The organism is Vibrio sp. CK2-1, assembly GCF_021726515.1.
GTDB lineage: Bacteria > Pseudomonadota > Gammaproteobacteria > Enterobacterales > Vibrionaceae > Vibrio.
Genome location: NZ_JAKKCJ010000004.1, coordinates 57,672 through 288,357, shown reverse-complemented (window position 1 = coordinate 288,357; position 230,686 = coordinate 57,672). Strand labels below are relative to the sequence as shown.

The following is a 230,686-nucleotide window of genomic DNA, read 5'->3' as shown; positions in this document are numbered from 1 at the left end:
CCGACTCAAGACGAAGCTGCTTCTGAATAATTTGATGCGCTAATCGAAAAACTAAAGGCTACCCATTTGTTATGCGGTAGCCTTTTTCTTGCTTTATATACTTTATTAAAACGCCCTACCGCCAGATACATTCTTCCGCATCTTTTTCAATAACCGATAATAAGATCATCGGATTAGCATGAGCAAAATGAACCGGATGTGGCAACCATTCAGGCTCGGCCAACGAAGCATCTTCAGCGCTATTAATATACAACTCCCACATTTCATGGTTTTCATCGTAATCTAACTTAGCAACTTCAATAGTGTGGCTGCAATGCAGTGAATCAACCGAAAAGACCGCATTAGAAAAAATCAAAACTTTAGTGGCTTCATCACTATCAAAACAAGCTTTCCCTTGACCAACAGGCACACTGCCATTTCGATAATGACAGAGTTGTTCGCAGCGCTTAAGTAATCGACGCCAATCTAATTCATTGATCATAGTAGACCTCCACTATGAGTATAAATCACTCATCAGAATTTCACGTTATTTTTACCCTTAATTAAATAGTGAGTATTGGAATATTTCAGTCACAAAACTGTCACACAAACGACATAGAATGACTGCAAGTTTTACTGCCGTTAATCATATTGGAGAACTACATGTTTCGAGCTTTACTGGCTACCCTTTTATCTTCAGTACTCTTTGTTTCCGCTGTTCAGGCCAAACAAATTGTTGTCTCTGGTTCTACGTCCGTTACACGAGTTATGGATGTACTAGCCGAAAAATATAACCAAGCCCACCCGGAAGATTACATTGCCGTTCAAGGTGTCGATTCGACGGCTGGGATTGTGCTTGCTGAAAAAGGCGTGGCAGATTTTGGTATGAGTTCTCGCTACCTAACAGAAGCAGAAGCGAACGAACAAGTTGCTATTGTACCAATTGCCCATGATGGCATTGCGGTTGCCACCAACATTCAAAACCCAGTTCAAAGCCTAACGCGCGATCAACTGGCTAAAATTTACCTAGGTGAAATAAAAAACTGGAAAGAAGTGGGCGGCGCAGATCAAGCGATTGCGGTTGTCACTCGTGAAGCATCATCAGGTTCTCGTTATAGCTTTGAAACACAACTAGGTTTAACCAAAGTCATCAATGGACAAAGTGTTTCTAACATTAATGCTAAAAGTTTAGTTGTAAACAGCAACGGTATGATGAAAACGCTGATTAACAATAACCCACAAGCCATCGGGTTTGTTTCAATGGGGTCAATTGATCGTTCGATTAAAGCAGTAGAATTAGAAGGTATTAAACCGACGCAAGAAAACATTGCCAACGGTAAATACAAGTTAGCTCGCCCTTTCTTGATCATATATAAAAAGGATCACCTAGAAGAGCGTGCAGAGAAGTTTTTAGACTACGTGCTATCAAAAGAAGGGCAGCAACTTATCGAAAGCTACGGTTATTCCGCCGTTAAGCGTTAATTGATTTCCAACAAAAAATAGCCCGCAATCAATGCGGGCTATTTTTTTGTTCAACAGATTGCTAAAACTATCTGCGTTATTCAGCTAATTCACTAACGGTATCTGATAAAGAATCCGTACCGTTTTGAACACTATCTGCAGCATCTTCAATATGGTCATAAAGATTTTCCATATCGCGCATATTCAGCATATCTAAAATTTCATCTTGGTAATTAATGCCGATACCAACACCAACGCCAATCAATACAATCCAAAAAATTAACTTACTCATATTACCCTTTCTCATTCCAATGGAATATTTGGCGCCAATTTTACACAAATTAAACAATCCGTCCATAATTGTTGATATAACTCTTATTAGTCGGTCGCTTTGGCTACATTTCCCGACACTCTCAAATAATATCGATTTTAAGGATGGACCCTATGCAAACTCCAATGTCACATCAAACGCAGATCTCGCAAGATTCTTCATCTGAACAGCTGGATAATATTATCGAACGCATGGTAGAAATGAACCCAAAACAGCTCGCCAAAGTTCAACAATTCCTAGATGAAATGGAAGCCGTTCACGATTTTTCCTCTCCAGTATTAACTGAACAAGAGAAACTGACCTTAGCTAAAATGTTTCAGGTGTAAATTAACCTAAACGTCATAAAATGGCCTAAAATAGACATTCCCCTTTAAATTCTATGGATAACATGGATAATAGCGGCTCAAAATTAAACCCTGACCAAATTAGGTAAACACTATGTCTACAGAAGCTACGCTACTTGAACGTTGCGAATCGAAATGTGAGCTTTGCTCTTCAACTTCTTCATTAGCGCCTTTGGCTGTTGCGCCGCAAACTCAAATCACAGTCGATTACGCAGCAATGCTTTGTGATACTTGCCGCGCACAAGTTGAGTCACCAGAAGACATGGATGTAAACCACTGGCGTTGCCTTAACGACAGCATGTGGAGCCAAGTACCACAAGTACAAGTTCTAGCATGGCGTCAACTGACCCACCTTTCTCGTAAAGGCGAAACCTGGGCAAATGAGCTTTTAGATATGATGTACATGGAAGATGAGGTCAAGAACTGGGCCGAAACTGGCATGGACGAAGATGAAGAAAAACCTCGTGACGTAAACGGTGTAGAGCTTAAAAAAGGCGACGACGTGACCATCATTAAAGATCTCCCAATCAAAGGTTCTTCTCAAGTAATCAAACAAGGTACTGTCGTACGCGGTATCAGCTTATCAGATGACCCTAAATTAGTATCTGGTAAAGCCAACGGCCAATCAATGTACATCATTGCTGAGTACTGCCGTAAGAAGTAATTACTACCAATATTACTGAATCAATAAAATGCCGCTTCATTTGAAGCGGCATTTTTTGTTTAAGTGATGAAAGCTAGATTTAAAGAGTCTTTTTATGTCTAAGGAAGGTAATAACCAAAGCCACCAGCGCCAGTAGCTGAAAAAGCCAAAATAAAGGAATGAGCGCAAATGGCTCAATTAAGATCCCTTTCTCATCTACGTATGAACCGATGATGTTATAAGCAATTAAACACAACATACCGCTGATACAGAAAAGAATGCTTATTTTATACTGATGGAGAAATTTCATCGGAGCCTCAATATTAGAAGATCTAACATATTAGATGTTTGGTAAGAGTAAAAATGCCACGCGTTGCAAATCCCTCTTAAAAAACTTGTTATGTGAACATACAAAGTCAGTGCCCAATATCTAAAATCAGAAGCAACGTTAATAAGAAAGGAAACCAGTACCATATGCTCTCTTTCCATTGACGAACTACTAAAGTTTGGTAAAGCAAAGCAACAATAAATACTAGTTCTAGAAAAAGTTGGAAGGGAAAGATTAACAATGAATAAACCATCCCATATCCAGGAGCTTGACCTGCTTCGCTGGGACTGCTCATTATACCGTCGATAAAATGCTCGAAATATAAGTAAATGAAATGGTTCAGTGTTAGTGCAATTAAAACAAATCTCACAACGTTATCACTCCAATCCTTTGGTTTTAAATGTAATTTCTTCTACACCAGAAAGTATTAAGCATCATATTTTAATAAACTCGACATCAATCCCAGTTTTGTTCCCATAACAATTTAATAGACGGAAAAATCCGTATAGTTCACCACTTGCAACTCGTAAGAACGCACTGTGTTTATAACCAGTGAATGTTGATATAAACCTAAGCGCATATATAACATCAAAAAGCTACTGTGTATCCAGCCTTCCCCTTAGCTATCACAACTCAATTGTCACTGGTGCTTCTTTGGTTCAAATAGGTAAGAGGAAATTAACCAGAAACAATAAACTTTTGAACCCAAGCTTGCATATCACTATGCCCTATTGCTTGTAGGCCATCGACAACGCCTTGTTGATTGATTTCCGGCTTATCTTGGCTCACTTTCCACTTACCTTCTATCGATTCAATTTGTACTTCCAAGCCAACAATCACTGGTAGCATTTTCTCAATATATTCTTGAGGTGCATCAGAAATAGACCAAGGTTCATCAGAGTTAGATTCATGCTTATCCGTTAGCCTATTTAAGAAATCCAACTTCCAATCGTTGTCATGGATACATTTAATCTCGCCGGTGACATGTACAACAATATAATTCCATGTTGGCACTGCTTTGCCATTTTCTTTCTTGGTTGGGTAGTAGTTTGGAGATATATAACAATTGGGGCCGTGGAAAATGATGGTTGATTTGGTTTCATCATTAACTAATTTAGCAAGAGGGTTCGCTTTGGCAATATGCCCTTGAAGACTCGCAATTCCATCATCAATAGTCAAAATCATCGGCAAATGATCCACTTCTATGCCAGAATCAGTGCTGACAATTAATGTTGCGAATGGGTAGTCATTAATAATCTGATGTAAATGATCAATATTGCTTTGTTGGAAAACCTTTAGCTTATGCATGCTATTCCATGTGTGATGCGGTTTAGATTTAACTCACACTACCTGAAAGTCCAAATGGCTTACAAACATCCATCTTTTATTTTCAGATCTCACACTCAATATTACTTTGTCACCTTTTACTAATACATTGATAATTAAAACTCTTAGAGCACAAAAAAAGCCGCCATTGGCAGCTTTAATCAATTATAGGTTTATCTTTTACTCAGTACGTTGACCTAACTTTACTGTGCCATTGGTGTTGAACCATAAGGCTTCAGAACGTCGGCGGCCTATTAGAATCGGGCCATCATCGAAGAATAAGAAGTTCTTCCAATGCTTTTTGAAAATTGACCACTTGGTTTCTATGATGTTGTATTTTTCGTAGCAGAAGTAGACCGTTACGTCATCTTGCCAGTCGATATGCTCTAGGATTGCTTGAGGCAGTTCAGGTTCATCGGCATCCCAAGCGGCGGACCAATTGACTTCATCAGACCAATTACTTGCTTTGCTTGGCCAATCGCCAGAGCTTAAACGGTCGGCATCTGGGCTTTGTTTGCTAATGTTTTCAATCCATAACTGCGCAGCACGCTGCTGAGAAATCGGTTTGATATGCACCAAATCTTCTTCTGGCACAGGAAGAGATTGATGAGTGAAAATCCACTTTCTTTGGTATTGTTCCAAAGGTGTATACGACATAGTAACTCGCTTTGTTTAATTTCTTATTGGTCTTTCAACCAGCCATTTTTTACTGCTTCAGCGACGATCTGCTGTGTTTTTTGCCACAATGCTTCTGAACCATATTCAATTTTTGCATTAACGGTTAACGCTTGGGTTTTAGTTACGCCATGCTCCATCCAACTTTGACCATTATTATAGTAGTTCAGCAGCATTGGGATTAAACGGTCGAGCGCTTTGGCAAATTTCGCTTCTGGGCTTTGTGCTTGTTCAAACTCTTGCCAAATAGCCATCAGCTCTGCGCCCTGTTCGTCGGGTAACATACCAAATAATCGCTGAGCAGCCTTTAATTCATTTTCTTCTTGTACTTGTGATGCTGCGGTGTCGTACACAAACGTATCACCAGCATCAATTTCCACAATATCGTGCAGTAGCAACATCTTGACGACTTTAGCAATGTCTACTGGCTCATTGGCATGTTCTTCCATCAACAATGCCATCATCGCAACATGCCAACTATGTTCGGCGGTATTTTCTAAACGCCCTTCTGCCGCTTTTACACGAGTACGGCGTAACACGGTTTTCAGTTTGTCGAGTTCCATTAATAATGCTAGTTGTTTATTAAGTCGTTCCACGCTAGCTCCTTTATTCAATTCTATGTTTCAGCTCGCCATGCTGAATTTATCAGTGACATTAAGCGATGTGTTTCCCACTGGCCATTAATTAATAAATAGTCTTTCGCGATACCTTCAAATTCAAAACCTAGGCGATCGAGTACTTTCTCACTACGAATATTATTGGGCATGTAGGCAGCCATAATTCGATGTAGATTTTGTTGTGTAAAAATCCACTGGATACACACTTGCAGAGCATGAGTCATAATGCCTTTTCCTTGGGCGGTTTCAGATAATGAATAGCCAAGGTTGCAAGCATGAATCGGAAAACCTGAAATATTGGTAAAGTTAATAGTGCCAAGTACTTGAGTATCTTCTTTATCAACAATAATGAAGCTAAACACTGTATTCATTTGATGAAAATCATTCAAACGTTTAATACGGCTTTTCCAACCTTCAACGGTATAAAATTCAGAGCCTCGAATAGGATCCCAAGGGGCTAAATGTTGATGATTTTGGTTATAAAAATCCGCCATCATCTTCTCATCACCAGAACCGATAAGACGCACGTTAACGCTTTCAAGTTCAAAGTTATCGCCAATCAACAATTCAAAGGTAGAGAGATCCGTTTTCATTACGATTTTCGAATTCCATAATCACGTAGCTTATTTGCAATTGAGGTGTGTGACACTTCCAAACGCTTTGCTAACTTGCGACTTGATGGGAACGATTGATACAAACGCTCTAAAATTTGCGCTTCATGTTTACGCATCATCTCATCAAGTGAACCATCTAGCGTAAAGCTCTCCGATGGTGTTTCAAATGCGGAACGGCTTGCTTGCAGTGTTGGCAGTTGGAAGTGTTCAAACTTCAATACATCATCATCAAGTTGGGTCATCGCGCGCAGCACGGAGTTTTCTAGCTGACGAATGTTACCCGGCCAAGGATATAGCGTTAGCTGCTCGATGAGTTGTTCATCATAACTAGGCACTTTTAATCCAAGCTGCTGAGCATATTTGGCGACAAACATATCCACCAGCGGCAATACGTCACTACTACGCTCACGTAAAGATGGAATGCTTAAATTCAATACGTTTAAACGGTAGTACAAATCTTCACGAAATGAGCCTGATTGGGTGAGTTGTGACAATGTTTGTTTAGTCGAAGCAATCACACGTACATCGACGTGCATTTCATTTTCTTCACCTACTCGACGGAATGAGCCATCTTGCAAGAAGCGCAGGAGTTTGATCTGTAGATGTGGGCTCATTTCGCCTATTTCATCAAGAAAAACCGTGCCTTTATCGGCTTGTTCAAAAATACCTTTATGACCAATGTCGTTATTAAACGCGCCCGGTGCATTACCAAACAATTCGGTTTCTGCCGCATCATCTGGCATAGACGCACAGCTTAACACTAAGAATGGTTCATTGGAGCGATGAGAGCGGTTATGACAAGCGCGAGCCAGCATTTCTTTACCAGTACCGGTCTCACCTTCAATCAATAACGGCTGGTCTAGCATGGCTAGTTTTTTCGCCTGAGACACCAAACGTTGATGGTGATTCGATACACCAACAAAATGCTCAAAGCCAAGTGGGTTGTAATCTGGTACAGCCGTTAGTTTGGTTTCTGAATGCACAATAGGTTTTAGCATGATCACAGCACTGGCAAGAATCGCTTCACCCGAATCACTGTGGATCATTACCGGCATCACATCCATTAGGTAGTTTAAGCCTTCGATGGTGATTTTATCGCGGTAGCGCAGTAGACCTTCATCAAACTTACCCTGCTTAGGTTTTACTTCACCGCTGGCTAACGCTTTAAACCAAGGTGCGGATTTTAGTTTCGGGATGTAATGAAAAATGCTGTAGGTTTGAATTTCTTTGACGGTAACTTTAAACAACGCCAGCGCGCAGAAGTTCGCCATTTCAATATCCCCTTTCAGGTTTATCGAAATTACCGGATCAGGCAGTGTATCTAGAATCGCATTTAGCTCGGTGCTTTCGCGTTCACTTGGCATAAATGGAATTTTACGAACATCGGTCACGCCTTCGATTTGACGAATTTGCGCCATCAAACCACTAAAAGTTCCAAATTCAACATCAGGACAATTTAAGTAGATGATCCCGGGATCGCCGATGTGAATGCCACGAGTACTCAACTCAATGCCACGTAAGTCGATATTTTTAGAAACTAGGATATCTAGCAGTTCACGAGTAAGACCAAGGCGGTCTTGGCAAAGGACTTCTAAACGCACGGTTCTATTCCTGAAAAGGTGTCACGAAAAGTTGACAGTAGTGTGTAGGAAGGCCGGTAATTCGTCAAGAAATTAGATGATTAGGGCCAGATTCTGTTATCTGAGCCCTAGTCTTTTTAAGGTTTATTTCGTTGTGGTTATTAATACGGCTATTTCTGCTCGGTTTTTCCTATCACTCGCCCAACCACAAGCTTACGAATTTCACCCAGCCGCACCGCTTTATCTTTGCGCCACGGTAGAGGACGAAGTAACGCCATCGCTTTAATCCCTAAACGGCCAGTCAATAAACCAACGCCAATCCCTTGCGCGGCACGAGTTGAGATCTTGCCTGCAACGCTTAACGACATCATGTTAGTGCCAACATCCACCGCTAGTTCACTCGCGCCTGCGGCAGCCATGTTGATGAACACGAGTTTAAGCAAGCGAATGCGAGACCAGTAACCGAGTTCAACCCCGTAGATTTTGCCTAGCTCATCAATCATTTTGAAGTTACGCCAAGCGACCAGTAGCATGTCGGCAATCGCAAGCGGACTTAACGCGACCAACACCGCAGATTCAGTTGAATAACTGGCTACGACTTTTTTTGCTTGCTTGTCTTGCAGTGCAATCACCATGTCATCATATAGCTCAATCACATCGGCATCGTTATGGTTATCGTTCACCGTTTTAACCCAACGATCATAGCCAGCATGTTCAAGCGTCACGCCAGCCTGCGAAGCAAGGTCTTCACAAAATGGTTTGGCATTGCCAGTTTTATGCGAATGAATTAAATCCATTGCCAGTTCTTGGCTACTCAGTTGTTTACGAAGTCTACGTAGTTTCCATAACTCTTTGACCGTAGCGGCAATACCCAGTGATGCTAATGCCGCGATAAAGCCTGTCCAGCCTAGTGTTAACCAATCCGATTGTTGGTAGGCTTGCAGAACATTATGCACGCTTTGCCAACCAACTAGGCCGGTAAAAGCAAGTACACCACCGGTCATTAACCAGCGGCGTTTAGAGCGAGGACGAATGATATTGACCATTTCATCTTCTACGCTCGTCTCTTCAGCCATATCTAGTTGAGCTTGCGACATAGGCACAAATTCAGTGGCGTCATCAAATTTTACTTTTGCGCCCATTTTCTGGTAAGCCCGCTGTTGGTCAGCCGATTGCTGGTAAGCAGGATCTGAATTTAACGCATCCAATGTTTCTTGTTGGTAGTCTAATTTTGAATCGGAAGGCTTAGCTTTATTTTGCTGTGCTTCGCCCTCTTTATCACTATTGAAGATAATTTTGTTTTTGTAATCGCTCATCGTAATTTATCCCCTAACAAGAACTGCAACACCTTATCCATACGAATATGCGGTAATGCTTGGTCATGAGGTATTTTTAATGGCCTAAATTCATAGAACTCAAAACCATTACCTTGCCAGTAGTCTTTTTGTGGCAGTTTTGGCGGCACTTCACCGGGAAATAAGGTCAGCGTTTCTTCTTCCAGTGTAGTGCCTTTAACTGCTTGGAAAGTCTTATCACCAGATGAAGCATAACCGGGCATAGTAGCTTGAATTGAAGCTAGGCTGACACATTCCATATCGATGCCTTCATAAGACACATGCTGCCAAGCTTCATGTACCAGTTGTTGCAGCAAAGACACCATATTGATGTGTTGATCTGGCGTGACGTGATCGGCTTTGGTGGCCGCAAACATCACTTTGTCTATTTTGGCTGAGAACAAACGCTTTAATATCGAGTTACGACCGTATTTAAAGCTTTGCATCAATTGGCTGATAGCCCCACTCATGTCCATGAAAGAATCATATCCAGAGTTTAAAGGCTGCAAGCAATCCACTAGCACGATTTGGCGATCAAACGAGGCAAAGTGTTCTTGATAAAAGCTTTTAACGATTTTCTTTTTGTATTCGTTAAAACGAGATCGCAGCATTGCATAAGCTGAATTTCGTTTAATTTCTTTTAGCGGCTTGCCATGTTCATCCATTTCCAGTTCAACAGGGAAGAATTGCAGTACTGGCGCGCCAACCAGTTCACCCGGTAGAACAAAGCGACCCGGTTGAACCCAATGCAAACCTGCATCCTTACAAGCGTGTAGGTAGTCGGTATAAGATCTGGCTAGCTCAGCAACACGGTTTTCATTGGCGGTTGCGAGACTATCGAAATGATTCAACTTCAATAACCATTCTTTCGCCAACTTCGAACGTAATTCACTGCCCGCCTTTTCGCCTCTTAATAATTCAAGTTGGCTTTGTGACCATTGCTCAAAGCTCATATCCAATAAAGGCAGATCGAGTAACCATTCGCCGGGATAGTCCACGATATCGAGATACAATGTTGAAGTGCTTTTAATTAAACGTCGCGCGCCCTTTTTCGGCTTAAAACGAATCGCGAGACGAATTTCGCTCACATCACGAGTAGGTACTGGCCATTTGGGTGGTGTTGAATGCAGTTGTTCAATGGCAAGATCGTAGTCAAATCTTGGCACCATTAAATTGGTTTGCGGAATACGCTTCGCACCAAGTAATTGCTTATTACGACTAGGCTCAAATAGCGGCAAGTTATCTTGAGTTGAGCTATTTAAAAGCTGATTAACCAAGGAAGTGATAAAGGCAGTTTTACCCGCACGTGAAAGCCCTGTCACCGCGAGACGCAAGTGTCGGTCTAAGCTACGCTTAACGAGATCGTTCACTTCTTGTTTGATTTTCATTTACCACTCCACATACCAAAGCATGATTCATTTAATTGGTTAGATCATATCATATTTCGTTAAAATCAATATCTTCAGCCGCTTACATTGACTTCATCTTTACCAAAAACACGTTTATTAAAAAGAAAAGTATCAAAAAGAAAATACACGAAAAACAAAAGGCCCGTATTTCATCAATACGAGCCTTTATGAATTTTAACGATTCGGTTTAAATGCCGTTAATCTTCTTCTATCAATTTATAGATGATAAATAAAGATAACTCTAACAATAAACCAAGTACCACTGTCATTACTGCAAACCAGTTATTGCTTGTGTCAAAAATCGCAATCCCGTGTAGGATCATCTGAACACCAACGTATCCACCCACTACTACAGCAATTAAGATCTGCAAAATCTGTACAAAACGTGGCATAAAATCTCCTAAATATTCAGCCTGTTATACTTTCTATTAATGAAACTATAATCAATTTAGCGCCATTAGTCAGAAAATTTTTCCATTGCTGAGCAAATTTAAGCGATAAAGACACAAAGCGCCGCACTTTCCTACGCGCCTTGTGCTACTTCATTACTTTTCCATTTCAGCAATTTTTACTTTCCAAGTATCAGGACCGATTTGGTGAGCATTCGCACCAGTTGAATCGACCGCGACGGTAACTGGCATATCTTCGACTTCAAACTCATAAATCGCTTCCATACCAAGATCTTCAAACGCGACCACGCGTGCTTTCTTAATCGCTTTCGCCACCAAATAAGCTGCGCCACCGACGGCCATGAGATAAACAGACTGATGTTTCTTGATGGATTCTACGGTATCTGCACCACGCTCTGCTTTACCAATCATTCCCATAATGCCGGTTTCTTCTAGCATCATATCGGTGAATTTATCCATACGCGTTGAGGTTGTCGGGCCTGCTGGGCCAACCACTTCATCACCTACCGCATCAACTGGGCCAACGTAGTAGATGAATTTGTTTTTAAGGTCGACACCTTCTGGCAAACCTTCGCCGCTTTGTAGCATACCTTGAATACGTTTATGTGCTGCATCACGACCAGTTAAGATTTTGCCAGATAGCAATACCGTTTCACCAGTGCGCCACTGAAGAACGTCTTCTTTAGTAATAGTATCTAGGTTCACTCGACGAGTATTTTCGCCGGCTTCCCAAGTAATTTGAGGCCAATCTTCTAATTTTGGTGGTGTTAATTCTGCAGGGCCAGAACCATCCAGCGTGAAATGTACGTGACGAGTTGCTGCACAGTTTGGAATTAAGCAAACAGGTTTAGAAGCGGCGTGTGTTGGCGCAGTTTTAATTTTCACATCCACAACAGTTGTTAAACCGCCAAGACCTTGCGCTCCAATACCCAATTTATTCACTCGGTTGAAGATATCTAAACGTAATTCTTCTTCCGCATTTTGTGGGCCGCGTTCAATCAATTCATGGATATCAATGTGTTCCATCAAAGATTCTTTTGCCAGTACCGCCGCTTTTTCAGCCGTACCACCAATGCCTATGCCTAGCATACCCGGTGGACACCAACCCGCGCCCATTGCTGGTAAGGTTTTCTCTACCCACTCTGCAATATCATCGGATGGGTTTAGCATCACCATTTTGGTTTTATTTTCAGAGCCGCCGCCTTTTGCCGCGATTTGAATCTCTACTTTATTACCCGGCACCATGTTGATGTGTACCACACCCGGCGTGTTATCTTTGGTGTTGATACGCTTGCCCGCCGGATCAGAAAGCACAGAAGCGCGCAATGGGTTATCAGGGTTGGTATAAGCTTGGCGAATGCCTTCATCGACCATTTGCTGAACCGTCATATCCGTTTCATCCCAACGAACATCCATACCAATATTGACAAAACACGTCACAATGCCGGTATCTTGGCAAATCGGACGGTGCCCTTCAGCGGCCATACGAGAGTTAATTAAGATTTGAGCAATCGCATCTTTCGCGGCTTGGCTCTCTTCCTTGTGATAGGCCTTTTCAAGCGCCTGAATAAAATCCATTGGATGGTAGTACGAAATATATTGGAGAGCGTCAGCCACACTGCTGATCACATCTTGCTTACGAATGACGGTCATACATGCCTCTACACATTACATTATTATAATTGGATAAAGACTGGCGATAGTGGATAGTCATAACAGTGACAGTGTCACCCTGATAACCAACAAATCCTTGTTTGGGCGGGATTTTAACTAAACCAATCAATTACCGATTCACATACATTGCTTAATCTGGAATTATGATACTCTCGCTCAGCATTCGATGCCACGTAACGATTGAACCTTTGTCACACTTTATAGAATGAAAAAGCAAAATAATTCCAATATGACTCAAAACAACTCAAGCACACTCCAAGACCGTATAAAGATTAAACACATTCCTTACGCGGAAGGCTTAGCTAAGCATTATTTTGCTGCCATCGAGCATCTACCTTGGGCAATGCTGTTACGCTCAGCCGCAGACGGCCACCCCAATAATCGCTACGATATTTTAGTGGCTAACCCAATTGCCAAGTTGCTTACCCATGGCAGTATCACGAGTATTTATCAAAAGACGGATACCAGCGAGTTGCAAATTCAAAAATCTGAAGATGATCCATTCACACTACTTGCTCACTACCAGCAACAATTACTGCCGGCACAACCAAGCATCGATGACGTTCCTTTCATTGGCGGCGCTTTAGGTTACTTTGGTTATGATCTAGGTCGTCGTGTCGAACAGATGCCCTCTTTGGCAGAACACGACATTCCCACCGCGGACATGGCGATTGGTTTATATGAATGGGCATTTATCGTTGATCATCAATTAAAACAAGCTTATTTCGTCGGGCAGAATATCGAGCAACATCAAGCTTGGTTAGAATCACAGCAAAGCCTACCGAGCAAAGCGTTTGCATTGAGCTCTGACTGGCAATCGAATATGACCAAAGCGTCGTATATTGAAAAATTCAACGCTATTCAAGAGTACCTACGCTCGGGAGATTGCTATCAAATCAACCTAGCGCAACGCTTTAATGCTCAATATCAAGGCTCAGAATGGTTAGCCTACCAAGCGCTGGAACAATCTAATCACGCGCCTTTTTCTGCGTTTATCCGAACCGATGAAACCACATTAATCAGTATTTCGCCTGAACGCTTCTTAGAACTTAATAAAAACGAACTCAATCAAAACGTGATTGAAACTAAGCCAATCAAAGGCACTCGCCCACGTTCAAAAGATGCAGAACAAGACAAGCAATTAGCCGAACAACTTAAGAACGCTGAGAAAGATCAAGCGGAAAACTTGATGATTGTCGATCTACTACGTAATGATATTGGTCGTGTCGCCAAACCCGGTTCGGTCACTGTTCCTGAGCTATTTGCTATTGAAAGCTTCCCCGCAGTGCACCATTTAGTCAGTACTATCCGTGCTATACTCGATAAAGATCAATGCGGTAGCGATTTACTCCGCGCCTGTTTTCCTGGTGGCTCGATTACTGGTGCGCCAAAAATTCGTGCGATGGAAATCATTGAAGAATTAGAGCCTCACCGCCGTAATGCTTATTGTGGAAGTATTGGTTACATCAGCCGTTGTGGCCGCATGGACACCAATATCACAATCAGAACTTTAGTAGCATACCAGCAGCACCTTTATGCTTGGGCTGGCGGTGGTATTGTTGCCGATAGCGAAGCGGAATCGGAATACCAAGAAACGCTCGATAAAGTCAGCCGGATTTTGCCAACGTTATCTAGCCTGTAATCTGTAAACACAGAAAAACCGACGACAAGGAATGTTTATGAAAAAAGAAGAGTTATTGCGTCAGTTTTCATTAAACATTCCTGCTAGATATCAGCCTGAGAGCTTATTACGAGTGGCTCATCTAGATCCTGAGAAGTTAAGAAAAGCGGCGGTTTTGATTCCTTGTGTCGATCGCCCTGAAGGTTTGTCGGTCATACTGACGAAACGGGCTTCCCATTTAAAAAACCATCCGGGACAGATTAGCTTTCCCGGTGGTAAATTCGAATTTTTTGATCATTCACTTGCCGATACAGCGATAAGAGAAGCACACGAAGAAATTGGCTTACATCCTAGCCAAGTCAACATTTTTGGCCAACTACCAGAACTCACTACCATTAGCCGCTTTAATGTCACCCCTTTCATTGCCTTTGTTGACGATGGCTATCAAAGCACCATAGATAAAAATGAAGTCGATTATATTTTTGAAGTACCTGCGACTTACTTATTTAACCCCGATAATCTTTACAGTAAAAAGATGCAAATTAAAGGATCTGCGCATCGTATCTTTGCCATCAACTATCAAAAGCATTTTATATGGGGCGTCACTGCGCAAATCATTCAAGCTTTGCAATCCCAGCTGTCTATCAAAGATCTAGCAAGTTATTCCCCATCATCAATTGATAGCCAGATAGCTTCTCAATCCAATCTGCAACAGCAGGCACTTCTGCATTCTGCTGTTTAATTCACCATTACCCTTATTTTTATAAGTGAATTAATTTTCATATTTCCAACCTCATAGATAAGTCGTTTGCTTTAACGGCTGCTCACCATTTAAGCAACCTTCAGTTTCACATAAGAACTTTCACTCTTTCGGATAAGTTTATTTAATCTGAAGCGCAGTTTTTTCGTGACACAGCGCATGTTATGAAACACTTGTAACTTATTCCGCAAATAAAGTGATATTGATCCTATTTTTATCCCTCAAGATCAGCATAATCCACGCCAATTCTTCCTGTTCCCAACTTTTAAGAGAATTAACAATGAATACGAAAACCATTAATGCTGCAGTCGAAAGTGCTCCAACTTCGACTAAATGGACTTACCAAGATTTTTCTTGGGTACTATCTTTATTTGGCACCGCGGTAGGTGCTGGCGTGTTATTTCTACCAATTAAAGCCGGTGCTGGTGGCTTTTGGCCATTGGTTATTCTGGCCTTAATTGCCATGCCAATGATTTGGCTTGCTCACAAAGGTTTAGCCCGTTTCGTTTTATCTGCTAAAAATCCAAATGCAGATATTACCGATACCGTTGAAGAACATTTCGGTAAAACTGGCGCCACAATCATTACTTTTGCTTATTTCTTTGCGATCTATCCAATCGTGCTGATTTATGGCGTAGGTATTACGAATACGGTTGATTCTTTCTTAGTCAACCAACTTGGTTTTGAATCAATTCCACGCTGGTTACTTTCTGGCGCTTTAATTAGCTTGATGACTTGCGGAGTGATCTTTGGCAAAGAGCTAATGCTAAAAGTGACGTCACTGATGGTTTACCCTCTTGTGTTCATCTTATTAGCGCTATCTGTTTTTCTTATCCCTGAGTGGAATACTTCAATGGCTGAAGTCACGCCAAACTGGGCTGAAATGCCAAAAATCATTTGGTTAGCGATCCCAATTATTGTGTTCTCATTCAACCATAGCCCTATCATCAGCCAGTTTGCTAAAGAGCAACGTCGTGTTTATGGTGACAATGCGGTGAAGAAAACTGACATGATCACTGGCGGTGCAGCAACAATGTTGATGGCGTTCGTGATGTTTTTTGTATTCTCTGTTGTACTTTCTTTAACACCAGAACAACTAGGTGAAGCGCAAGCGCAAAACATCAGCGTATTGTCTTACTTAGCCAACATTCACTCTTCGCCAATGATTTCATATCTAGGCCCTATCGTGGCTTTTGCTGCCATCACTTCAAGCTACTTTGGTCACTTCCTTGGTGCTCATGAAGGCTTAGTAGGTCTAGTGAAATCTCGTTCAAAAGCGTCTGAAACAAAGGCTAACAAAGTTTCATTACTGTTTATTGTGTTAACTACATGGGTCATTTCAATCATCAACCCAAGCATCCTAGGTATGATCGAATCTATGGGCGCGCCAATGATTGCGGCAATCCTGTTTATTATGCCGGTTTATGCGATGCGTAAAGTGCCTGCAATGGCGAAGTTCAAGACCTCATCTTTTGCACAAATCTTTACAGCTATTTGTGGTGTTGCAGCGATTACTTCTGTAATCTACGGCTCCTTTTGAGCTATGGTTCTAGAGATATAGCAAACTAGGCTATAATTTAGCTAATCAATACAAAGTTTCAGAAATAAAATAGCAAAGCTACTCTACATAAACAGCAATAGAAAACTTAAAGCCTCTTAATCCTAAGGGGCTTATCAGAGGTAATAACATGATCAGTGTTTTTGATATCTACAAAATTGGTGTTGGCCCATCCAGTTCTCACACGGTTGGTCCTATGAAAGCCGGTAAACAGTTTATCGATGATCTTACAGAGCAAGGTAAGCTGCGTGATATTACAAAAATTACTGTCGATGTTTACGGTTCATTATCACTGACAGGGAAAGGTCACCATACTGATATCGCTATCATTATGGGTCTGGCAGGTAACACGCCAGAACACGTAGATATTGACTCAATCCCGAGCTTCATGGCTCGTGTTGAACAAACAGAACGCTTACCGGTTGGGATGGACAGTCACACTGTTGATTTTCCAAAAGACGGTGGCATGAACTTCCAAAAGACCAACCTTTCATTGCATGAAAATGGCATGACTTTACACGCCTGGATTGGCGATGAAGTGGTTTACACTAAGACTTACTACTCTATCGGTGGTGGTTTTATTGTTGATGAAGAAAACTTTGGTAAAAAAGTCGAATCAAGCTATCAGGTGCCTTACGAGTTTAATACTGCAACTGAGCTTGTTTCTTTGTGTAAAGAACATGGTCTGTCGATCAGTACTTTAGTGATGAAAAACGAAAGTGCTCAATACTCTAAAGAAGAAGTGTGTACCTATTTCGCCAACATTTGGTCAACCATGCGTGAATGTATGGAAAAAGGTATGAGCACTGAAGGTATTTTGCCAGGTCCATTGCGTGTCCCTCGCCGTGCGGCAGCATTGCGTCAGCAGTTAATGACATCATCTAATACTTCTACCGATCCTATGGCGGTAATCGATTGGGTAAATATGTATGCCTTTGCGGTCAATGAAGAAAATGCTGCGGGTGGCCGAGTGGTTACAGCGCCAACCAATGGTGCATGTGGCATTATTCCAGCGGTACTCGCCTATTACGATAAATTCATTCAGCCAGTAACCGAAAAAGACTATATCCGCTACTTCGCCGCTTCTGGCGCAATTGGTGGCTTGTATAAGCAAAACGCTTCTATTTCTGGCGCGGAAGTTGGTTGCCAAGGTGAAGTGGGTGTTGCTTGTTCAATGGCAGCAGCTGGCCTTGCTGAGTTACTAGGTGGTAGCCCAGAGCAAGTGTGTATGGCGGCAGAAATTGGCATGGAACACAATCTTGGCTTAACTTGTGACCCTGTCGCGGGACAAGTACAAGTACCTTGTATCGAGCGTAATGGTATTGCTGCGGTTAAAGCGATTAACTCCACTCGTATGGCACTACGTCGTTCTTCTGAGCCTCGTGTATCTTTAGATAAAGTTATCGAAACCATGCTAGAGACAGGTAAAGATATGAATGCTAAGTACCGTGAGACCTCGCAAGGTGGTTTAGCGGTTAAAGTGATTTGTTGATACTCGGTTAGCGAATCTAGAGCGCTTCGCTTCTCGGAAACTCGAAAGTAAATAAAAAGGTGAGCCAATTATTGGTTCACCTTTTTTAATGCTTTGTCTTCTAGTACTTCGCTTTCTTCTTTATCGAGTAACGAGTAGCAAAGCGGCCGAAAATCGAACTTCGTTATTCTTTCGCTTTAGCCTCATCCACTTGTTTCATTAATTCATCTAGGTTTAAAGAAAACGCATAGCTGACAGGTTGTTCAACGGTAAAGGTACAATCGTGCTGCTTACCTTTTAAATGCATCACCACAGGGGCTTTACTGGCGGCTTTTAATTGTTCAGGGGAAATATTCAAAGCAAAGTTTTCATATACGACTGAATCGGATTTATTTTCTGGCTTATAAAGCTCTAATGGGTAATGTTCACCATTATCATCAAATGCTCTTTCTATGCCGTAAGCGCCTTGAGAAGATTTCAAACGGATATAAAGTTGAGTCTGCTGATTACCACTGGCATAAACAGATGTACGGTAACGATAGCCCAAGCCATCCCATTCCGATTCACATTTAGCCCAATAGGAATCGGTCTGTAAATCCATACTACGAGTTATAGGATCTTGCTTAAACGTCATATGATCATTGACATCTTGTGCAGATTTCACTGAAGTGCGATCTCCACCAATTGTGGAGCAACCCGCTAAAAAACTTGTTGCTAAAATGCTGGTACATAACAGTCGAAAATTCACCACTCCCCCTTAATCACTCTCATTTATAGCCAAATCACTTAGGCTTAATTATCTTCATTGTAGCGCGACTAAAACCGATATAGCTTGTTTTTTTACGCATATTTTTGGCTACTATCAGCTCAATTTAGAACTAAAGCGCTAAAAATAGAAATAATTGCACAATAAAGGTTGATGCCAAACCTGTGTTGGGTAATATGTCGAGTACTTGTAATAATTTTCTATCGCGCTTAATTGATAGTCTATTACACCTAAATGATTAGTTTGCACTGCCCTTTTTTTGCAGTGTTTTAATGGAGAAAAAAATGACTTACGCGCCTGTAACAGACGTACTAAGCGGTAAATTAGCCGTAGACAGTGAAATCACTGTTCGTGGTTGGATCCGTACACGTCGTGATTCCAAAGCCGGAATCTCTTTCCTTGCCATTTATGACGGCTCTTGTTTCGACCCGATTCAGGCCGTGGTCCCAAATGAGTTAAATAATTACAATGATGAAGTCCTAAAACTAACAACAGGTTGTTCTGTTGAAGTAACGGGTAAAATCGTTGAATCTCCAGCGAAAGGTCAAGATTTTGAACTAGCCGCAACGGCAGTAAAAGTGGTTGGTTGGGTTGAAGACGCTGACACTTACCCAATGGCGAAAACTCGTCACTCTATTGAGTACTTACGTGAAGTGGCCCACCTTCGTCCGCGCACTAACGTCATTGGCGCTGTGGCTCGTGTACGTAACTGCTTATCTCAAGCTATTCACCGTTTTTACCATGAGCAAGGTTTCTTCTGGACTTCAGCGCCACTTATCACGGCTTCTGATGCAGAAGGCGCAGGTGAAATGTTCCGCGTCTCTACGCTGGATATGGAAAACCTACCTCGTACTGATAAAGGCAATGTTGATTACAACGAAGATTTCTTCGGTAAAGAAACATTTCTAACGGTTTCTGGCCAATTAAATGCTGAAGCATACGCGTGTGCTTTAAGCAAGGTTTACACATTCGGCCCGACTTTCCGTGCTGAAAACTCAAACACCAGTCGCCACTTAGCGGAATTTTGGATGGTTGAGCCTGAAGTCGCTTTTGCAGATTTAGATGATGTCGCAAAACTGGCTGAAGACATGCTGAAATACGTATTCAAAGCAGTACTTGCTGAGCGTCGCGATGATCTTGAATTCTTTGCGTCACGTATCGATAAAGAAGCCATCACTCGCCTTGAAAAGTTTGTTGAATCTGACTTTGCACAAGTAGACTACACCGATGCTATTCAAATCTTACTAGACTCTGGTCGTGAGTTTGAATTCCCTGTTGAATGGGGTATCGATATGTCTTCTGAGCATGAGCGTTTCCTTGCAGAAGAACACTTCAACGCACCAGTAATCGTTAAGAACTACCCGAAAGACATTAAAGCTTTCTACATGCGTTTAAACGATGACGGTAAAACGGTTGCGGCAATGGACGTACTTGCACCGGGTATTGGTGAAATCATTGGTGGTGCACAGCGTGAAGAGCGTTTAGATGTACTTGATCAACGTATGATTGCAATGAACATCGATCCTGAGCACATGTCTTGGTATCGTGACCTACGTCGTTACGGTACTGTGCCACACGCTGGTTTCGGTCTTGGTTTTGAGCGCCTTGTTTCTTACGTAACCGGTATGGGCAACGTTCGTGACGTGATCCCATTCCCACGTACACCACGTAGCGCAAACTTCTAATCATTAGAATTTTTGCTTATTAAATGAAAGCCTGCTCACTTAAAAATGAGCAGGCTTTTTTATTTCTTTATCTTTCAATTATTTAGATTTAAATAACTCGGTTTCGACCTGCGAACAGCCCTATTGTGCCGGCGATAGTACATAGGATTACGATCATCCAAATCACTTCGTTCCAACCATTATTTAATCCATATAGATAGCCAGCCAACATTGGTCCAATCGCCGCTAATGAATAACCTAAGAATTGAGCCATTCCCGATAGCGAGGTTGCTTGTAACGGATTGCTCGTTCTGAAACTGATAAAAGACAAACCCAAGATGAACCAAGCTCCAGACGCTAGTCCAAGTAAAAATGACCACATATAAGCAAACTGCGGCAGTATCAATAGCCCCACTGACGCGGCGCCAGCAATAAAACAAATTCCAAAGGCTGGAATACGCTGATCTGCAAGCTTTGCTACAAGTGGAATAACGAAAATACCCGGAAGCGCTGTTCCTATTTGAAATACTCCATAAATCACCCCGGCTTCTGCTGAACTATATCCTGCTTGAACTAATAAGCTCGGCAACCAAGCCACCATGGTATAAGTAAAATATGAACCACATCCCAAGTAGAAAGAAACTTGCCACGCCAAAGATTTAGACCATAAGTTGACCGATGTAGAAGCACCATCATTCACCGCATTAGGCTTTTGGTTATTGGCTAATTGCGGTAACCAAACAACCATTGCAATAAAGGTAAGTAGACTCAACGCCGCCAGTGACCATTGCCATCCTAGTTGATGGAAATTAGCCAATGGTATTGAAAATGCCGATGCCAATGCGGAGGCAATCCCCATCGCTAAAACATAACTAGAGGTCATCAATGCAACTTTCATTGGGAAATCTCGTTTCACTACTATAGGGAGCAAGACATTACCAATACTCACTCCGACACCAATTAACCCAGTTCCGATAAACAAACTACTGACACTACCAAGTGAGCGTAAAATCAAACCGATGGCAATAAAAACCAGCGCGAAAAAGATCGTATATTCAACACCAAAACGTTTTGCTAAATAGGCAGAAGGCGGTGCAAATAATGCAAATGCGATAAGAGGTAATGTTGTCAGTAACCCTGCTTGAGTGGCCGATAATTGAAAAGACCCAGATACTAGTTCAATCATTGGGGCAATTCCGGTGACTGGAGCACGTAAATTTGCCGCAATTAACAGCACTCCTACCACTAGCAACATCATTCGATTTTTCGTTGTCATTATTCTTTTCGTCTCTATTGATGATGTCGTCATTTAACCCTCTTTAAGCGTAATAACCATGTGGCCAAGGTATATATAAATTGCCTTTTTGCTTTTATTCTATACTCTTAAAACTTCTTTCCCGTTTTGTCATTTCATCTAGCATGCCTAGTTAGCTGGCTCAGCGCCAATTATTTAGGCTAACCATGACAAAATTACGTTTAAGTTATCAGACCATAGAATTTGGTAAAACTGATATTCACTTGTGTACCCTGCGCAGTAATCAAGAATTTCACGACCCTGATGGTGTGGCGGAGAAACTCGGGATTTCATCGGCTTCTTGGCCAATATTTGGTGTGTTGTGGCCTTCGAGCCTCGTTCTTGCGCACTATATGTTTGATTGTGAAACGGGTAAAAAACGTATTCTAGAAATTGGTTGCGGCATTGGTTTATCAAGTCTTGTATTGAATGCGCAATCGGCTGATATTACTGCCACCGACTACCACCCTGAAGTGCAAACTTTCCTTGATCGTAATACTGAATTAAATGGCGATCGTTTGATTGATTTTGAACGTACCGATTGGGCCGATCTCAGTGATAATCTAGGCTTATTCGATATGATCATTGGCAGTGACCTACTTTATGAAGATAATCATATCAATCTACTGGCAAGCTTTATCAATGCTCATGCCAACCCGCAGTGTGAGGTCATTTTAGTTGATCCGGGCCGTGGCAGAAAAAACAAACTCAGCACCAAAATGATCGAGTTCGGCTTCACTTATACAAATGAAAAACCCGCTCATACTGATTATATTGACGGTGAATTTAAAGGACACATTTTAAAATTCATTCGTTAATTATTTTCATTAGTAATTTGATAATGTCGTTTTGCGTTTTGACTCACTCTTCCCCAGAGTGATGCTTTTACCCTTTGTTGATGAATGTCAAAAGCAGCTTGATCGGTAAATTCTTCATAGACATTAAACCGGCATGGGTTATTAGAGCATTGCTCCACACTAAAAGCCAAACAACCCTCTTCTTGCCAAGTTAACAGACGATGGTTCTCAAGTTCATTGATTATAAGTTCAAGCTCTTTCTCTGGAACAATAATGTATCCCTGTAAAACAACTTTGGGCATTTAATACTCCAGAATTACGGATAAACCTTCTTAAAGCGCTCACATACCAGCATCATATTTTCATCAAATGTGATGCCTTCTTGCTGACACTCTTGTTCAAAAAACGCTTGATGAGCTTTACGCCAATGCGCAAGTGATTTATCGCCCTCACCTTCATCAAAAGCGAATTGTTCAGTCATTTGATTAAACGGAATTTCAAACACTTCTAATGTTTCGATAATGCATTGTGGCTCGCCATCCCAATTCAAAACCACTTGCAAGTGCCCGACTTCCGGCATCGGTTCATTGGCTTTTTCATACCAATATTTCAAGCTACAGGTTGCCGTTTTTTCACCTTGCACAACGAGGTCGGCACAAGTATTGGCATCTTGCTCTGTGGCACAAAAGAAATCGGCACTAAATGAGGTGTAGCGTCGACGTAAATTCTCGTTTAATGAGAAAAGGTAGTGATTAAGATAAGATTTTGCGCGTGGTGTCATTTTCCATTGTTCCATATTCATCCTTGAATATTGGAAGCTTAAACTAGAACCACTCTAGCTGTCATGACGTTATGATGAATGAGGTTGAAAAGTGTTACCGACCACTGAAAAACTGTTCATTTTTATTCTTTTGGCGATAAATTCTATAGATAAAAGAGAGTAGTAAACAACCAACAGCGGGAATGGCTAATGCTGATACATTAATGCGCTGGAATGCCAAATAACCGAGAAAGCCACCACTTAAGAACCCACAGATAATCACACTAAACATAACGAATTTTCGTTTATTAACTTCCTGACCCTTTATTTTGCTGCCCAACATCAATCCGAGGTCAGTAAAAATACCGGTTAAATGTGTAGTACGAATGACCGCGCCGCTGTAAGTGGTTACAAGTGCATTTTGTAAGCCACAAGCCATAGAGGCTAAGCATAAACCCCAACTGATATGTTCGTGGAGTAAGCTAGCTGACATAAGTAGTAGTATTCCTTCCAACAGTAGAACTAGATCATAATGCCGCCCTAGCTTTAAAGACTCTCCAGAAATTAACACTCCCGAGATGGTTGAGCCAATAATAAAGCTACCCACTAAAACGATTAAAAACACTGAGACTATCGGGCGTTCCAGCGCGCTCACACCAATTTGTGTGACACTTCCTGAAAGATGAGAAATGGCTTGATGTTCAAAACCAAGCAAGCCGATGGCGTTCACAAAACCCGCGATTAAGGCTAAGGTAAACGCACCATATTCGACCCACTTCGGTAATTTGGTAAACATAATCATCCCCTCAATAAATGACTGACAAGTGTACGCCTGTTTATACTTGATTAAATGATATGAATCAAACATGTCACCAAGTATGATTTACGGTTGTAACCTATAGCGTATAACGGTATAAATAATCGAATTATTTACTCATTTACATGGACGGAATTATGTTTGAAAAAGTACCTGCTGCACCTGCCGACCCGATTCTTGGTTTAACTGAAGAATTTAAGAATGATTCTCGCGCAACCAAAATCAACTTAGGTGTAGGTATCTACAAGAATGAAGAAGGTCAAACGCCAGTATTAGCCACGGTTAAAAAAGCGGAAGCTGCATTACTTGAATCAGAGAAGACTAAGTCTTACCTAACCATTGAAGGGACTGCCGAATATGGCGTTGCAGTACAAAAACTTCTTTTTGGTGCTGATTCAAAAATTGTAACTGATAAGCTAGCAAAAACAGCTCAAGCCCCAGGTGGTACAGGTGCACTTCGTGTAGCGGGCGAATTTATCAAACGTGAATTAGATGCAGGCAAAATTTGGATCAGTAACCCAACTTGGGCTAACCACGTCGGCGTATTTACTGCTGCTGGTGTAGAAACCGCGCAATACAACTACTACAACGCCGAAACTCACGATAAAGATTTTGATGCAATGCTTGCTAGCCTAGCCGATGCTCAAGCTGGTGATGTTGTATTGCTACACGGTTGCTGTCATAACCCAACAGGTATTGATCCTACTGCTGCTGAGTGGGAACAATTAGCGAAACTGTGTGCCGACAAAGGTCTACTTCCACTATTTGACTTTGCCTACCAAGGTTTTGCCAAAGGTGTTGAAGACGATGCTGCCGGTTTACGTACTTTCGCGCAATACTGTGATGAAATTTTAGTGGCAAGTTCATTCTCTAAAAACTTCGGTTTATACAATGAACGTGTTGGTGCTTTCACACTTGTAGCGGCAACCACTGAAACTGCAACCACTGCATTTTCACAAGTGAAGAAGATCATTCGTTCAATCTACTCAAACCCACCCGCTCACGGCGCAGCAGTTGTTACGCACATCTTAAATGATGAAGCGTTACGTACTGAATGGGAAAAAGAAGTCGCAGAAATGCGTGACCGTATTCAAGAAATGCGTACCCTTTTTGTTCAAACGTTAAAAGATGAAGGCGTAACACAAGACTTCAGCTTTATCGAAGCTCAAAATGGCATGTTCTCTTTCTCTGGTTTAAGCAAAGAACAAGTTGCTCGCCTGAAAGACGAATTTGCGATTTACATTGTCGGCTCTGGCCGTATCAGCGTAGCGGGCATGACAAAATCAAACATGGGCCCACTATGTAAAGGTATTGCGGCGGTTTTATAAGCCTCTCTTTAATGCTCATTTTCAAAGGTCAGCGTCTTCTGCTGGCCTTTTTTGCGCCTATAATTAAAGATTAAACAAGAACCTATCTATCACTTTTAAACACAAATCCACATTAATAGAATTATTAAATGTGAAATATTTTAAATCTTTAGCCTGTCTCTTAGTTTATTCCTATCGATGTACTACCATCGAACCACATCAGCACCATATGGATATAAATATGCTAAAAAAACTATTACTACTCGCGAGTGCAATCATTCTTATTGGCTTGTTTTTCACTTTCGATTTACAGCATATTTTGACCTTAGATGGGTTAAAAGCTCGCATGGATGATTTTAGCAACTGGCAACAGCGTTCCCCTGTTTTGGTTGCTGCGAGCTTTTTTGTCATTTATATCCTGATTACCGCATTATCACTTCCTGGAGCTGCTATTCTGACTCTCGCCGCAGGTGGCTTGTTTGGCTTAACCACTGGATTATTTATTGTCTCATTTGCTTCAACGATTGGCGCAACACTGGCATTTCTGGTGTCCCGCTATTTACTACGCGACACCATTGAAAAGAAATTTTCAGCTCGCTTAAAACCAATTAATCAAGGCATTGAGCGTGACGGTGCTTTTTATCTTTTCACCCTGCGCCTTGTGCCTATTTTCCCATTTTTCTTAATCAATTTATTGATGGGTCTAACCAAAATCAAAACCCTGACTTTTTATCTCGTCAGCCAAATAGGCATGCTTGCGGGTACAGTAGTGTATGTGAATGCGGGTACTCAATTAGCTCAAATAGACAGTTTAAAAGGCATTCTGTCCTTTGATCTTATTGTTTCATTTGCCCTACTCGGGATCTTTCCATTCATTGCGAAATCGATTATTGCCGCCATTCAGAAAAGACGTGTTTATGCGAAATGGAATAAGCCCAACAAGTTTGATCGCAACATGGTTGTCATTGGTGGCGGCGCAGCAGGACTGGTTAGTAGTTATATCGCCGCGACAGTACGAGCGAAAGTCACTTTGATAGAAACCCACAAAATGGGCGGTGATTGCTTAAATTACGGTTGTGTACCCAGCAAAGCGCTCATCAAAAGTGCAAAAGTTGCCGAGCAATTCAGGCACGCGGAAAATTACGGTTTAGATAATCACGCTCCCACTTTTTCATTTAAAAAGGTGATGCAACGTGTCCATGACGTTATCGCCCAAGTTGAGCCACATGACAGCATTGAACGCTATACCGGCTTGGGCGTTGAAGTTAAACAAGGTTACGCCAAAATCATCGACCCATGGACGGTAGAAATTACTCTGCAAGATGGTTCAATAGAAAAGCTGACTACTCGAAATATTGTGATTGCCACTGGTGCTAGACCATTTGTACCGCCATTACCAGGCTTAGAAGAAGTTGGGTATGTCACTAGCGATACCTTATGGGAAACCTTTGTCGAACTCGATGCTCCGCCAAAGCGACTGGTCGTATTAGGTGGCGGGCCTATTGGTTGTGAACTATCACAAAGCTTTGCACGTCTAGGCTCTAAGGTTATTCAAATTGAAATGGCCGATAGAATTATGCTGCGCGAAGATTTAGAGGTCTCCGAACTGGCACATCAAGAGCTAACCCAAAGTGACGTACAAATTCTTACCGGTCACAAGGCTTTAAGATGTGAAAAACACGATAATCAAAAAATCATCGTAGTCGAGCATCAAGGCTCTGAAATTGAAATCGAATTTGATCAACTACTTTGCGCGGTCGGACGCTCTGCTCGCCTTGAAGGATATGGTTTGGAAGATCTAGGGATAGAAACGAATCGTACCGTGCAAACCAATGATTATTTAGAGACCTTGTACCCTAATATTTTTGCTGCTGGTGATATTGTCGGCCCTTACCAATTTACCCATGTTGCAGCACACCAAGCATGGTATGCCGCGGTTAACGCCCTATTTGGTAATCTCAAAAAATTCAAAGTTGACTACCGTGTGATCCCTTGGACAACATTTATTGATCCCGAAATTGCTCGTGTTGGCCTTAATGAAACCGAAGCTCAACAACAAGGCATTGATTACGAAGTCACTCGCTTTGAATTTGAAGAATTAGACCGAGCCATCGCAGAAAGCAACACCAAAGGTTTTATCAAAGTCATCACCCCTAAAGGCAAAGACACTATTTTAGGCGTTACTATCGTTGCTCAACAAGCGGGCGACTTAATTGCTGAATTTGTGTTAGCAATGAAACACGGACTTGGGCTGAATAAAATACTCGGCACTATTCATGCCTATCCTACTTGGGCTGAAGGTAATAAATACGCAGCAGGCGAATGGAAAAAAGCGCATGCTCCACGAACTATTTTGAATTGGTTAGAAAAATATCACACGTGGCGCAGAGGCTAGCATCGCGGTTGACGTTTAAAAGAAACTGTAATTTCAACAGAAGTATTTGAAAGGAAGGATTATGTCAGTACAAAAGAAAAAACTTACCTTTACCAATCACGACGGCATTGAGCTTGCTGGACTATTAGAATTACCGGAACAACCCATTGCTTTTGCATTATTTGCTCATTGCTTTACTTGCACCAAAGATATTGTGTCTGCGTCTAGAATCGCCAAAGGGTTAGCTGATAAGGGGATAGCAGTACTACGCTTTGACTTTACTGGATTAGGTAATAGTGATGGTGACTTTTCGAACTCGAATTTTTCCGCCAATCTTGACGATTTGCACTCCGCCGCTAACTACCTTCGGGAACATTATCAAGCGCCAGACTTTCTCATTGGTCACAGCTTAGGAGGAACAGCCGTTTTAGCGGCGGCTGAAAACATCCCAGAAACAAAAGCGATTGTCACTATCGGTGCACCGGCTGAACCAAGTCATGTATTAAAGCAATTTACCGATAACATTGACGAGATTGTTGCTAAAGGTAGTAAGCAAGTTGATCTGGCGGGACGCCCTTTTACCATCAAAAAACAATTTATTGATGATCTACAGTCATATACCTTAGCTGAACGTATTAATAACTTGAAAAAACCATTACTAATCTTTCACTCACCACTCGATACAACCGTATCTATTAATCAAGCTAAGATCATTTACAATGCCGCAAAGCATCCTAAAAGTTTTATCAGTTTAGATAAAGCCGACCACTTACTCACAAGTAAGCACGATGCAGAATATGTAGCAACAACCATTCAAGCGTGGGTACAGCGCTATCTCAGCATCAATAACAAAATTAATTCATCAGAAAAACCCGTTCCGTCAGGTCAGGTAGTTGTCGAAGAAAAGAATCATGCCTTTTTACGTAATATCATTACCGAATCTCATCAATTCCCATCAGATGAGCCAGTTCGTGTCGGTGGCAGTAATTTAGGCCCAACCCCATATGACCTATTACTAGCGTCATTAGGCTCTTGTACTTCAATGACATTGCGTATGTACGCCAACCAAAAGAAATTGAATGTCACCAAAATAGACATCCAGCTTCGCCATGACCGAATTCATAACGAAGATTGCCAAAATTGTATAGATGGTAAGTTTGTTCAGGATGTTATTTACCGCGAGCTTACGATTGAAGGTGATTTGACCGAACAGCAAAGGCAAAGAATGCTTGAAATAGCTGATCGCTGCCCGGTTCACCGCACCCTACACAACGAGATCGATATTCAAACAAAACTCGTTTAGAAATACACCTCCAAACTATCAATAAAGAGGCTGCCATACGTTAGCCTCTTTCATCATCCTTGACTATTTTTATCAATTTAGACCAACTAAAAAAGATAATATGATTAATGCTTTAGTTCATAAGCGTAATTGCCTATAGTTACTACAAATTCATAATGTAGTAGTGGTTCTTATGGAAGCCGAATTACAAGAAATTCAAAACTTTCTCGCTCAATTTCCCCCTTTTGATTCCCTACCGGAAGAAAAGCTCGCTTACGTAGCAAACAATACCGAAATTGCTTATTACCGAGAAAATACCCCTATCATCAAATTTGGCGACCATATTAAAGATTTATATATGGTTCGCTCTGGCGTAGTTGAAATTTATCGCCGTAAGGGTGAGCTTTATAACCGTTTAGACGAAGGTGACATCTTCGGGCAAATGGGATTATTGATGAACGGTAAAGTTCGTCTGCCTGCTACCGCCACCGCTGATTCTCTGATCTATTGCATTCCGGTTGAAGTTTTCAATGAGCTATATGAAACCGAAGATACGTTCGCTGACTTCGTTGAAATTGAAAACCATGCACGATTACGTCAGGCACTTTCAGATAATAAGAATGCCAACGACTTAACTACATCTAAAGTGAAAACCTTATTAACCCGTGAAGCCTTTAGTTTAGATAGACATCAGACGATTCAGGCGGCAGCAAAACTAATGGCTGATGAAAATATTTCAGCGCTATTAATCACGGATGACTCCATTAATATTGACGAAGAAAATGATAACCAAGTGATTGGTATTATTACTGACCGCGATTTATGTACACGCGTACTGGCTGAAGGATTAGACCCAAGTACAGAAGTCAGTGAAGTGATGTCGCATGAACTGATTTCTCTTGATCACAACGCCTACATTTATGAAGCCATGCTATTAATGTTACGCTGTAACGTACATCACCTACCTATTCTTAAAAATAAACAGCCAATTGGTATTGTTGAAGTGGCGGATATCATTCGTTACGAATCACAAAACAGCCTACTACTGGTTAATCAAATATATCAGCAGCAAAACATTGATGATTTAGTTTCCATTTCTGAGCAAGTGAAAGATTGCTTTGTTCGCTTGGTACATGAAGATGCTAACTCACACATGGTAGGTAGTGCGATGGCGGTAATTGGCCGCAGCTTTAAACAGCGTATTTTGGAATTAGCCGAAGAAGAATATGGCGAGCCACCGATTCCCTACTGCTTCCTTGCATTAGGCTCGATGGCTAGAGATGAGCAGTTGATTGTGACTGACCAAGACAACGCGATCATTTTAGACAATAGCTATGATGAAGCGCTACACGGTGAATACTTTGCCAAGTTGTCTGAGTTCGTCTGCCAAGCTCTGGCTCGCTGTGGTTATCACCTATGTACTGGTGACATCATGGCAACTAACCCAATGTGGCGCATGACACGTACTGAATGGGAAGAATGTTTTGCCGACTGGATTGATAACCCGAATCCTAAAGCCTTACTAAACAGCTCTATCTTCTTTGATTTAGATGGCGTTTATGGCCGAGTAAAATGGGCAGAAAGCTTAAATGGCTTTATTGTTCGTCGAGCACGCAGAAATAATAAATTCTTAGCGTGTCTTGCACGTAATGCGATTAATCGAACGCCACCACTAGGCTTTTTCAAAGGCTTTGTAATGGAAAAAGATGGCCGTCATAACAACTCGATCAACCTGAAACGCCGTGGTACTGCTCCGCTTGCGGATCTTATTCGTGTTCATGCGCTGGCCGTAGGTTCTCGTGCGCAAAATTCATTTGAACGTTTAGATGACATCATTGAAGCCGGTATTTTACCTAAAGGTCGTGCTGAAGATATTCAAGATGCGATGGAGTACATCTCGATGGTGCGCATACGTCACCAAGCATTAGATGTTGAAAATGAAATCGAGCCGGACAACAACATTGAGCCGGACAATATGTCTGATTTTGAAAGACGTAACCTGAAAGATGCTTTCCAAATATTAAGTAATGCTCAGAACTTCTTAAAATATCGCTATCACGGTAATTCCTTTAAGAATGCCCCACCACCAGCGAAAAAGACGGAACCAATTCGTCGTAAGCGCTAATTTGGAGTGGATATGAAAAAGAAGACTGACAACAAGCTGGCCTATTTGGAGCCTAAGTTAACCTGGCAGCAGCACTTTGAGCAGCAAGTTAACTCTGTAAAAGATTCACGCTTAAAACACTTTTATCAAAGCGGCGTCATCGATCCTGAAACGCCACTATCAGAAGTAGAATTCGTCGCATTAGATTTTGAAACAACCGGTTTAGATATCGATAAAGACGGTATTATTAGCATAGGGTTAATTCCGTTTACCCTGCAAAGGATCTACTGTAAACAAAGTAAACACTGGCTCGTAAAACCGCGTAAACCACTTAATGAAGATTCTGTGGTTATCCATGGTATTACTCATAGTGATTTATCTGATGCACCGGATCTAAGACGTATCTTGGATGAGGTTTTGGATTCGCTGGCTGGAAAGGTCGTAGTCGTTCATTATCAATACATTGAGCGCCAATTCTTTCACCGGGCATTAATGGAGCGGATCAACGAAGGTATTCTGTTTCCTATGGTGGATACTTTAGCCATTGAATCTGAAGTGCAGAAGCAAGCAGTCAGTGGTTGGTGGGATAAACTGCGTGGCAAGAAGCCTGCGTCAGTACGTTTAGGTACCAGTCGTAGTCGTTATAACCTACCAGCCTATCAGCCTCACCATGCGCTCGTTGACGCTATTGCAACTGCTGAACTACTACAGGCGCAGATTTATCACCATTACAGCCCTGAGACTCCAATTAAGGCCTTGTGGGTGTAATACACCTCTACCTCAACGTATTGTCTGCATAGCAAAAAGTGGCACATACAAAAAAGGTTGGCGCGATGCCAACCTTTTTAATATCTAATATTTAGTTAGATGCTATTTCTTAACTGCCTTTACCGGTTTCGGTTCAGTTCGCATACCTAGTACTAGGCTAATACACATAATGATTAGCACGAATACAAATGGTAATGCTGTCGAGATTGCTGCCGCTTGCAGTGCACCAATGGCATTTGAGCCACCAACCCACAATAGCGCCATCGCAACCGCACCTTCAATGAAAGCCCAGAACATACGCTGAGGAACAGGCGCATCAACTTTACCACCAGCGGTAATACTGTCGATAACCAAAGAACCTGAATCTGAAGAACTGATAAAGAATACCAGTACTAAACAAACTGCAAGCATTGAGATAATTTGGCTAAATGGCAGTGCATCAAACATTTCAAACATTGCCATTGTGGCGTCGTTGAAGCCTTGCTCACCTAGCATACCGACTTTATTAATCAGTTGATCAATACCAATACCACCGAAAGTACCCATCCAAACAACCGTAATAATTGTTGGGATCAGTAGAACCGCGGTTAAGAACTCACGAACGGTACGACCACGAGAAACACGTGCAATAAACATACCTACGAATGGTGACCATGACATCCACCACGCCCAGTAGAATACAGTCCAACCGTGCATCCAATCTTCATCAGGACGATTGAATGGGTTTGATAGTGGAATGATGTTTTCTACGTAGCTCATGAAGGTTTCTGGAATAGTATGAGAAACAATTGAGAAGCTCACACCACCAACAAACACAAGTAGAATAAAGGCAGCAACCATGTTGATGTTACTAACTAGCTTTACACCACCATCGATACCACGATATACCGAAATACCCGCAAGTACAGTTACCACTGCGATCACGATAAGCTGTAACCCGACACCGGAGTCAATACCAAAAATGTGCCCGATACCACTGGCTGCTTGTTGAGCACCAAACCCTAATGAGGTTGCGAGGCCAAACAAAGTCGCCAATACCGCGATAATATCGATGATATGACCAGCCCACCCCCAAGCTCGGTCACCTAAAATAGGATAAAAAACCGAACGAATAGAAAGTGGTAATCCTTTGTTATAAGTAAAGAATGCTAGTGACAATGCCACTACTGCATAAATCGCCCAAGGGTGTAAGCCCCAGTGATACATTGTTGCACCTAACGCTAAACGTTGTGCTTCAGGCGTATTCGCTGCAACATTTAATGGAGTACCGTACCAATCGGTAAAGTAAGCGGCAGGTTCCGCAACACTCCAGAACATCAAGCCGATACCCATACCCGCAGCAAATAGCATTGCTAACCACGATAAGTATGAGTGCTCTGCTTTTGCATCATCGCCACCTAAACGAATTTTACCGTATGGTGAGACGATCATGCCTAAGCAGAACAGTACAAAAAAGTTACCCGCTAGAATAAATAACGAATCAAAATTATTAATAATTGAGTTCTTAACACCATCCAATGCCGATTTAGCCGTTACTGGATCGGTCACTAACACAGCAATAATAAAAAGAATGGTCAGCCCAGCGCTGGTGGTAAATACGGCGTTATGGACATCAAACCCCCACTTTTGAACATTATCTTGTCCAATCGTATAGTCGGTGCTGTCTATACTGTATTTATCTATACCCTTAGTCATAAAACCTCGTCCATCTGTGACAATATTGTGCTTAGTAACGCATTAAATAGTTTGCTCACTAAACAATAAAACACTAAGCACACAAAATTGATAAGGCTAGATCCTAACCTTGATCGAAAAAATATCCACTAAAACCCGATAAAACCTAACTTAACTGGTTAGTTATTGTACTTGAAAGGTGGTTTGATAACAGTTTTACTACATATATCAACATCACAGTGACAACTGTTTTTTGTTTCGCCCACTAAACAATGACACTAACGAGCTTATAACAAACCATGCTCAACAGCGTATTTAGTCAGTTCTGCTATCGAATTTAAATCTAGTTTGTGCTTGATGTTTTGTCTATGTGTTTCAACGGTTCTATCACTAATATTCAAGGCCTTGGCTATTTTCTTACTACTTTCTCCTTGAGCAACCAGTGCTAAGATAGTTTCTTCTCGTCGACTTAATGGATTCACCTGACCTTCTGTCATTGATGGCTTTGGCGTAAATAAAGTATGCGTGACCGATTCACAAAAATAGGTCGAACCTTGGTGAACCGTTTTAATGGCTTGAATGAGTTTATCGGAAGAAATATCTTTTAATACGTACCCCATCGCTCCCGATTGCATCACTTTCATAATGTATTCTCGATTATCGTGCATTGTCAGCATTAAAACTTTCACATTAGGAAAGAGCTGATTAATTTGTTCTGCCGCTTCTAGCCCATTCATAATCGGCATACTGACATCCAAAAGTACAACTTCGGGATGATGTTGCTTCACGTTTTGTATCGCTTCAATTCCATTACTTGCAGTCGCAACAACATCAATATCATGCTCAAGCTCTAGCCGAGCAACGAAACCATCCAATACGACTTGGTGATCATCGACAATCATGACTTTAATGCTGCCCATATTTATCTCTCCATCCCAGTAGAATAATTTTTATTTCTTTATTTCAATTAATGCCGTTATTTCTGTGCCAGCACCTCTTTCACTACTCAGCTCAAATTCCCCACCTAAAAACTCAACTCTCTCACGCATATTTCTGAGCCCTATTCCTTTTTTCTTGCTCACTTCAGTTAATTGGAATCCCACGCCATCATCTCGAACAATACATTGAATCAAGTTTTTAAATTGCTGTATCCGAATCTCTACATGACTGGCAAAAGCGTGCTTCTCAATATTGGTGAGGGATTCTTGGACAATACGATAAATCGTCGTACTAATTTCACTATTGATCTGAGCATCATTTAATTGAATATCACGGCGCACGGATAATTGGGAGTGATCAGAAAAATCATCTAGCAGAGTATTTAATGCCGCTTCTAAGCCAAGATCATCTAGCGCACTAGGCCGCAAGTTATGAGAAATCCTGCGAACTTCTAGAATTGCGGTTTGTAAGGAAACATCAGATTTGGAAATAAGCGTTAATACATCGCTACTTACGCCTGAACTTTGCAACACCTTGTGCGACAACACTTCCAAGTGACATTTGCTCGAAACCAATAACTGATTGATGCCATCATGTAATTCTCGAGCAAGATGCTTTTTTTCATCCTCTTGAAATAGCACCGTTTTATTGACCAATTCACGCAAGCTTTTATCGGCTAACTTATGCTCATGGAAATTGATGGCGAGGGTTAAAACGATAATCACTAGAATGGTGACAGACAGTAGCGCCACAACCGAGAAAAAGGTTGTTTCAATATTTTGATTAATGCTTTCCGTGATTTGCGCCATTTGCTTTTCAATGTCATCGATATACAACCCCGTACCGACCATCCATTGCCACTTATCCAACCAAGCGGCATAACTCAACTTCTCTTCCATTTTGCCAGAACTAGGCTGCTGCCATAAATACTGATGAAAACCACCACCGGTTTTGGCTTCAAATATCAAAGCTTGGATCAGGTAATTACCATTATTATCCTGCAAGTTAATTAAGTTCTTCCCAATTAACTCAGGTTGAGTCGGATGAACGAGATTGACGCCATCTTTATCGTAAACAAAGAAGTAACCATCATCGCCATAGCGTAAGTTAGTTAATATCTTTTTGACTTGTTGCTTAGCTTGCTGATCTTCTGCATCAGCTTTGTTATACACATGACTAATCGCCGCCATCGCAAGCTGTAAATTATCCTCTAAAGCATTTTCACGTGACTCTAATAACTCTGCACGAAAGGTATCGATTTCCTTCTGCCCTAGCGCTTTCGTTTGATGCACAAAAATCCAGCTAACACTGGCCGTGACACATAGTAGAGGGATTAAGGTAAGTAGAAATAGCTTGGCTTTTAACGGCATTCCTTTGCCTATTCAAAATAATTCAAACTATCTTGATACTAGCAAGAAAATCAGCAACTAAAATTTTGATAAAAAGAAACCCCGCGATTGCTCACAAAACAATACACGGGGTTAATTTTTAATGGTGCTATTTAGCCTCAATATTAAGCGCTAAAGTAATTAACTTTCGCAATATCTTTAAGGTCAACTGAGATTGTTAGTACTCATAAAAAGCACTCATGCCATATAACTCAGGTACTAATAACAATGAAACCAGCACCGCTATTTGGATTAAAATAAATGGCATCACACCTCGGTATATATCTCCGGTAGTAATGCCGTTAGGCGCAACCCCTTTAAGATAAAATAAGCTAAAACCAAATGGCGGCGTTAAAAACGAGGTTTGCAAATTCATTGCGATCAAAATACCAAACCACATCATATTTATACCCATCAATTCAGCGACGGGAGCAAGAATTGGCACGATAATGAAGCAGATTTCAATAAAGTCGATAAAGAAACCTAAGATTAATATCACTAACATAGTGACGATTAAAAAGCCCCATTTCTCGCCCGGTAAAGACGTCATCCACTCTTCGACTAAGTAATCGCCGCCGGTGTAAACAAATGCCATAGAGAATGCTGTCGCACCCAATAAAATAGCAAACACCATTGCGGTGACTTTGACGGTCTCTTTCGCGCTTTCATACACCATTTTCCAACTAAACTGGCGATATAACAAAGCTAAGACTAGTGAACCTGCGCCCCCTAAAGCAGCCGATTCCGTTGGTGTGGCAATACCGGCGAAAATAGAACCTAACACCACGATAATCAACGCCAATGGAGGAATGACCGCAATCAAGGCTTTTTTAATTTCTTGCTTACGCGACACATCATCTTCGCGCACCATACATTGAGCTTGTTCAGGATTAAGCTTGGCGTAGATCAGAATATAAATAACATACGCTGCCACTAAAACTAGCCCCGGCCAAATTGCGGCATGGAAAAGATCGCCTACCGGTACACCCAGTACATCACCTAACAGAATTAAAACAATCGACGGTGGAATAATTTGGCCAAGCGTTCCTGAAGCACAAATGGTGCCGCAAGCGAGTCCTTTGTTATAGTTGTACTTCATCATTACAGGTAATGAAATCAAGCCCATCGCCACTACAGAAGCCCCGACTACGCCTGTTGATGCCGCCAATAAAACCCCAACTAACACGGTTGAAATTGCGATACCACCTCGGACACCACCGAACAGTTTGGCCATCGACTCTAAAAGCTGCTCTGCTAATTTGGTTTTCTGCAGCACTAACCCCATAAAAACAAACAAAGGGACGGCCATTAAAACCGTGTTTTGCATAATTGACTGGATTCGGTAAGGCATGAAGGCAAACATTTCTGGCCCTTCAGCCCATAAGCCAAAGATAAGCGCAATGCCACCAAAGGTGAAAGCAACTGGAAAACCAATCAATAGCGCGAAGAGCGCCACAATAAACATCACAATACCGATCATGATAAACCTCCTTGTGCATCCAAGCTTTCAGTATCCTTGCCTAACTGGGGATGCATCGGATTCATCATTCGGTTGATGGCATTTAAAATCATACCGAGACCGGTAATTGCCATGAAGAAGAATGAAAGGGAAATAACGGATTTAATGATCCAGCGATAAGGCAGGCCTCCCGGATCACCAGAAGTTTCCCCTAACGCATAAGATTCTTTAGCATAATCAATACCAAACCATGCCACTAATAAACAGAACGGTAATAAAAAAAACACACCACCTAGAACATCAATAACAGCTTGTGCTCTAACCGTTAGTCTTTCATAAATAATATCGACTCGAACATGACCATTCGTTCGAATCGCATAAGGTACGCCCAGTAAAAACACCACCGAGAATAGGTGCCATTCCATTTCCTGCATACCGATAGAAACATCATTAAACGCATAACGCATGGCAACGTCATACACTACATTCAACATCAGTAATATAAACAATATGCTAGTAAACCAGCCTAAAGCGTCCCCTATTCGGTTGATGCCCTTTTCTGCAGAAATTAATAATTTCATTACGACTTATCCTTGTCAGAAAATCATTCGGCTTATCATCATCTCGATGATAAGCCGAACGCTATCGGGTTACTCCGCTTCGTTATCTAAGTAAGCTTTGGTAGAAATATCCGTCCAAGCTCGAACTTTTTTCTTATAATCAGCTTGAGATTGTTGGATTTCTTTTGCTAATGGATCTTGAGAGGCATGTTCAGCTAATAACTTGTCATTTGCTGAGCGTAATGCGTCCATCACTTCTGGCGGGAAGTTTTTCACTTTAACATTAGGGTACTCTGTTTTAATCGAAGCCCAGTTCTGACCACTTTCATGTACCGCTTGGATATACATGTCGTATGCCGCGGTTTTCATTGAAATTCTTAGAATCTCTTGTAAATCAGCAGGTAGTTTTTCCCATACTTGCTTATTCACTAAAAACTGAAGCTCTGAGCCCGGCTCATGCCAACCTGTGTAGTAATAAGGGGCAATTTTATGGAACCCCATGCGTAGGTCTAATGACGGACCAACCCACTCCAAGGCATCAATGGTACGACGCTCTAATGCGGTATATAGTTCACCAGGGGCAATGTTGGTTGGTTTCGCACCCAATTCAGCCATGATCTCCCCAGCAAAACCAGGAATACGCATTTTTAAGCCTTTTAGGTCATCAACCGAATTAATTTCTTTTTGGAACCATCCACCCATTTGAAATTCAGTATTACCACCTGGAAACGATAATAGATTATGCGGGCTATATACTTTCTCCATTAACTCCATACCACCGCCATAATAAAACCATGCGTATTGCTCGGCAGGCAGCATGCCAAATGGCATTGAAGTGAAGTACAGCGTATTCGGCACTTTACCTTTCCAGTAGTACGAACCTGAATGGCCCATATCGTATTGGCCTGATTTCACCATATCGAATACACCAAGTGGCGCTTTATGTTTATTGGCTGAATCAATGCGGATTTGCAAACGGCCGTTAGACATTTCTTCGGCCATTTTCGCCATATTTTTCGTCGCATCGCCAAACACAGGAAAATTCGGCCCCCATGTTTCAGCCAGCTTTAATCGATAGACTTTGTCTGCAGCAAAAGCACTAGAGGCAAGTAAAGCAGTGGTAGCAACCACGGCAACCAGCGTCTTTTTAACGGCATTTTGTGCCATCCTTGTCATGATATTCATATCTCATCCTTTTGTTATTATTCACAATCAGATTAGGAGAATGACTGGATATGCCAATGCGAAGATTTACGGAAAATGATCAGAGAAAAACGCAGGCAAGAGCCAAACTTAGCGATCTATCTACGTAGAAATACTGAGTGGGAAATATCTAAGCCTTAATCTACAAGGCATAAATAGTAAAATACAGCTCACCAACACTACGTAGTTTCAACTAAGTAGTATTTAAATATCTATTTAACATTAAACGCTAAAATTGAGAACAAACGCAGGGTTTATCGGTTTGTACTTGAAGTTATATAGCGCGCATAAAAAAGCCTTCCCACTCAGAAAGTAGAAAGGCTATTAATATTAGAAAGTGTGAGTAGTATTAAGCTAGTTTGTAAATAACCTTATTACCAGCAGCTTGCTCTTTCACTACTAGGTTTTCTTCAACTAGCTTTTTCAAACCGCCCGTTGCCCAAGCCGCTGCTTTTGCATCTTCTTGGCCAGCTTCTAGACCGATGGCTTTAGGGCTGATACCGTCAGCATTAGCTGCTACGATGTCTAATACTTGTTGCTGTTTAGGAGTCAGTTTTACATCTTGAGATGCTTCTACTGCTGCTTCAACCGCAGCACTGGCAACTTTTTCAACTTTCGCTGCTGCTGATTTAGTTTTAGCAACGGCTTTCTCTGCTTTTGGCTTAACTGCTTTTACTGTTTTTTCAGCAGCCGCTTTTGTTGCTTTGATTTTCTTTTTAAGTTTAAGTTGTACGTTGCGCTTATGTGCAAGTCTCATTGAAGTTCTCCACAAGTCACTAATTTTAGTGTGGTAAAAATGTTGGACGGTGTTATAACAAAATATAAATCAAATTTACAGCTATTGCCTAAAAAACACCCTAATTTAATCGAAATTAGTCTAATTGAAGTGAAGATCTTCTATTTTTGTCATTTTGAACACAATCGAACCAGCTTAAATTCATTATTCTGAATTTGCTTTTTTAGGCTTCTAATAAGCCTCTATACTCTCTAATAAGTGCTTTATATTTTTCGGTTCCTTGACAGGAGTGGTATGCCAACCAAACATCTATTCTACCCACAACCCCGCTTACCTATTTGGAGCCAATATTTATTATGGGCTTGTCTTCTTATGGTTTCATTTGCCATTGATAGCCAACTAAATAGTAAAGTTGCCGGGTTATTTTTTCTTACTTGCTTAATTATCGGCTTAGCCATTAAGCATTATGTTTATGGCCAGAAATTAGGATTTACCCTTACCGAAACGCATTTTCAGCAGCACTTATATAAAGGTGGTTGGGTATTGCGTTGGCATAATATAAAAAGAATCGATACATTAGATTATAGTATTCAAGGTTGGGCGACATCGATTCCTTGGATAGGTATTGAGATCAAAGATTATCAAGCTTTCATCAGTACGATTAGTCCTAAAGTGATCACACAAATATTGCTGCATCAGCGTAGCCTACTTTTCCTAGGACTTAAACAGCATGGACGGCAACATGAACTGGAAGATCACATCATTAATGACAAACCTTTTCTATATTCAGATGGTAGTGACGTGAAAGGCTTAAAGGCAATGCTTGCCAATAGAATGAAGATTCAAAAGCAGTTGTGGGGTTATGATTTATTTATTAGTGAAAGTGATGTTATTACATCAAAAGAAGAGTTTGTAGGCTTGGCTCGCCGCTATCTTGCTGCGAGCCATAGTGGTGCAAATATTTAATACCCTTCGTACTGAGTATATTCCAAATTTAGTAAAGCGGCATTTCGTCCGCAACAAATGGATTGGATTTTCTTTCTTGACCAAATGTTGACTCAGGACCATGACCCGGAATAAAACGCACATCATTACCTAGTGGCCATAATTTGGTTTTAATGCTGTTAATCAAGGTCGCATAATCCCCTTTTGGAAAATCAGTACGTCCAATCGCGCCGTTAAATAGAACATCCCCAACAAAGGCAATATTGGCAGACTTGCTAAACAAAACAACATGTCCAGGAGTATGTCCCGGAGTATGAATCACGTCCAATGACTCTTCACCAAACTCAATTATATCGCCTTCTTGTAGCCATTGTGTTGGCTCAAATGGGTCGATAGGTGGGAATCCAAACATTTGGCTTTGATTCATAAGGCCTTGTAGCCAAAATGCATCATCAATATGTGGCCCGATAACAGGTACATTCATTTCCGCTTTCAACTCTGGCGTTCCGCCGACATGATCTAAATGCCCATGTGTCAGTACGATTTTTTCTAACGTCACACCAAGAGTATTAATAATCGTCACTAGATGGTTTACTTCGCCACCGGGATCAACGATCACCCCTTTCATGGTTTGATCGCACCATACTATTGAACAGTTTTGTTGAAAAGGAGTGACGGGGACTGATTGATATTGAAGACTCATTGGGGATTTCTCTAACGATTCAAATTTTCGAAACTATGCCAGTTAAGTGTAAAATTAGCAATCTTAGCAAATCCCCAACCTTTCTATTCTGCTACTGAGGGAGATATTGAATCACCATATTGGCTTGCGACCATATCTTCCATTGACCATTCTCTTTCTTGAAAACGACTAAAATTTGCATTCGGTTATTCGCGAACACTGCCCCTGAAACTTTGGTTGTTTCTAGCCATGCCTTTGCATAGGCATATTCATTATCTTCTCCTACAAATTGCACATCTTGTAGTTGATAGTCTAATTCATAATTATCGAAGATCGGCGGCATCGCTTGTTGAGTTTGTAAATACAACAGAGACTGAGAATGCACAGTATTCATATAATCTGTTATTTTTTCATTTTTAGCAGCGGTAAGATTATCTTGTAAAACTTGATAGATCTCCTGGCTGGTATCTGCTAAAGCCTTGACAGAAAACAACATTGACAATAAAAGCCAGTAACATCTAAATTTTACGTTCATATATTTTCCTTAATTATTTAGGTATAGCTGTCCAATGGTTGTCCCATAAAATATGTGATTGGTTAGCGAGTGTATTTTCTAATGGTAATCGTTTAATCGTTTCCCCCGAACCGGAACTAATATAAAAATAACCATTGTGTGAAATCGCACCAGACGCGTCAGTTAAGCTGTTTAACTCTAACAATCGATTTTGTGATATTGACCATATACCGTAACAATTGCCCGGTGGAGACGTTGCTAACACATAATCATCAACCACGGCAATGCTGGCAATATAATGATTAAACCTTGCCCATTCTTCCGGTTCAGCATTCAAGTTGGTTAATTCTCCCCCTACTTCCTGCATGGCGATGAGTGCGGGGTAATCATCAGGTTCACCTCTATACTGCTGCCCACACAGAACAACACCATCATGGTTATACCCCAAATGACGAATACTCAGCTTTTTATCGGTAAGTCCTACTTGACTGGTTATGGCTCCATTGCGATTCAATCGCGTCAAACTTGGCTGCATTGTCTCTAAATTGAGTGGTTCTCTACCTTGGGTATGTACACCACCAACGCCAACAGCATAACTGCCATCATCTAATCGAATAATTTCATGTGGTCCAATGCCGATACCATGCCATTCATCCACTTTTTGATATCCTGCCGCCACGTCATAAACACCAATTAATCCTTGGCTTGTATTGCGTACACCTTCTGTTGCGAGCAACCAGCGCCCGTCTTGACTAAACACGCCATGACCATAAAAATGACGATCATGAGACGCATGAATCAAGGTTTTCTTTTCACCCGTCAAATAGTCAAATACTTGAAAAAAGTGTCCTGGGCGACGAGCAAAAGCCACGGCATCAGTAAAGCCCATCGTACTTTGCTGGCTAATCGCCACACCATGAGCTCGGTCAGGGAGTGATAATTTAAAAATGGCTGTACCTTGCCAATCAGCCACTACCGTGTAGTACTGTTTATTATTACCTAGTGCATTTCCAATGAGTGTGGGTTGTGAATGACGCTCTGAATGACTTGCTTCAAAAAAGGCTTTCAAGCTGAAACCTGCAGCAGAACCTACTCCTGTAAGTGCCGCTAATATCAATAACTGTCTTCGTTTGAGATCAATTGGAGCGCGATTATTCATTGGCACTTAATCTCCATCTGTGGAGTTAAACCCAACCACGATCCCTAATTCAACGGCAGCTTCATCATGAAATAAATATTTAAGTCGCTGTAGTTTATTTTGTTGAGCTAATGCTTCTCGGTAACCATCTTTGGTTTGCAACATATCAAATAAGCTTGCTTGAGCTGGCCAGGTCTCTAGTGTTTGCTTAAATTGTGAGTCGAGGCGATCGGCTAAATCGCTTAAACCTTTTTCTCTCAATAAACCATCAAATCCAGCGCCTTCGGCTAAATACAGCTTATATAAAGCGTCAATATTCGATTTCATTAATGCTAATGATTGTTTCGAACGCCAACTCTCTGAAAAGTAAGCTCTTGGATGTCCAATTTTTGCTAAAGGTCGCTGTATTTTTTGTAATAAGAAATCGAGTTGATTCATAATCAGCCCCAGATATTCCGCTGGCCACTGAGACTCAGGTAAAGCTTTCCACGGATTGTCTTGCCAGGCCGCATTGATTTCTTCTGCATGATTGGTCAAGTTATCGCTAATTGATAAGGCAAGTTGGCAATAGGATTTATCTTGACGAGAAAACTCAGAATGTTCATCAAATAATAACCACTCGATTGCTCCTAAGCCCTGCACTGTCACGCTTTGTTCTTCTATCGATTCGACACGCCATAAATCTGGGTTTTGTAAAATCTTATTCATTTTTCTACCAGTGATGTCTTTTTTATCTGGCCAAAATTGAATCGTCCAACTGAGATCGAGCGCTTTCTTTGGCCCTTTACCCTGCCCTTGCAATGGCATCCAGCTATGCATGGTCTTCAACCAGTTCGCTTGTACCGTCGCAAGCTTTTCAACTGAATCCGCTTGGCAATATTGATTCAATGCTTGATTCAGTGCGTTTGTGTGATTTAAAAACTCTTGAGTCTTCTGTTGTTCATACTGCAGAACAGACAGTTGAGAATTATTTTTTGATATATCGCTACTCTGATCTTTATCAAAGGACATACCATAATAGGTAACGCTTCCGACCAATACACAACTAGCCACAGCTAAAATGATCTTATTCATATCTAGTCCGTTATCTTAAAGAGAGTTTAAAAATGCAATTAATGCATCACGATCTGATTTATTTAATTGCATCACTTTTTGTTTGCTTGATTCAGCTTCTCCACCATGCCACACAATCGCTTCCATCAAGTTTCGAGCGCGCCCATCATGTAAAAAGTATTGGTGGCCACTGACTTCTTCTGTATAGCCAATTCCCCAAAGTGGTGGTGTTCGCCATTCTTGGCCATTCGCAAGAAACTCAGGGCGATTATCTGCCAACCCTTCACCCATATCATGCAAGAGTAAGTCACTATAAGGATGAATAGTTTGTTCTGACAAAGAAGGAAGCTCATCGCGCTTAGCTGTTTTTAATTCTGGAATGTGGCAAGAGGCACAATCAAGCTCCGCAAATAATACTTGTCCACGTTGAACCGCAGGATCATTGGTATTACGACGAATTGGTACCGCGAGATGTTGTGAATAAAATTCGACAAATTTCATGATCTTATTACTCACTTCTGCATTTTCACTATCCGCACTATTCCCATTAGGTAACTCAGAACAAATGGTTTGTTTTGGTGAGCAGTTTTCATTGGGAAACAATGTGCTGGTTAAACCAAGATCACCATTAAAGGCTGCGGCATTTTGTTGGTTCAATGTTGGTTGTCCGGCCTTCCAACCAAAGCGCCCTACCTCTGTGGATTGTGTTTGTACATTCCATACTTGGTTTAATTTACCTGAAACCCCCTGGCCGTCTTTTAACTGCTTATCCGCGATATCTTGCAGTGTTTCGACAGGAATCGATTCCAATAAGCCTAAACCAATCATTGGAGGGGCAACGCGTGCCGATAACATAGTCTCTGGATGTAATTCACCATAATTTAAATCATGCAAAGTTAAGTGAGGCTTTCTTAGTTCAATTTCTTCACCATCTTGAAAGCTCAATTTAAACGTTTCATATTCAATCTTCACTTTGCCTTCGGGCTTAGCGTTAGGAATGGCAAAATCTTCAAGTTGATCGCCATAAGTCGGTTCAGGAATGACTCCCGAAACGATCAATTGTTGTTTTTGATTTGCAGTTAATGCTGGAATGCTCATTCTTACCAACATAGAAACGACTTGATCTTCACCTTCTTCTGGCGGATGGCCTCTTCCATCTTTGATATGGCAATTTTGACAACCGTTGGTATTAAATAACGGACCCAAACCATCACGTGCATCCGTTGTTGCCGGTGCCTGTACCCAAGGGTTACGAAAAAAGCTGTTACCGACACTAAAATCTAAACGCTTTGAGATAGGTAAATTATTGGCAGGCATTGAATAGGCGTTGTTACCTTGCTTATTTGTACTGGTATCACCACCAGATTTGACACCATAAGCAGCGGTAGTAAGTGGAAATAGTAAGCATGTCAATGTGAGGAAAAAAGAAGCTTTCATGGTACATCCTGTAAGGGCTCATTTTCAGAGCCCTTGTCCATTTTCTATTGATTAAAACTCGTGATCTGCATTATCTGGAGTCAAGCTGGTCACTCCGACTAAACCAGCTGCTTTTTCAATCGCTTCTGTCTGTTTTACCAATGAGTTAATCGCGTTATTGACTAATTCATTTCCAGATTTATTATTCGCCGCAATTAGCTGATCAAAATGTTGATTGTTGTTTTCAGCAGACTCAACCAATTTATGAACACTAGCGCGCGTCTCATCAAACTGTTTTGCTATCGCATCTGCCGCCGCTTTATCTTTATCCGCAACGAGATCTTTAATGCTGGCACCCTTCACTTCACTACCATCAACTCGTGTATAAGAGCCGTTAAATACGTTATAAATCCCTTGTTCATTATAAAAGTGCGAGTTATGTGTATTATCTGAGAAACAGTCATGCTCATCTTCTGTAGAGTTGGCTTCTAGTGCCACTTTCATACGTTCACCAGCAAGCTCACCCAATGATAACGAACCCATTCCAAATAACATTTTACGCAGACCTTCTTCAGCAGGTTGTTGCAACAAAGCACTACGGTAATTATCTTTACCTTCTGCTGCCCATTGACCTTTCATCCAATCCAGATCTTGAACGAGAAGCTGTGAGGCTGCGGATAAGTATTGAGCTCGGCGATCACAGTTACCATTGGTACAGCCTTCGCCTTGGATATAATCGGTATAAGAACGCTCACCAGCACCGGCTTCAGTGCCGTGTAGATCTTGTCCCCATAATAAAAATTCAATGGCGTGATAACCCGTCGCAACATTCGCTTCAGAACCAGCGAGTTCATTTAAACTTGCCAATAATTCGGGTGTAATTTTAGAAGCATCAATTTTATCCGCACCCACTTGAATGCTTTTGTTTGCAATAATATTGGCTTGAGCGCCTTCATTGCCTAATTCATGATGGTAACCATCTGCTACATAATCAATTAGGCCTTCATCAAGTGGCCATGCGTTTAGCTGCCCTTCCCAATCATCTACGATGGCATTACCAAAACGAAAAGTTTCTGATTGTTGATAAGGAACACGCGAAGCCAACCAAGCTTTGCGTGCTTGTTCTAGCGTTTCGGCTGAAGGCTTTTCAATTAAAGCATCAATAGCCGTTTGTAATTGCTGAGCCGTAATATAAGCATCGTCAAACACCGCGTAAGCAATATTGGCGTAGTTCGAAACCACATCTTTCGGTGCCGATGCAGCAAAAGCGGTATTACCTGTCACTAGAAGGCTTGAAATGATCAGTGAAGAAGTTCGAAGATTAAGCATGTCTCATCCTTGTATAAATCATACGAGTGAAAATCATTATCACTTGCAGTTGGGTTTGAGAATAATACTTACTTACAAATTTTTTACAACTGTTAAACATAAAAAAGGCCTCTACAATGAGAGGCCTTAGAATCTAATCTGGGGTTAATTAATCAAATTTAAGTCGATGCTTACCGTGTGAGGCTTTTGCTTTTAAATAGCTTTCGTTGCCATGTTTGATATGCACATGGGTTGGAATCACTTCTTCAAGCTCAATCCCAAATTCTTGAAGCTCTTTCATCTTTTTAGGATTGTTCGTTATTAACTTAATTTTATTGATACCGAGCGCTTTCAACATTTGTGCCGCTTCAGAAAAGTCACGTAGATCATCACCAAAGCCTAAATGGTTATTCGCTTCGTAGGTATTCATGCCTTGGCTTTGTAAGCGATAAGCATCAATTTTATTATATAAGCCAATACCACGCCCTTCTTGACGTAGATACAATAAAATCCCACCGTTCTGGCCCATTTTCTCAATGGTTTCATCTAGCTGTTCGCCACAATCACAGCGCGATGAATGAAAAACATCACCCGTTAAACATTCTGAATGCATGCGAACTAAAGGCGCTTGAGGGTTCTTATCTGCTGATTTAAAAATAATTGCGATGTGTTCTTTATCCGTTTTCAAGCCTGCAAAGGACAGGATTTCAGCGTCAATTTCGCTTTTTTTACCTACTTTTAAATCCACTCTGGCACGAACTTCCGCCATAATCTTTCTCACTTATTCTTATAATGCTCCCTCGATATTTTATCTTAAACATACTCTAAACACAGATAAAAATGAGGGCTATATCACATCGGCCAATCAATATTGTTATATTATTACATTCGATTAACTAATCAAGTAAAACCGACTTAGTTTAAATATAAAAAAGCCGGAAGTATCACCTCCGGCTTCTATCTTTCGTATAACTAAAAGAGATTACTCTTCGTCGTTAGTATCAGCTTGAGCAGCATCATCAGAAGATGTTGATTGGGTTTCGTCAGTATCAACAACTTCCACACCAGCTTCTAATAGTTCGTCTTCTTCCACTTCTTCGATGCGCTGTAGACCTACAACTTTTTCATCTTCTGAAGTACGAATCAGAGTAACACCTTGAGTATTACGGCCAACTTGGCTTACTTCCGATACACGTGTACGAACAAGTGTGCCCGCATTCGTGATCATCATAAACTCATCGGCTTCAAGGGCTTGGATTGCACCAACCACTTGTCCATTACGCTCAGATACTTTAATCGATACAACACCTTTCGTACCACGGCCCTTAGTTGGGTATTCCGTGATAACGGTACGCTTACCGTAACCATTTTCCGTTACTGTCAGAACATCGCCACCATCATTTGATGGGACAATCAACGACACAACTTGATCGTTATCTGCAAGACGAATACCACGAACACCTGCTGCGGTACGGCCCATTGCACGAACATGTTCTTCACTAAAGCGAACCACTTTGCCTTCTTTCGAGAACAACATGATTTCATCTTCACCTGATGTGATATCAACGCCAATTAGCGCATCATCATCACGTAGGTTAACGGCAATCAAACCATTTGAACGAACATTAGCAAAACTTGCTAGAGACGTTTTCTTAACCGTACCGTCACCAGTTGCCATGAAGATGAACTTATCTTCAGCAAACTCATCAACACGTAAGATAGCAGTGATACGCTCACCTTCTTCTAACGGCAAGATATTGACGATTGGTTTACCACGAGCATTACGGCTGGCAAGCGGTAGTTGGTATGTCTTCAAGCGGTAAGTTTTACCACGAGTTGAGAAACAAAGAATATTATCGTGAGTATTAGCAACCAGCAGACGTTCGATGAAATCTTCATCTTTCATCTTAGTTGCGCTCTTACCTTTACCACCACGACGCTGAGCTTCGTAGTCACTTAATACTTGGTACTTAACGTAACCTTCGTGAGAAAGTGTCACAACAACATCTTCTTGAGCAATCAGCTCTTCCATATCGATATCATGGCTTGCTGCTGTGATTTCTGTACGACGAGCATCACCGAAACCTTCACGAACCGCTTCTAGCTCTTCACGAATCACTTCCATCAAGCGTTCTGTGCTCGATAAGATATGAATTAATTCTGCAATTTCATCTAGAAGTGCTTTGTATTCGTCAAGGATCTTCTCGTGCTCTAAACCAGTTAAACGGTGTAGACGTAATTCAAGAATCGCTTGTGCTTGTTGCTCAGTTAGGAAGTATTGACCATCGCGGATGCCATAGTTGTCTTCTAACCAATCAGGGCGTGCAGCATCAGTACCGGCACGTTCAAGCATTGCGGCTACATTACCAAGATCCCAACCACGAGCGACTAGGCCCGCTTTCGCTTCTGCTGGTGTCGGTGCATTACGAATCAATTCAATGATTTCATCAATGTTGGCAAGTGCCAGTGCAAGTGCTTCTAAGATGTGTGCACGGTCACGAGCTTTACGCAGTTCAAAAATAGTACGGCGTGTTACTACTTCACGACGGTGATCAACAAAGCACTTCAACATTTCTTTTAGGTTGAATAACTTCGGCTGACCATTATCTAGCGCAACCATGTTAATACCGAAAGTCGTTTGCAACTGAGTTTGTGCATATAGGTTATTAAGAACCACTTCACCTACTGCATCACGCTTACATTCAATAACAATACGCATGCCGTCTTTATCTGACTCATCGCGTAATGCACTGATACCTTCCACTTTCTTGTCTTTTACTAACTCGGCAATTTTTTCAATAACACGAGCTTTGTTAACTTGATATGGAATTTCAGTCACAACAACCGTTTCACGGCCATTTTTGTCGGTATCGATATGCGCTTTAGAACGCATGTAAACTTTACCACGACCGGTTTTGTAAGCGTCGATAATGCCTTTACGACCACTGATTAAAGCAGCAGTTGGGAAATCTGGCCCAGGGATGTGTTCCATCAATTCATCGATAGTCACATCTTCATTATCAATATATGCCAGGCAGCCATCTAACACTTCACCTAGGTTATGTGGTGGGATGTTAGTTGCCATACCTACTGCGATACCAGAAGAACCGTTCACAAGTAAGTTTGGAATTTTTGTTGGTAAAACGGCTGGGATTTTTTCTGTGCCGTCGTAGTTGTCGACGTAATCTACCGTTTCTTTATCTAGGTCGGCTAATAACTCATGAGCCATTTTAGACATGCGAACTTCGGTATAACGCATCGCCGCCGCAGAGTCACCATCGATAGAACCAAAGTTACCTTGGCCATCAACAAGCATGTAACGAAGTGAGAATGGTTGAGCCATACGTACGATCGTATCGTAAACAGCGCTATCACCATGTGGGTGATATTTACCGATTACGTCACCGACTACACGGGCTGATTTTTTATAAGGCTTATTCCAATCGTTACCCAGAACGTTCATTGCAAATAAAACACGGCGGTGAACCGGTTTCAAACCATCACGAACATCTGGAAGTGCACGACCAACGATGACAGACATCGCATAATCAAGATATGAACCTTTCAGTTCATCTTCAATATTTACTGGCGTAATTTGTTTAGCTAAATCGCTCATAGAGCCATTATCCCTCTATTCTTTTTGATCGCGTACTTCATTACAAATAGCGATACGCACAAGGTCTAAAAATATAACACAGAAATCATAAATCAGGCATCTATTTCATGGCAGTTTTAATCACTTGATGGCTACTTCACGCTTTAACTGCAGAAAAATTGAGCTAGATTCAAATTTATGCTTTTTATCAATCACTTTAACTTTCTCAATTTCACAGTCAGGATTTCATTGCCCTTCTCTTTCCTGATATATTAATCACATCTTGATGACTTGAAGAATGACCAATATGACGACTAAACAAAACGTTGATCCTGCCGAAATTAAAAAATTTGAAGATATGGCTTCTCGTTGGTGGGATTTAAATGGTGAATTTAAACCATTACACCAAATCAACCCTCTTCGCTTAAACTTTGTACTTGATAGCGCACAAGGGCTATTTGGTAAGAAAGTACTTGATGTCGGCTGTGGCGGTGGCATCCTCGCCGAAAGCATGGCGAAAGAAGGCGCGGATGTCACCGGTCTTGATATGGGTAAAGAGCCTTTAGAAGTGGCGAGGTTACATGCATTAGAGTCTGGCGTGACGCTTAGCTATATACAGAGCACTATCGAAGATCATGCTGATCAATGTCCGCAAACATACGATGTAGTCACTTGTATGGAAATGCTAGAACACGTTCCTGATCCTTTATCGGTTATTCAAGCGTGCGCACGATTAGTTAAACCAGGCGGCCATGTGTTCTTCTCGACATTAAATCGTAATCTAAAATCTTATCTGTTTGCCATTGTCGGTGCCGAGCAAGTGATGAAGATAGTACCGAAAGGCACTCACGATCATAGTAAGTTCATCCGTCCTTCGGAATTACTGAAAATGGTCGACTCTACATCACTTCAAGAGCAATCCATCACCGGCCTACATTACAACCCACTTACAGATAGCTATTCATTAGGAAAAAACGTTGATGTGAACTATATCATTCACACGAAGAATAAAGCTTAATTTCACGTTTCCTATCACAAAAAACGCTGACCATAAATCAGCGTTTTATTACATTTATTTCTTTATAAAATGTGCTTGATCATCCACAAATTCAACCGCTCATTTCGGGATCATTTTCTCTTAAAGATCAAGCGAAATATTTTTTCTCTTGAGTATAAAATCATCATATTGGATCTTCAAAATCTCCCTATTCAAGGAATACGTTAGCGCATAGGTTAGTATCTACTTACAGAAATTTTTCTATCCAAACGTTATCCACAACTTGAGAGAAATCCAAATCTTGAAACTCACGTCTTTTCGCACTATCTTGTAACCCAGCTATAGGGGTAACCCAACATATAGTGTTTAACCTTCAAAGTAAGGTAGAGCGGAATCCGCACAAAAAGCTTGCCAATACCATAATAATTCAACGTTGCAGCTTAGAATTCATCTAGTTTAGGGAACGCATTTCGAATGAACGAACAATTGACAGTCACAAAACGTACTGGACAGAAAGAGTCGATCGATCTTGAAAAGATCCACAGAGTGATCACATGGGCAGCAGAAGGCCTGCAAAATGTTTCTGTTTCTCAAGTAGAGCTAAAAGCTCATATCCAGTTTTACGATGGCATCACCACTTCTGATATTCACGAAACCATCATTAAATCTGCAGCCGACCTTATTTCAGAGCAAAGTCCTGACTATCAATACCTAGCTGCACGTCTAGCGGTATTCCACCTTCGTAAAAAAGCCTACGGCGAGTTTGAGCCACCAAAACTATTCGATCATGTTTCAAAACTGATTGATATGGGTAAATACGATAAACATTTATTAGAAGATTATACCGCTGAAGAATTTGCAGTATTAGATAGCTTCATTGATCACAACCGTGACATGAACTTTTCATACGCAGCGGTAAAACAGCTTGAAGGTAAATACTTTGTTCAAAACCGTGTAACAAAAGAAATTTACGAAAGCGCTCAGTTTTTATATATCCTTGTTGCCGCTTGTCTATTTGCCAAATACCCTCAAGAAACTCGTTTAGACTACATTAAGCGTTTTTACGATGCGGTCTCAACCTTTAAGATTTCATTACCAACACCAATTATGGCGGGTGTTCGTACCCCTACTCGTCAATTCAGTTCATGTGTATTAATCGAATGTGGTGACAGCCTAGATTCAATCAATGCAACAGCAAGCTCTATTGTTCGTTACGTTTCTCAACGTGCAGGTATTGGTATTAATGCTGGTCGTATTCGTGCGCAGGGCTCTGAGATCCGTAACGGTGAAGCTTTCCACACGGGTTGTATTCCATTTTATAAATACTTCCAAACTGCGGTTAAATGTTGCTCTCAAGGCGGCGTTCGTGGTGGTGCAGCAACCGTGTTCTACCCTATTTGGCACCGTGAAGTTCAGTCTCTATTAGTACTGAAAAACAACCGTGGTGTTGAAGAGAACCGTGTTCGTCACATGGATTACGGTGTGCAGTTAAACAAGCTAATGTACGCTCGCTTAATCAAAGGGGCGAATATCAGCCTGTTCTCTCCATCGGATGTACCTGGGTTATATGATGCATTCTTTGAAGACCAAGCTAAGTTTGAAGAGCTTTACGTTAAGTATGAAGCCGATCAATCTATCAAACGTGAAACGATTAAAGCGGTTGAGTTATTCTCACTGTTAATGCAAGAGCGTGCTTCAACAGGCCGTATCTACATTCAAAACGTCGATCACTGTAATACTCACAGCCCATTTGACCCAAGTGTTGCGCCGGTTCGTCAATCTAACTTATGTTTAGAAATCGCGCTTCCGACCAAACCTCTAAGTAATGTTGATGATGAAGAAGGCGAAATTGCCCTATGTACTCTATCTGCATTTAACCTAGGTGAAATTAAATCACTTGATGACTTTGCTGAGCTATCGGATCTTGTCGTACGCGCACTAGATGCTCTACTTGACTACCAAGACTACCCACTTCCAGCAGCTCGCAAAGCAACGATGAACCGTCGTACTCTAGGTGTTGGTGTTATTAACTACGCTTACTACCTTGCGAAAAATGGCGTGAAGTATTCAGATGGTAGTGCAAATGGCCTAACACACCGCACTTTTGAAGCAATCCAATACTACTTGCTGAAAGCCTCGGTTGAATTAGCCAAAGAGAAAGGTGCATGTCCATCATTCAATGAAACGACTTACGCAAAAGGCATTCTTCCAATCGACTCTTATAAGAAAGATTTAGATGCCATTTGTGATGAACCACTACACCTTGATTGGGAATCGCTACGCAGCGAAATTACCACTCACGGTTTACGTAACTCTACCTTAACCGCGTTAATGCCATCTGAAACTTCTTCTCAGATTTCAAACGCAACCAATGGTATTGAGCCACCACGTGGATTCGTTTCAGTGAAAGCATCAAAAGATGGGATCTTGAAGCAAGTCGTGCCAGAATACCAAGCACTTAAAGATCAATACGAACTACTATGGCGTATCCCATCAAATGATGGCTATCTACACCTAGTCGGCATTATGCAGAAATTCGTAGACCAATCTATTTCTGCCAACACTAACTACGACCCTAGCGTACAAGCCAACGGCAAAGTACCAATGAAGTTATTGTTGAAAGATCTATTAACTGCCTATAAATATGGCCTTAAAACGCTTTACTACCATAACACTCGTGATGGTGCGAGCGACGATCAAAATGATACAGCGGCAGTTGTTGAAGATGATGATTGCGCCGGCGGCGGTTGTAAGATCTAATTAAATACTTGAAATAACGTAGCCTGCCCTGTTGCAGGCTGCTTTCATTCAATTACTACCCAAGAAATCGCTCAGTGAAAGCTCTTCAACATATCACTAGCGCATGGATGGTTCCCAGACCGTTCATTTAAGAGGTTAACATGGCTTATACAATTTTTAATCAGAAGAAAAATGACCAACTCAAAGAGCCGATGTTCTTTGGCCAATCGGTTAACGTTGCACGTTATGACCAACAAAAATTTGAGATTTTCGAAAAACTAATCGAAAAGCAATTATCCTTCTTTTGGCGTCCTGAAGAAGTTGACGTATCAAGCGATCGTATTGATTACAACAAGCTACCTGATCATGAGAAACACATTTTTATCAGCAATTTAAAATATCAAACACTGCTTGATTCTATTCAAGGTCGTAGCCCAAATGTTGCCCTACTACCTCTAGTGTCTCTACCAGAATTAGAAACGTGGATTGAAACATGGTCATTCTCTGAAACCATTCACTCACGTTCTTACACGCACATTATCCGTAATATCGTGAACGATCCTGGCGCAGTATTTGACGATATCGTTGAAAATGAATACATCGTTAAACGTGCTCGTGATATTGCCCATTACTATGATGAACTGATCCGTTTAACCAATGACTACCACCGTCATGGTGAAGGTACGCACGTTCTTAATGGTGAAACGGTTGAAATCAAACTTCATGATCTGAAAAAGCAGCTTTACCTTTGCTTAATGTCTGTAAACGCACTAGAAGCGATCCGTTTCTACGTAAGCTTTGCATGTTCATTTGCTTTCGCAGAGCGTGAGTTAATGGAAGGCAACGCGAAAATCATCAAACTGATTGCTCGTGATGAAGCGCTTCACTTAACCGGTACTCAGCACATGCTAAACATCTTACGTAATGGTCAAGATGACTTTAGCTTTATGCAAATTGCTGAAGAATGTAAGCAAGAGTGTTTTGACCTGTTTAAGCAAGCCGCTGAGCAAGAAAAAGAATGGGCAGAATACCTATTCAAAGATGGCTCTATGATTGGCCTAAATAAAGATATTTTATGTCAGTACGTTGAGTACATTACAAACATCCGCATGCAAGCGGTTGGCCTTGATGCTGCTTATCCTGAAGCCACCAGCAATCCTATCCCTTGGATCAATGCTTGGTTATCATCAGACAACGTACAAGTCGCTCCACAAGAAGCGGAAATCAGTTCATACCTAGTAGGTCAAATTGATAACGAAATTGGCTCTGATGACTTCGGAGATTTCGAACTGTAATGAAATCACTGCAAATTAATGGGATCACTCAACTGAATATCGACCCACAACAAACCCTACTCGATGCGATGGAAAAAGCCGGTCTTGAGCCTGAATTTCAATGTCGTGATGGTCACTGTGGTGCTTGTAAATGTGAGTTAGAATCAGGTGACGTGGAATACATTGGATTTGCTTTGGCTTTCACCCATCCTAAAGAAATTCTGCCTTGTATCTGCAAAGCAAAATCGGATGTGGTACTGAAAAATGTTCGATATCAAACTGTAAAGAAAAGGGCGTAACGCAACGGTTTGCTTAACTTTACTACTACCAATAAAAAACGGGCTTGTGATTAATTCACAAGCCCGTTTTCTATCTAATGTAAACTAGTCTAATTAAAAGTCGTAGCTGATGCTCACTGTAGTATAGATTTCGTCATTGCTCTTATCTGAAGCAACGTCGGTGTTATAAACATATTCAGCATCAAATACTAAAGCAACATCGCCCACTAAAATGTTCTTTAAATTCGCCCCTAAAGTATAGGTAGTATTCGATTCACCGTAATCGACTTCAGCATCCCCACCAATCGATAAAGTATCGGTTACCTTGGTTTTGGCATTTAAGAAACCATTGGCAATAACGTCTTCATTCACTTGGCTTGGATGATCGACATCACTAGGCTGGCGCTTACTATAACGATAACCTGGGCCACCACCGATATTCACTTTTGTCGTTTCCGTATCGACTAATGCCCTTTCAATACCCGCAGTCACCGAATAAACATCGCGGTAAGTTTCAAACTGATCATGTTCATATCGGTTATCAACAAACGCTTTATACTTATCAGCAATTTGATAAGACAGTTTATAACCTAGCTCATATTTATTCGTGCCATCTTCGTCTGAATCTGACGTTTTCGTATAGTAACTACTGCCCGAGAAGTCATGAGTCCATTTCGCTTTCTCATACTTCAACCAACCACCCGTATTGAGAGAGGTAGACGTTGTGGAAGCATTAGAATACAGAAAGCCAAGCTTTGCTCCACCGCTAAACTGCCCTTGCTCCGTTGATGTTGTATCATCCGAAGCAAGAGCTGAAGCAGAAGAAAATAGCAGCGCAAAAGAAGAAAGATAAAGAGTTGATTTCATGCGAAGCACCTTTTGTTAAATATGCGCGCACAATATTTAAGATGGATGTCACATTTGTCATGTGAATGTCATGCAATTGAAAATCAATCTCATTTGATGATTTTATCACCAAAGGTTAACCTTCAATAAAAGCCAAACGTTCAAAGTGGCTTAACGTTGCTAACATGCTGGTTTGTTGCAAGTATCTTCTCACCATATCTAGCATCACGGTAGACAATAATATCTGTTGCGATTTCAATGGGTAGTCTCGTGTCAATGAAACTTGCTGAGCAAAATGATATTCAGCAGAAATCAGAACCAAAGCAATACTTTCGTCTTCCATTTTGAAGCTACCAACCACAATATCCGATTGGGTATCCTGACGGTATTCATCAGCAATCAATAGTGCATCTTGTAGTTCTGATAATGGTTGTGCTTTATTATCAACCACACTTTGTATGAACTGCTCTTGAGCTTTTACATCCAGTGATAAACTGCGAGCAATTTCCCCACCAGTGACCTGCTCTAGTGCCGAGATCTGTGTTTGGCTTTGCTCTAGTAAATGGCCAACCGCCGCAATTAAAGGCTGGTTGATTGAAAGCGTAAATTCGGCTAACTCACCGCTAATTATCTCAATCACTTGTTCGACATTCGGATCTTGATAAGGGCTGAATATTTTTACTTCAATAAACGGCATATAAGAGCGATAACCTAGGCTGAAACCATCAGGCAATTTCACCGATTTCAAACGATCAGCAATCCCCGACTCACCAAGACCAAAGGTATAAAGCTTATTACATTCCAGCCTTTCAACACTTGGAAAGCGTTGCTTCAAACGCGGCAAAATTTCATCGGTTGTCATACGTTTGAATTCAAACGGCACACCAGGAGTAAAAAATACCACCGCATTATTAAGCTCAATACTAAAACCACAAGCCGTCCCCACAGGGTTATTGATCATTTCAGCACCAATAGGCAGCATCGCTTGCTTATCGTTACTTGCCGCCATTGGGCGACCGAGGCGAGCAAAATACTGAGTCATAATCTCTAACCACTCTTGATTAAGCTCTAACTCCACGCCAAGTGCTTTCGCTGCGGCTAATGCACTAAGATCGTCGGTTGTTGGCCCTAAACCACCATTAACTATTACCACATCACTTTTCAAGCTTAACGCGGTAATTTCGCTTTCTAATTCTTCTAACTGATCACCGACCGTGCTGCGGTAGTGAATCGCAAATCCTTGTTCAAAAAATAATTCCGATAACCAAGACGCATTGGTATCAACAATATCACCATGCAAAACCTCTTCGCCCGTGCTGAGCATTGATACTCTCACCATTTTTCGTCCTTATTTGTCTTTTCTTTAATCAAATGATTGAAACATAACTGCTGAGCTTTTAGAACTTTATTCTTACATCAATCACTCTTATCTATACTAAAATTATCTTAAGTACTTCACTGATGATGAGGTTTCCATGACAAACAAGGTACTCTTTATTGCCAATATTTCTGGCCACGCTACCCCGCAAACACTACAGCACCTTGCTCACGCAACTCATGAACATGGCGGTAGTTGGATTATTAGTAAAATTAATTACCTCGATGATCAAGTTGCAGGATTAATCAAAATTCAGTGCCCTGAATCAAGCCTAGAAATGATTCAAACGGCATTTGACGAAGCCTCAGGTTTACAAGCTCACTTTGTGCAATCACAAGAAACTAAACACGCAGAAGATGACGTGTATGAATTACGTTTTGATAGCCAAGAACAAGCAGGGATCATTAAAGAACTCACTCACATCTTAGAGCGAGAACGCGCTAATATTTTAAGCATTGATACTCAGCGCCTATTTCTCGCAGGCGAAAATGGCATCAGCGCGAATCTATTTACCTCGCAATTCAGTATTACTATTCCAGAAGAAACGAATATTAAAGATGTAATTGCAGAGCTAGAAGCGATCACCCAAGGTACTCGAGTCATTGATGTGACATCTACGCTGTCGAAAGAAGAGTAAAATTCAAACGTGACAAAAATGTTAAATATGGCATTCTGGACTTCTATAAAAAGGAGAACCAAATGTTACGGACGATTACTCAATTATTCCCAGTATGGGCAATTTTAATATCCATCTTGGCTTATATGCAGCCAACCATTTTTCAGCCATTAAAATCTTATATCGTGCCTTTATTGGTTGTGATTATGATGTCGATGGGGCTAACACTGAAAGCCAGTGATTTTGCGAATGTCGTTAAACAAAAATTGGCCGTTACGATTGGCATCATTTTACAATTTACGGTTATGCCTCTTGTCGCCTTGCTGATCAGTTATATTCTAGGATTTAGTCCTGAACTAACGGTTGGTATGGTATTAGTCGGCAGCGTAGCCGGTGGTACATCATCTAATGTAATGTGTTATTTAGCCAAGGGCGATGTGGCACTTTCTATATCTATGACCGCAATTTCAACATTACTAGGCGTGCTTCTTACTCCATTTCTATCTGAACTTTTAGCAGGACAAGCCGTTGACGTTCCGGCAGCAGCAATGTTGATGAGCCTAGTGAAGATTGTATTACTACCAGTGGCAATCGGAATTTTCATTAACCAATTCTTCCATGATGTCACGAAGAAACTTGATTCCATCCTTCCCCTAATTTCAATGGCTGCCATTGTGATGATTATTGGTATCGTTATTGCGCTCAATGCATCTCAATTTGCAGCGATAGGTCCAATCATTGCTCTTGCAGTTGTTCTACATAATGGATTTGGCTTATTGGCAGGGTATTGGGGATGTCGTTTATTAGGCTTTAATGAAACTATTTCGCGTACTATTGCGTTTGAAGTAGGCTTACAAAATTCAGGTCTTGCTACTGCTCTTGCTATGAAATTCTTTACACCAGCAGCAGCTATGCCGGGAACATTATTCTCGCTTTGGCATAATATTTCAGGCTCAATCTTGGCTGGGTACTGGTCACGAAAAACAGTTCAAGATGACTCATCGGTCAACGCACAACCTCAAGCTGAGAAATCATAATCTAGTGCTATTTAAATTATTCTGATTAACCACTACAACAAGGACTTCGCTACTCTCAGCGAAGTCCTTTTTTATTAATGCCCTAGCGCTGAAAGATCAAACTCTAATTCGCCGGAATCTAATACGGTTAACGTCACTTTATTTTTGTCCGTGCCTTTTAAATCGGTATCTGTGCAAGGGCTAAACACGAACCAATCATACTGATAAGCAAGCGAGTAACGTGCCTCCCCCAAGTGAGTCACATCTATAATTTGAATACCATTATCATTAAGTGCTCTAGGATCGATGTAATCTAAATTTGGAATGAGCTGACGCTCAATTTTATCTTGGTTCTTTAACAGAAAATCTTTCAAGAGATTAGCAGCGGCTTCACCGTGAGAATCAATAACACCGGAATAGATAATTTTCATGAAACGATATCCCTTTTCAATACAGGTAGCAGCACTCTACCGCCCCACCTTACAGAATGCAAAAGCCGCATGACCATTTAAGTTTAAAGTGACCTAAACAGACAACACGGCTTTCAAGTTAGATTTCTTATTCTGCACTTGAGTGGGCTATTTAACTGACCATTGAGATAGCGAGCGTTTGAAATCTTGATAATCGAATTCGTTTAGCTTTTGGATATAGCCATTACTACGTTGGCAGTAAATACTTGGCATTTTCAGGCCATTAAACCAATTGAGTTTCACCATGGTATAACCTGCGCTATCAAGGATATGCAAACGCTGACCTATTTTTAATGGCTCATCAAATTTAGCAACGCAGAATTGATCACCCGCCAGGCATGAACATGAACCAATTACATATTCATGCTCTCCATTTTCAGAGGCTTCGCCAATTGACGCAGGTTCATTGTAGATTAACGTATCTAAACGATGCGCTTCGGTCGCTGAATCGACAATCGCTGTTTTCATGCCGTTTTCAACGATATCAACAACGGTGACCACTAAATCGGCCGTTTTAGTAATAATGGCTTCACCCGGTTCAAGATAAAGTTGCACACCATGTTTTTCGCTAAATGATTTCAACGCTTGCGCAAGTTTTTCAACCTCATAACCTGGCCAAGTAAAGAATACCCCACCGCCTAGACTTACCCAGTCAAGCTTATCAAGGTAGGCACCAAAACGTTGTGAAATGCTATCTAGTAATTCAATGAAGTCATCAGCTGATTTGTTTTCACAGTTCATATGAAACATTACGCCATCAAGCTCATCAAACAACTCACTGGTTAATTGGGTCTCTTGTACTCCTAAACGTGAGAACTGACGAGCAGGATCGGCTAAGTCTTGTCCTGCACGGCTCACCCCCGGATTTAGACGTACACCGATGGATGCCTTTCCTTCCACCAAATGACGATGCGCATCAAGCTGGCTTAGGGAATTGAAGATCATCTTGTCACAAATGCCAACCACTTGTTTTACATCTTCTTCACTGTAACCCACGCTATACGCATGATTTTCTTTTCCAGAGTTCTCACCACCAAAAGTTTCGTGGCCAAGCATCACTTCGTAAGGCCCACTACTGGTTGTGCCATCAAGATACGGTTTGATGATGTCAAACACGCCCCAAGTAGAAAAACACTTCAGAGCCAAAACTAGCTTTACACCACTTAGCTCTTTTAAGCGCTTAGCGATTTCAAGATTATGGATAAGTTTATCTTCATTGATCATGAAGTAAGGGGTTGGAAGGTTGTTAGGCATAGATAATTCCATAGAACGATTCTCGAGCACTGCGTTTCTCGGTTCTAGAGCGCGATGCTTCTCGAAAAAGATATAAAACAGCCATAACGAATGCTATGGCTGTTGTTATTAATTGAGTCTGCCAGCGTTACTCGAGTAACGAAACACGAGCAACGAGATACGGCTTTACTTTAGAATATTAATCTTCGGCTGACCCGGTTCTAACTCTTGAACATGCCAATCAAGACCGATGCTTGGCATTGTTTCTAGGAAGCCATCTGGATCTAGCTGTTCCATGTTGAACACGCCGGCTTCATTCCAGCTGCCTTTAAAGTATTGCAGAGCTGCGGTAATGGCAGGAACACCTGTGGTGTAGGCAATCGCTTGATGTTCAACATCTTGGTAAGCCACTTCGTGATCAGCGTTATTGTAGATAAACACGCTACGCGCTTTACCATCTTTTGTGCCTTGTACCCAAGTACCGATGCACGTTTTACCTGTGTAGCCCGGTGCAAGAGATGTTGGATCTGGCAGCAATGCTTTCAATACTTTAAGTGGTTCAACTACCGTGCCATCTTGTAAGGTCACAGGATCTGGGCTTAATAGGCCGATATCTTTCATGCAGTTGAAGTAGTTTAAATAAGTATCGCCAAAGCCCATCCAGAATTCGATACGTTTAGCTGGAATGAATTCCTGCATTGAACGAACTTCATCATGCGCCATTGAGTAGACTTTAAACTCACCACAATTTGGGAAATCGAATTCAAGCATACGTGTATGACAAGGAACTTGCTTCCAGCTACCCTCTTCCCAATAGAAAGAATCGCCTTGGATTTCAAGCATGTTGGTTTCAGGGTCAAAGTTAGTCGCAAACTTCTTACCATGGTCACCGGCGTTAACATCCATTACATCAATGGTGTCGATTTCATCAAATAGGTGCTTAACAGCGTAAGCGGCAAACACACTCACTACGCCCGGATCAAAACCTGCCCCTAGAATACCTGTGATACCCGCTTCAGCGAATTTTTCACGGAACGCCCACTGTGGATCGTAAGCTTCTGGTACTTGCTGGCCTTCACTACATAAATCCACCGCCACTGAAGTATCTAGGTAAGACACTTTCGCTTGGTAGCACGCTTCCATAATAGTCACGTTCACCCACGGAGGGCCCGCATTAATAACTAGATCAGGTTTAACTTCATTAATGAGCGCTACTAAAGATGCCACATCATCGGCGTCTACAAATCGTGATTCTAATTTCTTCGATGGGTCTTTAAGGTTGTTTTTACCTTTGATCGACTCGATGATTTTTTCACATTTCGCAATCGTACGAGACGCAAGCGTAATATCACCTAGTACATCATTGTTTTGAGCCGCTTTATGCGCCACTACCCAACCAACACCACCTGCGCCAATTTGTAAAATAGACATCTTTAAGTCACCTTCCTTCTTGAGGGTTAAATTACTTTCGTTCTAATAGAACAATTAAAAATAAGTATAAGAATGGGCAGATTGGTCTGAATACTGCCCAGAACATAAATTAATGAGTTAATGCATTTTCCGCTGTAAGCACTTGAGCCAATTCTGTCACATCATTTAGTAATGCTTCAAAATCACTCAAGGTTAAGCATGGATTCAAAATAGTGAATTTCAGCGCCGCTTTACCATCGACAGTGGTTTCACCTAATACCGCCACACCACGAACCAAAGCTTCAATGCGAATTTGACGGTTTAAGTCATTTAACACTTGCTCGCTCAAGTTAGCGTTGCTGTAACGCATTAATACCGTTGAAAGTGCCGGCGGAGCCAGAAGTTCAAACGCGGCATTATTCGCGACAAGTTGTGCCACTTCATGGGTTTGATCGATCAAGTGATCGTACATTTCACCTAACGCTTTAGTCCCGACACTTTGCATTGTCATGAATACTTTCAAAGCATCAAAACGACGTGTGGTAGCCATTGACTTATCAACTAAGTTTGGCAGTTCATCGGTTTCACGGTTTAGGTAGTCCGCGTGATGCAGCAAGTACTTAAAGTTGGCCTTATCTTTCACCAACACTGCGCCACAGCTGATTGGTTGATAGAACAACTTATGGAAATCAACACTGATTGATTGAGCTCGCTCAATACCCGCTAAACGGTTTTTATGACTACTTAGAATTAACGCGCCACCGTAAGCGCCATCAACATGCAGCCACATATCATGAGCTAATGCTAAATCGGCTAAGGTATTTAAATCATCAATCGCGCCGTGATCGGTCGTGCCGGCAGTCCCTACCATCGCAAATGGAATTAAGCCTTCTGCCTTTAATTGGTTTAAGGTGTCGGCCATCGCATCGGTATTAATCGTGCCATCATTATGAGTATCCACACAAACAACCGCCGCTTCACCTAGCCCCATTAACGACGCTGTTTTTTGTACCGTGAAGTGAGATTTCTTCGAACATACGATACGTAATTTATCGGCGTAATCTGGTAGACCGAGCTTTTGAATCGAATGCTGGCTTAATTTATCAGCAATCCAATCACGAGCTAACAATAAGCCCATTTGATTACTTTGCGTGCCGCCACTGGTAAACACGCCATCCGCGTTATCTCCCATGTTATAACGGTCACATAACCAATCCACCACTCGCTGCTCGACATAAGTGGCTGCTGATGCTTGATCCCATGAATCCATTGACTGATTCAAAGAGGCAATCATTGCTTCTGCTGCAATCGCCGGTACTAATGGCGGCGTATGCAAGTGAGCAATGCAATTTGGATGCTGAACAAAAACCGAGTTCTTCGCAACCAAGTTTGTTGTGCTGTTAATTACCTGCTGCAAATCACTGTTACTAGAATCAAGATTAACGGCTTCGATTTGCGCTTTTAACAGTTGAGGCTCAATACCAGAATAGGGTTTATCTACCGCTTCAAATACTGCTTTCATTGCTTGAGTCGTTTGGTTCATGGCTTTTTCAAAGCTGTCTGCGCCGTGTGCGCCAGTTTGAATAAAGTGCTGTTGCCAGTCTTGATGTTCAACTGCTTGTTTAGTTGGATCAATACCACCGCCAGCAGCAATAATGGCTTCTTTTAACGTTTTTAAAGCGAAATCAATTTGCTCAAAACTGATGATCACAGGAGGTAAGAAACGTAATACCGAACCATCACGGCCACCTTTTTCAATCATCAAACCACGCTCTAATGCTGCGCGTTGGATCTTAAGCGTTAATTCTGGTGCTGATACTGGCTCGCCAAACTTATTCAGCTCACCACTTGGTTGCACTACTTCTGCGCCGAGCATCAAACCTTTACCGCGAACTTCCGCAATACAGCCGACTTCTTGTTGAATTTTTTCTAGTCCGGCACGTAAGTATTGCCCCGCCACTTTGGCATGTTCAACTAAGTTGTCACGTTGAATGATTTCTAATGCTTTTGCGCCAGAGACCATGGCTAATTGATTGCCACGGAAAGTACCGGTGTGTTCACCTGGATTCCAAGTATCGATTTCTTTGTTAAATACCAAGATAGACATTGGTAAACCGCCGCCAATCGCTTTCGATAAGCAAAGAATATCCGGTGAAATGCCTGACTCTTCAAACGCAAAGTTATGACCAGTTTTACCCACGCCACATTGGATTTCATCAAAGATCAATAAAATGCCATGCTCTTGAGTAATACGACGCAATTCGCGTAACCAAAACGCAGGTGCAGGGATCACTCCGCCCTCACCTTGAACGGGCTCAACAATAATTGCAGCTGGCTTTTGAATACCGCTTTCATCATCATTCAACATACGTTCGATATAACGAATATTTTGCTTTGCACCTTCATCGCCACCCATGCCAAACGGGCAGCGTAGGCTATATGGGAACGGCATAAAGTGCACATCAGACATTAAGCCAGTACGACGTGCTTTAGTACCTAGATTCCCCATCATTCCCATAGTGCCATTGGTCATCCCGTGATAAGCGCCACGGAAAGCGATCATGGTGTTACGGCCGGTAGTCTGCTTAGCTAGTTTAATTGCCGCTTCGACTGCATCGGCTCCTGATGGACCACAAAACTGAATCACTGAGTTTTCAGCAAAATCTACAGGTAGGAATGATTTCACCTGCTTAATAAAACGATCTTTTGCGGGCGTCGTAATATCTAAAGTTTGGTAAGGCAGCCCCGTATCAAGCTGCTCTTTTAATGCTTGGTTGATTTCTGGATGGTTATAACCCAACACCAAGGTTCCCGCGCCTGCTAGGCAATCTAAAAACAGCTGGCCGCGGGTATCTTCAACTAAAGCGCCATAAGCACGTTTAATTGCGATAGGTAATCGACGTGGATAAGAACGAACCGCTGATTCATGCTGTTCTTGATCAAGCAGTACTTGGTCAAGGGCAAGATCGTACACACCATCAACATAAGGAATATTGGTGGTGAATGGCATTTGGGCTTGGTTAAGCTCAAAATCAAAAGCAGTGGTCATTGATAAACCCTTAAAACGGTATTTACTCAGAAATTTGAACTACAAACGCCATCAACAAAACAACGTTGCCATGTCAAATATGAAGAGTATTGATATTAAATACTGACTGAATTACCAGCCAAACCGACTTCAATGAAAATAAGTCATTACTTCAAATTGAAGACACTAAACACAGCCCTTGCCTACAAATAAAATTGCAAACAATAGGCGAGAAATGCAAAAAGCAAATCAGAGGTTAGCGAATAGAACTCAAGGTTCAGTTATATTTGAACTTCGTCGGCTTAGCGGAGTACAAGTGTAAGAGTTTAAACTTGTAATATGAGATCGCTTCATCGTGCGCAAAAAGGCCACAATTGAACGATTAAGATGAGTAAAGCTGATTTTTAAAATCTGGATTAATGTTTTCAAAGTTGGGCTTCCTATAACAATGCGGATGTCTTTCGCATCGGTTCCCGTCTACTGATTAACTCAATGTTAACAGTACCTACTCATACGTAATGGCACAATCAGCTTGAATGTCCTTACGCGTATCCCCCTAAAGTAAATCTATCGTTAGAATTAACGATAACCTTGAGATTGTGGCGGAAAATAACACAGAAATTATTTTCAACGCAAACGATTTTTATCACACATAATAAAGGGAGAATAAAATAAATTATCCTCCCTTTCATAACAAACCATAAACAATTGTTTTCTAAGCCATCACGACTTTTTAACCTTATACATAGCTTGAATTTCTTTTTTGTATTTTTCGTAAATCTTTTTACGGCGCAGCTTCAAGGTTGGCGTGATCAAGCCGTCTTCAATCGAGAATTCTTTTGGCAACAAGGTGAATTTTTTGATTTTTTCAAAGCCTGCCAATTCTTTTTGGAGATGCTTTAAACGTTGTTCAAAATGTTCAACCACATGACTATGCTTTAATAGCTCTATCGGTGATTCATAATGAATGCCCTTTTCTTTTGCCCAAGCATCCAATGATTCAAACGCTGGAACAATCAACGCAGTGACATAGTTTTTTGCATCGGCCACAATCGCCACTTGCTCAATGAAAGAACAGCTGCCTACTTTGCCTTCTACTCGCTGAGGCGCGATATACTTGCCATTAGAGGTTTTCATTAACTCTTTGATGCGATCAGTAATATACAAGTTACCATTTTCATCAAACTGCCCAGCATCACCGGTTTTTAGCCAACCCTCTTCAAAGGTTTCTGCGGTATCTTCAGGGCGGTTGTAATAACCTTTCATGACAATGTCACCACGGATCAAAATTTCGTTATCTTTCCCGAGCTTCACTTCTGTTTGGCTTAACGGTTGACCATTCGAGCCAGTTACGCGGTTCGCGATAGTATTACAGGTTACCGTTGCAGTGGTTTCCGTCATGCCATAGCCACATAACACTGGTACATTTATCGCATGGAAAAAGCCTGCCACGTCTGCATCTAATGCTGCGCCACCACAAGGCATAAATTTCAAACGTCCACCAAGCGCATTTTGCAACTTACTAAAGACTAATTTTGTCGCCAGTGTATTTTGCCACTCAAGAAAAACACTTGATGCACGACGGCCTTGGCTTACTTCAAACTGCTTCTTGCCTACCTTCATCGCCCAGGCAAAGATCAGTTGTTTAACCTTGCTGCCTTTAGTCACTTGTTCTTGAATTGCGCTGTACACTTTTTCTAAAAATCTTGGCACAACACAAAGCGTATTAGGTTTGGTTGCGCTGATCGCTTGCTTAACACGGTTTGTATCTTGCAAGTAAACGTTCTTACCACCACGAGCTAAAACATAAAATGACCAACTGCGCTCAAATACATGACTCAAGGGTAAAAACGCAAGAGAAGTGTCACCTTCCGTAAAGCCTAGTACTTCATCATGTTGAGAGATCGTAGAAGCAAAATTACGGTAATCCAGCATCACCCCTTTCGGATCGCCAGTAGTACCCGAGGTATAAATAAGCGTTACTAGATCATCGAGCTGAGCTTGTTTAACTCGAATTGCTAATTCTGATGAGTGTGATTCTGACACTTCATACTTAGCAGTTAATAGTTCATCAAGATGCCAGTGGTTTGGACGCGGTTTAAGCTCAACTGCATCATCGAACACAATCACCGATTCAATATTAGGTAAAGCGTCTTGAAGTTCACACGCCATTTGATACTGCTGCGCATCATTAACGAACAACACTTTAGCTTCGGCATCATTTAAAATAAATTGCGCTTGTTCGAGTGTACTGGTTGGGTAGATAGGAACAATCACCGCCCTAGCCTTTAAGCTAGCTAAATCGGCACACGTCCACTGCGGACAGTTTTGCGAAAGAATGGCACATTTATCTTGGATTGAAACACCAAGGTTAATTAACACTTTTGCCAGTTTATCGGTTTGTTCTTCAAGCTTCTGCCAAGTAACAAGGTTCCATGGAGCCTGAATTTCAAAGCCTTCCAACGCAATTTGATCTGCGCGTTGCTGAGCTTGGTGTTTAAACAAACGGATAAGATGATAAGCATCAAGAGACATAAATAGATTCCAGTTGAGCGTACAGGTGTTTCGATTTGGCGCAATATTACCCTATAACAGGAAAAAAGCGAAACAGTTGTAAGCTCAATTGTGTTACAAAGTTGAATCCATTCCCTCTACCGAGTCCGCCACTGCAAAAACCAGCAAGCTAGTCATAACTCTCTTCCTCTTGGGAAATGATTTCTAGCAATTGATTAATCACTGTTTTTGTCATTTCAAAACCTTCACTTTTTTGATAACTATCCGTTAAGTACAAACGTTTATTCACTTCAATCATGATAGATTTCACTGACTCATTACCAAAATGTTGGCTTGGTACAATGGCATTGCTGTAAGGATCATTGATGCCAACCGTGTAACCTCTTTGCTCTACATGCTTTTTCATTTTTTCAAGCATGTCGAAGTTTGAAAAGTCATCATTAAAGCCAAAACAAAAATCCACATCCGATTTGATTTGGTCATCACCAAAGCTATGGCAATCCACAATAAAAACAACTGGGATATAACAAAGTATAAAGTTAGTCGCTTTATTTAAAGCTAGGTGATGCTCTTGGTAGATTTTGAGCATCTCTTCTTTTTTAGGTAATTCAATATTCAGATCATTACCATCAAAGTCTTTGCGATAACAAATGCCATAACCTTCTTTAACCATCGGCTCTATGTCGTCAGGTAGGCGTTCACAATCCACAATAAATCGTGAGTATTTCTGTGTAATGCAGTCTGAATTCGTATGCCAAAAAAGCTCATCAGTAAACCAATCCGTACCACGGTTAATGTCATGCTGGCTAATGTTGAAACCTAAGGTGTCGGTTCCGCTGTGTGGTATATGTAAAATCACGCATCATTCCTATTTGGGACATGAAAAAGGGCTAGTCCAAAGAGTAGCCCTAGATGCGTCATTTTATGTCGTTGGGATTACAGTTGGACAAACACCATCACTCACAAACCAACTGCTTTAACCGCTGTGCATGCTCAATACAATCTTTCTTAATCTTATTTTGTTCTTCCATGGAATCACTGCCTAAACCTATTATGAAAACTATTATTCCCCAAAGACAAAATGCTAGATCATGCACAGAGCCAAACAGTGCGAAACAAGTAACACGGTACGTATAATATTGGTACTCATCACGACAACATTCAATTCCACTGATACCAATAGGATCCCATTCAGTAAACAGATATTCATCTACTTGTTCGTAGGCAATTTCATGTTTCTCTATATATTGTTCGGCTTGTTCATTACAAGCACCCTCAGTCGGTTCTTCCTGCTTTAATTGTAATTCTGGCAAGTTGTCGAGCTTTTTATACTGAGAATCATAAAATGCATCTCTTATTTGTTCGTCTGTTGTATCTAAAAAACGGGTGATGCCTTGGTAGCAAAATCTATCTTCTGACAGAGATAAAGCCCCTGAGAGGGATAAAGAGCTATGGGTAGACGTTGGTTTTGACCATAAATACCCGACTAAAGGATATTCCTCTTTTTGAGCATTATAATCGACACAAGCGACCATTTCGCTTTGTGGTTTAGGGTAGCCCGGTAAAGAATAATGCCCTACTACGACTGGTACATCGAGAATTTGGTTAAAACTAAATGCTGAAGGTTTAACTGGAATTTTCGGGATATTCGCTTTTTGTTCTTCGGCTACAACGGCAAGATCTTGATAGGAATTAATCGATTTAGGATCTTTCCACCACGCCACTCGAACTTTATGTCTTTCGATACCACTTTTATCTTTAAATGAATAACCATCAGGAAGGGATATTTCTGGGCCTTTCAGTAGTGTTTCAATTAAATGGTAAAGCTCATGTTGCTTATCAAATGCATCGAACCAATGCTGTTCTTTTAACGAGTTATCTTGATTCAAATACGAGCGCAGCTTATCAATGCTCTCTTGATGCCAGCATGCGTGTATTGTGCGTATCGAACCAAAGTCTAAAAATAACGGTAGTTTTTTAAACCAAGCAATCCACTTTTGATGCTCAGCGGAATCTTCACCAACTTGCTCGATAAAGCATTCGTGTTGCTTTATGTTGCCAGCCTTTAAACGGTCTCGACAATAACTGCCATCCGGTTTTTGTAATGCCCAACCAATCGCATTGAACTCATGGTTTCCCATTATGCATGACGCTTTTCCATCATCGACTAAGGTTTTAATGGTATTTAATAGCTTGATATGATCGACTCGAGAGCCTTTACGGTTATCAACCAAATCACCAACAAACACCAATTGAGTCGATTCTAAATCAATGTAGATCTCGGAAAGTAATGCTTCAAGTTTATGAACTTGACCATGAATATCACCAATAAATAGGTGCTTGTTGTGGTGTGTCATTATGAATTCCTAGTAATAATTTCAATGCAGGTAGCGGGTATTGGCTTGGTGAGGTTAAAAGTGAGTGTTGTGCGTTTTATAGGTTTGCAAATGGCTTATCACAATAAACGTTCTTACCGAGCTCGCCGGTATTCCATAATAAAACCGTCTCTTTGATCTCGCCTTTTCCTGTTGGTGATCGAATTTCAAAACGCCCTAACTTATCCGATTGTATAAGCATACGTTCTTTCATCTTAACTCCAATGTAGCCATAGAACGCCTGAGATTTGGGTTAGCTTCTAAAATCACACCATCACCATTAAGTGAAATGGAACAACCTTCGCTATAAAAGAACACATAACGTTGTATTTTTCCCCACATAGGCAACGCCCCATCGTTCTCGGCATAATGCTTTTTAATACATGCTTGAACGTATGCAACTTGATCTGCTACTGGTAATACACGTTTTTCTTTGGGAAAAGATAAATAACGGTGATGTTCCAAAAAAGCCAACATGAAGATGGGTTCACTTTTACGCTTAAAACCTGTATCAACAAACACATAAGATTTAAACGCATCTCTGATTGCTTCATGATGAGCAATAATGCTGTCAATTACATCACTGAAGTGATTGAGGTCAATACCAACGACTTCACAAAGCCTTTCTATAAACTCTTGGTTACTGTATTTAAAATCAAAAGCGTTGGCATATAGATTAAGTTGCGGATCAGATAAGACTTGTTCAATGCGACTAGCTGCCTTACTCATACCTTTGCGGTTATAACCCATCAATTGCGCAATTTCAGGCAAATCACTGTGCATTAATTTGAGTTTCAGTGCATATTGTAGCGTCATTGTAATATTCCAAACATTGCTGATGTAGATACATTAGCGACGCCTGCGTCAATTTATGTCGCATAACTTAAATATCATATCACCTCGACAAAGGCTTTATGATCATTGTAAATTTTCCATATATACGAACGCATCTTCAATGACATCTGTTCGACCTATTTCAACAAGATCTGTTTCTAATAACCAATAACAATATTTGTTAAATTTACTGTAATCATCACGATTAATTCGTTCTTGAACAAATAATTCGTAAAATTTACGACCAATCATGCAATTATCTGTACTAAAGTCATCCCAGTAAGAGACATTATCTAAAACTTTACTATTAAGAAACAGATTGATTAATCCATTTATGGTGTGCATTTCCACGATTGACATAATTGTCCTCATTATTAGTATCTTCACCTTGAAGTCACTTGGGTATTGTTCAAATTCTAAATCAATATTTAATTGGCATACCAGCCAAATGCTCAGCAACCAATTCAATGTGGTGTGTGATAAACAACTTATCTAACCACGCTTGAGGTAACTGCTCTGCGCCATAAAAAGCACCAGCAAGTTGTCCATAGATGGCGGCCGTGGTATCGGCATCATCACCGAGGTTTGCCGCCAGTAATGCCCCTTGTTCAAAGTTGTCACTATGCGCAAAACACCAAAGCGCTGCTTCCAGTGATTTCACCACATAACCAAAACCAAAAATTTCATCGCGTGATTTTTTAAGAAAGCTGCCTTGTACCACTTCCGACATTTCACTAGATAATGAATGAAATGCTTTTGCTAGCCTGCTAAATAATGCTGCTTTTGATTCTTCTCCATCAAATATCTGATACAGCAACCAAGCCATAATTTGGTAAGCTTCGATGGCGAGCTGATTGCTATGGGTAGTCTCTGAACTCTGTTTCGCTTTTTCTAGAGCAGTTTCTAGGGATATATTTTTTAGCGGAGAGTAGAAGATAGAAATAGGCGCTAAACGCATCAAACTGCCATTACCGGCACAATTAACTGCGTTGGTATTGGCAATCACATCACCCGTTTTTAAGAAATGATTCAAAGCAGTGCGTATGGTATTCCCGATATCAAAACATTGACCTGTAGATGAATTGACACCACTGCGCGCCCAATCTACATATCGGTTTAATTGATCTTCGCCGTCATGTTTTTGTTGCGCCAATAAACTGTCAGCCAAACACAATGCCATCGAGGTATCATCGGTCCACTGCCCGGCTTGTAGATGAAAAATTCCACCACCGACTAGGTTTGTAATCGGTTCATAACTGTCTTTAGGTTTAAACTCTAGGGTTGTCCCGAGCGCATCCCCTAATGCTAAACCAAGCAATGCACCCTTCGCTTTATCAATAAAGCGATCCCATTGTAAAAATTGATCGTGTGATGTGTTTTGATTAAACCAATGGTCGAATGGATTTGGCTGAGCGGGATCTTCTTGTGGAAAAAACGATGCTAAGAAATCAGGATGTAAATCATTACCATCAATATCCCAACCGTATTGTCGAATGTTGGTCATACGATGTTCTAATGAACAAACTAGATTCCCTGTCGCGGTATAAAAGGCATAAGAAAATAACCAAGGAGAATATTGCCAATCGTCAGCATCTTCAGGTCTATCGGTGGCGAACTGCCCTGATAAAGAATGACCATCATGTTCATAACCTGATATGGCTTTAAAGTGCTTTTGTTGGGCGACAGAAAGCGTTTGGTAGCGGTTATTGGGTAGACGTGGACGTTTGTACTCATGGCATCCATCACTGATTAATTAGATAACCATAGAGTATTCATGGATGCGTCAAATAGTGTCGTTACCTGTAACTATTTTTCAATCGGCAGTTTCTTTATATCCCAAACATTCTCACCAAAGCCTTTTAGCCATTGATTTAAACGTAAAGAATCCACGACTGTCGCTGTTACCAAGTAGTGACTTTCACTCTCGACCACTTGTTGATCTTTCGATAACGGTGTTTCTAGTAAATGGAAGCCTTCGTATTTATTGATACAAAATTCAAGCTGGCACTTCTCTACTCCGGCAAAGCCAAAGCGGCCTTCTGCATCATATTGGCTTAGTTTAAAATCGCTTGGTCGTTCAAAAGTAAACGTAGACACAATCGCTTTTTGAACTCGATGAATAGCGATATTCCGCACATCTTCATAGCCATCAAAGCGGCATACTAGATATAAACGCTTACCCTGTTGTGCCAAGCCTAGTGGCATGACTTGCGCGGATTTATACTCTTGCAGTGAGTTGTAATATTCAATGTTTAGTAAGCGATTGTGGAATAAAGCTTCACTGACTTTCTCAAACACTTGTGTATCAATCTCTGGCGGCAACATAGGCACACCTTCACTGACAACTCGGACTTTTTTCAGCCACTCTCTTTCTTTTTGATTTTTTGCATTTGGACAAAGTTGGTACTGAGCTTCAGAGAAGAACCCATCGAGCGATTGCATGATGGTTGGCGGTAGTAAATTTGCTAGATACTCATGAGTAAGGTTGAGTAAAACGGATTCTTTCGGAGAGAGTGTTGGAACAGAAAAGACTGAATTTGAACTCACCCAGCGATAGCCGTATGGTTTATTTGACTCATCTTTTTCGATATCAAAATCACGACTTAGCATGTCTAAATTGCGTTGAATAGTGCGTAGACTTCTGTCGATTCCACTACTCTGCAATTGCTGTTGGATTTCTTTGGCGGTAATTTTTCTTTTCTTCGGAATGCGTTTTAGAATTTCTAAACTTAAATTAGCAACATCGGTATTACTAGAGCGGTTAGACATAAGGCGACCACAGGTTAATAAATAAAACATTAGGCTTTCATTATAATAATCGAAAAAGCCTAATGAATTTAATTTAAATGTATTATCACTGTGCAAGATCAGTTTATTTCATTAAACAAATACTCATATCATTCACGTGACAAATAACTCATTAGAGTTTGCGTGACAGTATTAATGTTGTGTCTTTGCCATCGTTATAATCAACAACGAGCGTCAAGGATTGTCCATCTTCACTTAATGTTGCAGAGTGAATATCATACACCACGCCGTCATCGGCAAGTAAACTCGCCCCTGAACGATCGCTATCTGGAGTTATATTTAATGTCAGTGATTCATTGTCTGGATCGAAAGTGTAACCTCCGACTTCAATATTGCCTTGATCAATCCCGTCATCAATCAAAGCAAAGAAATATTTGCCATCATCACGGAAGTTATATGATTCTCGTTTACCATCATCATTAATGCGTTCCCAGCTACCGACAATAGACTGGCCAGTAATCACACCTCTAGGAGTAGTTAATTCATAGGTGCAATCAGCTGGGTCATCTTCTTCACAGTAACGCTCGGTTTTCGTTACGTGCAATGTATCACCTTCCATAGAGACTTGAGTCCAGTCACCACTACTTAATCCACCATCTTCTAGTGTATCGGTATCGACCATGACATCCGGTTCAAACCCACCGTTTTTCAGGTTCAATTTGCCATACTCAAGTCCAGAATCTTCTTCACTATTATAATATTCGATCATTAAATATGAGCCATCTGAGTAGATATTCCAGATACCGGTGTAACTGTCATCAGCCATGTTTTTTTCTAAATTAAACATACCAACATAATCGGCATAAGTGTCGATAGCATCAATATCATCTAAAGTTTTTTGGAAGTGCGTTTCGGCTTCGGCCTGTGGCACTAATTCTGTAGGTGGATTTTGTTGGCCTGCGTTAGCAATAAAATCGAGAACATCTTGAGAAGAGGCAAACTCATCGACAGATACATTAAAATCTAAAGGAACCGCCATTTGTTTTGCTTGAGAAGAAATCGTAATACCATTATCAGGGTTGCTATCGGTATCAAGCGTCATCAGTAAACGCACCATATTGATAACTTCAGGATCTTTTTTATCTGTTGTTCCAGCAAGGTCTAAAGGTGTGATAAATTTGTTGGCTGTTACAGTTGGAAAAACCAAATCACCAATACTGAAGGTTACCTTTTCTCCCACATTATAACCGAATGTGCCCGCTAAATCGGTATTACCTGATTTACTTGCAGTTACAAAACTAATACCTTGTACGGCTGAATCGAGAAACTGGCCGGTAGCCGCTACTGTATTATTACCACCACTATTATCACCGCCATTATTATCCGATCCACCATCTGATGAACCACCGCATCCAGCTAATATCACTGACATTAAACCTACAGTTACTACTGTTTTTTTCATTATAATTTCCATTAAATATCAAAAAGAAACGTAAATACTTTTATAACGAGGGGATTTTATAAGACTGGTACGACAACATGTGTCGTATAGAGATAAGTAATTTCAAAAACTTAGGTTACAAAAAAGCCCCGATCATTTCTGATCAGGGCTTTCTTATTTGGAGCGACACACGAGGTTCGAACTCGTGACCTCAACCTTGGCAAGGTTGCGCTCTACCAGCTGAGCTAGTGTCGCATTTGCTACATAAATGTAGACTTTAATAGATGGTGCCCCGGGCCGGACTTGAACCGGCACAGCGCGAACGCCGAGGGATTTTAAATCCCTTGTGTCTACCAATTCCACCACCAGGGCACGCAATTCTTTATTGCGATGCCTTAACTGAAAAGTTAGAACACCATCTGATACTGAATTAATCAATATCGCAAAATTTGGAGCGACACACGAGGTTCGAACTCGTGACCTCAACCTTGGCAAGGTTGCGCTCTACCAGCTGAGCTAGTGTCGCTTTGTATCAATTTAAGCAAGATTATGGAGGCGCCTCCCGGAGTCGAACCGAGGTCCACGGATTTGCAATCCGCTGCATAGCCACTCTGCCAAGGCGCCTTACCTTGCGAAGAACTTAACTCTCTCGAATTATGTTGCGTTCCTCTTGAGTACGGGATGGCATTTTACGGATTAAGCCAAGTACGTCAACACTATTTTTCGTTTTTTAAATCGTTTGTCTATTTTGCAGTCAAAAACCGTTATGTCGCACATTTTAACGCCTAATTTTGTCGATATTTTTGGCAGAAAATTGAGAAAACATTTCTTATCTATTAGATAGAAGCTAGAAGAAAAAATAGAAACAAAAAGCCCCGCATAATCTTTTTATAATAAAGAATATGCAGGGCTCCAATAATTCAATGTTCAAGTGACTTAATTAATCACCCTCACCAGCCAATAGATCCCCTTTGGCAGCTTTTAAGTATTGATACATCGACCAATAGGTTAGAGCTGTTGCAATGTATAACGTGACATAACCTAGCCATACCATCCAATCATCATAACGCCAGATCAGTACCCAAAGGGCAAACATTTGTGACAGTGTCTTCCATTTGCCAATCCAAGAAACCGCAACGCTCGCACGCTTGCCAATTTCAGCCATCCACTCACGTAAGGCTGAAATAATAATTTCACGGGCAATCATCGTTGCAGCCGGAATGGTGATCCAAATGCTGTGATAATGTTCTGTGATGAGGATGAGTGCCGCAGCAACCATGACTTTATCGGCAACAGGATCTAAAAAAGCGCCAAAACGAGACGTTTGACCTAATTTTCTTGCTAACACCCCATCAAGCCAATCGGTAAATCCTGCAACCCAAAACACCATTGCAGCGGCAAAAGGCGACCATGAATAAGGCAGATAGAAAACGGCAACGAAAACAGGAATTAACGCAAGTCGAAGTAAAGTTAAAATATTTGGTATTGTAAATCGCATAATTACGTCTCTTGGAGAGTGCGGCTTAATGTTGCGTTAAAACGTCTAGGGTTTCAATGCTTCATGGATGATTTCTGCCAAAGATTTACTGATCCCAGGAACTTTGGCTATTTCTTCTACAGTTGCTCGTTTTAATTCTTGTATACCACCCATATATTTCAGTAAAGCTTGGCGGCGTTTCGGGCCTACGCCTTCAATACCTTCTAAAGTACTGGTTCTTCGGGTCTTGGCTCTTTTCGCACGGTGACCACTAATCGCATGATTATGGCTTTCATCGCGAATATGCTGAATCAAATGTAAAGCTGGCGCGTCACTCGGTAAATTGAACTCTTCACCGGTAACTTTAATTAACGTTTCTAAACCAGGCTTTCTGGTGACACCTTTGGCGATACCAATTAGCTCTGGTTTTTTTGGCCAATCTTGCCAATGTTTTTGGATTATCTCATAAGCACGGTTAAGTTGTCCCTTACCACCGTCAATAAAAATCACATCCGGTATCTTTTCGGCATATATTTCATCAGTATATTGTTGTTTGGAGTAACGACGCTCTAATACCTGCCCCATCGCGGCATAATCATCACCGCCCGTGATACCCTCAATATTGTAGCGACGGTACTCTTGTTTGACCGGACCTTCACGGTTGAAAACGACACAAGACGCAATGGTGCTTTCACCCATAGTATGACTGATATCGAAACATTCCATGCGCTCAATGCGTTCCATACCAAACTCTGTTTCTAACTCTTTAACTCGTTGATTCACTGTCATTTTATGACTAATCTTCGACGTTAACGCACTGCGAGCATTGGTGTTGGCCAAATTAAGATAACGGCCTCGGATCCCTCTAGGACTGACATGGAATGTAACTTTACGGCTCGCTATTTCGGTTAATGCTGCTTGTAATGGGCTTTCATCATCGAATAGATCGGCGTTATAAGTAATGCGGGTTGGAATCGTCGACGCTTCATTATGACTTAAATAATACTGATTCAAGAAGCTCGAAAATACTTCGTTGTCATCGGTATTATTAGGAATTTTAGGAAAGTGGCTACGACTACCCAGCACCTTACCTTGCCTAATCATTAAGATATGAACACAAGCCAGACCATTTTCTTTAGCAAAGCCAATCACATCCATGTCTTCTGCGCTGTCATTGGAGACTGATTGTTGCTCTTGTACACGACGGATCGCTTGAATTTGATCGCGATATTTAGCCGCTTTCTCAAACGCTAGCGCTTGGCTTGCCTCGTCCATTTTTTGAATTAAAGCATTCAGCACAAGATCATCTTTGCCTTGCAAGAATAAGCGAACATAGTTGACGCTTTCCGCATATTCTTCGTCACTAATCAGACCTTTAACACACGGGCCTGAACAGCGTTCAATTTGATACATCAAACACGGCCTAGTGCGGTTGGCATAAATGCTGTCTTCACATTGGCGAACCGGGATGATTTTTTGTAATAAATGAAGTGTTTCTCGTACTGCCCCCGCATCTGGATAAGGGCCGAAATACTCCCCTTTCCTTTTCTTTGCGCCACGATGATAAGCAAGACGAGGGTGCTTGTGTTTGGTAATTAAAATATAGGGATAAGATTTATCATCCCTTAATAGCACATTGTATTTAGGAAGATATTGCTTGATGTAGTTGTGCTCTAAAATTAAGGCTTCGGTTTCGGTGTGCGTCACCGTGACATCAATTTTGGCAATATGGCTAACGAGAGCCTTGGTTTTTTCGTTATCTAGGTTCTTACGAAAATAACTGGAAAGACGTTTGAATAGATTTTTTGCTTTACCGACATAAATAACGTCAGCCTCGGCGTTATACATACGATAAACGCCGGGCTGATCAGAAACTGTCGATAGAAAAGAAGCAGAATCAAACGGATCTGGCACTACAGAGTCTCTGTATTTATCATGCCATAACGGATTGCGAGGTGCGTTAACTCTACATCACCACTAATATCGAGCTTGCTAAACAGGCGGTAGCGATAGCTATTTACTGTCTTAGGGCTAAGGTTAAGCTGCTCGGATATATCCGTTACTTTTTGTCCTTTGGTGATCATCATCATGATCTGTAGCTCACGTTCAGATAGCTCTTTAAATGGATTATCTGAAGGGGCTGAAAATTGACTCAATGCCATCTGTTGCGCTATTTCAGGTGAAATATAACGCTGACCGCTGTTGACCATTCTAATCGCATTCACCATTTCATCTGGCGCAGCACCTTTGGTTAGATAACCAGCAGCACCTGCTTGCATGACTTTGGTTGGAAATGGATTTTCAGTATGTATTGTTAGAACAATGATTTTAATATCAGGATTAAAACGTAAAATCTTCTTGGTGGCTTCAAGGCCGCCAATACCTGGCATATTCATATCCATCAAAATAACATCCGCGTGATTAGCACGGCACCATTTTACAGAATTCTCACCACTGTCAGCTTCCCCTACTACTTTCATTCCACGGACGTCTTCAATTATACGTCGAATCCCTGTGCGAACCAGTTCGTGATCATCTACAAGGAAAACATTTATCACTCTTGTATCTCCACACTTGGATTATCGCTAGACCAACGAGATTATTAATCGCTGGTCACTACATTCTAACTTATTTACGCTCACAAAATGACTGTTAATCTCAGAATCCGTACTATTTTGTGACTAACACACCATAGATATCGTCTTCTATGTGAATCGATTGATTAAACCTACTTAAAGTAAGCTTTATGAAATCAAGTAATTACAAATGTATTATTAATGGTTTACTCAAGAATGCAAGGCCAGATTTAATATAAAATAGGCATTTAATATTACCATTTTGATAATAGTCCGGCTTTAAGGTTCTAATCTGCTTGGTTTCCAATCAAAAACAATGAAAACTCGCACCATTCTTAATCTGTTTGTTATCATACTAACACTTAACCACTCTTCTCCTTAACAACTCCGGATAGATTTTCACTTGAATGGTTCATCAGACATCAATATCGACCAAGGCTTTGTGCTGACACGACAAGCTCGTGATTTACACCATTCTGGCTCCCAGACGCAAATTGAACTTTGGGTCGCAACCGATAGCGGACCAACCCAATTATTAATTGCCGCCGAACGTAGTGTGTTTTTCGTCTTACAAGAACACCAACAGGCCGTTAGCAATGCATTAAAACAGCAGAGTATCCCCTTTGAAATTCAATCTGTTGCACTCAAAACCTTTAGCCAGCAGCCGATTTGTGCCTGTTACTTCGGCAATATTCAATTAGCGAACCAAGCGAAAAGCGTCTTAACTCAATCAAATATTGACTGCTTTGAAGATGATATCCGCCTGACCGACCGCTACTTAATGGAACGATTTATCCGCGGAGGCATTCAATTTACCGGTCAGTTTTCACAGCAAAAACATTATAAGAAAGTGACACAAGCTCGCTGTAAATCGGCATCCTACCAGCCTAATCTCACGGTGGTTTCTTTAGATCTAGAGTGTTCAGAAAAAGGCATCTTGTATTCGGTTGGTCTCGATTCAGAAATGGATAGTCGAGTCATCATGATTGGTTCGCCACAAGAACATGACGCAGAAATTAATATTCAGTGGGTAGAAAACGAATACGCCCTCTTAACCGCTTTAGTTGATTGGTTTGAACAATTTGATCCCGATATCATCATTGGGTGGAATGTGATTGATTTTGACTGTCGATTATTATCCAAGCGAGCGGAATGGCATAAACTGCCGCTAAAACTAGGCCGAGCGCAACAAAAACTGTATTTCAGACAATCCAATAATACTCAGCAAGGTTTTGTTTCTATTCCGGGCCGAGTGGTTTTAGATGGTATCGATACCTTAAAAACCGCGACCTATCACTTTAATTCGTGGGCGTTAGAATCTGTGGCTCAAAGCCTACTCGGTGAAGGTAAAATTATCCATGATCCGTTTAATCGTATGGATGAAATCAATCGCCAATTCCGCGAAGATAAAATTTCTCTTGCCACTTATAACCTACAAGATTGCAGTCTCGTCACGCGCATTTTTGAACAAACTCATTTACTGCAATTTGCTATTGAACGCTCACGATTAACCGGTGTAGAGCTCGATCGTATTGGTGGTTCGGTAGCCGCCTTTACCAATTTGTATTTACCACAATTGCATCGCGCCGGTTATATCGCGCCAAATCTTCACTCTGAAAACTGGTTCGCAAGTCCTGGTGGTTACGTGATGGATTCCGATCCCGGACTCTACCATTCTGTACTAGTACTCGATTTCAAATCACTCTACCCTTCGATTATTCGCACCTTTCTGATTGATCCTATGGGGTTAGTTGAAGGGTTAAAACTTGAAATAGGCAAAGAAGAGCATCAAGCCGTCGCAGGATTTCGCGGTGGGCAATTTCACCGTAGCAAACACTTTTTGCCTAACATGATTGAAGAATTATGGGCGGCGCGAGATGTCGCCAAGAAAAATAATGAAGCGGCCTTTTCGCAAGCCATTAAGATCATCATGAATTCATTTTACGGCGTACTGGGCTCTTCTGGTTGTCGTTTCTTTGATACTCGACTGGCCTCTTCTATTACCATGCGCGGCCATGAAATCATGAAGCAAACCCGACTATTAATCGAAGAGAAAGGTTATCAAGTGATCTATGGTGATACTGACTCTTTGTTTGTCTCTCTAATTGAGCCTCATAGCCAAGATAATGCTGACCAGATTGGAAAAAAGTTAATCGACGAAATTAACGTGTGGTGGCAACAACATATTGAAGATGAATATAACTTAAAGTCAGCCTTAGAGCTTGAATATGAAACCCATTTTCAACGCTTTTTAATGCCAACCATTCGCGGCTCAGAAACTGGCTCTAAAAAACGCTATTGTGGCCTCATCAATACCGATGGAAAGGAAAAAATGGTGTTCAAAGGGCTAGAAAGTGCTCGCACAGACTGGACACCACTATCTCATCACTTCCAACATAAGCTGTATTCGATGATCTTCCACGATGAAGACCCGCAAGCCTTTATTCGCCAATATGTTGAAGATACACAAAATGGGTTTTATGACGATGATCTTGTTTATCAAAAACGTTTACGCCGTAAATTAAATGAATATCAAAAAAATATTCCGCCGCAAGTACGAGCAGCCCGTTTAGCGGATGAAAAAAATGCTCGTTTAGGTCGCCCTTTGCAGTATCAAAATAAAGGGAGGATAGAATACCTATTTACTCTCAATGGCCCAGAACCTAAAGATTACTTAGAAAGCCCTATCGACTATCAACACTATATTGATAAACAGATTAAACCGGTTGCTGATGCCATTCTGCCTTTTATAGGATTAGACTTCGAGTCGATCATCGCACCGCAAATTGGTCTATTTTAATATACCCTTCATAATTGAAGCTGCAGCTTTGTTGACGGCGCTCATTCACCTCAATCATTTAGACAAGCTAAACTAATAATTATTTTTGGTATTCGGTTAAGATCGTGATATTTTCTCGCTCAAATACAAACACAAAGAGCCTCTGTGCTTCTTAGATTTAACTCAGGAAAAATCATGCCTAAAGCTAGTGAAATTAAAAAAAATGCCGTTGTTGAACTAAACGGTCGAGTATTCTCTGTACGTGAGATCAGCAAATTAACGCCAAGCGGCCGCGCAGGTGCGAGCCTTTATCGTATGCGTATGTACGATGTCGCGACTGGCGCTAAATCAGATGAAAGCTTCAAAGCTGATGAAATTCTAACGCTTGCTGACTTTAGCCGTCACAGTGTGATGTTCTCGTACATTGATGGTGATGAATATGTTTTCATGGACAATGAAGATTACACACCATACCACTTCAACAAAGCGGTAATTGAAGATGAAGCATTATTCTTTAACGAAGAAACTCAAGGCTTAAGCGTTGTTATCGTTAACGAAAAACCTGTTGCAGTTGAGCTACCTTCAAGCGTTGAACTTGAAATCGAAGAAACTTCGCCTTCTATTAAAGGGGCGTCTGCAAGTGCTCGTACGAAACCTGCAACGCTAACAACAGGCCTTGTTGTTCAAGTCCCAGAATACATCTCAAGTGGTGAAAAAATTAGGGTTAACACGGCTGAACGTAAGTTCATGGGTCGCGCTGACTAAGTACTAAAAAATAAAAGCGATCACTTGCGATAAATTGGTCGCTTTTATAAACACACCAATCAAATATATTTAAGGCAATAATGACAGATTTAATCTCTTACGATGACGTAATCGAAGTCGGCTATGACATCTTTTTGGAAATGGCACCAGACAACCTAGAAGCAGCAGATGTCATCTTATTCACGATGCAATTTGAAGAGCGTGGCGCAGCTGAAGTAGTAGAAACCGGTGATGACTGGGCTGAACACGTTGGCTTTGAGGTTGATAAAGAGACTTACGCGGAAGTAAAAGTAGGATTGGTCAATGAAGCCGATGATGCTTTGGATGATGTGTTTGCTCGCATGCTAATTAGCCGCGACCCTGACAATAAGTTTTGTCATATTTTGTGGAAAAGAGATTGATGCTCACTCGGGTATAGTCCCATTTCCATAAGCGCATAACGAACAAAGGGCCCATCAAGTGATTTGATGGGCCCTTTTAGTATCCGTAATCAGTGTTTCAATTACTGACGAGTTCTTGGCTTACCTGCGGTAGATGATGGCTTGCGACGATTCGTCTGCTTACCTTGACGACCGCCTACTGCTTCACCATTGTTCACTTTATTGGTTGTTGTGCCTTTGGTCGCGACATTACCGCGAGAAGCACTGCGACCACGACCTTTTGGCGCAGTTGAACGCTCTTCGTGACGCTTCACCGCACGGCGGATCTTCTGACCACGAGAACGCTCACGTTTACGAGAGTGCTTATCAGGATCAATCAGTGTTTCTTTTTCAGGTTTAAGCTCAACCATTTCACGCAAGTAGTTCACTTCTTTAAGCTCAAGCTCTACCCAGCCACCACGTGGTAATGCTTTCTCTAGGAAAATATCACCATAGCGAACACGTTTCAGACGGCTAACGGTTACACCTTGAGATTCCCACAAACGACGAACCTCACGGTTACGACCTTCAGTGATCATCACGTAGAAAGTATGGTTCATACCTTCGCCACCAGCGTAGACAACATCTTCAAAACGAGCCATGCCGTCTTCAAGTTCAACACCGCTAGTAACGTTACGAACCATCTCTTCGTTTACTTCACCAAACACACGTACTAAGTACTCACGTTCCACCTGACGGCTTGGGTGCATTAGTCGGTTGGCTAGTTCACCATCGGTTGTAAATAGCAATAAGCCACCGGTGTTGGCATCAAGACGGCCAACCGAAACCCAACGAGAACCTTTAATTTTTGGTAAGCGATCAAATACCGTACGACGACCTTCTGGATCGTGGCGAGTACATAGCTCTCCTTCCGGCTTGTTGTAAGCAAGAACTCGGCAAATCACTTCTTCAGAATCTTTTACTGACACTTTGTGGCCGTCAATACGAACGATGGCGTTGTCATCTTCCAATCGGTCGCCTAGTTTGGCCACTTGTCCATTAATGCTCACACGGCCAGCTTGAATCATCGCTTCTAATTCACGACGAGAGCCATTGCCTGCACGGGCTAAAATCTTCTGTAACTTTTCGCTCATTTATATACCTATCATTCGTCGACTTCACAGCCGTCTTATTTGTTCGCCTTCAGGCAAACTGAGAAAATTCATGCTTTATCAGCTCAATATGCTGGCTGATAAATGGCTGCAAATTATACACCAAATGCTTTTTAATCCGAAACAGATTTGAATAATTAATTTCACGGCTTAATTTCATAATCAACCAAGTGATAACTTCATTTTATTATCAATTAGTTAACATCAAAAAATTAACTCAATTCGATAAATAACTTTCATCAATATTTACCATTGTACCTATTGATTATAACGAGCCTCAGACAAATATTAGAATTTATACAATTTTATTTAAACAACGAGAAAATACTATGAATACTCAACCGTGCCCTAACTGCAAACAAGAGCCTGCACCTTATGCTCATTCCTGCACTCGTTGCGGTTACCACTTTGAGCGACAAGACTTTGCTTATGCTCGTGATTTACCGGAAGATTTTCATGAGAAAAACGAGAATTTCATGAGCTTTCGTTGGTGGGGATTGTGGTCGACCATACATTTGATTGGCTCAACGGTGACTTTTTTTGTTGCTATGGGACACGATATATACTGGCTTGCTGCTTTAATGGGCGTTATGTTTGTACTTAGTATGTATTCGTTAAAATTTAATCGATATGCCTTTAGTGCCTTAACCCTGTTCACTTTAGACCCAATTCAATATTGGATAAATTATCGTTACTTAAAACCGCGTTGGAACCGACCGGAACTTGATAACTCATTATAACGAGCAATAAAAAGCCCTGAACAAACGTCAGGGCTCTATTTTCTTATATATACAAGTAACTTAAGAGGTGAATAAGTTAATTACTCAAATGGTGTTGGATCGCCAGCACCACGACGAACAATCACCATTTCATCATCGCTAAAATCAACCACTGTCGTTGGCTGTTCACCTAAGAAACCACCGTTCATGATCAAATCAACCGAATGCTCTAATTTGTCGCGAATATCTTCTGGATCAGCCTCTGCGTAATCATTACCCGGTAAAATCAGAGTAGTCGACATTAATGGCTCACCTAATGCTTCTAGTAAATCCAGTGCAATTTTGTTATCTGGAACACGAATACCAATCGTTTTACGCTTCGCGTTCATTAAACGACGTGGTACTTCTTTGGTTCCTTTAAAAATAAAGGTATATGCGCCCGGAGTGTTATTTTTCAAAAGGCGGAAGGCGGTATTATCGATACGAGCATAAAGTGATAATTCAGAAAGGTCTCGACACAACAAAGTAAAGTTATGCTTATCATCGATTTTACGAATACGGCAAATACGCTCTAAAGCAGTTTTATTTTCAAGCTGACAACCTAATGCATAACCAGAATCCGTAGGATAAACAATTACCCCACCATTGCGAATGATTGCAACCGCTTGATTAATCAAACGAGCTTGAGGGTTTTCTGGGTGTAGATAAAAAAATTGGCTCATTGATACTCCTAATTGAGATAAAGATTAAGTCTAAGATTCAATTTTCGACTCAATCACATTGGCGAGATCAGATTCACTCTCTGTTGGGCTTAGGTTTAGGCTTTATCTGCCCCAAACTCTAAATGTGCAATCTGCTGCCAATTTTTCCAGACTGGTTCAACACCAGACGGTAACCATAAATTACGACCAAGCTCTGTCCATGGTGATGGATAATGAAAATCAGACCCTTGCGAGGCAAGCAGTCCATTTTCAATCGCGTAGTCGGCTAATGTTCTTCTTTCTTGTTGAGCTTGCTGAGGTTGGGCAACTTCCATCGCATCACCACCAGCAGCCACGAATGCTGCAATTAAACGCTTCAACCATTTAGCTGTCAATTGATAACGTCCTGGATGCGCTAAAACCGCGACACCTCCAGCGGCATGTATTGCAGAAACCGCATCTTCAATACTGCACCATACCGGTGGAACATAGCCCGGATTATTACGGGTTAAATACTTCTTAAACACTTGCTGCATGGTTTTCGCATAACCATTTTCAACTAACCATTTGGCAAAATGAGAACGGGTAATCGATGCGCCATTGGCAATCGCCTGAACTTCTTCCAACACCCCTTCCCTAGTGTGTTTTGCCAAGCGAGCGGCCATTAATTCAGAACGTTCAACTCGTCGTTGCTTCTGCGATTCAATTAATTGCTGCAATGCAGGGCTCTGAATATCAATATCCAGACCAACAATATGAATATCTTTATTCTGCCAAACTGTCGAAAGCTCAATGCCAGTGATCAAGTGCAAAGGTAGAGATTGCTCAGTAATGTAATCTTGTGCCATAGGAATCGCATCGACACTATCGTGATCGGTGATCGCCAAAACATCTAAGTTCATTTCAACCGCACGATCGAGTAGTTGCTGTGGGCTTAAGCGTCCATCAGAGCATGTCGTGTGGCTGTGTAGATCGATTCTCATGAAAATAAATGGCCTTACACTGAGATTAATAAATAAAAAAGCTTGACTCGAAACCAACGAACTAGTTTACTAGTACACAAGAACTTAAGGGATAACCCGACAAGATAAAGCGGAGGCGAATATGACAAGCAATGTGTTACAAGATAATAACATTATTCTAAATCGTACTGTAGTTCATTCTCGCTGTTTATCTGAGGAAGTATTCTCTATGATTGCTATTTCACTTAACCACTGGCGTACTTGGCGTATTTCATCGTGGCAATGGGCGACTTAGTGAGTAAGATTCAAACAACTCTCATTTTAATCAAGCCCGCCTTATTTTGCGGGCTTTTTATTGTTTCATTGTCAATCGAATACTTTATAAACAATGCCATCATTTTCATTTAACCAATGCCACAAAATTCAGATAAAACACGTGAGCAACTAAGAAAATATGGTAAACCAAGGCTTATGCGGTTATATCTCTACTACTTGCACTTATAAATCTACATAGCAGTGATAAACTTGTGAAAGCAAACGGAATTTTAATAAAAGATTAAAGGAAGTCTTATGAATAAGGCAGCAAAGATTCATCAAGATAAGATCAACCACAAACACCCAATTGAAGTGTTTCAAGTAGACACCCCTTACCTTGAAGACCCAACGCAAGTTTTTCATGCTTTATGTGTCAATGATAACGCGCTTGAGACCCAAAACAGTTTATTGCTTGAAAGTGCTGAAATCAGCTCAAAAGAGAACCTAAAAAGCCTACTTCTTATTGATGCAGCAGTACGCATTGAATGTCGCGGCCATCAAGTAATCATGACTGCAAAAAGCTTAAATGGTCAAAACTTACTGCAAGCGGTCAAAGCGAACTTAACCAGTGGCGTACTCACTCAAGCAACCGACAAAGCCTTAACTCTTTCTTTTGATGCGCCTAACGATGCAATTGATGAAGATTCTCGTCTACGTCAATCTTCTAGCTTTGATGCTCTGCGTGTCGTTCAACACAGCTTTGATTTACTGCAACTTCCTGATTCACTCGGGGCCAATAAAAAACTGGCTATCTTTATTGGTGGTTCGTTTGCTTATGATCTCGTCGCCAATTTTGAAGATCTCGGTGATGCGAAATCCATTGATAACTGCCCTGATTATGTTTTCTACGTAGCTGAAACCTTGATGATTTTCGATCACCAAACTCAACATTGCAGCGTACAAGCGACCGCCTTTAATAGTACCAACAGCATTCAGGCTGAATTGAAGCAGCGCTTAGCCAATATTGCTGAACACTGCACCGACGTTGCTCCACTCCCACAAGCAACAGAAGTTGCGGACATGTCAGTGGAAACCAATATTTCTGATGAAGATTTTTGCCAAATCGTTCGTGACTTAAAAGAGTTTGTGGTTAAAGGGGATATTTTCCAGGTCGTGCCATCACGCCGCTTTTCACTACCTTGCCCTTCTCCACTTGCGGCCTATAAAGCTTTAAAACAAAGTAACCCAAGCCCTTACATGTTCTACATGAAAGATGAGCTATTTACTTTATTTGGTGCTTCACCAGAAAGTGCATTGAAATACGATGCGGATAATGAACAAATCGAAATTTACCCAATTGCCGGTACTCGTCGCCGTGGAAAAAATTCCGATGGTTCAATCAACTTTGATCTTGATAGCCGTATCGAATTAGAACTGCGCAACGATAAAAAAGAAAATGCGGAACACATGATGTTGGTCGATCTCGCTCGAAATGATGTCGCAAGAATCGCTACCGCAGGCTCTCGTCACGTAGCCGATTTATTAAAAGTCGACCGTTATAGCCATGTGATGCACTTAGTATCACGCGTAGTTGGCGAATTACGTTGCGACCTTGATGCTCTTCATGCCTATCAAGCTTGTATGAATATGGGCACATTAACTGGCGCACCGAAAATTCGCGCTATGCAATTGATTCGTGATGTCGAAAAACAACGCCGTGGCACTTATGGCGGCGCGGTTGGCTACTTAACCGGTGAAGGTGACCTTGATACTTGTATCGTGATTCGTTCTGCATACGTTGAGAATGGCGTCGCTCACATCCAAGCGGGCGCAGGCGTTGTGTTTGATTCAGACCCACAATCGGAAGCGGATGAAACTCGTGGCAAAGCGCAAGCCTGTATTAGTGCTATTCAACTCGCGCATCAAGCCAACTCAACTCACAGTCAACAAGGTTAAGGTGATCATCATGGCGAACATTCTTTTTATTGATAACTTTGATTCATTCACCTACAACCTTGTTGACCAGTTTCGTACACTAGGCCATGAGGTGACGATTTACCGTAATAGCCTATCAGCGGAAACTATTGAACAAGCCGTACAGCAACTAGAAAACCCTGTTGTTGTGCTTTCACCCGGTCCAGGCGCACCTTCTGAAGCGGGTTGTATGCCAGAGCTCATTCAACGCTTAAAGGGTAAAGTACCTATGATTGGTATTTGCCTAGGCCACCAGGCGATTGTTGAAGCCTACGGCGGCACAGTGGCTGGCGCAGGTGAGATCATTCATGGCAAAGTTTCCATGATGGTGCATGACAATCACCCAACCTATCAGAACTTACCGTCACCTTTTGCGATTGCTCGTTATCATTCTTTGGTTGCCACTCATGTAAGTGATGCACTGACGGTAACCGCGCAAGTTGATGGATTAGTCATGTCTGTAGTCGAAGAAAATCACAAAGTCTGTGGCTTCCAATTTCACCCTGAATCCATTATGACGACCTATGGCGCGACATTATTAGAAAACACAATTCGTTGGGCATTAGAAAAATAGAGCCGAGAGCCGAGAGCCGAGAGCCGAGAAAGATTATTACAAGGATTTAATTATGCAAAACAACAGCAACCAAAAGATCATTGACAAGCTATATGCCCAGAGCGATTTAAGTGAACAAGAAAGCCATGCGCTATTCGATACCATAATCAAAGGCGAGATGGATCCTATTCTATTGGGCGCGGTATTAACGGCATTAAAAATTAAAGGCGAAACGCCAGAAGAAATCGCAGGTGCCGCACAAGCATTGCTGGCCAACGCGTCTCCATTTCCAACCATTGAAGGTGATTTTGCCGATATCGTCGGTACCGGTGGCGATGGCTCCAATACCATCAACATTTCAACCACCGCGGCTTTTGTGGCTGCCGCTTGTGGGGTGAAAATCGCCAAGCATGGTAACCGTGGCGTATCAAGTAAATCGGGGTCTTCTGACCTACTCGATTCTTTTGGCATTAACCTAGCCATGAGCCCAGAAGATACTAAATCTGCGGTGGAGAACATTGGCGTAGCATTTTTATTCGCACCGCAATATCACGGTGGTGTACGTCACGCGATGCCAGTACGTCAAGCAATGAAAACTCGCACTATTTTTAACTTACTTGGCCCTTTAATTAATCCTGCTCGCCCAAATATTGAATTAATGGGCGTTTATGATGAAAGCCTAGTTCGCCCTATCGCCAAAACCATGGCAAGTATGGGAATGAAACGAGCAGCAGTAGTACATGGTAGTGGGCTCGATGAAGTCGCGATTCACGGCTCAACACTAGTGAATGAAATCGTCAACGGCGAAATTATTGAATACACCTTAACGCCAGAAGATTTTGGCGTGAATAGTCACCCACTCGAGGCAATTAAAGGTGGCGAACCAGAAGAGAACCGTGCCATTATCACTAAAATCTTAAATGGCGAAGGAACGGAAGCTCAAGTGTCTGCCGTTGCCGTGAATGTTGCGCTACTGTTACGTCTATTTGGTCAAGAAGACTTAAAAGCCAACACCCAACAAGCTATTGAAGTTATGAATTCAGGCAAAGCGTACCAGCTTGTTACTCAACTTGCCGCGCACGGATAATCGAGGAGAAAGGAATTGGAAACCGTATTAGCAAAAATCGTCGCGGATAAACGTATTTGGGTTGAAGAGCGTAAAACCCAACAACCTTTAGAATCATTCAAACAAGATTTACAGCCAAGTGATCGAGACTTTTATCAAGCATTGCATACTGGCAAAACCGAATTTATTTTAGAGTGCAAAAAGGCGTCGCCATCAAAAGGTCTGATCCGTGAAGATTTCAATTTAGACTACATCGCCTCGGTGTACGCCAATCATGCTAGCGCTATTTCGGTATTAACCGATGAGAAATACTTCCAAGGCGATTTCAACTTTTTGCCTCAAGTACGCAAACAAGTTACGCAACCGGTCTTGTGTAAAGACTTTATGATCGATGAATACCAAGTGTACCTTGCTCGTCATTATCAAGCCGATGCGATTCTGTTGATGCTTTCTGTACTTAACGATCAAGAATATCAACAGCTAGCAGAAGTGGCTCGATCATTAGACCTAGGCATTTTAACCGAAGTCAGTAATGAAGATGAATTAGAGCGTGCAATTGCATTGAAAGCACCGGTTGTCGGCATCAATAACCGAAATTTACGCGACCTATCTATTACTCTTGAACGCACTAAAGAACTCGCACCTCGTTTATCAAAAGATACCGTGGTGATTTCTGAATCAGGCATTCACAACCATCAGCAAGTAAAAGAGCTATCACAGTTTGCAAATGGTTTCTTAATTGGTAGTTCTTTGATGTCAGAAGACAACTTAGAAGTAGCAGTTCGTCGTGTCATCCTAGGTGAAAATAAAGTCTGCGGATTAACTCACCCAGACGATGCAAACCTAGCCTACCGCTCTGGTAGTGTTTATGGTGGGCTTATTTTTGCTGCTAAATCCAAACGTCGTGTCAGCATAGAAGATGCACGCTTGATTATGAGTGGCGCGCCATTACATTATGTCGGTGTATTCCAAAATCAATCGATGGATGAAGTCGCTCAAACTGCTAATCAACTTGGTCTGGCGGCAGTCCAGCTTCATGGCGCAGAAACACAAGCACAAGTCGCTGAATTACGCCAACTACTACCGAAAAGCGTTAAAATTTGGAAAGCTTATGGGGTGTCCGATCAGCTACCAATACTATTAGAGCAACACGTTGATAAACATTTATTAGATTCTCAAGTAGGTAATCAATCAGGAGGAACTGGAATGAGTTTCGATTGGGACCTTTTAAACAAAGGCAATACGTCAACTAGCCATCGCCAAAGCATCATGATTGCTGGTGGATTATCACCTGACAATATCGAAGAAGCCGCACAACTTGGTTGTATCGGTTTAGATCTTAACTCCGGCGTTGAAAGTGAACCCGGTAAAAAAGATCCACAGAAACTGGAAGCCGCGTTTAAGGCATTAAGAAATTATTAAATCAATGACCCGTAACTTAATACCCCGTCGTTGATAATTAACAAGGATTATATTTTTATGGCTAAGTTAGATGCCTATTTTGGTGAGTACGGTGGACAATATGTACCACAAATTTTAGTTCCAGCATTGGACCAACTTGAACAAGCATTTATCGATGCTCAGCAAGATCCTGAATTTCAAGCTGAGTTTATGGGATTACTGCAAGAATACGCAGGTCGCCCTACCGCGTTAACCTTATGTCGTAACATGACTAAAGGTACTAAAACCAAACTATACCTAAAGCGTGAAGACCTACTGCACGGCGGTGCACACAAAACCAACCAAGTACTTGGTCAAGCACTACTGGCTAAGCGCATGGGTAAAAAAGAAATCATCGCGGAAACCGGTGCTGGTCAACATGGCGTGGCAACGGCGCTAGCCTGTGCTTTGCTTGATTTAAAATGCAAAGTCTACATGGGCGCAAAAGATGTTGAGCGTCAAAGCCCTAACGTTTTCCGCATGCGCATGATGGGCGCTGAAGTGATCCCTGTACATTCTGGTTCAGCAACCTTAAAAGATGCCTGTAATGAAGCGCTACGTGATTGGTCTGCCAGCTATGATAAAGCACACTACCTACTAGGTACGGCCGCTGGCCCTCACCCCTTCCCAACCATTGTTCGTGAATTCCAACGCATGATTGGTGAAGAAACCAAAATGCAAATTCTCGCTCGTGAAGGACGACTACCCGATGCTGTGATTGCCTGCGTTGGTGGCGGCTCAAATGCGATTGGTATGTTTGCCGATTTCATTGAAGAAACCGATGTTCGCCTGATTGGTGTAGAGCCAGCGGGTAAAGGTATTGATACCGACCAACACGGCGCGCCACTTAAACATGGTACTACCGGCATTTTCTTCGGTATGAAATCACCATTGATGCAAGATGAGAATGGTCAAATTGAAGAGTCGTACTCAGTATCGGCTGGATTAGATTTCCCATCCGTTGGGCCACAGCACGCTCATTTAAATTCAATTGGCCGCGCTCAGTATGAATCAATCACCGATGATGAAGCGCTCGATTGCTTCCAAAGCTTGGCACGTAATGAAGGTATTATCCCTGCCCTAGAATCTGCTCATGCACTTGCTTACGCGGTTAAAATGGCACAAGCCGAACCAGAAAAAGAACAATTGTTAGTGGTTAATTTATCTGGTCGTGGCGATAAAGACATTTTCACTGTACAAGCGATTTTAGATGAGAAAGGAGCGCAATAATGGACCGTTATCAGCAATTATTTACTCAGCTCAATGAAAAGAGCCAAGGTGCATTTGTTCCTTTCGTTACCATTGGTGATCCAAACCCTGAGCAATCACTGGCGATCATTCAAACCTTAGTCGATGCCGGTGCCGATGCGTTAGAACTAGGCTTTCCTTTTTCTGATCCTTCTGCCGATGGCCCGACCATTCAAGGTGCCAATATTCGTGCATTAGAATCGAATACCACACCAAGTATTTGTTTTGATTTGATCAGTAAAATTCGTGCGCAACACCCAGACACACCAATCGGCTTACTGGTTTATGCCAACCTAGTGTATGTACGCGGCCTAGATGATTTCTATGCACGCTGCCAACAAGCTGGCGTAGATTCAGTATTGGTTGCCGATGTTCCAACCGGTGAAAGTGAGCCATTTGTAAAAGCGGCCAAAGCACACGGCATTCATCCTATATTCATTGCGCCGCCAAATGGTAGCGCTGAAACACTAGAGCAAGTTGCTAACCTTGGTGGAGGTTACACCTACCTACTGTCTCGCGCAGGTGTAACAGGTACAGAAACCAAAGCAGGCATGCCGGTTCATGAATTACTTGAGCGTTTAAATCAGTTTGATGCACCACCAGCGATTCTTGGATTTGGTATATCAGAACCGGCGCAAGTTTCCGAAGCAATCCAAGCGGGTGCAGCTGGCGCAATTTCTGGTTCAGCGGTAGTGAAAATTATTGAGCGTAACCTAGAACAGACAGAGACTATGCTTAGCGAACTCGGTGACTTTGTAAAAGCGATGAAAGCCGCCACTCAAAAGTAATCATTACTAATGATTTGAGTGTATATAACTTTAAAAGGGCCTGATGGCTCTTTTTTTGTAGCAAAACATCTCTAAACGGTTTTCATTCTGCGGCGATTGGGTAGACTGAGCTACATCTGTATTTACTGTTGCTGATACTTTACTTTTATCGCAGCAGTAATTTTAAACGCTATTACTTAATATATGGTCAAGCATGAAACAACTTATTGATTTTATCCCTCTTATCATCTTTTTCTTTCTATACAAAAGCTATGATATCTATGTCGCAACCGGTGCCTTGATTGTTGCAACCGCGATCCAAGTTGGCGTTATCTATTTCTTATATAAGAAAGTAGAAAAAATGCAGCTCATCACTTTTGCCATGGTGGCTATCTTTGGTGGAATGACATTGTTTTTCCATAACGACAACTTCATCAAATGGAAAGTCACTATCATTTATGCCTTATTCGCGATTGGTTTATTAGTAATGGATTACCTAGGTAAACCCGTTATTAAAGGCATGCTAAGCAAAGAAATCACCGTTCCAGATAGCGTATGGAAACGAGTGAACCTTGCTTGGGTTGGCTTCTTTGCAGTGTGTGCAGCTTTAAATATCTATGTGGCTTACGAATTACCGCTTGATGTATGGGTAAACTTTAAAGTCTTTGGCCTGTTAATCGCCACCTTCGCTTTCACAATTCTTTCCGGTGTTTATGTCTATAAGCATATGCCTAAAGAAAATAAAGAAGAAAGCTGAGCAAACTATCATCATATAGCCTGATGAGTAGTTGATTGTTATTCCATTACTGTCATAATTTATATCCCCAAGTGATTGGGCTATAGCAGTAATGGAATTTTTAATTTAGGACATAATATGAGCTCTCAACCTCAGCCCCCTCGTGGTTCTATGGTACTTCGTACTCTTGCAATGCCTGCCGATACCAATGCCAATGGTGATATTTTTGGTGGCTGGATCATGTCTCAACTCGATTTAGCCGGCGCTATTTTAGCTAAAGAACTTTCCAACAGCCGCGTCGTGACAGTTTCTGTTTCTAGTATCACTTTTAAGCAACCGGTAAAAGTAGGTGATGTAGTTTGCTGTTATGGTGAATGCATCAAAATTGGCCGCACTTCCATGTCTATTGCATTAGAAGTATGGGTTAAATCTGTTGGCCTAGATGGTGTTGGTGAAAAGAACAAAGTTTGTGAAGCAACATTCAACTACGTTGCTATTGATGCTGATGGTAAACCTCGTAGTGTAAAACCAGAATAAGATTAACCAGTGAACTCCAGAAGTTACTTGGATATACAACACAAAATAAGGCTATCAAGTGCAGTTTTACTGGCAAATGGTAGCCTTATTTTTTTGAGCCGCGTATATTAACTTCTTATCTTGAATTTCAACATAAAGGACTCTTCCCATGTGGTATGTTATTTTTTCTCAGGATGTTGAGAACTCATTAGAAAAACGAATGAGCGTTCGTGACCGTCACTTAGCTCGCCTAGTCCAATTACAAGAAGAAGGTCGCTTATTAGTAGCTGGCCCAATGCCTGCGATTGATTCAGATAACCCAGGCGAAGCAGGCTTTACCGGATCCACTGTAATTGCAGAATTTAACTCTCTTGATGACGCCAAAGCATGGGCAGATGCTGACCCTTATATCGAAGCTGGCGTTTACGAAAAGGTTATCGTCAAACCATTTAAGAAAGTATTACCATAATGAAGATGTCTTTTAAAACACCCCTACTCGCTCTATTAAGCGCCGCCTTATTACTCGGTTGTTCATCAACGCCAAGTGAAGTAGAAATGATGGCCGATCACCGCGCAAGCGTGATTGAAGCTGGTCTACCTTACAAAATCGGCCCGCTGAATGTGATGAGTGCAAAATCAGATAAAAATGTTGTTGAACTACTGATGATTTACAACAGTTCAGGCTCTGTTTCACCAACGGCTTTAGTTGACGCAAGTGTAAAAACTTACTGTAAGAGTAATGAAGTTCGTTCGGTTTTGAAGAAAGGTGTGATTTACAAAGTCACCATTCGTAGCGAACGTGGACAAATGCTAGTTGAGAAAAGTATTAGCGAACAAACTTGCCAGCAAGTAGAAGATGAAAGTTAATCTAAACGCGATTAACTAGTAGATACAATTAACCCCCTGATGATCTTCTCATTAGGGGGTTAATTTTTATAACTTATGGGCTAAATCAATCAACATAGGTAGGCCATAAACCCAAAACAGGTATACCCCACCAACAATTGCCACAATCCAGAGTACCGTTGTCAATGCTTTGAATTTAGCTCGGCTGTTAAATGGATCAGGCTCACCACAACTTGGGCAAGCATGCGCTCGTTTTGATATCGACTTATCACATATAGGGCATTGAGCTAATGGCATAGGTTATCTTCCTTGAATCAAATAGTTTCATTTAATCATGCATTATTTTACAAATATTGCCAGTAGGAATTTACCTAAAATTCAGCCGGTTAACTTTCTGCTTTTGATGAAAATATCATTACCTTCAAACTCGCTTGATCATCGACATCAGCAAATTCTTCCGGATTGGCTAATCGCTCGACAAACGTCAGTTCAGGTGCTTCTTCTGCCATTGAATCAATTAAGAAGTCTTCACTCACCACTGGAGAGTTCACACACGCAAACACTTCACCACCTTCATTCAGTAACGTCGGTAGTTTACGTAAAATGCGTTTGTAATCTTTGGTTAAAGCAAAGCTGCCTTTTTGGAAAGATGGCGGATCGATAATCACTAAATCATAAGGGCCATATTTAGTAATTTTTCCCCAAGAGCGGAAGATATCGTAGCCCATGAAAGTGACATCTGACATATCATGCTCATTTAGTCGATGATTGTCGCGCCCACGAGATAACGCGCCTTTTGCCATATCAACATTGACCACTTGATCGGCACCACCAGCTTTCGCTGCAACTGAAAAACCACAGGTATAAGCAAATAGATTCAATACACGTTTACCTTGCGACCGTTCTTGTACCCATTGACGGCCTAAACGCATATCCAGGAAAATCCCCATATTCTGGTTCTTACCCAGTACAAGCTGATATTTAAGACCGTTTTCAATGCCAACCGTGTTTTCTTGAATCTCACCGGCAATGGTTTCAAATGGCGCACCATGTTGGTATCTATGCTGCAAACCAATCCCCGTACCACCAGCAGAGTGCCAAACGTCACTGTCAAAGAGTTCAGTTAAGCCTAATTTCAACGCTTGATTAAAGTCATCTTCAACGGGCTTAAATAACGTCACGATCAACTGTCTGCCAATCCAATCTGCGGTGATCTGCTCTAAGCCTTGAAATGTTTGTCCACGGCCGTGAAATAAACGACGCATCTCACCTTCACAAAGTGGTAGTTGCTGTTTGATACGTTCAAAAAAAGTGTCTAACTGTGTGATTTCCATTATCGATTCACTTATAAATTATTTAATTGTTGGCCAATTGAGGCTAGAGGGTTTGCTCCATTGCTCAATTGCCTGCTTGGCGGCTTCGGTTTGCCACTCTTGACCTAAATGTTCATATTGGCTTGGATCGCAAATAAACTCATACGCTTGCCCTTGATACTCAAACGACAAACAATAGGCATGCAGATAACCGCGATCAGCTTTGCTGCTTGGGGTGTAGATATCGTCCCCTACAATTGATGAGCCAATGGAATTGAGCGCCACTCGAATTTGATGAGTTTTACCGGTATGCGGCTTACATAAAAACAGACGCTGTCCATTCTCTCCAGCCAATGAAAAGAATTGTGTTTTAGCCGGGTTATCTTGGCTTTTTAATAACTTCCAACTAGAGCGCCTAGAACGTTCCATATCGCCAGAAACCAACCCTTGTTTTTTCTTTGGCTTTTTCACCCCAATCGCAAGGTAAAATTTGCTCACCATGCGATTGGCAAAAAGTTGCGATAATTCACTAGCGGCTTGCTGATGCTTGCCCAGTAGTAGAATTCCCGACGTCATTTTATCTAAGCGATGAATCAGATAGAGTTTTTGCTCTGCTGTTAACTCAACCATTTCGGATTTGGCCACTTCAATTAATAAAGAAGTCTCACCATCATCTTTATGCACACTGACATTCGGATGCTTATTAATGACTAAAAAGTCGGCATTTTGATACAGAATATCGAACATAAAAACCTTACCGGAAAAAGAGAGGCTGAAGTATACCTTGCCCTGCTTCAATACTAAATGGCAGCCCTATCTGACAGATAAAAAATGCCCCGTAAAAACGAGGCACTTAACTCAATAAGAAGGAGGATAATCTAGATTGTCACCCAGAATACCAATCCCATTAGAATTGGGCATACGTAACGTAAGTAGTTTGGCCACACTTTCCAGAAAAGGCTATCTGCAACCTCTGGGTTACCTTGACGAATCTCTTCAAGTAAACCTGCACGCTGCCATACCCATCCCGCACAAATTGCCCACACAAGACCCAATAAAGGCTGTAGGTAGACCGTTGAGACGGTAATAACAAGACCGAATAAAGTCCCAAAGTTAAATACGATCGCTGCCGCAAGCGCTAAAGCGACACCGCCAATCCACCAAACGGCTTTTTTGCGAGAGTGACCAAGCTCTTCAATTGCACACGAAACCGGCACTTCTAGCATTGAAATCGATGACGTTAATGCTGCGATCAACATTAATGCGAAGAATAGAATGCCAACAATAATGCCAACACTTCCCATGGTATCGAACATAGCAGGAAGCACGGTGAACACCAAAGTATCTGAATTTAGTAATTGCCCCGCTTGATCATAAATTTGTACGCCGTGTTTTTGCGCGACAAACATCGCCGGTAGAATCAACAAACCGGCACCAAACGCGATGCCTGTATCAATCGCTGCCACTTGTGCCGCGGTTTTCGGAATATTAATGTCTTTTGGTAAATATGAGCCATAAACCATCATCACCGTCACACCAAGAGATAACGAGAAGAAAGCTTGCCCCATAGCTCCCACCACTAGATCAGCACTAAAGTGAGACATATCAGGAACAAGGTACATTTTTAACCCGTCCATTGCGCCATCTTGAGTCAGAATATAAATGATCATGATAACGAACAAACCAACCAAAACCGGCATTAGACGAGATGACCAACGCTCGATCCCATCGGTTACGCCGCTCATCACTACTTTCATAGTTAAACCAATAAACACCAAGGCAAGCACAAGGTTTCTTTCAAGGCTAAATGATTCTAACCAATTGGCCGCAGAGTGTAGGCCAACCAAGTCGAGTATCGGGCTCACTAAATAACCGGCAAGCCAACCTGCAATGATCGAATAAAAACTCAAGATCATTAAAGCCGTTAACAAGCCAAGCAAGCCAAAACCGACAGGCACTTTACTGCGCTTAGGCCAAATACTTGCAATCGAACGTAGTGGACTCGCTTGTCCATAACGACCAATGGTTAGTTCTGCAATCAGCATAGGTAGAGCAAGCACCGCTACCATCACCAAGTACACAATCAAAAAGACTGCCCCACCATTGCTTGCTGCTTGTGTTGGGAAGCCCCAAACATTTCCTAATCCAACCGCTGATCCCGCTGCGGCCATAATGAAACCCAATTTAGAGCTAAACTGAGCACGTGAACCTGACGCCATAATACTTTCCGTTGTGTTTTAGGCTTAAAGCCAATAATTATTATAATTTACAGCCGTGTAAAATTTTATGTACATGCGGCCAAAATGAATTTTATTAATAGGGTTGCAAGTAAAGCAGTTTATGTGGTGGATTTAAAGTTAAAGCAGTATAAAAAATTCAAATAAGCGAACATTTGAGCATAAAATCATCAAATACTCATAACACATAAGAACTTCACGCAACAATTTATTAACACCAATCACGCTTGGTCGCTTAATTTGGCAATTTTCTTCTAATGAAGTTATTTGGGTATAGAGTTAACTACCTATTCATTTTCTGATTGATCTAACCCATGTCATTTATAACAAAGCACCTTCCTTTCATACGAAAAGAAGACGATAAGAATATGATTCAAAGTTCAGGCTAAAGAATGGTAGTATCGAGATCCATGAAGTCGGTGATATCAAAGGAATAAATGGAAAAGTTCTATCAAATTGTTGCGCTAGCAGGTGTGATTAGTTATTGGCTTCTCGTAGCAGGGGTTACCATCCGTGTTGTGATTAAGCGCCGTGCCGTGAGTGTCTCGCTTGCTTGGCTAATGATCATTTACATCATTCCTTTTGTTGGCGTTCTATTTTATTTCCTTTTTGGCGAACTTAACCTCGGTCGTAAGCGCGCCGAACGATCGCAAAGTATGTTTGCCCCTTATGGTGAATGGTTCACTCAATTGCATGAATGCCAAGCTCACCAACCGACTTTACTTAATTTACAACTGGCGCAAATTCATGACCTTTGCACCAACCGCACCGCGATTCCTGCGTTGTGTGGTAACACCCTATCGTTACAGGACACACCGGATAAAATTCTGCACTCAATCATTGATGATATTGAACAAGCGCAAACCAATATTCGAATGGAATTTTATATCTGGCAAAGTGGCGGCCTCATCGATTCGGTCAATGCTGCGCTGATTCAAGCTGCCAAACGAGGCGTTAATATTCAGATCTTAATTGACTCGGCAGGTAGCCCTAAATTCTTCCGCAGCCATTGGCAGAAGTTAATGGTAGAAGCTGGCATTGATATTCGTCAGGCGTTAGAAGTGAATGCTTTCCGTGTATTCTTCCGTCGATTAGATCTACGACTACACCGTAAAATCATTACCATTGATGATGAAGTCGCCTATACCGGCTCAATGAATATGGTTGATCCTGAGTACTTCAAAAAAGATGCTGGCGTAGGCGAATGGATTGACGTAATGGTTCGAGTGACTGGCCCTACCGTTAATGTTCTGGCAGCAATACATGCTTGGGATTGGGAAGTTGAAACCGGTGAACGTCATCTACCTACCTTCCCTGTTTGTACAATAGAAAATACCGGCGCATTACATCCCATTCAAGTAGTGCCATCTGGCCCAGGTATGCCTGAAAATCTCATTCAGCAAGTTTTAACACTCGCGATTAATCAGGCAAAACAATCGGTTCGTATTACCACGCCTTATTTCGTCCCTAGTGACAACTTAATGCAGGTAATCAAAATGACCGCCCAGCGTGGCGTTACCGTTGAATTATTGATACCGAAGAAGAACGATTCTCTATTAGTGAACTGGGCTTCTAAATCTTTCTTTAGTGAATTACTTGAAGCGGGTGTACATATTTATCAATTTGATGCTGGTCTATTACATACCAAATCCGTTGTCATTGATCAGCAATACTGCCTAGTGGGTAGTGTTAACCTCGATATGAGAAGCTTGTGGCTTAACTTTGAATTAACCCTAGCGGTCGATGATTATGAATTCACCAAAGAGTTATATTGGGTACAAGAAAATTACTTAAAACAATCTACCTTAGTTTCAAAAGAAAGGTGGGAACAACGTAATTTTGCCCACCGAATGCTAGAAAGGGTCTTCTACCTATTTAACCCTTTGCTATAAGGCAATATGATAGAAAGCGATAAGTTCTAACGAATATAAGGATATTAAATGTCAGAGTCAGAGAAGTACGAAACAAAACTGGTCAATGCAGGACGCAATAAAAAATGGACTCACGGCGTGGTCAACCCTCCCGTTCAACGCGCCTCGACTGTGGTATTTAATACGGTGGCTGAGAAAAACGAAGCCACCATGAAACGCCAAGGCCATACCTTATTTTATGGTCGTCGTGGTACCGAAACTCATTTCGCCTTTCAAGAAGCCATGACCCAAATCGAAGGTGGTGCTGGTTGTGCGCTCTACCCTTGCGGCGCTGCAGCGATCACCAATTCAATCTTGTCTTTCGTTGAGCATGGCGACCACGTTTTAATGGTTGATAGTTGCTATGAACCAACCCGTGATTTCTGCAATATCATTCTCAAAAAAATGGGCATTGAAACCACTTATTATGAGCCAAGTATCGGCGAAGGTATTCGTGATTTAATCCGCCCAAATACTAAGATTTTATTTACCGAATCTCCGGGCTCTTACACCATGGAAGTGCAAGATGTACCAACCCTTTCTCGCATTGCTCATGAACACGACATTATCGTGATGCTCGACAATACTTGGGGCGCTGGTGTTAACTTTTCACCGTTTGACCATGGTGTTGATGTATCGATTCAAGCCGCAACTAAATACATCGTCGGTCACTCTGATGTGATGCTTGGCACCGCAGTGGCAAACGAGAAATACTGGCCACAACTCCGTGAGCAAAGCTACCTACTTGGTCAGTGTGTATCACCAGATGATGCCTACACAGGCTTGCGTGGTTTGCGTACTTTAAGCGTGCGTTTGAAGCAACATGAGCAAAACAGTATCGCAATTGCTAAATGGTTAGAAACTCGCCCTGAAGTCGATCATGTGCGCCACCCTGCACTACCATCTTGCCCGGGTCACGAATACTTCCTACGTGATTTTACTGGCTCTAATGGCCTATTCTCATTTGTGCTCAAGACCAGCAATAAGAAAGCAACTACCGCCTTACTTGATACCGTAGAGCATTTCAGCATGGGCTACTCTTGGGGTGGCTATGAAAGCTTAATTCTAGCCAATGAGCCAAGTAGCTTCGATAACATGCGAACGGTATCGAATCCGCACTTTGAAGGCACGCTAGTACGATTGCACATCGGCTTAGAAAACGTAGACGATCTGATTGAAGATTTAGAGCGTGGTTTTGAGGCTTATAATGCTGAGTTAAATAACTAGCCTTTTAATAAAAAAAGTGCGTTAGGTCTTTAAACTTAACGCACTTTATACAAACAGGATCTATTCAAATTTAAAGCACTGAAAACTTAGCTCAAACTCTCTGCATCTTCACGTTTAATTACTTTGTGACCATCTTCCGTCACGCCTTGCTTCCAGTAACTACTAAAGTAACTCTTTTCACGTTGTATTGCGTCATGTTGATTAAAGTGAGTGCGAATCGCTTTCATTGCAGTGAATTCACAGGCACACCAAATCGCGATATCTTGGCTATCAATGGATAACTGAGTAACCGCATCACTTAATAGGCTTGGCTGATGACCAACAACCGTGTGTAGCTGCATGCCTGCTGGTAGATTCCAATTTGGATTATCTTGCGGCGAAGTTAATTGCACGACTACATGACCAACCGCATTTTGCTCAAGCTTGTTCAGTTTTTCCGTTATCGCGGGAATCGCGGTCATATCTGCCACCATAAATACTTGTTCAGCAGTAAGATCAATTAACTGGCTATTACCTGGGCCACCAATCGAGATCGTATCACCTACTTTTGCATTCATCGCCCAATGAATCGCGTAACCACCTTGATCTTTGCTCACCGATTTATGCTTTTCATCTGTTTCATGTTTTACAAAATCGACTGCGATCTGGCCGCTATCAAGATCTAATTCGCTAATGGTATAAGTGCGCATAACCGGACGTTCGCCTTCTCCAAGGTTTGAAATATCCGTATGGCCTTCAGGGTGAAACATTAATTTGATGTAGCCACCTAGGTCAGTGGCTTGTAATGATTTAAAGTCTTCACCCTGTAAAATCACGCGCTGCATATTTGCTGAAAGTTCAAAGGTGTTCACAACAGTAGCAAGTTTAGGTTTTCTGTTTGGTTTCATATCTATTCCTTTTTTCTACCAGCAATTAATGAGCGGTTTTATTTTGGAGCTTGGCTTTAACGCGTTTTACTGTCGATATACTGGCTCCAGTTTCATCAGCAATCGCTTGTAAGGTTTTATCACTGGTAAGCAACTGAGCAATCTTCTGATGTAGTTCATGGTTCGCTCGGCGGCCTTTGAATTTGGCTTGCCACTCGCTCGGATTACCTTTGAGCTTTCTTCGACCTAACTCTGCCGCCATCAAGCGTTGATAAGTCTCAATTTCTTCGTAGCCTTTTATTAAACGTAACATCGCCTCGGTTGGCTGATCGTTCGGCTTAAAAATAAGGTTTTGATGGTAAGTTCTTACACAAATACCTTTATTCAACAGTTCGGTTATCACGTCATAGGCCAATTTAAAGCCAAGGCCAAAATCCGTCATCCACCAGATAAGCAAAGTATCGCCTGCTTTTAATTGTGCATAAGCTTTTTGAAATTCTGGCCTATCCTCTAAAGCAACATTACCGCGAACGCCTCGCTCTATGTACAAGGTGGCTTGTGTTTCGTTCGTCATCACATCAATGCGATTATCAATATCTTCTACTTTGGGCGACATTCGCAGATAACCAATCGTTTTTGTTTGAGTCATATTTTTTCCGTCATCGGATGAAAAAGATGAAACACCAAAACGCTCATTTGGTGTTAACCATAGCAATAATGAGCCAAACAGGCTCACATGTCAAACACAACACTAAATGAGCCAACAATTTAATAACAGCTAAGATCAAAAAAGCCTTACCAACGAATTGATAAGGCTTTGATATTTGTTTATTTAAAAATTTTAGCTATTTAAAGATTATGACTTAGCAGGCTCTGGTTGCTCAGGTGGCACATCATCATCATGCTCTTCCATATTCCAAGGTAGGATCCCTGGTGAAATATGAATGAAGTGTAGGTAACGTTCGAACTGGTTCAAGATGTCGTTAATGATATCTTGTTGCTCGTAGTTATACACATCATAAGCTTGGCCACCACGGCGTAAGAATACTTCTGCACGGTAGTAGTACTTATCTTCCGGCTCTTCACCTTCATCATAAGCAAACTCTGGTAAGTCGTAACCGCGTAGACGAATTTCATAGATGAACTCAACTTGGCCTTCTTTGAATACTTCAAAGTGCGCACGGCATAACTCTTCATCGAAGGTAACTTCCGCTTCCCAATCTTGTTCTTCTAGCTCTTGCTCTACACGCTTCATGCTATTTAGAGCAGTCACACTAATGAATTTCTCAACATCAGCGCGAACAGGGAAATCCACCAAGTTAGCTAGGCGTTTTTTCCACAAACCTTTACCGACAGGGCTAGAGTTTGATTGTTGAGTCTGCATATATTGCTGCTGGCTATCTTCATGGTGCCCTTCAATGCGTAGTGCTTTGATCATACCTACCATTGCAATCAACATGATGATGGCAAATGGTAAGGCACTCACCACACTTGCGGTTTGTAAGGCTCCTAGACCACCCGCTAGTAGTAGAACTGACGCTACAATCCCTTCGGTTGCAACCCAGAAAGTACGTTGCCATGCTGGAGTATCTTGTGCGCCACCAGAAGCCAATGAGTCAATCACTAATGAGCCTGAATCCGATGAAGTTACGAAGAAAGTAATGATCAAGATAACCGTAATAAACGAGATGATCGATGTCATTGGCAGACGTTCAAACAGTTTGAACAAAGCAATGGCGTTATTATCTTGTACTTCTTGAATGATGTGGTGGTAACCATCTGTCATGATCATGTGTAGTGCAGTATCGCCAAACACAGAGAACCATAAGAAAGTAAAGATCGTCGGTACAACCATTACGCCCACAACGAACTGACGAATGGTACGGCCACGGCTGATTTTCGCGATGAACAAGCCAACAAATGGTGCCCATGCAATCGTCCAACCGAAGATGAACAATGTCCAGTTACCAATCCAATCGCTTGATACATAAGCTTGCAGGTTGAAAGTACGCTCAACGATATTGCTTAAATAACTACCTGTATTTTGCATAAAGGTATTCAAGATAAACAGTGTTGGACCCGCTACGAATACGAATAGCATTAATAATAAAGCCAATGCGATATTCAATAGGGATAAGTTTTTCACCCCTTTATCCATACCAGCCAATACAGATACCAACGCACATAAGGTAATTACTGTGATAGCGATGATTTGTACGGTGCTATTAATTGGAATCTCAGGCCATAGGTAGTGTAAACCTGTGTTGATCTGAGTAACCGACAAACCAAGCGTCGTTGCAATACCAAACAAGGTACCTAAGATCGCAAATACATCCACCGTGTGACCAATTGGGCCGTGGATTTTATCACCGATCAGTGGGTACAAGGTTGAACGCATAGAAAGAGGAAGACCGTGACGGAAAGCAAAATACGCTAGCGCTAAACCCACTAAGCCATAAATAGCCCAAATGTGGAAACCCCAGTGGAAGAAGGCAATTTGCATCGCTTCACGGGCTGCATCAATCGTCTCTGGTGCCGCGGTTGGTGGCGCGGCATAGTGTAGAACCGGTTCTGCTACGCCAAAGAATAATAAGGCAATACCGTAACCAGCAGAGAAAAGCATCGCAAACCATTCAGTAAAGCTATATTCAGGCTCGGCATGATCTGGGCCAAGTTTTATTTCGCCCCACTTACTGACAGCAACCGTCACAATGAAGACTAAAAAGATTGCCACTGCCAACATGTAGAACCAACCAAAGTTAGTCGTGACATCAGACAGTAACTCAGAGAAAAAGGCACCAGCCTTCTCTGGGTTTGATATCGTTCCTATTACCAATAAGGCAATAACGATAACAGCGGGTATAAAAACGGGGATCAGCACTGTTGATTTCCGTTTAGTTGCTGAAACATCCATGTGTTTCTCCTATTTAATTTTCAATTTCAATTTTATTTATCTGTTTGGTAAATGGGCGTTTAACTGCTCCTACAGCCATCGCAACATGCCAAATACAACCCTTTAACATTTACTGCAGAATACAAACAGAAAAATCAAATATCCACAACTTTATAGTGGAATTGTGTAAATTCAGCCCAAACGCACAAAATTTAAGTTTATTGTTTAAATAACGAGCTAAAAAACATACTTTTATATTTTGATAACAAATAGTTATCGGTAAAACATAATTACTATGATTGTTTTATTTTTTCAGATTTTGGCACTTGCTATAACATGGGCAATCGACAACATGATCGTTAACCATTCCAACCGCCTGCATGAAAGCGTAGCAAATTGTCTCACCCATAAATTTAAAGCCGTTTTTCTTTAAAAATTTACTCATCGCTTTTGATTGTTCCGTCACCGCAGGAACTTGAGACATATCTGTCCAACCATTTTGAACCGACTCACCATCGACAAACTGCCACAGCGCGTTACTTAATGAGCCATATTCTTTTTGCAGTACTTTGGCCGCTCGAGCATTGGAGTACACAGAGGCGATCTTTCCTTTATGTTTAACGACATCAAAGTTATCAATAATGTATGACACACGTGTTTCGTCATACTGGCTTAGCTTTTCAATATCAAAACCTTCAAATGCCGCGGTATATCCAGCACGTTTATTTAAAATGGTTCGCCAGCTCAATCCCGCTTGTGCGCCTTCTAAACAAATAAATTCAAAGAGCTTAGTATCATCAAACACTGGTACGCCCCACTCTTGATCGTGATATTCGCGCTCATTGTCATGCTTGATTGCCCAACCACATGTTGTATCCACTTGCTGTGTCATATAACTTTCCAATTAGTTAGTCGAAAAAAAACCTCTGACACAGCATAGCTGAATCAGAGGTGATAATTTCAATATTGATCAATTTAAAGTGCAATAAATCTCATAACTAAATAGTTATAACTTGCTGAATTCTTTATTAACCTTGTAAGCATCAGAAGTCACATAGGCTTCCATATCACGAATTTTATTTTCTAATAACGCATACTCTTTATCGAGTTCGGCCAATAGTTCCGCTGGTAGTTGCCCGGTCTGCCAAGGCTTACTCTTGATAGTGTGGTCGAACTCGAATTCATCCGCGGCGGTTAAATTATCAGGGCGCTTTTCTAGCATCAACCATAGGCCGAAGTAAGCGAACAGCACTAAAATCCCACCACCGAGTAAAAAGGCCGATATCACGATAATCCGTACCCACCAAGCTTCCATACCAAAGTAACGACCTAGCCCGGCACACACACCGGCTAACTTACCATTCTTAGGTTCGCGGTATAACGCTTCTCTATCCATTCCTTTAGCCATGATCACGCCTCCAATTTGGCGCCTCAGCGTCTAAGATTTTTTCTAACGTTTTTACACGTTGTTGCACGCTTTCCGCTCGCTCAGCTAGCGACTTTAGCTGTTCAAGCTCATCGCTCGACAAACCGTGTGCCACTTTACGCTTACTACGGTAATGAAGTAGCAGCCACAGCGGTGCAACAAAAATTAAAAATACAATCAGCGGTGCCACGAAAAAACTGCTCATGAACGGCTCCTAATTATTATTAAAATAGTGAACATTACTTATCTTGCAGACTTTTCTTAAGCTTTTCTAGCTCTTGTTCAATTTCATCATCTGCCTGCAACTCAGCAAACTCTTGATTCAGATCTTTGCCTTTTTCACCTAAATCGTAACTATCCGCTTCGGCTTCTAGTTCATCAATTTTACGTTCGTATTGCTCAAACTTAGACATTGCTTCTTCTGTTTTACCGGTGTGCAATTGCTTTTTGATATCACGACGATGGCCGGCGGCTTGGCGACGCATCACAATGGATTTCTGCTTAGCACGAGTTTCAACAATCTTAGTTTCGAGCTTGCTGATTTCACCCGCTAATTTTTCAATCGACTCAGCAAGTAGCGTTTTTTCATTGCGTAAGTTTTTAAGCTGCTCTTCGGCTTTCTGTTTTTCGATTAACGCGCCACGAGCCAAGTCTTCACGCTGTTTTTGGATCGCTAAAGACGCTTTGTTTTTCCAATCTTCAACTTGCTCTTCAAGAAACTCAATGCGACGAGTCAGCTCTTTGTTATCGGCTAACGCTTTCGCAGAATGAGTTCTTACCTCTACCAATGTGTCTTCCATTTCTTGAATGATAAGGCGGATCATTTTTTCAGGATCTTCCGCTTTATCTAAAAGAGAACTGATATTTGAATTAACGATGTCGGCAAAACGAGAAAAAATACCCATGTTCGATTCCTTCTTAATGTGTCGTGTAATAAATTCTATACTTACTCCACACTAATACATGAAGCGTGCCAACTTTTAACTTACTGATATTCAATAAAAATAATTCACAGCACTGAAAACACCTTGCACAAAGTGACTATTTTAGCTAATTATTGGTAAATTAAGCCAACATCGTTAAAGGACGCCCATGAAAGCACAAAATATCATCGGACAATCTGCAGCTTTTCTTGCAGCTCTAGATAAAACATCGCAACTTGCCGCGATTGAGCGCCCTATTCTGATTGTTGGCGAGAGAGGAACCGGCAAAGAACTCATTGCTCAGCGATTGCATTATTTGTCCAAGCGCTGGCAGCATCCTTTAATCAGCTTAAACTGCTCGGCACTCAGCGAAGGCTTAATTGATTCAGAATTATTTGGTCATGAATCTGGCTCTTTTACCGGCTCTAAAGGTCAACACAAAGGACGATTTGAACGGGCAGAAAATGGCACCTTGTTTTTAGATGAACTGGCGACTGCGCCATTCTCGGTGCAAGAAAAGTTATTGAGAGTGATTGAATATGGCGAATATGAACGCGTCGGCGGCTATAAAACCTTGCAAGCCAATGTTCGCCTAGTATGTGCAACCAACGCCGATTTACCGCAAATGGCACAACAAGGTTTATTCCGAGCCGATTTATTAGATCGCTTAGCCTTTGATGTCATTCACCTTCCGCCACTAAGACAGCGCCTAGAAGACATTCCGCTACTAGCTGAGCACTACGCAATTCAAATGTGCCAAGAACTCAGCCTGCCATTATTTACTGGTTTTAGTACTAGAGCCTTAAATGAACTGTGTACTTATGCCTGGCCGGGTAATGTGCGAGAACTAAAGAATGTCGTTGAACGTGCGGTGTATCGTCATGGTACTCAAGAAGGTAAAATCGATGAGATTGAGTTTAATCCTTTTCAATCTCCCGCCGTTGATTCAAATCCAGAAGTTTCATCTACCGCTTCACCAATTACCTCATCAAGTGAAACAGAAAGTGACACCGTCACCACGCTTCCCTCAAACACAGTACCAGTAGCTCACTCAGAAAACACTTTAACGCTACCGCTAGACTACAAACAATGGCAACAAGATCAAGATATTCAACTATTGAAACAGAGCTTAAAGCAGTCTAAGTATCATCAAAGAAATGCGGCTAAACTTTTAGGCTTGAGCTACCATCAATTTAGGGGAATGCTCAGGAAATACGACATGATAGGAAAAGATCAACAAGATTAGCCAACATTGCTCGTTTAGAATTTAGGGAAGAATTCAATGCCGAAGTCATTACGCTATTTATTACCGTCACTATTTGCGGCTTTAATGCTCGCAGGGTGTAATGATGCCGAAAAAAGCCAACAAGTTCGGATGAATGGTTTTGTTTATTGTGGCACTACTCACCCGCAATTTTTGAACCCGCAGCTTTCTGATGGTGGCGATAATATAAAATCGATTGGCCCTCAACTGTTCGACTCCCTACTCACGCTCGATCCAATTGATTTTAAACCTAAGCCCAATCTGGCAACCCAATGGCAAGTGAATGAGGACAAAACTCAATACACCTTTACCTTGCGACCTAATGTTCAATTTCATCAAACCTCTTGGTTTCAGCCTTCACGTCCAATGAATGCTGACGATGTTGTGTTTAGTTTTAAGCGTATTATTGATTCATCGAATCCTTATCATTATGTCAACGGTGGCCACTACCCCTAGTTTCAGAGCATCGGTTTTTCTCGCCTAGTGAAAGATGTTAAGGCAATTGATGCACAACACGTTCAATTTACTCTTTCTCATCCTGACAATACTTTTCTCGATAACATCTCGACCGTCTTTGCTGCGATTCACTCTTTGGAATATGCTCACCAACTTGCCGCCAACGATGAGAAGTCTCAATTTGATGAACTGCCAATTGGGACTGGCCCATTTCAATTAGAAAAGTCTCAACATAATGAATTGATTCGCTTAACCAAACACGCTAACTACTGGCATCACCCAGCCAATATGCAGCAAGTGGTGTTTGATTTTGGCAATCGAGGAACCGGCTCACTCGCTAAATTATTAACTCAAGAATGTGATGTGATGACGGACCCTATTTCCAGTCAACTTGTTCTTATCAATGACAACACCGATATTCATTCAAACATCAGTAAAGCAATGAATGTGGCATTTCTTTCGCTTAACACTCAACACTTTGCACTTGATGATGTTCGCGTGCGCCAAGCATTAAGTTTTGCGATTAACCGAAAAAACATCATTGATGCGGTCTATTTTGGCCAAGGTTACATCGCTACCTCATTATTACCCGCAGATTCATGGGCATATCAAGACAACAGCGTTCAAATTCGTTATGATCGCCAATACGCAAAAGCCTTATTGAAACAAGCTGGTTTTGAGGATGGATTAACGCTCACCATGTGGGTTCCACTGGCAGCACAATCTTATAACCCAAATCCACACAAAACCGCGGAGCTACTTCAGGCCAATTTTGCTGATATTGGAGTAACACTTTCGATCTTAACCGAAAAGTTTGGTCGACGAGATAAACTCACTCAGCAACCGAATACTGATTTAGTTCTTACTGGTTGGGCAGCCAATACTGGCGAACCAGATAGCTTATTGAGACCTCAATTATCTTGCGAGGCGCAACGAGCTAGCTTAAATATTTCAATGTGGTGTGACGCTGATTTTGATTTTTTATTGACGTTAGCACGTGAAAGCGAGCAAACTCGTCACCGGTTAAACTTATATCATCAAGCGCAAACTATGCTCACTCAAGAATTACCGATAATTCCAATCGCTCATGGCGTACAATATCAAGTACATCACAGCTCATTAAGTGGCTTTGCATTAAACCCTTTTAATTCGGGTAGCTTTGAACACGTTGTAAGGGAAAAATAATGCTGGTTTACACCCTGCGCCGCATAAACTTATTCATCATTACCTTGTTAATTTTAACGCTCATTGGCTATAGCATTTTACGTCTAGACCCTCTTTCGCCATGGGCCATTCAAGATTTCTTTCAAGGTTGGTTCACTTACTTAGGCCAATTGAGCCAACTCAACCTTGGCGTTAATTTGCACGGCGACCCAATTATTGACGAAATCAAATTGGTGTTCCCTGCCACTTTAGAATTGTGCTTTTTTGCCATGATCGTCTCGTTAATCATTGGGATTCCGATTGGCACAATTGCTGGCATGCGTCAGGGTAAATTAGTCGATACCTTTATCTCATTTACCTCAATGGTCGGATACTCCATTCCAATTTTCTGGATTGCATTAATGATGATCATGTTCTTTTCTTTGAACCTAGGTTACACGCCAGTTTCAGGACGACATGATTTATTACTCGAAGTGCCTTATATCACCGGCTTTGCCACGATTGATGCTTTCATAACAGATGAAGCCAATCGCCTAGAGTTAATTCATAGCGTAATGATGCACCTACTTCTGCCATGTATGGTATTAGCGTTAGCGCCAACAACCGAAGTGATTCGTTTAATGCGTTCATCGGTGGCTGAAGTGCGTAAGCAAAACTACATTCGTGCGGCACGTATCCGTGGTCTATCGACTTATGAAATTATCTTCCAGCATGTATTGCGAAATGCCATTCCGCCGATTATTCCTAAAGTTGGCGTGCAGCTTTCTACCATGCTGACCTATGCGATTATTACCGAATCCATCTTTAACTGGCCGGGAATTGGTCGTTGGTTACTCGATGCTTTGGCCGATAAAGATTATGTTTCAATTCAAGCAGGCGTTATTACCGTCGCGACCTTCGTTTTACTCGTCAACATTCTGTCTGATCTGATTGGCGCAATGGTTAACCCTTTGGTAAGGAAGCAGTGGTATGCTGTCAAATAACATCTATCAAGAAGACCGTATTCCCGGTCAATTTGAACGCTTTTGGCGCAGCTACCGAGCAAACAGTCTGGCGATGTTTGGCTTATGGTGCTTCGCTATTTTATTGCTAGTCACTATTGGTGCTCAGTGGTTAGCACCGCATGATCCTTTGATGCAAAGCGTACACCGTTTACAGCCACCATCTTGGAACCCAGAAGGTAGTGTTGAATACTTTTTAGGCACCGATGATATTGGCCGCGATATTCTTTCCCGCCTGATTATTGGTACGCAATTGACCTTTGGTTCTGGCCTATTGATTATGCTTATCGCCACTGTTATCGGTTGTACTATCGGTATTTTTGCTGGCATGACCAAAGGTTTGTTATCTAGTACCTTGAACCACCTACTTGATACCGTAATGTCTATCCCATCGATCTTGCTGGCGATTATCTTTGTGGCATTTCTTGGTACTGGCGAGTTTAATATTCTCTTGGCGATTTGTTTGGCGCTGATCCCCCGCTTTATTCGCTCGGTCTACATTGCGGTAAATGCAGAGATGGAAAAAGACTACAACATTGCCGCTCGCTTAGATGGTGCGAATAACTTTCACTTATTGTGGAACTCTATCTTACCGAACTTATCAACCGTGATTGCCGCTGAAATGACGCTTGCAGCCTCAATGGCGATTCTAGATATTAGTGCACTAGGCTTTTTAGAACTGGGCGCTCAAGCCCCTACTCCAGAATGGGGAACCATGCTCGGTGATTCTGTGAATTTGATTTACCTCGCGCCATGGACAGTGACACTACCCGGTCTATTTATTATGTTCTCGGTCATCATTATCAATTTAGTTGGTGAAGGCGTTCGTCATTCACTTAGTGCGGGGACCGAATAATGCCATTACTCGACATTCGCAATTTAACCATTGAAATCGAAACGCCACACGGCACCGTAAAAGCCGTTGAGCGTATGAGCCTGACGTTAAATGAAGGCGAGATCCGCGGTTTAGTAGGTGAATCAGGCTCAGGTAAAAGCCTAGTCGCCAAAGCCATTGTTGGGCTAACCAAAGATACTTGGAAAATTTCAGCCGACCGAATGCGCCTTGGTAGTATCGACCTTCTACAACTCACACCGAAAGAGCGTCGCCGAGTAATTGCTCGTGATATTGCGGTAATCTTCCAAGAGCCGAGTAGTTGCCTCGATCCATCAGAGCAAATTGGCCACCAGCTGCGTGAGTCGATTCCTTCCTCATCATTTGAAGGTAAATGGTGGCAACGCTGGCACTGGCGACACAAGTTAGCCAAAGCACTACTTCATAAGGTAGGGATTAAAGATCACCGCCAAATCATGGGCTGTTATCCATATGAGTTAACCGATGGTCAATGTCAGAAAATCATGATTGCGATGGCGATTGCTTCCAAGCCTAAGCTACTTATCGCCGATGAGCCGACCAATGATCTTGACCCGATTACCCAGTCACAAATATTGAGATTGTTGAGCCGTTTAAATCAGGTCAATAACACCACGATCATGTTGATTGGACACGACCTCACCACCATCACTCAATGGGCAACTCGTATTACGGTGATGTACTGTGGTCAATCTGTTGAATCGGCCAATACCAAACATATTCTAACTGAACCGAAGCACCCTTACACCGTAGCGCTATTGCATGCGATGCCAGATTTTAATGAATGGATCCCTCATAAGAGTCGCTTGCCTTCTCTACCGGGTTCTATTCCACCGTTGCAGCATTTACCGATTGGTTGCCGTCTTGGGCCTCGTTGTCCTTACGCGCAAACTAAATGTGTTCATGTACCGGTAAGAAAGAAAATTAAGAACCACAAGTTCAGCTGTCATTTCCCGCTTAATATGGAAAAACGCTCAACGCTAGAGAAGAAAGCGAAAACGGAGAAACACGTATGAGTGCGTTATTAGAAGTCATCGATTTATCGAAAAACTTTGTCACGCGTTCTGGCTTTTTTCGTAAGCGTGTTCATCAAGCGGTTAAGCCAATTTCATTTACCCTAGAGCCGGGACAGACTTTAGGCATTATCGGGCAAAATGGCTCAGGCAAATCGACACTGGCGAAAATGCTCGCTGGCGTTACCGAACCGAGCCACGGCAAAATCTTCGTCAATGGCGAGCAGATGTTTGATAAAGACTACTCTACCCGCTGTAAGTTGATTCGAATGATATTCCAAGACCCCAACACCTCGTTGAATCCTCGCATTCAAATTGGTCGTATCTTGGAAGAGCCACTCAAGCGTAATACCCAAATGTCACCAGAAGCGCGAACTCATCGTGTGAAAGAAACGCTGATCCGAGTAGGCTTATTACCAGAGCATGCTTACTTCTACCCGCAAATGCTCGCCACAGGCCAAAAGCAGCGTGTTTGTCTTGCAAGAGCCTTGGTGCTTCAACCTTCGGTAATTGTCGCAGATGAGGCGCTTAACGGGCTTGATATGGCGATGCGCTCACAGATCATTAACCTGTTCTTAGAGTTACAAGAAGAAATGGGCGTGTCGTTTGTGTATGTTTCTCAACATATTGGTGTGGTTAAGCACATCACCGACAAATTAATGGTGATGCACGAAGGTGAAGTAGTAGAATCGGGTGACACGCAACAAGTGATTGCTCATCCCCAACATATCATTAGTCAGAAGTTGATTGAAAACCACTTCCATAAGACGCCTAGCCATTTAAAATAAGCCACTTGAAATAACTCATTTGAGATAACTAAAGCTTCCCTCTTGTTTGAATAATTAAACAAGAGGGAAACTACCCACATTTGAAAGATTACCCGCGTAGACGTTTCAGCAAAGTCGGTTGGTCGAGGTGTTGTTGTAAATGCGCATAATCAATGCCTTTATCAAAAACATATTCTGTGAGTAAAACTCGCACTTCATGAACTAATTCTTCTTGATCCCAAGGTTTGATAAAGAACCTATCCACTTGCGCTAGATTAATCGCATCAATAAACACTTGTTGCGTAGGACGCTGAGATAACATTACTTTTTTGGTATGGCGAAAACGTCGGTCTTTGGCGAGACTTTGCAGCCAATCGACACCATTCTGCCCCGGCATATTTTGATCCGATAACACCACGCAAGCATAGCGACCATCTTGATCCAGTTTTTCTAAACTCTCTTGCGCACTTTGGGCATCTGAGCAAATTTTGATTTTCACCCAATCAGAAAACTCAGCTAAGTCATGCGCTAATTGAAATAGCATTTCCGGCTGATCATCGACACAAATAATTGTAAATCTGTCCATTTTCATCTCACTAATAAATTAAATTTAAAACCGCGACTAATACAAAACTCAACGCCACACCTATCAAACCGATAATCACCCCAACCTTGGCCATGTGCTGAGTTTTAATGTGTCCCGTGGCATGAGCCAGCGCATTGGGTGGCGTACTAATAGGTAACGCCATACCAAGCGAAGCGGCAAAAGTTACCACTAATATCAACATAGCTTGACCACCGAGCACATCTAAACTCGCCATCGTGGCACCTAACGCCGCCATAATTGGCATAAGCAAGTTGGCAGTGGCGGTATTCGACATGAAGTTCGCCATCAATAAACTCAACAATGCTGCGCCACCTAGCACGACATAAGGTGAGAATTCACCAAACGGAATGCTATACACCACCAATGCGGCTAAGCCACTTTTATCTAACGCAAGACCAAGCGCGATACCGCCAGAAACTAACCACAGCACATCCCACGAAATCTTCTTTAAGTCTTCTTTGGTGATAATGCCGGTCACTAAAAATACCGTTACTGGGATCATAGCAACCGTATAAGAATTCATGCCGTGACTACTGCCCATCAGCCATAGCACTATCGTCAAAATAAAGGTGACATACACGATAATTGCTTGGGGTGTTTTGAGGAACTTGCCCTTTATATCCAACGTGATGCTGCGTTGTTTGGCTGGAAATAGCACCAAAATCAACATCCAGGCAATGGCCATTAACACAACCACAAACGGCACCGCAAATGCCATCCATTCACCAAAAGAAATGGTGGTCGTTGATTGCAAATACTTCAACGCAATCGCATTGGGAGGCGTGCCGATTGGCGTCCCTATCCCACCAATATTTGCCGCAAGCGGAATACACAAGGCAAACGCGGTACGGCTCGGATCATCGGGTTTCAGTAACACCATTACTGGAGCTAGAATCGACAGCATCATGGCGGTAGTCGCGGTATTGGACATAAACATCGAGAACATTGCGGTAATCAACATTAAGCCTAGAATCATAAAGCGAGGCTGGTCACCAAAAGGCTTCAAAAGCACTCTAGCAAGGTTGATGTCTAAACGGTATTTGGTTGCCGCAATCGCCAGAAAGAATCCACCCAAAAACAGCATAATAATGGGATTGGCAAAGGTCGCCATAATATCGGTGTGATTCAATATAACGCCGTAATTATCCGCCGCTTGCTGACCGGTAAACCACACAATGGCTTTATCGGAAATCAGCAATAATTCAAAACAGATAATCGCAACCGAGGTGGCGTAGATTGGAATTGGTTCTAATATCCAACTCAGTGCCGCAAATAAAAATATCGCCGCGACGCGTTGCTGAATAATGGTCATACCTTCAAAAGGGAAAGCGGAAAGTGGTAGGAATAAGATGATCAAAGGGATCATAATTGGTAATAAATAGCGAAGATTTAAACGCATAGTCTTTACTCTATTGGTAAGGTCTATCCATCATCTATCGGCTATGCGTTCTTAATATAGAACTAGATCAATGATTTGTGCGTTATTCGCTTTGCGTTATTCAATCTGTGACTAGATACAAAAAAGGCAGCATACGCCACCTTTCGATAAACAATTTTTTGCAACGAGCTTTTAACGTTTCTGAGCTTGTTTCTTCAATTCAAAATCAAACTCATCAGGGAAGACAATCACGCCCTCTTGGTCTGCATTTGGGAACACGACTACCGATAATTCGTCATCTTCTAAACCCGTAGTCCAACGACTGTGCCACTTATTGATTGAAATAGCTTCTGGCTTACAGTCTTCCCAATCACCATTCGCCCATGCTTGAGCAAATTCTTCATTTGGCCAGACTGGTACGCAATCTTCATCTTCGGTGTTGAGCATCACGCAACCATCTTCATCAACCAATATCCAGATTTGACGGTTGGCAACCACTTCTTTAATGCAGTAAGTAAAACGCTTTTCGCTATCGTAGGCATTAATCGCTTCGATCGCCGCGGCATCTAATACTTGAGACATAATTTTCTCCTAATGTAAAAAAGGCGAGTTTAAACCCGCCTCTTAATTAATCTTTATCGAACATCACTAGTAAGTAGATTACTTAGCCAGTTCAGCTTGCAACCAAGGCCAACCTTGCTTCTTACGGCTTAAGGTGTTTTCCATGGTTAGAGAACCGTCTTTAACGTGTTTCTCAAGCTTAGCAGACCACTCACCTTTGAATAGTAGCTCAGTCGTGCTAGTCGTGATGTCAGTCAGCATAAGCGCAGCAAATGCTAGACCGTCTTCTTGACAACGACGCTCAAGGTCGGCGTTCAAGTCATCAATCATACCGTCAATTTGTTCCATTGTCGCAAGCTCTACTTGGCCTACTACCACGTCACGACCATTGAATGGGTATGCTTTTAAATCTTTCTCAACAAGCTCTGCTGCACTTAGACCTTCGATGTCGGTTTTAGCAATTAGCAAGTTCTTGATGAATTCGTCTAGGTTGTCGATACCCGCGATTTCCGCTAGCTCTTTCACTGCCGCTTCATCTTTTGGCGTACAAGTTGGAGAAGCAAAGCCTACGGTGTCAGATAAAATCGCAGACATCATAAGAATCGCATAAGGCTTCTCGATTTTTGTTTCTTCCATTTTGAATAGGTTGAACAAAATCGTACAAGTACAGCCAACAGGCCAGATCCAAGCTTCCAGTGGGTTTACTGTCATCACATCGCCTAGACGGTGGTGATCGACGATACCAACGATTTCTGCTTCAGCAATATCGTCAGGTGCTTGAGAAACATCAGTGTAATCCACTAACCAAACTTTTTCGCCTGCAACACCGGTACACATTTCAGGTTGCTCAAGACCCGCTTGCTCAAGAATGTATTGAGTTTCACGGTTTAATTCGCCTTGACGAACTGGTTTCGCTTCAAGACCACGGGCTTTTAAAAGCTCAGTGGCAACCAATGCACTACAAATGCTATCACTATCTGGGTTTTTGTGACCGACTACTTGGATCATGTGTTTTCCTATTACGACTATTTATACTCAGGATTTTTCCAGCTATTCAGCAGAAATATTTTGCCCGCTACTTTACCTGATTTTCAAAATTTGTCATTGCTCAACTGACAATTTAGTAACCAAAAATTCACGACAAATTTATGTTTAAAAAATTAATCGCTTTTTTTGCTGTATTTATCAGCAGTTATCGATACTAATAGTGAACAAGGCATCAAAACTGCAGTTTATTGCTTGTCAGATCTGACAAATGCAACCTATTGTGTTTCTAAGATTATTTTAAAGGTAAGGAATCACGATGAAATTTACTGCAGACCATATTGCTGAACTCAACCTACTACTTCAATTCGATCCAACTAGCCTACAAACAGGCATCAAAGTACATAACGACGCGGCACCAGAACTGCAACAAGCGGCAAAGAGTTTGTTTGATAAAAATCTATGTACCCTACCGGACGGTGGCTACCTAACAAGCGAAGGAATTGAACTTGCCGAGCACGCATTGAAAGTGCTGAATGTGTTGTCTTCTAAAGCGTAAAGATTAGAATTTTATAAGTAATTTTACCGTGGCAGAGTTTCTCATTTTAGAGGCTCTGCTTTTTTGTGTCTAAGCAAAACAATATCAGCCTGTCATCCTGAAAAGTGAGGCACGAACGCAGTTCAGGATCTCCAACCACAATTTGAATTACAACGCGCTGTAGGAGATCCCGCATCTTCTTCGCTTAGGCTCATGTGCGGGATGACGTTATAACCCAAAGCTTGCTAAAACTAAGTTAGCTAGCCGAAGTCTTATAAGCACGTTACCTTGACAATTCACATCTATTAAGTCTGATTTTATCTATTCACTATAAATGACTGGCACTAAAACCTTATTCAAACGCATTCAAGAATGTATAGCTTTAAAAATTTTCATGTCATTCCATATTCGCATTATCCCAATCACGAAAATATAAGGCCATTTAAAATTAATTACTTACGCAAACCTTCTCTTGAAAGATCGGTTTAAAAAACACAGATGGTGTATTTGAAAAAAAGCTGATAGCTTCTTTACAATAGAATCCGCAAATTATATGCATTTTACTGATCTTATATCGTAAATATACATCTACGTTAATAAAATATTACAGATTGAAAAGGAGTTACATATGGCAAATAATCCGCCACGAGTCTTTGTATCATATTCTCATGATTCTGCTGAACATAAGGAATGGGTTCTTAATTTTGCCACTACTCTACGTTTAAGAGGAATTGATATTGTCCTTGATCAGTGGGACCTTAAACCAGGTGGTGACCTCCCTCATTTTATGGAATCGCACTTGGATTCCTCAGACTTTATATTGATGGTGTGTACTGAAAATTATGTAAAGAAGGCTGACAGCGGCGAGGGCGGTGTCGGTTATGAAAAAATGATTATGACTTCCTCTCTGCTATCAAAAATAGATCAATCTAAGGTCATACCTATAATTCGACAGCATGGACAGAAAACTACCCCCACATTTATGGCGTCGAAACTATACATTGATTTCTCTATCGATGAAGAGGCTGAGTACTCATATGATGATTTGCTTAGAACCCTCCTCGACGCACCACTATTTGTTAAACCAGATATCGGAACTAACAGTTTCTCAACAGCTCAAGAAACTCGCCCACAAAGAACTTCTGATGGTTTAAAAAAGTTTATGACTGCAGTAGCGACGACCTACGATCAAACCTCAAATGGGCCGACAATATATCTTTCAAACCTTTTCAATATCAGTAATATGCACCGTTTATCGCTCGACCATTACATACAGGAAGCGAGCAAAAAAGGATTAATCGTTTGCGGTAATAGTATGTTGAGAGTAACAAACGAAGGTAGATCTTATATTTTTGAAAACGGTATTGTTGATTTATGACAAACCTCGGTACTCGAAACGCATTCAAGAGCACACTTCACGTTACACATAGAAGCTTTTTTACGATATTTATACGTTAGAGATAAAAATCTATCTCATTTAATATCCATAGCTAACTTAGGCTCTCCCACTGTCAACACAAAAAACGCCTCACTCCAAAGAAGTGAGGCGCTTTAATTTCAAAGTAAGGCTTGCCCCTACTCTACCGTTTCAAGCTCTTGTGCTTGGTCGGTTTTATCTTTTGGACCATTACCAAAGCCACGTAAACCAACGACGTGTACGTGTTCGTGATCTTTAAACACTTTACGTACCAGTTTGTAGGTGGTGCCTTTTTCTGGGCTGATGTTTTCCGGTGCGGCAATCAATAATTGCATGTCTAGGCGGTCACATAGCTCAAATAAGGTATTGATGGATTTGGTATCCAAACGTGCGGCTTCATCCAAGAAGAGTAGACGACACGGCACAATATCTTTACTGCGCAGGCGACGTGATTCTTCTTCCCAGCTTTGGATAACCATCAGCAAAATTGACTGACCGGTACCAATCGCTTCACCGGTTGATAGCGCGCCAGATTCAGCTTGTAGCCAACCTTCTGAACCACGGTTCACTTCAATGCTCAGCTCTAAGTAGTTACGGTAGTCCAGTAACTCTTCGCCTAAGATTTGCGGTGAACGTTGACCCATGTCGATATGTGGGTTCACACGTTGGAACAGTTTCGCCATCGCTTCTGAGAAGGTTAAGCGTGGGTTATCGAACAAGTCTTGATGTTGGTCTTGTTGCTCAGCCAAACCGGCTAATAGCGTTTCATGGCTTTCACGAATACCGACATTTAAACGCACACCACGGACTTGACCAAAGGCAATGTTCGACAAGCCCTGGTTAAGCATACGAATGCGGTTTTGCTCACGTTGAATTGTCTTCTTGATGATATTGGCCACTGAACCTGAGCTAATCGCCAGACGGTTTTCACGTTGCGTTAGCTCTTCGGTTAGACGAGCCAGCTCCACTTCCATCTCTTCAATCGCTTCAACAGGATCGCTAGTGTGAATAATATCCTGACGAATACGCTCACGTAGATGCTGATATACCGCGATGTAGAACAATACTTTGCCTTCTGGGCGAGCATTATCTTCTGAGCCGCGTAGCGCATCACGTAGGGTTTCATTGTTGGCAACCGCTAGGCGCAAGGCACCGAGAGATTTATCCGACATTGAACGCAGTTCGTTATCAGAAAGGTACGCTAATTCACGACGATGCAAACGACGCTCAACATCATTTAAACGCGCTAAACGTAGTACTGAGCACCAACCTGCTTTGGCGTTCACCACAAACTTACGTAGGTCTTTGTACTCTTTTTCGATTTTCTTAACGCGCTTGGTTAATGTCTTCATTTCCATATCAGTCGCGGTAAGAGTACGTTCAAATTCGCTCTTACGTTGACGAGATAAATGTAGACGCTCATACAACTCGTTTTTACGTGTTTCTGCACGCTCTACTGCGCCGATATCTGGCGTTACGCCATAGTCTTGCAGCTCTTGTTTGAACTCTTGTACGGTTTCCAATTTAGCTTGATGTGACGATTTCAATGAAGCCAATAATTGGTTGTATTGATTCATCTGACCTTGCGCTTGTTTCAAGCCTTCACGGCTACGTACTTTCGCTTGTTCTGCTTGCTCAAGTTTGCGTTTTAACTGCTCGCTTAATTCGCTACTTTGATCCAGTAGAGAAACCGAATCTGAGTAAGCAAAGTAATGACGACGCTCATGTAAATCCGCCAAAGCAAACAGTTGAGTTTTCAACGTTTGTAGGTTTTGATCGGCTTGCTGATATTGTGCTTGCAGCGCATCAAATTGCTCAGGGTCCGCTTCTAGGGCAGACAGCATGTTCGACAACTTCTCGGCTGCTTTACCATGTTGTTGAGCAAACGATTTGTATTGAGATAGTTGCTCAAGCTTATCGTTAATTTCTTCCAAACGTTCGGCTAGGCTTTCATCTTCAATGAGATGCATCACGTTAGCAAGTTTATCTAGCTGAGCTAGTGCTTGCTTGGCCGTTTGCATTTGACTGCGTTGCTGCTGATCTTTTTCATCCAGTGACGCCAATTGACGAACCACTTGATTTAGACCATCACGTACTTCCGCCAGTTGCTGCTCTGGGTCATCGTTAAACGCAATATGAATGTGTTTAGAAACGAATTCGTTATAGCTTTGGTATAGGCGTTGTAGCTTCTGTGAATCAAATGCCGATTTGGCATACTCTTCTGCCACTTGTTCACGCTCAGCACGTAACAACTCTAAACGTTGCTCTCGCGCGGCACGACCAAATAGTGGAATTGAAGGTAGACGAGAATAACGTAGCTGACGGTCGTTTAGCTGAACGCAAACTGCGCCATCTAGTTCGTCGGCGTTGAAAGTACTGTCATCAAACGCATCCACATCGCCTTCAATGATGTAAAGATCTTCTGGGCAATCATCTAAATCCACCAGCTTTTCTTTAATGCCATCAAGGTCAGATACAACAATCGCATGACGAGATGGACCGTACATCGCACTGAAATATGGTGCATCTTCAATGGTGATGTCATCGTAAATTTCGGACAACAACACGCCGCCTAGGCTATCCGCTAAACCTTTTAGACGAGGGTCATTTGAGCCGGATGGTGACGCTAGACGCTCAATATCGCTATCTAATTCATCACGACGAGCCGACAAACGCTCTTTGGCCATGGATTGCTGTTTATCTTGCTCAAGCACTTGCTGCATTTGTGCCATCACCGCGTGGCCATCGGTTAGCTCGGCTTCGGTTTGTGATTGCAGTTTTTCTAGTGCTTCACTGGCAGCAATCCAGGCTGGGGCTTGCTTTTGCAGAGCTTGAATTTGCGCTTCAGCATCTTGTTGAGAACGACGTAAATCACCACGTAGATCGCGCAGTTCTTCTTGTTCACCGGCGAGTACATCAAGTTGCTCTAGGTGACGCTCACGTTCTTGCTCTAATACCATTTCATCATCAAGACGAACTTGGTGTTGAGATTGGTATTGTTCTACTAGTTCAGAGGCTTGACGCTGCTCATTTAGACTACGCTCTAGGTCACGCTGTTGTGCGCGCCATTGTGATTCATTCTGTAGCCATTGCTGAGCTTGTTGAGATTTCTGTACCGCCTCTTTTGCATGTGACAATGCTTCGGTACGAGCCACATCACCGACAATGCTTTTCACTAATGCTAACGCTTGCTCAAACTGCTCTGCTGCGGCAGATGACATGTCTAGCTTGTGTTTTAGCGATAATAGCGCAGAAGTATTGTCTGACTCTTGTTGCTTCAATTCAGACAATTGAGCCTGAGCATTCTCTGCGGTTAGGTGGTCGTTATCGGTCAACTGTTGCGCTTTTTCTAACGCTTGCACGGCTTGTTGATATTGCAATGCGCGAGTTTGCTGTACATCTAATGCTTGTTGGTAATCGGCGAGTTGCGATTTCAAGCTATCCACTTCTTGTTCAGAAACTTCAGCTTGTTCTTCGGCAATGGCAACTTGCTCTGCCGCTTCTTCCACTACCATGATTTGTTCTTCTAAGCGTTCACTTAGCTCTTCCAAATCTTCTTGGTAGCGTTCAATTTTTTCTTGCTGACGAATCGCGGTTTGCACCAATTGCAAATGGTCGGCAGCGGCTTGATGATCTTGCTCTAAACCAGACTCTTGATCGACTAATTGCTCAAGCTCCGCTTGTACTTGCGTCATCAATTGCATTTGCGAAGTTAGAGTACTGCTCGATTGATTCAATTCGCTGCGCAGTGCTAACGCTTGATCTAGCTTAATGCGACGGTCATTGGCGTGGCGCATGTAGTCTGCTGCCACGTAGTTGGTCGATTCAGTAATTAAATGCTTGAACAAGTCACGATCGGCTTGAGTGGTTTTGATGGCTTCTAGCGTCATGCGGTTTTCACGCAGCGCCGATTCCATATCTTGGAAGGCTTTCTTCACTCCGCCATTTTGTGGCAATAGGTAGTCACGTAATGAACGAGTGATCGCACTTGAGATACCGCCATACAAAGACGCTTCGATTAAGCGATAAAACTTAGAACGGTCGCCGGTGTTGCGTAGTTTCTTAGGCAATACGCCCATTTCAAACATCACGCTGTGGTAATCGGCAACGGACGAAAAGGCTTTAATTTGCACACCTTCATATTCCGCCACTTTGTCTTTTAGTTCGTTATAAGTACGAACGCGAGCTTGGCCATTTTCTAGGCTCTCAATTAACACATCGGTCGGTTTGACATTGCTTGGTAGACCTTGGATAAGAATTGGTTTGATATCTACTTTCTTATCACGGCCTGCCACTTGTTGCAGTTTTACAGTAAACAACAAACGCTGATGACGTGAATTAACAACATCAAGCACAGAGTAACAAGTACCTGGTTGTAGTTTACCGAATAGACCTTTATCACGAGAGGCTTGCGAACTACCTGCCTCGGTGGTGTTACGGAAATGCAGTAAGCTTTGGTCTGGAATCAGTGCCGTGATGAAAGCCGCCATGGTCGTCGACTTACCCGCACCGTTACCGCCAGAAAGCGTGGTCACTAACCCATCAATATCAAAAGTACGTGCAAAGAAACCGTTCCAGTTGATCATGGTAAGTGATTGATATTTACCTCTTTCGATCATGTTATTTTTCGTGATCATAGGTCACCTGCTTTCTGTTCTTGTTCTTCTTGTTCAGCCAAATCTTCTGATTGTTCTTCTGAAGCATCTTGCTTATCTTGAGTATCATTTGCTTTGTTTGGATCCACAGCTTCTGGATCAAGTACCGCCTCACCATCACGAATCAAGCGTAGTTGCGCTTCGCGAACATCGTCGCCGACACGTACATCGGCACCAAAACGGAATACCGCTTCACTGATTCTAAATTTCTCATCATCACCGACTGGCAATACCATGCCGATGCGACGTAGACGACGCAGCGAAGTACGCACTTTTTCAAACAGCTTTTCTTTATCCAGATCCGAACCAGTCGCGCGGTTAGTCACCAAACGCATTAGTTTCTTTTCATCGGCAAGATTGAGTAGCTCTTCGTATAGCTCTTGATTGGTGAAGATGCCTTCATGGGCGAGACGCTCTGGGCTTAAATACAAAAAGCACAAGATTTTACCCACCAGCATATCGAGTTCCGATAGCACGCTGCGACCAATAAATGAGGTTGAACGTGGACGTAAGTAGAAGAAGCCTTCTGGAGCACGAACCAATTCTGCATTATAACGCTGATAGAAAGCGCCAAGATCACCGTCAAAATCACTTAAAAAAGCGTAGTTATCCATATCATCACTTGAGATATGGCGACCTGCACGCAATTGGCTATCAAGCGCTGGGAATAACGGGTTAGATAGAGCTTTCACCAATTGTTCTGGCATGTAAGCATCTTGAGAGTTGTCGGTCTCTTGTGAATAGCTGGTATTTTGAGACAGTTCGGCGCTGTGCGCCTCGTAATTAGTATTGATCGATGACATTCGCTTGTACCTTTGCTCCAAAATCGTTAATCGCTTTCCAATCCGGCTGGATGGCTTGGTAATCCGATTCGGAATACCCCATTCTTACCGCTTGGTCGATCACCATTCTGGCTAAATCAAAATGTTGCGCATGAGAGTGCTGCGCAAGGTAATCTCGTAGTACCGAACCTAAATCAATCGGCTGGCCGGTTTCTTTGTGTTGTTGAAGCATGGCGGCGACGCGCTCGCTCAGTTCATTATCAACGGTTGTTAATTCTTCATATTCCACTTCATCTGGAATCGCACCGGTCACTTCATCATCACGTAGTAACATGGCTTCATCGCGCATATCACGTAGACGCTCGGCATCGGCGTAGGTCAAATACCATGGCATATCAAAGTAATCGGTCACGGATTGACGCAAGCGCTGACTAAAGGCACGGTTTTGATCCATATCGATAGCAGTACGGATAAATTTATGTACGTGGCGATCGTAACCAATCCACAAATCTATCGCTTGCTGGCCCCAGCTAACAATACGGTCAAGTTTGGTTTGCAGTGAAAACAAAATAGCGTCAATGAAATCTAAGCCTTCTTGGCCATAGATAAGCTGCTGAATATCAAGCAACTGAGTTTGTAGCTCATCCCCTGCCGCTTGTAGCGTATCTTGCAATTCATTCAGGGTAGTTGAGGTTTCAGTCAGTAGGCTTTCACAACTGCTGATTGCATCACGCCAGTCTTGGTTTAGTAGTTCAGCAATTTGGTTTTTAATTTCCACTTGCTGATCATCCATAACGCGCTGATTTAAATCGATACGGTCGAAAATCTCACTCACCGAATATTTCAGTACGCCATAAACATGCTTTTGCCATTGAGCGATATCTGCAGCTTGATTCGCTGCCTCAACGGCTTTCGACATTTCATCGGCAACCATAGACAACTGAATAGATAACTTAAGCTTTGAGAACTCACGATGACGGACGTAATAATCAGTAATCGAAACGCCTAGTGGCGACATACGGTAAATGCTCGCACCGTCATTTAATTCACTGACAAAGCGGCTCATCAACCTTTGGGAGACTAATTCATTGATCGCGTTATTGGCGCGAAATGCCGAGGCTTCACCTGTTTCATCAAACATGTTGGTGACGATTTTGAATGCATCGTGCAATTCACCTTCGCCGAGCTCTTCATCGAACTTCTCATTGCTTAATACCGCAATCGCAATCAAAAACGCTAATCGCTCAGAAGAAAGATTCAATGAAAAGTCATGTTGCTTCACCCAGCTGACCAGTTCATCGATGGGCTGTTCACCTATCGTTTTGTCCTCAAGCGGCTGTCCATTTGTCAACGGTTGAAGTGAAGATTGAGTTATTTCACTCATTATCATTCCTGTATTTGCTAATGACTCTCGGGCTATTCGGCAGTATGAGGCTTTTGTGCCCATACATGAATATAGCGCCCAAGAGAAAGATAAGGCTCTGTGCGGCATAACTGCTGTTCTAATGCCAACACATCTTCTGGCCCATACTCGCCCATGTATTGTTGGTTTCCGATATAGTCGTTAAAGCATCGGATACCAGATTTACCACAAATGTCGAAGCCTGCAGATTCTATCCATTGATAGACCTCTTCCGGCAATAAGCCACCTTGAGGTTGCAATTTAAAGCGCTTGCGATGTGGCATTCCCTGCAAAATGTGGGGAATATTACCACAAGTTACATTTTTCAAAACTAAACCGTGGTGATTATAAAACATCACTGAAATGATGCCGCCCGGTTTCACCTTTTCAAGTAGGCTTGTTAATACTTGTTGCGGATTTTCCAACCATTCCATAACGGCATGAAATAACACCAAATCCGATTGCTCAGTTAAGTGCTCATCGAGGTGTTGAATAGCGGAATGAACAAAACGAAACTGCGAAGATAAACCATTACTATCAATATCTTGCTGAGCTAACGCTAACATTTCACTGGAAATATCACACAATGTCACTTGGTGCCCAAGCTGAGCAATTCTTTGCGACATTTGAGCTAACCCGCCTCCGGCATCGAGCACAGATAGGACGTTTTTTTGCTGTTGTAAACGGCCTAAAGCGTGCTCAATATCTTGCCAAAGAATCACTTGGCGAATATCACCTTTGTCTGAACCATAGATGTTTTTGGCGAATTTATGCGCGATATCATCGAAATTTCGATCATTGTCCATTTTTTTTCATTTAAGATAACTGAATTTTGCGTGTATTCTGTCACAGCAATTACAGGAATAAAGCAATTACTCCGTTTTACCTGCTGAATGATGAATTTTTGGGCTATTTAAAATGTTTGAACTGAAAAAATTAATTGGTGCTCTGATTATGCCTTTGCCAGCCTTGCTGATTATAGGTTTTATTGGCTTATTTCTGATTATGTTCACCTACAAACGCGGCTTAGGGTGTTTATTCACTTTTGTTTCTTTAATGGGGATCTTTCTATTTTCGTTCCAACCCATTTCGACCTCATTATTGAAACCGACCGAACGTGCTTACAAAGCTTTTGTGCCCGTAGACGGGACTGTTGACTATGTCATGGTACTGGGAAGTGGCCATATTGTTGATAATGATATTCCAGCAACTTCGGAACTATCGCGTAATGGTTTGATGCGTCTTGCTGAAGGTATTCGTATTTTACACCTCTACCCTGGCGCAAAGTTGATTTTGTCGGGTTATGACGGTGGAACATCGGTAAGCAATGCGCGAATGATGGCTAATGTTGCGGTTTCATTAGGGGTTGCGAAGTCGGATATTATTTTATTAGAAAGCGCTCAAGATACTTGGGATGAAGCGCATCAAGCAGCAGGTTTTGTTGCGGATAAACGTATGATTTTAATCACCTCGGCTAGCCACATGAAACGTGCAATTGGTGAATTTAAAAAAGCAGGGCTTGAACCAATTCCAGCCCCAACCAACTACTTGGCGTTTGATGATATTAAACAACCATGGGAAAAGTATTCTCCACAAGCGAAATATCTAGAGCAAAGTGAGCGTTATTGGTACGAACAACTGGGTCGTTGGTGGTCTTCACTACGCGATACACTGACTAACCAAAAGAACTCTGGTACCGCTACAACATTAGAGTAACGAGATAATACTTGAGCAATCGATAACGTTACCGCCAACGTGCGATGTTTGTTTAGTCATAAAAATGCCATATCTGATTGTCAGGCATAACATTTAGGACTAAAATCGTAGCTCATATATTCAAGCATAAAATACAGAATAAAATTAAGTCGCTGATTAAAGGCGACTTTTATCTTTTTAGCTGTCTACCTAATTAGAATAAATCCGGCGAAGACGTCGGCATAAAGGAAATTCACTATGGCTACAATCAAAGATGTCGCACGTATTGCAGGTGTTTCCACCACTACTGTGTCACATGTCATCAATAAGACTCGCTTTGTTGCAGAAGCAACTCAAGAAAGAGTCATGGCCGCAGTGAAAGAACTGAATTATGCCCCAAGTGCCGTTGCCCGTAGTCTTAAATGCAATACCACCAGCACCATTGGTATGTTGGTAACACAGTCTACTAACCCATTTTTTGCCGAAGTTGTGGATGGCGTAGAAAGTTACTGTTACCGCAAAGGTTACACGCTGATCCTTTGCAATACTGGTGGTCGCGCTGACAAACAACGCGATTATATCCGCATGCTAGCTGGCAAACGTGTTGATGGCCTGTTAGTGATGTGTTCTGACTTAGATGCTGATCTACAAGAGATGCTAGACGGTCACCCTGACATTCCTAAAGTTGTTATGGACTGGGGCCCAGAAAGCTCTCAAGCCGATAAAATCATCGATAACTCTGAAGAAGGTGGTTATTTAGCCACTCGTTACCTGATGGATCAGGGTCATAAAGACATTGCTTGTCTAAGTGGTCATTTCGAGAAAGTTGCCTGTAAAGAACGTATCGCTGGTTGCAAACGCGCATTAGCGGAAGACGGTTTAACGCTTCCTGAAGAGTGGTTGCTTGAAGGTAACTTTGAGTGTGATACTGCAGTTATTGCTGCAGATAAGATCCTTGCGATGGATAAAAAACCAACCGCGGTTTTCTGCTTTAACGATATTATGGCACTTGGCTTAATGAGTCGCTTACAAGAAAAAGGCATGAAAGTACCGGAAGATATCTCTGTGATTGGTTACGATAACATTGATATTTCACCTTACTTCTCACCACCTTTGACGACGGTTCACCAACCAAAACGTCGTTTAGGTAAGAATGCGGTAGAGATTTTATTAGAGCGTATTAAAGATAAGAATCACGCTAAGCAAACATTTGAGATGTTCCCTGAAATTCTAGAACGTTCTTCGGTAAAAACTCTGAAATAGTCGTAGCCTTAACCGAATAATGAATAAAAACCAACGCTGATGTCGTTGGTTTTTTTATTGAAATTTTTTAGGCTGATCATCTGTCTATATTGATATGCCCTAGTAAATTGGGTATATGCCTACTGATTTTTGTATAAGGATATACATGAAACGTCTGTTACTTAGCTTCATTTTACTCACTCTTCCACTGCTTTCTTCTGCGAAAGATAACTCTATTAGCCCGTTGGATTGGCAACAAGTTGAGCAACAAGCGAAAGGGCAAGATGTCTATTTTAATGCTTGGGGCGGCAGCCAAGAGATTAATGACTACCTTCGTTGGGTAGCAAAGCAAGTAAAGCAACAATATGGCGTTGAGCTTCATCACGTTAAAGTCACCGACATATCAGAAACTACTACTCGCCTACTTGCTGAAAAAACGGCCGGAAAACATTCTGGAGGTAGTGTCGACATGGTTTGGATTAATGGTGAGAATTTCAAATCAATGAAGAATAGCCAATTACTCTATGGCCCTTTTGCTTCAAGCCTGCCAAATTGGCAAAAAGTCGATTCTAGTCTCCCGGTTACTAATGATTTTTCTGAACCAACAGAAGGATTGGAAGCACCTTGGGGAGTAGGTCAATTAGTCTATATTAATGATCAGAAAAAATTACCAACGCCACCGCAATCAGCAAAACAATTATTTGCTTATGCCAAAGCACACCCAGGACGTATCACCTACCCTAAGCCACCTCAGTTTCATGGCACTAGCTTTTTAAAAGCCTTACTTATCGAGCTCTCCGATGAAAAGAGCGCGCTATCTAAGCCTGTTGATGAAGATTCATTTACTCAAGTAACTCAGCCTTTATGGGAGTACTTAGATGCGATTCAGCCTTATTTATGGCAACAAGGCCGTCAATTCCCAACTACTCAACCGGAAATGCTGCAACTACTCGATGATGACCAAATAGATATTGCGATTACTTTTAATCCGAATGAAGTCTTTTCTGCCCAAGCAAGCGGCAAATTAGCGCCAAGTACCCAGAGCTACGCATGGAAAAATGGTGCACTGTCTAACATTCATTTTCTCGCCATCCCATGGAATGCTAATGCAAAAGAAGGTGCATTGGTTGTGATTAACTTCCTACTCAGTCCACAAGCGCAATCACGTAAAGGGGATATTAATGTCTGGGGTGATCCGTCTGTATTGCAAGCCAAATACTTAACCGGTAGTGCTCAGAAAACCATGCTATTCCCCTCAATTGAAGAGCCACACCCTAGCTGGCAAACCGCTCTAGAGCAGGCTTGGATTGAGCGATATAGCCGATAACAGCGAATTAAGGGCACTCATGCAAAGCAAGCAAAGACGTATGCTAAGCATCGGTTATTTACTGGTGATTTTAATCTGCTTTTTCCCTCTTCTTCCTGGGGTTTTAGGCATGGTGATCCCAGCTTTTGGCATTATTCCACCGCTTGATCTGAATATATTCACTTTGGATGGATTCATGTCAGCCATTAGCTGGCCAGGGGTTGAGCGTTCGATCCTACAAACAATAATGACCGCGGTCGTCAGTACCGTCATTGCTGTCATCATGACCTTTTCCATTTTACAAGCCTATTGGGGAAGTCGTTCATGGCTGCGAATTGAGAAATTACTATCTCCTATCCTCGCGCTACCACATATCGCTTTTGCGGTTGGTTTTCTATTCTTATTCTCTGATACAGGTTGGCTCGCCCGTCTTTTTAGCTTCATGGTCAGTGACACTTCAGGTGACCCCCATGCATGGTTTACTTGGGTTTACTCTCTACAAGATAATATTGGTATTAGCTTAGCCCTTGCTCTGGCAATTAAAGAAACGCCTTTTTTGTTATTAATGAGTGTCGCGATACTGAACAACTTAAAAGTCAAACAAACGCTGCAAGTCACACAAGGCTTGGGATACTCTGTGACTCAATCATGGTGGAAAGCGATTTTCCCTCAATGGTTACACCACATGCGCTTTCCTCTGTTCGCTATCATGGCTTATTCCTGCTCAGTGGTTGATGTTAGTTTGATTTTAGGCCCTACTCATCCTCCGACATTTGCGGTATTAGTGTGGCAATGGTTTAACGATCCAGATTTATCTCAACTCCCAAGAGCGGCAGCTGGCGCATTTTTAATGTTTGTCTTGTGCTCTGTTTTAATTGGCCTAATTTGGCTAACTGAGCGTTTAGTACTAGAGGGATTTCGATCTTGGTTAACCTCTGGCCGAAATGCTTCCTTGGCCGTAAAACCTTATTTCTTCCACCTGATCGCCAGCATTAGTCTATTGACCATTCCGGTAATGATCATTTGGACGCTTGCACTACGCTGGCCATATCCAAACCTACTGCCTACCTTTTGGAGTCTTCGGTTTTGGTTAAATGAATGGCCCTATATTCAAGACACCATTTTAACCAGCGTTTGGCTGGCCTTATTCAGCGCAGGGATGGCTTTAATTCTTGCCCTGATCGCTCATGAGTATCGCCACCATTTTCGTTATCATATTCCAATGTATGTGATCGCCCTGCCTATGCTGCTCCCTCAACTCTCTTTACTTTTTGGCCTGCAAATCACTAGCCTTTGGATTAATCAACAATATTATTGGTTATGGGTAATATGGGCACATACCTTTTTTGTTTTTCCTTATGTCTACCTATCCTTAGATGGGCCATGGAAAAGCTACCCTAGCCGACTCTCTCAAACCGCGGTAAGTCTCGGCGTTTCACCATTAAAAGTCTTCTTCACAATAAAATTACGTACACTAGCCAGTGGAATATTATTTGCTTGGGCGATGGGTATGAGCGTGAGTTTAGCGCAGTATTTACCGACGTTAATGCTAGGCTCAGGAAGAGTGGTTACATTGACTACCGAAGCCGTTGCCTTATCTAGTGGTCATGATAGAAGAGTGGTTGCACTTTATGCATTATGGCAGGCCATTCTACCCTTTGTTTTTTTCAGCTTAGCGCTTATCGGTAACCGTATTTTTCAGCGCCGCTATAAGCAGGAGTCAGCTTCATTATGAGTTTGTCATTAGAGCAACTATCCATTTATTACCGGGCATCAAAAGCATCCAGCTCAGAAAAAGCGCCACTACTTAGCAACCTCAATTTAAGTATTGCCCCCGGTGAAGTCGTCACTTTAATGGGCCCAAGTGGTTGTGGTAAATCAACACTACTTAATGTGATTGCTGGGCACCTTAGCCAAGAGTTTTGCTATGACGGCAGAGTAATATTAGATAAACAAGAGATTCAGACTAGCGAACCTCACAAACGTTCTATCGGCATCTTATTTCAAGATGACTTACTGTTTCCTCATTTGAACATTTGGGAAAATATTGCATTTGCTCTGCCAAATAATATCAAAGCTAAAGAAAGAAAATTAGAGGCTCTAGCGGCCTTAGATAACGTTGGATTATCTGATATCGCCTACTCTATGCCACATCAAATTTCAGGTGGACAAAGAGCCCGAGTCAGCTTGATTAGGATGCTAAGCGCACAACCTAAAGCGGTGTTACTCGATGAACCATTCAGTAAATTGGATCCCGAGCTACGGGTTAACTTTAGATATTGGGTGTTTAAGCAATTAGCGGCGGCTCAAGTTCCTACATTAATGGTCACACATGATAAAGCAGATGTGCCTATCAACGGCAAAATTATACATTGGGAGCAATTTAGCACGGAGAATGCCAATGCTTGATAGGTATGTTATCCCACTAATAAAACGCCCATTAGACGCCTTGGCAAAGCAATGTGTTCAACGCCATATCAAAGCTGACCACATCACTCTGGCAAGCTTTCTGATTGGTCTATTCGCCATCCCCGCATTATGGGGTGAGCATTATCTTCTGGCTTTATTATTCATCGTATTGAACCGTATTGGTGATGGTCTTGATGGTGCGATTGCGAGGCAGACACAAACCTCTGACGCCGGTGGTTTTCTTGATATTTGCTTGGATTTTATTTTTTACGCTCTGATCCCATTTGGTTTTCTCCTCGCTAATCCAGAACAAAACTCACTTTGGGCTGCACTATTAATTGTCAGCTTTGTGGGCACGGGTAGTAGTTTCTTAGCGTTTGCTTCTATTGCGGGAAAACGAAATATCACCAATCCGGTTTATCAAAACAAATCGTTATACTACATGTCAGGCATTGCGGAAGGGACTGAGACCATAGGTTTCTTTATCGCCTTTTGTCTCTGGCCTACTCTTTTCCCGCAACTTGCTGCCATCTTTGCAGCGTTATGTTTTATCACCACGATCAATAGAATTTGGGCGGGTTATCGCACCATTCAATCATCTGAAACTCAGCAACACAAAAAGGATAATTTATGAAAATATTCAGTGCGGGTAACCCTGTTGAAGCGCATATTGTTTGCGAGTTACTCAAGAGCCATCGAATTGGAGCAAAAGTGCATTCAGGTGAGATTTTCAGCTTAAAGGGGGAAGTTCCGTTAACCAATGACACCGATCCCTATGTGTGGTTACTTGATGAGCAAGATGAAGAAAGAGCCAAGCAATTAATCGCGGATTATGAGAAAGAAGAGTTGAGGCCCAATTGGGATTGCCAGCAGTGCGGAGAAAGTATTGAAGCTCAATTTGCGATTTGTTGGAATTGTGGTCAAGCAAATCCATTACAAGATCAGCCAGCATGACCACCGAGGTTAGTCAAACTTACCGGTTTAAGCTTGACTGTTTTGTTGAATAAAAGCTAAAGAGTGTTGATTAAACTCTACCGGTTTTTCGACATTACAAACATGCCCACAACCTGGGATCTCAAGTAAGCGGCTAAATTTATGCTGCTTTACCATCTCTTTCACTGGGCGGATAAACATGTAGTCCATCTCTCCCATCAGATACAAAGTTGGGATCGGGAGCTCACGATCTCTGAAATAACGCATCATAGGGTTAACATCAACCGATAGCTTAAACCAGCGTTTAAACTCTTTCTGACAAAGTTTTTTGGCTTCTCGGATAAATAAATGACGGGATTCTTTTTGTCCGCGCTGCGGCATAATAATGTAAGCAAATAACTTATATAGCCACATATAAGGAATAATATTTTTGCTCCAATAACCGACCTTAACCAAAAGTTGAGAGCGGATATCAAGCCGTGTCACTGCCCCACCAAGCACCATGCTTTGAACTTTCTCTGGAGCCATTTCAGCTAGATTTCGAACTAAGATCGTCCCTAAAGACATCCCAATAAAATGCGCTTTTTCAATATTGAGATGCTCTAACACATTCAGAATATCCGTCGTCACATCTTGGAATGAGTAGTGCTTTGAAATGATGTTCTTCAATAATTGATTTGAACGCCCATGCCCTCTTAAATCAATCAAGAGTAAATTGTAATGCTGACGGTAGTCTTTGATTTGTTTGAACCATAGAGACGAGCTGCCGCCAGCACCATGAACGAATACAACCCATTCTTGGCTAGTTGGATGCAAATATGTTTTATGAAACAAAAGCTCTTTTGTCATAATAAAAATACTACGTCTTATGGTTAAAATTTATCTGCCGATTATACCACACCAAACCCTTGCTCTGCGTTTTTTTACTAAGGTCTATTATGTGAGTTTATGTTGCAAAAAACACTTTACCTCATGTTAGCTTGAGGTTTTATCTTAGTCTTAAATTAATTCAAGCCATCAATCAAAGGAATATGTATGTACTTAGAACATGTCAATTTAGTCGTTAGTGATGTTCCCGCCATGATTCACTTTTATCAAACTGCGTTTCCTCATTGGACGATCCGCAGCGAAGGTGATGATGAGTGGCATGGAAAACCAAGACACTGGTTACATCTAGGCGATGATTATCAATATCTCGCCATCAGTAATCATGGTGAAGGGCAAAACCGAGATCTCGATGGTTACCAGGTAGGGTTAGCACACTTTGCTTATTCGGTAGATAACATAGATAGCATAGTAGAAAGGTTAGTCAGTAACGGATACCAAATAGCGAAACCCGGAGCAGAAAACCCATTTAGGAAAAACGTCTACTTCGTTGACCCTGCAGGGTTTGAAGTTGAGTTTGTTGAATACCTAACCGATATTCCAAGTGAGCGAAATAACGATTTATAAACCGACCAAAAAGCCAGTGTCAAAATGAGCACTGGCTTTTGTGTCTTATACCCAAGTCACTTCAAGATGCGAAAATGAGGTATTTACGTGAACGAATACCGCTTACGCGTTCAAAGAAGCGTTGATATCAATTAACACTTGGTTTGGCTCTTCTGCTTGAGTAATCGGACGGCCGATAACCAAGTAATCCGAACCGGCGGTCATTGCTTCAGCTGGCGTCATGATGCGACGCTGATCGCCTGCTGCACTACCTACTGGGCGGATGCCTGGAGTCACCAATTTAAACTCTTGGCCTAGTTCAGCTTTTAAAATCGATGATTCATGAGCTGAGCATACCACGCCATCTAAACCACTTTGTTGAGTGAGCTTAGCAAGACGTTTCACTTGCTCTTGCGGAGCCACATCCAGCCCAATACCCGCGAGATCCGATTGTTCCATACTGGTTAGTACTGTTACCCCAATCAATAACGGGCGATCTTTACCATAAGGTTCAAGGATTTCACGTGATGCCGACATCATACGCTCACCACCACTGGCGTGAACATTGACCATCCAAACGCCCATTTCTGCCGCCGCTTTAACCGCTTTCGAACAAGTATTCGGAATATCATGGAATTTAAGGTCTAGAAAGACTGAGAAGCCACGTTTGTGTAATTCACGAACAAAGTCAGGGCCAAATAGAGTAAACATTTCTTTGCCGACTTTTAAGCGACATTGGGTAGGATCAATATTATCCACGAAAGCTAATGCATCATTTTGATTTTCATAATCTAAGGCAACAATCACTTTTGGGTCTAACATTGGTTTTCCTCTCAATAAATTAAAACGGATCTTAGCAGTTTTTGTGTTCAAAAAAGGTATCGATTACTCACCATCTAAACCACGTATCGGCTTAATGGTTCCCCACCCTTTACATGATGGGCAGTGCCAGTAAATAGAATGGGTAGCAAAGCCACACTGACGACACTGGTAATGAGGCTTAGCTTTCATTTGCACCCCTACCATCTCTTGTAAGGTCGTCAAACTGTCTTTCGCTCGGCCTTCTTCAGCTTCGGCAATATGGTAATCAATCAGGCGATAGAACCCTTTCATCGTTGGGTTCTTTATTAATTGTTGGGTTAACAAGGTTTGCGCGGCGGCAATACCTTCATGCTGGGCGACCATTTGAGCGAGCATTAACTCGGCAGATACCCCTGCTTTCTTAGCGATGCACTTTTTCAAGAACTCTAGCATTCCTGACTCTTGGCCGATTTGGTAATAGCAATCGGCTAAGGTTGGAAGAATTTCAGAAATATAATCGATGTCTTGCTCAATAACCTGCTCTAAGCATTGAATGGTTTGCTTATAGTTATCCGACTCAAGATAAATATTACCCAATGCGATATTGGCGCGAACACATTTAGGGTCTTCCGTTAGCGCACGCTTAAAGTAGAGAACCGCTTTTGATGTGTTGGTTAAACTCAATTCATGCATGGCGATTTCACACCAATAATGCGCAATGTCACGGCGCATTTTCTTACGCCCCATTGCGACTAAGTCGTCGCCATATTTGATGGCTTTATTCCATTCGCGAGTTTGCTGATAGATGGTGACAAGTTGCTGAAGGGCTTGTTCTCTATGTTCCGGCTCTTCAATCAATTGTTCAAAAATTTTCTCTGCACGATCAAAAAAGCCCGACACCATGTAATCTTTCGCTAACTGTTGCAGAGCAAGATTTTTTTGGTCAACCGTAAGACCTTCACGAGAAATTAAGTTTTGGTGTATGCGAATAGCACGATCTACCTCGCCACGCGAGCGAAACAGGTTACCCAAAGCTAAGTGAGTATCAATCGTTTCATCATCAACTTGAAGTAGTTCGATAAAGTGGTCAACGGCTTTATCTGATTGTTCAGACAATAGGAGGTTTAGACCTCTGACATATTGCCTAGAGATCTGATGTGATTGTTCTTGCTTATCATGTCGAGCACTACGATTACCCATATACCAGCCATAAGCAGCGGCGATGGGCAATAGTAGAAAGAGTAGCTCTAGCATTAACGAATAAACCTAGCCTTTAATTTCAGGGAGCTGCTCTGATGGCTTTGCAGAAGATGCCTGTGCTTTATTCAGTTGTTTGCGTAAACGAAGCACGGTGAGTTTTGATTTCAAATATAAGCTACCAAAAATCAACCAGGCAATCGCAAAAGCAACCACAAAAACAATGCCGAGTAACAAAGAGAGCGGCAGTTCGTTTTGAGCAATGAGATAATTAAATGTCACTGTTTCTTGATTCTGTGCGCCTAACGCTAAAGCAATCAGAAAAAGTGCGATAACCAATATGATTTTTATAATTTTCATAATTACCACCTTTCCATACAGCGAAACGATTCTTTGATTATGCAGTAAATTTGCCTGACACTCCATTGCCAATTAATTGAAAGATGGAAATATTCTTAATTAAATTGTCAATCGTTTGAATTTTACCCATAAAAAAACGGCAATCTCACGAATGCCGCTTTCTTTAAATTCTAATCATGTAACGTCATAACATGGCATCACTTACGCAATGCTGCTATTTACACGCTCACGTAGTTCTTTCCCTGGTTTAAAGTGAGGAACGTATTTACCTTCCAATTCCACTTTTTCACCTGATTTAGGGTTACGACCAATACGTGGTTCACGATAATGTAGAGAAAAACTGCCGAAACCACGAATTTCAATACGATCGCCCTCTTCCAACTTAGAAGCCATATGTTCAAGGATATCTTTTACGGCATCCTCTACTTCTTTTGCTGATAAATGGGTTTGCTGAGCACAAAGTCTTTCAATTAATTCTGACTTAGTCATAGGTGATTCCCTCACTTTTCTCTTTCTTATCGAAAAAAGGGAGCCCTTTCAGGCCCCCTTCTATAGGCAAAAAATTATTCGCCTTTAGCAGCCTTGAATGCGTCAGCCATAGCATTACCAAACGCAGCTTCATCAGCTTTGTTTAGAGTAGCCATTGCTTCTTGCTCTTCAGCTTCATCTTTAGCTTTGATAGATAGGTTGATTACGCGATTCTTACGGTCTACACCAGTAAATTTCGCTTCAACGCTGTCACCAACACTGAATACTAGAGATGCGTCTTCGATACGGTCACGTGCTGCTTCAGAAGCACGGATGTAACCTTCAACACCTTCTTGTAATTCAATTGTAGCACCTTTCGCGTCAACTGCAGTTACAGTACCGTTTACAAGAGTACCTTTCTTGTTGTCAGCAACGTAGCTGTTGAACGGGTCGTTTTCCATTTGCTTAACGCCAAGAGAAATACGCTCACGATCAGCGTCTACTGCTAGAACAACTGCAGAGATTTCGTCGCCTTTCTTGTAGTCACGAACCGCTTCTTCACCTTGAGCATTCCAAGAAATGTCAGATAGGTGAACTAGACCGTCGATACCACCGTCAAGACCGATGAAGATACCAAAGTCAGTGATAGACTTGATCTTACCAGTAACTTTGTCGCCTTTAGCTTGCGCTTCAGCGAAAGTCTGCCAAGGGTTAGCTTTACATTGTTTTAGGCCTAGAGAGATACGACGACGTTCTTCGTCGATATCAAGAACCATAACTTCAACTTCATCACCAACGTTAACAACTTTAGATGGGTGGATGTTTTTGTTAGTCCAATCCATTTCTGAAACGTGTACTAGACCTTCAACGCCTTCTTCGATTTCTACGAAGCAGCCGTAATCAGTTAGGTTAGTTACACGACCAGTTAGTTTGTGACCTTCTGGGTAACGCTTAGCGATTGCTACCCATGGATCTTCGCCAAGTTGCTTAAGACCTAGAGAAACACGAGTGCGCTCACGGTCAAACTTAAGAACTTTAACTAGGATTTCGTCACCAACGTTTACGATCTCAGATGGGTGCTTAACACGCTTCCAAGCCATATCTGTGATGTGAAGTAGGCCGTCTACACCGCCAAGGTCAACGAATGCACCGTAGTCAGTAAGGTTCTTAACGATACCTTTAACTTCAGTACCTTCTTGTAGAGTTTCAAGAAGTTCGTCACGCTCAACACTGTTTTCTGATTCGATAACAGCACGACGAGAAACAACAACGTTGTTACGTTTCTGATCAAGCTTGATTACTTTGAACTCTAGCTCTTTGTTTTCTAGGTGAGCAGTGTCACGAATTGGACGTACGTCTACTAGAGAACCAGGTAAGAATGCACGGATACCGTTTAGTTCAACAGTGAAACCGCCTTTAACTTTACCGTTGATGATACCAACAACAGTTTCAGCTTCTTCACATGCTTTCTCAAGTACGATCCAAGCTTCGTGGCGCTTAGCTTTCTCACGAGAAAGTTGAGTTTCACCGAAGCCATCTTCTACCGCGTCAAGTGCTACATCTACTTCAGCACCAACTTCAACTTCAAGTTCGCCAGCAGCGTTCTTGAATTGTTCAGCTGGAATAGCAGATTCAGATTTTAGGCCTGCGTCAACAAGAACGAAACCGTTCTCGATTGCAACAACAGTACCTTTAACAATAGTACCTGGGCGGAATTCTAGTTCGTTTAGCGACTCTTCAAAGAGTTGAGCAAAAGATTCAGTCATTATATATGATCTTCAATTAATTAAACGTCCATGGGTATCCTACCGCATGGGGTTGATAAATTAGCCAGTCATCATCCTTGCGACCGACAGTCCTTATCACTAAATAGCGATGTTTTTAAAAACCAGAAGCCCTAAAAACAAACACTTACTTAGTGAGTTTAGATTCTATAAATTTTAGCGCGACTTCTACCACTTCATCAATAGAAAGTGATGTAGAATCAATCACTAATGCGTCATCAGCAGGACGTAAAGGAGCGACAGCACGGTTGCGGTCACGATCGTCACGTTCCTGAATATCGCATAAAAGTTGGTCGAATTTACCACTTAAACCCTTTAGTTGCAACTGGTTCAAGCGACGTTGTGCCCTTTCTTCAGCACTTGCATCCAAGAAAATTTTCGCTTCTGCAGTCGGGAAAACAACCGTTCCCATATCTCGACCATCGGCCACTAAGCCAGGTTCCGCACTAAATGCGCGTTGGCGGCGCAGTAATGCTTCACGCACTCTAGGTAAAGAAGCAACTTTTGAGGCAGCAGTGCCCGTTTCTTCTTTACGTAATTCTTTCGATACGTCTTCACCCTCTAAAATGACTCGCACCAAGTCACCTTCCGCAATAAATTGCACATCAAGGTGATTTGCTAGTGGTACTAGTGCATCTTCTGATTCTGTATCCACACCATGATGAATAGCGGCTAGAGCCAATACACGATAGATTGCGCCTGAATCAAGTAGATGATAATTCAACTTATCCGCAAGCATCATACACAAGGTACCTTTACCTGCGCCGCTTGGTCCATCTACGGTGATAACCGGGCTTTGAGATGACATACATTTTCTCCGGGATCTATGTGAGCAAGCTATGCTCAAGAAACATGACGGTTTTTAAGCGCAAAATTATAGCGAAATTAGCCCGCCTATGCATGGATTATTAGTCAATATATCCAATAATAGTCAAAGCAACTGAAATTTTATCCCAACACAAAAAAGCCCCACGCTAAGTGAGGCTGAATAAATATTCTACTTATGTTTAATTTTAGACCAACTGGCTTAATTCGCTAAACTTTGTAAAGTAATTAGGGAAAGTCTTTGAGGTGCAGTTTGGATCGTTAATCGTCACTGCCGTATCACTTAGTGCCACAAGTGAAAAGCACATTGCCATACGATGATCATCATAAGTATCTATCGCGGCATGCTTTAGCTGCGTTGGAGGTGTAATGGTAATGTAGTCATGACCTTCTTCTACTTCTGCGCCAACTTTTCTTAATTCCGTTGCCATCGCAGATAAACGGTCAGTTTCTTTTACCCGCCAATTATATACGTTACGAATCGAGGTAGTGCCTTTGGCGAATAACGCCGCCGTTGCAATAGTCATCGCCGCATCTGGAATATGGTTAAAATCCATATCGATCGCATTCAATTGCCCTTTTCGGCAAAGAACATAATCCTCGCCCCACTCAATTTCTGCGCCCATTTTTTCCAGTGCGTCTGCAAATTGGATATCACCTTGAATGCTGTTTTTACCAATACCGGTTACTTTAATTTCTCCACCTTTAATTGCAGCAGCGGCGAGAAAGTAAGAAGCCGAAGATGCATCACCTTCAACCAAGAATTGACCTGGGCTTTGATAAGTTTGGCCTGCAAGAATGGTAAATGTTTGGTAATTATCATTGATAACATTAACGCCAAACTTAGCCATGATGTCTAAGGTAATATCAATATATGGCTTAGAAACTAATTCACCTTCAATGTGAATAGTGATATCACCCTCAGCAAGCGGTGCAGACATGAGGAAAGCGGTTAGAAATTGGCTTGAAATAGAACCATCAATTGTCACCGAGCCAGACTTCAACCCTGTGCCGGTTATTTTGATTGGTGGGTAATTTTCATTTTCTAAATACTCAATCGATGCTCCGGCTTGCTGTAACGCATCAACTAAATGACCAATCGGACGCTCTTTCATCCGTGGCTCACCGGTTAATACAAACTCCCCTTTTCCTAGGCACAATGCGGCTGCGAGAGGTCGCATTGCTGTACCAGCATTACCGAGAAATAATTCAAGAGAAGTAGAAGCGTCTATATCAAAAGTACCACCAATACCTTGCACTTCGCACACGGTTTTATCTTCTGACAATTGGAATGCGACGCCTAGTTTGGTCAGAGCGTTCAACATGTGTCTAATATCATCACTATCTAAAAGATTAGTTAAGCGCGTCGTGCCAGTCGCCAAAGCGGCCAATAATAAAGCCCGGTTTGAAACACTTTTTGACCCCGGAAGGTTAATTTCACCGGAGATTTTCGAGATAGGTTGAAGAGTAAGGCTTTCCATTGGTTTTCATATTCCTTGCTATAAGCTATTAATGCATTTGAGATTAACGAAAAACAAGATTTAGTGCTAGTGCAAATCTTGCTATCATCTCAAGAGTTGATTAATAAATAGAATACTTGCCGTGACTATCTACTTACCTTGCTTAGATGACTATAAAGAAACGTTTCCTGATGTAGAGTCTGCACTCACTGAGCCGGATGGATTGTTAGCTTTCGGCGGCGATCTCAGTCCAGAGAGAATTATCAGCGCATATAAACATGGCATATTTCCTTGGTTTTCAGAGCAAGACCCCATTCTGTGGTGGAGCCCTTCTACTAGAGCAGTGATCAAACCTAATCAATTTTCTCCCTCTAAAAGCCTAAGAAAGCATCTTCGTCGCAATCATTTAACCGTCACTTTAAACCAAGCGACCGAACAAGTAATTACACTGTGTGCCAGCACTCGCCCTATCGAAGAAACCTGGATCACTCAAGAGATGATTAATGCTTATATTGCATTAGCCAAATTAGGTCATTGTCATTCTGTTGAAGTTTGGCGCGATGACACTCTGATTGGCGGCTTATATGGCATTAAATTAGGCCAACTATTTTGTGGTGAATCGATGTTTTCACTTGAAAGCAATGCATCTAAAGTTGCCTTCTGGTATCTATGTGATCACTTTGCTCATGTTGGAGGTCAACTGATCGACTGCCAAATCATGAATCCTCACTTAGAAAAGTTGGGGGTCAACGAAGTCCCACGTTCTGACTTCATATCACTAATGAAGCAATTACAGAGTAAGCCAATCAATAGCGACTTTACGCCATGTACACTTAAGCTCACCGAAGGATAAACGGATGGAATCAAACCAAATCAAAATCGGCCTAACTCCTTCTAGCCAATGTAGCTATTTAGAAAATCAGCAAGAGCGTGTCGCGGTTATTTTAGATGAGGAGTTACATACTCCTAGTCAATATGAAGTCTTTCTTGCTAATGGCTTTCGTCGCAGTGGTAATATGATCTATCGACCTCATTGCGATGCTTGTCAGGCTTGCCAGCCCATTCGAGTCTCAATTCCAGATATTAAATATTCAAAGAGTCAGCGACGATTACTGAATAAAGCTGATCAACTTTCATGGCAGTTAAAGCCACAACTAGATGATAATTGGTTTGATTTATATGAGCGGTATATTGAAGTGAGACACCAAAATGGCAGCATGTACCCTGCCAATAAAGACGTTTTTGAAAGCTTTATTCTCGCAGATTGGATGCAGCCTCAATTCTTACATGTTTATGAGAACGATACACTCATCGCAGTAGCGGTAACAGACTGCCTACCTAGCTCTCTAAGTGCATTTTATACCTTTTATGAACCTGAACACCCATTATCACTAGGCACTCTGTGTGTACTATTACAATTAAAGCAATGTGAAAAAATGCATAAACAATGGCTTTATTTGGGTTATCAAATTGATGATTGCCCGGCGATGAATTACAAAGTTCGCTTTCAACGTCATCAAAAGCTAGTAAATCAGCGTTGGCAAGGGTAGAATACGCAACAACTTTAAACTCCTGCATATATTTATTCATTGTTGGAGCATTATTACCCCTAAATTGACTGCTCAATCTAGCGGTTAAGAATAAGCCAAATTTCGGTAAGAGGATTAAATGGCAAAAGAAGACGTAATCGAGATGCAAGGCACTGTCCTTGACACATTACCAAACACTATGTTCCGCGTAGAATTAGAAAATGGTCACGTAGTAACGGCACACATTTCTGGCAAGATGCGTAAAAACTACATCCGTATCCTAACGGGTGATAAAGTGACTGTAGAAATGACTCCATACGATTTATCTAAAGGCCGTATCGTCTTCCGCGCACGTTAATCAATTAAATGTTTAAATGGCTATAACGTCCATTTAAATCTAATTTCAAAACCGAGGCTTAGGCTTCGGTTTTTTTATGCCTTCAATTCCCCTATCCTCTATCAAGGCTGGAAGCACAAAAAAGCCCCTACCTTTTCAGGTAAGAGCTTTCAACGTGACTCATAGGTTCAAGCAGTCATCTCTATACGAGATTAATGAACGGCTTCTTCTTGATTTAAGTAAGTGAATTCCAGTTCTTCACCATTACGATTGAGCGCTACTTTTACTGTTCCGCCATCAACCAAAGATCCAAACAACAATTCATTTGCCAGTGGTTTTTTCAATTTGTCTTGAATGACACGCCCCATAGGTCTTGCACCCATGGTTTTATCGTAGCCTTTTTTGGCTAACCAATGACGAGCTTCTTCTGACACTTCCATTGAAACACCGCGGCCATCAAGTTGTGCTTGTAATTCAACAATGAACTTATCCACCACCTGATGAATCATCTCTTCACTTAAGCTATTAAACCAAATGATATTATCCAAACGGTTTCTAAACTCTGGCGTAAAGACTTTCTTGATTTCAGCCATCGCATCATGGCTATTATCTTGCTGAATCAAGCCCATAGATTGTTTCTCAGTCTCTTGAACACCCGCATTGGTTGTCATTACCAAGATAACATTTCTGAAATCAGCCTTACGACCATTGTTATCGGTCAGTGTACCGTTATCCATTACTTGCAATAACAAGTTGAAGATATCGCCATGCGCTTTTTCAATTTCATCAAGTAGGACAACTGAATGAGGATGTTTAATCACCGCATCCGTCAACAAGCCACCTTGGTCATAACCCACATAACCCGGAGGCGCACCGATCAAACGGCTAACAGAATGACGCTCACCGTATTCCGACATATCAAAGCGTAGTAGTTCAACACCTAGTAGCTTAGATAATTGCACCGTCACTTCTGTTTTACCTACCCCTGTTGGGCCTGCAAACAAGAATGAACCAACCGGTTTATTATCGTGGCCTAAACCAGCGCGAGTTAACTTAATCGCTTCACATAACACTTCAATCGCAGGATCTTGTCCAAATACCAATAGCTTGAGTCGGCTATCTAGGCGTGACAGTACTTCTTTGTCTGAAGAAGAAACTGATTTTTCTGGGATCCGAGCAATCTTAGCTACGATAGCTTCAATATCAGCAACATTGACGGTTTTCTTACGTTTACTCACAGGTGCTAGTCGGCAATGTGCGCCCGCTTCATCAATAACATCGATTGCCTTATCTGGCAGATGACGTTCATTAATATATTTAGCAGAAAGCTCCACTGCAGCACGTAACGCTTTATTGCTAAAACGAACCTGATGATGCTCTTCATATTTGCTCTTAAGGCCGATAAGAATTTTCGTCGTATCGTCAATGGAAGGCTCTAAAATATCAATTTTTTGGAAACGTCGAGCCAACGCGCGCTCTTTCTCAAAAATGCTGCTGTATTCTTGGTAAGTCGTTGAACCAATACAGCGCAATTTACCGTTACTTAGTAATGGTTTAATTAGGTTCGCTGCATCTACCTGCCCACCAGAAGCTGCTCCTGCGCCGATAATGGTATGAATTTCATCAATAAAGAGAATAGTATCTTTCTCTTTTTCCAATTGCTTCAAAATAGTCTTAAAGCGTTTTTCAAAGTCACCGCGATATTTAGTGCCGGCTAATAACGAACCAATATCCAGTGAGTAAATGACACTGTCTTTAATCACATCGGGTACGTTACCTTCAACAATACGCCACGCTAAGCCTTCTGCTATTGCCGTTTTACCAACACCCGCTTCACCGACGAGTAATGGGTTATTCTTACGACGGCGACATAACACTTGAATTGTACGCTCAAGTTCAACATCACGACCAATCAGAGGATCGATTTGTCCTTTTTTGGCAACTTCATTCAGGTTTGTAGCAAAGCTATCTAGACGCTCTTCAGAACTATTCTCTTGCGGCTGGTCTCCGGTGATATCACTTTGACTACCATCAACGTCATCACCTGATTTACGAATGCCATGCGAAATAAAATTAACGATATCAAGTCGGCTGACATCATTTTTCTTTAGAAGATAGGCGGCGTGTGATTCTTGTTCACTAAAGATGGCAACAAGTACGTTGGCACCTGCGACTTCACTACGACCAGAAGATTGAACATGGAATACCGCACGTTGCAGTACTCGTTGAAAGCTTAATGTAGGCTGAGTTTCACGCTCTTCATCAGCGGTTGGGATCAAAGGGGTCGTTTGCTCAATAAACGCATCGAGTTCTTGACGTAATGTATCGATATCTGCTTGGCAAGCCGATAGAGCCTCATGAGCTGAATCATTATCAAGCAGCGCTAATAAAAGGTGCTCAACAGTCATAAACTCATGACGTTTCTCTCTGGCACGCATAAATGCGCTATTCAAGCTCATTTCCAGTTCTTTATTTAGCATAGCTACCTCCCCAAAGAACAATTACTATGTTCATATCCAGCTAAAGCCTAAGTCATCTAGGTGATACCAATCAGAATAAAAGGCACTACACCTGTTCCATAGTACATAACAAGGGATGTTCATTTTCACGAGCATACATAGTGACTTGCATCACTTTTGTTTCAGCAACTTCAGCCGTAAATGTGCCGCAACTTGCTTTTCCCTCAAAATGCACTTTTAACATTACTTGGGTCGCACTCTCCAAATCCATAGAGAAAAAGCGACTTAGTATTTCAATTACAAAATCCATCGGCGTGTAATCATCATTATTAAGTATCACATGATACATCGCCGGTGGCTTCAATTTGGTCTTCTCATCTTCCAGAAGATCGATATCTGGTGAAGTCCATTGGTATTGCTTATTCATGTTTAATTCTACTTTATGACCAACATTGATAGAAAACAAACCTATCAACCTGCCTTCTTATTTAGAGACTAATCCACCAATTGTATCCCTGCAAATAAAAGATTGCTATTCCGTTACACTCGCAGCCTAACAGCTTAAAAAGAAAGCAATCTACCCCTAAGCTATCATTAAACGATGTAAATGAGAAAACACAGTGTTAAGTAAAAGTTAAACTTATATCGCTATTTTTGTTATTCAACCGATAATTATCACCAACAGCTATTGACTGTTAGCCATGATTGTCTAAATTGTGTTCTGAGAATGGTTAAAAAACTAACCGTTATATCGTTAAAAAGCATGAGGGATGTAAAGCATGGCTACAGGTACCGTTAAATGGTTTAACAATGCCAAAGGATTTGGTTTCATTTGTCCAGAAGGAGAAGAAGGTGATATTTTCGCTCACTACTCGACAATTCAAATGGATGGGTATAGAACGTTAAAAGCAGGACAACAAGTATCCTACGAAGTTGAAAAAGGCCCTAAAGGCTCTCATGCTAGTCTTGTCATGCCATTAGATGGCGACCAAAGTAAATAACCCAATTACAGATAACTAGGTAACACACCTTTCTATAGACTTTTCTGTTATCTATATACAAGTACGAAGAGTATCTAAAGCCATACAAATGATCTTACCTATTTGTATGGCTTTTGTGTGTCACTCACTCCCCGCTCGATATCTCAAATACTAGGCAAAAGTAAGTAGCTGAATTAACCCTACTGCATCTACTAACAAGCGTAAAAAAGCGCCCATATAGAGCGCTTTATCGTTTATTTAATGCTACTTCAATTTAGCGTAAAGCATTCAGCAGTTGGTTTAGTGTCTCACTTGGACGCATCAATGCCGCGACTTTGTCTTCATCAAATGAGTAGTAACCACCTAGGTCGCCTGCAACGCCTTGCGCCTGATTTAACTCAGTTACAATCTGCTGCTCTTTTTCAGCAAGCTCAGCTGCGATTGGTGCAAACTGTTGAGCAAGCTCAGCATCTTTTGACTGTTCAGCCAATGCTTTCGCCCAGTATGCTGCTAAGTAGAAATGGCTACCACGGTTATCAATCTCACCCACTTTACGAGATGGTGATTTGTTCTCATCTAAGAATTGACCTGTTGCTTTATCTAACGTCTCAGCCAGTACCTTTGCTTTAGGGTTATTGGCAACGGTACTTAGATGCTCAAGAGAAGCGGCTAGAGCAAGGAACTCACCTAAAGAATCCCAACGTAAGTGGTTTTCTTTTTCAACTTGTTGAACGTGCTTAGGAGCCGAACCACCCGCACCCGTTTCAAATAAACCACCACCATTCATAAGAGGAACAATTGACAGCATTTTGGCTGACGTACCTAGCTCAAGAATTGGGAATAAATCTGTTAGGTAGTCACGTAGTACGTTACCAGTTACCGAAATGGTATCTAGACCATCTTTGATACGAACCAGCGAGTAATTAGTTGCCGATACTGGATCTAAAATCTTAATTTCAAGACCGTCAGTGTCATGTTGTGGCAAGTAAGCATTAACCTTTTTAATCAACTCAGCATCATGAGCACGGTTCTCATCTAGCCAGAATACCGCTGGTACACCAGCATCACGTGCGCGAGTGACGGCCAGTTTTACCCAATCTTGAATTGGAGCATCTTTAACCTGACACATACGGAATAAGTCACCTTCTTGAACATCTTGTTCAAGTAGAACCGTATCGTTTTCATCAATCACACGTACAACGCCCGCTTTTTTCGCTACGAAAGTTTTATCATGTGAACCGTATTCTTCTGCTTTCTGTGCCATCAAACCTACGTTTGGCACACTACCCATTGTGGTTGGATCAAACGCACCATTCTCTTTACAGAAATCGATAACCGCTTGATAAACACCTGCGTATGAACGATCTGGGATCATTGCTTTGGTATCTTGTAGCTGACCATCGCTGTTCCACATTTTACCTGAAGAACGCAGCATTGCTGGCATTGATGCATCGACAATCACATCACTTGGTACATGCAAGTTAGTAATACCACGATCAGAATCTACCATCGCCAATGAAGGACGAGTGGCATAAACCGCGTCTAATGCTTGTTCAATTTCTTGTTTTTGATCAGCAGGTAGGTTTTCAATCTTGCTATATACATCGCCAATGCCGTTATTCACATCAACGCCTAACTCTTCAAACAAGTTACCATATTTAGCGAATACATCTTTATAGAACACTTTAACTGCATAGCCGAAGATAACAGGATCTGAAACCTTCATCATGGTCGCTTTTAAGTGTAGAGATAATAGGATCCCTTGCTCTTTAGCATCATCAATTTGCTTTTCAAAGAACTCAACCAAAGCCGCTTTATTAAGTACAGCTGCATCAATAATTTCTTTGTCTTGCAGAGCAAATGGCGCTTTTAGTACTTCAACTGAACCACCAGCATCTACATGCTCAATACGTACATTGCGTGCACCATCAATAGTGACCGATTTTTCGCTACCGTAGAAATCTTTCTCAGACATGCTTGCAACATGTGATGCTGAATTTGCATCCCACGCGCCCATTGAATGTGGGTTTTTCTTCGCATAATTCTTAACAGAAAGTGGCGCACGACGGTCAGAGTTGCCTTCACGTAAAACTGGGTTTACTGCACTACCCTTAATCTTATCGTAAGTTTCTTTAATGGCGCGCTCTTCGTCTGTTTTTGGCTCATCAGGATAGTTAGGTAATGCGTATCCTTTGGCTTGAAGCTCTTTAATCGCTGCGCGTAATTGAGGAATAGAAGCAGAAATATTTGGCAGTTTAATGATGTTTGCATCTGGTGTATTCGCCAGGTCACCTAGCTCAGAAAGCGCATCACCAATTCGTTGTTCTTCTGTTAGGTATTCAGGAAAGTTCGCAATAATACGACCCGCTAATGAAATGTCACGAGTGTCTACATTGATACCTGAAGAAGCGGTATAAGCACGAATGATTGGCAATAGTGAGTAAGTTGCCAGCGCGGGTGCTTCATCAGTAATAGTGTAAATAATAGTTGGCTGCTTATTTTTCATTTGATCTGTGGTAGGCATTGAATTTCCCTATATATTTCGAACAGCCTTAATAGATGAGATTGGCTGTGTGGCTCAAGAAAACGGTCAGATCATTCGACCTTTCTCTATGTTGGTAGATAATAGATGTTAGCTATACCAGATAATTTTTAGCACAGCTGCCTTGGTTCACTTATACCCTTTCAAAGTCACGTCAAAATCATTTAACGATAACTTGATGATAGGGATATTATTTAACATTCCATCCGAACTCTCTTGGGTAAGAAATTCGAGAATGAATTAAACAAATTCAAGTTAATGGTCTATTATCTTCTTCTTTTAGCGGCACCATACTAGATCAATTCTAAAGTTATTAAAACTTAGCCTCTTAATTTGTTTACATTTTTGCAAGGTAGTTAACATGTCGAGTTCAAACTCTCCCTCTAAAAAGCCCCAGTCGAGTCATAAGTTTCAAACAGATCCGACCAAACCAAGAGGAAGAAAAGGCAGCTCAGCGCATCGTTTTACCAAGCGCCCTAAACCCAAAAACACTCACAATTCACCGCGTGTGACCGCAGAAAACCGTATCGTCCTTTTGTTTAACAAGCCATACGATACGCTTAGCCAATTCACTGACGGTGAGAAGCGTAAAACTCTAGCCGACTATATTGATGTAAAAGATGTGTATGCCGCTGGCAGACTAGACCGGGACAGCGAAGGTCTGATGGTGCTAACGAACGATGGCATTCTGCAAGCTAAAATCACTCAGCCGACATCCAAAGCACCAAAAACGTATTGGGTGCAAGTTGATGGAGCACCTTCTGAAGACGATCTAGAACAACTACGCCGTGGTGTTGAGCTCAAGGATGGCATGACACTACCCGCCAAAGTGGAAATTATGCCCGAGCCTGAAATATGGCCTCGCAATCCCCCAGTTCGCTTTCGCGCTAACATCCCAACAACTTGGCTAGCAATTACTATTATTGAAGGTCGCAATCGACAAGTCAGACGCATGACGGCTCATATTGGTTTTCCAACATTAAGGCTGATTCGTTACTCAATTGGTGACTGGTCTTTAGGTGATTTACAGCCTGGTAATTACAAAGTTATTAAAGTTTAAGCAAACAGTACAGTATGCGTTATTTCTCCCCCTCTCGGATCTGTCACCAGTGATAACTTTCTGTTAGAATTCGGGCTAGATTAATTTTGTGGTATTCATTGCATGTCAGATAACAGCCAAAAGCTAGAAAATGCTAATAAAAAAGTAATCGTCGGAATGTCCGGCGGTGTCGATTCTTCCGTTTCAGCTTACTTGCTCCAGCAGCAAGGGTATCAAGTTGAAGGTCTTTTCATGAAAAACTGGGAAGAAGATGATAACGAAGAATATTGCACAGCAGCAGAAGATCTTGCTGATGCGCAGGCTGTGTGTGACAAGCTAGGCATTGAACTGCATACCATCAACTTTGCATCCGAATACTGGGACAATGTTTTTGAATATTTCTTAGCGGAATACAAAGCAGGCCGTACGCCAAACCCCGATATTCTGTGTAACAAAGAAATCAAGTTTAAAGCTTTCTTAGAATTTGCTGATGAAGTGCTTGATGCGGATTATATCGCAATGGGTCACTACGTTCGTCGTACCTTCCCTACCGCAGAACAAATCGAAGCGGGTGAATTACCGCAAATGCTTCGTGGTTTAGATAGCAATAAAGATCAAAGCTATTTCTTATACACGCTAAGTCATGAACAAGTGGCTAAGAGTTTATTCCCTGTCGGTGATTTAGAAAAACCAGAAGTTCGCCGCATTGCGGAAGAGCAAGATTTGATCACTGCGAAGAAAAAAGATTCAACCGGTATTTGTTTTATCGGTGAGCGTAAATTTACCGATTTCTTATCGCGCTATTTACCGGCTCAACCGGGTAAAATCGAAACACCAGAAGGCAAAGTGATCGGCGAACACCAAGGCTTGATGTACCACACCCTAGGTCAACGTAAAGGCTTACACATTGGTGGCCAAAAAGGCGGCGGTGGTAATGAAGACCCATGGTATGTCGCTGAAAAAGATCTTAAGCGAAATGTGCTTATCGCAGTACAAGGTGGCGATCATCCGCTGCTGAAATCTACGGGTTTAATTGCTTCGCAGTTGCATTGGGTTGATCGTCAAACGATTACTGAGCCTTTACACTGCACAGTCAAAACTCGTTATCGCCAACAAGATATCCCATGCACGATTGAGCCTATCGACGAAAACAATATCAAAGTAGTTTTCGATGAGCCTCAAGTAGCCGTGACTCCGGGGCAATCGGCAGTATTCTACTCGCAAGATGTCTGCCTAGGCGGCGGTATTATTGAAGCGAGAATCTAATCGATTATTAACATTTAAAGGGCTCTTCGTGGCCCTTTCGTTTATAGTAAACAGCATCAATTTAATTAAGTTTGTTTTTAGGAGAAGTTAACGTGGCAAACACTCTTTATGACCGTACCATCGCTTTTGCTGGCATCTGCCAAGCGGTTGCACTTGTTCAACAGGTCGCGCGAAACGGGCATTGTGATTCTGCGGCTCTTGAAACAACGTTAAAAACCATCGTCAATATGAACCCGCGTAATACGCTCGATGTCTTTGGTGATGAATCAAACCTTAAGCTTGGGCTTGAAACCTTAATTAACGGCATAGATGGTTCTCCAACTGGCAGCGAAGCAACCCGCTATATCATTAGCATTATGTCATTAGAGCGCAAACTCAACGCTCGCCCAGATTCTATGTCTCAACTCGGTGATCGTTTGACTACCATCGAACGCCAAACTGAACATTATGACTTGCTAGAAGATCAAATGATCAGCAACCTTGCCAGTGTTTATCTCGATGTGATTAGCCCTGTTGGCCCGCGCATCCAAGTTTCTGGCACACCAGCCGTATTACAACAAACCACTAACCAACACAAAGTTCGCGCCCTACTATTAGCAGGCGTGCGTTGTGCGGTGCTATGGCGTCAGGTTGGTGGTAAACGTCGCCATTTATTGTTTGGTCGTAAGAAGATGCTTGAACAAGCTAAAATCTTACTTGCACGCGCCTAGTAACACGCACCTAATAATAAGCGACATGCAAAACCTATTTATCCCATTTCAATCTAACTCAATTTAATTCAGGAGATACACATGGAACTGTCAGCATTGACTGCTGTTTCACCGGTAGACGGCCGCTACGGAAGTAAAACGATTGCGTTACGCAGCATCTTCAGCGAGTACGGCCTACTAAAGTACCGTACTATCGTTGAAATTCGTTGGTTACAGAAGCTTGCAGAGACGGCTGCAATTGCAGAAGTACCTGCATTCAGTGACGAAGCGAACCAATACCTTAACGAGATTGCGGCGAACTTCAGCGAAGATGATGCCAACCGCATCAAAACGATTGAACGTACTACCAACCACGATGTAAAAGCGGTTGAGTATTTCCTAAAAGAAAAAGTAGAAGCACTACCTGAATTGCACGCAGTAAGCGAATTCATCCACTTTGCTTGTACTTCTGAAGATATCAACAACACATCTCACGCCCTTATGCTTAAGGAAGCACGTGATGAAGTTGTACTTCCTGCAATCCGTGAAATCATTGATGCGATTAAAGGCTTAGCGATTGAATATCGTGACATCCCGCTTTTATCTCGTACTCACGGCCAGCCTGCTTCACCTTCAACTATGGGTAAAGAAATGGCAAACGTGGCGTACCGTATGGAACGTCAATACAAGCAAATCGCTAATGTTGAGATTCTTGCGAAAATCAATGGCGCTGTTGGTAACTACAACGCTCACATCTCTGCTTACCCTGAGCTAGATTGGCATACATTCAGTGAAGAGTTCATCACCAAGTCACTTGGCGTAGATTGGAACCCGTACACAACTCAAATCGAACCGCATGACTACATTGCAGAATTGTTCGATGCGATTGCGCGTTTCAACACCATTTTAATCGACTTCGATCGTGACATTTGGGGCTACATTGCACTAGGCCACTTTAAGCAAAAAACTATTGCGGGCGAAATTGGTTCTTCAACCATGCCGCATAAAGTAAACCCTATCGACTTTGAAAACTCGGAAGGTAACTTAGGTTTAGCCAATGCTATCTTTGGTCATCTTGCACAAAAACTGCCTATTTCTCGCTGGCAGCGTGACCTAACTGACTCAACGGTTCTTCGTAACCTAGGTGTTGGTTGTGGTTATGCAATGATCGCTTATTCTTCAGTGATGCGCGGTATCAGTAAGCTTGAAGTTAACCAAGCAGCACTAGAAGCGGAACTAGACAAAAACTGGGAAGTATTGGCTGAACCAGTACAAACAGTTATGCGTCGTTACGGCATCGAAAAACCATACGAGAAACTAAAAGAGTTAACTCGTGGTAAGCGTGTAGATGGCGAAGGCATGCGTGCATTTATTGATGGTCTTGAAATCCCAGCGGATGAAAAAGAACGTCTAAAACAAATGACACCAGCTAACTACATCGGTGATGCGGTTAAATTGACGGATTTGTTGAAATAGATGATCCGTAACTCGGGCGCTTTGCTGCTCGTGTCTCGTGTCTCGTGTCTCGTGTCTCGTGTCTCGAAGATTATGAGTAACACCTTGCATAACTTAAAGGGTTAGCTTCGGCTGACCCTTTTCTTTTGCTAGCCATTCTCCCCTATCCACTGCATTTCCCTTTAATCTGTGCTTTCTGTTACACTCTGCGCCCTGTTTCGTTTCAACCCAACTGTAGGCACCTCATGTATCAACTTTCTTTTTCTCTAGAAGAATTCTTAGCCGAGTATTGGCAAAAAAAACCAACCATCATTAAAGGTGGCCTATTTACCGGTTCTCCAGAAAATGGCTTCGTCGATCCCCTGACTCCTGACGAGCTAGCCGGACTTTCTATGGAAGAAGTCATTGATTCACGTTTTGTCTCGAACAAAGACAAACAATGGGGCGCTGAACATGGTCCGTTTGGTGAAGATAAATTCGCTCAACTACCAGAAAGCCATTGGTCTTTGATCGTACAAGCGGCAAACCATTGGCACCCAGAAGCAGCGCAATTAGTTGAACCATTCAAAGCGATGCCGGGTTGGTTATTTGATGACTTGATGATTAGCTTTGCCGTCGAAAATGGCGGCGTAGGTCCACATATCGATCAATATGATGTATTCATCTGTCAGGGCCTAGGCAAGCGTCATTGGCGTGTCGGCGCGAAGGATGAAGGTCAATATGAAGAAGTGATCCAAGCGCAAGCTCTACGTCAAATCAAAGGTTTTGATGCGATTATTGATGACGTACTCGAACCAGGCGACATCTTATATATTCCGCCGGGATTCCCACACGATGGCTATGCACTAGAGCCATCAATGAGCTACTCTGTTGGCTTCCGTTCACCAAAAGAACAAGAGCTATTAAGCAACTTTGCTGATTACATTTTGGCGCACGATATTGGTGATGTTCACTTACACAACCCAGAGCAAAAAACGCAATCGGGTTCTGGTATGATCCAAACGACCGATACGCAATTACTCACGGGTATGTTGAAAAAAGCCTTTGAAGATCCCGCTAGAATTGAAGATTTCTTAGGTTGCATGTTGAGTCAATCGCGTCATCAGCTAAACATCATCGTACCGGAGGAGCCTCTCACTATGGATGATATGATGCAGTACATCCAAACGGAACAACCGTTATATAAAGTCGCTGGCCTACGTGCGAACTATCATGAGACCAACCCAAATACTTTATTCATCAATGGTGAAGTATTTGAGCTTGAAGCTGGCTTAGAGCCTTTAGCTAACATCTTATGTGACCATGATGATATCGAAGCACAAACACTGTCATCTCTGACTAGCATCCCTGCGGCAATCACTCTATTAACTGAGTTGGTTAATAAAGGTTACTGGTTCTACGAATAACGTTTTTGTTAGCACTGATATCTCTAAAACCAAATAACTAGTGCCTAACAAATCATCATCTAAGTGGCGACTCTGATTATTCTCAGTGTCGCCACTTTTACTTTTAGAGCTAAGCCATTAAGATGGCACAAACTCAAATAAGGAAAGTGAATTCCAATGAAAGTGATCTCATTTAATATAAACGGCCTACGCGCGCGTCTTCATCAACTACAAGCCATTATCGATAAGCATCAGCCAGATGTAATTGGCCTACAAGAAATCAAAGTACATGATGAAGCTTTCCCACTTGCAGACGTAGAAGCCATGGGATACCACGTTTACTTCCATGGTCAAAAAGCCCATTACGGCGTTGCCATGTTGTGTAAGCAAGAACCTATCTCGGTACAAAAAGGCTTTTCAACTGATACTGAAGAACATCAAAAGCGCATGATCATGGCGACGTTTGAAGATGAAAGTGGCCAGAAAACGACGGTGATGAATGGTTACTTCCCACAAGGTGACAACATTAGCCATGAAACCAAATTCCCATACAAACGCCAGTTTTATAAAGATCTTATGACGCACCTGAACACTCATCACAACAGCGATGAGCAGGTCATCGTGATGGGAGATATTAATATTAGCCCGATTGATTTAGATATCGGCATCGGCGAACCAAACGCAAAACGCTGGCTAAAAACCGGTAAATGCTCATTCCAACCAGAAGAACGTCAATGGTTAAAAACACTGCTTGATTGGGGCTTTGAGGATACCTTCCGTAATCTTCACCCTACTGTCGATAATCAGTTCTCGTGGTTTGACTACCGCTCCCGTGGCTTTGATGATAATCGTGGTCTACGTATTGATGTGATTTTAGCGACGCCATCTCTTGCGGCTAAATGTATTGATGCCGGCATTGATTACGAATTACGTGGTATTGAGAAACCTTCCGATCACGCGCCTATTTGGTCTGAATTCAAATAATCTCACACAAATCTACGCACAAAATAAAACGCCGTTAGTTCTCCACTAACGGCGTTTATTTTATCGCAATACAGTGACTCGTTAACTTAATGGTCTTGCATAAGCCAATAATCGTTTTTCCGTTACCTTAAACGCGTAGATAATCGACATACTTAAAATCATGTAGAAAATACCGGCAGTAAAGAACGCTTCAAATGGTGCGTAAGTACGTGAGTTCACCAAACGTGCCACGCCTGTAATATCCATTACCGTGACGATACCTGCCACCGCAGAGCCATGCAGCATAAAGATCACTTCATTACTATAAGCAGGTAGTGCTCGACGCAATGCGCTTGGCAAAATAATGCGGCGATATATCTTCCATGTAGACATACCGTAAGCTTTCCCCGCTTCAATTTCGCCTTTATCAAGCCCTTTAATTGCGCCAGCAAAAATCTCTGAGGTGTATGCTCCGGTGTTCAGCACAAAAGCAACTAGCGCACAAAACCAAGCATGCTCCCATAAGGTATCTCGCACTTGCATAAACTGGTTGCTACCGTAGTAGATCAAGTACAGCTGAACAAGTAACGGCGTACCTCGGAAAAAGTAGCTGTAACACCATACCGGAAAGTTAATAAAATAATTTTTGCTTGTTCGAGCAATACCGGCAGGAATCGCAATCACTAGCCCAATAATTAATGCTAAACCGACCAACCAAAACGTGGTCCATAAGCCTTCAAAATATAAAGGCAAGCTGTCAATGATGACTGAAAAATCCATGCTTACCTCGTATGTAATGTGTATTTACGCTCTAGCAACCTAAGTAGGCCAATAGAAACGCTAGTAAAAAATAAGAAGATCACCGATACCGTCATGTAGAAGGTAAATGGCATCTTAGTCGAGCCGGCTGCCAGTGCCCCAACGCGTACCATGTCATCTAATCCAATGATAGACACCAACGCCGTGGTTTTAAGTAGTACCAGCCAGTTGTTGCCAAACCCCGGAATAGCATGACGAACCATCTGTGGTAATAAAATACGGCGAAAAGACATCACACTACTCATACCATAGGCTTTGGCTGCTTCTAACTCCCCTTTATCCACCGCCATAATTGCACCGCGGAACGTTTCCGCCATATAAGCGCCAAAGATAAAACCAATGGTCAGTACGCCTGCCGTAAATGGGCTGACATCGATATAGTCAGGAAGATAAGCCGTCCACTCATGGCTTGCGTTATAACTGGTCATCCAGCTATTGATTTGCTCATTCAGTGAGTAGAGAGAGTTGTTTAATAAAATCTGACCACCGAAGAAAATAAGCATCATCAATACGAGATCAGGAATGCCACGAATAATGGTGGTATAGGTGGTCGCGATCACGCGAGCCCAGCGATAAGGAGAAAGTTTTGCCAATGCCCCTAAAATGCCAAGCAATACAGCTACAACCAAAGATAACAACGCGACTTCAATCGTAACTAAAGCGCCCTGCAAAATGGTTTGTTCATAACCTTGTAAAAAATCTAACATCATAAAGGTCTAATTTAGTGAGAGGCAGCCCATTTTGTTTAAGCTGGTACTGCCTCTAATTTTAAAGTGGCTTATTCGCCATAAACATCATACGCAAAGTACTTAGCAGCGATTTCCTGATAAATACCTTTTTCACGTAGTGAATCAATGGCTTTGTTTATCTGCTCAGCGAGATCTTTATCTTGCTTACGAACGGCGATACCAAAACCATCACCGAACCATTTTTCATCCGTCAGTGATGGGCCCGTGAATCCATAGCCTTCTTTCTTATCTAGCATGCCACTTTGAAGTGCTGACGCATCACCAAATACGGCATCGATACGGCCACCTTCAAGATCGAGATAAGCTTCATCAAACGTACCGTAACGTGAAACATCAACGATATCTTTGTAGTTATCTTCAATGTACTGGTCATGCGTTGTTGAACGCTGAACACCAATTTTCACGCCTTTTAAGCCTTCTTTGGTGAACTGAATATTTGCACCTTCTTTGGCAATAAATTTATTTGGAATCAAAGCGTATTTATTCGTAAAGGCAACTTTCTTTTTACGTTCTTCGGTAATCGACATACCTGCAATAATCGCATCGTATTTACGAGCAAGTAGTGCCGGAATAATACCATCCCAATCTTGCGCGATGATTTGACACTTCGCTTCCATCTCTTTACATAGAGCATTAGCAAGATCCACATCAAAACCGGCTAGTGTGCCATCGGCTTGTGTGTAGTTAAACGGAGGGTAAGCTCCTTCAGTTGCAAAGCGCACTGTTTTCCAATCCTTGGCTTGTGCCACTCCAGATAAAGCTGTAGCCGCAATTGTTGCTGCTAAAAACCACTTTTTCATATCCATACTCCTGTGATTATGACTTTTGTTATGTTGTGTTTTCTTGTTGTCTACTTTGAGCTCTCTGAAAAACAAAGATCGCAAAGCTATTATCAGCTTATTCATTAAGCGCTGAATTCTTTTACTGATTTCTTTAATTTATGGGGTTAATAAACCGAAGATATAAACTGTTTAAAGCGTTCCGATTCAGGATTAGTAAACAGTTTTTCGGGATCGCCTTGCTCTTCCACCTTCCCTTGGTGAAGAAACATCACATGGCTTGAAACATCACGGGCAAAGGCCATTTCGTGAGTCACTACCAGCATAGTGCGCCCCTCTTCTGCCAAATCTCGCATTACCCCCAACACTTCGCCGACCAATTCAGGGTCAAGTGCTGAAGTTGGTTCATCAAATAGCATGACTTCAGGATCAACCGCTAATGCTCTGGCTATCGCAGCACGTTGTTGCTGACCACCAGAAAGATGCCCAGGGTAGTAATCTTTGCGATCATACAAGCCCACTTTTTTAAGCAGCAATTCTGCATTTTCAATCGCTTGAGCTTTCGGCACACCTAATACGTGAACTGGAGCTTCGATCACATTTTCTAGCACAGTTAAATGTGACCACAGGTTAAAACCTTGGAATACCATGGCAAGACGTGAGCGAATTCTTTGAACTTGTTTATCGTTGGCAGGTGAAACTTCGTTTTTTCGATTGGTTTTCATTTGAATCAATTCGCCATTCACCCAAACTTCACCTGAAGTAGGCGTCTCTAACAAATTGATACAACGAAGAAAAGTACTCTTACCCGATCCGGACGATCCGATGATAGAGATCACATCTCCTTTGTTTGCCGACAATGAAATGCCTTTAAGGACTTCATTGTGGCCAAAGGTCTTGTGTAAGTCTTTGATATTTAGCGCGGGTACATCCGTCATGCGCTATTACTCCCTTATAATTAATACACATCTTCCTGATGCTCAAAATAACCTAACACCACTGATTAAGGCTTGCAAACAAAGCGAGTTGCTTAAAAGTCGTAATGCAGACGTTTATTTTGAATTTTTATGCATAATATAGGCATTTCCACTTACATCAAGTAAAAAGGCTCGCCATCCTGTCAATTGACCAAAATATCAACAACAAAGTAATTGATGACATAAGCTCTCACGCTCAATCAGCCAGACTGATAAACAATTCAACAAAATTTGTATAATTTATAAAATTTTTTTTAATTTAGGCCAGATTGTTGATATAAAGTGATCGAGATCAACACTGTGTGACTTATGTATTGTTAAGTTTTGTGTGAAGCAAATAACAATTATCACGTCGATTGATTTCACAAAAATGCAAAGCTTAAGCCTTGCGATTTCATAAGAACAAACTAGTCTTTATCAAGTTATAAATGTTCTTAAAATCAAACCAAGATAAACCGTTATTTCTTTTGTATTTTAGTTTACGCAGCGTTACGATACCGCAACTAAAAATACTAATACTAATGGGTTAGACACTAGTCCATCAGTATTATTAATCAGAGTGCACTGGAACCTTCGGGCCGTGGGCAGTTAATTCATTAACCACTCACAACAGTGCGTATTTTTTCTACTAAAAAGGTAGGTATGTCATGGCAGAGCAATTTGCTAAAGCTTGGGAAGGTTTTGCTAACGGTGATTGGCAAAATGAAGTAAACGTTCGTGATTTCATTCAAAAGAACTACACACCATATGAAGGTGATGAATCTTTCCTAGTTTCTGAGGGTACTGAAGCAACTAACAAGCTTTGGGCTCAAGTAATGGAAGGTATCAAAATTGAGAACAAAACTCTTGCTCCTCTAGATTTTGACACTTCTGTTATTTCTACCATCACTGCACACGATGCAGGTTACATCAACAAAGATCTTGAAACGATTGTTGGTCTTCAAACTGAAGCACCACTTAAACGTGCCATCATCCCTAACGGCGGTATCCGTATGGTTGAAGGTTCTTGTAAAGCTTACGGTCGTACTTTAGATCCACAAGTTTCTAAGATCTACTCAGAACTACGTAAAACACACAACCAAGGTGTTTTCGATATCTATACTCCTGACATCATGAAATGTCGTAAATCTGGCGTATTGACTGGTCTTCCTGATGCTTACGGCCGTGGTCGTATCATTGGTGATTACCGTCGCGTAGCGCTATACGGTATCGACTACTTGATGAAAGACAAATTCGCTCAATTCACGTCTCTACAAGAACGTTTTGAAAAAGGCGAAGACCTAACAGCAACAATGCAGCTTCGTGAAGAAATTGCTGAGCAACACCGTGCACTAGGCCAAATCAAAGAAATGGCTGCAAAATACGGTTGTGATATCTCTGGTCCTGCTCAAACAGCTCAAGAAGCAATCCAATGGACTTACTTCGGTTACCTAGCGGCTGTTAAATCTCAAAACGGTGCAGCAATGTCTCTTGGCCGTACTTCAAGCTTCCTAGATATCTTCATCGAACGTGATATCGCTGCAGGTCGCATCACTGAAGAACAAGCGCAAGAAATGATTGACCACTTCGTAATGAAGCTACGTATGGTTCGTTTCCTACGTACTCCTGAATACGATGAGTTGTTCTCTGGTGACCCAATCTGGGCAACAGAATCAATGGGTGGTATGGGTCTTGACGGACGTACACTAGTTACACGTACTAACTTCCGTTTCCTAAACAGCCTATACACTATGGGTCCAAGCCCAGAGCCAAACATCACTGTTCTTTGGTCTGAGCAACTTCCTGCTGGCTTTAAGCACTTCTGTGCGAAAGTGTCTATCGATACTTCTTCTATCCAGTACGAAAATGATGACCTAATGCGTCCTGACCTACAATCTGATGACTACGCAATCGCTTGTTGTGTATCGCCAATGGTTGTTGGTAAGCAAATGCAGTTCTTCGGTGCTCGTGCTAACTTAGCAAAAACTATGCTTTACACCATCAACGGTGGTGTGGATGAGAAACTGAAAATCCAAATTGGTCCTAAAATGGACAAAATCGAAGGTGAATACCTAGATTTTGACGAAGTATGGGCAAAAATGGATGGCTTCATGGACTGGTTAGCAACTCAATACGTAACAGCATTGAACTCTATCCACTACATGCACGACAAATACAGCTACGAAGCGTCTCTAATGGCTCTTCATGACCGTGACGTTCGCCGTACAATGGCTTGTGGTATTGCTGGTCTTTCTGTTGCTGCTGACTCATTTGCTGCTATCAAGTACGCAAAAGTGAAACCAGTTCGTGATGAAGACGGTCTAGCAGTCGATTTTGAAATCGAAGGCGATTACCCTAAATTTGGTAACAACGATTCACGCGTAGATGACATCGCATGTGAACTTGTTTCTACATTTATGAGCAAAATCCGTAAGCTTAAAATGTACCGTGACGCTATTCCTACTCAGTCAATTCTTACTATCACTTCAAACGTGGTATACGGTAAGAAAACTGGTAATACTCCAGATGGTCGTCGTGCTGGTACTCCATTCGCTCCAGGTGCTAACCCAATGCACGGTCGCGATGAGAAAGGTGCTGTAGCATCTCTAACTTCAGTAGCGAAACTACCGTTTGCTGATGCACAAGATGGTATCTCTTACACATTCTCTATCGTACCTAACGCACTAGGTAAGTCTGACGATCAGAAGAAAGCAAACCTTGCTGGTCTAATGGATGGTTACTTCCACCATGAAGCAGGCGTTGAAGGTGGTCAACACTTAAACGTAAACGTTCTTAACCGTGAAACTCTAGAAGACGCAGTTAAGCACCCAGAGAAATATCCTCAGCTAACTATCCGTGTTTCTGGATACGCTGTACGATTCAACTCTCTAACTGCTGAACAGCAACAAGACGTAATCGCACGTACATTTACTGAATCTCTATAATCTCTTAGAGCTTTCAGAATAATGACTAAGCCCTGCTCTCTTGAGTGGGGCTTTTGTTTGTCTAGCCTCTAATTTACTCACAAACTCTCTACAAAAAACTCGTGCTTCTACTAGGTTAACCTTATCTTTTGTAATAAAATAAAAGCATTATAAAGCTAAGGAATTTTCCTATGTCTACTCTCGGTCGTATTCACTCTTATGAATCTTGTGGCACAGTTGATGGCCCAGGTATTCGTTTCATCGTATTCATGCAAGGCTGTTTAATGCGTTGTATGTATTGCCATAACCGCGATACATGGGATACCCATGGCGGCAAAGAAGTGACAGTAGAAGAGATTATTACTGAAGCGAAATCTTATCGTCATTTTATGAATGCATCTGGTGGCGGTATTACCTGTTCAGGCGGCGAAGCGATGCTACAACCTGAATTTGTTCGTGATCTATTTCGCGCAGCACAAGCCGAAGGCATTCATACTTGCCTAGATACCAATGGCTATATTCGCAAACATACTGACGTTATTGATGAAGTTCTTGATGCAACAGACCTTGTTATGCTCGATATCAAGCACATGAAAGATGAGATTCACCATGATTTCATTGGAGTATCGAATCGACGCACTTTAGATTTTGCTCGTTATCTGCATAAAATTGGCCAGAAAACTTGGTTGCGTTACGTGATCGTTCCAGGCTATACCGACGATCTCGAAGCGGCTGAAATGCTAGGCGAATTCATCAAAGATATGGATAACATTGAGAAAATTGAACTGCTTCCATACCACAAGCTTGGTGCGCACAAATGGGAAGCATTAGGGCATGACTACCCACTTGACGGTGTTGAACCGCCATCAAAAGAAACGATGGAAAAAGTAGTCGCAATACTCAGCAAATATAACGATAACGTGATGTTTTAAGTATTCTCCATTTATCACGCTATAACTAAGCTAAACGAAAAGTAAGCTAAACGAATTCAATTAAATTTATCGAGGTTCACCATGGAAATGACTAACGCACAGCGTTTGATCTTATCAAACCAATACAATCTAATGGCGCAACTAGAGCCTAATAACGCAGAGAAATATAAGCGTCTACAAACTATCGTAGAGCGTGGCTACGGCTTACAAATGCGTGAGTTGGATAAAAACTTTGGCCGCATGGAAGAAGACACTTGTCGTGAAATTATCGATATCATGGAAATGTATCATGCAATGCAAGAGTCAAATAACATGCTTTCTGATGCGGATAAAGCCAACGTTGATCAACGTCGTTTACAATTCCTAGGCTTCGATATTGCCACTGAGCATCAAGCAGTAAACTATGTTCGCTTCCTAACCGATTCTGAAGGTTTGTACCCTCAGTTTGATAAAGGCGATCACCACTTCAATGCTCAAATGCCGATGTTAGACAAATATCGCCGCATGATTAGCACGTGGCGTAACTGTCCTCGTCAATACCACCTATCGGCGACAGAGCTTACCCAAATCTTTAACGCATAATTTCTTATACATTATAACGATGTACTAAAGGCGATATTTTCGGATATCGCCTTTTCTTTTTGTGAATCCCCCTCTCCTATTTATACCTTTCCCATACGTGATAAACCGCAAATGCTTACACAAATAAGTTCATAATTGTTAAGCAGAATAAAAAATCGAGTCTAGTCTTAATAATAGGGTGTGCACATTTCACCATTCAATATATTCAAGGGGATTCGCTATGAGTATTTTTGACCACTACCAATCACGCTATGAAGCTTCTAAAGATGAAGAACTTTCTCTCCAAGACTTCCTTTCGTTGTGCCAAAAGGACAAAAGTGCTTATGCGAATGCAGCAGAACGGCTGCTTCTCGCGATAGGTGAACCAGAGATTATTGACACTTCGAAAGACCCAAGATTAAGCCGAATTTTTTCCAACCGCGTCATTTCTCGTTATAAAACGTTCGAGCATTTTTACGGTATGGAAGAAGCGATTGAACAGATTGTTTCTTACCTCAAACATGCTGCACAAGGTCTCGAAGAACGTAAACAAATTCTCTATTTGCTCGGCCCTGTAGGCGGCGGTAAATCTTCATTAGCCGAGAAACTAAAAGCATTAATGCAGCAAATGCCAATTTATGTCCTTTCTGCCAATGGCGTTCGTAGCCCAGTTAACGATCACCCATTCTGCTTATTTAATGTCGATGAGGACGGAGAGCTGCTAAAAAGCGAATACGGCATCGATCAACGCTACTTACGTTCAATCATGTCACCTTGGGCAGCAAAACGCTTACAGGAGTTTGGAGGCGACATTACCAAGTTTAAAGTGGTTAAGGTTCGCCCTTCTATTTTGAATCAAGTCGCGATTGCCAAAACTGAGCCTGGTGATGAAAACAACCAAGACATTTCATCACTAGTTGGTAAGGTTGATATTCGTAAATTAGAGCATTATTCACAAGATGATCCTGATGCCTACAGCTACTCAGGCGCACTCTGTAAAGCTAACCAAGGGGTGATGGAATTTGTTGAGATGTTCAAAGCGCCGATTAAGGTCTTGCATCCCTTACTGACTGCGACACAAGAAGGTAACTATAACGGTACTGAGGGGCTATCAGCACTACCCTTTGACGGTATGATCCTCGCTCACTCCAATGAATCTGAGTGGAAAACTTTCCGCAATAATAAGAACAATGAGGCTTTCCTCGACCGTGTTTATATTGTCAAAGTGCCGTACTGTTTACGCGTGTCTGAAGAGATTAAAATCTATAAAAAACTACTACTCAACAGTGAACTATCACAAGCGCCATGTTCACCGAGTACCTTAGAGATATTGTCGCAATTCAGCATTCTATCTCGCCTGAAAGAGCCAGAAAACTCATCGATATTCTCCAAAATGCGCGTCTATGATGGTGAAACCCTCAAGGACACCGATCCAAAAGCTAAAAGCTATCAAGAATACCGTGACTATGCAGGCGTAGACGAAGGCATGTCTGGGCTATCGACCCGTTTTGCGTTTAAGATTTTATCGCGCGTGTTTAACTTCGACCAAACTGAAGTCGCCGCCAACCCCGTTCACTTATTCTATGTTATCGAGCAACAAGTTGAACGTGAGCAGTTCCCGCAAGAAACCGCGGATCGCTACCTTGAATTCTTAAAAGGCTACCTAGTCCCTAAATATGTCGAGTTCATTGGTAAAGAAATTCAAACGGCTTATTTAGAATCCTACTCAGAATACGGACAAAACATCTTTGACCGTTATGTCACCTATGCCGACTTTTGGATTCAAGACCAAGAATACCGAGATCCTGAAACTGGGCAGTTATTTGACCGTTCTGCGTTAAACGATGAGTTAGAAAAAATAGAAAAAACCGCCGGTATTAGTAATCCAAAAGATTTCCGTAATGAAATCGTTAATTTTGTTTTACGTGCTCGCGCCAATAATAATGGCCAAAACCCAGTTTGGACGAGCTATGAAAAACTGCGCACTGTGATTGAGAAGAAAATGTTCTCGAATACCGAAGAACTCCTTCCAGTCATTTCATTCAATGCGAAAACATCCAGTGATGATCAGAAAAAACACGACAACTTTGTTGCCCGTATGATGGAGAAAGGCTACACCAAGAAACAAGTTCGTTTACTAGCTGAGTGGTATTTACGCGTGCGTAAGTCCTCATAACTGAACCAGCATTTAGCATTGGCTAACTTGTACTATCACAAGGTCAAGTTAGCCCTACTTCGCTATTCAACATGTTGAGGACGCTGCTTGGGGAGGCACTATGTCACAGTTTATTGATCGACGTTTAAACGGTAAAAATAAAAGTACTGTCAATCGGCAGCGCTTTATTCGCCGTAACAAAGAGCAAATCAAAAAGTCCGTTGCTGAGGCGGTCAAGAAACGCTCTATCACCAATACTGAAACCGGTGAGGATGTGTCTATTCCGAATCACGACATCAGTGAACCTTCCTTCCATCAAGGCAAAGGTGGCACCAAAGAGCGTGTTCACCCAGGTAACGACCAATTTATTACCGGCGACCGAATTGATCGTCCACCAGCTGGAGGTTCCGGTGGTGGTTCAGGTCAAGGTGACGCCAGTAATGATGGTGAAGGTCAAGACGATTTCATTTTTCAAATATCCAAAGATGAATATCTCGATATCTTATTCGAAGATCTTGAGCTACCCAATTTAAGAAAAAACCAAGTCAATAAAATCACCGAATGGAAAACCCACCGCTCTGGTTATCAAACCGCGGGGATCCCTTCCAATATTGCGATTGTCCGTTCATTGCAACAATCTCTAGCAAGACGTACTGCAATGACCGCGTCTAAACGTCGTCAAATCCGCGAATTAGAAAGCATGCTAGATGACGTTATGATGAGTGAGCCAGCTCAACCATTAGAAGAAACGCGAATAAAAAGTGAAATCACCGAACTGCGAGAAAAAATCGCCAGCGTTCCTTTTATTGATACCTTCGATTTGCGCTATAAAAATTATGAACGTAGGCCAATTCCATCAAGCCAAGCGGTAATGTTTTGCTTAATGGATGTTTCAGGCTCAATGGATCAAGCCACCAAAGATATTGCGAAACGCTTTTATGTTTTGCTCTACCTATTCTTAACTCGTACCTATGAAAACGTGGAAGTCGTGTTTATTCGCCATCACACTCAAGCCAAAGAAGTCGACGAGCATGAGTTCTTCTATTCTCAAGAAACCGGCGGCACTATTGTCTCCAGTGCACTAAAATTAATGAGTGACATCGTTAAAGATCGCTACCCAACCAATGAGTGGAACATCTATGCGGCGCAGGCTTCCGATGGCGATAACTGGGCTGATGATTCACCGCGTTGTAAAGAGTTACTGGTTAAACAATTGCTGCCCTACTGCCAATACTATTCTTATATTGAAATCACCAAACGGGCGCATCAAACGTTATGGAATGAATATGAAAAAATTGGCGAAGCTTTTGATAATTTTGCCATGAAGAACATTCAATCGGTTGACGATATTTTCCCAATTTTCCGCGAGTTATTTCAAAAGCAAACTCAATCTTAAGGGGATGCATTATGGTGAGCAAAACACAACAAACACTAGAAAAACAAAATGCACATCCGGGGTACCCATTACCAACAGGCCCAGATTGGACGTTCGATTTATTAGATCTCTACCATACGGAAATCAAACGTGTGGCGGAGCACTATCGCCTTGATACCTATCCGAATCAAATTGAAGTGATCACCGCAGAACAAATGATGGATGCTTACTCTAGTGTAGGGATGCCAATCAATTATAATCATTGGTCTTTTGGTAAACGTTTTATTCAAACCGAGCAAAACTATAAGCATGGTCACATGGGGCTTGCCTATGAGATCGTCATCAATTCCGACCCATGTATTGCTTACCTTATGGAAGAAAACACCATTACCATGCAAGCGCTAGTGATGGCCCACGCTAGTTATGGTCACAATTCATTCTTTAAAGGCAACTACCTATTTCAATCTTGGACCGATGCGAGCTCGATCATTGACTATCTACTGTTTGCTCGTACCTACATTACCGAGTGTGAAGAAAAATACGGCATAGGTGAAGTTGAGAAGGTGCTCGACTCTTGTCACGCTTTGATGAACTACGGGGTTGACCGCTACAAGCGCCCTGAGAAGATTTCAATCTTAGAAGAGAAAGCACGCCAAGAATCACGCGAGGCCTACCTGCAATCACAAGTCAATGAACTATGGCGTACCGTGCCGAAATCCGATCACGATGAACAACATGAAACCACCCGTTTTCCAAGTGAACCTCAAGAAAACTTACTGTATTTCATTGAAAAACACGCACCGCTGCTAGAGCCTTGGCAACGAGAAATCGTGCGGATTGTCCGCAAGGTAAGCCAATATTTTTACCCACAAAAGCAAACCCAAGTCATGAACGAAGGTTGGGCAACATTTTGGCATTACACTATTTTGAATCACTTATATGATGAAGGTGTAGTGACGGATTCTTTCATTTTAGAATTTCTACACAGTCATACCAGTGTCGTGGCTCAACCGGAATACAACAGCCGCTACTACAGTGGCATCAACCCTTATGCTCTAGGCTTTGCCATGTTCCAAGATATTCGCCGTATCTGTGAGCACCCTACCGAAGAAGATAAAGAATGGTTTCCTGAAATTGCAGGCAGTGATTGGTTAAACACGCTTCACTTTGCCATGCATAACTTCAAAGATGAAAGCTTCATCAGCCAATATTTATCGCCAAAAGTAATACGTGATTTTAAGCTATTTTCAGTGCTAGATGATGATAGAAAAAACTATATCCAAGTCAGCGCTATTCATGATGAATTAGGTTATCAAGCCATCCGTGAAAAACTCGCATCACAGTACAATCTCAGTAACCTAGAGCCCAACATTCAGGTGTGGAATGTTAATGTGCGTGGCGACCGCTCCCTTACCTTGCAACATGTTCCACAAGACAGAATTCCACTCAACGATGGCTACCCTGAAGTTCTCAAACACCTACACCGCTTATGGGGCTTCGATGTTATTTTGGAAGAAGTGAAAGACTCGGGCCGCAGAGAAGTACTAGCAACGTGTCCACCAAAACCAGACAACCATACCGGGCATGGAATTTCATAAACGATTTAAGGTGCTAAATTATATTACCCCTGTGGTACGTGCATTACTCCTTTAATCACTGTAATGGCTGAACCGACTAGTTTAGTACGGCCATTCGGCAGCAATTCAGTATCTACATACCCTCCTCGCGCGGATGCTTGAAAGGCTTTGAACTTTGTTTTACCCAACTTATCCGCCCAGTAGACCGTTAGAGCACAATGCGCAGAGCCAGTAACCGGATCTTCATTTACTCCAACCCAAGGTGCAAAATAGCGTGAAATGAAATCCAACTCGTCATTGGTTGAACGCGTAGTTACCAACACACCACGCCCATTAATTTGCTTTAGAGCATCAAAATTTGGCGTAAGATTTAATAGCGTTTCTTCGCTGAAAATTTCAATAAAGACTTTTGAATCAAACTCACCAAACGCTATCACGTCATCTTTTGGGATACCCAAATGTTCTAATAACTCTGCAGATTGGTAAATATCGAATTCAATGGTTGGTGATGGAAAATCAAGCTCTATAGTCTCTTGATTAATTTGGGCGGTTAAAGTGCCCGATAAGGTTACAAAATTAACGCTATCTCCAACCTTAACTTGCCCTTTTTGTTTTAAAACGTGAGCTACCGCCAGCGTGCCATGTCCACACAACTTCACTTCAGCTTTGGGCGTAAACCATCTTAATCTCATATCATTAAGCGATAAAAAGGCCGTTTCCGATACCGCCATTTCTTCAGCAATAGACAACATTAATGACTCACTTAACCCATCCTCACTGATACAAACACCAGCCGGATTGCCTTTGAATGCTTGAGTGCTGAATGAATCGACTTGGTAAATTTCTAAATCCACGGGGGAGCCTCCTTAATAAGGAAAAGGTTTAAAGTCACTCTTGTAGTTAACTTCACACAAATCGCACGATTTAATCACATTGAGCATTTCGCACAAACAATTATACTTTTACTGATAACCCAAGCTTGGAATTTGAACATGCACACATTAACTGCGAATGACGCTAAACGTAACTTTGGCGAACTACTTCTAAATGCTCAACGAGAGCCTATTAAAATTAGCAAAAACAGCAAAGATGCTGTCGTTGTTATGTCCATTAAAGACTACGAAGAATTTGAAGCAATGAAAGCAAATTACATAAAACACTGTTTTGATGCTTCAAAAGAAGACCTCACGCAGGGTAATGTGGTTGATGGCGAAACATTCTTGAAGGGTCTGTAACCTAAAATATGCAAATGAACAAATATAGGTTAAGTACATTGGCACAAAGCCATTTGCGTAAATCAAAAACTACACCGTTACAAACTTTCCGAATTACAATGGAATAACTACAGAAACAACCTACCCAGGTGGTTTCTACTTTCCAATTGGCAAGCACACTGCCTACTTTACCAAAGAAGGTGGTTTTATCTTGATCGTTGCCATTCTTAATCAATCACAACTGCCTCAAAATCATCTGAAGTAATAGTCCGCCCTATAATAACAATTAGGAAGTTAAACTTGGTTGATAACGCCCTATTAAGCGGTGAGCAACGCTACCACGTAAGCTAAACCATTACACCGTAAACGCGAAATTCAATGATGAAATAAAAATATTATCCATTGGGAATCACTCATAACTCTTTGTTAAACGTCTAGATCGTAGTTACTAATACCAAGTTTGTTCAACAACTTGCATCGTGGGTCACCAAATTCTTTGGAAACAGAGCGAATGTAATTACCTAAACTTCGATCTTTATCATCTATACCTTGCCACATAAATGGAATATCTTGATTATATAAGCTTTCGATGAACGCTACATTTGTAAGCGCAAGAAATATACGTATAAAGTTTGATGGCTCATTAAAATTATTCATTAATAAATGAACGATTAAATGTCTATTGAATCCCTGAGATTCAGCACTACTAGATTTATACAACACTTGATTGAAATAGACCCGAAATGCATTAATTACATCACATTGAGGGTTAATTTGAGTGAAGAAGTCAATTTCAACTTCAGTATTGTAACCCTTTCCTGGATACCAACTATAGCTTTCTACAGAGCGCCTACCCCATGTCAAAATTTGAAGTTTCAAACCACGTTCAAATTCTTTAGCACTGACGTTACCAGTATTCATGTTTAACGTGCTTTCTTGAACATTTCTCAAACCAGCTTCAAGAACCGGAATTAGCGACATTATAGCTATATGATCCATTCCCATATAGAAAGCTTCGATAGCTTCAAAAATTATAGTTTTATACTCTTTAAAGCAGTTACTAGCTGAAAGATATTTATTGAAGTAGGCCGTAGCTACATCAATTGAAAAAATATCTAGTAGCCATTTATTTACAGATTCTTTGGGGTTCTTGGAATTGTAAATATCAAATAATGCTTTATCTAAGTCACCTTGCCCTAAATAGAGTGGCATAGGGGTTGCTATTTCAATTGAGCGTGATTGCATATTAGTAACACGGTGATATTTCTTTGTGTAATATGAAATTGGACGATCTGTTACATACACAATAGAGCCTTCTGACGAAACTTCAAACCCGCGGCAGTTACCCATGCTCTTCGGTCGAACATGAACGTCAATATTAGCCCTCTTCTTACATATTGTTTGAATTAAATCAGGTGTAAGTTTTGGCTGTCTCGCCAAGGTCTTAATTATTTTTTCGTTCACCATTGTCTCCATGGCGTTTAGCAATTTACTAAATGGAAAAGTCCCTATAGTCCTTCCATCTATCATTCCACTAACTTCCCCACCCAACAAGCTAAACATCTAAATTAATTTATGAAATCAAATTTATATCACCGGACTGTTCCCCCAAGTTCTAAGTATTTATTAGCTAGTAACAGATGAAAGGAGATTCTGAACTACGCTCGTTCCTCGCTTTTCAGAATGACGGAAACTATTGAGTTCCCTAGGGCGTCATTCCGTACAACGAGCGAAGCGAGTGAAGATACGGAATCTCCTAAAGCTCGTTGATATTTAACTAGGTATTAATGCGTACTAGGAGATTCTGAATCACGTTCGTATCTCACTTGTTCAGAGTGACACTAACGTAAACCGCATAAAAATAAGAAAAGCCCAATCCATCGCTGAATTGAGCTTCATTTTCATACTAATTAAAGAGCGCTTACTTGCCTAAAATCTTACGCACTACTTCCAAATCTTCTGGAGTATCAACACCTGCCGCTGGCGCTTCTTTAGCTAGAGCAACGTGAATTTTTTCACCGTACCAAAGTACGCGTAGTTGCTCTAAAGATTCAATTTGCTCTAGGGCGCTTGGCTGCCAATTAATATACGTATTGATGAAACCTGCACGGTAGGCATAAATGCCGATGTGGCGCATAAGTGGCTGGCGAATGGTTTTATCTTCTTTTGCCCATGCATCGCGATCCCAAGGAATTGAGGCACGGCTAAAGTAGAGTGCGTAACCTTGTTCATCGGTCACGACTTTTACTGCATTGGGGTTAAACACTTCTTCCGGTTCATCAATACTCACGCCAAGCGTTGCCATTGGTGCGGTGCTATTGGCTAGGTTTTCGGCTACTTGTTTGATGATTGAAGGTGGAATTAATGGTTCATCTCCTTGCACGTTGACAATGATGTGATCATCGGCGATGCCCATCTTCTCGACGACTTCTGCTAAGCGTTCAGTGCCAGATTGATGGTCTGGTGACGTCATACATACTTCACCACCAAAACCTTTGACTACCGCTTCAATGCGCGGATCATCGGTGGCAACAATCACTCGCTCAGCACCAGCTTGCAAAGCTTGTTGATGCACCCATTGCACCATAGGCTTACCAGCGATATCCGCTAGTGGTTTACCCGGTAAACGTGACGACTGGTAACGAGATGGAATAACAACGGTAAAAGACATTATCGCCCCTCATCCATCGACATTTGACGGGCTTCTACCGCAAGCATAATAGGGATGCCTTCTTTAATTGGGTAGGCTAAACGGTCAAACTTACAAATAAGTTCTTGCTTGTCGTTATCCAGTACCACTTTACCTTTGCAGACTGGGCAAGCCACGATTTCAAGTAGACGATGATCCATATTGACTCTTAACCTCTGTGATTTTTTTAATAATATTCTGTTTATCTTGCGATGAAATTTGCGCGGAAACCGGTAAGTACCACCAGTTCTCTTCTGCAAATTGGTAACATTTAACCGCATCTTTTTCTGTCATGATTAAATGCTGACCTTGAGTCGCAAGTTGCTGTAATTCTGCTTGTTCAAATGCTTGGTGATCGGCGAATGCCTGAGTTTTTACGACCTCTGCACCTAATGATTCTAGCGTGTTGAAAAAACGAGGCGGATGGCCAATACCAGCAAATGCCACCAATTTAGGGAGTTGCTGCACCGATATTTTCTCACCGGTTTTTAAATTCACCGCTTCACTAGGCTCTAGCGTCATGGCAATTTCATTATTTTGCGCAGCACCACCGTTAGTTATCAAGAAATCCACTTCATTTAAACGCTCTAGCCCTTCACGCAATGGGCCAAATGGAATGTAGTGCTGATTCCCAAAACGACGTTGGCCATCAATCACCACAAATTCGATATCTCGCTTAAGTGCGTAATGCTGCAAGCCATCATCGGTGATAATGATATCAACATCTTGCTCTAGTAATGCTTTTACCGCCTGGCTTCTTACTGGGTCGACGGCAACTGGTGCGCCTGTACGACGTTTAATTAAAGCTGGCTCATCGCCTGATTGTGCGCTCGGAGTATCCAATTCTACTAGTAATGGGTAGTTTTCAGCTTTACCGCCGTAACCACGGGAGACTACCCCCGGCTTCATACCAAGAGATTGCAATGTTTCCACCAACCAAATCACCACTGGCGTTTTACCATTACCACCAGCGGTAATATTACCTACCACGATAATTGGTACTGGCGCGCGATAACTTGGCTTTTTACCTAAAGCATAAGCCTTGCGACGTTTACCGCTAATCAGCTTAAACAGTCGGCTTAGCGGCCATAAAACTGGAGCCAATAGCCAACCGAGTGGGTGACGGTGAAACCAAATCTTTTCAACCATCACTCTACCCTACTGATTTAACGTTTTGACTATCAATACAAGAATGCATTATTCACCAAATTGAATACGGTGAAGCTGAGCATAAGCACCATCTTTTTCAATTAACGATGCATGGTTGCCGCGCTCGACAATTTCACCTTCATCGACAACCAAGATTTCATCGGCATTTTCAATGGTCGATAAACGGTGCGCAATCACGATCACGGTTTTGTTCTTTTGCAGCTCATCTAACGCTGCTTGAATGGCACGTTCTGATTCAGTATCTAATGCAGAGGTTGCCTCATCCAGAATTAACACCGGTGCATCACGTAACAAGGCACGAGCAATTGCTAAACGCTGACGTTGGCCACCTGATAGGTTAACGCCATTTTCACCGATCATAGTATCAAAACCGTTATCCATGTTTTCAATGAAATCGGTCGCGTAGGCTAAATCAGCGGCACGTTTAATCTGCTCAAAGCTGTAACGCTCTTGCGCGGCATAGGCAATATTGTTGGCAATAGTATCGTTAAATAGATGGACGTTTTGCGACACGATGGCAAAGTGAGTGCGCAGGTTCGATAAGGTATATTCACGAATATCATTGTTATCTAATTGGATCTCACCAGAGTCGATATCGTAAAAACGCGTGAATAAGTTAGCAATGGTACTTTTACCGGAACCTGAACGCCCTACTAGTGCGACGGTTTTACCCGCAGGGACATCAAAGGATACATTGCGTAACGCTGGCGCATCTTTAGTCGGGTAGGTAAAGGTAACGTCTTTAACCGCAAGATTACCTTTCACTTTTTCAACTTCTTTATCGCCGGTATCAATTTCTGATGGCAGTTCAATAATGCCAAATAGTGTCTGACAAGCAGCCATACCTTTTTGGAAATCAGAGGTTACGTTAGTCAATGATTTCAATGGTTTCATCATAGCGAACATCGCTGAGAAGATTACCGTGAAAGTACCTGGAGTCAGTTGCTCTTTAATTGAATCAATGCTCGCTAAATACAACACCACCACTAACGCACTCGACGCAATCAACTGAACGATTGGGTTTGCAGCGGCTTGAGCAGACACCATTTTCATCGATTGTTGACGCATTTTATTACTTACTGAGTCAAAACGTTTTTTCTCAACGTGCTGACCACCGTAGCTCAATACGACTTTGTGCCCTTTTAGCATTTGTTCTGCCGATGAGGTTACGTTACCCATCATGTCTTGCATGTTTTTACTGATGCGACGGAAACGCTTTGATACTACTCGAATCGCAATCGCCACTACAGGTGCCACCGCAATCAATACTAGAGAAAGCTGCCAGCTGTTATAAAACATCAAGAATAACAAACCGATGATGCTTGCACCTTCGCGAACAATACTAACCAAGGCTTTACTAGTGGCTGAGGCAACTTGTTCTGAATCATAGGTAATACGAGATAGCAGTGAACCAGTAGATTCTTTATCAAAGTAGCTCACTGGCATTTTCATGAAGTGGTTAAACAACTTGCGGCGCATTTCCATGACCACATTGCCCGATACCCAGCTCAAGCAATAAGTGGAAACAAAGCCACTTAAACCACGCACTACCATCATGCCTAAAACAATGAAAGGTAGGACTTTTAAGAAATTTGAATCAGTAGAGCCAAAACCTTCATCCAACAATGGTTTTAATAGCGATACCATATAAGTATCACTAGCCGCATTAATAATTAAAGCAATAGTAGCCACAAATAAACCAGCTTTATAAATACTGATCATTGGCCATAATTTTTTAAAGGTCTGAAATGTGGTTTCGTCTTTTTCTGACGCCATCTGATTTTCTGACACGATGTCTTTTGGTTGAGTCATATACACTTCATTTTGATTTAGACAATTCTATTCATTCTAACCCTTTACGCACAATCTGCCTATACCATGGCTGATATTGGTTTAGCCTCTTTTGTTCAATTAACCAGCCATTGGTATAAATTGAAATGGTTATTTGTCCGCCATGCGCGGTATCCATCCATTGAATAGCATTTTCCTGATAACGCCTTTTGACATCTTGGCTGGGTAATCCCCATTGATTATTCAGCGCCAATGACGCAATCGCTACTTTTGGTTTTAAAGATTCAACAAAGGAAGGAAAGGAAGAGGTTGCGCTGCCATGATGCGGCACCGTCATAACATCAACCTCCGATAACTGACTATCTCGCATCAGTATAATTTCGGATATTGCATCTATGTCACCGGTAAGCAGTAGATTAAATTGTCCATCAGAAACCTGAATCACACACGAATGAGGGTTGTATGCGCGCTTAACTTGCTTGGGCGGCCAAACGACTTCGAAGCTGAGTTGCTCCCATTGCCACTTCTGCCCTTTAATACATGCTTGATAACCATCTATATATTCACTACTGCGTTTCCATTGCGGTGATAAAACCGATTCAATATCCGCACGACCACCGGCATGATCTAAATCGGTATGACTTATCACTAGGCCGGATAACTGCGGCTCACCACTTTTATGCAGTAATGGCACAATAATCGAATTAGCAATACTGCCGCCCTGCCAACTCATTCCAGTATCATATAAAACGCTTTGCTGATCTTTTCGGATAAGCACCGCCAAACCTTGTCCTACATCCAACACCTGAACTTGCCATTCAGGTTTAGATTGAGCTGGGAATACTTGCCACAACAAAACAATCAACGCGGTAATATATAAGGTTGAATAAAAACGAAATCTCCAAGCAATCAACGCAAATGCAACCAGTACACTGACTACTCCCCAATAACTCGACAACGTCAGCCATGCGCCTTCAACAAATTCTAGTAGCCATAAAATTGGCTGCAATGTGAAATCGGCGAGTCTCCATATTTGCGTAAGCCAGCTGTCATTAGACAACCAACTATCACTAAAGAACCAACTGCCATGAAAAATAGCGGTCATCATCAAGCAAAAGAAAATCACCGGCACCACAACGAGGCTTACCCAGGGAATCGCTATTAAATTAACAAGCGGTGAGACCCAACTGATGCCACCAAAAAAGGCAATAGTCAGAAACGCTAAGCCAATAAATAGCCCGAGTTGCACGATCAGCACTTGCCGCCAATTAAACTTAACGCGCTTTTGCTGAGATAAATAAAACCAAAGGGATAGGTAGATAATGATGATAGCGCCAAAAGATAACCAGAAACTTGCTTGCAGAATCGACATCGGCTGACTGGCAAGTATTAAGCACAAGCTATACAACAAGATTTGCCACACAGACCAATGAATACCGCTTGCCAACATAAATAAGACTAGTCCGCCCATGATCAAAGCCCGTTGTGTTGGTAATGCAAAGCCCGCCAAATAAGCATAAAACAAGGCAACAGCAAAGCTGATGAACAAGGGAATCAATAGAAAGATAGGAGATGAAGAACCCGTTAGGCTACATACTAGTGATTTAATAGTACGACCAACACTCCAGCCTATAGCCATGGCGAGCCCGATATGTAACCCAGAAATCGCCATTAAATGTGACAAGCCAGAATCTCGTAACTGCTGCCATTGCTGATCAGATATCAAGCTTCTATCACCAAAAGCTAATGCAACAATAAAGGCTTTTGAGTCAAATTCATTCAGGTAGGCAGTCGCTTTTTCGTGTAACCATAAGCGCCAGGAATAGCTTGTTTTTATTCGAAAATTTAAACCCTCTTCTGGCTCAATAACCGCTTTACCGTGCCACTTATTAGAGACATAATATTGCTCGCTATCAAAGCCTGCATCGTTTAATTGACCGATAATGGGTTTAACTTGAATTTGAAACTGCCAATACTCCCCAAGTTGCGGTTGATTCTCTTCTAGTAGAACAAAAAATGCTTTTACGGTTGGACGTGCGTAGTTCGGTAAATCAATATTATTAATGCGCTGTATTGATAAGAGCATTTGTTTACCATGCACCGCTGGCTGGACAAAACTGATCACCTTAGCTTGGGTTGTTATAGAGGTACCTTGAGAAAAGAGTGTTTCTGTCACATGGCGATAATGATTTCCATGAATAATCACCATAAAGCAACCCAACAATAAACCCTGTGCTAAATAGCTAAATGTTTTGAAGTAGCGTCCTTTTGTAAAATGGCGATTTTTCGTAACGAAAGCATCTTCTGTTAAATGTCTATCTTTTGTGAAGAAAGCATATTTTATGAAGAAAAGAGTAAGAAATAGTACTACAATCGGCACCAACCAATTGAGTGTCGGCATGGATGGCCACAATGCACCACTAGCAGTACCAAATATCAAACCGACCAGAATATAATTGCGATTAATATGAGCCACCATTTATGCCAAAGAAATTGATTAAACGCTTCATGCCAGACCATGAAAAAATCAAAAACCAAAAAGCTTTAAAGATTTTTGGTAGCGTTTTATATAATCCCAATTTGTGGTGTTTGAATAGACGCTCAGCAGCCGGCGCTTTTGCTGTTGGTTTATTTATTGCTTTTGTTCCACTGCCAAGCCAAATGATCATGGCTTCTGGTGCCGCTATTTTATGTGGCGTCAACTTGCCCCTTTCGGTTGCTTTAGTTTGGATAAGCAATCCAATCACCATGCCATTCTTGTTCTATTTTGCTTATCACGTAGGCGCATGGCTGATGAAGACGCCTGAACAAGCTTTCCATTTTGAACTAACTTGGAACTTCTTTATTGAGCAAATCAACACCATTGGGCCACCGTTATTACTAGGTTGTTTCGTCTGCGGTGTGGTTCTTGCCATCCTAGGCTATTTCGGCATCCAAGGTTTATGGCGCTACTCTGTTGTTCGTAGCTGGCAAAAACGCCGTTTACGATAACTTATCAAATAGATAATTCAGCTATTATCGCCACTCAAATTCCAGACAAATAAAAAAGTGCTATCAAGTTAGCGTTCTAAATGAACAAACTTGATAGCACTCTTTTTTTTGAGACAACTTACGACGCTCGGCTCTCGGGCGTTTCACTTCTCGTGTCTCGAAGCCTAACTGTTCACCCCTATTAAAGCGACAACATCGAGCAACGAGAAACGAAAAAGCGCAGCGTTCGAGCTACGTTATTTATTTCGCACTTAAAACGGTTGCCGGATTCAATTTACTCGCTCTTGATGCGGGATACCAAGTCGCTAATAAACTCAAAGTAATGGCTGTACCAGAAACTAACAACACATCCGGCCATGAAACCAAAGATGGAAGAAAATCGATAAAATAAATATCACCCGATAAGAATTGGTGGCCCATGATGGCTTCTAATCCTTTAATCATCGGAGTGAGGTTATACGCTACCAACACACCAACTACACTACCAATGACACTACCTAACACGCCAGACATCACGCCATACCAAACAAAAATACGTTTGATTAGCCCATCACTTGCGCCCATCGTACGTAGAATAGCAATATCAGAAGCTCGGTCTTTCACTGCCATCATCAAAGTCGACACAATGTTAAAGCTCGCCACACCGATCACGAGCACCATCACTAAATACATAATAGTGCGTACCATTTGAATATCGTGGTGTAAAAAGCCGTACTTCTCTTTCCAACTTTTCAGGTAGGCATAAACGGGAATAGTTGCGCCAACTTCACGAATAATACGGTCGGCTTCAAAGACAGGTTCTACTTTTAAAGATACGCCGCTGACGCCTTTACCCATCTTCATATAGCCTTGACCATCTTCTAATGGGATCATCACTAAACCATGATCGATTTGGCCACCTAGTGTTAAAAATCCCGCCACATGAACACGTACACGTTTCGGCGCGCTCAACTGTATCTGACCATTTGAAGACGCTGGTGGAATTAATATGGTAATTGAATCGCCGACTTTCACATTCAGTTTGTCAGCAACCCCTTTGCCTAGCACAATTTGGTTTTGACCGGCTCTAAAGTTTTGCCATGCTTGTTTATCAACAAATTTAGAAAGGTTTGATACCGCACGTTCATAATCTGGGTCGACTGCGCGTACTTCCACTGCTTTAAGTTTGCTGCCGCGCTCTAACAAGGCAGTAAAACGAACATAAGGCGCGACCGCTTTTACTTGTTCATTTTTATTGGCAATTGAAGCAATTTGTTGCCAATCTTGAATCGGCTCTCTCACCCCTTCAATTTCAGCTTGTGGGATCACCGACAGCACGCGATTTTCTAATTCACGTTCAAAACCATTCATCGCCGATAGACCAATAATGATCACCGCCACACCAACGGCAATGCCAATAGTTGAAGATAACGAGATAAACGAAACCAACTTATTACGTTCTTTGGCGCGGCTAAATTTAGAACCAATGAATAACGATAAAAACATAACTATTCGCTCATTTGTTCAATAGAAGAGGCTTCATTAACAGGAGCATGCCAATCTAGCACCCCATCTTGCATGGTGTATTGCTTATCCATTTTTAAAGCCAGTTGATTATCATGCGTAACCACTAAAAACGCGGTACCAAAATCACGATTAAGTTGACGCATCAAATCGTAAATCTCTAAAGCGGTTTTTTGATCAAGATTACCGGTTGGTTCATCGGCTAACACAAGATCCGGCTCATTGACTAATGCGCGAGCAATTGCCACTCGTTGTCGTTCACCACCCGATAGTTCAGATGGACGGTGATCTAAACGATGACCTAGTCCCACTTTCTCTAATACTGATTGCGCTTTTTGTTTTGCCACATCGGCTTTCTGCTTACCAATCAATAATGGCATGGCGACATTTTCTAAAGCAGTGAAGTCAGCAAGTAGGTGATGGAATTGATACACAAATCCGATATGTTGATTACGTAACTTGGCTTGTTTGTTGCCAGATAAACGCAATAGAGATTGGCCAAGTACCGTCACATCGCCATCGCTGGCGTCATCTAATGCGCCAAGAATATGTAGCAAGGTACTTTTACCTGAGCCAGAAGAACCAACAATGGCTAAGAAGTCACCTTTATTGATGGATAAACTCACCCCTTTTAACACCTCAGTTTCAAGGTTTCCTTCTTGGTAAGTCTTACTTATATTTTGACAGCTTAATAAAGGATTCATAATGTCTTGCCTTGTAGCCAAAAAGCCGCGTAAATAATTGCAGCCTTTAAGAAATAGTTATTCATAACGAAGCGCTTCTGCCGGTTTAACCGAAGCGGCGCGATAAGATGGAAATAAGGTTGCCAATAAGCTCAAGCCAATAGCAAGAATGATAACCACCACAACCTGAAGCGGTTCAATCACCACTGGCAGTTCCGTACCCGGTGCAAACAATGACAAGCCCAAAGCGCTCATCACATTATTTAAATTCGCTGCCAGTAATGTGCCAAGTAGTCCACCGACTAGTGCACCAATCACCCCACTACTTGCTCCCTGCACCATAAATATCGCTAATATTTGATGATTCGACATGCCCTGGGTTTTCAAGATGGCGACTTCTGATTGCTTCTCCATCACCACCATAATTAGCGCTGAAATAATGTTGAACGCCGCCACTGCAATAATCAGCCCTAGCATCAAGCCCATCATGTTCTTTTCCATTCGTACGGCTTGGAATAGCTCACCACGCTGCTCACGCCAATCCGACCAAAACCATTTTTCAGGTAATAAATCATTGTTTTTCACTTGTTGTGCTAAATCGGCCACTACAAATGGGTCATCAAAAAATAATCGCCAACCTGAAATATGATTACTGGAATAACGCAATAAACGCCCCGCATCTTCAATATTGGTGACCATCAGCATGCCATCAACGTCAGAGCCAGTATTAAAAATGCCCGCCACGGTGAAATTACGTTGACTAGGAATGCGCCCTAGCGGAGTAAACTGACTAGCATTCGTCACCATTAATCGCACTTTAGAGCCGACATTCACATTTAGTGTTCTGGCTAAAGTGTGGCCTAAAAAGACGTGATAACTTCCCGCAGTTAGTTGTGATACTTGCCCCATCATCATACGTTTCGCGATAGGATCTTGTTCTCTTGGCTCAATACCAACCATTAAACCTGCGCTTAATTTAGTTGGGCTTTGGATAATCGCTTCGCTGCGCACGATCGGAGAAATATCTTCAACATGAGGGATAGTATTTAAGAAAGCAGGTGGCGTATCTGAGATTAGGGTTTTGTCGTCAGCTTGAGAGATAACAGCTTGAGGAAGTACGCCGAGAATTTTTTGCTTTAATTGCCCTTCAAAGCCATTCATCACGGACAATACAGTAACGAGAGACAGAACACCGATAGAAATACCGGCGGTCGACATATACGAGACAAATCGGCTAAATTTATCGCCTGATCGACCTTTCAAATACCGCAAACCAATATAGGCCGAAACTGGGTGAAACATTCCAATAATCCCTGAATAAAATAATGAAAACAGAGCATAACGATCTCTGACCATTTTACCAATAGCAAACGCAATAATTCACATACTTCTGGCGATTGGCGGTGATAAATTGATTAAAAAACAACAATTGTGCACATTCCCTTGATTAGTTTGCCTACATGACGATAATCAAACCACTCAAAGTGCTACAACTAGCGCAACATTCAATTTATAAAAGCCTAATCGAATTATGTCTGAATTATCATCCACGTCAGCGTCTTCTCTCTTGCAACTGCCACTGCCAACTAAAGCCGGTGACAAAAAGCACATAGGCCAATTAGTCGGCGGCTCACTAGCACTATCCATTGCAGAGCTTAGCCAGCAACATTCAGGGGTAACATTACTTGCCGTACCTGATCCGCAAATAGCGATAAAACTGCAACATGAAGTAAGCCAATTCACTGGCCATTCGGTGTCTTTATTCCCTGATTGGGAAACGCTGCCATATGATAACTTTTCGCCGCATCAAGATATTATTTCAGACCGTATCGCGCAGCTGTATCAATTACCAACACAGCAAAACGGCTTAATCATTATTCCAATCAGCACGCTATTGCAGCGTCAATCGCCGAAAGACTACCTACTCAAAACCACATTGATGGTCAAAAGTGGTGACCTTTATTCACTCGATAAACTGCGCATGCAATTGGAAAGTTCTGGTTATCGCCACGTTGACCAAGTATTTGGCCCGGGTGAATACGCCAGCCGTGGTTCGATTATCGACCTTTTCCCAATGGGCTGTGATAACCCATATCGTATCGACTTTTTTGATGATGAAATTGATAGTATCCGTACCTTTGATGCTGAGACTCAACGTACGATCGAAGATATACAAGAAATTCGCCTACTGCCTGCTCATGAATTCCCAACTACTGAAGCGGCAATAGAAGATTTTCGCATTCGCTGGCGTCAACGTTTTGAAGCGCGACGTGAGCCTGAATCCGTTTATATGCAAGTATCAAAAGGTACTTGGCCTGCTGGTATCGAATATTGGCAACCATTATTCTTTGAGCATACCGATACCCTATTCGACTACCTACCAGAAAACACCTTGCTACTGACGCTTGGTGAACTAGAAAAAAGTATCGATACCTTTTTAGCCGATGCTGAACATCGTTTTGAACAACGCAAAGTCGATCCTCTTCGCCCATTACTTGAGCCACAAGAATTATGGTTGAAGAAAGATGAGCTATTTAGCTACTTCAAAGGTATGCCTCAAGCGGCCTTATCGATTGAAGCTGTCGAAGAGAAAGCTGGCCGTAAAAATGCTTCTGTTAGTCTTCTGCCTAATTTACACGCCCAGCATCAGCTTAAAGAGCCACTTGCCGCACTGCGCCAATACCTTGAACAATACTTAGCAGACAACCCGCAAGGTAAGGTTATCTTCTCGGTAGAATCTGAAGGTCGCCGTGAAGCATTAAATGAGCTATTAAGCCCAATAAAAGTAAAACCGAAAGAATGTGATAATCTCGCTCAAGCATTAGCTTCTAAACAGAAGTACTCGCTAGTACTCGGCTCAACCGAACACGGCTTTGTTCATCACTCACCTGATTTTGCCTTTATTTGTGAAAGTGATGTGCTTGGCGATCGCGTGATCCAACGTCGTAAAAAAGATCGAAAAGCAGTCAATAGCGATACTGTGATTCGCCATCTTGCTGAATTAAAACCCGGTCAACCTGTGGTGCATCTCGATCACGGTATCGGTCGCTATATTGGCTTACAAACTTTGGAAGCTGGTGGACTTGCCACCGAATACGTCACCCTTGAATACTTAAATAATGCCAAACTGTATGTTCCGGTATCATCGCTGAATTTAATCAGTCGTTACTCTGGTGGTGCAGAAGAAACCGCGCCATTACATAAACTAGGTAGTGATGCGTGGAATAGAGCTCGTCAACGCGCCGCAGAAAAAGTCCGTGATGTGGCAGCCGAACTCCTAGATGTTTACGCCAAACGTGAAATCAAAAAAGGCTTCAAGTTCATTCACGATAAAGAGCAATACGCGCACTTTAAAGCCACTTTCCCGTTTGAAGAAACCGATGACCAATCTATGGCGATTAATGCGGTGCTCTCCGATATGTGCCAAGCAAAAGCCATGGATAGACTCGTCTGTGGTGATGTTGGTTTTGGTAAAACCGAAGTGGCTATGCGTGCGACATTCCTTGCAGTGGATAACAGCAAGCAAGTTGCCGTATTAGTGCCAACTACCCTACTTGCTCAGCAGCATTTTGAAAACTTCCGTGACCGCTTTGCCAACCTACCGGTGCGAGTTGAAGTATTATCGCGCTTTAAATCCGCTAAAGAACAAAAGCAGATTTTAAGTGATATCACCGAAGGTAAAGTCGATATCATTATCGGTACTCATAAACTGCTGCAAGATGATATTAAATTCCGCGATCTCGGCTTATTAATTGTCGATGAAGAACACCGCTTTGGTGTGCGCCAGAAAGAAAAAGTCAAAGCGATGCGTGCTGATGTGGATATTCTTACCCTCACCGCGACGCCGATCCCTCGAACTTTGAACATGGCAATGAGTGGCATGCGTGATCTATCGATTATTGCTACACCACCAGCGCGACGTTTGGCTATCAAAACCTTTGTCCGTCAAAGTGAAGACAGTGTGATTCGCGAAGCGGTACTTCGTGAAATCATGCGCGGTGGCCAAGTCTACTTCTTACATAACAATGTCGAAACCATAGAAAAGGTTGCCGAAGATTTAGCTAAGTTAATTCCAGAAGCTCGCGTGATCACCGCTCACGGACAAATGCGTGAACGTGAACTGGAAGGCATCATGAATGACTTCTATCACCAGCGTTTTAACTTGCTGGTTTGTACTACTATTATCGAAACTGGTATCGATGTACCCACCGCCAATACCATCATTATGGATCGCGCAGATAAACTCGGTTTAGCACAGCTTCACCAGTTACGTGGCCGTGTTGGTCGTTCGCACCACCAAGCCTATGCTTATTTATTAACACCACATCCAAAAGCGTTAAGCAAAGATGCGGTGAAACGCTTAGATGCAATTGCCTCACTAGAAGACCTAGGTGCAGGCTTTACGCTGGCCACTCACGACTTAGAAATACGTGGCGCGGGTGAGTTACTCGGTGATGATCAAAGCGGGCAAATTCAGTCTGTCGGCTTCTCGTTATACATGGAAATGCTAGAACAAGCAGTTAATGCGTTAAAAGAAGGCAAAGAATTGTCATTAGACGAACTTTTACGTGAACAAACTGAAGTAGAATTACGCTTACCAGCATTATTACCAGATGACTACATTCCCGACATCAATACCCGTTTATCCATGTATAAGCGTATTGCCAGTGTGAATAGTGAGTCGGAACTAGCAGAAATGAAAGTGGAACTGATTGATCGCTTTGGTAGCTTACCGGATGCTGCGAAAAACTTATTGGTGATCAGTGAAATGAAACTTCAAGCTGCTAGAATACAAGCGAAAAAAATTGAAGCACATGACAAAGGCGGTTTTATTGAGTTCTCACCAAATGCAGACATTAACCCGGCATTCTTGGTACAATTACTCCAATCATCGCCGAAAAAATTTGCAATGGAAGGCCCCACTAAGTTCAAGTTTACTGTACCATTAACAGATAGACGGGAACGAGTCAGTTTCATTAACGATTTGCTGGCCGACTTTCAGCAAAATCGTTTACCAAAAGTTGGCTAAGCGCTATACAACTTAGCAATAACCACACAATTTATTATATTAGCTAAGGTACTATCTACATTAGAAGTACCTTTGATTACGGAGTAACAATGAAAAAACTGATTATATTCCTATTGGTTTTTGTTTCATTACCAACATTTGCACGATCTTTTGCTATCGAAATGATCATCTTTAAGCGTAATGTGGAGCCATCACAAGTTAACGAGTCTTGGCCACAAAACCTTGAGCCGATTAATTTTGAACGCGCATTTTCATACCGTGATAGCAACTTAATGTCGCAGCATAAAGCGGGCCTACTTCCAAGTGGTTATTACAACCTGAACAGACAATATCAAGCATTAGACCGTCACGCAGGGTTTAAGCCATTAGTTCACGTGACTTGGTACCAAAATGACCGCGGTGAAAGTACATCCCCTGTTTTGCACATCCAAGCAGGTGAAGATTTTTCAGATAAATTCGCTCCTGATGGACGCTCTCTTAAAGAAATCGCCAAAGATGGTACTCCAACATCCATTGAAAAAGAGCCACTATATGAACTAGATGGTACGGTTCAGGTTTATGTACAACACTACCTATACTTGAAAACCAACCTAGACTTACGCATTCCTGGACAAAATGAAGTCGTATTACAAGACTCAGTGATTGACCCATCGACTGAAGATAGCGATGAAGACGTTCAAGTCGGTAACCTAGAACCAGTTAAACCAGAAGTTGAAGTTCAAGACTTTTTAAATAGCTACCGTATGCAGCAAAAACGCCAAATTAGAAGTGGTGAAGTACACTACTTAGATAATCCATTCCTTGGTGTGATTATCAATATCCGTAAGCTGTAATAGTGTTCTAAAATAGAATGACTTCGAATCAAGAGGCCGCCATGGCCTCTTTTTAATTGCAGGTAGACGATGACCCCAGATCATACTTTACTGACCGCTCAACTAAGATTGCGCATGATCCATGCCGATGAAAGTGAACGCTTTGCTGATGCGATTCAATCCTCCCCTTCTCTCTACCCCTGGCTTGACTGGTGTCATTCAGCTTTTACCGCTGAAGAAGCAACAGATTTCCTCATGCACACTCGCTTAAATTGGCTCAAAAATAATGCCTACGGATTTGGTATCTACCACCAACAAACCGATGCTTTTATTGGTATGGTGGCATTAACCGATCTATCTCCTAGCTTCAATATGGGAACCATTGGTTATTGGATATGTGACCAACACCAATCAAACGGATACGCCAAAGAGGCCCTATTAGCCCTAATTAGTTTTTGCTTCACCGAATTACATCTCACTCGGCTTGAATGCATCTGTGACCCTGACAATGCGCCTAGTCATCATATTGCACTCAGTTGCGGCGCGGAAAAGGAAGGACTGGCTCGTAATCGCTATTTATTCGATGGCAAACCCAAAGATGGTATCGTATTTTCTTTTATTCCGAATTAATGCTCACTGTAAAAGCAACTGAACAGACACAAAAAAGCCCATCACGAGATGGGCTTTCATTTTTAGAGTATTAATGCGATTGGGATTGCTTAGTGTAGCTTTAAGTTTGGACGTAACACTCGGTTAATTCGCCCTACTAGCATCATCAAGCCCGTTTTAAAGCAGCCGTGTAACGCCACTAGGTGCATGCGGTAGAGTGAAATGTACACGACTCGCGCAATACGACCTTCAATCATCATCGAGCCTTTGGTTAGGTTGCCCATTAAGCTACCCACGGTAGAAAAACGACTTAATGACACAAGTGAACCATGATCTTTATAAGTATACGCCTTCAATGCATGACCATTGATTTGCGCCACAATATTACGATAAGCCAGACTTGCCATTTGGTGCGCAGCTTGAGCACGAGGTGGAACAAAAGATCCATCCTTTTGCTGGCAAGATGCTAAATCACCAATCACATAAATCTCATCATCACGTGTTGATTGTAATGTATCTTTCACTACCAACTGATTGATGCGGTTGGTTTCTAAACCTGCAATATCTTTCATGAAGTCAGGCGCTTTAATACCTGCTGCCCACACCATTAGCTGAGCCGGAATACGCTCGCCATCTTTAGTGATTAAGCCTTGTTCATCCGCTTGAGTAACCATAGTCGCCGTGCGAACATTTACGCCCAACTTTGTTAACTCACTGTGTGCCGCTGATGAAATTCGTGGTGGCAAGGCTGGTAGAATGCGCTCACCCGCTTCAACTAAGTTAACGTTCAGTTTGCTTGAATCTAAATCTTCGAAGCCGTAAGTGTGCAGCTCTTTAATTGCATTATGTAGCTCAGCAGACAGCTCTACGCCAGTTGCACCACCACCAACAATCGCGATATCCACTTTACCTTCACCGTGTTTCGCATGAAGCTTTAAGAACAAGTTATTCATTTCTTTACGGAAACGGTGTGCTTGCTCTGGGCTATCTAAAAAGATGCAGTTTTCTTTTACGCCAGGAGTATTAAAGTCATTCGATTTAGAACCAATTGCCAATACCAGAATATCATATTCAATTTCACGGCTTGGGATCAGCAGATCATTGCTCTCATCTTTAATTTCACTTAATGAGATAACTTTACGTTCACGGTCAATGCCATCTAGGCTACCCATTTGAAAATCAAAATGATGGTTTTTGGCATGAGCGCGGTAACTTAATGCATCCACACCTTCATCTAGAGATCCGGTTGCCACTTCATGTAGCAATGGCTTCCATAAGTGACTTCCGTTACGGTCTACTAAGGTAACACTCGCGCGTCTCTTACGACCTAATGTTCGGCCTAATTTTGTGGCAAGCTCTAAGCCACCGGCACCACCGCCTACTACAACGATTCGCGTCATCTGACACTCCTAAATATATAAAGATAAAATTGATTCAGCCCGGCCTATATCAAACCCAACTGATAGATTCTTCATGTTTTTCGATACGATGAGGCTTAGCGTGTGGACTAAACCTTAAAGGGTCACCTTTGAGAGATGAAAAAAGTTGTGTGTATCGGTGAGATCAAATTGTGACGTAAAGGTTATTTTTCATTCTATTTATTGGAAAAATTTGATCTAGCTCATTATATCCAGACATAAAGTAGGATCAATAGAAAGTGACGATTAATAAAAAAGAGCCGATGATTGGCTCTTCTTTATAGTAACAATTTGTGATTTGACCTATGAACCCAATCAGTGGGTAAATAAATTAAGGCTGCTTGAAGGCTTTAATCGTTTGTAGGTGTTGAGAGATTTTCTTAAATTTATGCGTTTCAGCGTCATCCCATATCACCTTGTAGTATGGCGATAATGCTTCGTAGCTATCTTGATTGTCTCTGATTTCATCATTGCGAGATAAAAATACCAAGCAGTTGTCTTTATTCTGCTCGCGATAATCTTTAATACATTTGGTCGCAATGTCAGCATACTCTTCAGGACGATCAATACGCCCTTGCATATTGTCTTCAGGGTTGAGATTCGGATTGAAGATAGCTTGTTTAATGCCACATAAGAAACCAATACGCTCAGACCAGTAACCACCTAGCCCAACACCACAGATTAGCGGCGATGGATCACCACTTTGTTCAATCACTTTAGTCACTTCTTTCAACAAGTGCTGCATATCATGTTTAGGGTGAAGTGTGCTGTAGTTGATAAAGCGAACATCTTCGTCGATGAATTGAAGTTGTAATACTTTTTCGTGATTCCCTGGGCTTGTGCTATCAAAGCCGTGTAAATAAATGATCATTGAACCATCCTCAGTTCTCGTTCGATAATTTAATCTACCATGAATACTATGGTTTTAAAGCGTTGTTTTAATTATTCTTGCTAGAGAAAGTGAGAAAAGTGACCTACATTCACTCTGCTCATGATTCAGATAACTCTAACTGCTGAGTTAACACTTCAATCGCTTGCTTATCTGATGCGCGCTGATGCAAAGAAAAGTTAACTTGATGCCACAGCAACGCCATAAAGCGTAAGTATGGTAGCCACTCCTCTACAATAGCAATGAATTGTGACTTATCGATATCTAAGCGGCTAAGCTCTCGGTAACATTCAACACTTTCTTCAACGCTAAGTTGTTCGGCTAATATCGTCGTCGCCAAATCCACCACAGGACTAGCCATTGCGGCATATTCCCAATCAATGACCACCAACTCTAAATCCGGCTTTTGAATAATATTATAGCTGCCTAAATCAAAGTGGCAGAGACAAGGCGGTAAAATTGATTCAGTGCGATTTTTTAACTCATCATATTGCTGATAAAAACGCTCAAACCACTGCTGATAACGCTGTGTTTGCTGCTGACTAGGTAATGCCTGCCAATAGTTTTCAATACAAGATTGATAATCGAAAATAGGCAACGAATGATTTTGAGGTAGCGGATATTGATGAAGATAAACGAGACACTTCACCACGAGTAATGACAGCGTTTCATTATGCTGCCCCATTAAGGTCACGCCATCCACCCACTCAACCAATAAGCCTTGAGGTAATAATGCTTGAACGTTCGGTGATAAAGCAAAGCCTTCAAGTACATTGAGGACTTCAAATTCATTGGAGCGGTTAATAGAAAAGGATTGGGTAGAAATAGAATGTGGCCGCCACACATAATGACGACCACATGAGGTGGTGATTTTCCAACATTGGTTGGTTAACCCACCTTGTAATGGCTGAATATCGGAAATACTTTCAGGCCACTGAGCTTGCAGAGCGATTAAGCTGGGATCTTGCTTAATGTAGTGTTCTTTCAAACTCGTGACCTTGAAGTTATTATATAAACAATATTACATGCCAAATAGGCTTTTCGACTCTTGCTTACGGATTTCAGTTTCATCGGCCCATTCGATGAGGCCAGTTTTTAAATCCATTAAACGCATTGTCATTTTGTAGTAAACGTCTTTATCACTGCCCGCTTCTTTTACGATGCTAGATAGGTTGCCGTATAACATGTACTGAGCACCCATCATTTGGCCAAACTTAACTGCGCTTGTTTGATCAACTAATTCATCGTTATTTTGGAAGTTAAGCTGCTTACGAACGTCTTCTACTTTGGTCATATCAACAAAACGGAACTTACCAGAGTTCAACATTTTGGTGCTCACTGAGTCAGTGATTGATTCAGTATCAATATGCTCGCTGGTTTTGTTACGAATGCTATCTACGTAAGCAATCGGACGACCTTCAATCGCCGCGACAGAGCCAGAAGAAAGCATACTGTCTACCATCTCATTAGCGATTTTTTGTAAATCTGTCGAACCAAAATCTACGGTTGTTGTTTCAGCAGCATTAGCGTCACCGTACTGAACCTTGTTAGAACAACCACCCAGAATGACTGCTAAACCTATTAATGCAATTGCCGTTTTCTTCATGTGTTACTTCCTTTGATTAATCTTGTGGGCGAATTTGAATACGAAAATCGGTCGCATTCGGATTCACAGACACTTCACTTAAAGTCATTGATTCATAACCGCGTAAGATAAATTGACGCCAAGCACCTTGCTTCGCATTCACTTCCAAACCTTGGTCATCATACCAATAAAAGCGGTATTGAAGATTTTGCGTATCTTGAGAGTTATTGGTAATTTTCACCAAACCGCGAGTATTACCATTATTTTCCTGAGTATCGATATTATCAATCGTCAGGTCATCATCTAACGCAGAATCGCTGTATAAAACTTGTTGGCTGGCACTATCGATGCGCAATCCTGCAGTATTACTACTTGAACACCCTGCTAATGCCACTAGGCCTAAGCCTGCTACTAACCATTTCTTCATCGAATTGCTCCTAATTGTTTGTGCCAAATTGTCACTGCATTCCCTTGGCGTGAAAGCCAGACAAAGGTACGTTGATTCTCTTTAATATCAATTGCATATTCTCTACCACCCGCAGAAATAGTGTGTTGGCCTGCTGTCAAATATGCACTGCTACTAAACACCTGAGCAGGTAAGGTTTGCCAACTACGAGTATCCGGTTGCTCTGTCACAATATTCCAGATATTGACTAACGCATTGGATATACCTGAATCATCTGCTTTCGCCGCTTGGTGTCTTAACTGATCTTTAGTATATAACCTTAAACCTTGTTTAAGAACCATTGCCGGAATTCGCTCACTCAAATCATTTTGTGCCATCAAGTTTGTATCCGCTAAAATACTCGACTTTAATGGCGCGCCATCTACGCTTGCTGGTGAGAAGTTCTGCACTTTGACGTTTTTATAAACCGGCAGCGCCACACTATAAAATTTGGTTTTACCTGAGCTATCCCATATTGGTAAAGATAAACGCCAATTACCTCGCTGAGCCACCACACCACGCTCATCCACAACGATAACCTGCCCATAACCTTGCGGTGCTGATTTAGGTTCGCCGTATTGTTTGAGCAGTGAATCGAGGTCTTGGCGCATACCTAGTCGCTTGGCTACTCGAATGGTTGCATCAATAATCTCTCGGTTATTCGGGTTGACCGCTAATGCACGTTTATAATCAATATAAGCATCATTTAGCTGGTTGTCGGCTTCATAGAGTACCGCTGACAAATACAGCAAATAGCCATTTTGGACTGCTTGTAGCGTCTTGCCTGCGTCTGGATATTGCGAAAGAACACTGCCTAAGTTTGGCTGCACCCCGCTATTTTTCATTTTTTGTTGAGCATCTTTCAGCTCATCTTCACGACGTTTTTTGGCTTTTTCTTGAACTTGATTGGCTCGGCGCATTTCAACCAACGCGCCTTGCAGATCGTTTTTCTGTAGGTAGTTTAACCCTAGATATAAATGCAAATAACCTAATTCATAATCCGCAGGATCATAAGTAGTTAAATTGTCATTGGTCGCCAAAGAACCCGCTTGATTGGCACCTTCTGAAAGTGAAATCGTGGCGCGATCATCTAGCACTCTTACCGCTTTATCACTTAGCTGAAAAGCCGTAAAGCTACTCGGGTAGTTTTCAGCAAGGAAAGATACTCTGCCCTTTTCCATATTGCTTAAAACTGGTCCGCCAACCTCAGACTCCACCAGTTCCGATTCCGCGCCTTTATAATCGCCACTCGCCACATCTTTATAGACGTCTTCATTCTGTGCCGAGTAATGACTAAATAAGTTACCTGCCGAAAGATTGGCACAGGCACTCAATGTCACGCTAAAAAATACAGCTAAACTGGCTTTAACCACTTTACGCCAAGGCATCACATCCATGTTTTTTAAGATTAGAATTTGCATTAATTTAATCACGTTTACGGTTATTCAGTTCGCTTTCACGCTTAAAAAAAACCATACCCAAAGTAATTGGAGTTGCAGTGAGGCGACAAGTGAATGAGGCCCCATGAGCATAGCTCGTCTATGTGATTGGGGCGAATGAACGCCGTCAACAAAGCTGCAGCTTCAAGTACGAAGGGTATTTAGCTGACGAGCATTGGCCCTAGAGGCTCACCACCAACTAAGTGCATATGAATGTGATAAACCTCTTGCCCGCCATGAGCATTACAATTCACAATTAAACGGTAACCATTTTCAGCAATACCTTCTTGCTTGGCGAGCTTCTTGGCAACGGTAAATAAACGCCCCATCACCAATTCATCTTCTTCTTCGACATCGTTAGTCGTTGGGATCAGCTTATTAGGAATAATTAAAATATGGCTTGGCGCTCTTGGGTTGATATCACGAAAGGCAGTGACTAGGTCATCTTGATACAACATATCGGAAGGGATTTCTTTATTGATGATCTTAGTAAATATTGTTTCTTCAGCCATTTTAATCTCCAACTGCCATCGTGTTTAATGAGTTTATTAGTATGCGCTAAGCCTAGTGATATAACAATATTTTCTCTACTTACTGAGAGATTTAGGCAACTGATATTTCAAGTGAAAAATCTTCTTATTGGGAACTTACAACCCTTTTTATAGTCTAGTTAAGTAGTGGCAATAGAAGGCTTTCGCCTAAGTGGCGATATACCCAAGCAACTGAGTATATAAACTTAATGTAGCAATAAATTTAATCGGGTAATAAATAAAGTTAATACTTGTTATTGTTAACATTCAGCCACATATTAAAGATAGAGCCTAGAATGCGAAACCTTTTAGATATACCTACTTTCAATGTGATTCTATAGGCCCACAACAGTTCGACCACTTACCTATCTTGTGTCATATTCAACAAAGACACACCAAAGGTTAGTCGTTGATTTCATTAGCAACAACGATTAGCGACATACGCTACAAAGGAATAACCATGGCGGTTCATATTGGAATCATAGATCAAGATCCTGTTCGTTTAATTACCCCACTTTTAGATAACCGTTCTGAATGTACTCATATGGTATTCATCGGTGATGATGCTCAGCGAGAAATGTATCAAAGGCTCAATCAAGTCCTTGAATTTCGTGGCATTGGTTCTGAGTTTTTCGAAATTCCCGGTACAATTTATACGTCAGCGATTAAGCAAAAAATCAAACAACTGGCTGAGCAGTTAAAAAATCGAAACGAACAAGTTTACCTAAACGCAAGTTGTGGATTAAGACATAGACTCTTGTCTGTTTACGAAGTAATTCGTAGTTACAACTGGCCGATTTTCGTAGTCGAACCTTTCAGTGATAGTCAATGCTGGCTTTACCCAGATGATAAGCCTGAACAACAAGTTCAAGACCATATTCGTATCAGCGACTACCTCACTATTTTTGGTGCTCGTAGTGAATTCCCAACCCATGAAATCCCTGCCCCTTTAGATGCAAAACTGCATGAATTAGGCAAACGCTGGGCAAGTAACGCATTAGAGTTGGGCCCGGGTCTTGCCACATTAAACTACTTAGCAACCACTTGCCGTAAAGAACAAAAGCTCGATGTGGCACTTACCGAGAAACAACAAGGCTACAAAGAACTTGATTGGCTCATTTCTGATTTAGTCGATATTCAACTTGCCACCTACCAAAATGGCGTTCTTGAGTTTTTCAGTGAAGATGCAAGACGTTTTTCCAATGGTGAATGGCTAGAGAACCTTGTACACAACACGGTACGAGAAATTCAAGATGAACTACCTACCATTCAAGATCATTCATTAAACGTGCAAGTTTATCGTGAAAGTGGAGGTCGAGAAGTTCGTAATGAATTGGATGTCGCCACTGTGGTTAATAACAAACTGCATATCATCGAATGTAAAACCAAAGGCATGCGCGATGATGGCGATGACACGCTTTATAAGCTGGAATCATTACGTGATTTGCTTGGTGGCTTACAAGCGCGCGCGATGTTGGTGAGTTTCCGCCCATTACGCCATAACGATATTTCTCGCGCCCAAGACTTAGGCTTAGCGTTAATTGGTCCAGAAGAATTAAAAGATCTTAAAACTTACTTAACCACTTGGTTTAATGAAGCCGGTGGACAAATAGAAAAGTTATAATTAGGTAAGTCATTTTGATATAACAAAAAGCCCAGATAGACTCATTTCACTTGTCTATCTGAGCTCTTTTTTACTCACAAATCAGAACGATTTAAAGCATTTTTCTCGCCGCTTCCACGACCACTTTAATCGAGTTAATTTCCGCTTGCTTTAGCTTCTCGTGATCTGGGATTTCATCTTGGCTACGGTTTACAATCACGCCCGCAACACAACCCGCTTTCAGACCTGAGCTTGCGCACATGGTTAGCAAAGTAGCCGATTCCATTTCAAAGTTTAATACGCCCATTTCCTGCCACTCTTTCATTGAGCCTTGGAAACGAGAAACCACGCGACCGGTGAACGTATCGTAACGCTCTTGGCCTGGGTAGAAAGTATCACTTGATGCAGTCACGCCAGTATGAACCGTACAGCCTGAATCAATCGCCGCTTGTTTCATGGCAGTTGCCACATCAAAATCAGCAACCGCAGGGAATTCCATCGGAGCGAAATGCAGACTAGCACCATCAAGACGAACTGAACCTGTCGTCACAATCATGTCACCCACATTAAGATGCGGCTGAATTGCGCCAGTAGTGCCGACACGTAAGAAAGTACGAACGCCTAGCTGAGCTAGCTCTTCCACAGCAATCGAGGTTGAAGGACCACCAATACCGGTAGAACACACCACTACAGATTTACCCTCTAGTTTGGCGCGAAACACAGTATATTCACGGTGGCTGGCTAAGAACTCAGGCTCATCCATTAAATTAGCAATTTTTTCAACGCGAGCGGGATCGCCCGGAATAATTGCTAATGTTGCGCCATTAAGGTCTTGCTTATTTACACCTAGGTGAAAAACATTTTGAGTATCTGCTGGTGCCACGATCTGCTCCTTACTTTTACTAGAAAGTATTATTAATAACTAAAAAGTGAATAACTATACCCGTCGTACTTGAAGCTGCAGCTTTGTTGCCAGCGTTCATTCACCCCAATCGAATAGGCAAGCTATACTCATGGGGCTTCATTCACTTGTCGCCTCACTGCAATTTCAATTACTTTGGGTATAAAAGAAGATGAATCGTCATTCTTCTCTAAAAAACCATTGGCGCTACTCTAATTGAGAACACCTCACAAATAAGTGACACCAATCACATCAACAATGAAACGCAGCTATCATTAATCATAGAAAAACGGTTGGCATCACACAATATTCAGATCTCACTATGAAAAAAGGCCGCACTATTACATGCGACCTCGTTGAGTATCTTATCCGCTGAGATTCCCTATGACTCTGAAAATCAAACTGGATGCTTAAAGCAATTATCTAAGTTATCACTCACCGCTTTTAGTACCTCACGACGAGAGATAATCCCCACCAGCTTTTTGTTTTCCACCACTGGGTACACTTTTGGCTTACCTTCTTGCATCATATTAGCCAATTCAATCACTGACATTTCAGGGCTAATAGTCAAAGGTTCGGTTCGCATACAATCGCCAACTACATGAGTATCTTGGCAGTGGTAACTTACTTGAACCAATCGGTTGAGTAAATCTTGCTCTGACAGAAAGCCTACTACTTCATTTCTATCGTTAACCACTGGACCGCCGATATTAATCGCGTTCAATACTTTATCCAATGCAGTAGACAACGACATATCAACGGTAAAGGTTACCGCTCTAGGGCGCATGTAATCTCGAACTTTTAATGATGGCATAAAGTACTCCTTGAGATTGTTATCATTATAATATTTGAGTCTATATCTCTAAGTGTCGCCTAATTTCTTGATTTTACTAAATGGATTTGAACAATTTTATTAATAGATTATGCCAATGGGTGATCCGGCTCTCGGATTCCATTGACATAAACCCTATTCATTTATTGCTCATTTACTTTTTTCTAGTCTCATTCACTGGAGAGAATTGATAAAGCTCAGGGCGGCGATGCTTCAAGTTAGTCACCGAACCTTCACTATGCAAAAGTTTCAGTTTCGATAAATCGACATCGGCATAAATCATCATCTCGGTATTTGGATCGGCTTCGGCAATGATTGCATCATGCGGGAAATAAACATCCGATGGTGAAAATACCGCCGATTGGGCATATTGAATGTCCACGTTATCTACGCGAGGCAAGTTACCGACACTACCACTGATCGCTACATAACATTCGTTTTCAATCGCTCGTGCCTGAGCACAAATACGCACTCGCAAATAACCATTTTTAGTATCAGTCCAAAATGGAACAAACAGAATTTGTACACCTTGCTCGGCGAGCATACGGCCTAGTTCTGGGAACTCCACATCGTAACAAATCAAAATACCCACTTTACCGGCATCCGTTTCAATCACTTTAACTTTATCGCCGCCCTCAATAACCCAGTCCCATTCTTCATGCGGGGTAATGTGTATTTTGTATTGCTCTTCAATACTTCCGTCACGGTGTAACATGTATGCAACGTTGTACATCTTTCCATCTTGCTGAATGGGTAGACTACCAGCAATGATATTGATGTTATACGTCACGGCTAGGTGAGAAAAACGCTGAATAATTTCATCCGAGTACTCACTCAAATAGCGCATCGCTTCGACAGAACGTAGATCAGGAGCAAGCCCCATTAGCGGCGCACTGAAAAACTCAGGGAATAACGCAAAGTCAGACTGGTAATTTGCAAGAGAAGTAATAAAGAATTCAGCTTGATTAACCAGATCATCTAGCGACATCACATGGCGCATTTGCCACTGCACTACCCCAATACGGACAATGCTTTTTTCCGTTCCATGAATCGAGTCAGCCTCTTCTTCATAAAAGATATTATCCCACTCAAGTAACGTGCCGTAGCCTTGTGATTTGTCGTCTTCGGGTAAATAACCACGCATTAAACGCTTAATATCAAAGTCATTGGAAAGCTGGAAAGATAGGATAGGATCATGAATCTCTTGGCGCTTAACCTTATCGATATATTCACTGACTCTCATTTGATCGGAATATTGCTTAAAGCCCGGAATACGGCCACCAGTCAAAATCGCTTTTAAGTTATTCGCGCGACACATTTCTTTACGCGCTTCATATAAACGGCGACCTAAGCGTAAGCCTCGATAATCAGGATGCACGAACACATCTAATCCGTATATCGCATCCCCTTTAGGGTTATGCTGAACAACATCATTGGCATTAACCAAATCGCTATTCTTATGCGGCAAACTAAAGCGGCTATAATCCACCTTCATCGTCAACGCCGCGCCAATCATTTTTCCACTGTCTTCAATACAAATTTGCCCATCTGGAAATTGGGTCACCAAATCCATAATGGTCGACTCTGGCCAAGCCCCGCCTACATCAGGGAAGACTAGATCCATTAAGGCTGCCAGTTCTTGGTAATCGTCAGGAGTAAGGGTTCGTAAATTTAACAACGGTGTATTATTTTCATCCATAAATTTTTTGCTCCAATCAAATTCTTCATTCCATTATGAGACTTCCATTGATAAATTCTAGCCCTGCTATAAACATTCTTGCTATTGATAACATTAATTTTCAACAATAATGTAACTAGTGGTTATTATTCAATCATCGCTTTGCTATCATGCACTTATCTAATTTCCCAAGCTTCCCTTTAGAATCTTATGAAAAAAATGCTCTATTCCCTTTTTCCGGGGAATCAACCTGATCAAACTTCCGTATCCTTGCTGTTTACTTGCTTTTTTGTAGGTATTGCAGGGGCGTTTACCATGCCTACCATGAGTTTGTTTATCTCCGAAGAAGTTGGCGCTCGCCCTTTTCTCATTGGGGTGTTTTTCATGGTAATGACGATTTCAGGGGTATTGGTAAGCCAAGTGATTGGTTGGTGGTCTGATCAAGGGGTCGATCGTAAAAAGCTCATTCTGATCTGTAATATAATGGGTGCGATAGGGTTTATCGTCTTTGCATTTAACCGTAACTACTGGGTTTTACTCGCTACATCGGCCATTTTTGTCAGCACAACTTCCGCTTCTATCCCGCAAGTATTTGCGCTTGCCAGAGAAATCTTAGACCGAAGAACCCACACCTCTGAAACCTTTAGTTCACTACTCAGGGCTCAAATCTCTCTTGGTTGGGTCATTGGGCCGCCGATTGCGTTTTTCATTGCAACGGGCATCGGCTTTACCCAATTATTTTTACTCGCCGCCAGCATGTTTATCATTTTATGTTTAGTTGCGCATTTTGCTTTGCCACAAATTGAACCGACGCCGAAGCATAATCAATTTGATCCTAGTGACTCGATTTGGCGTGATAAAAACATTCTGCTATTGGCTCTGTCATTCGTGTTTATGTACTGCGCCAACAACATGTACATCATTAGTATGCCGTTATACATCACTCATGAAATGAATTTAGATTCATCGGCTGCCGGTATTATGATGGGAACCGCTGCCTTTATTGAAATCCCAATCATGCTGTTAGCTGGTCGTTATGCTCTACGCTTTGGCAAGAAACGCATCATTTCTGTGGCCATATTAGCAGGTAGCTTGTTTTATGTTGGAATTATTTTAAACACCAGCTTTATTGGTTTTGTTTTCTTGCAACTTCTAAACGGAATTTTTATTGGGGTTACCGCGGCATTGGGTATTTCGTATTTCCAAGACTTAAAACCAAAGAAAATGGGACAAATCACTACTCTTTATTCCAATGCGATTAAAACGGGAGGTGTATTAGGGGGTGTGTTTGCCGGCACGATTGCAGACCTTTACAGTTTCCAAGCCGTATTCTGGGCTTCTCTGATCCTCACTGCTCTCGCTTTTGTCACCATCTTAAAAGTTCAAGATAGCTAAAACCAATCGCAATAAGTAACTGATCACCATAAAGGTTCGAACCAAAACGAAAAAAGCCAGAGCAATTCACTTGCTCTGGCCTTGAAGTCATCTCACTGGAAGATTTATGCTTTTTCTACCGTTTTCACTTCAACTCTTAACTGATTTTTACCTGTTGCATGTGCTTCTTGTTTGGCAAGATACATTTGTTTATCAGCACGAATAATCAGGTCATCGATATTGTAGCCAGCGGCTGGTGACATCTCTGCCCCACCTACGCTTAACGTTACATCCAACGGCTTAATCTTATCAAATGCGCCAAATAAGCGTTCACAATAATAGATTAGATTTTCCGCTTTGGTGTTTGGCAATAAAATACAGAATTCATCACCACCATATCGAGATGCCGTTTCTTGCATGCGAACCGTTGATGAAATGGCCTCTGCAACTGCCATCAGAATTTCATCACCAACCTTATGCCCTTTAGTATCATTGATAGTTTTGAATTTATTGACATCAATATATAACAAAGAATAGTGACCGTTAACACGTTCAACTTGAGCACACCCTTTTTCCAACTGCTCATAGAAAGCTCGTTGATTATAAAGGTTGGTCAATGGATCTTTCAAAGATAACTCTGTCAGTTCACGTGTTCTTTCGGCAACTTGATCTTCTAAACGAGAAGCATACTCCTCAAGTTGAACATTCGCTGACTCAACTTCAAGTTGTAATGACGAAATATAAGTATCAAAAACAAACTGGTTATCAAAATATAAAAGCTTACGAACCGCTTGTTTTAAGTCTTTAGTAGTAACATTATTTTTTTCACCGTGATCATCAATCACATCTTCTAACAATAGTTGAAGTTGATTAATACCCGACAAATAAAGCTTTGGACTTACGCCTATACGATGATGCACTTTGCCTATTCGTAAACGTGTTTCCACATAATCCAGGTCATATTGTCCTTGAAAAATTTGTCGAATATATCTCTGCATGCCTTTATGCAAATTATTTAACGTTTCCCTATCACCAATTATTAGTGAAATTTCAGGAATAGCTGTTTGTAAAATATAAAACTGGCGAACGATATCCATTACCAGTGGTTCCATCCAGACTCTTGCTTCCTTGAGTAAAGTCACATCATTTTTACCAAAAGACATGAAAACTTTTCGGCGTTCAATATCATGCTCGGTGATGCGCATCTGTTCAGTTAAAGATTGAAAAACTTTATTCATGGTCCAACTCTGTAAAAATTTTCCACATTCTACCATCAAAAATAACAAATCATCACTCTTTATAAGGTTTATATTGGGGAAATATTTGGTTACATTGGTGGCGATTGAGCTTTGAGGAACATTTTATGCAGGATCGTTGTATGCAAAAGGCGCTAGTTGTTGAAGGTGGCGCGATGCGTGGTATTTTTTCCGCTGGGGTTTTAGACCAATTCATTGATGACAGCTATAGTTCATTTGACTTTTGCATCGGTGTTTCAGCGGGTTCGACTAGTTTAGCTTCATGGCTTGCTCAACAAAAAAATCGAACTTATAAAGTCATTACCGACTACTCTTGCCGACCAGAATTCATTAATTTCAAACGTTTTGTCCGCGGCGGGCACTGGCTTGATCTCGATTGGTTATGGGATATCACGATTGATGAAATTCCCATTGATACTGATCGACTCCACCAGCAACCTACTCCCTTGTATGTGGTCACAACCGATATTCATACTGGTCAAGCGCACTATATTCAATCAACCCCAGATAATGTTGTCGAACTATTAAAAGCCTCTTGCTCGGTGCCAGTTGCTTATCGCGACTACCCTGTGATAAATGGCATTCCCATGACCGATGGCGGTGTCGCCGATTCTATTCCGGTTGAGCAAGCTTACAAAATGGGCGCAAGAGAAATCACAGTGATTTTATCTCGACCACTTGGCTACTTGAAAAAGCCTTCCAAAATGCCATGGTTAACCCGTAAATTTTTAGCTCAAAATCCAAAACTTGCGGAATCGGCGCTAAAACGTGCCGAAAACTACAATAAAAGTATCGAGTTTATTCAATCTCCACCAAAAGATTGCACCATTCATGTGATTGCACCACCAGATGATTTCCCTGTTGGCCGCTTAACTAAAAATAGAGCACGGCTGGATATTGGTTACCAAATGGGGATTCAAGCAGCCAAAAAGTTGATGAAAGATTTATAGCCTGTTATTTCACGCTTTTAATACAACAAGATTGTATAAATAAAAGCGTGAACTTATCTTAAACACACGTTTGACTTTTAAGGATAAGAGCAATGAATCATTTACTTGATGGCTTTCCGGTTGTAACAGAGATCCCTGTGGCTTGGGGCGAAATGGATGCACTACAGCACGTTAATAATGTGACCTATTTTCGCTACTTTGAAACCGCACGAATTGATTATTTCAAACACATCGATTTAATGGAAAATATCGCCATTACTCAAGTCGGCCCAGTGGTGGCAGAAACCAGTTGCCGCTATAAAATGCCAGTCACTTTCCCAGATACTCTATTAGTCGGAACAAAAATCACTGATTTACAAGATGACCGTTTCACCATGAAATATCAGATAGTCAGTAAGAAGCTCAATAAGATCACTACCCTCGGCAGCGCTACCGTAGTGATGTTTGATTTTAAAACCAATCAAAAAGCCAATTTAACGCCAGAAATTTTAGCGACTATTCAACAACTGGAAAACCTGCGTTAAGTCTAGCGACCATCCTATTTCACAGGGTAGCATTGGTTACCCTGTTATCATTTTTGCTTATCAGCGACATTTTTACATTCTAATTTCGAAAAACCTCCCCTTTCTCATCCAACATTCCAAAACAAACAAGCTAATTATCGTAAATAGCCGTAAACTAGCTTTATACATAATTATTAAAGGAATATGCCATGAACTACCCACTTGATCTGATATTCGACAACATCGTCCCTGTTGTTCTATTTATTCTTGTTGTTGTGATATTAAAAAGCAGCATTAAATTTGTGCCACAAAACCAGGCTTGGGTGGTTGAGCGATTTGGTAAATTCCAATCGACAAAAATTGCTGGCATTAACTTCATCATCCCTTTTATTGATCGCATCTCAGCGGTTCGCAGCTTAAAAGAACAAGCTCAAGACGTGCCTTCTCAGTCAGCCATCACTCGCGATAACATTTCTTTAGTTGTCGATGGCGTGCTGTATTTCCGCGTGCTTGATGCTTATAAAGCGACTTATGGTGTGGATGACTATGCTTTTGCGGTAACTCAGCTAGCTCAAACGACGATGCGTTCTGAACTCGGTAAGATGGAATTAGACAAAACCTTTGAAGAACGTGACGTGCTAAATACCAACATTGTTTCGGCAATTAACGTCGCCGCTGAACCTTGGGGCATTCAAGTACTACGTTATGAAATTAAAGACATTGTGCCGCCGCAATCTATCATGGAATCCATGGAAGCTCAGATGAAAGCCGAACGTGTTAAGCGTGCACAAATTCTAGAATCAGAAGGTGACCGTCAAGCCGCAATCAACGTTGCAGAAGGTAAAAAGCAAGCGCAAGTACTGGCAGCAGAAGCGGATAAAACCGAACAAATTTTAAAAGCCGAAGGTGAAGCCAAAGCCATTATTGCCGTGGCAAACGCACAGGCCGAAGCTCTGAAAACCGTAGGTGATGCCGCCAATACTGAAGAAGGTCAAAAAGCCATTCAGCTTGATTTGGCAACTAAAGCGATTGAAGCCAAACATGCGATTGCCAAAGAGTCTTCGGTTGTTCTACTACCAGACAGCGGCACCGATGCAAGTTCACTGGTTGCGCAAGGAATGTCTATTATTAACTCACTGAACAAACAAAATAAGGCTTAACTATGGATTGGATTGTGAGCTACTTACCACAAGTATTAATGGCGGTTGGCGTGATTGCGCTGATTGTTGAAGTGGTAGTTTTAGGCTTTGCCACTTTCATCTTTTTCTTTATTGGCCTCTCGTTAGTTATTAGCGGTTTTTGCATGTACATAGGCTGGATTGATGCCACCATACATTATGCAATTTGGACCAATATAATCTTAACCATCGTATTTGCCGTTGTACTATGGAAGCCATTTAAGCAATTGCAAAATAGACAAACCAAGCAAAACTACCAATCTGATTTTGCTCAACAAACCTTTGTATTAAAAGGTAATGTCGATGCCAACACCGATGATGTCACTCACGCTTATTCTGGTATTCAATGGAAAGTTCGCAGTGAGCAACCTTTAATGGAAGGACAGAAAGTTAAAGTGGTAAAAATGGAAGTTGGTATTATGTGGGTTGAAGCAATTAACGAATAACCGCATTTAGCCGATTCGCTAGATTTTATATATCGCGTTAGTTAACGCACCAAAAACAAAAAGCGATGAGCCCAATAAAAGGTTCATCGCTTTTCTTTATTACAGTCACTACGCTACTGTCATCAGGCTTAATAGGTACCGCTTTGGACGCTGAAATAAACCGCAGCAAACAGCCCAGCAAAGACCAGTACAGTAATGAGTACTTTTAACCAAATAAATTTCATAACTAGACCGACATGAATGAATTTAGCGTTAGATTACTCAATTCCTTATTCAATGAAAAGTATCGATAGATAAACTATACCGCTTCAAGCGAGCCATTACGCCATGGTTCAATCACCACTTTGACGTGTTTATTTGGTGACATTAATTGCTCAAATGCATTAGGTACACCATCAATGCCAACCTTACCGGTTACCATCGACTGCCAAGGAATATCTCCTGCGGCGAGCGCATCTAAACACTCTGCAAATTCCTGCGGCTGATAGTAGTAAGAGAAACGCATATCAAGCTCTTTTACCGTTGCATAAGCATAGTTAACCGATGCATCGGCGGTGTGTACACCAGTGATCACTAGCGTGGCATTAGCGGGTGCTCGTTGGATAAAGCCTTTGATTAAAGTATGAATCCCAACACATTCAAAAATGACTAATCGCCCTTCTTGAACGCCGTCGGCAAACGCCACTTCATCTTGCTCTCTATTATTGACCGTATGGGTGGCACCAAATGTCACGGCTTGTTGCAGCTTATCTTCTTGTAAATCAGCGGCAACAATCGCTTTAATGCCTCGGCGTTTTAGGGCGGAAATCACCGCAAGTCCAATCGGCCCACAACCAACCACCAGCGCGGTATCTTGCTCACCAATATCACTACGGTTCACCGCATGCAGACCAACGGCTAGAGGTTCCGTCAACGCCACCGCTTCCGGCGCAACGCCTTCTGGTACTGGCAACAACAGCGCTTCATCCAAAATAAAGTATTCAGAATAAGCGCCCGATAGCCCCGGTGTCACGCCGATTCCAGCACCGTGTTGCGACATTAAAATGGGCACCGAAGTCACACGTTGCCCGAGCGCTAACGTTTGTTGGGTATCTGGCCCAAACTCCACGATCTCCGCACAAAACTCATGACCTAACATGACTGGCGTCTGATCATCTTGCGCATCGGTCATGATCCCGAGTTCACGATAAAACTTAAAAATCTCGCTAGTATGACGCGTAATATGCAAGTCGGAACCACAGATACCGCAACTTAAACTACGAACCAATACTTGCCCCGAAGCAGGTTTAGGCACAGGTGCTTGTTGCAGTGTGACTACCCCATCTTGCATCGCAATCGCATTCATCGTTTTCATGGAAGTCTCTCCTACTCGCTTAATGTATATTAATCTGTGCTCAACTTAGCAAGACCACCCGGTTTGAAGTAACGAGGCACTAAACCTTGCGATTGAGCTGCGGCAATCACCACTTGCTCAATCCAGCCAGCATCCATGATGTTCATTAGGTTGCCATCTTCATCGAAGTTAATATTTGCACCACTGACCACCATAAAGCCATCGGCACCTTCTGAATCTTCCGGGCAATGGAAAGTATGAATTGAACCGCCCGGCTCGTATAAGTAACTCCCTGCGGTTTGAGGCTGGTCTGGGTATTCCAAATAATTCCAACGGCCGCTTAAGGTATAAAAATGAACGACCCCGGTATGAAAGTGTTTCGGCAAAGTAACACCCGATTTGAATTTTGCACGCAATACCCAAGTCCCATTTTCGATATCTAAAAATAATGGGTAAATGTCCACGCCTGGTAGTGCATCCTTCACAACCTTTTCTTCATGAGTATTTAATGTCAGCAACAAATCTTGATGATTAATAATGTCTGGTAGGCTCATGTTATCTTCCTTTTTATTATGCTTTTAGGGTCTTCTGACCTAATTATTGTTATCGCTTCTAATAGTTAACGCTTTGAACGTTATTGGATTTTGTCGAGTAGTGGGTACTTAAAGTTTTCGAATCCGTCAGATGCCGATACCGTTGTACCATTAATGCAGTTCGCTTCATCACTGGCGAGAAACGCCACCACATTGGCAATTTCTTTTGGTTGAGTCATGATGTCGCGCATTTGTTCTTTGCGAATATGCTCCCACAGCCCTATCGCTTCATATTGACGCAGCATCGGGGTATCCACACGACCCGGCGCAACCGCACAGACTCGGATCCCAAGTGGCGCTAACTCTAATGCCGCACATTTGGTCATCATATCTACCGCGGCTTTACTCACGTTATAAGTGAAGGTTAACTCCGCTGCCATTTGCCCATATACCGACGAGGTATTGATGATCACCCCTTGAGTCGATTGAGCTTGAAACTGACGGGCTGCCGCCAAAATGCCGTAATACACACCGTATTGATTAACTTGAGTAACAGGATCAAAATCTTCACGCGGATCATGGTGTAATAACGGTTTAGGCGCACCAATACCGGCATTGTTAATCATGATATCCAGTTGACCAAATTGCTCGGCAGCTTGTTTAACCATGCCTTCTACTTGCTGAAAATCGGTGACATCCACTGCCAGCGACTTCACTTTTTCCGAGCCATAGCTATCAAAAACTTTCAAAGCTTCGGCTGAAATATCAACCGCCACCACTTTAGCGCCTTCGGAAGTTAGCTTTTCAATTATCGCTTGGCCAATTCCACCAGCAGCTCCTGTCACAATGGCGACTTTATTAACTAAACGCATCTCGTCCTTCCTTGTTATAAAGAGTTGTTGCGGCATAAATGAAGCATGGTAGACACACCGCTTTTTCTATACATCCGCTTGTTAACGAATTGTTATCCAAATCTAGGTGAATAACGTGAACTTTACTTGATTTTTTGCGATGGAAAGTTGATATATTGCGAATCGGAATTCGCCTTAAATCACAGGATTGACCATGCACCTAGTACGAAGTGGCGCGGCATCACACTTTGAAAAGCTGATATTAGAGCTGGGGTATAACCCGATACAGCTGATGCATCAGGTAGGTTTAAGACAGGCGGAGTTTCGAGATCCCAATACCTATATCTCTTACGCAAAATTAGCGGAACTGCTCGATTTAGCGGCGATAAAGACTAATCAGCCGCTATTTGGGCTAACACTTGCTCAGACGCAGACTCAAGAAGTATTGGGCGATCTACCCATGTTGGTGTCACGCATGGAAACCGTGGAAATGGCACTATTGAAGGCCAATGAATACCTTTACTTACATGCCTATGGCGTACAAGTAAAAATGCAAAGTAAAGACGAATACATTCAGCTAAAAATCACTCTCAACATTGATAGTGATGTCAACATTCAGCCCTTAATGCAGCTTAGCGTTTATCACTTAGCCTTGTTTGTGGCTGGGCTTTTAAACGTTGAAGTCGATACCCTACCTTTGCACTTTAGCCAGGCCGAACCAGCGCTTACCCAAGAACAAAAAGAAAAGTTAAGTCATCCGCTGCTTTTTAACCAAGCTTTCGATGGCATCCAGCTAAAAGCCTCACAACTTGCACACAAAAACCACAGAGATGAACAAGCTCTCAATCAGCTCATCACTCACCGGTTACAAAAGTTACAGAGCCGTTATCCTGAAGACATAGCCGATCAAGTGAAAGGTCTAATCCGACATTTACTGCCAACCGGAGAGTGCTGCATTGAGCGTATTGCCAACGCACTCGGTATGCATCACCGCAGCCTACAAACACAGCTTAAAAATAAACAGCAAAGTTACCGCTCGCTATTGCTACAAACTCGCCAAGAAATCGCTAAACACCAACTTATTAACGGCAGCCAAACCATCACAGAACTGGCGCTGCAACTCGGTTATGTTGATATTGCTGTATTCAGCCGACACTTTAAAACTTGGACTGGGCTATCACCAAGCCAGTGGAAAAAGCAAAAGACTCACGAGTTTAAACGGTAGGCAATGTTAAACTGACTTTAATCTGGTATCGAAGAATAGAAATCAATATGACGAACAATATCCATCATGAAGACATTTATCTCGCAGGCGGTTGCCTATGGGGAGTGCAAGAATTTATTAAATACTTGCCGGGTGTGATCGCAACCGAAGCAGGTCGCGCCAATGGCAGTAGCAGCACGACTCAATCAGACTACGATGGCTATGCAGAATGCGTTCGCACGACCTTTGATCCTAGTGTAGTGAGTATTGAGCAACTCTTAGAGGGATTGTTTGAAATCATTGACCCGTACAGCTTAAATAAGCAAGGCCAAGATGTGGGAGAAAAGTATCGCACCGGTATTTATAGCGGCCAACCTCACCATTTAAAAGCAGCGATTGAATATATCCAACAGCGTGCTGACAGCGACAAAATCGTAGTCGAAGTATTGCCTTTAACCAACTACGTCGCTAGTGATGAAGAGCACCAACATAGACTCAGCCTACACCCAGAAGATCATCACTTATGCCATATACCGTGGAACTTATTGCATAAATACAAAAGTGAATAAACCAAGAACCAGGAACCAATATTCCCTTATTCCCCCATCACTGCGATTCGCTGATCTTTACACTCATACGATGCCATTTCGAATTCACGACAAATCCACGGGCGGTTTTCATAAATGGTACACATATAAGTTTCGCGATCTAACGCCGAACACCAACCATCATCCAAACGTAGCATGGTTTCTCCACCCCACTGATCATACGAAATGTGCTCTTCTGGAACACCGGTTTCACTAATGATCATCACTTCTAAGCGACAACAACAAGCTTGGCAGTTTGAACAGGTGACTTCTGGAGTAGTGATATCTTTGATTGGAATAGTCATTCAGATCTTAATTGGAGGCAATGAGGGGATTGTACGCGAAATTGATAACCAAGTAACTTGAGTATAAAAATAAAAAAAGCCAGTAGCTCAACACTACTGGCTCCCCTTCGTCAGTTAAGAGAAATTAATCCTCTAACTCTTCTAACTTAGTACTGCCGCCGTGAAATTTCTCACGCAGCTTTTGAATAATGGAATATAAGCCTGGGATCAATAATGTACCGGCAAGTAGCACGCACAATAGTCCACCCACTAATGAGATTCCCAATGAGTTTTGACTAATATGGCCTGCGCCACTGGCAAACACTAACGGGAAAATACCGAGAATGAATGACCATGATGTCATATTCACCGCACGAAAACGTAATGTGCCCCCTTTAATGGATGCCTCATCAATCGGTAACTCATTTTGTTCACGCTCATTTTTAGCAAACTCCACAATCAATATGGCATTTTTGGCCGCGAGGGCAATCAACAACACCAAACCAATCTGCGCATATAAGTTCAGTGGCACGCCCATTAAGTTAAGCGCAATAAATGAACCTAAGGTCGCGACCGGAACCACCAATATGATAGAAATTGGAATTAACCAACTTTCATACTGCGCCACCATAAATAAGTAGATAAATATCAACGCCAGAGCAAAAGCAAAAATGGCTTGGTTGCCCGCTAATACTTCTTGGTATGCCATTCCTGTCCATTCGTACTGATAACCTTGCGGAAGCATTTCTGCGGCAACACGCTCCATCGCGGCTATCGCATCACCACTAGAATACCCGTCTGCTGGCTGACCTTGAATAATAGCCGAACGGTACATGTTGTAACGCCAAGCTACATCCGGTTCAAATACCTGCTCATAAGAAACCAAGGTACTTAATGGCACCATAGAACCACTTTGACTACGTACAAAGAAGCGCTCTAAATCCGTCATTGAAGAACGATGCTGACTATCAGCCTGCATAGTCACTCGGAAGTTTTTACCCAACATCGTAAAATCGTTAACGTAAATTGAGCCCAAGTTTCCTTGCAAAGTAGTAAAGATATCGGTTAACGATATACCTAACTGTTTGGCTTTTTCACGGTCAATGTCCAAATAATAGTGCGGTACATTCGCTCTAAAAGTACTAAAGGTATGAGAGATCTCCGGCTGCTTATTGGCCTCTTGGATAAAATCACTCATCAATTGTGCTAGCTCTGTTCGACTGCGCCCTAAAGTATCTTCTAACACAAACTCAAAACCAGAAGCTGCCCCCATACCCGGCACCGCTGGCGGCCCTAAAGTAAAGACTACGGCATCTGGGATCTCTTGCGCGGCTCGGCCATTAATTCGTTGTGAAATTGCAAAAGACGAATTATCTCCGTCTAGCTTGGCTCGTTCATCCCAAGATTTCAGTTTGATAAATAATGACGCACCATTTGATGCCAGCGCCCCAGTCATAAAGGCATAACCATTTGCCAGAGTCACTGCTTCAACACCCGGCTCTTGGTTTACTAATGCCATTAAGTCGCCAGTGACGTCTTCAGTACGCTGCAACGAAGCCGCATCTGGCAATTGCACGTTCACAAGTAAGATCCCTTTATCTTCTTGAGGCACAAAGGCGGTTGAAGTGGTTTTGCTGAAATACGTCACAGCGGCCAACGCCACAATAAAGAAGCCAATCAAAATGATCGATTTCTTCACCAAGTAACCAGCAAGCTTGCCATATCCATTCGTCACGCGATCTAAACCGCGGTTAAATGCTTTAAACCAACTTGCGGTATTACCACCACCTTGTTTTAACACCAAAGAACACAATGCAGGAGAAAGTGTTAATGCGTTAATTGACGAGATGACAACCGAAATACAAATAGTCAGCGCAAATTGGCGATACATAATGCCCGTAATCCCCGGTAGCATTGCCACAGGAATGAATACCGCCAGCAGTACCAAGGTCGAAGTAATAATCGGCCCAGTCACTTCTTTCATTGCTTGCAAGGTGGCTTTTTTCGGGCTTAATGTCGGATCTTTACGCATGATGGTATCAACATTTTCGATGACCAAAATCGCATCATCCACCACAATACCAATCGCCAAAATTAAGCCAAACAGTGTCACGGTATTAATGGTAAAGCCGGTCATCTGCATAATGGCAAAAGTACCAATTAACGACACCGGAATCGCCACAACAGGAATCAAAGTTGCTCGCGTGCTCCCTAAGAATAAATAGGTCACCGCGATCACCAATAAAATCGCTTCAATTAAGGTTTTCACAACCCCATTAATCGATTCTTGTACGAAAATGGTCGTGTCGTAACTGCTTTCAAACTTCATCCCTTCTGGGAAGTTTTGGCTCAAACGCTCAAGAGTATCCATAACCGCTTGACCACTTTCTAATGCATTGGCACCAGATTGCAGAGACAACGCAACAATCGATGCATCTTGCCCACGGAATTTACCCGTGCTGTCATACATTTTCTTGCCAAGTTCGACTCGCGCGACATCGCGCAAATAAACGGCAGAGCCATCGTTATTGGCACGCAACATGACATTTTCAAATTCATCTACCGTTTCCAAACGACCTTTGGTAACAATGTTAAATGTCACATCGGTAGCCTCATTGTACGGCGGCGCACCAATCTTACCTGCGGCGACTTGGATATTTTGCTCTGATAATGCGGCGTAAACATCCGAAGTGGTTAGCTTCAAATTAGAAAGCTTTTCAGGATCAAGCCACACTCGCATGGCGAACTCACCGCCACCAATCACATTAACGTCACTGATACCTTGTACACGCGCAAGCTGATCTTTAACGTTCAAATTCACATAGTTGGTTAAATACTGATCATCATACTTCCCTTCAGGTGAATAAAAGTTCAGTACCATAAGAATATCTGGCGAACGTTTTTTCACAGTCACACCAATAGAGCGCACTTCTGGCGGTAACTTAGATTCAATTTGAGTCACGCGGTTTTGTACATTGACCTGAGCCATATCCGGATCAGTACCAACATCAAACGTCACATTTAAGTTATAAGAACCATCATTAGCACTTTTGGAAGACATATAGATCATGCCTTCTACGCCATTAACTGAGGTTTCTATTGGGTCTGCAATCGCTTGTTCTACCGTTTCTGCGCTCGCGCCAGTATAGAAAGCGGTGACACTAACAGATGGGGGACTAATACGTGGGTATTCCGCGACGGGCAATACGAATAACGCCATCGCACCAGCAAGCGATAAAATAATGGAGATAACCAGCGCAAATTTCGGACGCTGTATAAAAAAACGACTTAACATAATTGATTACTCCGCTTTTTCTTGAGCGTCAGCGTTGTCATATTGCACCGCCATACCATTACGCACACGTTGTAAACCGCTCACAATCACGCGGTCATTCTCACCAAGGCCTGTTTTCACAATAATGCCATCACTGGTTTGCACGCCAAGTTCAATATCACGACGCTCAGCAATATTGCCTTCAGTGACTACCATAACAAAATCACCTCCCACATCGGTTTGTACCGCACGACGAGGGATCACAAATGCCGGTTTTGTTTTTACTGTCGAAATCTCAACATTAATATGTTGCCCCGGCAGAAGGGTATAGTCTGGGTTTGGAACCGAAGCACGCACCGCAATAGTGCCGGTGGTCATATCAATTCGGTTACCAATAAAATCTAACTGGCCAATATGCGGATGAACTTGGTTATTTTCTAATAACACTTTAACTTTCACAGACTGATGGCCGGACTGACCATCACCTTGTAAATTTTCAGCGCCAACCTCTAAACGATCTCGCTCACTTAATTGAAAGCTCGCATGAACCGGATCTAGACTCACTAGCGTTGTTAATACACCAGAAGCAGGCGAAACCAAATCACCCGTGCTCACTTTACTGTCGGCAATTCGGCCACTAAAAGGTGCGATGATTTGAGTATAAGAAAGGTTAACTTCTGCCAATTTCAATTGTGCTTTCGCCGCTTCTAATTGCGCCGATGCCCCCATTTGTTGAGCTTGGCGATTATCATATTCAGAACGGGAGATGCTGCCTTTTGGCAATAAAGTTTTAGCGCGCGCAAACTCGTTATTCGCGTGCTTTAATGTTGCTTGAGCTTGAGCAACCGCTGCTTTGGCATTGGCGACTTGAGCTTCATACGAAGCCGGTTCAATGGAATAAAGCAATTGTCCTTTTTCGACAATTTGCCCTTCTCGGAAATGACGTTCTTTCAGGTAACCTGAAACTTGCGCAGTAATATCGACATCTTCCAACGCCGAAACACGCCCAACAAACGCTTTACTAGGTTGATGTTCGATGGTTTCCACAGGTTGTAACACCACTTTAGGCGCGATAGCACCAGATTGTTGCTGTTCAGCTTCGCCACAACCTACCAGAAATAAGCTTGTCATTAAGCTTATTGCGATCATCGATTTTTTCATCATATTACCTTAAAGAACATTAAAATCACTTGGGTCTATACCAAAATCACACCAATTAACCTATTGGCGCAGTTGGAATAAGACGCTTAGTCTATGGATGTAGTTCAATAAGCGTAATCGATAAAATGTAATAGGATGCAATTACCTTGAATTTTTTGTGGGTAATGTAACTTTTATAAAGGTGCTTTTAGGAGGAACCTGGGAGGAGGTGTCTGTTTTTAATCAAAAAATAAGGCAGGTACACCAAGTACACCTGCCTTACTAGATTCTGATTGATAACATTACTGCTGTGCGAGTTTTTGATTCGTTCTACTCGGCAGCCAAAATGAAATGAGAGTCGTTAACGCTAAGAAAGTGAATGATACCCACAAGCAAGCGGCAAATCCCCAAGTTTGGAATACCCAGCCAGATAAGATAGTACCGATTAAACGTCCCATCGCATTGGCCATGTAATAGAAGCCAACATCTAAAGAAACGCCATCACCCTTGGCATAACTCACGATCAAATAAGAATGCAGCGATGAGTTTACCGCAAATACTGCGCCAAATATCATCAAGCCAATCACAATAACTAGCTCAGGGTTCCATTGCATTTGCACGCTGTATGCAATTAATCCCGTTATTGCAGAAAGTGCAAAAGCCCAGATAATCGCTGATTTTCCATCTGGAACTTGTCCTGATTTTGCTCCGGTTATCTTAGGTGCAAAACCTTGAACGAAACCATAAGCTATTACCCATAAGGCAAGGAAACCACCAACCGAGCTATGATCCCAGCCAAATACGCTTCCTAAGTAAATCGGTAGTGCAATAACAAACCAAACGTCACGGGCGCCGAATAAAAACATACGCGCCGCAGACAACACGTTAACGCTGCTAGATTTAGAAAAAATCTCCGAGAACTTAGGTTTAACTTTCGCTTTACCTAAATCGGCTTTTAAGAAGATCAAGCTCATGATAAAGACTAAAAGCAACACACCTGCCATCGCTGCAACCGCATATTGGAAACCAATTAAAGACAGTAAGGCACCACCGATGAAGAAACCGACACCTTTTAAGGCATTTTTAGAGCCGGTGAGAATGGCGATCCACTTATACAACGCCCCTTGTGCATTTTCAGGCACTAAGGTCTTGATCGAGCTTTTAGCACTCATTTTATTCAAGTCTTTGGCAATGCCCGATAAGGCTTGCGCGGCCATCACCCAAGGAATGGTTAACCATACACTCGGCACCGCCAACATAGCCAAAGCCACTATCTGCATGCCTAGCCCTATATTCATGGTTCTATTTAAGCCTAGCCTTGCCCCTAACCAACCACCGATTAGGTTCGTGACCACACCAAAGAATTCATAAAACAAAAATAAAGAAGCAATCTCTAATGTGGAATAGCCTAAATCATAGAAATACAACACAACCAACATACGCAATGCGCCATCGGTAATGGTGAAGTTCCAGTAATTAAAGGTCACCAACATGTACTGACGGATATTTTGATTAATTTGAGACAGCATAATCATTCTCTTTAAAAAAAGAGCCACCCAAAGAAGGCAGCTCTTTTGGTTTTATTAATTATTAAAAATTAATTGATCAAACCAGCGTTGAATTAAGCAACAGATTTTGCAAACTGATTGATATAGTCAATTTGAATTTGTTTGGTAAAAGCGCCCGGTCTTAATGCTTGAACTTGAGAAATAATTTCAGGTAATTCCCAATCTTTTTCTAATAAAAGGTGAGCCGCTAATAAACCAGTACGGCCAGAACCACCCATGCAATGAAGTGCGACTTTTTCACCGTTATTTACCGCTTTATGTAAAGAAGGTGCAAGGTGCTTCCAGCGAGCATGAAAGGCTTCATCTGGTGCGCGATCATCTTCAATTGGCGCGTTAAACCATTGCAGGCCGGCTTTTTCGACTTCTTCTGGTAAGTGTTCAACGCCAGCTTCTTGCATCTCTTTAACACTTAAAGCGGTAACGATAATGCTCACCCCTTGAGATTTAAGCTGTGCAATACTCTCAGCAAGCTCAACACCTTTTGTTCCAGGACAAGGCGTTAATACTAGCCCTGCATTATCCACTTCAAGTGGTAGTAACCATGTTGGATGCGTCATAACAAACTTTCCTTATGCTAGGCCAACTTTACGAACCAATTCTGCAGTACGCGTTGCGTAACCCATTTCATTGTCATACCAAGCGTAGATTTTCACCATGCGTTTACCGACAACCATAGTAGACAAGGCATCAACAATTGTTGAACGTTGGTCGCCTTTATAATCAATCGAAACCAATGGACGAGCTTCAAAACCAAGAATGCCTTCAAGTTCATTTTCAGACGCTTCTTTTAGTAATGCATTGACCTCTTCAACCGTGGTATCACGCTCAACATCAAAAATAATGTCGGTTAATGATGCGTTAGCCAGTGGAACGCGAACCGCATGGCCGTCAATTTTGCCGGCTAAATCAGGGAAGATTTCAACAATCGCTTTTGCCGAACCAGTAGTGGTTGGGATCAAACTCATGCCACAGGCGCGAGCACGACGAAGGTCTTTATGGGGTGCATCCAAAATGGTTTGAGTATTGGTTAAATCATGAATCGTAGTGAAAGAGGATTGAGCGATGCCCAATTTTTCATGGATCACTTTTACCACAGGCGCAATACAGTTAGTGGTACAAGACGCCGCGGTTACGATTTGATGTTTTGCCGGTTCAAAAATATGATCGTTCACACCGACAACGATGTTAGCAATACCTTCTTCTTTTACTGGTGCTGAAACCACAACACGCTTAACACCTTGTGCTAAATATTGATTAAGAAATTCTGTTTTACGGTGAACGCCCGTCGCTTCGATCACGACATCACAGCCTGACCAATCAACCGCATCAATGGCTTTTTCTTTTGTGGTTTGAATCGTCTGACCATTGATAACAATCGTATTGCCTTCGCTAGTCACTTCATGGTGCCAACGGCCCTGTACAGAATCAAATTCTAGTAAATGCGCAAGCGTTGCTGCATCCCCTGCCACATCATTAATTTGTACAAATTCAATTTCAGGCCAATCAAACGATGCTCTTAACGCTAAACGTCCAATACGACCAAATCCATTTATTCCTACTTTTATAGACATCTTATTTTCCTCTAAACACAGCACTCTGGACGTGATTCCATCTCAGATAAGCGCAAAATATCTTGTTGGTATGCTTTCTTTAAACAGTTAGATTCTGTTAGCCCTTGAATTTGTTTTCTCATCCAGCCAGGTAACTCACTCGACAATCGGTAAAAAACCCATTGACCTTGGCGAACATCAATCACCACTCCGCTTGAACGTAATAACGCTAAATGGCGAGATATTTTCGGCTGGCTTTCATTAAGAGCGAGCGTTAATTCCCCCACGCACACTTGTTTTTCACGAGCAATAATCAGTAAACATCTCACACGAGTTTCGTCTGAAAGTAATTTAAAAAATTGATGAGGCAACATCGCTACACCCTTATATATGAATATGCGTATATATTATTTAATATAAAATAGAAGTCAATAACTAATTCAAACACATTGGAATGTCACGCAACGATGTTAAAACGAGAGACAAAAAAATTGACATTATCTTGCAGGACTTGTGTTGCACTTTTATTGCAGCCAACTTCCCAGTAAATATTCTTGAAGTAGGCTTCCCGCCTTTTCTGGCAGCGGTACATTGCATAATTAATATCAACCACATAATCATAAGCTGGTTCAAGTTCGCTAGTTGGATCAAGAAATGAGTAGCCGAAATAATCGAAGCGCTCTAATTCCATCCCTTCAGATTCCAATTCATCGTCTAACACTTCAAACGAAATGTCATACAAGCTCGCCGATTGTTGATGTAAAAGATGCGCAGCAATTCGAGCCAAGCTTGAATCTGGGTAACTAATAAAATGCACACTTCGCTTATCCATACTTCCCTCTTCGTGAATATCTATCCGTAAAAAAGATATAGCACAAAAAACCATCTACACATACGGACATGCAGATATTTAAATAAAGTGACATAAATGTGTAATAAATGATCGGTAGGGTAACAATCGAAACACAAATGACTAACAAATGGAGACAGTCATGAAACACACGTTATCAACAACTTTAGTTTTATCCTCACTATTAACAGTAAGCCATACAGCCAATGCTCGTGACCTAGTTAAAATCGATGGTTCAAGTACCGTTTTCCCTATCACTGAAGCAATGGCAGAAGAGTTCCAAATTGCTGAGAAAGGCAAAACAATGGTGACTGTAGGTATCTCTGGTACTGGCGGTGGTTTTAAAAAGTTTTGTCGTGGTGAAACTGATATTTCTAATGCTTCACGCCCAATTAAAGATTCTGAACGTAAACTTTGTGAAGAAAATGGCGTTGAATTTATCGAACTTCCAGCCGCTCTTGATGCGTTAACTGTTGTTATCAACCCTGAAAATGACTGGGTAAAACAACTGAATGTTGAAGACCTTAAAAAAGCATGGGAACCCGCAGCTCAAGGTAAGATTACTTCTTGGAAGCAAATGAACCCAGATTTCCCAGACCGCCCATTAAAACTTTTTGGTCCAGGTACTGACTCAGGTACTTACGACTACTTCCTTGAAGCGGTTGTGGAAGGAAAATCAAGCCGTGGTGACTTCACTGCAACAGAAGATGACAACATCATCGTACAAGGTGTTGCTAACGATGTAGAAGCATTAGGTTTCTTCGGTCTAGCTTACTTTGAAGAAAACAAAGACAAGCTAAAAGCCGCTCCTATTAGCTGGAAAGGTGGCGCAGCAGTTGAACCAAGTGTTGAGAATGCAAAAAATGCAACTTACCAACCACTATCTCGCCCAATCTTCATCTACGTAAGCAAAAAATCGGCTGATGAGAAAAAGCACGTCGAGCGTTTTGTTGAGTTCTACATGGATGAAAAAGAAGCGGCTAAGTTAGTAAGCGAAGTAGGTTATGTACCTCTTCCAGAAAAAGCTTACAAACTGGCTCAAGAGAACTTCAAAAAACGCAGCACAGGTAGTGTATTCCACGGTGCCGAAGTTGGTGTTGGTATCGAAGAGCTTCTCGCTCGCACACCAAAATAATTCGTAATAAAAATCGTATGAGGGCAGTTTTCTGCCCTCTTTGTTGTATCGATTAGGTACTATCTATATGAATAAAACAAACTTAAGCCCAGATAGCATGATGGTTTCAGAAGCATTTCTGAGACGTCGTGCTTTTTGGAATATCGTCAGCCGATATTTATTAATGGCAGCGGCGTTGGCTTCTATCCTAGTCACAGTCGGCATTGTCTATGTATTGATCTCAGAATCCTTACCTTTTTTTGAACACGTCGCACTTTCTGATTTCTTAACTGATACCCAATGGACCCCAATGTTTGAGAATGCTCACTTTGGTGTAATGACATTGGTTTCAGCAACCTTAACCGTTGCAGGTATCGCTCTATTAGTGGCAATTCCGGCCGGTATTGGTTTGGCTATTTACTTAAGTGAATATGCAAGTAATCGAGTAAGAGAAACGGTTAAGCCCTTTTTAGAATTACTTGAAGGCATTCCAACGGTTGTTTACGGTTTCTTTGCTTTACTATTTGTGACCCCTCTTTTACAAGCCATCATTCCTGGGTTATCAGGTTTTAACTTACTGGCTCCGGGTATTGTAATGGGCATTATGATCCTGCCTTACACCGCCTCGGTAAGTGAAGATGCGATGCGCTCTGTTCCTATGCATTTAAGAGAAGCTGGCTACGCGCTGGGTTATTCTCGTTTTAAGGTCGCGCTGCACATCGTAATTCCAGCCGCGTTATCAGGTATTACCGCCGCTTGTATTCTCGGTATGTCTCGCGCAGTAGGTGAAACCATGGTGGTAGCGATTGCTGCCGGACAAAACCCAAGATTTGGTTTCGACCCAACTGAAGGGGCTGCAACTATTACCTCTTTCATCGTACAGATGGCAATGGGTGATTTGCCTCATGGCACGATCGCCTACCAATCCGTATTCGCTGCTGGCTTGGTGCTATTTATCATCACCTTAATTTTCAACATCATTGGTTTCTATCTGCGTCGCAGATTTAGAGAGGTTTACTAATGGCCACTTCATCGCTTCCACTTGAGACAATTGTCAGTAAAAACAAACGAGACGATTTAGTCATCGCATCCATTGGGATATTTATCCTCGTTGTTGCTATGTCTTTGTTGCTCAGCGTTTTTATTGACCTACTCCACACGGGTTTTCCGCGTCTATTTGATCCAAGTTTTTACACCAACTTTCCTTCACGTCACCCAGAACGTGCAGGAATTTTATCGGCATGGGTCGGTACTAGCTTAGTGATGTTAGTGACCGCTTGTATTTCGATTCCTTTAGGGGTTTCTGCTGGTATCTACTTGGAAGAATATGCACCTAAAAACTGGCTAACCAATATTATCGAAATCAATGTCAGTAACTTAGCTGGCGTGCCATCTATCATTTACGGCCTACTCGCTTTAGGTTTGTTCATTTATGGCTTTGGTTTAGGGGAAAGTATTTTAACCGCGGGCCTAGTATTGGCTTTATTGATCTTGCCAGTAATTATCGTTTCGACTCGTGAGTCTATTCGTAGTATCCCACAAGAACTACGTGAAGCCGCTTATGGTTTAGGTGCCGATCAATGGCAAACAGTAAGAATGTATATTATCCCTGCTGCTCGCCCAGGCATCTTAACCGGTACGATTGTTGGCTTAGCGCGTGCGATTGGTGAAGCCGCACCGGTTATTACCATTGGTGCATTAACCTTTATCGCTTTCTTACCTAGCCCTCCAGTGCAAAGCCAATTCCCTTTCATTAATTTTGATTGGTTATCGAGCCCATTTACCTTAATGCCGATTCAGCTATTCAACTGGCTATCTCGCCCGCAAGCAGAATTCCATGTCAATGCAGCCACCACAGGTGTGGTACTGATTGCAATGACCGTAGCAATGAACGGGATTGCTATTTATATCCGCTATCGACTACGTCGTAACTTGAAGTGATAGGAAAAATATTATGACCACACAAACGATGACAGCGCCAACAAGCGACTTAGTTCAACCAAAAGAAGCCGCTGTAGAGAGCAAAACCACATCAACACACACTATTTCAGACACATTACGCGCGGAAGTAAAAGACTTAAGCTTCTGGTATGGCGGTAAAGTTCAAGCATTAAGCGGCATCAACCTACCGATTGCCGATAAAAAGATCACCGCACTTATCGGCCCTTCTGGTTGTGGTAAAAGTACTTTATTGCGCAGCTTTAACCGTATGCATGACTTGTACCCTGGTCACAAGTATCAAGGTGAAATCTTGCTGCATCCAAGCGGTAAAAACTTAATTGAAATGGAGCCCGGTTTAGTTCGCTTAACCGTAGGTATGGTTTTCCAAAAACCTAACCCATTCCCGAAAAGTATTTACGAGAATGTTGTCGCAGGGCTTCGCATTCGAGGCATCACAAAAAAAGCGGAACTGGATGAACGAGTGGAATCATCTTTACGTGGTGCAGCGCTTTGGGATGAAGTGAAAGATCGCCTACATACTTCGGCTTATGGCTTATCTGGCGGACAACAACAACGCTTATGTATTGCCCGCGCACTAGCCCCTAAGCCTGATTTGTTATTACTTGATGAACCGACTTCGGCACTGGACCCAATCGCAACAGCAAAAATTGAAGACTTGCTCAGCGATTTACACAAAGAAACCACGGTCGTTATCGTGACACATAACATGCAACAGGCTGCACGTATTTCTCATTACACTGCTTATATGCACATGGGTGAAATGGTTGAGTTTGCTCCAACCGACAATTTATTCCGCTCACCACAAAAAGAGAAAACACGCGATTACATTACAGGACGATTTGGTTAGGAATACATTATGAGTGCCCATATATTTAAAAAGTTTGATCAAGATTTAGCTGAAATACAAGCAACCGTCAATCAATTGGCGAATAGCGTTCTTCAAGAGTTCGAGCAAGCACTTCAGGTCTTTGACATTCCAGATAAAGATCTTGCTAATGAAGTGGTAGAGCAAGATAAATTTGCCAACCAGTGTTTAGCTTCTATTGAATTTTACGGTGAGAAAGTACTGTCTCGTCAGCATGTCGTCGCAGATGATTTACGTTTTATTCTGTGCTCTATGCGCATGGCGCCTCGTCTAGAGCGTATCGGTGATTATGCCAAATCGATGGCAATCAAATCGAGCCGTTTTAAACATGCCATCAGCCCTCAACGTAATGAAGAATTTCATAACATGCATACTCAACTAATGGATATGCTGAACAATGTTATTCAAGCCTACAATGATAAAAACTATTCACAAGCAGGCGTTGTTTGGAAAGGTGATGATGAGTTAGATAGCCAATATAAAGCGCTTTATACGTCTTTATTAGAAGAGCTTGGCAATAGCAATACTGCACCAAAACAACAAGTTGAATTGTTATTTATCGCCAAAGGCTTAGAACGTGCTGGTGACCATATCAGTGATATCGCAAAAGATGTCCAGTTTATGGTGAAAGGTAAATAAACAAAGTAATTGGAGTGGTCACTTCAAGTGCCAAAGCTCTAAATATTAAGGGGTCACTCATCAAAGTGACCCCTTATTCTATCTGCTAATAATAAAAAACTAATCTTCTGACCCTCGTTCATCGACACAGCATTCATCTTGCAGATAACCGATCACGCTTTGTAAAACTTCATATTCCGCGACACAATATAAAACGGTGCCTTCACGTCTTTGGGTGATCAAACCGGCTGAAATTAGCGCAGAGATATGATGAGAAAGCGTTGAGTTTGGAACCTCTAACCTTTCTTGAATTTTCCCTACCGCAATACCTTGATAACCCGCCTTTACCACCGTGTTATAAATCATTAACCGTGTGGCATGCCCGAGTTCTTTCAACGTTTTTGCAATCGCTTCAATTTCCATCACTTCTTCGCCATAAGTTAAATGTTTAAATAGTCAAAATCTATATACCTAAGTCCGACAGGTAGAGTCAAAGTACGAAGGGTATATTAACCAAAAATAAAGTTATAAAGTAACCCTGCACCAATCGCCATGCTTAATATTACTGTTAAAAATGCCGCTATCATCTGATTTTTAAAGATAGATTTAAGCAAAATAACTTCTGTTAGACTCGCGCCTGCACTACCAATAATCAAGGCCATCACCGAACCTAACGCCATTCCCTTTTTCACTAATGCCGCACTTAATGGAATAACCGCTTCCGCACGAATATACAGAGGAATACCTATCACTGCCGCGACAGGAATGGCATACCATTTGTTTGCACCCGCATACTCCACGATAAATTCCGTTGGAATAAAGCCATAGATAAATGAGCCAATCGCGATCCCCAAGATTAGATATGGCAACACTTGCTTAAAATCTTTCCACGTTGATAACCATATTCTCATCCAACGGCTAAGCGGCTTAGTCTCGGGTAAGGTTTCGGCATTATTGGCAGAACAACACGAACTACTATTCGATGCAACTGCAACTTTGGGTTGGGGCTTAATCCTTGCTTCTTCAATATTTACTGCTTCAACTTTACTGCAACAGCTCACCTCTTCTACCTTGGTAACTGGCTCAGGTTGTGCGCAACATGATGTTTTCGGGCTTGCTTCCACAGATGAACAGCTGCTTTGCTGATTATTTGAATTAGTCGCACATCCTGACGTTTCATGGGATTGATACGCTTCTGGTTTGATATAACGCTCAAAACCCAGTTTTTCCAGTAGATAACCCGAAGCTATCGATACCGTCATCGCAACAGCAAAGTAAAATACTGCTACTTGCCAACCAAAGGTAATAAAAAACAGCCCGATAATCACAGGGTTTAGCAATGGGCTAGCAAATAGAAATACCATCATTGGCCCAAAACCGGCACGAGCACGTAACAAACCTTTTAAAAATGGGATCGTCGAACAAGAGCAAAATGGCGTAATAGAACCAAGTAATGCCGCAATGAAATACCCCTTCCCTTTACGCGAGCTCAGTATGGCTTGAATTTTTTCAGGCGTCAGAAACTCTTGCAGCACACCAACCAAATAGCTGATGGCCAAAAAGAGCACGATTAGCTCAGCGGCTAAAAGGACAAACATATCTAAAGCATCATGCGCCATGCCAATAAATTCATTACTCACAGTACTACCCCTTTATATTTCCAATATTCCGGAAATATAGTAATTGTGAAGATATTAATCAAGGGTTATTTCTATAAATACCGAAATAAAAACAGGTAAGAATCTGAGTAGGTAGGAGATTTAATTAGTCACGGAAGAGGTTAAATGAAAGGAAAAACAATCGATAGTAAAACACCACTTCAAGCTGTTTGTGATCAACACATTCACAGCCCAAAATGGTGTTCATTACTTTATGAGAAAAGCCTCGATACCCAAATCACTTGGGTATATAAACTCATTTCGTCATTTGGCTAAGCGCGTCTAAACCCACCGGATCTTTGACTAACATTGGAACCAACGCTAATCGTGATGCATATTGCTGCACTAAACCGATTTGATGGCGTTCTTGACTAGCTCTTTGTTGTAGTAATGGTGATGTCGTTTCAGCAACCGATAATGCATTGTTCACTACCCAACCCCACGGATGAATACCTGCGCGAGCAAGATCATCTTGCAAGTGCTTAGCTTCTAATACCGGAGTCGTTTCCGCTAAGGTCGCAATTAATACTTTGGTGCGTTCTGGGTCTTGCAACTGCATCAATGGCGTGGTGAAACGTTGTTTTTCACCCATCTTTTTCTCGATTTCTTTATGGTATGCACCTGTCGCATCAAGTAAAAGAAGTGTGTGCCCTGTTGGTGCGGGATCCATAACGACAAAACGACGGCCTGATTCTCGGATCGCTCGTGAAAACGCCTGAAAAATAGCAATCTCTTCTGTACAAGGAGATCGTAAGTCTTCTTCAAGTAAAGCTCTTTCAGAGTCACTTAAATTTTGACCTTTGGTTTCCAACACATGTTGGCGGTAACGTTCAGTTTCTTCTACAGGATCAATACGACTCACTTGTAAGTTTTCAAGTTCGCCTTTTAACGTTGCTTGTAAATGCGCCGCAGGATCGGAAGTCGTTAAGTGAACATCCAGCCCTTTATTAGCTAAACCAACCGCAATTGAAGCCGCTAAGGTGGTTTTACCAACGCCGCCCTTGCCCATTAACATGATTAGACCATGGTCATCCTTCGCTAACTCATCAACCATGGCAGCGAGTGTTTCATCATGTTCAATACTTTGCAGTGATGATTCAGCTGAATCAGACAACGGACAATCCGCTTTCAATAACGAGCTCAGCATTTCAACGCCAACCATATTATTGGCTTTTAGCGTAACCGTATCCATAGATAAAGCTTTCAACGCTTCTGGCAGATTTTGAAGTACTGCTTGTTCGCGCTGACGAATCGCAGCCGCTAATGGATCAGTTAATGCCGCAGATTCTGGCATTACACCATTTACAATTAAGCACTGTTGCTCAATGCCGAGTGAATAAAGCTCTTGATAGGTACGAGCCACTTCATCCAACGCGCCTTGTTGAGCTCTAGCAACCAAGATCAAACGGGTTTGTTGCGGGTTAGATAACAACTCGACCGCATGAGCATATTGCTCACGTTGTTTTTCAAGCCCAGCCATTGGCCCAAGGCAAGAAGCACCTTCTGGATTCGCTTCAATAAAGCTGCTCCATGCTCCTGGCAGTTGCAATAAACGTATTGTGTGTCCGGTTGGCGCAGTATCAAATACAATATGATCAAACTGCTCACTGACTTCTGAATTGGTGAGTAAGCCCGTAAATTCATCAAAGGCCGCAATTTCTGTAGTACATGCGCCAGACAATTGTTCTTCAATACTACGCAAGGCATCACTTGGTAAAATATTTTTTAACGGCCCAACAATACGCTGACGATAATTTTCTGCCGCTTCTTGTGGATCGATTTCAATAGCTGATAAGTTATCAACTTGAGTGATCTTAGTAATGTTATTACCAATCTCTTGATTAAATACCTGAGCTACATTGGAAGCAGGATCGGTACTTACTAACAGTACTCGTTTTCCTGCTTCCACTAAGTTCAATGCCGTCGCACAAGACAACGAGGTTTTACCCACGCCACCTTTACCGGTAAAAAAGAGGTAAGGCGGTAAATTATCTAAAAATTTCATAGCGATCTCCTAACAACAACCTGAAGATTGGCATGACGGTTTTGCCGTTGCCTGCCCTGCTAATGATACCAAGCCAAACCAACTTGCTAGTTCTTCACGAGTCGGATAGCGACCAGATGACACCAATTGATCACCTACGATAAAAGCCGGTAAGTTATCGACACCTTGTTCTTCTAAAAAGGTTTTGATCTTTTCTTCTGTCGCGAAAGCCATCGGTTCCTGAGCAAGATTGAAGCGTTTAATTTCAATGTCTTGCTGTTTCAACCATGCAAGATCAGCAGAAAATTGGATCAGCATTTGGTCAGCATCCACACCACATACGCCACTGCTACAGCAAAGCGCAGGATCATAAATGGCAAGGCTTTTCTTTTGGGTAACAACACTATTAATTTTCATGGTGAACTCGCTTAATAACCAAAATTAAATAAAACGCCACACGGTTTAAGGTGTGGCGAGAGGTTTAGTAATTCTTCTTCATTCTCAATGCGACATTAACCAGCGCAATCAATACTGGCACTTCAACTAGAGGCCCGATTACACCAACAAAGGCTTGGTCTGAATTAATGCCAAATACGGCAATCGCCACAGCAATCGCTAATTCGAAGTTGTTACCTGAAGAGGTAAAAGCAATGGAAGCATTACGGTCGTAAGGAATGCCCAGTTTTTTACCTAGATAGAAGCTCACGAAGAACATCACTAAGAAGTAGATGATAAGCGGTACGGAAACGCGTAATACATCCATTGGCAGTTCGACAATCATTTCACCTTTTAGGCTAAACATAAGAACGATAGTTGCCAGTAATGCAACTAGAGTGATTGGAGAAATACGAGGAATAAAGACTTCGTTGTACCATTGCAGCCCTTTCGACGCGACCAAGATTTTACGGCTTAAGTAGCCCGCTAAAAATGGAATACCAAGGTAGATAAGAACGCTTTCTGCAATGTCTGCAATCGTGATATCAATAGCAAAGCTTTCTAAACCAAAGTAAGGAGGCAATACCGTGATGAATAACCAAGCCATGAAGCTGTATGTCACGATTTGGAAAGCACTGTTTAATGCGACAAGTGTTGCGCCATACTCTTTGTTACCGCCACTAATGTCATTCCACACTAAAACCATTGCAATACAACGCGCGAGACCAATTAAGATCAAACCTGCCATGTAACCTGGGTAGTCACGTAAAAAGATAATGGCTAAGGCAAACATTAAGATTGGACCGACAATCCAGTTCATCACTAATGACAAAGTAATGGCTTTTTTGTCACGCGTTACTTCGCCAAGTAGGCTGTAATCCACTTTTGCTAGCGGTGGGTACATCATTAAGATAAGGCCAATCGCCAATGGGATATTGGTTGACCCCACCGACATGTTTTCATTCCACTGTGCAACGTCAGGATAAACCACCCCGATCGCCACACCAATCGCCATCGCTAGGAAAATCCAAACCGTTAAATAACGATCAAGGAAGCTCATTTTCTTTGCAGCACTTTCGTCACTACAAGCCGTTACGTTTGTCATTTCAAATCCTTAGTATGCAGATTTATCTGAGATTTTATTTCGGTGAGTTTTTGTTTGTTTTTGTCTTTGGGAGTTAGTTACTTAGCTGATTGCGTCTAAGTTGTTATTAAGCTTTTTCGGCTTCAATAACCTGTAATTCTTGTTCAATCATTGGTTGATTGTTGTTTAATGTAAGCTCGAGCACTTGCAAAGCCCATGTCGGTAGCTCGGGGTTGACTCTGTAATGCACCCATTTACCACGGCGATCATCAATCACCAGATTATGCTTTCTTAGCTCAGCAAGATGACGAGAGACTTTAGGTTGGCTTAAGTTAAGTGCGCTCATTAAATCACACACGCACAACTCACCTTTACTTTGCATAAGTAACAAAGACTTCAAGCGAGTTTCTTCTGAAAGGGCTTTATAAAAATATAGAGGTTCAAACATGGA

The 230,686-nt window shown here is 41.9% G+C and carries 212 protein-coding genes, 4 tRNA genes and 3 pseudogenes (1 of these 219 running past the window's edge); 90 read left to right on the top strand and 129 right to left on the bottom strand.

From position 1 onward, the window contains the following. On the top strand, window positions 1–30 hold the 3' portion of the coding sequence (rnb, locus tag L3V25_RS12420; protein ID WP_237295728.1) for an exoribonuclease II. 2,001 nt of this gene lie to the left of the window's left edge; the window shows 30 of its 2,031 coding nt (coding positions 2,002–2,031); its start codon lies off the left edge, out of view; the stop codon is at window positions 28–30. 85 nt (window positions 31–115) lie between these two features. Here rnb and L3V25_RS12415 read toward each other — a convergent pair whose 3' ends face one another. After that, a complete protein-coding gene (locus L3V25_RS12415) occupies window positions 116–481 on the bottom strand; it encodes a DUF3024 domain-containing protein (RefSeq protein ID WP_237295726.1) in 366 nt (121 codons plus the stop codon). Between the two features lie 161 nt (window positions 482–642). On the opposite strand from L3V25_RS12415, the gene L3V25_RS12410 reads away from it, so the two are divergent. Continuing rightward, entirely contained in the window at window positions 643–1,461 is an 819-nt protein-coding gene (locus L3V25_RS12410; protein WP_237295725.1) for a phosphate ABC transporter substrate-binding protein, read from the top strand. A 76-nt stretch (window positions 1,462–1,537) separates the two neighbouring features. Here L3V25_RS12410 and L3V25_RS12405 read toward each other — a convergent pair whose 3' ends face one another. Further along, complete coding sequence (locus tag L3V25_RS12405; RefSeq protein ID WP_237295723.1) at window positions 1,538–1,732, bottom strand: YtxH domain-containing protein; 195 nt, start codon at window positions 1,730–1,732, stop codon at window positions 1,538–1,540. A 152-nt stretch (window positions 1,733–1,884) separates the two neighbouring features. On the opposite strand from L3V25_RS12405, the gene L3V25_RS12400 reads away from it, so the two are divergent. Both L3V25_RS12400 and L3V25_RS12395 read left to right on the top strand, forming a co-directional pair. Further along, window positions 1,885–2,097 carry a hypothetical protein gene (locus L3V25_RS12400; protein WP_237295722.1) on the top strand — a complete coding sequence of 71 codons (213 nt, stop codon included), beginning with the start codon at window positions 1,885–1,887 and terminating at the stop codon, window positions 2,095–2,097. 112 nt (window positions 2,098–2,209) lie between these two features. Further along, window positions 2,210–2,779: a PhnA domain-containing protein gene (locus tag L3V25_RS12395; RefSeq protein WP_192999675.1), complete on the top strand. Its 570-nt coding sequence runs from the start codon at window positions 2,210–2,212 to the stop codon at window positions 2,777–2,779. Window positions 2,780–2,858: 79 nt separating this feature from the next. Here the strand turns inward: L3V25_RS12395 and L3V25_RS12390 are convergent, their stop codons facing one another. The 10 genes from L3V25_RS12390 to L3V25_RS12345 all read right to left on the bottom strand — a co-directional run bounded on the left by L3V25_RS12390 (window position 2,859) and on the right by L3V25_RS12345 (window position 12,704). Further along, window positions 2,859–3,017, bottom strand: coding sequence for a DUF3955 domain-containing protein (locus tag L3V25_RS12390; protein ID WP_346656335.1), 159 nt, complete (start codon window positions 3,015–3,017; stop codon window positions 2,859–2,861). Window positions 3,018–3,764: 747 nt separating this feature from the next. Further along, window positions 3,765–4,394, bottom strand: a complete 630-nt coding sequence (locus tag L3V25_RS12385) for an FMN-binding negative transcriptional regulator (RefSeq protein ID WP_237295718.1) — start codon at window positions 4,392–4,394, stop codon at window positions 3,765–3,767. 198 nt (window positions 4,395–4,592) lie between these two features. Next, complete coding sequence (locus tag L3V25_RS12380) at window positions 4,593–5,069, bottom strand: DUF2947 domain-containing protein (RefSeq protein ID WP_237295717.1); 477 nt, start codon at window positions 5,067–5,069, stop codon at window positions 4,593–4,595. A 23-nt stretch (window positions 5,070–5,092) separates the two neighbouring features. Then, entirely contained in the window at window positions 5,093–5,683 is a 591-nt protein-coding gene (locus L3V25_RS12375; protein ID WP_237295715.1) for an HD domain-containing protein, read from the bottom strand. 20 nt (window positions 5,684–5,703) lie between these two features. After that, window positions 5,704–6,297, bottom strand: a complete 594-nt coding sequence (gene rimJ, locus L3V25_RS12370) for a ribosomal protein S5-alanine N-acetyltransferase (protein WP_237295714.1) — start codon at window positions 6,295–6,297, stop codon at window positions 5,704–5,706. Beyond that, complete coding sequence (tyrR, locus tag L3V25_RS12365) at window positions 6,297–7,919, bottom strand: transcriptional regulator TyrR (protein WP_237295712.1); 1,623 nt, start codon at window positions 7,917–7,919, stop codon at window positions 6,297–6,299. Before tyrR ends, rimJ begins: the two co-directional genes overlap by 1 nt. 149 nt (window positions 7,920–8,068) lie before the next feature. Next, window positions 8,069–9,214, bottom strand: a complete 1,146-nt coding sequence (locus tag L3V25_RS12360; RefSeq protein ID WP_237295710.1) for a TIGR01620 family protein — start codon at window positions 9,212–9,214, stop codon at window positions 8,069–8,071. Next, entirely contained in the window at window positions 9,211–10,620 is a 1,410-nt protein-coding gene (locus L3V25_RS12355) for a YcjX family protein (RefSeq protein WP_237295708.1), read from the bottom strand. Before L3V25_RS12355 ends, L3V25_RS12360 begins: the two co-directional genes overlap by 4 nt. 218 nt (window positions 10,621–10,838) lie before the next feature. Next, window positions 10,839–11,033, bottom strand: coding sequence for a hypothetical protein (locus L3V25_RS12350; protein ID WP_089122874.1), 195 nt, complete (start codon window positions 11,031–11,033; stop codon window positions 10,839–10,841). A gap of 153 nt (window positions 11,034–11,186) precedes the next feature. Next, on the bottom strand, window positions 11,187–12,704 hold the full coding sequence (locus tag L3V25_RS12345; RefSeq protein ID WP_089139550.1) for a fumarate hydratase: 1,518 nt from the start codon (window positions 12,702–12,704) through the stop codon (window positions 11,187–11,189). Window positions 12,705–12,930: 226 nt separating this feature from the next. Here L3V25_RS12345 and pabB point away from each other — a divergent pair, with 226 nt between their 5' ends. The 4 genes and pseudogenes from pabB (at window position 12,931) to L3V25_RS12325 (ending at window position 18,156) form a co-directional block, all read left to right on the top strand. Beyond that, window positions 12,931–14,367 (top strand): aminodeoxychorismate synthase component 1, encoded by a 1,437-nt coding sequence (gene pabB, locus L3V25_RS12340; protein ID WP_237295707.1) that lies wholly within the window; start codon window positions 12,931–12,933, stop codon window positions 14,365–14,367. A gap of 31 nt (window positions 14,368–14,398) precedes the next feature. Next, a pseudogene (locus L3V25_RS12335) lies at window positions 14,399–15,001 on the top strand (CoA pyrophosphatase); the annotation flags it as partial. Between the two features lie 385 nt (window positions 15,002–15,386). After that, complete coding sequence (locus L3V25_RS12330) at window positions 15,387–16,646, top strand: aromatic amino acid transport family protein (protein ID WP_237295705.1); 1,260 nt, start codon at window positions 15,387–15,389, stop codon at window positions 16,644–16,646. Between the two features lie 148 nt (window positions 16,647–16,794). Further along, the gene (locus L3V25_RS12325; protein ID WP_237295703.1) at window positions 16,795–18,156 is read left to right on the top strand and encodes an L-serine ammonia-lyase; all 1,362 of its coding nucleotides are present in this window, start codon (window positions 16,795–16,797) and stop codon (window positions 18,154–18,156) included. Between the two features lie 163 nt (window positions 18,157–18,319). Here L3V25_RS12325 and L3V25_RS12320 read toward each other — a convergent pair whose 3' ends face one another. Continuing rightward, window positions 18,320–18,883 (bottom strand): hypothetical protein, encoded by a 564-nt coding sequence (locus tag L3V25_RS12320; RefSeq protein ID WP_237295702.1) that lies wholly within the window; start codon window positions 18,881–18,883, stop codon window positions 18,320–18,322. 302 nt (window positions 18,884–19,185) lie between these two features. Here L3V25_RS12320 and asnS point away from each other — a divergent pair, with 302 nt between their 5' ends. After that, the gene (gene asnS / locus L3V25_RS12315) at window positions 19,186–20,586 is read left to right on the top strand and encodes an asparagine--tRNA ligase (protein WP_237295699.1); all 1,401 of its coding nucleotides are present in this window, start codon (window positions 19,186–19,188) and stop codon (window positions 20,584–20,586) included. Between the two features lie 88 nt (window positions 20,587–20,674). On the opposite strand, the gene L3V25_RS12310 is transcribed toward asnS, so the two are convergent. Then, complete coding sequence (locus L3V25_RS12310) at window positions 20,675–21,841, bottom strand: MFS transporter (protein ID WP_237295697.1); 1,167 nt, start codon at window positions 21,839–21,841, stop codon at window positions 20,675–20,677. A gap of 185 nt (window positions 21,842–22,026) precedes the next feature. Here L3V25_RS12310 and L3V25_RS12305 point away from each other — a divergent pair, with 185 nt between their 5' ends. Next, complete coding sequence (locus tag L3V25_RS12305; RefSeq protein WP_237295695.1) at window positions 22,027–22,677, top strand: protein N-lysine methyltransferase family protein; 651 nt, start codon at window positions 22,027–22,029, stop codon at window positions 22,675–22,677. Here L3V25_RS12305 and L3V25_RS12300 read toward each other — a convergent pair. From L3V25_RS12300 to L3V25_RS12290, 3 genes are all read right to left on the bottom strand, one after another. After that, window positions 22,674–22,958, bottom strand: coding sequence for an antibiotic biosynthesis monooxygenase (locus L3V25_RS12300; protein ID WP_237295694.1), 285 nt, complete (start codon window positions 22,956–22,958; stop codon window positions 22,674–22,676). The two genes, L3V25_RS12305 and L3V25_RS12300, sit on opposite strands and share 4 nt — an antisense overlap. Window positions 22,959–22,972: 14 nt before the next feature. After that, on the bottom strand, window positions 22,973–23,437 hold the full coding sequence (locus L3V25_RS12295; RefSeq protein ID WP_237295974.1) for an ASCH domain-containing protein: 465 nt from the start codon (window positions 23,435–23,437) through the stop codon (window positions 22,973–22,975). 94 nt (window positions 23,438–23,531) lie between these two features. Next, the gene (locus L3V25_RS12290) at window positions 23,532–24,212 is read right to left on the bottom strand and encodes a YoaK family protein (RefSeq protein WP_237295692.1); all 681 of its coding nucleotides are present in this window, start codon (window positions 24,210–24,212) and stop codon (window positions 23,532–23,534) included. Window positions 24,213–24,370: 158 nt separating this feature from the next. Between L3V25_RS12290 and L3V25_RS12285 the strand changes: the two genes are divergently transcribed. From L3V25_RS12285 to L3V25_RS12265, 5 genes are all read left to right on the top strand, one after another. Next, window positions 24,371–25,561, top strand: coding sequence for an amino acid aminotransferase (locus L3V25_RS12285; protein WP_237295691.1), 1,191 nt, complete (start codon window positions 24,371–24,373; stop codon window positions 25,559–25,561). 220 nt (window positions 25,562–25,781) lie between these two features. Next, a complete protein-coding gene (locus L3V25_RS12280) occupies window positions 25,782–27,935 on the top strand; it encodes a bifunctional TVP38/TMEM64 family protein/FAD-dependent oxidoreductase (RefSeq protein ID WP_237295688.1) in 2,154 nt (717 codons plus the stop codon). A 61-nt stretch (window positions 27,936–27,996) separates the two neighbouring features. Then, window positions 27,997–29,217 carry a bifunctional alpha/beta hydrolase/OsmC family protein gene (locus L3V25_RS12275; protein ID WP_237295686.1) on the top strand — a complete coding sequence of 407 codons (1,221 nt, stop codon included), beginning with the start codon at window positions 27,997–27,999 and terminating at the stop codon, window positions 29,215–29,217. Window positions 29,218–29,389: 172 nt separating this feature from the next. Next, on the top strand, window positions 29,390–31,321 hold the full coding sequence (locus L3V25_RS12270) for a DUF294 nucleotidyltransferase-like domain-containing protein (RefSeq protein ID WP_237295685.1): 1,932 nt from the start codon (window positions 29,390–29,392) through the stop codon (window positions 31,319–31,321). Between the two features lie 12 nt (window positions 31,322–31,333). Further along, window positions 31,334–32,068, top strand: a complete 735-nt coding sequence (locus tag L3V25_RS12265) for a 3'-5' exonuclease (protein WP_237295684.1) — start codon at window positions 31,334–31,336, stop codon at window positions 32,066–32,068. 102 nt (window positions 32,069–32,170) lie between these two features. On the opposite strand, the gene L3V25_RS12260 is transcribed toward L3V25_RS12265, so the two are convergent. The 7 genes from L3V25_RS12260 to L3V25_RS12230 form a co-directional block, all read right to left on the bottom strand. Beyond that, on the bottom strand, window positions 32,171–33,763 hold the full coding sequence (locus L3V25_RS12260; RefSeq protein WP_237295682.1) for a BCCT family transporter: 1,593 nt from the start codon (window positions 33,761–33,763) through the stop codon (window positions 32,171–32,173). Between the two features lie 266 nt (window positions 33,764–34,029). Next, window positions 34,030–34,662 carry a response regulator transcription factor gene (locus L3V25_RS12255; RefSeq protein ID WP_237295680.1) on the bottom strand — a complete coding sequence of 211 codons (633 nt, stop codon included), beginning with the start codon at window positions 34,660–34,662 and terminating at the stop codon, window positions 34,030–34,032. 30 nt (window positions 34,663–34,692) lie between these two features. Further along, complete coding sequence (locus L3V25_RS12250; protein WP_237295679.1) at window positions 34,693–36,051, bottom strand: cache domain-containing protein; 1,359 nt, start codon at window positions 36,049–36,051, stop codon at window positions 34,693–34,695. Between the two features lie 196 nt (window positions 36,052–36,247). Further along, on the bottom strand, window positions 36,248–37,549 hold the full coding sequence (locus L3V25_RS12245) for a TRAP transporter large permease subunit (protein ID WP_237295677.1): 1,302 nt from the start codon (window positions 37,547–37,549) through the stop codon (window positions 36,248–36,250). Beyond that, on the bottom strand, window positions 37,546–38,109 hold the full coding sequence (locus L3V25_RS12240; RefSeq protein ID WP_237295675.1) for a TRAP transporter small permease subunit: 564 nt from the start codon (window positions 38,107–38,109) through the stop codon (window positions 37,546–37,548). Before L3V25_RS12240 ends, L3V25_RS12245 begins: the two co-directional genes overlap by 4 nt. 69 nt (window positions 38,110–38,178) lie before the next feature. Further along, the gene (locus L3V25_RS12235) at window positions 38,179–39,264 is read right to left on the bottom strand and encodes a TRAP transporter substrate-binding protein (RefSeq protein WP_237295973.1); all 1,086 of its coding nucleotides are present in this window, start codon (window positions 39,262–39,264) and stop codon (window positions 38,179–38,181) included. Between the two features lie 376 nt (window positions 39,265–39,640). After that, on the bottom strand, window positions 39,641–40,048 hold the full coding sequence (locus tag L3V25_RS12230) for a MarR family transcriptional regulator (protein ID WP_089122850.1): 408 nt from the start codon (window positions 40,046–40,048) through the stop codon (window positions 39,641–39,643). Between the two features lie 273 nt (window positions 40,049–40,321). On the opposite strand from L3V25_RS12230, the gene L3V25_RS12225 reads away from it, so the two are divergent. Then, on the top strand, window positions 40,322–40,993 hold the full coding sequence (locus tag L3V25_RS12225; protein WP_237295673.1) for a DUF2982 domain-containing protein: 672 nt from the start codon (window positions 40,322–40,324) through the stop codon (window positions 40,991–40,993). Window positions 40,994–41,021: 28 nt separating this feature from the next. Here L3V25_RS12225 and L3V25_RS12220 read toward each other — a convergent pair whose 3' ends face one another. The 8 genes from L3V25_RS12220 to gyrA form a co-directional block, all read right to left on the bottom strand. Continuing rightward, on the bottom strand, window positions 41,022–41,675 hold the full coding sequence (locus L3V25_RS12220) for an MBL fold metallo-hydrolase (protein ID WP_237295671.1): 654 nt from the start codon (window positions 41,673–41,675) through the stop codon (window positions 41,022–41,024). Window positions 41,676–41,766: 91 nt separating this feature from the next. Continuing rightward, window positions 41,767–42,189: a hypothetical protein gene (locus L3V25_RS12215; RefSeq protein ID WP_237295669.1), complete on the bottom strand. Its 423-nt coding sequence runs from the start codon at window positions 42,187–42,189 to the stop codon at window positions 41,767–41,769. A gap of 13 nt (window positions 42,190–42,202) precedes the next feature. Beyond that, window positions 42,203–43,327, bottom strand: a complete 1,125-nt coding sequence (locus L3V25_RS12210) for a DUF1513 domain-containing protein (protein WP_237295668.1) — start codon at window positions 43,325–43,327, stop codon at window positions 42,203–42,205. Window positions 43,328–43,333: 6 nt separating this feature from the next. Then, window positions 43,334–44,380 carry an imelysin family protein gene (locus L3V25_RS12205; protein WP_237295666.1) on the bottom strand — a complete coding sequence of 349 codons (1,047 nt, stop codon included), beginning with the start codon at window positions 44,378–44,380 and terminating at the stop codon, window positions 43,334–43,336. A gap of 15 nt (window positions 44,381–44,395) precedes the next feature. Continuing rightward, on the bottom strand, window positions 44,396–45,796 hold the full coding sequence (locus L3V25_RS12200; protein ID WP_237295664.1) for a di-heme oxidoredictase family protein: 1,401 nt from the start codon (window positions 45,794–45,796) through the stop codon (window positions 44,396–44,398). Between the two features lie 51 nt (window positions 45,797–45,847). Beyond that, complete coding sequence (locus L3V25_RS12195; protein ID WP_237295663.1) at window positions 45,848–47,104, bottom strand: imelysin family protein; 1,257 nt, start codon at window positions 47,102–47,104, stop codon at window positions 45,848–45,850. 148 nt (window positions 47,105–47,252) lie between these two features. Continuing rightward, window positions 47,253–47,852 carry a GTP cyclohydrolase II gene (gene ribA / locus L3V25_RS12190; RefSeq protein ID WP_237295661.1) on the bottom strand — a complete coding sequence of 200 codons (600 nt, stop codon included), beginning with the start codon at window positions 47,850–47,852 and terminating at the stop codon, window positions 47,253–47,255. 213 nt (window positions 47,853–48,065) lie between these two features. After that, window positions 48,066–50,699 (bottom strand): DNA topoisomerase (ATP-hydrolyzing) subunit A, encoded by a 2,634-nt coding sequence (gyrA, locus tag L3V25_RS12185; protein ID WP_237295659.1) that lies wholly within the window; start codon window positions 50,697–50,699, stop codon window positions 48,066–48,068. Window positions 50,700–50,985: 286 nt separating this feature from the next. Between gyrA and ubiG the strand changes: the two genes are divergently transcribed. From ubiG to yfaE, 4 genes are all read left to right on the top strand, one after another. Then, window positions 50,986–51,696: a bifunctional 2-polyprenyl-6-hydroxyphenol methylase/3-demethylubiquinol 3-O-methyltransferase UbiG gene (gene ubiG / locus L3V25_RS12180; protein ID WP_237295658.1), complete on the top strand. Its 711-nt coding sequence runs from the start codon at window positions 50,986–50,988 to the stop codon at window positions 51,694–51,696. A gap of 453 nt (window positions 51,697–52,149) precedes the next feature. Continuing rightward, complete coding sequence (nrdA, locus tag L3V25_RS12175) at window positions 52,150–54,435, top strand: class 1a ribonucleoside-diphosphate reductase subunit alpha (RefSeq protein WP_237295656.1); 2,286 nt, start codon at window positions 52,150–52,152, stop codon at window positions 54,433–54,435. Window positions 54,436–54,575: 140 nt separating this feature from the next. After that, window positions 54,576–55,709: a class Ia ribonucleoside-diphosphate reductase subunit beta gene (nrdB, locus tag L3V25_RS12170; RefSeq protein ID WP_237295654.1), complete on the top strand. Its 1,134-nt coding sequence runs from the start codon at window positions 54,576–54,578 to the stop codon at window positions 55,707–55,709. Next, entirely contained in the window at window positions 55,709–55,987 is a 279-nt protein-coding gene (yfaE, locus tag L3V25_RS12165) for a class I ribonucleotide reductase maintenance protein YfaE (protein WP_237295652.1), read from the top strand. The genes nrdB and yfaE overlap by 1 nt, the downstream gene beginning before the upstream one ends. Before the next feature lie 93 nt (window positions 55,988–56,080). Here the strand turns inward: yfaE and L3V25_RS12160 are convergent, their stop codons facing one another. Together L3V25_RS12160 and L3V25_RS12155 are read right to left on the bottom strand one after the other, a co-directional pair. Next, window positions 56,081–56,833 carry a DUF481 domain-containing protein gene (locus tag L3V25_RS12160; protein ID WP_237295650.1) on the bottom strand — a complete coding sequence of 251 codons (753 nt, stop codon included), beginning with the start codon at window positions 56,831–56,833 and terminating at the stop codon, window positions 56,081–56,083. Window positions 56,834–56,948: 115 nt separating this feature from the next. Continuing rightward, on the bottom strand, window positions 56,949–58,151 hold the full coding sequence (locus L3V25_RS12155) for a CinA family nicotinamide mononucleotide deamidase-related protein (protein WP_237295648.1): 1,203 nt from the start codon (window positions 58,149–58,151) through the stop codon (window positions 56,949–56,951). A gap of 136 nt (window positions 58,152–58,287) precedes the next feature. On the opposite strand from L3V25_RS12155, the gene L3V25_RS12150 reads away from it, so the two are divergent. Together L3V25_RS12150 and L3V25_RS12145 are read left to right on the top strand one after the other, a co-directional pair. Then, complete coding sequence (locus L3V25_RS12150; protein WP_237295646.1) at window positions 58,288–58,827, top strand: ACT domain-containing protein; 540 nt, start codon at window positions 58,288–58,290, stop codon at window positions 58,825–58,827. Between the two features lie 62 nt (window positions 58,828–58,889). Next, entirely contained in the window at window positions 58,890–59,843 is a 954-nt protein-coding gene (locus tag L3V25_RS12145) for a bile acid:sodium symporter family protein (protein ID WP_237295644.1), read from the top strand. A 74-nt stretch (window positions 59,844–59,917) separates the two neighbouring features. Here the strand turns inward: L3V25_RS12145 and L3V25_RS12140 are convergent, their stop codons facing one another. The 20 genes from L3V25_RS12140 to uvrY form a co-directional block, all read right to left on the bottom strand. Continuing rightward, entirely contained in the window at window positions 59,918–60,253 is a 336-nt protein-coding gene (locus L3V25_RS12140) for a hypothetical protein (RefSeq protein ID WP_237295642.1), read from the bottom strand. Window positions 60,254–60,400: 147 nt separating this feature from the next. Next, window positions 60,401–61,546, bottom strand: coding sequence for a carboxynorspermidine decarboxylase (gene nspC, locus L3V25_RS12135; protein WP_237295640.1), 1,146 nt, complete (start codon window positions 61,544–61,546; stop codon window positions 60,401–60,403). A 165-nt stretch (window positions 61,547–61,711) separates the two neighbouring features. Next, complete coding sequence (locus tag L3V25_RS12130) at window positions 61,712–62,956, bottom strand: carboxynorspermidine synthase (protein WP_237295638.1); 1,245 nt, start codon at window positions 62,954–62,956, stop codon at window positions 61,712–61,714. Between the two features lie 109 nt (window positions 62,957–63,065). After that, window positions 63,066–65,984 carry a pyridoxal phosphate-dependent class III aminotransferase gene (locus tag L3V25_RS12125; protein ID WP_237295636.1) on the bottom strand — a complete coding sequence of 973 codons (2,919 nt, stop codon included), beginning with the start codon at window positions 65,982–65,984 and terminating at the stop codon, window positions 63,066–63,068. A gap of 702 nt (window positions 65,985–66,686) precedes the next feature. After that, a complete protein-coding gene (locus L3V25_RS12120; RefSeq protein WP_237295635.1) occupies window positions 66,687–68,498 on the bottom strand; it encodes a long-chain fatty acid--CoA ligase in 1,812 nt (603 codons plus the stop codon). A gap of 148 nt (window positions 68,499–68,646) precedes the next feature. Then, window positions 68,647–69,336: an N-formylglutamate amidohydrolase gene (locus L3V25_RS12115; protein ID WP_237295633.1), complete on the bottom strand. Its 690-nt coding sequence runs from the start codon at window positions 69,334–69,336 to the stop codon at window positions 68,647–68,649. A gap of 97 nt (window positions 69,337–69,433) precedes the next feature. Then, on the bottom strand, window positions 69,434–70,834 hold the full coding sequence (locus L3V25_RS12110; protein WP_237295631.1) for a metallophosphoesterase: 1,401 nt from the start codon (window positions 70,832–70,834) through the stop codon (window positions 69,434–69,436). A gap of 76 nt (window positions 70,835–70,910) precedes the next feature. After that, window positions 70,911–71,066 carry a hypothetical protein gene (locus tag L3V25_RS12105; RefSeq protein WP_237295628.1) on the bottom strand — a complete coding sequence of 52 codons (156 nt, stop codon included), beginning with the start codon at window positions 71,064–71,066 and terminating at the stop codon, window positions 70,911–70,913. Beyond that, entirely contained in the window at window positions 71,063–71,668 is a 606-nt protein-coding gene (locus L3V25_RS12100) for a hypothetical protein (protein WP_237295627.1), read from the bottom strand. The genes L3V25_RS12105 and L3V25_RS12100 overlap by 4 nt, the downstream gene beginning before the upstream one ends. A 102-nt stretch (window positions 71,669–71,770) precedes the next feature. Then, window positions 71,771–72,046: a hypothetical protein gene (locus tag L3V25_RS12095; RefSeq protein WP_237295625.1), complete on the bottom strand. Its 276-nt coding sequence runs from the start codon at window positions 72,044–72,046 to the stop codon at window positions 71,771–71,773. Between the two features lie 61 nt (window positions 72,047–72,107). After that, entirely contained in the window at window positions 72,108–73,190 is a 1,083-nt protein-coding gene (locus tag L3V25_RS12090) for an ADP-ribosylglycohydrolase family protein (protein WP_237295624.1), read from the bottom strand. A 302-nt stretch (window positions 73,191–73,492) separates the two neighbouring features. Next, window positions 73,493–74,455 (bottom strand): WYL domain-containing protein, encoded by a 963-nt coding sequence (locus L3V25_RS12085; protein ID WP_237295972.1) that lies wholly within the window; start codon window positions 74,453–74,455, stop codon window positions 73,493–73,495. A 151-nt stretch (window positions 74,456–74,606) separates the two neighbouring features. Beyond that, window positions 74,607–75,896 carry a hypothetical protein gene (locus L3V25_RS12080; RefSeq protein WP_237295622.1) on the bottom strand — a complete coding sequence of 430 codons (1,290 nt, stop codon included), beginning with the start codon at window positions 75,894–75,896 and terminating at the stop codon, window positions 74,607–74,609. A gap of 158 nt (window positions 75,897–76,054) precedes the next feature. After that, window positions 76,055–76,130, bottom strand: a tRNA-Gly gene (locus L3V25_RS12075). Between the two features lie 30 nt (window positions 76,131–76,160). Further along, window positions 76,161–76,247: transfer RNA gene (locus tag L3V25_RS12070), tRNA-Leu, on the bottom strand. A gap of 78 nt (window positions 76,248–76,325) precedes the next feature. Continuing rightward, window positions 76,326–76,401, bottom strand: a tRNA-Gly gene (locus L3V25_RS12065). A gap of 24 nt (window positions 76,402–76,425) precedes the next feature. After that, window positions 76,426–76,499, bottom strand: a tRNA-Cys gene (locus L3V25_RS12060). 316 nt (window positions 76,500–76,815) lie between these two features. Next, window positions 76,816–77,373: a CDP-diacylglycerol--glycerol-3-phosphate 3-phosphatidyltransferase gene (pgsA, locus tag L3V25_RS12055; protein ID WP_237295620.1), complete on the bottom strand. Its 558-nt coding sequence runs from the start codon at window positions 77,371–77,373 to the stop codon at window positions 76,816–76,818. A gap of 45 nt (window positions 77,374–77,418) precedes the next feature. Then, on the bottom strand, window positions 77,419–79,266 hold the full coding sequence (gene uvrC, locus L3V25_RS12050; protein WP_237295618.1) for an excinuclease ABC subunit UvrC: 1,848 nt from the start codon (window positions 79,264–79,266) through the stop codon (window positions 77,419–77,421). After that, window positions 79,266–79,910 (bottom strand): UvrY/SirA/GacA family response regulator transcription factor, encoded by a 645-nt coding sequence (gene uvrY / locus L3V25_RS12045; protein WP_027696060.1) that lies wholly within the window; start codon window positions 79,908–79,910, stop codon window positions 79,266–79,268. The genes uvrC and uvrY overlap by 1 nt, the downstream gene beginning before the upstream one ends. Before the next feature lie 439 nt (window positions 79,911–80,349). Between uvrY and L3V25_RS12040 the strand changes: the two genes are divergently transcribed. From L3V25_RS12040 to L3V25_RS12030, 3 genes are all read left to right on the top strand, one after another. Next, window positions 80,350–82,728: a DNA polymerase II gene (locus L3V25_RS12040; RefSeq protein WP_237295971.1), complete on the top strand. Its 2,379-nt coding sequence runs from the start codon at window positions 80,350–80,352 to the stop codon at window positions 82,726–82,728. Window positions 82,729–82,902: 174 nt separating this feature from the next. Then, window positions 82,903–83,472 carry an elongation factor P-like protein YeiP gene (yeiP, locus tag L3V25_RS12035; protein ID WP_237295617.1) on the top strand — a complete coding sequence of 190 codons (570 nt, stop codon included), beginning with the start codon at window positions 82,903–82,905 and terminating at the stop codon, window positions 83,470–83,472. 80 nt (window positions 83,473–83,552) lie between these two features. After that, entirely contained in the window at window positions 83,553–83,873 is a 321-nt protein-coding gene (locus L3V25_RS12030; protein WP_237295616.1) for an HI1450 family dsDNA-mimic protein, read from the top strand. A gap of 101 nt (window positions 83,874–83,974) precedes the next feature. Here the strand turns inward: L3V25_RS12030 and rluB are convergent, their stop codons facing one another. Further along, entirely contained in the window at window positions 83,975–84,985 is a 1,011-nt protein-coding gene (gene rluB, locus L3V25_RS12025; protein ID WP_237295614.1) for a 23S rRNA pseudouridine(2605) synthase RluB, read from the bottom strand. A 347-nt stretch (window positions 84,986–85,332) separates the two neighbouring features. On the opposite strand from rluB, the gene L3V25_RS12020 reads away from it, so the two are divergent. Continuing rightward, on the top strand, window positions 85,333–85,743 hold the full coding sequence (locus tag L3V25_RS12020) for a hypothetical protein (RefSeq protein WP_237295612.1): 411 nt from the start codon (window positions 85,333–85,335) through the stop codon (window positions 85,741–85,743). An 80-nt stretch (window positions 85,744–85,823) separates the two neighbouring features. On the opposite strand, the gene L3V25_RS12015 is transcribed toward L3V25_RS12020, so the two are convergent. Beyond that, window positions 85,824–86,444: an L-threonylcarbamoyladenylate synthase gene (locus tag L3V25_RS12015; RefSeq protein WP_237295610.1), complete on the bottom strand. Its 621-nt coding sequence runs from the start codon at window positions 86,442–86,444 to the stop codon at window positions 85,824–85,826. Between the two features lie 95 nt (window positions 86,445–86,539). Next, the gene (locus tag L3V25_RS12010) at window positions 86,540–87,406 is read right to left on the bottom strand and encodes a PHP domain-containing protein (protein WP_237295608.1); all 867 of its coding nucleotides are present in this window, start codon (window positions 87,404–87,406) and stop codon (window positions 86,540–86,542) included. Window positions 87,407–87,527: 121 nt separating this feature from the next. Between L3V25_RS12010 and L3V25_RS12005 the strand changes: the two genes are divergently transcribed. The 11 genes from L3V25_RS12005 (at window position 87,528) to gspS2 (ending at window position 96,807) form a co-directional block, all read left to right on the top strand. Further along, window positions 87,528–87,680 (top strand): hypothetical protein, encoded by a 153-nt coding sequence (locus L3V25_RS12005; RefSeq protein ID WP_237295607.1) that lies wholly within the window; start codon window positions 87,528–87,530, stop codon window positions 87,678–87,680. Between the two features lie 275 nt (window positions 87,681–87,955). Next, complete coding sequence (locus L3V25_RS12000; RefSeq protein WP_237295605.1) at window positions 87,956–89,596, top strand: anthranilate synthase component 1; 1,641 nt, start codon at window positions 87,956–87,958, stop codon at window positions 89,594–89,596. Window positions 89,597–89,606: 10 nt separating this feature from the next. Further along, window positions 89,607–90,188: an aminodeoxychorismate/anthranilate synthase component II gene (locus tag L3V25_RS11995; RefSeq protein WP_237295603.1), complete on the top strand. Its 582-nt coding sequence runs from the start codon at window positions 89,607–89,609 to the stop codon at window positions 90,186–90,188. 52 nt (window positions 90,189–90,240) lie between these two features. Next, window positions 90,241–91,254, top strand: coding sequence for an anthranilate phosphoribosyltransferase (trpD, locus tag L3V25_RS11990; RefSeq protein WP_237295602.1), 1,014 nt, complete (start codon window positions 90,241–90,243; stop codon window positions 91,252–91,254). Between the two features lie 15 nt (window positions 91,255–91,269). After that, the gene (gene trpCF / locus L3V25_RS11985; RefSeq protein ID WP_237295600.1) at window positions 91,270–92,655 is read left to right on the top strand and encodes a bifunctional indole-3-glycerol-phosphate synthase TrpC/phosphoribosylanthranilate isomerase TrpF; all 1,386 of its coding nucleotides are present in this window, start codon (window positions 91,270–91,272) and stop codon (window positions 92,653–92,655) included. Window positions 92,656–92,712: 57 nt separating this feature from the next. Continuing rightward, the gene (trpB, locus tag L3V25_RS11980; protein WP_027696072.1) at window positions 92,713–93,903 is read left to right on the top strand and encodes a tryptophan synthase subunit beta; all 1,191 of its coding nucleotides are present in this window, start codon (window positions 92,713–92,715) and stop codon (window positions 93,901–93,903) included. Further along, complete coding sequence (gene trpA / locus L3V25_RS11975) at window positions 93,903–94,709, top strand: tryptophan synthase subunit alpha (RefSeq protein WP_237295598.1); 807 nt, start codon at window positions 93,903–93,905, stop codon at window positions 94,707–94,709. The genes trpB and trpA overlap by 1 nt, the downstream gene beginning before the upstream one ends. A gap of 193 nt (window positions 94,710–94,902) precedes the next feature. Beyond that, window positions 94,903–95,445, top strand: coding sequence for a septation protein A (locus L3V25_RS11970; RefSeq protein ID WP_237295596.1), 543 nt, complete (start codon window positions 94,903–94,905; stop codon window positions 95,443–95,445). A 117-nt stretch (window positions 95,446–95,562) separates the two neighbouring features. Continuing rightward, window positions 95,563–95,961: an acyl-CoA thioester hydrolase YciA gene (yciA, locus tag L3V25_RS11965; protein WP_237295595.1), complete on the top strand. Its 399-nt coding sequence runs from the start codon at window positions 95,563–95,565 to the stop codon at window positions 95,959–95,961. A gap of 148 nt (window positions 95,962–96,109) precedes the next feature. Beyond that, window positions 96,110–96,409 carry a YciI family protein gene (locus tag L3V25_RS11960; RefSeq protein WP_237295593.1) on the top strand — a complete coding sequence of 100 codons (300 nt, stop codon included), beginning with the start codon at window positions 96,110–96,112 and terminating at the stop codon, window positions 96,407–96,409. Continuing rightward, window positions 96,409–96,807 carry a type II secretion system pilot lipoprotein GspS-beta gene (gene gspS2 / locus L3V25_RS11955; RefSeq protein WP_237295592.1) on the top strand — a complete coding sequence of 133 codons (399 nt, stop codon included), beginning with the start codon at window positions 96,409–96,411 and terminating at the stop codon, window positions 96,805–96,807. The genes L3V25_RS11960 and gspS2 overlap by 1 nt, the downstream gene beginning before the upstream one ends. A gap of 66 nt (window positions 96,808–96,873) precedes the next feature. On the opposite strand, the gene L3V25_RS11950 is transcribed toward gspS2, so the two are convergent. The 4 genes from L3V25_RS11950 to L3V25_RS11935 form a co-directional block, all read right to left on the bottom strand. Then, window positions 96,874–97,083: a hypothetical protein gene (locus L3V25_RS11950; protein WP_237295590.1), complete on the bottom strand. Its 210-nt coding sequence runs from the start codon at window positions 97,081–97,083 to the stop codon at window positions 96,874–96,876. An 89-nt stretch (window positions 97,084–97,172) separates the two neighbouring features. Further along, window positions 97,173–98,120, bottom strand: a complete 948-nt coding sequence (locus L3V25_RS11945) for a class I SAM-dependent methyltransferase (RefSeq protein ID WP_237295588.1) — start codon at window positions 98,118–98,120, stop codon at window positions 97,173–97,175. An 18-nt stretch (window positions 98,121–98,138) separates the two neighbouring features. Further along, complete coding sequence (locus tag L3V25_RS11940; protein ID WP_237295586.1) at window positions 98,139–98,846, bottom strand: TIGR01621 family pseudouridine synthase; 708 nt, start codon at window positions 98,844–98,846, stop codon at window positions 98,139–98,141. Window positions 98,847–98,977: 131 nt separating this feature from the next. After that, on the bottom strand, window positions 98,978–100,318 hold the full coding sequence (locus L3V25_RS11935; protein ID WP_237295584.1) for a sodium-dependent transporter: 1,341 nt from the start codon (window positions 100,316–100,318) through the stop codon (window positions 98,978–98,980). A 455-nt stretch (window positions 100,319–100,773) separates the two neighbouring features. On the opposite strand from L3V25_RS11935, the gene cls reads away from it, so the two are divergent. Continuing rightward, window positions 100,774–102,228 (top strand): cardiolipin synthase, encoded by a 1,455-nt coding sequence (cls, locus tag L3V25_RS11930; protein WP_237295582.1) that lies wholly within the window; start codon window positions 100,774–100,776, stop codon window positions 102,226–102,228. A gap of 48 nt (window positions 102,229–102,276) precedes the next feature. Then, on the top strand, window positions 102,277–103,473 hold the full coding sequence (locus L3V25_RS11925; protein WP_237295581.1) for a cystathionine beta-lyase: 1,197 nt from the start codon (window positions 102,277–102,279) through the stop codon (window positions 103,471–103,473). A gap of 86 nt (window positions 103,474–103,559) precedes the next feature. On the opposite strand, the gene L3V25_RS11920 is transcribed toward L3V25_RS11925, so the two are convergent. The 7 genes from L3V25_RS11920 to pspA all read right to left on the bottom strand — a co-directional run bounded on the left by L3V25_RS11920 (window position 103,560) and on the right by pspA (window position 109,563). Continuing rightward, window positions 103,560–104,360: a siderophore-interacting protein gene (locus L3V25_RS11920; RefSeq protein WP_237295579.1), complete on the bottom strand. Its 801-nt coding sequence runs from the start codon at window positions 104,358–104,360 to the stop codon at window positions 103,560–103,562. A 25-nt stretch (window positions 104,361–104,385) separates the two neighbouring features. Beyond that, the gene (locus L3V25_RS11915; protein WP_237295578.1) at window positions 104,386–104,988 is read right to left on the bottom strand and encodes a recombinase family protein; all 603 of its coding nucleotides are present in this window, start codon (window positions 104,986–104,988) and stop codon (window positions 104,386–104,388) included. Between the two features lie 207 nt (window positions 104,989–105,195). Next, window positions 105,196–107,253 carry a BCCT family transporter gene (locus tag L3V25_RS11910; protein ID WP_237295576.1) on the bottom strand — a complete coding sequence of 686 codons (2,058 nt, stop codon included), beginning with the start codon at window positions 107,251–107,253 and terminating at the stop codon, window positions 105,196–105,198. A gap of 283 nt (window positions 107,254–107,536) precedes the next feature. After that, on the bottom strand, window positions 107,537–108,124 hold the full coding sequence (locus L3V25_RS11905; RefSeq protein ID WP_237295574.1) for a DNA-3-methyladenine glycosylase I: 588 nt from the start codon (window positions 108,122–108,124) through the stop codon (window positions 107,537–107,539). Window positions 108,125–108,238: 114 nt separating this feature from the next. After that, entirely contained in the window at window positions 108,239–108,628 is a 390-nt protein-coding gene (gene pspC / locus L3V25_RS11900) for an envelope stress response membrane protein PspC (RefSeq protein WP_237295970.1), read from the bottom strand. A 4-nt stretch (window positions 108,629–108,632) separates the two neighbouring features. Next, a complete protein-coding gene (gene pspB / locus L3V25_RS11895) occupies window positions 108,633–108,863 on the bottom strand; it encodes an envelope stress response membrane protein PspB (protein WP_027696089.1) in 231 nt (76 codons plus the stop codon). 34 nt (window positions 108,864–108,897) lie between these two features. Further along, on the bottom strand, window positions 108,898–109,563 hold the full coding sequence (gene pspA, locus L3V25_RS11890; RefSeq protein ID WP_027696090.1) for a phage shock protein PspA: 666 nt from the start codon (window positions 109,561–109,563) through the stop codon (window positions 108,898–108,900). A 187-nt stretch (window positions 109,564–109,750) separates the two neighbouring features. Here pspA and pspF point away from each other — a divergent pair, with 187 nt between their 5' ends. From pspF to L3V25_RS11860, 6 genes and pseudogenes are all read left to right on the top strand, one after another. Beyond that, window positions 109,751–110,827 (top strand): phage shock protein operon transcriptional activator, encoded by a 1,077-nt coding sequence (gene pspF, locus L3V25_RS11885; protein ID WP_237295573.1) that lies wholly within the window; start codon window positions 109,751–109,753, stop codon window positions 110,825–110,827. Window positions 110,828–110,911: 84 nt separating this feature from the next. Then, window positions 110,912–112,486 (top strand): annotated as a pseudogene (locus L3V25_RS11880) (ABC transporter substrate-binding protein). After that, entirely contained in the window at window positions 112,486–113,448 is a 963-nt protein-coding gene (locus L3V25_RS11875) for an ABC transporter permease subunit (protein WP_237295571.1), read from the top strand. Before L3V25_RS11880 ends, L3V25_RS11875 begins: the two are co-directional and overlap by 1 nt. Continuing rightward, on the top strand, window positions 113,435–114,322 hold the full coding sequence (locus tag L3V25_RS11870; RefSeq protein WP_237295569.1) for an ABC transporter permease subunit: 888 nt from the start codon (window positions 113,435–113,437) through the stop codon (window positions 114,320–114,322). The genes L3V25_RS11875 and L3V25_RS11870 overlap by 14 nt, the downstream gene beginning before the upstream one ends. Beyond that, on the top strand, window positions 114,322–115,353 hold the full coding sequence (locus tag L3V25_RS11865) for an oligopeptide/dipeptide ABC transporter ATP-binding protein (protein WP_237295568.1): 1,032 nt from the start codon (window positions 114,322–114,324) through the stop codon (window positions 115,351–115,353). Before L3V25_RS11870 ends, L3V25_RS11865 begins: the two co-directional genes overlap by 1 nt. After that, the gene (locus L3V25_RS11860; RefSeq protein WP_237295566.1) at window positions 115,350–116,138 is read left to right on the top strand and encodes an ATP-binding cassette domain-containing protein; all 789 of its coding nucleotides are present in this window, start codon (window positions 115,350–115,352) and stop codon (window positions 116,136–116,138) included. Before L3V25_RS11865 ends, L3V25_RS11860 begins: the two co-directional genes overlap by 4 nt. A gap of 88 nt (window positions 116,139–116,226) precedes the next feature. Here the strand turns inward: L3V25_RS11860 and L3V25_RS11855 are convergent, their stop codons facing one another. The 4 genes from L3V25_RS11855 to L3V25_RS11840 form a co-directional block, all read right to left on the bottom strand. Next, on the bottom strand, window positions 116,227–116,703 hold the full coding sequence (locus tag L3V25_RS11855; protein WP_237295564.1) for a response regulator: 477 nt from the start codon (window positions 116,701–116,703) through the stop codon (window positions 116,227–116,229). A gap of 10 nt (window positions 116,704–116,713) precedes the next feature. Then, window positions 116,714–118,123, bottom strand: coding sequence for an SLC13 family permease (locus L3V25_RS11850; RefSeq protein ID WP_237295562.1), 1,410 nt, complete (start codon window positions 118,121–118,123; stop codon window positions 116,714–116,716). Between the two features lie 171 nt (window positions 118,124–118,294). Continuing rightward, window positions 118,295–118,684 (bottom strand): DUF2750 domain-containing protein, encoded by a 390-nt coding sequence (locus tag L3V25_RS11845; RefSeq protein ID WP_237295561.1) that lies wholly within the window; start codon window positions 118,682–118,684, stop codon window positions 118,295–118,297. Between the two features lie 78 nt (window positions 118,685–118,762). Continuing rightward, window positions 118,763–119,671: a manganese-dependent inorganic pyrophosphatase gene (locus L3V25_RS11840; protein ID WP_237295559.1), complete on the bottom strand. Its 909-nt coding sequence runs from the start codon at window positions 119,669–119,671 to the stop codon at window positions 118,763–118,765. 295 nt (window positions 119,672–119,966) lie between these two features. Here L3V25_RS11840 and L3V25_RS11835 point away from each other — a divergent pair, with 295 nt between their 5' ends. Continuing rightward, window positions 119,967–120,206 (top strand): TIGR02647 family protein, encoded by a 240-nt coding sequence (locus tag L3V25_RS11835; protein ID WP_237295557.1) that lies wholly within the window; start codon window positions 119,967–119,969, stop codon window positions 120,204–120,206. Window positions 120,207–120,813: 607 nt separating this feature from the next. After that, complete coding sequence (locus tag L3V25_RS11830) at window positions 120,814–121,563, top strand: toll/interleukin-1 receptor domain-containing protein (RefSeq protein WP_237295556.1); 750 nt, start codon at window positions 120,814–120,816, stop codon at window positions 121,561–121,563. A 197-nt stretch (window positions 121,564–121,760) separates the two neighbouring features. Here the strand turns inward: L3V25_RS11830 and mukB are convergent, their stop codons facing one another. The 4 genes from mukB to cmoM all read right to left on the bottom strand — a co-directional run bounded on the left by mukB (window position 121,761) and on the right by cmoM (window position 129,247). Beyond that, window positions 121,761–126,221 (bottom strand): chromosome partition protein MukB, encoded by a 4,461-nt coding sequence (gene mukB / locus L3V25_RS11825; RefSeq protein ID WP_237295969.1) that lies wholly within the window; start codon window positions 126,219–126,221, stop codon window positions 121,761–121,763. 14 nt (window positions 126,222–126,235) lie between these two features. Then, window positions 126,236–126,964, bottom strand: coding sequence for a chromosome partition protein MukE (gene mukE / locus L3V25_RS11820; protein ID WP_237295968.1), 729 nt, complete (start codon window positions 126,962–126,964; stop codon window positions 126,236–126,238). A 76-nt stretch (window positions 126,965–127,040) separates the two neighbouring features. Next, the gene (gene mukF, locus L3V25_RS11815; RefSeq protein WP_237295554.1) at window positions 127,041–128,423 is read right to left on the bottom strand and encodes a chromosome partition protein MukF; all 1,383 of its coding nucleotides are present in this window, start codon (window positions 128,421–128,423) and stop codon (window positions 127,041–127,043) included. Window positions 128,424–128,455: 32 nt separating this feature from the next. Further along, the gene (gene cmoM, locus L3V25_RS11810) at window positions 128,456–129,247 is read right to left on the bottom strand and encodes a tRNA uridine 5-oxyacetic acid(34) methyltransferase CmoM (protein WP_237295552.1); all 792 of its coding nucleotides are present in this window, start codon (window positions 129,245–129,247) and stop codon (window positions 128,456–128,458) included. A gap of 112 nt (window positions 129,248–129,359) precedes the next feature. On the opposite strand from cmoM, the gene elyC reads away from it, so the two are divergent. The 7 genes from elyC to L3V25_RS11775 all read left to right on the top strand — a co-directional run bounded on the left by elyC (window position 129,360) and on the right by L3V25_RS11775 (window position 136,047). After that, window positions 129,360–130,157 carry an envelope biogenesis factor ElyC gene (elyC, locus tag L3V25_RS11805; RefSeq protein WP_237295550.1) on the top strand — a complete coding sequence of 266 codons (798 nt, stop codon included), beginning with the start codon at window positions 129,360–129,362 and terminating at the stop codon, window positions 130,155–130,157. A 237-nt stretch (window positions 130,158–130,394) separates the two neighbouring features. Further along, window positions 130,395–131,399 (top strand): substrate-binding domain-containing protein, encoded by a 1,005-nt coding sequence (locus L3V25_RS11800; protein WP_237295548.1) that lies wholly within the window; start codon window positions 130,395–130,397, stop codon window positions 131,397–131,399. A gap of 145 nt (window positions 131,400–131,544) precedes the next feature. Then, complete coding sequence (locus tag L3V25_RS11795) at window positions 131,545–132,705, top strand: ABC transporter substrate-binding protein (RefSeq protein ID WP_237295547.1); 1,161 nt, start codon at window positions 131,545–131,547, stop codon at window positions 132,703–132,705. A gap of 40 nt (window positions 132,706–132,745) precedes the next feature. After that, window positions 132,746–134,419 carry an ABC transporter permease subunit gene (locus tag L3V25_RS11790; protein ID WP_237295967.1) on the top strand — a complete coding sequence of 558 codons (1,674 nt, stop codon included), beginning with the start codon at window positions 132,746–132,748 and terminating at the stop codon, window positions 134,417–134,419. Next, complete coding sequence (locus tag L3V25_RS11785; protein ID WP_237295545.1) at window positions 134,416–135,093, top strand: ATP-binding cassette domain-containing protein; 678 nt, start codon at window positions 134,416–134,418, stop codon at window positions 135,091–135,093. The genes L3V25_RS11790 and L3V25_RS11785 overlap by 4 nt, the downstream gene beginning before the upstream one ends. Further along, on the top strand, window positions 135,086–135,727 hold the full coding sequence (locus L3V25_RS11780; protein WP_237295544.1) for a CDP-alcohol phosphatidyltransferase family protein: 642 nt from the start codon (window positions 135,086–135,088) through the stop codon (window positions 135,725–135,727). The genes L3V25_RS11785 and L3V25_RS11780 overlap by 8 nt, the downstream gene beginning before the upstream one ends. Continuing rightward, a complete protein-coding gene (locus L3V25_RS11775) occupies window positions 135,724–136,047 on the top strand; it encodes a DUF2007 domain-containing protein (protein ID WP_237295542.1) in 324 nt (107 codons plus the stop codon). The genes L3V25_RS11780 and L3V25_RS11775 overlap by 4 nt, the downstream gene beginning before the upstream one ends. A 27-nt stretch (window positions 136,048–136,074) precedes the next feature. Here the strand turns inward: L3V25_RS11775 and L3V25_RS11770 are convergent, their stop codons facing one another. Further along, window positions 136,075–136,875: an alpha/beta hydrolase gene (locus L3V25_RS11770; RefSeq protein WP_237295541.1), complete on the bottom strand. Its 801-nt coding sequence runs from the start codon at window positions 136,873–136,875 to the stop codon at window positions 136,075–136,077. A 186-nt stretch (window positions 136,876–137,061) separates the two neighbouring features. On the opposite strand from L3V25_RS11770, the gene L3V25_RS11765 reads away from it, so the two are divergent. Beyond that, window positions 137,062–137,478 carry a VOC family protein gene (locus L3V25_RS11765; RefSeq protein ID WP_027696116.1) on the top strand — a complete coding sequence of 139 codons (417 nt, stop codon included), beginning with the start codon at window positions 137,062–137,064 and terminating at the stop codon, window positions 137,476–137,478. 102 nt (window positions 137,479–137,580) lie between these two features. Here the strand turns inward: L3V25_RS11765 and pyrF are convergent, their stop codons facing one another. The 7 genes from pyrF to aroA form a co-directional block, all read right to left on the bottom strand. Beyond that, window positions 137,581–138,279, bottom strand: a complete 699-nt coding sequence (gene pyrF, locus L3V25_RS11760; protein ID WP_237295539.1) for an orotidine-5'-phosphate decarboxylase — start codon at window positions 138,277–138,279, stop codon at window positions 137,581–137,583. Between the two features lie 63 nt (window positions 138,280–138,342). After that, the gene (gene lapB, locus L3V25_RS11755; protein WP_144387402.1) at window positions 138,343–139,512 is read right to left on the bottom strand and encodes a lipopolysaccharide assembly protein LapB; all 1,170 of its coding nucleotides are present in this window, start codon (window positions 139,510–139,512) and stop codon (window positions 138,343–138,345) included. Window positions 139,513–139,524: 12 nt separating this feature from the next. After that, window positions 139,525–139,815 carry a lipopolysaccharide assembly protein LapA domain-containing protein gene (locus L3V25_RS11750; protein ID WP_027696119.1) on the bottom strand — a complete coding sequence of 97 codons (291 nt, stop codon included), beginning with the start codon at window positions 139,813–139,815 and terminating at the stop codon, window positions 139,525–139,527. Between the two features lie 201 nt (window positions 139,816–140,016). Beyond that, window positions 140,017–140,319 carry an integration host factor subunit beta gene (gene ihfB, locus L3V25_RS11745; RefSeq protein ID WP_346656333.1) on the bottom strand — a complete coding sequence of 101 codons (303 nt, stop codon included), beginning with the start codon at window positions 140,317–140,319 and terminating at the stop codon, window positions 140,017–140,019. A gap of 59 nt (window positions 140,320–140,378) precedes the next feature. Next, window positions 140,379–142,049: a 30S ribosomal protein S1 gene (gene rpsA / locus L3V25_RS11740; RefSeq protein WP_027696121.1), complete on the bottom strand. Its 1,671-nt coding sequence runs from the start codon at window positions 142,047–142,049 to the stop codon at window positions 140,379–140,381. 145 nt (window positions 142,050–142,194) lie between these two features. Then, on the bottom strand, window positions 142,195–142,875 hold the full coding sequence (cmk, locus tag L3V25_RS11735; RefSeq protein WP_237295536.1) for a (d)CMP kinase: 681 nt from the start codon (window positions 142,873–142,875) through the stop codon (window positions 142,195–142,197). Window positions 142,876–143,080: 205 nt separating this feature from the next. After that, window positions 143,081–144,373 (bottom strand): 3-phosphoshikimate 1-carboxyvinyltransferase, encoded by a 1,293-nt coding sequence (gene aroA, locus L3V25_RS11730; RefSeq protein WP_237295534.1) that lies wholly within the window; start codon window positions 144,371–144,373, stop codon window positions 143,081–143,083. Between the two features lie 121 nt (window positions 144,374–144,494). Between aroA and aat the strand changes: the two genes are divergently transcribed. The 3 genes from aat (at window position 144,495) to infA (ending at window position 146,239) form a co-directional block, all read left to right on the top strand. Continuing rightward, window positions 144,495–145,205 (top strand): leucyl/phenylalanyl-tRNA--protein transferase, encoded by a 711-nt coding sequence (aat, locus tag L3V25_RS11725; protein ID WP_237295533.1) that lies wholly within the window; start codon window positions 144,495–144,497, stop codon window positions 145,203–145,205. Window positions 145,206–145,209: 4 nt separating this feature from the next. After that, the gene (locus L3V25_RS11720) at window positions 145,210–145,902 is read left to right on the top strand and encodes an arginyltransferase (RefSeq protein WP_237295531.1); all 693 of its coding nucleotides are present in this window, start codon (window positions 145,210–145,212) and stop codon (window positions 145,900–145,902) included. A gap of 118 nt (window positions 145,903–146,020) precedes the next feature. Then, a complete protein-coding gene (infA, locus tag L3V25_RS11715) occupies window positions 146,021–146,239 on the top strand; it encodes a translation initiation factor IF-1 (RefSeq protein WP_001040192.1) in 219 nt (72 codons plus the stop codon). 191 nt (window positions 146,240–146,430) lie between these two features. On the opposite strand, the gene clpA is transcribed toward infA, so the two are convergent. Both clpA and clpS read right to left on the bottom strand, forming a co-directional pair. Continuing rightward, on the bottom strand, window positions 146,431–148,698 hold the full coding sequence (gene clpA, locus L3V25_RS11710; RefSeq protein WP_237295529.1) for an ATP-dependent Clp protease ATP-binding subunit ClpA: 2,268 nt from the start codon (window positions 148,696–148,698) through the stop codon (window positions 146,431–146,433). Window positions 148,699–148,783: 85 nt separating this feature from the next. Next, entirely contained in the window at window positions 148,784–149,104 is a 321-nt protein-coding gene (gene clpS / locus L3V25_RS11705) for an ATP-dependent Clp protease adapter ClpS (RefSeq protein ID WP_027696127.1), read from the bottom strand. A 352-nt stretch (window positions 149,105–149,456) separates the two neighbouring features. Between clpS and cspD the strand changes: the two genes are divergently transcribed. Next, window positions 149,457–149,678 (top strand): cold shock domain-containing protein CspD, encoded by a 222-nt coding sequence (gene cspD / locus L3V25_RS11700; RefSeq protein ID WP_089122766.1) that lies wholly within the window; start codon window positions 149,457–149,459, stop codon window positions 149,676–149,678. A 253-nt stretch (window positions 149,679–149,931) separates the two neighbouring features. On the opposite strand, the gene L3V25_RS11695 is transcribed toward cspD, so the two are convergent. Continuing rightward, on the bottom strand, window positions 149,932–152,163 hold the full coding sequence (locus L3V25_RS11695) for an NADP-dependent isocitrate dehydrogenase (protein ID WP_237295966.1): 2,232 nt from the start codon (window positions 152,161–152,163) through the stop codon (window positions 149,932–149,934). Between the two features lie 397 nt (window positions 152,164–152,560). Here L3V25_RS11695 and L3V25_RS11690 point away from each other — a divergent pair, with 397 nt between their 5' ends. The 6 genes from L3V25_RS11690 (at window position 152,561) to xthA (ending at window position 159,017) form a co-directional block, all read left to right on the top strand. Further along, a complete protein-coding gene (locus tag L3V25_RS11690) occupies window positions 152,561–153,259 on the top strand; it encodes an rRNA large subunit pseudouridine synthase E (protein WP_237295528.1) in 699 nt (232 codons plus the stop codon). Between the two features lie 102 nt (window positions 153,260–153,361). Continuing rightward, the gene (gene mnmA / locus L3V25_RS11685; protein ID WP_237295526.1) at window positions 153,362–154,504 is read left to right on the top strand and encodes a tRNA 2-thiouridine(34) synthase MnmA; all 1,143 of its coding nucleotides are present in this window, start codon (window positions 153,362–153,364) and stop codon (window positions 154,502–154,504) included. 92 nt (window positions 154,505–154,596) lie between these two features. Further along, on the top strand, window positions 154,597–155,214 hold the full coding sequence (gene hflD, locus L3V25_RS11680) for a high frequency lysogenization protein HflD (RefSeq protein WP_237295525.1): 618 nt from the start codon (window positions 154,597–154,599) through the stop codon (window positions 155,212–155,214). An 81-nt stretch (window positions 155,215–155,295) separates the two neighbouring features. Beyond that, the gene (gene purB / locus L3V25_RS11675) at window positions 155,296–156,669 is read left to right on the top strand and encodes an adenylosuccinate lyase (protein WP_237295524.1); all 1,374 of its coding nucleotides are present in this window, start codon (window positions 155,296–155,298) and stop codon (window positions 156,667–156,669) included. 224 nt (window positions 156,670–156,893) lie between these two features. Continuing rightward, a complete protein-coding gene (locus L3V25_RS11670) occupies window positions 156,894–158,054 on the top strand; it encodes a cupin domain-containing protein (protein WP_237295522.1) in 1,161 nt (386 codons plus the stop codon). Between the two features lie 156 nt (window positions 158,055–158,210). Continuing rightward, complete coding sequence (gene xthA, locus L3V25_RS11665; protein WP_237295521.1) at window positions 158,211–159,017, top strand: exodeoxyribonuclease III; 807 nt, start codon at window positions 158,211–158,213, stop codon at window positions 159,015–159,017. Between the two features lie 81 nt (window positions 159,018–159,098). Here xthA and L3V25_RS11660 read toward each other — a convergent pair whose 3' ends face one another. From L3V25_RS11660 to L3V25_RS11645, 4 genes are all read right to left on the bottom strand, one after another. Next, on the bottom strand, window positions 159,099–159,776 hold the full coding sequence (locus tag L3V25_RS11660; protein WP_237295519.1) for an ABC transporter permease: 678 nt from the start codon (window positions 159,774–159,776) through the stop codon (window positions 159,099–159,101). Window positions 159,777–159,778: 2 nt separating this feature from the next. Further along, window positions 159,779–160,522 carry an ABC transporter permease gene (locus L3V25_RS11655; RefSeq protein WP_027696137.1) on the bottom strand — a complete coding sequence of 248 codons (744 nt, stop codon included), beginning with the start codon at window positions 160,520–160,522 and terminating at the stop codon, window positions 159,779–159,781. 71 nt (window positions 160,523–160,593) lie between these two features. Further along, on the bottom strand, window positions 160,594–161,364 hold the full coding sequence (locus L3V25_RS11650) for an ABC transporter substrate-binding protein (protein WP_237295517.1): 771 nt from the start codon (window positions 161,362–161,364) through the stop codon (window positions 160,594–160,596). 146 nt (window positions 161,365–161,510) lie between these two features. Then, window positions 161,511–162,281, bottom strand: a complete 771-nt coding sequence (locus L3V25_RS11645; protein WP_237295515.1) for an ABC transporter ATP-binding protein — start codon at window positions 162,279–162,281, stop codon at window positions 161,511–161,513. A gap of 686 nt (window positions 162,282–162,967) precedes the next feature. Between L3V25_RS11645 and pflB the strand changes: the two genes are divergently transcribed. The 6 genes from pflB to L3V25_RS11615 all read left to right on the top strand — a co-directional run bounded on the left by pflB (window position 162,968) and on the right by L3V25_RS11615 (window position 171,844). Then, complete coding sequence (gene pflB / locus L3V25_RS11640; RefSeq protein ID WP_237295513.1) at window positions 162,968–165,244, top strand: formate C-acetyltransferase; 2,277 nt, start codon at window positions 162,968–162,970, stop codon at window positions 165,242–165,244. 170 nt (window positions 165,245–165,414) lie between these two features. Beyond that, window positions 165,415–166,155, top strand: a complete 741-nt coding sequence (pflA, locus tag L3V25_RS11635) for a pyruvate formate lyase 1-activating protein (protein WP_237295511.1) — start codon at window positions 165,415–165,417, stop codon at window positions 166,153–166,155. An 81-nt stretch (window positions 166,156–166,236) separates the two neighbouring features. Continuing rightward, on the top strand, window positions 166,237–166,737 hold the full coding sequence (locus tag L3V25_RS11630) for a YfbU family protein (protein ID WP_237295509.1): 501 nt from the start codon (window positions 166,237–166,239) through the stop codon (window positions 166,735–166,737). Between the two features lie 220 nt (window positions 166,738–166,957). After that, complete coding sequence (locus L3V25_RS11625) at window positions 166,958–168,892, top strand: PrkA family serine protein kinase (protein WP_237295508.1); 1,935 nt, start codon at window positions 166,958–166,960, stop codon at window positions 168,890–168,892. 100 nt (window positions 168,893–168,992) lie between these two features. Continuing rightward, window positions 168,993–170,267 (top strand): YeaH/YhbH family protein, encoded by a 1,275-nt coding sequence (locus L3V25_RS11620; RefSeq protein ID WP_237295506.1) that lies wholly within the window; start codon window positions 168,993–168,995, stop codon window positions 170,265–170,267. 11 nt (window positions 170,268–170,278) lie between these two features. Continuing rightward, window positions 170,279–171,844 (top strand): SpoVR family protein, encoded by a 1,566-nt coding sequence (locus L3V25_RS11615; protein WP_237295504.1) that lies wholly within the window; start codon window positions 170,279–170,281, stop codon window positions 171,842–171,844. Between the two features lie 23 nt (window positions 171,845–171,867). Here L3V25_RS11615 and L3V25_RS11610 read toward each other — a convergent pair whose 3' ends face one another. Further along, entirely contained in the window at window positions 171,868–172,677 is an 810-nt protein-coding gene (locus L3V25_RS11610) for a PhzF family phenazine biosynthesis protein (RefSeq protein WP_237295502.1), read from the bottom strand. A 138-nt stretch (window positions 172,678–172,815) separates the two neighbouring features. Between L3V25_RS11610 and L3V25_RS11605 the strand changes: the two genes are divergently transcribed. Together L3V25_RS11605 and L3V25_RS11600 are read left to right on the top strand one after the other, a co-directional pair. Further along, window positions 172,816–173,058 carry a type II toxin-antitoxin system Phd/YefM family antitoxin gene (locus L3V25_RS11605; RefSeq protein WP_237295500.1) on the top strand — a complete coding sequence of 81 codons (243 nt, stop codon included), beginning with the start codon at window positions 172,816–172,818 and terminating at the stop codon, window positions 173,056–173,058. 8 nt (window positions 173,059–173,066) lie between these two features. Next, window positions 173,067–173,302, top strand: a pseudogene (locus L3V25_RS11600) (type II toxin-antitoxin system RelE/ParE family toxin). A 161-nt stretch (window positions 173,303–173,463) separates the two neighbouring features. Here L3V25_RS11600 and L3V25_RS11595 read toward each other — a convergent pair. From L3V25_RS11595 to L3V25_RS11570, 6 genes are all read right to left on the bottom strand, one after another. Then, window positions 173,464–174,567: a hypothetical protein gene (locus L3V25_RS11595; protein WP_237295498.1), complete on the bottom strand. Its 1,104-nt coding sequence runs from the start codon at window positions 174,565–174,567 to the stop codon at window positions 173,464–173,466. A 391-nt stretch (window positions 174,568–174,958) separates the two neighbouring features. Continuing rightward, complete coding sequence (gene kdsB, locus L3V25_RS11590) at window positions 174,959–175,708, bottom strand: 3-deoxy-manno-octulosonate cytidylyltransferase (protein ID WP_237295496.1); 750 nt, start codon at window positions 175,706–175,708, stop codon at window positions 174,959–174,961. Continuing rightward, window positions 175,708–175,887 (bottom strand): Trm112 family protein, encoded by a 180-nt coding sequence (locus tag L3V25_RS11585; RefSeq protein ID WP_237295495.1) that lies wholly within the window; start codon window positions 175,885–175,887, stop codon window positions 175,708–175,710. Before L3V25_RS11585 ends, kdsB begins: the two co-directional genes overlap by 1 nt. Then, on the bottom strand, window positions 175,868–176,875 hold the full coding sequence (lpxK, locus tag L3V25_RS11580) for a tetraacyldisaccharide 4'-kinase (protein WP_237295494.1): 1,008 nt from the start codon (window positions 176,873–176,875) through the stop codon (window positions 175,868–175,870). The genes L3V25_RS11585 and lpxK overlap by 20 nt, the downstream gene beginning before the upstream one ends. 48 nt (window positions 176,876–176,923) lie before the next feature. Next, window positions 176,924–178,672 carry a lipid A ABC transporter ATP-binding protein/permease MsbA gene (gene msbA / locus L3V25_RS11575; RefSeq protein WP_237295965.1) on the bottom strand — a complete coding sequence of 583 codons (1,749 nt, stop codon included), beginning with the start codon at window positions 178,670–178,672 and terminating at the stop codon, window positions 176,924–176,926. Window positions 178,673–178,739: 67 nt separating this feature from the next. Then, window positions 178,740–181,088 carry a DNA internalization-related competence protein ComEC/Rec2 gene (locus L3V25_RS11570; protein ID WP_346656334.1) on the bottom strand — a complete coding sequence of 783 codons (2,349 nt, stop codon included), beginning with the start codon at window positions 181,086–181,088 and terminating at the stop codon, window positions 178,740–178,742. Window positions 181,089–181,168: 80 nt separating this feature from the next. On the opposite strand from L3V25_RS11570, the gene L3V25_RS11565 reads away from it, so the two are divergent. Beyond that, a complete protein-coding gene (locus tag L3V25_RS11565) occupies window positions 181,169–181,678 on the top strand; it encodes a DUF2062 domain-containing protein (RefSeq protein ID WP_237295492.1) in 510 nt (169 codons plus the stop codon). 240 nt (window positions 181,679–181,918) lie between these two features. Here the strand turns inward: L3V25_RS11565 and lolE are convergent, their stop codons facing one another. The 3 genes from lolE to lolC are packed head-to-tail and all read right to left on the bottom strand — an operon-like array spanning window position 181,919 to window position 185,166. After that, window positions 181,919–183,163 carry a lipoprotein-releasing ABC transporter permease subunit LolE gene (gene lolE / locus L3V25_RS11560; RefSeq protein WP_237295491.1) on the bottom strand — a complete coding sequence of 415 codons (1,245 nt, stop codon included), beginning with the start codon at window positions 183,161–183,163 and terminating at the stop codon, window positions 181,919–181,921. Window positions 183,164–183,165: 2 nt separating this feature from the next. Beyond that, entirely contained in the window at window positions 183,166–183,885 is a 720-nt protein-coding gene (lolD, locus tag L3V25_RS11555) for a lipoprotein-releasing ABC transporter ATP-binding protein LolD (RefSeq protein ID WP_237295490.1), read from the bottom strand. A gap of 57 nt (window positions 183,886–183,942) precedes the next feature. After that, window positions 183,943–185,166, bottom strand: a complete 1,224-nt coding sequence (gene lolC, locus L3V25_RS11550; protein WP_237295489.1) for a lipoprotein-releasing ABC transporter permease subunit LolC — start codon at window positions 185,164–185,166, stop codon at window positions 183,943–183,945. A gap of 229 nt (window positions 185,167–185,395) precedes the next feature. On the opposite strand from lolC, the gene mfd reads away from it, so the two are divergent. The 3 genes from mfd (at window position 185,396) to L3V25_RS11535 (ending at window position 190,335) form a co-directional block, all read left to right on the top strand. Further along, the gene (gene mfd, locus L3V25_RS11545) at window positions 185,396–188,893 is read left to right on the top strand and encodes a transcription-repair coupling factor (protein WP_237295488.1); all 3,498 of its coding nucleotides are present in this window, start codon (window positions 185,396–185,398) and stop codon (window positions 188,891–188,893) included. 89 nt (window positions 188,894–188,982) lie between these two features. Continuing rightward, window positions 188,983–189,726, top strand: coding sequence for a peptidoglycan binding protein CsiV (locus L3V25_RS11540; protein ID WP_237295487.1), 744 nt, complete (start codon window positions 188,983–188,985; stop codon window positions 189,724–189,726). A 69-nt stretch (window positions 189,727–189,795) separates the two neighbouring features. Then, window positions 189,796–190,335 carry a GNAT family protein gene (locus L3V25_RS11535; protein WP_237295486.1) on the top strand — a complete coding sequence of 180 codons (540 nt, stop codon included), beginning with the start codon at window positions 189,796–189,798 and terminating at the stop codon, window positions 190,333–190,335. 89 nt (window positions 190,336–190,424) lie between these two features. On the opposite strand, the gene L3V25_RS11530 is transcribed toward L3V25_RS11535, so the two are convergent. From L3V25_RS11530 to hinT, 7 genes are all read right to left on the bottom strand, one after another. Beyond that, the gene (locus L3V25_RS11530; protein WP_237295485.1) at window positions 190,425–191,714 is read right to left on the bottom strand and encodes an NAD(P)/FAD-dependent oxidoreductase; all 1,290 of its coding nucleotides are present in this window, start codon (window positions 191,712–191,714) and stop codon (window positions 190,425–190,427) included. A gap of 349 nt (window positions 191,715–192,063) precedes the next feature. After that, the gene (ycfP, locus tag L3V25_RS11525; protein WP_237295484.1) at window positions 192,064–192,603 is read right to left on the bottom strand and encodes an alpha/beta hydrolase YcfP; all 540 of its coding nucleotides are present in this window, start codon (window positions 192,601–192,603) and stop codon (window positions 192,064–192,066) included. Window positions 192,604–192,721: 118 nt separating this feature from the next. Next, the gene (locus L3V25_RS11520) at window positions 192,722–193,609 is read right to left on the bottom strand and encodes a phosphotransferase (protein WP_237295483.1); all 888 of its coding nucleotides are present in this window, start codon (window positions 193,607–193,609) and stop codon (window positions 192,722–192,724) included. A 33-nt stretch (window positions 193,610–193,642) separates the two neighbouring features. Further along, entirely contained in the window at window positions 193,643–194,227 is a 585-nt protein-coding gene (gene lpoB, locus L3V25_RS11515; protein WP_027696166.1) for a penicillin-binding protein activator LpoB, read from the bottom strand. A gap of 16 nt (window positions 194,228–194,243) precedes the next feature. Next, window positions 194,244–194,633 carry a DUF1425 domain-containing protein gene (locus L3V25_RS11510; protein WP_237295482.1) on the bottom strand — a complete coding sequence of 130 codons (390 nt, stop codon included), beginning with the start codon at window positions 194,631–194,633 and terminating at the stop codon, window positions 194,244–194,246. Continuing rightward, on the bottom strand, window positions 194,630–196,039 hold the full coding sequence (locus L3V25_RS11505) for a hypothetical protein (RefSeq protein WP_237295964.1): 1,410 nt from the start codon (window positions 196,037–196,039) through the stop codon (window positions 194,630–194,632). Before L3V25_RS11505 ends, L3V25_RS11510 begins: the two co-directional genes overlap by 4 nt. Before the next feature lie 212 nt (window positions 196,040–196,251). Continuing rightward, the gene (gene hinT / locus L3V25_RS11500; protein WP_237295481.1) at window positions 196,252–196,602 is read right to left on the bottom strand and encodes a purine nucleoside phosphoramidase; all 351 of its coding nucleotides are present in this window, start codon (window positions 196,600–196,602) and stop codon (window positions 196,252–196,254) included. Between the two features lie 478 nt (window positions 196,603–197,080). Here hinT and L3V25_RS11495 point away from each other — a divergent pair, with 478 nt between their 5' ends. Further along, a complete protein-coding gene (locus L3V25_RS11495; RefSeq protein ID WP_237295480.1) occupies window positions 197,081–198,244 on the top strand; it encodes a DUF1887 family CARF protein in 1,164 nt (387 codons plus the stop codon). A gap of 91 nt (window positions 198,245–198,335) precedes the next feature. Here the strand turns inward: L3V25_RS11495 and udp are convergent, their stop codons facing one another. From udp to L3V25_RS11480, 3 genes are all read right to left on the bottom strand, one after another. Continuing rightward, on the bottom strand, window positions 198,336–199,106 hold the full coding sequence (gene udp / locus L3V25_RS11490; protein ID WP_237295479.1) for a uridine phosphorylase: 771 nt from the start codon (window positions 199,104–199,106) through the stop codon (window positions 198,336–198,338). A gap of 415 nt (window positions 199,107–199,521) precedes the next feature. Further along, entirely contained in the window at window positions 199,522–199,938 is a 417-nt protein-coding gene (locus L3V25_RS11485) for a CBS domain-containing protein (RefSeq protein ID WP_027696172.1), read from the bottom strand. Between the two features lie 172 nt (window positions 199,939–200,110). Beyond that, window positions 200,111–201,655: a bifunctional GNAT family N-acetyltransferase/carbon-nitrogen hydrolase family protein gene (locus tag L3V25_RS11480; RefSeq protein WP_237295478.1), complete on the bottom strand. Its 1,545-nt coding sequence runs from the start codon at window positions 201,653–201,655 to the stop codon at window positions 200,111–200,113. 189 nt (window positions 201,656–201,844) lie between these two features. Between L3V25_RS11480 and L3V25_RS11475 the strand changes: the two genes are divergently transcribed. Then, window positions 201,845–203,029 carry a sugar efflux transporter gene (locus L3V25_RS11475; RefSeq protein WP_237295477.1) on the top strand — a complete coding sequence of 395 codons (1,185 nt, stop codon included), beginning with the start codon at window positions 201,845–201,847 and terminating at the stop codon, window positions 203,027–203,029. 104 nt (window positions 203,030–203,133) lie between these two features. Here the strand turns inward: L3V25_RS11475 and L3V25_RS11470 are convergent, their stop codons facing one another. Beyond that, on the bottom strand, window positions 203,134–204,246 hold the full coding sequence (locus L3V25_RS11470; RefSeq protein ID WP_237295476.1) for a GGDEF domain-containing protein: 1,113 nt from the start codon (window positions 204,244–204,246) through the stop codon (window positions 203,134–203,136). Between the two features lie 125 nt (window positions 204,247–204,371). Between L3V25_RS11470 and L3V25_RS11465 the strand changes: the two genes are divergently transcribed. From L3V25_RS11465 to L3V25_RS11450, 4 genes are all read left to right on the top strand, one after another. After that, window positions 204,372–205,214, top strand: coding sequence for a patatin family protein (locus L3V25_RS11465; protein WP_237295475.1), 843 nt, complete (start codon window positions 204,372–204,374; stop codon window positions 205,212–205,214). Window positions 205,215–205,306: 92 nt separating this feature from the next. Then, on the top strand, window positions 205,307–205,738 hold the full coding sequence (locus tag L3V25_RS11460; RefSeq protein ID WP_237295474.1) for a thioesterase family protein: 432 nt from the start codon (window positions 205,307–205,309) through the stop codon (window positions 205,736–205,738). A 188-nt stretch (window positions 205,739–205,926) separates the two neighbouring features. Next, a complete protein-coding gene (locus L3V25_RS11455; protein WP_237295473.1) occupies window positions 205,927–206,877 on the top strand; it encodes a slipin family protein in 951 nt (316 codons plus the stop codon). Window positions 206,878–206,879: 2 nt separating this feature from the next. Beyond that, the gene (locus L3V25_RS11450; RefSeq protein WP_237295472.1) at window positions 206,880–207,341 is read left to right on the top strand and encodes an NfeD family protein; all 462 of its coding nucleotides are present in this window, start codon (window positions 206,880–206,882) and stop codon (window positions 207,339–207,341) included. Window positions 207,342–207,639: 298 nt separating this feature from the next. On the opposite strand, the gene L3V25_RS11445 is transcribed toward L3V25_RS11450, so the two are convergent. From L3V25_RS11445 to L3V25_RS11435, 3 genes are all read right to left on the bottom strand, one after another. Next, window positions 207,640–208,695 carry a zinc-binding dehydrogenase gene (locus L3V25_RS11445; RefSeq protein WP_237295471.1) on the bottom strand — a complete coding sequence of 352 codons (1,056 nt, stop codon included), beginning with the start codon at window positions 208,693–208,695 and terminating at the stop codon, window positions 207,640–207,642. Between the two features lie 29 nt (window positions 208,696–208,724). Continuing rightward, window positions 208,725–209,228: a 2,4'-dihydroxyacetophenone dioxygenase family protein gene (locus L3V25_RS11440; RefSeq protein ID WP_237295470.1), complete on the bottom strand. Its 504-nt coding sequence runs from the start codon at window positions 209,226–209,228 to the stop codon at window positions 208,725–208,727. Window positions 209,229–209,308: 80 nt separating this feature from the next. Beyond that, complete coding sequence (locus L3V25_RS11435; RefSeq protein ID WP_237295469.1) at window positions 209,309–210,079, bottom strand: SDR family oxidoreductase; 771 nt, start codon at window positions 210,077–210,079, stop codon at window positions 209,309–209,311. Window positions 210,080–210,272: 193 nt separating this feature from the next. Here L3V25_RS11435 and L3V25_RS11430 point away from each other — a divergent pair, with 193 nt between their 5' ends. After that, window positions 210,273–211,283, top strand: coding sequence for an AraC family transcriptional regulator (locus L3V25_RS11430; RefSeq protein ID WP_237295468.1), 1,011 nt, complete (start codon window positions 210,273–210,275; stop codon window positions 211,281–211,283). A gap of 47 nt (window positions 211,284–211,330) precedes the next feature. Next, a complete protein-coding gene (locus L3V25_RS11425) occupies window positions 211,331–211,831 on the top strand; it encodes a peptide-methionine (S)-S-oxide reductase (protein ID WP_237295467.1) in 501 nt (166 codons plus the stop codon). Between the two features lie 26 nt (window positions 211,832–211,857). Here L3V25_RS11425 and L3V25_RS11420 read toward each other — a convergent pair whose 3' ends face one another. From L3V25_RS11420 to L3V25_RS11385, 8 genes are all read right to left on the bottom strand, one after another. Then, entirely contained in the window at window positions 211,858–212,154 is a 297-nt protein-coding gene (locus tag L3V25_RS11420) for a YkgJ family cysteine cluster protein (RefSeq protein ID WP_027696184.1), read from the bottom strand. Between the two features lie 124 nt (window positions 212,155–212,278). After that, the gene (locus tag L3V25_RS11415) at window positions 212,279–215,428 is read right to left on the bottom strand and encodes a multidrug efflux RND transporter permease subunit (RefSeq protein ID WP_237295466.1); all 3,150 of its coding nucleotides are present in this window, start codon (window positions 215,426–215,428) and stop codon (window positions 212,279–212,281) included. 6 nt (window positions 215,429–215,434) lie between these two features. Beyond that, complete coding sequence (locus L3V25_RS11410) at window positions 215,435–216,571, bottom strand: efflux RND transporter periplasmic adaptor subunit (protein ID WP_237295465.1); 1,137 nt, start codon at window positions 216,569–216,571, stop codon at window positions 215,435–215,437. A 278-nt stretch (window positions 216,572–216,849) separates the two neighbouring features. Beyond that, the gene (gene arsJ, locus L3V25_RS11405; RefSeq protein WP_237295464.1) at window positions 216,850–218,082 is read right to left on the bottom strand and encodes an organoarsenical effux MFS transporter ArsJ; all 1,233 of its coding nucleotides are present in this window, start codon (window positions 218,080–218,082) and stop codon (window positions 216,850–216,852) included. Between the two features lie 86 nt (window positions 218,083–218,168). Continuing rightward, window positions 218,169–218,672 (bottom strand): cyclin-dependent kinase inhibitor 3 family protein, encoded by a 504-nt coding sequence (locus L3V25_RS11400; RefSeq protein ID WP_237295463.1) that lies wholly within the window; start codon window positions 218,670–218,672, stop codon window positions 218,169–218,171. A 12-nt stretch (window positions 218,673–218,684) separates the two neighbouring features. Continuing rightward, a complete protein-coding gene (locus tag L3V25_RS11395) occupies window positions 218,685–219,686 on the bottom strand; it encodes an ArsJ-associated glyceraldehyde-3-phosphate dehydrogenase (protein WP_237295462.1) in 1,002 nt (333 codons plus the stop codon). An 11-nt stretch (window positions 219,687–219,697) separates the two neighbouring features. Continuing rightward, window positions 219,698–220,039 (bottom strand): metalloregulator ArsR/SmtB family transcription factor, encoded by a 342-nt coding sequence (locus tag L3V25_RS11390; RefSeq protein WP_237295461.1) that lies wholly within the window; start codon window positions 220,037–220,039, stop codon window positions 219,698–219,700. Between the two features lie 83 nt (window positions 220,040–220,122). Then, window positions 220,123–220,497, bottom strand: a complete 375-nt coding sequence (locus L3V25_RS11385; RefSeq protein ID WP_237295460.1) for a hypothetical protein — start codon at window positions 220,495–220,497, stop codon at window positions 220,123–220,125. Between the two features lie 160 nt (window positions 220,498–220,657). Here L3V25_RS11385 and L3V25_RS11380 point away from each other — a divergent pair, with 160 nt between their 5' ends. The 5 genes from L3V25_RS11380 (at window position 220,658) to phoU (ending at window position 225,095) form a co-directional block, all read left to right on the top strand. After that, window positions 220,658–221,650, top strand: a complete 993-nt coding sequence (locus L3V25_RS11380; RefSeq protein WP_237295459.1) for a PstS family phosphate ABC transporter substrate-binding protein — start codon at window positions 220,658–220,660, stop codon at window positions 221,648–221,650. A 67-nt stretch (window positions 221,651–221,717) separates the two neighbouring features. Beyond that, window positions 221,718–222,650 (top strand): phosphate ABC transporter permease subunit PstC, encoded by a 933-nt coding sequence (gene pstC, locus L3V25_RS11375; protein WP_237295458.1) that lies wholly within the window; start codon window positions 221,718–221,720, stop codon window positions 222,648–222,650. Continuing rightward, entirely contained in the window at window positions 222,650–223,570 is a 921-nt protein-coding gene (gene pstA, locus L3V25_RS11370) for a phosphate ABC transporter permease PstA (RefSeq protein WP_237295457.1), read from the top strand. The genes pstC and pstA overlap by 1 nt, the downstream gene beginning before the upstream one ends. Window positions 223,571–223,583: 13 nt before the next feature. Then, a complete protein-coding gene (gene pstB, locus L3V25_RS11365) occupies window positions 223,584–224,438 on the top strand; it encodes a phosphate ABC transporter ATP-binding protein PstB (RefSeq protein ID WP_237295456.1) in 855 nt (284 codons plus the stop codon). A gap of 9 nt (window positions 224,439–224,447) precedes the next feature. Then, the gene (gene phoU / locus L3V25_RS11360; RefSeq protein WP_237295455.1) at window positions 224,448–225,095 is read left to right on the top strand and encodes a phosphate signaling complex protein PhoU; all 648 of its coding nucleotides are present in this window, start codon (window positions 224,448–224,450) and stop codon (window positions 225,093–225,095) included. 99 nt (window positions 225,096–225,194) lie between these two features. Here the strand turns inward: phoU and L3V25_RS11355 are convergent, their stop codons facing one another. The 6 genes from L3V25_RS11355 to L3V25_RS11330 all read right to left on the bottom strand — a co-directional run bounded on the left by L3V25_RS11355 (window position 225,195) and on the right by L3V25_RS11330 (window position 230,683). Continuing rightward, window positions 225,195–225,497, bottom strand: coding sequence for a metalloregulator ArsR/SmtB family transcription factor (locus L3V25_RS11355; protein WP_237295963.1), 303 nt, complete (start codon window positions 225,495–225,497; stop codon window positions 225,195–225,197). 86 nt (window positions 225,498–225,583) lie between these two features. Continuing rightward, window positions 225,584–226,714 carry a permease gene (locus L3V25_RS11350; RefSeq protein WP_237295454.1) on the bottom strand — a complete coding sequence of 377 codons (1,131 nt, stop codon included), beginning with the start codon at window positions 226,712–226,714 and terminating at the stop codon, window positions 225,584–225,586. A 274-nt stretch (window positions 226,715–226,988) separates the two neighbouring features. Beyond that, window positions 226,989–228,737 (bottom strand): arsenical pump-driving ATPase, encoded by a 1,749-nt coding sequence (gene arsA, locus L3V25_RS11345; RefSeq protein WP_237295453.1) that lies wholly within the window; start codon window positions 228,735–228,737, stop codon window positions 226,989–226,991. Between the two features lie 9 nt (window positions 228,738–228,746). Further along, a complete protein-coding gene (gene arsD, locus L3V25_RS11340) occupies window positions 228,747–229,133 on the bottom strand; it encodes an arsenite efflux transporter metallochaperone ArsD (RefSeq protein ID WP_237295452.1) in 387 nt (128 codons plus the stop codon). Window positions 229,134–229,197: 64 nt separating this feature from the next. Next, window positions 229,198–230,256 carry an ACR3 family arsenite efflux transporter gene (arsB, locus tag L3V25_RS11335; RefSeq protein ID WP_237295451.1) on the bottom strand — a complete coding sequence of 353 codons (1,059 nt, stop codon included), beginning with the start codon at window positions 230,254–230,256 and terminating at the stop codon, window positions 229,198–229,200. 106 nt (window positions 230,257–230,362) lie between these two features. Beyond that, complete coding sequence (locus tag L3V25_RS11330) at window positions 230,363–230,683, bottom strand: metalloregulator ArsR/SmtB family transcription factor (RefSeq protein WP_237295450.1); 321 nt, start codon at window positions 230,681–230,683, stop codon at window positions 230,363–230,365. Window positions 230,684–230,686: the final 3 nt, after the last annotated feature.

Coding starts and splice junctions, on each gene's coding strand:
- L3V25_RS12020 (WP_237295612.1), top strand. CDS start 85,333: ATGAATACTCAACCGTGCCCTAACTGCAAACAAGAGCCTGCACCTTAT.
- mnmA (WP_237295526.1), top strand. CDS start 153,362: ATGTCAGATAACAGCCAAAAGCTAGAAAATGCTAATAAAAAAGTAATC.
- L3V25_RS12015 (WP_237295610.1), bottom strand. CDS start 86,444: ATGAGCCAATTTTTTTATCTACACCCAGAAAACCCTCAAGCTCGTTTG.
- L3V25_RS12300 (WP_237295694.1), bottom strand. CDS start 22,958: ATGCCCAAAGTTGTTTTACAGGGATACATTATTGTTCCAGAGAAAGAG.
- L3V25_RS11410 (WP_237295465.1), bottom strand. CDS start 216,571: ATGATGAAAAAATCGATGATCGCAATAAGCTTAATGACAAGCTTATTT.
- L3V25_RS12155 (WP_237295648.1), bottom strand. CDS start 58,151: ATGGTGAGAGTATCAATGCTCAGCACGGGCGAAGAGGTTTTGCATGGT.
- rimJ (WP_237295714.1), bottom strand. CDS start 6,297: ATGAAAACGGATCTCTCTACCTTTGAATTGTTGATTGGCGATAACTTT.
- arsA (WP_237295453.1), bottom strand. CDS start 228,737: ATGAAATTTTTAGATAATTTACCGCCTTACCTCTTTTTTACCGGTAAA.
- L3V25_RS11940 (WP_237295586.1), bottom strand. CDS start 98,846: ATGTTCGATATTCTGTATCAAAATGCCGACTTTTTAGTCATTAATAAG.
- L3V25_RS11570 (WP_346656334.1), bottom strand. CDS start 181,088: ATGCCGACACTCAATTGGTTGGTGCCGATTGTAGTACTATTTCTTACT.
- L3V25_RS11850 (WP_237295562.1), bottom strand. CDS start 118,123: ATGCGTTTAAATCTTCGCTATTTATTACCAATTATGATCCCTTTGATC.
- L3V25_RS12250 (WP_237295679.1), bottom strand. CDS start 36,051: ATGCCGTTAAAAGCCAAGCTATTTCTACTTACCTTAATCCCTCTACTA.
- L3V25_RS12260 (WP_237295682.1), bottom strand. CDS start 33,763: ATGACTAAGGGTATAGATAAATACAGTATAGACAGCACCGACTATACG.
- L3V25_RS12385 (WP_237295718.1), bottom strand. CDS start 4,394: ATGCATAAGCTAAAGGTTTTCCAACAAAGCAATATTGATCATTTACAT.
- L3V25_RS11925 (WP_237295581.1), top strand. CDS start 102,277: ATGTCAGAGTCAGAGAAGTACGAAACAAAACTGGTCAATGCAGGACGC.
- pgsA (WP_237295620.1), bottom strand. CDS start 77,373: ATGCGATTTACAATACCAAATATTTTAACTTTACTTCGACTTGCGTTA.
- L3V25_RS12205 (WP_237295666.1), bottom strand. CDS start 44,380: ATGAATAAGATCATTTTAGCTGTGGCTAGTTGTGTATTGGTCGGAAGC.
- L3V25_RS11695 (WP_237295966.1), bottom strand. CDS start 152,163: ATGAAAAATAAGCAGCCAACTATTATTTACACTATTACTGATGAAGCA.
- pspC (WP_237295970.1), bottom strand. CDS start 108,628: ATGGATAGAGAAGCGTTATACCGCGAACCTAAGAATGGTAAGTTAGCC.
- L3V25_RS11765 (WP_027696116.1), top strand. CDS start 137,062: ATGTACTTAGAACATGTCAATTTAGTCGTTAGTGATGTTCCCGCCATG.
- L3V25_RS12325 (WP_237295703.1), top strand. CDS start 16,795: ATGATCAGTGTTTTTGATATCTACAAAATTGGTGTTGGCCCATCCAGT.
- L3V25_RS11485 (WP_027696172.1), bottom strand. CDS start 199,938: ATGCCATCATTAAAAGTTCGAGATTACATGCGCCCTAGAGCGGTAACC.
- xthA (WP_237295521.1), top strand. CDS start 158,211: ATGAAAGTGATCTCATTTAATATAAACGGCCTACGCGCGCGTCTTCAT.
- L3V25_RS11945 (WP_237295588.1), bottom strand. CDS start 98,120: ATGGAAATCACACAGTTAGACACTTTTTTTGAACGTATCAAACAGCAA.
- L3V25_RS11605 (WP_237295500.1), top strand. CDS start 172,816: ATGCACACATTAACTGCGAATGACGCTAAACGTAACTTTGGCGAACTA.
- L3V25_RS12235 (WP_237295973.1), bottom strand. CDS start 39,264: ATGACAAGGATGGCACAAAATGCCGTTAAAAAGACGCTGGTTGCCGTG.
- L3V25_RS11475 (WP_237295477.1), top strand. CDS start 201,845: ATGAAAAAAATGCTCTATTCCCTTTTTCCGGGGAATCAACCTGATCAA.
- gspS2 (WP_237295592.1), top strand. CDS start 96,409: ATGAAGATGTCTTTTAAAACACCCCTACTCGCTCTATTAAGCGCCGCC.
- L3V25_RS11510 (WP_237295482.1), bottom strand. CDS start 194,633: ATGAAGAAATGGTTAGTAGCAGGCTTAGGCCTAGTGGCATTAGCAGGG.
- L3V25_RS11630 (WP_237295509.1), top strand. CDS start 166,237: ATGGAAATGACTAACGCACAGCGTTTGATCTTATCAAACCAATACAAT.
- L3V25_RS11655 (WP_027696137.1), bottom strand. CDS start 160,522: ATGTTAGATTTTTTACAAGGTTATGAACAAACCATTTTGCAGGGCGCT.
- pspF (WP_237295573.1), top strand. CDS start 109,751: ATGAAAGCACAAAATATCATCGGACAATCTGCAGCTTTTCTTGCAGCT.
- nrdB (WP_237295654.1), top strand. CDS start 54,576: ATGGCTTATACAATTTTTAATCAGAAGAAAAATGACCAACTCAAAGAG.
- L3V25_RS11830 (WP_237295556.1), top strand. CDS start 120,814: ATGGCAAATAATCCGCCACGAGTCTTTGTATCATATTCTCATGATTCT.
- L3V25_RS12090 (WP_237295624.1), bottom strand. CDS start 73,190: ATGACCAACATTCGACAATACGGTTGGGATATTGATGGTAATGATTTA.
- L3V25_RS11440 (WP_237295470.1), bottom strand. CDS start 209,228: ATGAGCCTACCAGACATTATTAATCATCAAGATTTGTTGCTGACATTA.
- mukE (WP_237295968.1), bottom strand. CDS start 126,964: ATGCCAGAACAATTGGTGAAAGCTCTATCTAACCCGTTATTCCCAGCG.
- L3V25_RS11660 (WP_237295519.1), bottom strand. CDS start 159,776: ATGGATTTTTCAGTCATCATTGACAGCTTGCCTTTATATTTTGAAGGC.
- L3V25_RS11915 (WP_237295578.1), bottom strand. CDS start 104,988: ATGACTCAAACAAAAACGATTGGTTATCTGCGAATGTCGCCCAAAGTA.
- L3V25_RS11920 (WP_237295579.1), bottom strand. CDS start 104,360: ATGAAACCAAACAGAAAACCTAAACTTGCTACTGTTGTGAACACCTTT.
- L3V25_RS11670 (WP_237295522.1), top strand. CDS start 156,894: ATGTATCAACTTTCTTTTTCTCTAGAAGAATTCTTAGCCGAGTATTGG.
- L3V25_RS12275 (WP_237295686.1), top strand. CDS start 27,997: ATGTCAGTACAAAAGAAAAAACTTACCTTTACCAATCACGACGGCATT.
- L3V25_RS12350 (WP_089122874.1), bottom strand. CDS start 11,033: ATGCCACGTTTTGTACAGATTTTGCAGATCTTAATTGCTGTAGTAGTG.
- L3V25_RS11650 (WP_237295517.1), bottom strand. CDS start 161,364: ATGAAAAAGTGGTTTTTAGCAGCAACAATTGCGGCTACAGCTTTATCT.
- nspC (WP_237295640.1), bottom strand. CDS start 61,546: ATGCCTAACAACCTTCCAACCCCTTACTTCATGATCAATGAAGATAAA.
- L3V25_RS12110 (WP_237295631.1), bottom strand. CDS start 70,834: ATGACACACCACAACAAGCACCTATTTATTGGTGATATTCATGGTCAA.
- kdsB (WP_237295496.1), bottom strand. CDS start 175,708: ATGTCTTTTACCGTTGTTATTCCATCTCGTTACCAGTCGTCACGTTTA.
- L3V25_RS11585 (WP_237295495.1), bottom strand. CDS start 175,887: ATGGATCATCGTCTACTTGAAATCGTGGCTTGCCCAGTCTGCAAAGGT.
- L3V25_RS12255 (WP_237295680.1), bottom strand. CDS start 34,662: ATGGGCAGCATTAAAGTCATGATTGTCGATGATCACCAAGTCGTATTG.
- L3V25_RS11460 (WP_237295474.1), top strand. CDS start 205,307: ATGAATCATTTACTTGATGGCTTTCCGGTTGTAACAGAGATCCCTGTG.
- asnS (WP_237295699.1), top strand. CDS start 19,186: ATGACTTACGCGCCTGTAACAGACGTACTAAGCGGTAAATTAGCCGTA.
- pspA (WP_027696090.1), bottom strand. CDS start 109,563: ATGGGTATTTTTTCTCGTTTTGCCGACATCGTTAATTCAAATATCAGT.
- purB (WP_237295524.1), top strand. CDS start 155,296: ATGGAACTGTCAGCATTGACTGCTGTTTCACCGGTAGACGGCCGCTAC.
- L3V25_RS11870 (WP_237295569.1), top strand. CDS start 113,435: ATGCTGTCAAATAACATCTATCAAGAAGACCGTATTCCCGGTCAATTT.
- L3V25_RS11385 (WP_237295460.1), bottom strand. CDS start 220,497: ATGGATAAGCGAAGTGTGCATTTTATTAGTTACCCAGATTCAAGCTTG.
- L3V25_RS12150 (WP_237295646.1), top strand. CDS start 58,288: ATGACAAACAAGGTACTCTTTATTGCCAATATTTCTGGCCACGCTACC.
- L3V25_RS11535 (WP_237295486.1), top strand. CDS start 189,796: ATGACCCCAGATCATACTTTACTGACCGCTCAACTAAGATTGCGCATG.
- L3V25_RS12240 (WP_237295675.1), bottom strand. CDS start 38,109: ATGAAATTATTAATTTCTGCAGAAAAGGGCATCAACCGAATAGGGGAC.
- L3V25_RS11780 (WP_237295544.1), top strand. CDS start 135,086: ATGCTTGATAGGTATGTTATCCCACTAATAAAACGCCCATTAGACGCC.
- L3V25_RS12270 (WP_237295685.1), top strand. CDS start 29,390: ATGGAAGCCGAATTACAAGAAATTCAAAACTTTCTCGCTCAATTTCCC.
- L3V25_RS11615 (WP_237295504.1), top strand. CDS start 170,279: ATGGTGAGCAAAACACAACAAACACTAGAAAAACAAAATGCACATCCG.
- L3V25_RS11435 (WP_237295469.1), bottom strand. CDS start 210,079: ATGCGTTTAGTTAATAAAGTCGCCATTGTGACAGGAGCTGCTGGTGGA.
- L3V25_RS11540 (WP_237295487.1), top strand. CDS start 188,983: ATGAAAAAACTGATTATATTCCTATTGGTTTTTGTTTCATTACCAACA.
- aroA (WP_237295534.1), bottom strand. CDS start 144,373: ATGGAAAGCCTTACTCTTCAACCTATCTCGAAAATCTCCGGTGAAATT.
- clpS (WP_027696127.1), bottom strand. CDS start 149,104: ATGAATAAGCAATACCAATGGACTTCACCAGATATCGATCTTCTGGAA.
- L3V25_RS12215 (WP_237295669.1), bottom strand. CDS start 42,189: ATGAACGTAAAATTTAGATGTTACTGGCTTTTATTGTCAATGTTGTTT.
- ribA (WP_237295661.1), bottom strand. CDS start 47,852: ATGGCGGAAGTTCGTGCCAGAGTGGATTTAAAAGTAGGTAAAAAAAGC.
- L3V25_RS11845 (WP_237295561.1), bottom strand. CDS start 118,684: ATGTCTCAAGTATTAGATGCCGCGGCGATCGAAGCGATTAATGCCTAC.
- lpxK (WP_237295494.1), bottom strand. CDS start 176,875: ATGGTTGAAAAGATTTGGTTTCACCGTCACCCACTCGGTTGGCTATTG.
- ubiG (WP_237295658.1), top strand. CDS start 50,986: ATGACGACTAAACAAAACGTTGATCCTGCCGAAATTAAAAAATTTGAA.
- arsD (WP_237295452.1), bottom strand. CDS start 229,133: ATGAAAATTAATAGTGTTGTTACCCAAAAGAAAAGCCTTGCCATTTAT.
- L3V25_RS12410 (WP_237295725.1), top strand. CDS start 643: ATGTTTCGAGCTTTACTGGCTACCCTTTTATCTTCAGTACTCTTTGTT.
- L3V25_RS11450 (WP_237295472.1), top strand. CDS start 206,880: ATGGATTGGATTGTGAGCTACTTACCACAAGTATTAATGGCGGTTGGC.
- mukB (WP_237295969.1), bottom strand. CDS start 126,221: ATGATCGAAAGAGGTAAATATCAATCACTTACCATGATCAACTGGAAC.
- L3V25_RS11425 (WP_237295467.1), top strand. CDS start 211,331: ATGACGAACAATATCCATCATGAAGACATTTATCTCGCAGGCGGTTGC.
- L3V25_RS11790 (WP_237295967.1), top strand. CDS start 132,746: ATGCTAAGCATCGGTTATTTACTGGTGATTTTAATCTGCTTTTTCCCT.
- trpA (WP_237295598.1), top strand. CDS start 93,903: ATGGACCGTTATCAGCAATTATTTACTCAGCTCAATGAAAAGAGCCAA.
- L3V25_RS11390 (WP_237295461.1), bottom strand. CDS start 220,039: ATGTTGCCTCATCAATTTTTTAAATTACTTTCAGACGAAACTCGTGTG.
- L3V25_RS11785 (WP_237295545.1), top strand. CDS start 134,416: ATGAGTTTGTCATTAGAGCAACTATCCATTTATTACCGGGCATCAAAA.
- L3V25_RS12100 (WP_237295627.1), bottom strand. CDS start 71,668: ATGACGCTACAATATGCACTGAAACTCAAATTAATGCACAGTGATTTG.
- rluB (WP_237295614.1), bottom strand. CDS start 84,985: ATGAGCGAAAAGTTACAGAAGATTTTAGCCCGTGCAGGCAATGGCTCT.
- cls (WP_237295582.1), top strand. CDS start 100,774: ATGGAAAAGTTCTATCAAATTGTTGCGCTAGCAGGTGTGATTAGTTAT.
- L3V25_RS12265 (WP_237295684.1), top strand. CDS start 31,334: ATGAAAAAGAAGACTGACAACAAGCTGGCCTATTTGGAGCCTAAGTTA.
- L3V25_RS11415 (WP_237295466.1), bottom strand. CDS start 215,428: ATGTTAAGTCGTTTTTTTATACAGCGTCCGAAATTTGCGCTGGTTATC.
- phoU (WP_237295455.1), top strand. CDS start 224,448: ATGAGTGCCCATATATTTAAAAAGTTTGATCAAGATTTAGCTGAAATA.
- L3V25_RS12220 (WP_237295671.1), bottom strand. CDS start 41,675: ATGAGTCTTCAATATCAATCAGTCCCCGTCACTCCTTTTCAACAAAAC.
- L3V25_RS12125 (WP_237295636.1), bottom strand. CDS start 65,984: ATGACCACTGCTTTTGATTTTGAGCTTAACCAAGCCCAAATGCCATTC.
- infA (WP_001040192.1), top strand. CDS start 146,021: ATGGCAAAAGAAGACGTAATCGAGATGCAAGGCACTGTCCTTGACACA.
- L3V25_RS12310 (WP_237295697.1), bottom strand. CDS start 21,841: ATGACAACGAAAAATCGAATGATGTTGCTAGTGGTAGGAGTGCTGTTA.
- L3V25_RS11860 (WP_237295566.1), top strand. CDS start 115,350: ATGAGTGCGTTATTAGAAGTCATCGATTTATCGAAAAACTTTGTCACG.
- L3V25_RS11595 (WP_237295498.1), bottom strand. CDS start 174,567: ATGATAGATGGAAGGACTATAGGGACTTTTCCATTTAGTAAATTGCTA.
- L3V25_RS12030 (WP_237295616.1), top strand. CDS start 83,553: ATGACAGATTTAATCTCTTACGATGACGTAATCGAAGTCGGCTATGAC.
- L3V25_RS12230 (WP_089122850.1), bottom strand. CDS start 40,048: ATGAGACTTGCACATAAGCGCAACGTACAACTTAAACTTAAAAAGAAA.
- pstA (WP_237295457.1), top strand. CDS start 222,650: ATGGCCACTTCATCGCTTCCACTTGAGACAATTGTCAGTAAAAACAAA.
- L3V25_RS11835 (WP_237295557.1), top strand. CDS start 119,967: ATGAAATTTACTGCAGACCATATTGCTGAACTCAACCTACTACTTCAA.
- L3V25_RS11795 (WP_237295547.1), top strand. CDS start 131,545: ATGAAACGTCTGTTACTTAGCTTCATTTTACTCACTCTTCCACTGCTT.
- L3V25_RS12130 (WP_237295638.1), bottom strand. CDS start 62,956: ATGTCTATTTTACAAATTGGCGCAGGTGGTGTTGGTTGGGTAGTGGCG.
- L3V25_RS12245 (WP_237295677.1), bottom strand. CDS start 37,549: ATGATCGGTATTGTGATGTTTATTGTGGCGCTCTTCGCGCTATTGATT.
- L3V25_RS11380 (WP_237295459.1), top strand. CDS start 220,658: ATGAAACACACGTTATCAACAACTTTAGTTTTATCCTCACTATTAACA.
- L3V25_RS11565 (WP_237295492.1), top strand. CDS start 181,169: ATGCCAAAGAAATTGATTAAACGCTTCATGCCAGACCATGAAAAAATC.
- L3V25_RS12080 (WP_237295622.1), bottom strand. CDS start 75,896: ATGAAAAAAACAGTAGTAACTGTAGGTTTAATGTCAGTGATATTAGCT.
- ycfP (WP_237295484.1), bottom strand. CDS start 192,603: ATGATCATTTATTTACACGGCTTTGATAGCACAAGCCCAGGGAATCAC.
- L3V25_RS11875 (WP_237295571.1), top strand. CDS start 112,486: ATGCTGGTTTACACCCTGCGCCGCATAAACTTATTCATCATTACCTTG.
- L3V25_RS11480 (WP_237295478.1), bottom strand. CDS start 201,655: ATGGATGAAAATAATACACCGTTGTTAAATTTACGAACCCTTACTCCT.
- pyrF (WP_237295539.1), bottom strand. CDS start 138,279: ATGTTAGACCCAAAAGTGATTGTTGCCTTAGATTATGAAAATCAAAAT.
- pabB (WP_237295707.1), top strand. CDS start 12,931: ATGAAAAAGCAAAATAATTCCAATATGACTCAAAACAACTCAAGCACA.
- L3V25_RS12120 (WP_237295635.1), bottom strand. CDS start 68,498: ATGTCTCTTGATGCTTATCATCTTATCCGTTTGTTTAAACACCAAGCT.
- L3V25_RS11865 (WP_237295568.1), top strand. CDS start 114,322: ATGCCATTACTCGACATTCGCAATTTAACCATTGAAATCGAAACGCCA.
- yeiP (WP_237295617.1), top strand. CDS start 82,903: ATGCCTAAAGCTAGTGAAATTAAAAAAAATGCCGTTGTTGAACTAAAC.
- yfaE (WP_237295652.1), top strand. CDS start 55,709: ATGAAATCACTGCAAATTAATGGGATCACTCAACTGAATATCGACCCA.
- L3V25_RS12305 (WP_237295695.1), top strand. CDS start 22,027: ATGACAAAATTACGTTTAAGTTATCAGACCATAGAATTTGGTAAAACT.
- L3V25_RS11330 (WP_237295450.1), bottom strand. CDS start 230,683: ATGTTTGAACCTCTATATTTTTATAAAGCCCTTTCAGAAGAAACTCGC.
- L3V25_RS11620 (WP_237295506.1), top strand. CDS start 168,993: ATGTCACAGTTTATTGATCGACGTTTAAACGGTAAAAATAAAAGTACT.
- nrdA (WP_237295656.1), top strand. CDS start 52,150: ATGAACGAACAATTGACAGTCACAAAACGTACTGGACAGAAAGAGTCG.
- L3V25_RS11430 (WP_237295468.1), top strand. CDS start 210,273: ATGCACCTAGTACGAAGTGGCGCGGCATCACACTTTGAAAAGCTGATA.
- L3V25_RS11505 (WP_237295964.1), bottom strand. CDS start 196,039: ATGCCTTGGCGTAAAGTGGTTAAAGCCAGTTTAGCTGTATTTTTTAGC.
- L3V25_RS12280 (WP_237295688.1), top strand. CDS start 25,782: ATGCTAAAAAAACTATTACTACTCGCGAGTGCAATCATTCTTATTGGC.
- L3V25_RS11530 (WP_237295485.1), bottom strand. CDS start 191,714: ATGACGCGAATCGTTGTAGTAGGCGGTGGTGCCGGTGGCTTAGAGCTT.
- L3V25_RS11910 (WP_237295576.1), bottom strand. CDS start 107,253: ATGGATGTTTCAGCAACTAAACGGAAATCAACAGTGCTGATCCCCGTT.
- L3V25_RS11395 (WP_237295462.1), bottom strand. CDS start 219,686: ATGTCTATAAAAGTAGGAATAAATGGATTTGGTCGTATTGGACGTTTA.
- L3V25_RS12105 (WP_237295628.1), bottom strand. CDS start 71,066: ATGAAAGAACGTATGCTTATACAATCGGATAAGTTAGGGCGTTTTGAA.
- lolE (WP_237295491.1), bottom strand. CDS start 183,163: ATGTTTTTATCGTTATTCATTGGTTCTAAATTTAGCCGCGCCAAAGAA.
- L3V25_RS12415 (WP_237295726.1), bottom strand. CDS start 481: ATGATCAATGAATTAGATTGGCGTCGATTACTTAAGCGCTGCGAACAA.
- L3V25_RS12285 (WP_237295691.1), top strand. CDS start 24,371: ATGTTTGAAAAAGTACCTGCTGCACCTGCCGACCCGATTCTTGGTTTA.
- mfd (WP_237295488.1), top strand. CDS start 185,396: ATGTCTGAATTATCATCCACGTCAGCGTCTTCTCTCTTGCAACTGCCA.
- L3V25_RS12395 (WP_192999675.1), top strand. CDS start 2,210: ATGTCTACAGAAGCTACGCTACTTGAACGTTGCGAATCGAAATGTGAG.
- L3V25_RS11720 (WP_237295531.1), top strand. CDS start 145,210: ATGGAATCAAACCAAATCAAAATCGGCCTAACTCCTTCTAGCCAATGT.
- L3V25_RS11420 (WP_027696184.1), bottom strand. CDS start 212,154: ATGACTATTCCAATCAAAGATATCACTACTCCAGAAGTCACCTGTTCA.
- L3V25_RS11465 (WP_237295475.1), top strand. CDS start 204,372: ATGCAGGATCGTTGTATGCAAAAGGCGCTAGTTGTTGAAGGTGGCGCG.
- msbA (WP_237295965.1), bottom strand. CDS start 178,672: ATGGCGTCAGAAAAAGACGAAACCACATTTCAGACCTTTAAAAAATTA.
- L3V25_RS12330 (WP_237295705.1), top strand. CDS start 15,387: ATGAATACGAAAACCATTAATGCTGCAGTCGAAAGTGCTCCAACTTCG.
- arsB (WP_237295451.1), bottom strand. CDS start 230,256: ATGACAAACGTAACGGCTTGTAGTGACGAAAGTGCTGCAAAGAAAATG.
- lolC (WP_237295489.1), bottom strand. CDS start 185,166: ATGTTTCACCCAGTTTCGGCCTATATTGGTTTGCGGTATTTGAAAGGT.
- L3V25_RS12345 (WP_089139550.1), bottom strand. CDS start 12,704: ATGACCGTCATTCGTAAGCAAGATGTGATCAGCAGTGTGGCTGACGCT.
- rpsA (WP_027696121.1), bottom strand. CDS start 142,049: ATGACTGAATCTTTTGCTCAACTCTTTGAAGAGTCGCTAAACGAACTA.
- arsJ (WP_237295464.1), bottom strand. CDS start 218,082: ATGATTATGCTGTCTCAAATTAATCAAAATATCCGTCAGTACATGTTG.
- L3V25_RS11960 (WP_237295593.1), top strand. CDS start 96,110: ATGTGGTATGTTATTTTTTCTCAGGATGTTGAGAACTCATTAGAAAAA.
- L3V25_RS12005 (WP_237295607.1), top strand. CDS start 87,528: ATGACAAGCAATGTGTTACAAGATAATAACATTATTCTAAATCGTACT.
- cmoM (WP_237295552.1), bottom strand. CDS start 129,247: ATGGACAATGATCGAAATTTCGATGATATCGCGCATAAATTCGCCAAA.
- pspB (WP_027696089.1), bottom strand. CDS start 108,863: ATGAGCAGTTTTTTCGTGGCACCGCTGATTGTATTTTTAATTTTTGTT.
- L3V25_RS12400 (WP_237295722.1), top strand. CDS start 1,885: ATGCAAACTCCAATGTCACATCAAACGCAGATCTCGCAAGATTCTTCA.
- L3V25_RS11645 (WP_237295515.1), bottom strand. CDS start 162,281: ATGACGGATGTACCCGCGCTAAATATCAAAGACTTACACAAGACCTTT.
- lapB (WP_144387402.1), bottom strand. CDS start 139,512: ATGCTAGAGCTACTCTTTCTACTATTGCCCATCGCCGCTGCTTATGGC.
- L3V25_RS12225 (WP_237295673.1), top strand. CDS start 40,322: ATGCCAACCAAACATCTATTCTACCCACAACCCCGCTTACCTATTTGG.
- L3V25_RS11770 (WP_237295541.1), bottom strand. CDS start 136,875: ATGACAAAAGAGCTTTTGTTTCATAAAACATATTTGCATCCAACTAGC.
- pflB (WP_237295513.1), top strand. CDS start 162,968: ATGGCAGAGCAATTTGCTAAAGCTTGGGAAGGTTTTGCTAACGGTGAT.
- trpD (WP_237295602.1), top strand. CDS start 90,241: ATGCAAAACAACAGCAACCAAAAGATCATTGACAAGCTATATGCCCAG.
- L3V25_RS11750 (WP_027696119.1), bottom strand. CDS start 139,815: ATGAAAATTATAAAAATCATATTGGTTATCGCACTTTTTCTGATTGCT.
- L3V25_RS11495 (WP_237295480.1), top strand. CDS start 197,081: ATGGCGGTTCATATTGGAATCATAGATCAAGATCCTGTTCGTTTAATT.
- cmk (WP_237295536.1), bottom strand. CDS start 142,875: ATGTCATCTCAAAGCCCGGTTATCACCGTAGATGGACCAAGCGGCGCA.
- cspD (WP_089122766.1), top strand. CDS start 149,457: ATGGCTACAGGTACCGTTAAATGGTTTAACAATGCCAAAGGATTTGGT.
- L3V25_RS11625 (WP_237295508.1), top strand. CDS start 166,958: ATGAGTATTTTTGACCACTACCAATCACGCTATGAAGCTTCTAAAGAT.
- L3V25_RS12360 (WP_237295710.1), bottom strand. CDS start 9,214: ATGAGCGATTACAAAAACAAAATTATCTTCAATAGTGATAAAGAGGGC.
- L3V25_RS12010 (WP_237295608.1), bottom strand. CDS start 87,406: ATGAGAATCGATCTACACAGCCACACGACATGCTCTGATGGACGCTTA.
- L3V25_RS11905 (WP_237295574.1), bottom strand. CDS start 108,124: ATGACACAGCAAGTGGATACAACATGTGGTTGGGCAATCAAGCATGAC.
- L3V25_RS12200 (WP_237295664.1), bottom strand. CDS start 45,796: ATGAAAGCTTCTTTTTTCCTCACATTGACATGCTTACTATTTCCACTT.
- gyrA (WP_237295659.1), bottom strand. CDS start 50,699: ATGAGCGATTTAGCTAAACAAATTACGCCAGTAAATATTGAAGATGAA.
- L3V25_RS12290 (WP_237295692.1), bottom strand. CDS start 24,212: ATGTTTACCAAATTACCGAAGTGGGTCGAATATGGTGCGTTTACCTTA.
- L3V25_RS11455 (WP_237295473.1), top strand. CDS start 205,927: ATGAACTACCCACTTGATCTGATATTCGACAACATCGTCCCTGTTGTT.
- L3V25_RS11995 (WP_237295603.1), top strand. CDS start 89,607: ATGGCGAACATTCTTTTTATTGATAACTTTGATTCATTCACCTACAAC.
- lpoB (WP_027696166.1), bottom strand. CDS start 194,227: ATGAAGAAAACGGCAATTGCATTAATAGGTTTAGCAGTCATTCTGGGT.
- L3V25_RS12405 (WP_237295723.1), bottom strand. CDS start 1,732: ATGAGTAAGTTAATTTTTTGGATTGTATTGATTGGCGTTGGTGTTGGT.
- L3V25_RS12000 (WP_237295605.1), top strand. CDS start 87,956: ATGAATAAGGCAGCAAAGATTCATCAAGATAAGATCAACCACAAACAC.
- L3V25_RS12095 (WP_237295625.1), bottom strand. CDS start 72,046: ATGTCAATCGTGGAAATGCACACCATAAATGGATTAATCAATCTGTTT.
- L3V25_RS11970 (WP_237295596.1), top strand. CDS start 94,903: ATGAAACAACTTATTGATTTTATCCCTCTTATCATCTTTTTCTTTCTA.
- clpA (WP_237295529.1), bottom strand. CDS start 148,698: ATGCTAAATAAAGAACTGGAAATGAGCTTGAATAGCGCATTTATGCGT.
- L3V25_RS12355 (WP_237295708.1), bottom strand. CDS start 10,620: ATGAAAATCAAACAAGAAGTGAACGATCTCGTTAAGCGTAGCTTAGAC.
- L3V25_RS11400 (WP_237295463.1), bottom strand. CDS start 218,672: ATGACGCATCCAACATGGTTACTACCACTTGAAGTGGATAATGCAGGG.
- L3V25_RS12195 (WP_237295663.1), bottom strand. CDS start 47,104: ATGCTTAATCTTCGAACTTCTTCACTGATCATTTCAAGCCTTCTAGTG.
- L3V25_RS11840 (WP_237295559.1), bottom strand. CDS start 119,671: ATGATCCAAGTAGTCGGTCACAAAAACCCAGATAGTGATAGCATTTGT.
- mukF (WP_237295554.1), bottom strand. CDS start 128,423: ATGAGTGAAATAACTCAATCTTCACTTCAACCGTTGACAAATGGACAG.
- L3V25_RS11470 (WP_237295476.1), bottom strand. CDS start 204,246: ATGAATAAAGTTTTTCAATCTTTAACTGAACAGATGCGCATCACCGAG.
- L3V25_RS12160 (WP_237295650.1), bottom strand. CDS start 56,833: ATGAAATCAACTCTTTATCTTTCTTCTTTTGCGCTGCTATTTTCTTCT.
- lolD (WP_237295490.1), bottom strand. CDS start 183,885: ATGAATCCTTTATTAAGCTGTCAAAATATAAGTAAGACTTACCAAGAA.
- hinT (WP_237295481.1), bottom strand. CDS start 196,602: ATGGCTGAAGAAACAATATTTACTAAGATCATCAATAAAGAAATCCCT.
- yciA (WP_237295595.1), top strand. CDS start 95,563: ATGAGCTCTCAACCTCAGCCCCCTCGTGGTTCTATGGTACTTCGTACT.
- pflA (WP_237295511.1), top strand. CDS start 165,415: ATGTCTACTCTCGGTCGTATTCACTCTTATGAATCTTGTGGCACAGTT.
- L3V25_RS11690 (WP_237295528.1), top strand. CDS start 152,561: ATGTCGAGTTCAAACTCTCCCTCTAAAAAGCCCCAGTCGAGTCATAAG.
- L3V25_RS12210 (WP_237295668.1), bottom strand. CDS start 43,327: ATGAATAATCGCGCTCCAATTGATCTCAAACGAAGACAGTTATTGATA.
- L3V25_RS12145 (WP_237295644.1), top strand. CDS start 58,890: ATGTTACGGACGATTACTCAATTATTCCCAGTATGGGCAATTTTAATA.
- trpB (WP_027696072.1), top strand. CDS start 92,713: ATGGCTAAGTTAGATGCCTATTTTGGTGAGTACGGTGGACAATATGTA.
- L3V25_RS12390 (WP_346656335.1), bottom strand. CDS start 3,017: ATGTTGTGTTTAATTGCTTATAACATCATCGGTTCATACGTAGATGAG.
- L3V25_RS11855 (WP_237295564.1), bottom strand. CDS start 116,703: ATGGACAGATTTACAATTATTTGTGTCGATGATCAGCCGGAAATGCTA.
- L3V25_RS11935 (WP_237295584.1), bottom strand. CDS start 100,318: ATGGCGTCAGGTTCACGTGCTCAGTTTAGCTCTAAATTGGGTTTCATT.
- pstC (WP_237295458.1), top strand. CDS start 221,718: ATGAATAAAACAAACTTAAGCCCAGATAGCATGATGGTTTCAGAAGCA.
- L3V25_RS12085 (WP_237295972.1), bottom strand. CDS start 74,455: ATGTCTAACCGCTCTAGTAATACCGATGTTGCTAATTTAAGTTTAGAA.
- L3V25_RS11355 (WP_237295963.1), bottom strand. CDS start 225,497: ATGGAAATTGAAGCGATTGCAAAAACGTTGAAAGAACTCGGGCATGCC.
- L3V25_RS12295 (WP_237295974.1), bottom strand. CDS start 23,437: ATGACACCACGCGCAAAATCTTATCTTAATCACTACCTTTTCTCATTA.
- L3V25_RS12380 (WP_237295717.1), bottom strand. CDS start 5,069: ATGTCGTATACACCTTTGGAACAATACCAAAGAAAGTGGATTTTCACT.
- L3V25_RS12140 (WP_237295642.1), bottom strand. CDS start 60,253: ATGAAAATTATCTATTCCGGTGTTATTGATTCTCACGGTGAAGCCGCT.
- L3V25_RS11800 (WP_237295548.1), top strand. CDS start 130,395: ATGGCTACAATCAAAGATGTCGCACGTATTGCAGGTGTTTCCACCACT.
- L3V25_RS11445 (WP_237295471.1), bottom strand. CDS start 208,695: ATGAAAACGATGAATGCGATTGCGATGCAAGATGGGGTAGTCACACTG.
- L3V25_RS11775 (WP_237295542.1), top strand. CDS start 135,724: ATGAAAATATTCAGTGCGGGTAACCCTGTTGAAGCGCATATTGTTTGC.
- pstB (WP_237295456.1), top strand. CDS start 223,584: ATGACCACACAAACGATGACAGCGCCAACAAGCGACTTAGTTCAACCA.
- elyC (WP_237295550.1), top strand. CDS start 129,360: ATGTTTGAACTGAAAAAATTAATTGGTGCTCTGATTATGCCTTTGCCA.
- L3V25_RS11950 (WP_237295590.1), bottom strand. CDS start 97,083: ATGCCATTAGCTCAATGCCCTATATGTGATAAGTCGATATCAAAACGA.